The sequence below is a fragment of the Emticicia sp. TH156 genome, from assembly GCF_002855535.1.
In the GTDB taxonomy this organism is placed as follows: Bacteria; Bacteroidota; Bacteroidia; order Cytophagales; family Spirosomataceae; genus Emticicia; species Emticicia fluvialis.
The window spans coordinates 288357-519042 of the sequence record NZ_PKRS01000003.1; the positions used below are offsets into that span (position 1 = coordinate 288357).

A 230686-nucleotide genomic window follows, 5' to 3' on the forward strand; every position below is an offset into this window, starting at 1 on the left:
TGTCTGGATAGGCAATGCAATCCAGTTTAAAACCAGGCGCCTGGGCGATTTCCAGTTGTTGGCAGACAACCAGGCACCTTCCATCAGGCCTTCGCAGATAGACTCCACCTATCTCAGCTTTGTTATATCAGATAACCTTTCAGGCATAAAATCATTCAATTGCTATGTAAATGGCCAGTGGGTGCTGATGGACTATGAATACAAAAATGGCCGGATATGGTCGATAAGGCTAAATGAAACCCAGACATTCAGTGGCAATTTAAGACTGGAAGTAACAGATAACGTGGGCAATGTAGCTTCGTATGAAACCAACATTGAAGAATACGTAAAACAGAAAAAACAACAATTACAAAAATCGAGAAAGAGACATGCACCTGCAAAAAGGAAGTCCGGCTCCGGAGCTAAGCGCAAAAAATCAAAACGGCGTTGAAGTAAGCCTGAGCCAATATATTGGTAAAAGAGTGGTTTTATATTTTTACCCGAAAGACAATACACCCACCTGCACCGCTGAGGCATGTAATTTAAGAGATAATTACCAGGCTTTACTGGCGCAGGGTTATGTGGTGTTGGGTATTAGCGCAGACAAACAGAAAACGCATCAGAATTTTATAAAAAAATATGACCTGCCATTTGACCTGCTCACCGATACAGACAATGAAATAGCTAAAGCATTTGGCGTATGGGGCGAAAAGCAACTGTATGGCAGAAAGTACATGGGGGTATTTCGTACTACTTTTATCATTGATTCCAACGGCATTATTGAAGAAATTATAGAAAAGGTAGAATCAAAAAACCACGCACAGCAGATACTTAAATAAATCAAAGAAATGATGAAACGTATTGTTTTGCTATTGGCTGCCATAATTATGGCCGTTATACTCATGCTCCAAAATTACCCTTTCTGGCAAAGTCTGGTTGCTGTTATTCCGTTTTTTACGGTTCTCTGGGTAATAAGTCTGGTTTTAAAAAACACTGCTATTGTAGATATTTTCTGGGGATTCAGTTTTATGGCTATGGCGTGGTTCTATCGGGCATACATGGGCCTTCACGACCACCGTTCAATGGTGTTCTGCATTATGGTTACTGTGTGGGGTGTAAGGCTTACGCTTTATCTGGCTTCCAGAAACATAGGAAAAGATGAAGACTACCGGTACAAAGAATGGAGGAAAGAAAAAGGCAGTAAATGGCCGCTGGTATCGTTCTTTCAGGTTTTTATGCTGCAGGGCTTTTTGCTCTGGGTTATGTCTACGCTGTTTGCACCGGCCATGTCATCTAATTTTACATCTTTAAAGCTGACCGATTATCTGGGGCTTGCCGTGTGGTCGGTTGGTTTCTTGTTTGAGTCTATCGGCGACTGGCAACTGGCCACCTTCAAAAAAAAGCCCGAAAACAAAGGCAAAGTTCTACAAACCGGCCTTTGGGGGCTTACCAGACACCCTAATTATTTTGGAGACGCCCTGCAATGGTGGGGCTATTATCTGTTTACCTGCACCACCGGGCAGTTTCTGTATGTTTTCAGCCCTTTATTGATGACCTTCCTGCTCGTGAGGGTTTCTGGTGTGGCATTGCTTGAGAAACGGCTGGCCGTAACCAAGCCCGAATATGCCAGATATATGAAACGGGTGTCATCATTCATACCTGGCGTTTTTTAGTATCAGCTATAAATACCTAAGTATTGCGCCTTGCATCTATTTAAAAACCAAGATGTATTATGTACTTTTGTAAAAATTAATACAAAAGCATTTTTTTTTAAATTTCTCAGCTATATTTGTATTAATTGTTTTTTTGACACTTAATAAATCTTTTAAATGCAGAACCAAGAATTACGAGCAATTGCGGTACAAGTACGCCGGGATATTGTTAGAATGGTGCATGCCTGCCAGTCCGGCCATCCGGGCGGTTCGCTAGGCTGCGCTGATTTATTTGTTGCGCTATATTTCCAGCAAATGAAAATCAATAACAGAAAAGGTAAAGGCGGCTATCTTTCATTTAATATGGACGGTACCGGAGAAGACCTCTTCTTTCTTTCTAACGGGCACATTTCGCCGGTGTTTTATTCCACCCTGGCCCGCAGAGGGTATTTCGACGTAAAAGAACTGGCAACTTTCCGTAAAATTGATTCAAGGCTGCAAGGGCACCCTACCACACACGAGCACCTTCCGGGTATACGTGTGGCCTCTGGTTCGTTAGGCCAGGGCTTGTCTGTAGCCATTGGCGCTGCACTGGCCAAACGCCTGAACGGCGACAAAAATCTGGTTTATTGCCTGATGGGTGACGGCGAGCAACAGGAAGGCCAGGTTTGGGAAGCAGCACAGGCCGCCCCACACCACAAGCTGGACAACCTGATTGCCGTGATAGACTTGAACGGCCAGCAGATAGACGGCCCTACTGAAAAAGTAATGAGCAACCGCGACCTGAAAGCCAAATACAAGGCTTTTGGCTGGAACGTAATAGATATTAAAGACGGTAATGATATGGATCAGGTAGTGGCGGGGCTTCGTAAAGCTAAACGCCTGACAGGCAAAGGACAACCAATCATGATTTTGCTCAAAACAGAAATGGGTGCCGGAGTAGATTACATGATGGGTAGCCACAAATGGCATGGTGTAGCACCAAATGATGAACAACTGAAAGTAGCGCTAGACCAGCTGGTAAACACCGGCACCATTGGGGATTATTGATAAATCATATTGCTTTGAAAATAAAGTCTCTGAATATTAAGAACTTCAAATCGATTGTTGATATAACCATCAACGAGCCGAATCCTTTTACCGTTTTCGTTGGCCCCAATGGAAGCGGTAAATCTAATATTTTTGAGGCTTTGGAGTTTATGAGGACATTTTCATTATTTGGAGCAACTTATGGAAACAAAAATAATCAAACAATATCATCTCAGGTAATTGATAGTTATGGTGGGAAATCTAATGTTTTTAATTTTAACAATAATGTCGAACCGATTTCGATTGAAATTATTGAAGAATTTAGAGATATCAGACTTTTGATTGATTATGATTTAATAATTAAGGAGATAAAGTCTGTTGATATAAACAACAATGTTTTCAACTCGTTTTCAAGACTATTTATTGGTCAACAGATTGACAAAGTTAAAAATAATGGAAATTTAAGGTTAAATAATTCTTGGAATTCATCGGAAAGTAATCTTGAAAAAGTTCTTAAAAGATTACTGGAAATTGAAAATATAAAGGAAGAAATAACAGAATGGCTTGAGTTATTTATCCCTGAATTCAAAAATATCGAAGTTCGCAAAAGTGAATTCAGCAGCAGTGAAGATTTATTGATTTACCAAAAGTATTATGAAAAACCTTTTGGCAAAGATTTAATATCTAATGGGACATTTTATATCCTATGCTTGCTGACTGCTGTATTGCAATCTGATGAACCCCAATTCCTTTGTATCGAAGAACCGGAAAATGGCTTAAATCCTAAAGTAGTAAAAGAGTTTGTGAATTTTTTCAGGGATGCCTGCGAACAGAAAGGCCATTATATATGGATTAATACTCATTCCCAAACTTTAGTTTCTCAATTAAAAGAAGAGGAAATGATAATTGTCGATAAGGTAAATGGTGAAACTAAGATAAAACAATTCAAAGCAGGAGCTTTTTATGGGATGCCTGCTGATGAAGCACTTTTGACCAATGCCTTGGGAGGTGGGATACCTTGGTAAAAGTGGGTTTTATTTGTGAAGGTGATGTAGAAAAAGCTTTGATTGAGTCGCCTAATTTTCAAAATCTTTTGCAAAGATTTGAAATTGAATGTGTCAAGCCAATTATTAATGCTGAGGGGAATGGCAATTTATTGCCGCATAATATTCAAAGACATAGAGACAACTTAAAAGACAACAATGCGGAAATTGTACTAATTATAACTGATTTGGACAATTCTACAAGTATCACCTCAGTTAAAAATCGAATATCACCTTTAGTAGACGAAATTTTAATAGTTTCAGTTAAGCAAGTAGAGGCTTGGTTCTTAGCAGATTCCATAACAATGAGTATTATTTGCGAACCAGAGTATTTTTTCGAATTCCCTGAGAACGAAGTAAATCCTTTTGAAACAATTAGAAGAGAATTGTTAAGAATAACCGGTAGGGGATATGGAAGATATGCAAAACTTAAATTTGCAGATAATTTCATTCGAAATGGTTTCTCAATAGAAAACGCTGCTAACCATCCCAATTGCCCGAGTGCAAAGTATTTTATTAATAAGTTACAATCATTAAGTAGAACTCATAGTTAAAGAATAACATCGTTATGACAAAATACACTTTTACCGAGAAAAAAGACACACGTTCGGGCTTTGGTGCCGGGATGACCGAGTTAGGCCGAACCAACCCAAATGTAGTAACGCTTTGTGCCGACCTGGTTGGCTCTCTGAAAATAGATACTTTCATTAAAGAAAACCCTGAGCGTTTCATTCAGTGTGGTATTGCCGAAGCCAACATGATAGGCGTAGCCGCAGGGCTTACTATTGGCGGCAAAATACCTTTTGCTACAACTTTTGCCAACTTTGGCTCAAGCAGGGTATATGACCAGATTCGCCAGTCGGTTGCTTATTCAGATAAAAACGTAAAAATTGCGGTGTCGCACGCGGGTCTTACCTTGGGTGAAGACGGCGCCACGCACCAGATTCTGGAAGACCTGGCCATGATGCGTTCATTGCCAAACATGACCGTACTAAACCCTTGCGATTTTAACCAGACCAAAGCTGCTACCATAGCTGCCGCTAACTGGAAGGGTCCGGTTTATTTGAGATTCGGCCGTCCGGTTGTGCCTGTTTTCACAGCACCCGACCAGGTTTTTGAAATTGGTAAAGCATGGATGGTAAGTGAGGGGAAAGATGTAACCATAGTTGCTACCGGCCACCTGGTTTGGGAAGCCATTCAGGCAGCAGAGCAACTGGAAGCACAGGGTATCAGCGCCGAAATCCTCAACATACATACCATTAAACCTTTAGACGAAAAAGCTATCTTAAAGAGTGTGCGCAAAACCAGATGTGTGGTTACCTGCGAAGAACACCAGGCTAACGGCGGTTTAGGTGATGCCGTTGCTCAAACACTGGTTAGAAACTTCCTGGCTCCGCAAGAATACGTGGCCGTTAATAACTCGTTCGGTGAATCAGGCACGCCAGCTCAGTTGATGGAAAAATATGGTCTTTCTGCTAAAAACATTATAGAGAAAGCATTAAAAGTAATTCAGCGAAAACAATAAAACCACCAGGTTGTTTGTTAGAATAGGAAGTTAAACCCACCGCAACCCGTATAACATGGGTAGTGGTGGGTTTGCTGAAAATAACAAATAAACCAATAATCCGTAAAAATGCAGATTTCCGATCAAGAGTTAGTCGGTTTAATACAAGATCCGGAGCAGCGTAATCATGCGTTTGAAATGCTGATAAAAAAATATCAGCAAAAAATTTACTGGCATATCCGTAAAATGGTGATTGACCACGACGACGCCGACGATGTGCTTCAGGAAACCTTCATTAAAATCTGGCAGGGCTTGCTGAATTTCAGAGGCGACGCCCAACTCTACACCTGGATATACAGGATAGCCACCAACGAATCATTAAACTTCTTACAGAAAAAACGCAGACAGAATCATGTGCCGCTTGAAAACGAAGACAGCACTGACCTGCTGAACACGCTTGAAAGCGCGGTGTCGCAAGATTATATCTCGGGCGATGAAATTCAATTAAAACTTCAAAAAGCCCTGCTTCAATTGCCCGACAAGCAAAGGCTGGTGTTTAATATGAAATATTACGACGACCTGAAGTATGAAGATATTGCCGAAATAACAGGCACATCTGTAGGGGCTTTGAAGGCGTCATATCACCTGGCAGTAAAAAAAATTGAAGAATTTTTAAATAAAGAATCCTGATTATTTAAACCTTTTAAAAATTGACTTGTCAAAAACACAATTCTAAAATCTTAAAAGGTTATAAATAACAATTGAACTCACCGACTTATGAAAATGTGATGAAAAATTCTATCAAAATAGCAGACATACCCAAAACCAATGTTTTTAAAGTACCAGAAGGATACTTTAACGCTTTGCCTGGGGTTATTTGGCATAGGGTGAGCATTGAAGAAGAAGAAGAGCCGGCTGTAAGTTTTGCTAAAGGGCATCAGATGACCGTACCCGCCAACTATTTTGATACGCTTTCGTCAAGAATCATGGGTCGCATTACCCATCTCGAAACACAGGCTATTCAATTGGAAAACCTGCCGAAAGTAAACATATTTAAAGTACCTGATGGCTATTTTGAAAATGCAGCCGGAACAATACCCGCCGATGCGCGACTGCAAAGCATTGAGAAGAAGAATATTTTTGAAGTACCAGCCAATTACTTTGATGCGCTTCCGGCACGCATTATGCGCCAGACAGCTAAAGAAACTAAAACCATACAGGTAAACTGGTGGCAAAAAAGCCGTACGGTCTGGACAGCCGCCGCCAGCCTGGTGCTAATGGTTGGCTTGGGGTTTGCGGTGCCTCAGTTTTCAGAGTCAGAATCTGAAGCGGCTTTTAACAAACTAAGCAAAGAAGACATTAACAATTATCTGGCTTCGCAAGACCTGAGCTATCTGGAATACGAAGTGGCGTCATCTACCGAAAAGGCTTTGCCTAAAGAAATTGAAACCGGAATTATTGATAATCTCGGAGTTAACAAAGCTGACATCCGCGAGCATCTTGAAAGTCAGGACATCGAAGATATCTGATAGTTATTTGCCCTCTGCCATTCCTAATGAACAAACAAACTTTATGAAACATATCCTTATAATTATTCTGGCATTACCTATGCTTTCTTTTTCGCAAAACCGTCATGGCGTGGTCGGCGACAGGTTTGAGAAAATCCAAAGTGCCAAAATAGGATTAATTACAGAAAAACTCAATCTTACTACAGAGCAGGCTCCTCAGTTCTGGTCGGTCTATAACGAATACCAGAGCAAGAAGTTTGAGCTACGCCGAAGCATTAAAAAAACGCTTGATGAGGCCAATTCACTGACCGCCTCCGACGATAAAATTACCGCTTCTCAAAGACAGGCAATTGCCTATAAAAAGAAAGAAATAGAGCTGGAAGAAGAATACATGGGTAAATTATTAAAAACCATTACTCCCAAGCAATATGCTGAGCTGAAACGTACCGAGCAGAATTTCAATAAAAAATTATTGGAAAAACTTCACGAATAAGCAATGAAAAACAAAAAAAGGTCGGTGAGCGCATACTCACCGACCTTTTTTATTACAATTAACTTCCATACGCACAAATTTTCTATATTTTTGTGTAGTATTTATCGCCCGTAAGTATGTCGCAACAAATCAATAAAAGTAACCGTCTTAATAACCTGAGTTATGCCATCCGTGGCCCTGTGTTTGATAAAGCACAGCAACTGGAAGCCATGGGGCAAAAAATCATTAATCTGAACATCGGTAACCCGGCGCCTTTCGGCTTTGATGTACCCGACGAAATTGTGCACGATATGATTATGAATATCCGCAATGCACAGGGGTATTCGCATCATCTGGGTATATTTCCGGCACGTAAGGCCATTATGCACTACACCCAGCAGATTGGCATACATGGTGTAACCATTGACGATATCTTTATTGGCAACGGCGTTAGTGAGCTGATTGTAATGACCATGCAGGCATTGCTAAACGAGGGAGACGAAATCCTTATCCCATCGCCTGATTATCCGTTGTGGACCACCTCGGTGGCGCTGTCAGGTGGCAAGCCGGTGCATTATGTTTGTGACGAAGAGTCTGACTGGAACCCGGATCTGGAAGATATGAGGCGTAAAATAACCCGCAAAACCAAAGGTATTGTTATTATAAACCCGAACAACCCTACTGGTGCCGTATATAGCCGCGAAGTGCTGGAAGGCATTGTAAAACTGGCTGCTGAGCATAACCTGATTATCTTCTCAGACGAGATTTATGATAAAATACTCTACGACGGCAACAGGCATATACCAATTGCTACCCTGACCGACGACGTATTTATTATGACCTACGGAGGCTTGTCTAAAAACTATCGTGCGGCGGGTTTCCGTGGTGGCTGGGTAATACTGAGCGGTGCTGTACAAAAGGCAAAATCTTTTGTAGAGGGCTTTAATCTGCTGGCCAGTATGCGTTTGTGCGCCAATGTGCCTACACAATATGCCATACAAACTGCACTGGGTGGTTACCAGAGTATCAACGACCTCGTTGCGCCTGAAGGCCGCCTGTGTAAACAACGCGATTTGATTCATTACCGCATTACTGATATTCCGGGCATAACTTGTGTAAAGCCCAAAGGGGCTTTGTATCTGTTCCCGAAAATTGACCTGAAGAAATTTACGCTGAAAGACGACGAACAGTTTGTTTTCGACCTGCTGTCAGAACAAAAAGTGCTGGTGGTGTCTGGTACCGGATTCAATTATAGCAAAGGCGACCACTTCCGGATTGTGTTTCTGCCCTCTGCAGAAGAACTGGAAACAGCCTCAAACCGAATCAGACTTTTTCTGGAAGGCCACCGCGTAAAACTGGAAGAACTGGAACTGGCGTGAAAGCCTATTGAGTGATTTAGTGAATGAGTGATTGCCGCTGCGGTGATGGTAATCGCGAATAATGAATTAGCGAGTGGTGAATGATTATGAACTTTATCCTAAGCTTGCACCATTTGAATTGATTCAATATTTGTGCCGAAGGGCAAAAGAAATTCTGATGCACGTAATTGGTCGTTATGCTTCACTATTCACTAATTCGCAATTCACCATTTGTAATTAATTAATCACTCATTCACTAAATCACTCAATAAACTTACTATGCAAGCTCAAGCAACTTCAAACATATTGATGATTCGCCCTGTCAACTTTGCTTTTAATCTGCAAACTGCCGAAAGTAATGCTTTTCAGGATACCGACGCACAGGCGTTAGATTTGGCTTTAACACAAGAAAACGCACTGAAAGAATTTGATGCAATGGTAAGCCGTTTGCGTGCCATTGGCGTGAATGTGATTGTATATGAAGATACTCCCACGCCTTATACCCCCGATAGTATTTTCCCTAATAACTGGGTGTCGTTTCACCATAGCGGTAAGGTGTGCCTGTACCCCATGCAGGCCGAAAACCGTCGTCTGGAACGACGAACTGATATTATTGATGATTTGAGTGCCAAATACCATGTTGAGACAATTATAGACCTGACCAACTTTGAGCAGGAGGGTAAGTTTCTGGAAGGTACCGGCAGCCTGGTACTAGACCGCATGCACCGCATTGCTTATGCCTGTATTTCACCGCGTACCAACGAAGAGGTTTTGGCAGCCTGGGAAAAACAAATGAATGGCTACAAGATTGTGAAGTTTGGTGCTGTAGATGCGAACGATAAAGAGATTTACCACACCAATGTAATGATGTGCATCGGCGATAGCTTTGCCGTGATTTGCCTGCAAGCCATTAAAGACCTTGACGAACGGCTGATGGTAAAAGAAAGTCTGGAAAGCACAGGCAAAAATGTAATTGAGATTACCCTTGAGCAGATGAATGCCTTTGCTGGCAATATGTTGTTTGTGCTAAATCAGAAAGAGCATCGTTTTCTGGTAATGTCTACCAAAGCCTGCGAGTCCCTTACACAAGCGCAAAAATACCAATTAAGTGAATACGCCGATATACTGGACTTTGACTTAAATATCATTGAAACCTGCGGTGGAGGCTCGGCCCGTTGCATGATGGCAGAAGTACATTTGCCGGAGAGGTGAAAGTAATCTTTACTTACTTTTGCTGTATTGGTATTTCAGATACACCCCTTGCGCCAAAGCCACCACAAAGATAATGCTTGCGAATATCCATCTAATAGGCTTTAACTGCTCATAAAATATAGCATATAATGCAGTAAAAATGACTACTGCAATGGCATAGAGAATCAATCTATTAGCCTTGCCTCTTTTATATTCTTTAAACGCCTGCGTAACAATCAGCACTGCATCTGTATCAGCATGCTCCATTTTTAATTCGGCTTTTACTTCGTTATAAGTAGCGCCACGCTTAAACTTTTTAATCTGGGCTTTAATTTCCTGTTCGAACATATAGCAATCAGATAAATTCAGCACTATTTGCTTTCACTAAAATACTAGATTTCTGAAATTGATGATGCAAGAAGGCTAAAAATTTATTTTCCGGTTCCACAAACATTCATTCTTCAATACCCTCCCATTCCCTCTAATCCCTTCAGAATAGCAACGCCTGATGATGTTCCTAATCTAGCCGCTCCGGCTTCTATAAAGGCCACGGCTTGTGCATAAGTTTGTATACCGCCTGATGCCTTTATTTTTACATTTTCAGGCAGTAGTTGTCTCATGATTTTCACCTGCTCCAAATCTGCGCCTTTGGGGGCAAACCCTGTGGAGGTCTTTACGAAATCAGCCCCGGCTTCTTCACAAATCTCACAAGCAATACTCAAATCAAAATTGTCCAGATAAGCTGTTTCTATAATCACTTTCAACACAGCGTTGCGACTATGGGCCAGCTCTGCCAATGCCTTAATCTCTTCTTTTACCGTGATATAGGCCATCGACTTAAAGGCATTGATGTTCATGACCATATCCAGTTCGTCGGCTCCGTCAGCCAGCGCTTTTTCTGCTTCAGCCAACTTGGTGGCTGTTGCGTTATAACCCAGTGGGAAACCAATTACCGTGCAAACTTTAGCCTCACTGTAAACCAAAATATCTTTTACAAAAGACACATAATGCGGAGGCACGCAGGCAGCATAAAACCGGTGCTGATAAATTTCTTCACACAACTTCCTGAAATCCATTTCGGTAGCTGTAGGTTTCAATAAGGTATTGTCTATGTACTGGGCAAGGTTTAGCATGGTGGTAGACGTAGCCCGGACTGGTAGTCCGGGATTTTAAAATAACGCAACTTATTTTGGGCAAATGTACAGAAAAAGCCAAAGCCCCATTGGCTCTGGCAAAAATTCTATTAGAAAAACAGCTTCTCAGCCAGCCTGAAAGTATTGCAGTGTGCTTCTACTATATCTGCAATGCGTGGTGAATATCCTCCTCCCATAGAAACCACAATCGGGATTTTGTGTTTCCATGCCTGCTCAAAAACAAAGGCATCACGGCGGGCGCATCCTTCCATTGATACCCTTAGCTTACCGAGCTTGTCAGAAGCCAGTATATCTACACCGGAAATGTAAAAGATAAATTGTGGTTTTACTTCATCTATCAATCGGGGTAGGGTATCGAAAAGAAGATTCAGGTAATGGGTGTCTTCGCAGTAGGTGGGCAATTCAATATCAAGGTCTGAACGCTCTTTTTTAAGCGGATAATTCTCTTTACCGTGCATAGAGAAAGTGAATACCCGTGGTTCATTCTCAAAAATAACAGCCGTTCCGTTGCCCTGATGCACATCGAGGTCTACCACCAGAATCTGCTTCGCCAGTTGCCGGGCAAGTAGATAATTTGAAGCCACAGCCACATCGTTCAGCAGGCAAAAACCCTCTCCCCTGTCGGCGTACGCATGGTGCGTACCTCCGGCAATGTTCATTGAAACTCCATATTCAAACGCATACTGACAGCAATCAATGGTTCCCTGAGTAATTATCAGTTCACGCTGAACGAGCCTTTCAGTAACCGGAAAACCAATGCGGCGTTCCATGCGCGCATCAATCCTGAGGTTAAGCAGGTCATCAAAATACTGTCTGTTATGGACGCCCAGCACCCATTCAGGGTCAACAGAAGCAGGAGAAAAGAAATTTTCAGACGTGCAGGTTCCTTCATACAGCAACTGCTCGTGTATCAGCTCATATTTCATCATCGGAAAACGATGGCCTTCCGGTAGCGGGTGTGTATAAATAGAATCGTAGGCGATTTTAAGCACAGCTATTATCTGAACAAACGGGAGTCAACTGAATATCTGCCGGGGCCAGTCAATAAAATTACCAGAAACCCAACCAGAAACAAAATACCATGTTCTTTATCGCCGATGGGGTCTGGGCCGTGAACCACAAACGCAATAACTGCCATACAAACTACCAGAATAACTGCGGCCGGTCGCGTAAGCAAGCCGAAAATAATAAGTATAGAACAGAAAAACTCGGCGAATATAGTAAGCACCTGCGACACAACCGGAGAAACATGCAGAGGATCAGGGAAGTCGTGGTCGCCATTAATGAAACTCTGTAATTTACCATAACCATGCGTAAGCAGAAAACCGGCAAATACAACTCTTAATAATAGGATAGCAAAACTAACCTGGCGGTTCAGGTCTAAAGGGGTAACAAAATTTCTAAGCATATTCAACTATTTAATTTCTTCATAATCTACATACTGGCCACCTTCGTAGCCACCCTTTTTAGCGGCTGGCGGCGTTTGCTTTACTTTTACGTCCCCTTCTTTTCCGCGTTGTTTCTCCATAATATCATTGTAGCGTTTTTGCTCCTTGGCAATTTGTTTGCCCACCAGTAGTTCAAAAAGAAAGTTTCTGAATACTGGTACAAAAACTATCAGAAGAATAAAAATCAGAATGTATTTAAACATGACCTTGGTTTCCGGACAGGAAATTTTAATAATTAAACTGAATACAATACAAATGTAATTTGTTTTTACAGATGTGGTACAATCACCCACCAAAATTAATTCCGATTTAAGACCCCGGCAAACTACTAGCCACACCGACATGTACTGCTGCCATTTAATAACGTAAAACAAGCAACATTTGTTACCTGTTATTTTTCAATTTGCCTATTGCCCGCAGGCAGTATGCTTATTAAAGTTTAAATGCAACAAGACAGGTCTTCAATTAACTGATAATCAGCGAAATGCAACTCTCCATACTTTCCCTGTAAGGTCGGTAATAAACAATTCATTTCCTACTTTTTCTGCGTCTGTCAGCTTAAAAAAACCGCTTACCAGCCGGGTGGTCTTTACCTGGTAATTATTGTCTGCGGTGTTAAAAATTAATTGTAACCAACACAAATCGCCGCCTCTGTCCTGTTCTGGGCTATATCCACCAATTGCCTCCTCGGGTGAATACGCCAATACAAAACCGGCACCCTTAAAAGGCGCTTTAAAAGAGCTATCAACATCAAAAACCAAACCCACCGGAGACCGATGACCCGTAAAAGTAGTGATTGATGCACACTGGTACATTTTTCCGCTGGTCGGGTCCCGTAGCCAGTTAGCATCCGGGCCCAGATTTTTTACAGGCTCTGTAAAAAAAACATTACCGGGTCTTTGCGGATACGCCGCGTCATTATAAAAAATATTTCTTTTTAGCGCATCTGCGGGTATCAGCTTATCTTTTTCAGGCCTGAAACCAGCAAACTGCATTGGGGTATCATTTCCACCCATCCTCCACGGAAACCCATAATGATGATGGTGCCGAAGCCAGTTCAGTTCTTCGGGGTCATCTCTATCGCCAGAGTTCTCTACCCCAAACAAATGCCCGTTACCAGCAAAGGCCATGTCGAATTCATTTCTTACGCCGCTGGCAAAAACATACCCACTGGCATATAAGGCCTCGTCATTATTGGGTAGATATACATTAACAGCATTGACCGGGATTCTGAAAATCTTGGCAGTAAGAGGCACCTCCCTCAGTCCGGTATATATGCCTGCGTCTTTTATTTCTCCGTGGTCGGTTCTTGAGCCGCTGGCAATATACAATGAGTCTTTAGCTGGTGACAAACACACCCCGGCAAAGGCGTGGTCATACAAAGTACCGGAAGACGGGTAAGCCTCTGTTACCAGCATGGTAATCCAATCTTTTGAGCCATCCGGCCTGATGGTACATTTTTCTACCAGGCCATAACCCACCGAGCTTTCTGAATCGTTATTATTGCCTACCAGAATTAATGTATTTTCAAAAAACACCATTCCCTGAAGGTAATTAATCTTGTGTTCGTCTGTATTAATAAAGACCGTTTCGTCGCCTGCTGTACCATTAATAATCGGAATCCTGAACACGTTGCCGTCTGTGTTGCAGGTATATAAAACGGCATTGAGGCTATCGTACACAATACGAACAGGTAAATGACTGAGCGATTTAAACAAACGCACGCTGATGTTTTCAGCAAATGCCTTTGCTACTAAAGGCTTGCTGTGTATACTGTCTTTTACCTCTGCCGGCTGTATCTGCGCCCTGGTTGGGCCTTGCACAGTAATCAGCACTATCAAAAAAAATTGTCTTAACATTTTTATCAGTTCAAAGTCGGCATTAATAGATTTTAATATAACGCTAACTACAACTGGTGTGTTTCGACTTAATTTATTATTAATCACGTGCCATTCCAATCCATTTCTATTAAGAAGTTTAACTTTTTTGCAAATAATAGATAAAAACTAAACTCAATTTGTGAATTAACATCTGAAAAAACTTTTTTTTGCATTAGTTTTATGGTGAATCTCAAAAAGTAATAAATTTTTAAAATGTCTACACTGGAGCGACAGGTAACAAAGCGTCTGACAAAATTTTACATACTTGCTCTGACAGCCGTAGCCGTTCTTTCAATTACAGGGCAAATGCTGATTCAGCATTCATTAAAAGAAACCCTTGACGACGCCCACGTAGTAAACATTGCAGGACGCCAGCGAATGCTCAGCCAGCGTTTATCTAAAATGGCCATTCTGCTTACCAATACCGACCGTTTTTCGGACGAAGCCCATTACTACGAAAAAGACTTTGCTGAAACCCTGAAGCTCTGGACCAAATGCCACGAAGGCTTTATGAAAGGCAGCGTGCAGTTTTCGCAGGAAGTAGCCGTAAAAAACTCAGCACATACCGTGGCCATGTTGCAGGAACTTGACCCGGTTTTTAGGTTGATAAAAAACAGAATGGAACTGATTGGAAATGAAAAAACGGTTAATAAGCGCAAAATACTGGATGAGGTACTTCTGAACGAACGACTGTACCTGAACCAGATGGATAAAATTGTGTTTCAATATGACCAGGAGGCAGAAGCAAGAGTAAAACGGGTGCAAAATATTGAATTACTGCTTTTTGTTGTAACAATCAGCATACTGGTTTTAGAAGGCCTGCTTATTTTCAGACCCCTTACACATTACATAAAACAGGTTATAAAGAAACTTCTTGATTCAGAAGAAGCCCTGCAACAAAAAAACCTTGAGCTGAGTCTGGCCAATCAGAAACTACTGGAAGCACAAGAGAATATTGTAAAGATAACGGCCGAAAAATATGAACTGATACGAAAAGAAGACAACGTGCGCTCTGGCGCGCTGCTGGAAGGACAGGAAGAAGAACGCCGGAGGCTATCGAGAGAGCTGCACGACGGCATCGGGCAAATGTTAACCGGCCTGAAACTGAATAGCGAAAGGCTGAAAGATGTATTACCCATAAACGAAAAACAGAAGCGTTTACTTGAAGAGCATAATAAATTGATAGACGAAACCATTGGCGCAACCCGCGAGGTGTCGTTCAATCTTATGCCGCCCATACTGACTGATTTCGGATTGGGTGCTGCTATCAGGCTACTGGCTGAAAATACCACAAGGAATACCGGAATAAAACTGACCTTTGAAAGTAATCTTGACACGCTTAGGCTCAGCAGTAATTTAGAAGTAAATCTGTACAGAATAGTACAGGAGGCGCTCAATAATCTGATGAGGCATGCCAGAGCCACCGAAGTATTCATATCGCTCAACAAAACCAAGACCGAAATTGAGCTGTTAATTACGGATAACGGAATTGGATTTGACCCAAAAAGTATAAAAAATGAATCTGCCATTAACAATGGGCTGTCTAATATGCAAACACGCGCACATTTGTCGGGCGGACAGCTAAAAATCCATTCAATACCAACCAAAGGAACCCAAATAATAGTAAAAATACCCAAACAATATGCTAAACAAAATTAAACTGTTGGTTGTTGATGACCACGCGATTGTACGCAGGGGCATTATCAATTTGCTGGAAGAAGAAGAAAACATTGAAATTGCAGGAGAAGCCTCTGACGGCACCGAAGCCCTGGAGGGAATAAAAGAACTAAAGCCAGATGTAGTACTTCTTGATTTGTCGATGCCCAAAATGACAGGCCTGGAAGTGACCCGGATTATATCGCAGAAATACCCCACAGTAAAGCCACTTGTTTTTTCTATGCATAATAATCAGGAGTACATGGTATCCGCAGTTGAAAACGGCGCAATGGGTTATTTGCTGAAAGACACCAGCAAGGAAGAAATCTTAAAAGCCATTAGTACAGTAGCAGGTGGGCAAAAGTACTTCCCCCCTACTGTATCGGCCATGATTATCGACGGACTGATGAACGAGCGAAGAAACAGTGCATCAGCCATAAGGAAAGAGGCATCAGCCATAGTAGATTCGTTGTCGAAACAGGAAAAAGTAATTCTTAGCTATATAGTAGAAGGGTTGAGCAGCCAGGAAATATCAGAAAAACTGAACCTGAGCGTAAGAACGGTCTCTAACCACCGGGCAAATATTTTGCGTAAAACCCACGTTAGAAACACCGCAGAGCTGGTTCGGCTGGCTGTAGAATAGCAGCAACGCCGCCGAAGCCCTTATTTGACGTAGAAAACACAAAAAGGCGGCAAAACTTATCAACACCCTAAAACATTGACCATAAGAAGTTTCAGTCTATAAAAAACCTATTGTTCAGTAATAATTTAAAATATTTTTCAGATTTTATTTGACACATATACCTGAAACGCCTAATTTTGCACCACGATTTCAGAAAAAGGAATTGCGGCAAAGATTCCCGAATAGCTCAGTCGGTTAGAGCATCTGACTGTTAATCAGAGGGTCGCTGGTTCGAGCCCAGCTTCGGGAGCACTGATAATCAAGCACTTACGAGTTAATTCTTGTAGGTGCTTTTTTTATTTGCACAAAATTTGGAAAGATATTCTTATTAAACCGGGGTAATCATGGCTTTATTTTATTTCTTATCTCGTTGCAATTTTGTTCAATTGTTTGGCAGATTTCGTTAATTGTTACAGACGTTTTATTTTCAGAGAAGGGTTCTCCAAACAAGTTGGCCAGTTTATTGATAGTCAGAAAAGCTGAACTGATAATAACCATAATCGGAATAGCCAGCAACTCAAATCCACTGTTTTCTCCACCCAGGTCAATGTCACCTATAAATACCGGAATCAGTACCACATAAAAACTGACAATAATCCTTGTAAAAGCACTGTATATCATTAAGAATGGCGTATTCCTGATTCTCTCAGCTTTCCCCTGAATCTTATAAAACCGGTTAATGTGCTGCATTAAATCACCTTTTTCTACGTTTGCTTTTTCAGAGAAACCGGCTTCAATACTTACTGCCAGTGCAACCAGTATTTCATTTGAAATTTTATTTCCTGTGTCAACCTTCAACTCATCCAGTATTTGTTTCGATTCAGCGCTAAAGACTGACTTGAAGTTATGATGCATTTCATTCTTTAACTGCCGGATATATAAAACCGCCATGTCAATCAATTTCGCTGCCTGAAGCGTATGTCCATGCCCGGCGTTTTCGCGCAGATTCTCAGGATTCCCAAAATAAACGTATATTTTTGTAACAAAACCTCGGGTGTTGTTGGTCAACTCACCAAAAATCTTCCTCGCTTCCCACCACCTGTCATAGGCAGAATTCATTCTGAATCCCAGGAAAAACGCCACGGCCAATCAGAATACAGAACCGATTTGCCCCGAAACTTTGTAAATATGGTCTCTAAAATACTCTTCAATAACAAGCACCAAAATTGCATACGCCGTTGTAAGCACAATAAATGGCGAAGCGATTTTCAACAATTGAAGTAGGCCTTCCTTTTCAGTTTTTATCATTTTACCTGCCCGGCTTGTTTACTTTTCTGTTATTTATCGCCAGCAGGTGGAAGGTAACCTTTTCTTATTTCAGAATGACGTATTTCTCCGCCTGTTGTTCCGGTTTGTCTGCCAAAGTATAATACTATAAATGCCAGCACCAAAGCGCCGTTTGACACCATTGAAGCAAAGCTTTTACCCTTAAAGCTAGCCCATAGACCCAAAGCCGAAACACCACCCAAAACATAGGCAAGCAGGGCAAAGGATTCTGCTATTTCCTCATGATTTTTAATGTCATTTTCTGTCACCCCGCTAATTTTCTCTGCCACTTCTTCTGCGCCTTCCCCGGTTGCCATTGCCGCCATGGCAGCAAATGCGCCCAGAACAAAAATCATCAGACCTGTACGTTTAACAGCCTCAGATTTAGAAATAATGCCCGTTATCAATACTGTTACACCAACAATAGGGAAAACTATTGGTAAATGATTGAATACTAAATGCCAGTGTGCTCCGTTCATTATACAAATGTTTAAGTGTTACACGTTAACGCCAAAAAGATATCCAACAAAAGCAGAGAGTACCATAGCAATGGTACCCCACACCGTAATGCGCAAAATAGCTTTGGCAATACCAGACCCGCCTGTTTTTGCGGCGGTTGCCCCAAGCAAAACCAGAAAAACAATAGTAAATCCGTATAGCCAGTATTCCATGCCTTTTACAGGCGCAAATAGTATAACCAGCAATGGTAATAAGCCACCAACACAAAAAGAAGCGCCAGAAGCCAGTGCAGCCTGTATAGGGTTAGCCTGACTGATTTCGTTAATGCCTAACTCGTCTCTCATGTGTGTACCTAAAGCATCTTTTTCGGTTAGTTCAATGGCAACCTGCATGGCTGTTTCTTTTTTCAGGCCTCGTCTTTCATAAATCTGAGCCAGAATTTTCAATTCCTCTTCTGGCATTTCGGCCAGTTCCTGCTTCTCTCTTTCTATATCGGCTTTTTCTGTATCTGTCTGAGAACTAACCGATACATACTCGCCTGCTGCCATAGACAATGCACCGGCAACTAACCCGGCAACAGTAGCCAATACGATGGGTTCTCTGGTTATACTTGCGGCTGAAACGCCAATAGCAAGGCTCGAAATAGATATAATACCATCATTAGCACCCAAAACCGCAGCTCTTAACCAGTTGCTACGGTGTATGTAATGGCTGTCTAAGTAATTGTCAATGGTAACCATGATTGTCTTAAATTAAAGCGCCAGAGCAATAAACACCCTAATGAATAAAGAACAAAGCTAGTTTATTCTTTATTTGAAAAAACACAAGAGCAAAAAAATCAACGAAAGATACCACAAACCTGATTTAAGGGTACTGAAAAACGTCAGATCCTATTAATAGTAAAACTATAGAAGAAGCGTTTATAACTTTATACGGATATTTGGTTTGAAAGATACTGGCTGTAGCTTTCAATTATTTTTAGCAGATTGCCCTTGGTGAGCGGTTTATTCACATACAGTCTGACGTCTTTGTTTTGTTCTGCCCGCCGCTTGTCGGCAGGGTCTATTGACGACGTAAGCATAACAATAAAAACACCCTTTCTCAACTTTTCATCAATTGTACAGTAATTTTCCAGAAAGGCCCACCCATCCATAACAGGCATATTGATATCAAGCAAAACCAACCCGGGCAACATTCTGTTTTCAATGCCTTCAAATGCGCCTTTGCCCGTCAGGTAGTCGAGTGCCTCCTGGCCAGACATTACCACCTCAACCGGGTATGGCAGTTCACAGTTTTTTATTAACTTTTGATGCATAAAGTTGATAATCTTGTCATCATCAACCAACAAAACACATCGTTTTTGTTCATTTTTTTCTAAATTGTTCATCATGGCTATAACTTAATAAAGTTTTCAACTTACTATTTCAAACTGAAATAATCACGCTGTTTTATCTTCCGTTTACTTTAAAAAGTCAAAAAAAATTAAGCAGTTTATCTATATCTTTCTTTGGTTGTGTCACTTAATTTCAATTGTCAGCAACAGTTGTTTTCATATCAGTCAGGTCTCTTGTTACCTTAGTAAACCCAATTACTTCATGTTTATCATCATGTATAGCTGTAATAACCACGCTTCCCCAAAACCGTGACCCATCTTTGCGTACGCGCCAGCCTTCATCTTTCACAAACCCTTTATCTATGGCCTGGTTTAATAAAAACTGTGGACGATCCGCCTGCCGGTCTTCGGGGGTGTAAAACGTTGAGAAATGCCTTCCGATAATATCAATGGCTTTATAGCCCTTTATTTTTGCAGCCCCGGTGTTCCAGTTTTCTATCTTTCCATCTCTGTCGAGCAAAATTATGGCATAGTCTTCAATCTCTTCTACCATTTTATTAAACCTTACCATTCTCAGGTCTTTTTCAGGAATGGTTTCATTTACAATTGCCGAAATTTTTTTATCCAGAATGCTCGTTGCTTCCTGAATCATTTCTATCCATTCCTTATCAACTGTCTGGTAACCCTCTTTAATCAGATTCACCAAACCCATAATGGTAGTAAGTGGATGTCTTACCTCGTGCGACTGAATCTGGGCAATTTTAAGCATTGATTTATTCCTTTGCTCAATTTCAGCAATCTTATAATTTAGAATCTTATTGCTCAATTCAAGCTCCATCAGGTTCGTTATCTGTTTGGCCAGTAAAGCCAAAGTCTTTTGCTGGGTTGCATTTAAAGAGTTGGGCTTCAGGTCGTACAAACAGAGAGAACCCACCACCAGATTATTACTTAATATAAGCGGTGCGCCTGCGTAGAATCTCACAAATGGTTCAGAATAAACCAAAGGATTATTATTTAAACGGCTATCATTGGTGGTGTCTTGTACAATCTGCATCTGGCTTGAATCAACAACCAAATTACAGAATGCAGTTTCACGGGGCATTACTTCAGCGTTATAACCAGACCTAACCTTTAGCCAGTTAGACTTCTCATCCAATAAGGATATCATAGAAACGGGAACCTCACATAATTCAGCAACCAAATCAACTATTTCCTGATAATCTTTTCGTTTGTCAAACTCAATTTCTAGCAATTGATGTACGGCTTCAACCCTTCTTTTTTCCAGAAAACTTTTATCAATCATTGTCAAATAAATTGAAATCAGAAACTCAAAATACTTTCAATACATCTGAGCGGATTTTAGACTTTAACAATAAGTTAATTATATGAAGTCACATGATATTTTAAGGATCAAAGCAAAAATTGCACCATATAATAAATATTATGCTATTTTTTTAGAATATCAGCTTAGCTTATTAATTCACTAAATACCCCGATTAAGAACATGATTAATTGCAATTATATAAAATTTTAGAAATACTTACAAACGAATAGCTAAATCAAATTTGGCATTAGAAATTTTATCTTTAGTAGCTCAATGCCCGTGTTAATCTTTAAATTCTCCATAAACCTGCTGCTTTTTTAAAGTAAAAACCTCATTTTAAATATTTAACATACCATTAAATGCACTCTGTTAAACCTCATGGCATTTGAACAGGCAAAGTACACTATCCTTGATTTTTTATAACGCCAGCCCGTTTTAGCAGCATATCTTAAAATGAATTGAGTTAAAATAATCTATCTTTCAAATGCAACATAGTTGCATTTGAAAGATAGATTATTTACATTTGCAACAATATTGCAAAAACAGATTTACGATGAAGAAATTACCCGTTACTGTTTTATCTGGCTTTTTAGGAGCAGGTAAAACTACCCTGCTTAACCATATATTGCACAATAAAGAGGGGCTTAAGGTAGCCGTTATTGTGAACGACATGAGCGAAGTAAACATTGATGCACAACTGGTTGAAAAAGAAAATACGTTGTCGCGAACTGAAGAAAGACTGGTGGAGATGTCGAACGGATGTATTTGTTGCACCCTGCGTGAAGATTTAATGATAGAAGTTGAAAAACTGGCCAAAGAAAAACGTTTTGATTACCTGCTCATAGAATCGACGGGTATTTCAGAGCCGGTTCCGGTAGCGCAGACCTTCAGTTTTGTTGATGAACAGAACGGCATTAATTTGTCTGACTGGGCGTATATTGATTGCATGGTAACAGTAGTTGATGCCTTCAATTTTGGTAAAGATTTCGGGTCGGCCGATACAGTAACCACCAGGAATCTGCATGAAAATGAACCTGACCACCGAACTATTGTAAACCTGCTGACAGACCAGATAGAATTTGCGGATGTAATTATTCTGAACAAGACAGACCTCATTACGCCTTATCAGTTGGGCGAGCTGAAAGCAGTTATACATTCGCTCAATCCGGGGGCGAAAATCATTCAATCGGCTTTCAGCAAAGTCAATCCAGGCGAAATCATCAATACAGGATTGTTTGATTATGACAAAGCGGAGGCATCTGCCGGATGGATTCAGGAGCTTGAAAACCGGAAAAATGGTAAGGAGCACGTACCTGAAACAGAAGAGTACGGTATCAGCAGTTTTGTTTTCAGAGATAAGCGCCCATTCCACCCTGAACGATTCTGGAACTACCTCTCAGACAACTGGCACGCGGGTATTATCCGTTCGAAGGGTTTATTCTGGATTGCATCACGCCCCGACGAAGCTCTTAACTGGAGCCAGGCCGGTGGCTCGCTCCGTGCCGAAAGTGCGGGGGGTTGGTGGGCAAGTATGCCCTTTAAACAGCGGATACGCTACGCATCTTTTGTAAATAACCAGTCTGTAATTGAAAGCCGCTGGGATAAGCGTTTCGGCGACAGACAAAACGAACTGGTTTTTATTGGTCAGGATTTGAACAGAGGCCTGATTGAGGCCGAGCTGGAATTTTGCCTTTGCACTGAAGAAGAAATACAGCAGATGGAAAAGGGTGGCATATTCAAAGACCCATTTCCGTTATTTAACTAATACTGAATTAATTGATGCAACAACCCGGGCCTATGGTTCGGGTTGTTTTTTTTGCCTTTACTGCTTGGTAGTTGCCAATGTAGGCCGTTTATTGTTCATTCAATTGGCAAAATAAAAAAATTTGCTGGTGGCCACTCAATTTCTATTCATTTTGTGTAATATTGCCTATACATTTTGTGTAGCAACAAAGTAAAGGCATAAACAGGTCTTTTTTAAAAAAAACATGAAACCCATTCAGTTTGAATTGTTTGAACCCGCAGATACAAAAGAAAAGCGCAGCAAACTGGGCCATGCGCACATTGCTTATCAGCAGGCATCGTCAATACTTACCGACGGCAAAGGCGCTTTAAAGAGCTTTGATTACACCCTTAACCCTTACTCGGGTTGCTCATTTGCCTGTAGTTACTGCTATGCCGCATTCTTTACGCGGTCGGAAGAAGAACAAAATAATTGGGGATATTGGGTAAGAGTAAAAGAAAATGCGTTGCAGCTACTAATGAAACACAGAAAAGCACCCATGATAAACAAATCAATTTACATGAGCAGCGCCACAGACCCCTATCAACCGCTTGAAAGAGAACTGGAGCTTACCCGAAGCCTGGTGCAGGAGCTTGTAAAGTATCATCAAGTGCGGTTGGTGGTGCAAACCCGCAGCCCCCTGGTAACGCGCGATATAGACCTTTTTAAGCAGTTTGAGGCAATTCAGGTAAATATGAGCATCACAACCGACAGCGAAGAGGTTCGTAAAACCTTTGAGCCGGTGTGTTCGTCAATCAATGCTCGTTTAAAAGCTATCAGAGAGGTGCAAGAGGCAGGCATCAATACCTGCATTTCGTTATCGCCTCTGCTTCCCGTTGAAAACGCAACAACATTTGCGCAAAGGTTACTTGAAACCGGCGCAAAGAAATACTATATCCAGGGATTTCATTTCAGCAAAACCAAATTTGTATCAGGCACAAGAGAAGAAGCGCTTAAACTGATACAGAAAACTGACTGGAGCGACCGCAAATTCAATGAGACACTAGAAACGTTAAGAGCGTACCTGCCCAATCTTAAGCAACTAACATAAACAGGAGCCACCCTACTTTTTTCACAAAAGCAAACGGTGGAGGTTAATTTTTTATTCGATACACAATCAGGCAAAATTATTGCATTACAAAAAAATAAAGTAAAAGCTTAAGATATTATTTTTTTAATCGACCAAAGGCCTGCTTTTATTCAGTTTTACCGCTTTACTTTTCAGTTTTTAATAATCCGTATTATTTCTACTTTTGCAATTAGCCACTTTTATAAACTATTGAGGCCTCTTTAACCTATTCCGAGCCAACTATTATGCAAAGTCTTGTTTCGTTTTGGAAGCATCATCCGGTTGCCGACCAGAAGGCCGAAACGCTGGCGCAAAGCACGCTTGAGTTTCAACAAAAATTTAATTGTGATTTTATAAAAATCACCCCGGCTGGTAGCTGGCAGGCCGTATGCCACGGTGTAGAAGACATCTGGAATGGCGACTACCTGGGCAGGCGCATTATTACCAAAACCATAATTAACAACCCTCAGGACTGGCTCCGGCTTCCTGATTTCACCCAAACAAAACCCCAGTTGCTACAAGAAATAGCAGGTGCCTGCCGCCTGGTTTACAAAAAAACCACCATTGGCACACCAATTGTTTCTACGGTTTTCTGTCCGGTTTCACAGGCCGTACAAATGGCCGGGCTGCCAGTCCTTCTGCAGCATGTAGCAACAAACCCGGATGTGGTACAGGCAGGTCTGGAAAGAATTACCCAAAACACGCTCTATGTAATTAATGAGCTGATTGCTGCGGGTTCTAAAGGAATTTATTTTGTTACCCAGCACATGCGCAATGGCGCTTTGCCGCCAGAAATCTATAAACTATTCGGTGAGCTTTATGATACCCAATGCCTCAATGCCTGTAAAGACCTTCAGTTCAGTTTTTTTCATATTCATGGCGAAGATGTCTACTTTTCACTGAGCAATACACCCGCCAATTGTTACATTCATTACGAATACAGTACCCAGACCCGCATTGATGAAACATGGAAGCAACCATTAGCAAACCGCTTACTATGTGGGCTACCTGCATCAGAAATGGCACTATGCCAGACAGAAAGCGAAATGCTGCAACTCATTAATGAAAAAAGTACTGGCGATATAGTTACCTGCGGCTGCGTATTGCCGCTTGATTTCGCCGATGATAGCATCCGGCAATGGATGGCCGTTGCCAAAACAATAAAAAGTTTATGAGCTTAGATTTCCAGGGCCCGGTTGATGTACAGTTCAGGAAATTTGAACAAACCTGGCTAGACTTACCTGTTTTCAGAATCTTTGAAGAAGTTGTGAGAAGGAATCCTGAAAAAATAGCGCTTCAATCAGATGCTGCGCAGTTTAGCTATCAGGAAACCTACACGTTGGTTTGCACACTTGCAGGGGTTATCAACGCCCAAAGCACCCAAAAAGAGCCCATTGGCATAGCCTTGCCTAATGATGTATTTTTTCCGGTGGCCATGCTGGCCGCCCTGGCAGCGGGTTGTGGGTATGTACCACTGGATATAGACCTGCCTGAAGCCCGCAACCGTCTGATTATAGAACAATCAGGGGTACAATCTGTCATTACCTTAGCTGAACTGGCAGACTCTTATCGGGCATTCCATCCAATCTGTATTGATGCGCTTACAGCAAAAACCGAAGAAACGTTTGTATGCACGGCCCATGCAGAAGACCTTGCATATATTATTTACACTTCCGGTTCTACGGGTGTGCCCAAAGGGGTGTATCAGAACCAGCGGAATATGCTGCATGATGTAATGCAATATACCAACTCTGTGCATCTGAACGAAAACGACCGCCTGACGCTGCTATATTCGCCAAGTGTAAACGGAGCGATCAGAGACATTTACGGTGCTTTACTGAACGGTGCCACCCTGATTATCAAAAATCTAAAAAAAGGTGGCTTGTATGATTTGAGCCGGTTTATCCAAGAGGAAGGCATTACTGTTTACCACTCCATCCCCAATATTTTCAGAACCTTTCTGAAACTGAATCCGGTAAAGGATGATCTTTTCTCGGTTCGGCTGATTTATCTGGCAGGAGACCGTATTTATCATGCCGATGTAGCATTGTACAAGTCATTTTTTGCTGATGACTGCCTGCTTTACGTAGGCATTGGCGCTACCGAAATTGCTACCATTTACAGGCAGTGGTTTATTAATCATCAGACGGTTATCGGTCAGGAACTTATACCACTTGGGTATCCTGTTGAGGACAGAAAAATGCTTTTGGTTAGTGAAGACAATACGCCCGTGCCGGATGGAGAACCCGGAGAAATAACCGTTAGCAGCCCTTACATATCGTTGGGATACTGGAAAAATGCTGAACAAACCAGAATATCATTCAGTACAGACCCCTCCCATCCGGAAATAAGAACTTACAGAACCGGAGACCTGGGAAGAATTAATCAGGACGGATTGCTTGAATTTATTGGTCGCAAGGATAACCAGGTTAAAATAAACGGATACCGAGTTGAATTGAGCGAAATTGAAGGGGCATTAATGAAACACCCCTCCATTGACCGTTGCGGTGTGATAGTACACACCCAAAGCCACCATAACGCGCTGTTTGCTTTTTTTATCAGCAAAACAGTGCTGGCCGAACCGACACTGAAAGACTGGTTGGCAGAGCAATTACCCGCATATATGATTCCTCAAAGGTGTATTCAGGTTAATGATCTACCCACATTGCATAATTTTAAAAACGACAGCAAAGGTCTAAAAGCATTGGCTGAAAAATATGCAACACAAGCTAGTGAAACGGATGCCTCCGGCACCAATAAAGATTTTCTGTACCAAACGCTTAAACAAACCTGGTGTAAATTTCTGGACAAAAAATCGTTCGATAACGATGTTTCGTGGAAGAATGCAGGTGGTGATTCGGTAAATGCCGTTAACTTTCTGGTGCAGTTAGAGTCTGATTTAAATACTAACCTACCCACCGACTGGATTCATGGAGCTATGACACCCGGCGAGATTTATGGTATTTTAAAGGCGATGGATATTCAGATAAAAGACAAATCTGTTTATCGTATTTATGTTTTTCCGGCGGTTATCGGAATAACGGAAAGCACGAGGGTATTCCTGAATAATTTGTCTGAACACGTAAGCATCAATATCATAAGTTATCCTGATTTTTCATTGTTATCTGCCAGAGACAGAAACTGGGACTACGCCATTAAGAAAATATTTGAGCAGATGCCTGACTACAACCAACCTAACGTGGGATATCTGGGTATTTGTACGGGGGGCTTGATAATGAATAAAATCATTTCCACCCGTCCACTGCAAAACCATCTTTACCTGGGAGTCGTGGAAGGCTTACCAAAAATGAATACGGTTTTCCCGAAAGACAGTTTCTTTAGAAGAACAAAAGATTTTCTGGAAAGGGGCGATTTTATGCAGTATGGTTTAAGAATGGTGTATGTTCGCTCAGCACTGGCAAGAAAACTGATTTATGGGCTTGAAGCGCGCCTGAATATCAAAATCTTTATTCCATCGCTTTTATGGTATCATTATTACCAACTGGAGGCAAGCCCGATAGATGCGCCTTTATGGTATTATGGCTGCAATGGCTCTTACTACGACCCAAGTGGCTCGCCCTGGAAACCCTATTTTAGTGAAATACATACCATTAGCCTGACTGGTGGCCATTTAGATATGCTGGATGAACATAATGCCCCCGTCGTTATCAAACATCTGGTAGAAACCGTTTTTAAAACCAACCTGAAAATTGAGTAAGCGCATTGAAGACCCCATTCTACCTTCCTGGCTACAAGGTTTCGTAACGTTCTTTTATAACATTCAGATGCCAGCGCTGGTGCCCGACCATAATAAACCCAATGGCCAGCACAGAGTATGTACCTCTGAATGATAACCCTGATCGGAGCAGCATCTCGTCGGTAAATGATTTGAAAAGCATAATAGAAGTTTCTCTCACCAACTTAAACTCGGTTAGCAGGTCATCAAGGCTACGCTCATTGGCGACCGTATTTCTTGCATATTCTTCTTCGTCAAAAGACGGCATCCGGGCGGTCTCCCCCCGTGCAAAGCATAAGGCGCGGCAGGCAAAAATTCTTTCGGTATCTATCATGTGTTGCAGAATATCTCTGATAGTCCATTTGCCCGGCGCATATACCTTGTCGCCAATGCTTTTCCATAAGTCTATGGGAAGATTATCGAGTTCATCCCGGCTGGTCTCCAGGGCTTCGTTCAATTCCACATCATCAGCCAGATGAATGTATCTGTCAAAAAACTCGGGCATTGGGTAAATTTCAGCTTTTGTCATTTTTTGTATGTGATTGATTCCTTTAAAATACTATGATAGCTTTTGGGTATAATCAGAAAAACAATTTTTGTAGCAGCCATAAAACCTTTATTTCAGCAGCAAAATTATGCCAAAGAATTGAAATGAAACAGACAAGTAGCTGACATTTTGAGCCATAAAGAAAAATGCCATTTTAGAAACCCATAGTTTACTAACATTAACCTACTTTATAGACTGATGAATAAGCTCATAAAAACCCTGACGATAACTATCCGAAATCGGAATAAGGGTGTTTTGTATCCTGATTCGGTCTTTTTCTATTGAATCTATTTTGTCAATAGCAACCATATAAGACTTATGCACGCGACAGACAATGGTAGGCGGTATGTCCTGTTCAAAATCAGTAAAAGTCTGTAAGGTCATAATCTTTCTGATTTTGGTATGAATCTGCCTGTAATCGCCTTTACCTTCTATAAACAATAGCTCATCGAACATAATTTTTTCAAGTCTGTATTCAGTTTTAACAAAGATAAACTTTATGGGTTGAGGCAGCTCCTGCTTTGTAAAATATTCCTGCACACGTTCAACGGCCTGCACAAAGCGCTCAAAAGAAAAAGGTTTCAACAGGTAGTCAGACACTTTCAGATCGAAGCCCTTAATGGCGTATTCATGGTAGGCAGTGGTCAAAATTATGCGGCTTTTTAGATTAGCGGTTTCCAGTAGACGTATCCCCGAAAAATCGCCCAGATTAATATCCAGAAACAAGAGGTCAACCGATTGCGATTTCAGAAAAACCAGTGCATCAAGGGCATTGTCAAACATACCCGACAAATGCAAAAATGGCAGTTTCTGAACATAATTTTGCAACCGCTCTGCGGCCAGAGGCTCGTCTTCAACTATTATACAGCTAATCTTCATGTATACTCAATTCCAATTTTACAGAATAAATATCGGTGGTTTTATTAATTGCCAGGGTATGCCTGCCGGGATACAGCAATTCCAGCCTTTTACTGATTAACTCATTACCCAAGCCCCCGTACTCCTGCTTCAGCCCGGAAGCTGAGTACCTGTTTTCGCAATCAAAAATCAGTTGCTTTTCATTTACCTCAATTCTGATTCTGATTACATTTTCATTTTTCTTATTGTCGGCATGTTTAAATGCATTTTCAATAAAAGGCAGCAGAATCATCGGCGATATTTCAACCTGGTCTGCCCTACCCACAAAGCTGAAACTAACATAATTCGGATTAGCAGTTCTTATCCTCTGCAAGTCTATATACTGCCCAATGTTAATCAGCTCTCTGCTCAGCAAAATCCTTTCGGTCTTGGTTTCGTAAAGCATAAAGCGCATAATGCCCGACAGCTTATTGAGGTATAATGAGGCCTGCCCGGCATTTTTGGTTATGAGTACGTCTATATTATTAAGGGTATTGAACAAAAAATGCGGACTTATCTGAGACTTTATCAGGGCAAGCTCCATCTCAAAGTGCTTGCGTGTCAGTTCTTCTTTCCATTTCAGTTCGGCATACCACCTGATAAACCCTCTGGTCAGCAGCCCCATTCCGCCGTTGAGTATCGCAATTATTGTAATCACGGTTAGTATCGTAACTATTGCCACGTAGTTTTCGCTAAAAACCCCGGGTCCTATTTTATAAGTGTGCAAAACAGACATAACCCCAGCACTAAAAAAGCTGATACCAATGGCCGCCAGAATACCCGTTACAAAGAGAAGCAGGATATTCCGGCGTATCAGAAATTTATTAAACAACAGGTAATAAAAGACATAAAAACCCAAAATAGCAGGCAATATGGTAAAAGATGCCATAAAAACTTTAAAAGAGAAATTGGTAAAAAGTGTTATGGTTTTCATTTTTGCGCCCACCTGCAAGCACAAAACAATGATAAACAACAGGAAAAGATACAGTATCCAATAGCCTGCGTGTAAAGCCAATACCACCATTTTTTTCATTGGCTCAGCCTTTTTCTTTTTTTGAAATATACAGTAAATATCCCAACAAAGTAAACCCAATAAAATATCCTGTTGCCCAGTAATGAAAATTTACCTGTGGAGGCCTGGGGCTGCCCTGGTTACCGCCCGAAAACAGGTAATATTGCGTGTAAGTATATGGTATGGTATAACCGTATTTCCATTGCAGACCAATTAAGGCTGTCAGCAATAGACCTATACCCACACTAAAAGGCACCAGAAAATTTTTAAACTGCAAACTTACAAGATACTGAATGGCCACAATAGGCAGGCAGTCAAGAAAATAAAATGAGGTGTGCTTAAGCATGGTAAGCCATGGGAAGTCATGCTTGAAAAAATCGGTATTGCCACGAACTAAAGAAGGAATAAGCGCCGACAGATAAATACCAATATTGAAGAGCACAAAAAACTGCAAGAGCATTACAATTATAACTGCAAACTTGCTGAAGAAAACGGTTGTGTAGCTCTGCGGAGTGGTGTGTAGTTGTTTCCAGGTATTGTTTCTGAACTCCAGCTGGGTTATCAAGCTTGTAGAAAGAATAACACCCATGGGCAGCAAAAATATGGCCATAAACTGCCAGCTGCGTATTTGCAGCACATCCCAGAAAACCGGCGTTTTGGCCTCTGCCAGAAAATCTGCAGGATAAAACAACCCTCTGCACGTAAAAATGAGCGGAATAAAGAATGCCCCCACAAATACCAGCCAAAACGCCAGCGTACCTTTCTTTTTGAGCCATTCGCTCTGAAAACTATGTATAAATATTTGCATTATCAGTTACTGGTTAGGTTCATAAAAATACTTTCAAGGTCATTGGCATAGGTCTGTATACCATAAACCTCTATGCTGTGTTCAACCAATGCCCGGTTGATTTGCGCAATACCCGGTTTTGCCAGGTTATCTACCTCAAGGCGGTCTTTTACAATACGGGCGGCCATGTTGCGCTCTTGTAGCAATTGCAAAGCGCCCGTGTTATTGTCGGTATCAAAATAAATGACGGATGCCTGTTGCTGGCGTTTCATGAGGTCGGCCAGTGAGCTTTCAAACAGCATTTTGCCTTTATGAATAATACCTACATCTGTTACCAGTTTTTCAATTTCTGCCAGCAAGTGGCTTGAAATAATAATGGTAATACCTTCATTCTGGTTCAGTGTGCGCAAAAGCTCACGCATTTCAACAATACCGCTGGGGTCCAGGCCATTGGTGGGTTCGTCGAGAATCAATAAAGACGGGCTGTGCAACAAGGCAACGGCAATGCCCAGCCGTTGTTTCATACCCAACGAGAACTGACCGGCTTTCTTACTGCCGGTATGCCCCAGCCCTACCAGTTGCAGCACTTCGGGAATACGGCTTTCAGGCGACTGATACACCCGCTGCCATACCTTCAGGTTTTCAGTAGCACTAAGATGCCCGTACAAAGACGGACTCTCAATGAGCGAACCCAGCCTGGCCAGTATATCCAGCCGGTTGGCTTCAAAGGGTTTTCCGAAAATTTCAATTTCTCCCTTCTGTTTTTTCAACAGCCCGAGAATGAGCCTGAGGGTTGTGGTCTTTCCGGCTCCGTTTGGCCCCAGAAAACCATAGATACTACCCTCTTTTACGCTCAGGCTGATATCGTTCAGCACATATTCGCGATTGGCAAACTGATGCGACACATTAGATACTTGAATAGTGGTCATAATAGCTTCTTTTGTTTACTCAAAATTAAGATTACAGATTTCAGGATGAAACAATTTTAGGTCAACAGGCAATAATCATCTGTTAAAAGGCGTAATCATAAGGTATAATTCAATGTATAGGTTTAATCCTGAAAATTGCGTTAACTTTGATGAATTACCTGATACCTTCTGAACGCAATTTCAGGCTTCACTTTCTGCATAACTCACTTTCACAATTATTTATGAAAAAGCAAAAAATTCTTTTACTAATCAGCCTGTTTTTACTGGCAGGTTTCAGTTACTCATTTGATGCCCGGGCGCAGAAAAAACTCAGTTACGGTGTCAAAGCAGGGCTTAACCTTTCAACATCTACTTTTACACCTTATGCTTATAGTGAGAATAATCCAAAGGCCGGGTTTCAGGCAGGTATAACCGGCGAATACCAACTTCAAGGAGGCATTTATGTTCAGTCTGAGTTGATGTTTACCACCAAAGGTGTGGTTTACAAAGGGGAAGAGATATGGATTGGGTCTGCAAACCCGCCCACAACCCAATATAAAAACACAATTGACCAGCTCTACGTACAAGTGCCGATAAAGCTGGCTTATAAATTAAGCCTGAAACCTGGCATGCGCTTGTTTGTTAATGGCGGCTACTATGCTGCTTACGGAGCTGGCGGAAACGATAAACTGAAAAGCCAATATATAGGAATTGACAAACCCGAGGAGACGCAAACCCGTAAAACTTTTGAGTATTCAGTCATCAATAGATTTGATCATGGCATAAGCACCGGATTCGGTATCGAATACTGGGATTGGACTGTTGGAGTAAATTACGAATCAGGATTAAGAAACCTGCAATATAAGTATATGGCAGGCCCGGATATACATAGCTATAAGAACCGTAATGTATCTTTTACGATTGGGTATCAATTATAGGAAATGTTAAATTTTATTAATTTCTTAAATACCTTACAACCATTTTGCAATTTGAAGCATCATTAATATAAAGGTTCTCTAACTCCTTTACAAAATTTATCATACAAAATATGAAAAAAACGCTCTTTGGTTTTGGCATACTTTCGCTGCTTTACTTAAGTTCATGTAAGACCTCGGCCGATGAGGTACCGGCTTTGAACCGCGTTAAGGCAGAATCAATTCTCGATTTTGACTGCGTCCGCAACTCAGCCGATGTGCCGTTAACCATTGCAGATGCGAAAAAAGGAATTTATGGCGAATGGCAACTGAAAGGCACCATTCAATTTACTCCGCTGCCAGAAGACCTACCGGATATTCGACTGAAGATATCAGAAAAAAGCACCGGCAAACAACTGGTTGAGATATTTGAAAATGGCAAACTGGCCAAAACCATGACCTTCGACTTTACACAAGGGCAAGTAGATAAGCTATATTGGGTAAACCTTAAACCAGATTTTGAAACCTTTGCCGATGGTAGCTATAACTACATAAGAGGAACTATCAGACTTTGCCCAACAGAACTGATGATTGATAACGGCATGGCCTTTGACGCGCCTGCGTATCTTTACAGAAAAATAAAATAAGTAAAAAAATATTGTACTAATCTATTATAAATCGGGGGATGTTTCTGTTACAGAAACTCCCTTTCAGTATTTATTCGTAACCATTTCTTACCACCATTTCTCCCCCTTTTTCAAAGGTCAGTTCCAACATATTACCTGGCAGTGTTTTAACCGCCACACCCTTGCGGGTCTGAAAATAATGGGTTTTAAAAGGTAACTTTAATAGGGCTTTACCACCTTTTTCGGCTACTATTTTAATGGCATCTACCTGCCCGGATTCCTTACTTGCACTCACCAGAAATGCCCCTTCAGCCCTTAGCTGTTCAAAACTTACTTGCTGCCAGGCATTGGGTATGGCCGGAAAAACCTCAATAAAACCTGCGTAGCTATGTAGCAGCATTTCCTGCACACCGGCTGCAAATGCAAAGTTACCTTCTAAGGTAAACGGCCTGTAAGTAAAAGTAGACTTACCTGACTTGGTCTGGTCGCCGTTAAGATGAAAAGAATTGACAGAACAAAAAGCGGTAGCAAAGTCTTTTAAAGCTCTGGCGGCTCCTTCTCCGTCTTTGGCTCTGGTTTTAAGATTACCCAGCCATGCGTAAGAATAACCACACCACAAACCGGGGCCTGTTTTTTCAAGTAGTTGTATGGTGTTTTTGATAATTGCCTGCTCTTTTGCTCCATTTTCCCAGCGGATTTCGCTCAACGGATGAATGGCCATCAAATGAGAAAAATGCCTGTGCGACTGATTATAGGGCAAATTTCGGGCAAATTTCAATTCATTGTTTTCGCTCAGATAATAATTAGAAAACTCAGCGTGAATCTGTTCATAATGCCTGGCCTCGGCCGTTAGTTTCAATTCTTTGGCCAGCTCTGCTGCTTTGGCAAAAACATATTTCATCAGGGCGAGGTCATAATTGGTATTTTCGCTGAACCAGGACCCTCTGGTATTTTCATTAATCTCCGGGCTGGTGCTTAGTGGTAATTGCCTTTTACCGGCTGCATCTTTATAGGTGATTTGTTCCAGATGCCGCGCTACTTCTTTAAACCACGGATACGCCCGCTTTTCAAGAAAAGCCCTGTCCATGCTGTACCGCCATTGCAGATAGTAATGCTGTGCCAGCCATGAAGAAACCGTAGGCGATAAAGAATACTGAATCCAGCCGCCCATTTCTTCACCGGTTAGGGTGGTTACACCCGGCACATTGAGGCCATCTGTACCAAAAAACCATTGCGTGTACTTTTTATATTGCGCTCTGTTCTGGTCAAGGTGATTCAGATACCCCATTGCTTCATCGAGGTGGTTGCCGCTATAGGCAGGCCAGTAACTTAGCTGGGTGTTGAGGTCATGATGAAAATCACCCTTCCAGGGTGGTAAACGGCCATTGTCGGCTGTCCATACCGCTTGTAAAGAAACAGGCGGCGTGTTGGCACGCGCCACGCTCCCGAGCTTGTATTGTTCAAGGTACCATTGTTTTTCAAGAACTGAGTCAGGCAGGCTGATAGACGACCTGCCCCAGAAGTTCTTCCACCAGGCCTGATGGCTGGCAATCGATGCCTTATAGGGTTGCGCAACAGACAACAGCCTTACTGCTTTTACCTTGGGCTTTTGCGGATAATGCGCCGAAATGGCCCACTGGCCTTCAACCACACTTGCTGAAACCTGCTGCCATTGTACACATACCTGATAACTGAACCCGCCCCAACCTTCTTGCTCATATACAAATGACTGGCGGTGTGCCAATACTTTTCCCTGTTTATAGCCCAGCCGCGCCAGGTCATCACCTGCCACTGAGCCACCGGCATTTTTATCTATTTCGCCTTCATATTCAGGCGCCAGAAGCTGCATACTGAAACCTTTCAGGTTCTCAAATCTGAAATACCCTATGGGTTTAGATGCATGTACAAAAGAGGTAAGCCTTGTGCCGCTTTCCCATTCAATTTCTGCTTCGGCTTTTTCAATGTTCAGGACAGCGCGCTTTACATCTCCCCAGCCGGTCATGTCAAATTCAAGGGCTGCACCAGGCAGTTTGCTTGGGGCGGGTTCGCTCTCGTAGGGTTCATCACCAATTTTTTGTATGGCCTTCAGGTTATCTTTCAACACCTGTTCTTTTACCCAGGCGTAATTAAAACCGGGTGTATGCAGGTCCTTCATGGGTCGTAAATCCCACAATTCGGCATGGTCGAGCGACAACCGTAACCTATTCCCTTTCTGCCAGATTAATTCTCCTATCAAGCCATTGCCTAGCGGCAGCCCCTCATCCCAACGCTTCGGTAATTGATTAAACTGCAAGCCAATGGCGTTTTCAGAAATCTGCGCCAGGGTGCTGATTGAAATACATAACAGGGCAATAAACAGAGATAACCGCATTGGATTTAAGTTTAATTGAAGAACAACCAATTGAATAAATACAACTACTAATTAAACTGATCAACAAACTTGCATTTAACCACCTCTACATAAGCTGGTAAGATTTGCAAAAAAACCTTCGTTTTGTTAACTGATGACCTCTACGGCGAACCGTTTCAGGCAGCGAGTTGCAGATAATTTCTTTTCTAAAATCATTTAGAATATCAGGGCAGCGCAAAAGCCACATACTTATCGCCCGATTTACTTTTCAGTTTGCCGCCGCCACAAGCTATTACTACGTATTGTTTGCCATTAACTGCATAAACACTGGGCGAGGCGTATCCGGCAGCAGGTAGTTTGGTTTGCCACAGTACTTTGCCTGTGTGGCGGTCAAATGCCCTTAACTGCTCATCTTTTGATGCTGCAATGAACAGCAATCCTCCGGCAGTTACTGCTGCACCGCCGTAGTTATCAGTACCGGTAGGTGGTATGCCTTTAGCAGTTAGTTCGGGGTATTCGCCCAAAGGCACCTGCCACTGGCGTTTGCCCGTGTTCATGTTTATGGCGGTCAGTGTTCCCCACGGAGGTGTACTTACCGGATATCCGTTAGTATCATACCAGCGGTTATACCCTGTATGGGTATAGGCCACGGTTGACAGCCCCGATTTTGCGGAACTTTGAGAACTGGAATTTTTACCGCTCAGATAATCAATTATGGCTTTTTTGTCGTTCTCTTTTATCTGGGTAAAGGCCGGCATCATTCCCCTGCCCTTGGCCAGAATCTGCAAAATACCCTCATTCGTGTACCTGGTGGTTACCCCCAGTAAACCCGGTATAGTTCCGTCATGATTCCCTTCGCGGTCGGTGCCGTGGCAGGCAGCGCAATAGGTCTGGTACAATTGTTTTCCTGACACTGCGGCCTTACCACTTGCAGAATGAGGGGAGTCTATCAATGAGCTGAATACCGGATTTTCTTTGGCCGGCACGTAAAGAATACTGTTTTCGTCTACCGATGCCCCACCCCATTGCGCCCCACCGTCACTGCCCGGAAAAAAGAGTGTTCTCTCTCTGCCCAAAGGAATAAAGGGGCTGCCGGTTTTAGACTTTTTCAAGGTTTCAATAATTTCTTCTTTGTTTGATGCAAAGCTGTTCACATCATCAACAGTAAACCGCTGCCTGGTAAAAGGCTCGGGTAACAAAGGTATGGGTTGTGTTTTGGAGGCCAACTCGCCCGGGATATCAGAGGCCGGAAAAGGCTTCTCTTCAATCGGAAAGACAGGCTTACCTGTTACGCGGTCAAATACAAACGTAAAACCCTGCTTACTAACTACCGACACCACATCTGTCTTTTTTCCATTCAGGGTAATAGTAAACAAATTGGGCGGAGCCGGAATATCTCTGTCCCAGATATCATGATGCACCGTCTGAAAATGCCATAGCCGCTTTCCGGTACTGGCGTTCAGGGCTATCAGGCAATTGGCAAACAGGTTATCCCCTTTTCGGTTTCCGCCGTAAAAATCAAAAGCTGCCGAACCCGTGGGTATATATACTATCCCGCGTTTCTCGTCAACAGCCATGCCCATCCAGCTATTGGCGCCTCCTACGTTTTTGTAATTCTCTTTTTCCCAGGTATGATATCCGTATTCACCCGGACGGGGTATGGTTCTGAATGTCCAGATTAATCGCCCTGATACCACATCATAAGCTCTTACATCGCCAAGCAAAGCTGTGGCACTTTCAGAGACCCTTGTACCCACTATCAGCACATTTTTATAAATTGAGGGCGGTGTGTTGGCCACCACGTAATCATCAGCGCCGGGTCGTTCAATCCCATCTTTCAGATTGATTTTCCCGCCGCTGCCAAAAGTTGGTAAAGGCTTGCCGTCGGCGGCATTCAAAGCATACATCAAAGCGCCATAGGCAAAGAAAATACGGGCTTCTTTGCCGTCTGACCAATAAGTTACCCCACGGCTGGTCATGTTAAAGGTATCATCATTCAGGCGTGTCTTCCAGATTTCTCTTCCGGTAGCGGCATCAACTGCAAAAGCCTGCGACCCCGCCGAAACCCCATACAATATCCCGTTAATAACAATCGGGTTACACTGCATCTGGGTGGTATTCTTCAGGGTGTCTGCCCCGCCCGAGGCATACGCCCAGGTTACTTTTAGTTTTTTTACGTTTTCGGTGTTAATCTGGGTAAGAGAAGAAAAATGATTTTTGTCGGGCCCGCCGTTGTACTCTGTCCAGTCGGTATCAGGCACGGCATCAGGAGTTGCCTGAAGCATCAGAGCTACTATGCCCGGCAGAACCATAAGCAGGCGGAATGGCACTAAAAGCCCTTTGTAAAGGTGAGGATTTCGTTTCATTGTTTACAGGGTATAACCATCGGGCATCTTGCTTTACACTTTCGCCATAATAGTAGCAAAAGATTGGCAATAGCACAATTTTTCTTGAATTGAATAGAGTTCTCAAAAATAATAAAATTTGAATCAGTTATTACGGCAGATTTAATTTATACTTAACATTCAAAAGAAAGATTCCGAGCAACAAACCAACCCCAACCGCCTGTATTTATGTACTTTACATGAAAGACCGGTTATTTTACAGGCAAACCTCGCAACAAAAAATTAAAATTCCCCTGTTTTACAATGGTATCTTTTTTAAGGTATAAAGTATTGTAACTGTATGTAGATTCTACAAGCACACGCCATAAAAAAACTATAAGCCATTGGAGAAACTTACATTAAACCACAGAAAATTAAACCAATGGAAATTAAAATCTAAAGACTATGAATATAGGGGTTGACTTGGGAGGAACAAAAATTAAAGCCGGTGTCGAAATGAATGGCGCGGTTATTAAGCAGGAAACAATTTTGCTGCAAGACAAAGATTCTCTTTCTTCCACACTACAACAATTAATTGACCTGATTAAGCCGCTGATGGCTTATTCCGTAAACAGTATCGGCATCGGAGTGCCCTCTGTAGTAGACACAGAAAAAGGAATCGTTTATGACGTAACCAATATTCCGTCATGGAAAAAGGTAGACTTAAAAGATATTCTTCAGGATGAATTTAACGTTCCGGTGTTTGTTAACAACGACGTAAACTGCTTTACGCTCGGCGAAAGCCGCTTCGGGTTGGCGCAGGGTTTTAGCTCAGTAGTTGGCGTTACAACAGGTACGGGTCTGGGTTCGGGTATTATTATCAATAACCAGTTGTATGTGGGTAATAACTGCGGTGCCGGAGAAATAGGCTTGCTGCCGTATCTGGACCAGAATCTGGAATATTACACCAGTAACAATTTCTTTGAGGCCATTCATGGCATAACTGCCCTTGAGGCCAACCATGCGGCCATGGCAGGCAATAAAATAGCCATAGACCTCTGGCACCAGTTCGGTAAGCATCTGGGTACGGCCATTAAAACCATTATGTATGCCTACGACCCCCAGGCTATTGTGCTGGGTGGCTCGCTGTCAAAGGCTTATCCATTCTTTGAAATGGGTATGTACAATGCTTTGGTCGACTTCTCTTTTCCGGAATCACTCAAACGCCTGAAAATATTTGTTTCACAAGATGAAAACATCTCATTACTTGGCGCAGCAGCTTTGATTCCGAACAACTACGACAACGTTTTGCTGAAAGACAGATAGCAGAAAGCGGGCATTGGTTAGCTTATCTGCTCTTAGGTAAAAGCATTTGATTTTTGTTTTCAAAGGCAAATGCTTACCTTTAAAAAACACAATTTGACAAACACAAGGCACCCGTATGAAAAGTAAAACATTTATTGTAGTTCTGATTCTATTTATATTCTTTGTTATCTCTTTTCTGAGTAATATTCTTGGAGCTATCATACCAGACATCGCCACGAGTTTCAGCCTCAGCCTCGGCTGGTCGGGTTTCTTGCCGTTTGCTTTTTTTGTTTCTTATGCCGTAGCCTCTATTCCGTCAGGAATCCTCGTTGAAAAATATCGCGAAAAACGCATTCTGCTGCTGGCTTTTTTTCTGGCCTTTGCGGGTGCTCTTTTGTTTGCCATAACCCCCACGTTTTCAGTAGCGCTTGTTTCTTTGTTTATCATTGGCCTGGGCATGGCTATGCTACAAGTGGTAATTAACCCGCTTCTGAGAGTTTCGGGCGGCGAAGAGAACTTTGCTTTCAACTCCGTTATGGGCCAGTTGTTTTTTGGTGGTGCGTCGTTCCTGAGCCCAATGCTTTACAGCTATTATGTGCAGAATGTGCACACCAACCCAAATCCTAACTTGATTGTATCAACGCTTAATGGCCTTGTAAGCCCCGATTTAAAGTGGGTATCTGTTTACTGGACATTCTCAATCATTGCACTTCTGATGGTTTTGATTGTCTGGTTTGTTAAATTTCCGGAAGTAGAACTGAAAGACGACGAGAGAATAGACACCGGTAAGGCATTTAATGAACTGCTGAATAATAAATTTGTATGGCTGTTTTTTCTGGGCATATTCAGTTATGTAGGCACCGAGCAGGGAATTGCCAACTGGACATCCAAGTTCTTGCAGATTTACCATAAAGTAGACCCCACAACCCTTGGGGCGTCAGTTATTTCTTACTTCTGGGGTCTGCTTACCATCGGTTGCTTTCTGGGATTGGTACTTCTGAAATTTATAGACAGCCGCAAGGTTCTTATATTTTTTACGCTTGGGGCCATTATCTCATTACTTGCAGGTTTATTCGGCCCGCTTGAAGTTGCCCTGTATGCCTTCCCGGCAGCCGGGTTCTTTGCCTCGGTTATGTGGTCAATTGTGGTATCTCTTGCGCTTAATTCGGTGCCGTATCATCATGGCACGTTATCGGGCATTTTATGTACAGGTATTGCCGGTGGAGCCGTTGTACCGATGATTATCGGTGGCCTGGGTGAAATATTCGGGCTGCGCTTCGGAATGCTGTTTTTATTGATAACCCTGGGTTATATATTAAGCATTGGTTTCTGGGCCAAACCGCTGGTTACTAATGCCACAATTAAAAGCTGGAAAGATTTACTTAAACAGTAAGGGCAGTGAATTTTGAAATTATGATTGGTGAATATATTTTTACTATGCCAGAGACGCATTTCTTGCGTCTCTTTAGTTTTTAGTAGTGATTGTGCTGATTACCGGAACAGATACGTTAGATTTGTGGATTAGGGAAATTTATTACTATGTATAAAATCATACTTTTAATTGACTTTGCTGAAGAGTATAGCAAGGCTCTATTGAAAGGCATTGCCAAATACTCTAAAGACCACGGCCCCTGGATTTTCTGTCGGATGCCGCTATTTCAGCGTGAAACCATCGGGATGGAAGGGATTCTGGAATGGGCCCTTGAATGGGGTGCCGATGGTATTATCGGGCAGCTCTACAATGACCCCGCCGTTGAAAAATTCATTGAGGCGGGTATTCCGGTTATTGCACAGGACTTCAAGGAACGCTTCCCCGATATACCCAATATAACCGGGGCACACAAGGAAGCCGGAGAAATGGGTGCCGAGTACTTTTTGCGGAAGGGTTTCAAGAACTTTGCTTTTTATGGATTTAAAGACATTGTGTGGTCACGCGAGCGTGCTGAAGGCTATGAAGAGCGCATCAGCAGAGCAGGTTACAAGGTTCATTATTTTGAACACGCCATGGCTCGCTCTACCGAAATCTGGTACTACAAGCCCAGCTCGCTGAGCCAGTGGCTTAAATCTTTACCCAAACCCATTGCCCTGATGGCCTGCGACGATAACCAGGGGCAGCACATTACTGAAGCATGCAGGCACTCGCAAATACGTATTCCGGAAGAAGTGGCTGTGTTAGGAGTAGATAACGATGAAATGATTTGTGAGTTTTCTGACCCCCCGCTATCAAGCATTGGCCAGGATGCCGAAAAAGGAGGTTACGACGCCGCCCGGCTGCTGGAACACATGATAAAAAACGGCACGTCTAACTACTACGATATTGTTGTGAAACCTACACAGGTAGTTACTCGCCAGTCGACAGATATTTACGCTACCAATGATGACTACATAGCGGCATCACTCAAATTTATTCACCAGAACATAGATAAAAACCTGCAGGTAGACGATGTAGTAAAACAGGTGCCGTTATCAAGGCGTGCATTAGAGAAACGCTTTCAGTACATAACCGGATTACCCATCTACAAGTATATTTTCAATTTGAGAATTGAGAAGCTAACCCAGAAACTACGTGAAACAGACATGACTGTGTTTGAAATTGCGCTGGATATGGGCCTTACAGACAGCAAAAATATTGCCCGGCAGTTCAGGCAAGTGAAAGGTTGCACACCCATTGAGTACCGTAACCGGTATCTGGCCGGTAAGTAGAAGTAGCTAGTTTTACCTTATTAGATATCAATCTATTCCTGTTTTTTAAAATAGCTCATTAGCATCTGAACAAAAACAATATCCCGCAGGGATTGTATATTAAAAATTCGTTTTCTTAATATACAATCCCTGCGGGATTCTCGTCATTATAAGCCTGCCCCTTAAGGCTATCTTGCGTTTATTGTTTCAGCAACCAGATGTCCGAAATCTTCGAGTGTTTACGCCAGTTGAGGTGCGACTCTTCAGGAACATCAAAAGAAACGTTAATAATTCCGTCCTGGCTCAGATTCAACGGCACAATCCACTCTTTAAATGTCTCATTTTCACGGTTATAAAGTACAGGGTCCAGCCTTTTTCCGTCTACCCTCAGAAGGGCTTCGCCTGAGCCTGCAATTCTGATGATGTAACGCGCATCCGGCGATAGGTTATCATAAGTCAGTTCTGGTGCTTTCTGGAAGGTTTGCGAAGAAAGACGTGTGCGGCTGAAGCCGTTATCCCACCAGGCAACATCGGTGGCGTCGTCAATAATTGTTTTAACACGGGGGCCCTTGCTGATGCTCGACACATCGTCATAGAAACTACCTGCACCCGGGTTCTCCCATTTACCGATAACGTCAAGCCTGGCCAATACCTTGGCGTTGCTGTCGGCAAGCTGTGGTTTCAGTTTTTTAAACTTGTCTTCCACCCACCAGCGGTTGTTAAGCGGGTAGTCTACAAAATCAAGCAAACACCCACGCTCATAGCCTTTGGCTTTGTGCTTGGGTACGCTGGTCTGCAAGCCGATAGAAGCATACAAAGTTTCGCACAATTGCTCAATTTTTTTGCGCAAATCAGTATTCTGCGGAGCATTGTCAGCCTTTGCAAGCACCTCCAGGGCGGCGGTCATGGCTTTATCTGCTCCGGTTTTAGGTGCATCGGCCAGCAAAGTGTTGGCCTGTTTTTCAAGCCCTTGTTCGTAAATTAATCTGCGGCGCGTGTAGGTGTCATAGTAGGCACGTAGCAATAACATCTGCCAGCGCCAGTTTTCAGAAAGTTGAGGTGTGGCCGAAGCCTCCATGCTTTTCCAGAATGAAAATGTGGCTTCTACGCCACCATTCTGCGCCAGTGGGCCTTTCCAGTTATTTTCAAGGGCGGCAATGCCATCGGCCATGTTATCTGCCAGGTTATTACCAAAGAAAAAGTTACTGTAATCAACCAGAATATCTCTTACATCTGCCTGTGCGTCCCAGGCTTTCATGCTCCACACCATTTTGTTGATGTCGTCATGGCAACCGTCAGAATAAGACACGAAGCCATCTGTAAAAGGTGCATAAGTAGACTGAATAGCTGCAAATTCATAAGGCCGGGGGTTGCAGGCTTCTCTGCCCAGGGTAAGGGCATAGGCCTGGTCCCATTGTCTTACCGGAAACTCACTTCTTACGTTATGGGTAAGGTCGGGGTATTCGCGGTGTTGGTAATTTTTGGGCAGGCGGTAGCGGGTTTCAGCCATAGACGGGCTGCCCGGGCCAGATACCACGCCCTGCAACCAGTTTGGTTTCTTGTCTTTCAGATACTGATAAAAATAATCTACCTGCTCTACACTAAAGCCCTGCAACGAAAGCCATATTTTAGCTTTGGGATGGTATTTTACCAGGCGTTCGTGCAGTTCTTTCAGAAAAGGCAAAACCTCTCTCGGGTGGTTATCGCCGGGGTCGCCACCCGGTACAAAAATATGGTCAAGCCTTGGGCATTCTTTATAGAATGTCTCGTGCATTTTCAGTTCGGCTGTGCGTTTCTGGGTATCCTGCAAATCAAAAGTTACGGGTGTCCATACCCAGTAATCCTGGTCATAGGCTTTGCAAATCTCACTTATTTTTACGCGCATTTCGGCGGCAGATATCTTGAAGTGCGGGCTTGGGTTTTCGTCTTCATGAAACGGAATGCCCTCAACGGCATTAGAACCAAAAATGGCCAGTTCTCTGATATACTGCTCAAACTGTGCCACTGTCCAGGCATCGTAAGAGTTGGCAGTGTGTCTGTACCCCAGCTGATGCCCTCTGATTGGGTAGGACGGCGAAGACGCCACATTAATTTTTTGCTGCAACTGAATGCTTTTAGGGGCAAATATGCCCTTGCGCAACACCCAGCCAGACCCAAACAAAACACCTCGGGCGTCGGCACCTATTACCCATAAGATACCTCCTTTGTCGGTCAGTTCAGATACAACCCTGAAACCTTCAGGCTTAAACTCCGGCCCGTTTTTATCTGCACCAACCGGAATGGCCCTGCCTTGCCAGGTTTTATCGCCCGACAACACCAATGCAATGGCATATTCGTTGTTTTTAGGTAACGCGGTTATCGGCTTTAAAGCAATGGATGTGCGCTTCTGAATTTCTTCGGTAAGCATTCGCAGGGTGGTTTCGCGCACCGGCGACGGGATAGAACCCGAAGCCGCAATACCTGCATTCTTAATTGTTATAGTTTGGGCTGTGGCTGCCAAACAAAGCAGCCACAAAAAAGTAAAAAGGCGAATAGATGGACGATTCATAAGTTTTAAAGGGTGATAGATTTAGACAGGTTGTAACCTTGTATTTTTATAACCGGGTTACCGCCCTTCAGGTCTTTTTTATTGTATTTCACAGTAATAGTTTTGCTCTCTTTTGGTGGAACAGACACGTAATTGTCTGACCAGAAAACGGGTGTAACCGCCTCTTTACCATCGGTCAGTTCTGCTTCTGTAAAGAAAGCCAGCTTATCTGTGGTATTAGTCAATTTAAGCGTTACTTCCAATTCTCCGTCTTTCAGTTCTTTTACAGTCTTCTCGGCTGTTAGCTGAACTTTCGGCAAAGTATTTAATGGATTAAAGTCAGCATATTGTTTCTGAGGCGTATAGAACCAAAAGTACTTCGACCAGTCTAACTGGTCTTTCTGTGAGGCAAGCCAGTAGAAATTATCTGCAATTACCTCACCCTTACTGTTTTTCAATTTCAGGTCAAGGAAAAACACCTCGTTCTTTCCGGTCAGTTCTGGTACATTCAACCATTTTCTGGTCGAGTTTTCGCCCATTGCTACCTTTTCAGTCTTAGCAAATACCTGTTTTGAATCTTTATTGAACAATCTGATTTCGGCTGATACGCCATCTAAAGCTGTGCGGGTATCATTACTCAGATGCACCGTATGATTATGGTAATCGTAAATGATGTTAACCGGCTGAGAGGCCTTTTTGGTACCGTAATAAGCGCCGGTTGGCATCAGGTAGTAGTCGTACAATTGCCAGTAAAACTCTGGCCAGGGCGAGTTAAGCATCCACTGCACCACACCCGTTGCCACAGGGCGGTTAATTACAAAGGCTTCAAACATAGGCCTTATGGCTTCATAATTCATTACCTGCGCTTTCAGAGCCAGTTCGTCCAGATTAGCAGGTGCGCCATATCGTTTGTTCATGGCGTTTAGGTAAACACCAATTGTATTAAAATCTTTACGACCAGAGTGGTAGTTCCACATCTTGTTATCCGGTGGCCATAAATCAGCCGTTGGTATCATCTTTTTAATACTGCTTACAGGCGGCACCTGTGGCCCCGGGCCTGTTTCGCTATTAAACCCGAATGCCCCACCCAGCTTTTTATCTTCAAACCAGTAAACCGGTGGCACGTATTCGTAAGGGCCATTCATTTTCATACCCGATTTGCCGGTAATGGTACTGGTAAACTCGCCCGACGAAATCAAGAACGGACGTGTAGGGTCATATTGTTTCAGGGTTTCATGGTAACGTTTTTCAAGCGAAGGCTTTGGCATGGCGTCGCTGCCGCCTGCCCATGTAAAAATACTTGGGTGATTACGCAGCCACTTCACCTGGTCGCGCAGGTAGTCTGACAACAACGTTTCTTCATCAGGCGTAAGTTTTACCGAATACAAATCTACTCCTTCGTTAATCGGCAGGTTTTCATCGCCGGGTTTTATTTTCAATTCCAGCCCCAGGTAATCAGGCCATTCCCACTGGCAGCTCCAGCCCACCATCAACAAAATACCGTTTTCGTCACACAAATCATATATGTGGTGATTATTACCCCATACGCCCTCAAATCTGAGCGAGTTCAGGTTCATTTCTTTTACGTATCGTATCTGCGCTGCATCTTTTTCGGGCATGTAACGCAAAAACAAATCGTCAACCCATCCGGCACTTTTAATCAATACTTCACGGCCGTTCACTTTATAGCCCCGCACGTTTTTATCGTTCAGGTAGGTTTCTATCTTTCTGATACCAAATCTGGTCGATTGCTTGTCAGATAATTTGCCCTGCTCTTTCACTTCCATATTCAGTGTGTACAAATCAGGGTTACCCAGCCCGTTAGGCCACCAGAGTTTAGGATTTTTAATGAGCAGTTCTTTGGTATCAGCCGGGCTGAACCTCACTTCTTTGCGCTCGTTCGGGGCCAGCTTTACACTTTTGCTGAAACTGATGTTCTCTATAGTACCGGTTACTTCTACCGTTTTAGCTTCGCTGGTATGGTTAGTTAACTCAGTGCTTACCGTAAGGCTGGCCTTGCTTAAATCTTTAGGATCAAGGTCTGGTGCCACGAATGTGGCGTTCATAGATACCTTGCCTGAGCGTCTCAGCCTTATATCGCGGTAAATACCCATGTAATGGTCGGGTGGTGTAGGCGCCCAGTCAACAAAACCCATGTAGAAATTTCTTACTTTAGGCGGAAACACCTCTACCAGAAGGGTATTCTCGCCATCTTTGGCTGCTTTGGTGATGTCAATTTCAAACTGACGAAAAGCGCCGAAAAGGGTATCCTGCGATGCTATCTTCACCCCATTCAGCCAGAAATTGGCACGATAGTTTACACCATCTACCTGCAAGGCCAGTTGTTCTTCTTCGGTGTCCAGGTCGTCAATAGTAAATGTATTTCTAAACCACCAGGGGTTTTCGAAAGGTGCACGGGGTATGTTTTCCAGGTTTTTGCCCATAAAAGGGTCTTTATAAACGCCGGCTTCTACCAATGCGCCTAAAACCGTGGTGGGCACGGTGGCTTTCACCCACTTATCGGGGTTTATTAATTGCTCCGACACACTTTTGGCATCGGCAGCAGTCTCTTTGGTTGAAGCAATAGACCAGTTGTCGGTCAGGGTTCTTTCTTCCACTTTTACTTTAGGGCTGCAACCGGCCAACCAGACGCTGCCCAGCATACCCAAAAGCAAACTCCATCTTTTATTCATATTGTTTGTGCTTGATTTACTTTCTGATTTATACTTGTAAAATTAGGTTTCGGACTATTGCCATGCAAAATATATGGTCTTTAATAGTCTTTTCAATGGCTTGTATCGTATAGTAAAAGAATTCTGTACAACCTTCAATATTAACCTAAACAAATGAAAGACAAACAATTATATTTCAGCATGCTGGTTGTGGCCCTATCGCTCGGAACAGCCTGGGCTATCCGTGGGCAGTTCGGGCATGAGCATGGCGCCGCCTGGGCCGGAGGCATCGGATGCCTGAGCCTGATAATGGTAGCCAAAAGAGGCGACTGGTACAGCAAAGTATTTAGTGCTACGCTGGCAGGTGCCCTGGGTTGGGGTATTGGTGGTATTATGAGCTACGGCATAGTAGTAGGCTATGGCAGAGCTTCTGATTTTATAAACACCTATTACGGCCTTATGATGCTTTTTGTTATAGGTGGCCTTTATGGGTACATCGGTGGCGGGCTGTTTGGGCTTTCGTTATCGAGTACCGCCAAAAACCCGGTTAAATGGGTAAACCTGACTATTGAAATGGTGGTGGGCGGAATATTGTTTTACTACTTTATGATTTATGAGTTTGAGTGGTTTATGACCCCACCGCGCTCTGAAATGTGGGCAGTGTGCTTTGGTATGGCTGTTGCGCTTACCTGGTTTATGATTCGCCACCAGCAGACCTCGGCTATCAGAGTGGCGGTTTTTTCTGGTTTAGGCGGTGGGTTTGGGTTTGCGCTCGGTAATTTCTTTCAGGTTTTAGGCGGGGTTTCTGGCATTAAATTCAATTTCTGGAATGTGATGGAATACACTCTGGGTTTCTTTGGCGGGCTAGGCATGGCATACGGAACACTTACTTCTAAATGGGAAACATCAGAACCACAACAAAAGAAAGCCAATCAGTTTTTTCCGATACTGATGCTCTCACTCATTATTCCGTTTACTGTCTGGCAACAGAATTTTGACACCAAACGCATATATGCAACCCTGATTGAGATTGGTATAATAGATGGCAGCCCGCTATTGGCCGCTACCGAATGGAGCGGGCTTGTATTGGTGTTGATTCTGGCAGCATTCAGCTTTTATCAGTACTATAACCACAGGCCGGCTTCGGTTACCTATACTTACAAAGAAATTCAAACCTTTTTTGTGGTTTACCTGGGCATTTATATTGTATTCAGCTATATAATTACAGGTGCGTTTTTTAGCACTTATCGCATTGAGCAATATTTATACACGATTAACCTGATAGCCATTATGCTGCTGATTGGCAAAACGAAGCCGACATTCAGTAACAGAAACATTGACGGCAACAAATGGGCTGTTAACATGGTATGGGTGGCCTTATTTATTGCCGTGCTGGCATTTATTGCCAAAAGCTCGCATGATGAACTGAAAGGAGCCCATAAAAGATTTGGAGAAGAAGTAGTTGAAGAAACTGCCAAATAAAAATGAAAAATTACCTTCAGTATATTCGTTCAGGGTCTATAATAACGGGCATTTTGTTCGCGCTGTTTTTGTATTTCAACAAAGACCAACCCCTGAACGAATTGCTGATGGCTAGCGTGTGTTTTGTGCTGCTGCACCTGCTGCTGTTTACTTTGGGAAACGAGGGCGTAGCTGCACAACTTACCACCGATTTGAAGGCTGGCACCGAAAAAACCGTGCTGTTTCCGGTATGCCTGATTGCCCTGCTATACATTTACATCATTTATCATGGCGGTTCGCCGCTTGAGGGTTCAGCAGCGCTGTTTCCTTTTTTTGCGTTGTTTCCTGTTCTTGGGTTTCTGGCATTTAAAAAGACTTATATCGCCTGGTCCGATTTTGTATTTCTGCTTCTGCTGCTTATACCGTCGGTTTCTATATCCTTTAAAAGCAATACCAGCCTGCCAGTGCATGGCAATGGTTTCAGCTCTGTTTATAAGCTGGTTATTATGTTGCTGGCGTTTTATGCATTTGGCATTATAAGGGGCATAAAAGACATTGGCTTCTATCCTGTTTTTCAATGGCGCGCACTAGGCATAGCCCTGGCATGCTGGCTGGGTTTTCTGGGTTTGGTATGGCTCATTGCCTATGCTTCGGGTTTCCTGAATTTATCAGTTGCAGAGGCGTTCGCAGAAGAAGGTTTTGCTCAGGGGCTCAGAAACATGATACGCGTTTTTTTAGGCACGGCTTTGTTTGAAGAATTGTTTTTCAGAGGATTGATACAGAATATGCTGGCAAAGAAAATAGGGCAGTATAAAAACTGGAGACCATTCTGGCAATGGAGTCTGGTGCTTTTTGCCGCGCTGGCATTTTTAACGGGGTATCTGATGGACAAAAGCCTGTTCTGGCTACCCCTATTGATTACCGGCTTACTGTTTGCAGCGGCTTATCTGATTGAGAAATCGGGTAAAACATCACAAGGCACTTATACTGCGCTGGCTATAACCAGCATTTTTTTCGGGCTGGTGCATTTTCATGCCGGTTCAATTATTTTTGTAGGGCTGGCAAGTATTGCGGGCTGGTTTTATGGATATACTTATCTGAAAACCCGAAATGTTTTTTATGCAGCGCTGGTGCATACACTGGTTAACTCTTCAGAGTTTTTATTTGCCCTTGACGGCCTGCGATAGATTCTTAAATTCTACTTATTATCAGGTACAGTTCTGAGCTTACTCATAACGTTTTCAGATGCCTTCATGCATATTTGAAAAAAGAAGTTATGAAAGCTTTTCAGAGTACTATAGCCTCGATACTATTATTGCTTAACGGCCTTGGCGCCATCTATGGCGGGTGGAAATTAATTACCCGCCCGGACGGGAGCAGTATGCGGATGTCGGTAAGCCTTTTAGAGCAAAGCCCCTTTCAGGACTTTCTGCTACCAGGTTTAGGTCTGCTTGTTTTAAACGGCTTGCCCAGTTTAATTGCCTTTGTGGGTATGTTAGCCAACCCCCGTAAATTCGCATGGGTGGTCTGGGCTCAGGGAGTTATTCTTTGCACCTGGATTACCATTCAGGTAATTATGATTGAAATGCTTCACCCTTTGCATCTGGTATGCCTGGCAGCCGGTCTGGTACTAATTTTAATTGGAAGAAACCAGAGCCGGCCGAAATTTGATTAATTGTTTTCTATCAGGGTTTTGTAAACCTTACGGACGTAGTCAGTCTGAATCAGGTCTACTTTCATAGCTGTGGCTTTTTTGTAGTTGGCAGGGGTATCTAACAAACCCAGCACATCAGAGAAGACTTTTACACCATGCTTGTGTATTTCTGCTACCAAGGTTTCGTTCAGGGTTGTCCAGCGAACATCAAAGGCATAGGGTTTCAGTTTTGCAACTTTATCTGCAATCTCCTCCGGTTTATCAAGAGAGGGCATCAGTTTAGCTTTCGGATACACCGTCTTTAGTGCCAGCAGGAAATCGTCTGACCCATAAAATACCGCATCTTTTAATAAATTATAGTCTTTTAGTTCTTTTACCAAAGGCTCAGGTGTTACGTCTTTGCAATCAACGTACAAATGGGTTTTGTGCTTATGTGCCTTGTTCCACTGCGCCACTAAAGCAGCGGTTTCGGTAAGTGTTGGTATACGCTCATCATTAAACGCTTCTTTCCAGCCTTTACCTGCCGAAAGTTGCTTTAATTCGTCGAGTGTATAATTCTTCATGGGTCCGGTACCATTGGTGGTGCGGTTCAGTGTTCCGTCATGCAGAATAGCCAGTTGGCCGTCTTTGGTGGTTCTTACATCAATTTCAATGTAATCTACTCCCATTTCCATTACGGCTTTAAAACTCGCCAGTGTGTTTTCTGGAGCCAGTGCAGAGTTACCCCTGTGTGCCGAAAGGTGCAACTGGTATTTTTCTTTCAGAATTTTTGATGAGTCAGACTGCGCATTGCCTGTCTTGTGAGTTAATGAAAAATCTTTGGCGCTAACTGACAGGCTAAGCGACAAAGACAGAATTAATAACGATGATTTCATGAAGAAATTTCTGTGTCTTTTTCAGAATCAATGATTTGAAGCGTGTGGGAGTCTTTCAGAAGTTGATTAAAAAACCGCTCAAGAATAGCAGAATACTCGGGCGACATCTCGTGTTCACCAATACCCGCCAGTAGTTCTTCCAACTCCGGTTGTGTGAGTTTACTGTTTAGTAATCTATCCATTAAGTATTCCGGACGTGAACGCTCCATACCTACATCTGACGGTTGAAAATAATTTTGCGATTATTTAAGGTACTCCATTTTTAATTACCTGCGATCCCTCCGGCATGTATTGACCGGTGAAATGCGGGGTGTCTAAAAAGCCAAGTGCGGCCAAATAATCTTTGCAGAAGAATATTTGCCTGAAAATACTTTTTAGACAGCCCCTTTATAAATTGTACCCTTTTAATCTTCGTGCTTATTATAACACTTTGCTGCCATCTACCAGAAACACTCTGGTACTAACCGTATAAGTGCCCCCGTTGGGGTCTTTGTACCTTAAGTCTACATAATAAGCAGCATAACCTTTTTTGGCATAAGGAAGGGTTGCTTTAATAACCGGTTCTTTGGCCAGTTTCAGGTTGTGGCTTTGCCACAAATTATTACGAAAATCTAGGTCTGACGACGTTGTGTACCATACCGTTGCGCCAACCAGGTCTGTTTGCAAAGCATTTATTGAAAGTTCTACGCCCTCTTTACCGTTGGTGGTGGTCCAGGTGCTTGCCGGATACTCCTTGTTCATTAATGTAAGACCAAAAAAGGCAGTAAGTGATTCAAAAGCCTGTTTGCCACCGGCCAGGTCATGCCCTGCATTAGGCGTATAATGAATCATGTTCTTACCCGGAATCTGGTCATAATAATGTTTGATAGCGTCTACCGTCCAGTATTCATCGTTCGTACCAATAAAAATAATTTTTGGTATAGTCAGTTTCTTACGATACGAGTAAGGGTCTATCATGGTTGTAAGCGCTCTGCCTTCTTTTGAATCTGTACTTTGCGGAATACCCAGCTTGGTATAATCTTCAATCTGGATACTGTATTCGCCATAAGATTTAAACTGGTAGTCGAGTGTGGCAGGCATATTCAGCATATCAATTACCATTGGACCAATACCTACTACGCGTTTGTCATCAATAGCGCTAGACAACCAGGTGGTCCATCCGCGTTTCGAAGCCCCCGAAATCACAAAACGATTTACTGCAAAGTTATTGTTTTTCCTGGCAAATTCCTGAACGGCGTCCATTGCCTTAACAGCCGACTTCACCATCGGAAACAACAATGGCCAGGTGTAATCGTTGTCTTTTTTGAAATTATGCAGGGTATAAGATATCAGCGCGTCTTCGGTCAGGTCGCCATACAAAGGTTGGTTAGGCACCTGCTTTATCAAAGCCACAATGGCTTTGGTTTTTTCGGCAGTTGCTGATAACGACGACCACAATCTGTCGTCTTTCGACCAGTTGGGTTGCTCGTCTTTATTTGAGCCACCTGTAATAAACAACAGGGCACCATCATATTGTTTTACTTTTGGCACAAAAATAGTCAACTGGTGTCGCCAGGTAATTTTTCTCCAGGTCTGTGACGTCAACACCAGATTATACATAGTAACGTTGTCTTTGGTAAGTGAGTCTTTTACTTCCCACTTATAAGTTTTGTCGCCATTATTCACATAGCTTTTCAAGGCAGTTTCGGGGGTAACAGAACCCTGAGCATAAACGCCTGCAGTAGTTACAACAGCAAGAGTAAAAAGAGTAACAAATTTCAGAAAGGTGCTTTTCATATTTTAGGTTTTTAGAGCTTGTTTAAATTCCTTTTATATTTATTGAGGTTTTGGACTTTCTTTTACTAATTTAATGGCCTGCTCCATATAAATTTCGGCGGTCATTTCGCCCAGGCTGGTGCGGCTTACGTATTCATATCTTTTAAAGCTGTTGAAATCAACCTTGGTAAGCATATAACCGAAGGCATCATTGGTAAGCCCGAACAAAAACGGAAGCCGGGTATTCATATTGCGTTTTACATAATAACCAATATTAGGCAGGGCCTCGCCGGGTATAGTCAGTATCTGCGCAGGGCCAATATTGAGCAGGTTCAGCTGGGTACTTACTATGTTTTCTTTTTCAAATGTAAACTTCAATGGAGAGTTTTTCAGAATAAACCGCATCATCTGAGAATCGACAGGAAACTCAATTTTCCTGGCCGCGCAGTAAATATCAGGGTTAGGCAATACAGCCGCCTTATCAACTATACGAAGTGCTTCATCTGCCAGCAACTCTCCTATTCTTATGCATTCGTCCCAGGTATTAGCTTCCTTCTGGCCCTCGCCTTCCTTGCCATATTCCAGGCGGGTATCTGCAGTTACCATTCCCCCCTGTGTGCCATTCATAAACAACGCAATGCCCCCGGCTTTGGCCTCAATACGGTCATAAAGAGGGCCACAAAGGTCAGGGCTCAGGATACCCCTACCTGAGCCTATCACTTCGGGGTGAACTGCATAATTCACCAAGGTCGCTATGGCTTTGCCTTGCCGGCTGCCGGTAGTGGCAATGGCCTGTATTACGCCACATCGTGGGTCATATAAAGCCGGTGCATAATAATTATATGCAATTTTGCCTTTGGCTTCGTCAACTGCTATTTTCAATGCGGCGGGTTCCAGCTTGCTGATGGCTTCATTTACGGCATCTGCTATCTGCTGCACGCACCAGTCAAGGTATTTCAGATCAGCATAAGATTTTCCGGATGCATCCGGAAAAGCATAGGCATCAGGCGCACTATGGGTGTGAGTTGCGCCAATGAGAATGTTTTCGGCAGGTATGCCCTTAATTAAAGCGCGTGATTTATTACCCAGAATAGAGCTCCAGCCCAGGTTGTCAACGTTTACAATGGCAATGCGGGTTGTTCCTTTTTCAAACACAATGGCACGCGCATATAAATCACCTTTTTTCTGGGTACTGGGTTTTGGTGTACCAATACCACCCGACACCGGCAACAAAGGGTTGGGGGTAATTACCCGCAGCGCAGCGCCCACTTTCAGGGTCTGCCCAACGGCTGCAGATAAACTTAAAAAACAAATTATAAAAAGGGTTGAACAGATGGCATTTTTTTTCATGTTAATCATAGGCATTAAGTTCTTTCGGGCGGTGAGTATCAGGCTGATTTACAATATTTTCCGGGTCTGATAACAAACCATTCAATATACTTCCCTCCTATTTAAAAAGGCTATTAACCGGCATATATTTTTTGACAAAACGCTTACTTTTCTGAAATAAAAAAAGGATAAGCCAATGGCCTATCCCCTGTTTTTAACATCACTTCTTGGGTTAGTTCTTCTCTGGTGTTTTCGGAATTTTATTAACCAGTACATTGGGTTTGCCGGGTTGTTTTTTCAATTCAAAAGAATCGTAAAGCTCTCCGGTTGCGGTAAAGGCTTTATACAAAAGCGAGTTACCCTCAACTGTTAATATCTGAAACAACTGTGTATTGCTGGCTTTGCGGTTCATCCAGGGGTCGTTAGATATATCATACATCTTTGGCCCTGAAACCGAAACCACATACACCGTTCCTGATGCCTGATTTTTATTACCCTGCCCGTTTACCGAATTACTTATTACGCCGCGTCCGTAGGCGTGGTCGTGGCCCTGCAATACAATATCAACTTTATGTTTGTCAATAATGGGTTTGAAACGCTTGCGCAGCTCAATGTTATCGCGGTTAGGCTTGGTCGAATAGAACGGATAGTGCAAAGTAATGGCGGTCCATTTACGCGGATTATTAGTAAGTACCGAATCAAGCCATTTGGCTTGTGCATTAGCAAAGTGCTCAGACTCATCAATTTCTTCAGCGTTCAGCGAAATCACCTTCAGGTCTGAATAATTCACTTCATAGCAGGTTTCTTCCAGGCCTTTCGGGCCATTAACAGGCAGGTTAAACTGGGGTCTCCATTGCGGCGACAGCTTCCCTTTGCCATATTCGTGGTTACCGGGTGTCATTACACTAGGCACGGTAGCATGAATATAAGAACCTGCATAGAACCATTCGCCCCACTCTACATCGTGGTCGTGGCGGTTAATCAGGTCTCCGGCATGCAACATAAAAGATACCTCCGGCATGGTTTTGTAGGCTTCTCTGATAACACGAGACCATTGCGACTTCACGTCATTCTGGGCATCGCCAAAATAAAGAAACGAGAGCGGCCTGCCGGGTTTATTACCAGGCATACGCATCTGAAACCATTCTGACCAGTGCTTGTCATACCCTACACGGTACACATACAAGGCACCCGGTTGAAGGTTTTCTATAACGCCCGAGTGGTAATAAGCATTTATTTCGGGTTCGTTCGGATATTTAACTTTCAGATTTTCTGAGATTGCATTAATGGTGCGGATGTTTTTCTGAAACTGTGTACCATCTGTAGCCTGAGCGAACTGTATTTCGCCCTTGCTAATGGTAGAATCTGTGCGCCAGTTTACTGCTACTGAGGTTTCAGGTGTGGCTGTCAGATTCAGGATAATTCTGTCTGGCGTGGCAGAAGGAAAAAGGACTTTTACGTCCATATTCAACGACCTCGCGTGGTCGTGTGGATGTTTGTGTGTCTGTGAAAAAGCCGTATGGAAAGTATTACTACAAATAAAAAAACAAAGAGCCTTTACCACATTTTTTCTGATACTATGCATATCTGAGAGGTTTGTGTTAAATAATTAAAAATTAGAGGCGGTTATAAAAAACCACCCCTAATCCACTTCTTTTCAAAACAATCTATAATTACCAGGGTTTACCTGTTCCCTGAACAACCCATGGTTTTGACCACGCACTGTTTTTGCCGTCTGCCTGCGAGAAATTGGTTATCTCAAGCTTATCAAGCGCAGCATTGGCATTGGCTTTATTGATATTCAATTCGTCCTGCATGTAGTAGAATCTCAATGGTAATGCCTGACGTTTTGCCGCCGGGCCGGCTTTCAGAGCCGGAAAGCCGGTTCTTCTGAAATCAAACCAGGCTTCAGTTGCGGCTGTCCAGCTTGCAATCCATTTTTGCTCCAAAACTTGTTTCAATGTACCGTCGTAGGCAACACCTGCATTGGTAAGGTAAGTAGTAGCCGCACCGCTTACGCCCCAGGTAGATAAAGATGCTTTCACACCTGCTTCGTAACGTGATTTTGCATCACCTGCCGACCAGCCTTTCAATGCGGCCTCAGCCAGAATAAAGTTTACTTCGGCTGCTGAAATCAAACGCGCTTTCAACAATGAGCCAGTAGCTGCTTTATAAATATCATTCAGGAACGAAACATGTGGGTTGAACGATGTCTGGCCCGGGGTAGGGTTCAGGTTATAAGCAGATGGCAACGCTGAGAAACTTGTAGGAATACCTACATACTCTGGGTCAGTGTCAATAAGTGTGCTACCTACTTTATCAGGAGACAAATATCTTTTACCACCTTCAATTTTATCAGTTCCGGCTGGCAAGCTGGCATCAACTACTAACGGAATCTCTACTTTATTAGCCCATACAGCCAGACGCGGGTCTTTCTTTGCCTGCAATGACTCTACTAATGTAGCAGCCATTTTAATACGGCGGTAGTTACTTCCGCTTACATCATAAACCGTGTTGGCAGGCCAGGAAGTAGCATCACTGGTACCAGGGAAGCCCATAGTGGCGTCGTCAGAGTTTGACGTAATAATCGGATACTGGCTGGCATTACCTGCAATTTTCTCGATACCTGCTTTAGCTACATCTGGTTTTTTAGATGAGATACGCATATAATAACGTAGGGCAAGCGAGTTGGCAAACTTTCTCCATTTGGTTGGGTCTCCACCGTAATACACGTCAACGTTATCAACTATGCTTGAGTACTCAGCTTTGGTTTTTGATAACAAGGTGTTGGCTTTTTCCAAATCGGCCAGAATACCTGTGTAAATAGCCTCCTGGCTATCAAACGAAGGAAGGATATCCTCTGTTTTACCTAACTCACCTTTTAGGGCAGAAGTATAAGGTGCATCACCCCACAAGTCGGTAATTAAACCAAACATGAACGACTTCATTACCAGTGCCACACCCTGATGATACTCCAGGTTAAGCGCTACGGCTCTGTCATACACCAACTGGTTGTTACGTAGTACGTCGTAGTAGGCACTCCAGCTTTGGTTGCCACCCCAGTCATAATCATTATGACCAGACGACCAGGCATCTTTTTGCGTGTGTTGAACCACACCGGCGATATCCTGATACCCAAGGTTAACATAAATTTTTGCGGCTTCTGTAAGCACCGTTGGCAATACCAGGTTAGGGTTTACCAAATCAGGCTGCACCCCATTGGGGTTTTTGTTTACTTCTGTCAAATCTTCGCACGAAAAGAAGCCCGTAAAAAGAAAGACTAATGCTATTATTTTTTTGTAACTGGTTTTCATTGATTTCAGAGTTTAAGTTTTTTAGAAAGTCAACCCTAACTTAAAGCCTACAGGCATAACCCAAGGCATTACGTTATATCTTTCTATACCTTGTTTGAATTGAGTACCTGCCTGTGCACTGGCTTGTGGCTGATACGCCATCTCTGGGTCTATACCGATTTTCGCGGCTGTCCAAAGCATGATGTTACGGCTGTAAACTGATACGTTGGCACTTTGCAGACCCAATCTTTTTACAAAGCCAGATGGAAGCTCATAACCCAAAGAAACTTCTCTTAGTTTGATAAACGATGCATCAAACATGGCAGCTCTTGTGAAATCCCAAGGGTAGTTGTCGCCGTAAGGGATAATTTTTGTACCAGGGCCACCCAGGTTTTCTGTGTAACCTACTATTTTGCCAGATTCGTCATACTGTGCAATTACACCAGGGTTGAACACACCGTAAGGATAGGTATTGCCACCGTAAGTGTAAGGAAAACCGCCATACTCTGCAGTAGGGCCACCCACAATGTTGAATTTGTTACCTACTACACGCACAAGGTCGTTGTTAACCAGGTAGTCACGAAGCGCCTGGCCAGATAAACCGTTAGGGTTAATCAGGTTGTCAAGGAAACGTTGCGATTTAAGGTCAGACTCACCGTAGCGATACGTTTGTGATATAAAGTCACCACCTTGTCTCCAGTCGAACGTCATGTTCAGGCTAAAGTTTTTGTAGCTCAATGAAGTTTGAAGACCAAGGATGAAATCAGGGTTGAAGTTACCGATTTTGTTACGGCTGTTGCTGGCGCTTTTTGCCTGCCATGAACCATCAGAATCAAGAATCGGATATCCGTAATAGGGAGACGATTTGTCTGTTACTGTAACAAGCTCTGAGTCATAAATATCACCTACAGTTTCGCCTACGTATGTCCAGGCTCCACCTTTAGCGTCTGTCCACAAAGTATAGAAATCAATACCTGGCGACAATTCTTTAATAATTGTTCTGTTTCTGTAGAAGTTAGCCGTCAGATCCAATCTCCAGCCGTTTCTCTCCAATGGTGTACCACCCACGGTAATTTCGGTACCTCTACTAACCAACAAACCTGCGTTGATGTTTTTTGAAGTATAACCTGACGAAGGAGGCAATTTGGTTGGAATAATCTGGTTTCTGTTCTCAACCATGTAGTAAGTACCCGAAACGCGCAATTTGTTTTTGAACATGGTCAGGTCAACACCCAGGTCATAAGAAGTAGCAATCTCTGGTTTCAGGTCTGGCAACAAGATTGTACCTGACTTAGACAAACGAGTGATACCGCTCCATGCTTCGTTACTACCTAAAGTATTAAGCAAGGCATAAGGGTTGGTATCATTACCTACCTGAGCTACACCGGCTCTCAGTTTCAACATATTCAGGTTTGGTGAAGAATTGGCAAACAATTCGTTAGCCAATAAGCTCACCGAAGCAGCAGGGTAGAAATAAGAACGGTTTGCTGAAGGCAAGGTACTTGACCAGTCATTTCTACCTGTCAGGTCAACAAACACAAGGTCTTTGAAACCAACAGTTGCAGTAGCATAAAGGCTATAAACAAGCTTTTTAGAATAATAGCTGCTATACTGTAAGTTTGTAGGCGCAATATTCTGAAGCGTAAACAAGCCCGGAATAATAAGACCGGTACCATTACGGCTTTGGTTGGCTACGTCTGAATATTTGGTGTTACGGATGTTACCACCTGCAGAGAACGTCAGCGAAAGGTCGTTAACATTTTTGTTATAAGTTGCCAGGAAGTCGGCATTGCTTTCAAAACGTCTCAGGTTAATAAGACCATAAGCACCACGTGGCTCAGCAGTGTAGCTGCTTGCGATTTTAGTTTCGCGGTTTTCACCGTAGCTGTCAAGTGAGTATCTACCCATCAGGCTTAACTCAGGAGTTATCTGGTAGTCTGCCTTCATGTTACCAAACAGACGGTTTCTTTCAAAGGCGTTTTTCACTTCATGAGCAAGGAACCAAGGGTTATTGAAGTTTTTGGCAGACTGCGATTTTTGTTGCAGACCTTCCTGGCCAGGCACCCAGTAGTCTTTCAGCTCGTTGATATCAATATGAGGAGATAACGCATACGCCCATTGCAATGGGTTGGCGCCTCTTTCACCGGCAGGGCGGTTGTTAGAGTTGTTACGGCTCAAATCAATGTTAGTGCTTAATCTCAATTTATTGCTTAGCTTCATTGAAGTAGCAACCGCCAATGAATTTTTGAAAAGGTCTGAACCAGGAATGATACCACGGTTGGTCATATTTGAATACGCCACACGGTAGTTAATAAAATCATTACTGTTAGAGATTGAAATACCATTGGTAGTTGTAATACCTGTCTGAACGAAATCTCTTACGTTGTTCGGGTGAGAAACCAGCTCAGTGGGTATTGATTTACCATTGGCATCTTTAGGGCTGTTCCATTGAATAGCCTTATAACCTTTGTCAAGCTCCGGGCCAACACCACCAGCTGAACCTTCGTCAATCTGAAGGATACCACCCGGATACGGGTTTTTGTCCGGTGTGAAAGGAAGGATACCCGTAGCAAATTTATGGTGGAAATCAAGGAAACGGTACGGTTGGTCAAAAACGGTATTGGTTGTAAGGTTAACTGTCAGTTTCTTAGCTTTTGAACCATTCTTGGTTGTAATAAGCACCACACCATTACCCGCTCTTGAACCATACAGCGCAGCTGCGCTTGGCCCTTTCAGGATAGACACGCTCTCTACGTTGTCTGGGTTCAGGTCAGAAATTGCGTTACCGTAGTCAACACGGTTGTCGCCACCAATCTGGCTTACGTTGTTAAGGGTGTTAATGATAGGTACACCGTCAATTACAAATAGCGGCTGGTTGTCGTTGCTCAAAGATTTGGCGCCTCTGATAACCATACTCACAGACGAACCCGTACCACCAGTGGCATTAATTGCCACACCGGCCACTTTACCTGCCATGGCGTTCAAAACGTTTTCGTTTGAGATACGGCCCAGGTCTTTGCCATCTACCTTACCAATTGAGTAACCAAGCGATTTTTCTTCGCGTTTGATACCAAGGGCGGTAACTACCACCTCTTTCAGGCTTTCAGAGCTAAGTTCAAGCGCTACATCTACTGTACTTCTGTTGCCAACAGGCACATCAATTGCCTGATAACCCACAAACGAGAAAACCAGAACTGCATTGCTACCGCTTACTTCAATAGAGTAAGTACCATTGGCATTAGAGCTTGTTCCGCGCTGGGTTCCTTTTAATGCAATGTTAACACCGGGCATGGCAGTACCGTCTTCTTTGGCGGTTACCTTACCTGTTACGACCCGGGTTTGTGCCCAAACCGCCGGAGCACATACCCCCAACAGGAATCCATAAAGAACCAAACCCCTAAGCATGCTTCGGAGAGTAAAGTTTAACTTCATAATATGTGTTTTTTAAGTGAAGATTGAATTGTAACTCAAGTTTTAATTAGTTTTTACTGAATTACTCATCAAGTGGTGAAATGTACTATTCTGTTTAAATTATTAAATTTTTAATTATGAAGAAGGTGGATATTCTAAAGAGCCAATGTCATATCAATGCTACCGCGCAGAAACTGTTTGGCTTTCACAAGCTGATTTTTAACTGTATTTTTTGATATACGCATCATTTCAGCAATCTCCTGATAAGATTTACCGTCTTCTACGTTCAGCTTCAGAATCATCTTTCGTTTAGCGGGAAGGCTGTTCATTGCATTGCGGAGCAAAACTATTTTGGCCTCTTCGGCGTCAGTATCGCTCCCGTGGTCATCGGCCATCATTTGCATATACTGATGCTGAAGTAACTGGTTGCGCTCCATTTTTTTTAGGTAGTCAAAAGCCATGTTTCGCAGGCAGGTGAAAATGTAAGAGTTGAAGTTCAGCTCCGGATTAATCTGCTCACGGCGGTTCCAAATCTTGATAAAAACTTCGTGTAACATATTTTCTGCCTCTTCCTCATCTTTTATAATGGCCATAGAAAACCGGATGCCCGGCTCTTTATAGTGATTATATAATTTAGTAAAAGCCTTGCTGTCTCCGGCCGCGACTTTCATAATTATGTGATCGAGTGCTTCCATAATGTTAGCTAAAGTTAGGATAGATTGTAATTTCAGGTAAAAAAAGAAACATTAATAAATGCAAATTATTCATCCAATAATACCAATCAGAAAAAGCCGTATTTTTGCTGCTCCGTGCTAACGCAAAATTTTAAAATACAAGCAAAAAAATTGTTGATTAATTCTTATTCTGACTCCTGAACTGGCAGTTCAAAAGCTGCTGAGACATTCTGAAATTGTATGGCTGAATAATTATGAAATAAATGTACAAGGATTTCGTAACATTATATTCGCATATTACGTAAAATAATCCTCAAAAAGCGCAAGGCCCCTTTTTATTAACTTTAAGCTAAAATTGGGGTATATTTTATTTACATTTTTATAAAATTGCGTCGTCGCACATCCTCAATTTGCGTTTTTTTTCAGAGCCTCAACATTTCTGCTATCTTTATTACAGCTAAACATTAACCCCGATGAGTAAACTACTTTTTGCCTTTATTTTATTAAGCCTGCCCATTGCAGCACAGAAACCCCGTGCCCGCCAATTAGGCATACCTTTTAATGGTAACCCGGGTGCCTTTAATACCATTACCGACGTGCCGGGTGTAGAAGTAGGCTACAAAACACTTATAACCGGAAAAGGCGAACTGCAAACAGGGAAAGGGCCTGTTCGTACCGGGGTAACCGTAATACTACCCAAAGGTAAAACAGATGCGGGTTATCCTGCCGCATGGTTTTCTTTAAATGGCGATGGCGAACTTACCGGCCTGCCCTCCATTGACGACTTCGGCCTGGGTTATGGCCCTATAGGCATTACCAACACCAACAGTGTGGGTATTGTAAAAGACGCCATAGGCGAATGGTGCTTTAAAAGATTTTCGAAAGGAGATTTTGTTGACTATTCTTTCGGGCTACCCGTTGTGGGTGAAACGTATGATGGTATACTGAACGACATCAACGGCCTGCACGTAAAAAAAGAACACGTCTGGGAGGCGCTCGACAACGCTAAAACAGGCAGCTTGGCCGAAGGCAACGTGGGTGGTGGCACCGGCATGGCGCTTTACAGTTTTAAAGGGGGCAGCGGAACGGCATCAAGGGTTTTTACAATTGCATCCAGGCAATACACCTTGGGAGTTTTTGTACAGGCCAACTTTGGTAGAAGAGACGAACTGACCGTTGCAGGTGTACCTGTAGGTAAAGAAATACAGGATTTTATGCCCATACTCAACCGCGACAAAAGAAAGGATGGTTCTATTATTGCCATTGTGGCCACTGATGCGCCTTTGCTGGCCGGCCAGCTTAAATTACTGGCCAAACGGGTAACACACGGCATAGCCCGCACAGGCACTTATTCGCACCACGGGTCAGGAGAAATCTTCCTGGCATTTTCAACGGCTTCGCCTATATATAATAAGGATAACACGGAAGAGCAATGGAAGGTGATACCAAAAGGACATCTGGACCCACTTTTTAAAGCTACCGTTGAGGCCACAGAAGAGGCCATCATCAATGCCCTGGTAGCAGCCGAAGACATGGAGGGTATCAACGGAAACAAATACTTCGCCATTCCGCATGACAGACTGAAGGCTACTATGAAAAAATATAATCGGTTAACAGACTAATACAAATCGCACTCGGTGAAACTCCGTGCAGAAATCAGTGTTTCTCAGTGGTAAGGTTCTAATCAAGTTTTTTACCACTGAGTTGCTCAGCGTTAAAACTCGGAGTTTCATTGTTAATAATATAGTTTACCCGGCAGGAAAAACACGCTGCAGCCAAACAGTCAGCTTCGTATAAACATCAAAAAGGCTTTTCCGCATTTCATGCGTTTCATTCGGATATAGTTCCAACTGCGAACGCAATCGTAAATCCTGGTATTTTTTGTGCAAAGCTTTTGCCTGTTGCACCGGCACCAGTTCATCGCTTTCGCCATGAAAAATAATTACAGGCACAGCGTTATCTTTATTTATTTGAAGAATCGGACTTGCCTCAACGGCCACAGGTGCATCAGGGTCGGGATTACCTAAAAACTGAGTTATTATATCTCCACTGTTCTTGCCCTTCCTGAAATCCACATCCGTCAGGTCAGTCGGGCCAACAATATCAATAACGGTTTTTATCTGCCTGCCCTTGTCGTGCTTATAGGTATATAATAATGATAAATGCGCCCCTGCGCTTACACCCAGCAAAGCAAACTCACGGCTATTAAAGCCATATTGGCCAGCTTTAGCGGTAAGAAAAGCAAATGCGTTTGTTAAATCTTCCATTTGCGCCGGGAAAAGGTTACTCCCCTCTTTTAACAATCTGTAATTTAAAGCCACTATTCCATAGCCTTTGGCGGTAAGCGTGCCAACAAGCGTCTTCGGGAAATCGTTTTTACTGCCCCACTTCCAGGAGCCTCCATGCACATAAACAATCAGTTTTGTGGTTGTTGAATTATTTTTGGGCAGATACAGATCCAAAAGGTTTGCGGTTCCTTCTGCCGGGCCGTAACGCAGGTTCACATACTCCTTATAGGAGGAATCCTGCGCTGAATGGCTTTTGCTTCCGGCATGCACCGAAGCCACACTTACCAAACACAAAAAAGCTAATAACAGATGTATGGTTTTCATTGCTTTACGATTCTGATTATTAATACGCTATAAGGTATGTTTTGTACCAACGCAAAAAAGCCCTCATTGTTGTTTTTTTTCTTGGGGCAATAGTCTTGATACACAGTATTGAAGTACTTACACTGTACATCATAACCAATCTGAGCCCTGCTGAAAGTATGAACAAGTGTCTATATAAATATTCAACCCCAAACCGCCAATTCCGATTTAACCTTTTTGCATTAGGCCTGATTTTGATTTGGTTTACCCAATCATGTGCACGTAAAGAAGAACCCGCCGACTTGGTAGACCCCTTCATTGGCACCGATTATTTCGGACATACTTTCCCTGGTGCAGTTGTGCCTTACGGAATGATACAGCTTAGCCCCGACCACGATACCCAGGGCTGGACCTACAGCAGCGGATACAGTTATTCTGACAGCTCTATTGTTGGTTTCAGCCATACGCATTTCAGCGGTGTGGGCATGAACTCCGGCGGAGATATCCTGCTGATGCCCACCGTTAAAGACAAAATTCAAACCAGCCCCGGCACCAAAGAAAACCCCGATGCAGGCTACAGGTCAAGATATAATAAGGATGACGAAAAAGCCGTGCCGGGCTATTATAGCGTGGTGCTGAAAGACGAGAACATCAAAGCAGAACTAACAACCACCAAGCATGTAGGCATGCACCGGTATACTTTCCCGAAAGCCAGGCGCTCCAATATATTACTTGACCTGGGCCATGAGATAGGCAACGATGATAAAAGTGGTTTTTCTGCCCTAAAAATAGTAAGCGACAGCACCATTGAGGGTTATAAAGATGCCAACGGTACAATGGTCTATTTTGTGGCACAGTTCAGCCGGCCTTTTGATTATTATGGCACCTGGGATGCTGACTACAACACGCCGGAGTCGTCAGAGGGTTTCTGGCCATACAAAAATGAAGAAAAAGGCCGCAATGTTGGGGTTTTTGTCAGCTATGCAACCAAAGAAGCTGAGCAGATACTGGTAAAGGTGGGTATTTCATTTGTGAGCCTTGAGGGCGCGCGCAATAACCTGCAAACCGAATTGCCTCACTGGGATTTCAACCAGGTGAAAGAAAATGCGTACCAGGCCTGGAACAACGAACTGAAAAAGGTATTGGTAACAACTACTGACGCCGCCCAAAAAAAGGTATTTTATACAGCAGTTTACCGTAGCTTGCTGGCGCAATATACCGGGCAGGATGCCGACGGACAATACATGGGAATGGACAAAAAGGTGCATACTGCCAAAGGCTACGACTTCTACCCAAATTTCTCGTGCTGGGACACTTATCGCAGCCAGCATCCTTTACTTACCATTATTGCGCCTGACCACGTAAACGACCTCGTGAAATCAATAGCAGCCAAAACAACTGAATATGGCTGGTTACCGGCGCAGCATTTCAGAAACGTTTTCGGGCAAGGCATGGTAGGTGACCACCTGGTACCGGTTATTGTTGATGCTTATAAAAAAGGATACCGAGACTGGGATATTGAAGGACTTTACAACGCTATGCGTAAAAAGGCGCTTGAGGCACCACCTGCTCCATTGCCAGCCTCTAATGGCCGCTCAGGTCTGGCACAATACATGAGTTTGGGCTATGCCCCATGCGACGTCGTAACAGAATCAGTACCGAATACGCTTGAACTGGCCTACAACGACTGGTGTATTGCCCAACTGGCTGATGCCCTGGGTAAAAAAGAAGAGGCAGCCTTGTTTTACAAACGTGCCCTGAACTACCGCAATGTATATGATACCACCACGCAATTCATGCGCCCGCGTCTGAAAAACGGCAGCTGGCTGCCAGAAAAAGGCACTAATGAACAAGAAATAGTAACCGTAGGAGAACACAGTTATTATAAATATTTTGACCCACTACTGGTAGGCCGCCGCCCTAACCGCCATTATACCGAATCTAATGCCTGGCAATATCTTTGGTCGGTACAACATGATGTAAAAGGGCTGATTAACCTGATGGGCGGCAATGAAGCCTTTAATAAACGACTGGATACCTTTTTTGAAATGGATGCATCCATCAGCGAACCAAAATATGTGGGTGTGGTGGGTACCATCGGCCAGTATGTGCATGGCAATCAGCCGTCGCACCATGTGGCTTACTTATATAATTACGCCGCTGCACCCTGGAAAACACAGGCCAGAACGCGTGAAATCATGCAGAAGTTTTATCGCACCGGCCCGGGTGGTTTAAGTGGTAATGAAGACATGGGCTCGTTGTCGTCCTGGTATGTGCTCAGCAGCATGGGTATTTATCCGGTTACCCCGGGCAGCAGCCAGTATGCCATTGGTAGCCCCTTGTTTGATGCCGTTGAAATCAATTTAAAAAACAATAAGAAGTTTACCATAAAGGCCAATAATAATAGCACTCACAATAAATACATACAATCGGCCACACTAAATGGCAAATTTTTCAATCGTTGCTTTATTGACCAGTCTGAAATTACGGCAGGCGGAGAACTGGTTTTTGAAATGGGCGCAACACCTAACAAAAGCTGGGGAGTTGGGAAAGACGCCGTGCCATATTCGTTGACGAAATAGTAAATGGCGGATTAATGAATGATGAATTAGTGAATAAAAATTGAAAGTATTTACATTACTTTTAAAGTAGACAAGCACATGACAACCAGAGGATTGTTCAGCACATACAAAAAACTATGTTTTTTCTCTTTTTTGGGATTAACCATCACCTTTTTTATGTATGCCTGCAAATCTACTGAACAGCAGGACTCTGCCGCTACTTATAAAGACGCTCCTTTCTGGCAAGAATACCACGAGGCGTATCCCATTAGTGAAAATGACGAAGAAAATAACGTAAGAAGCATAGTTATCGACAAAGCAAATAATGTTTGGGTAGCCACAGCCTCTGGCATTTTCATGAAAAAAGCCAATGAATCCAACTGGGCATCCATTCAAAACGCAACTGACAAAGGCCCTGCTTTTGCGGTGAAAGTAGATGACGAAGGCACAGTATGGATAGGTACATGGAATGGCATTTATAGCTACAAAAACAATGAACTCGAAAAACTGACAGGCGCAATAGCACCCATTTCTGCTATTTGTACAGCCAAAGAAGGCGTTTATGCCTTAGGGCCTCACGGCATCTGGCTATTTGATGGAAAAACATTTAACAAACCACAATCGGATAAAGAAGGCTATCAGCTTCCGCGTTCTGTAAGAGACGTTATTTCAGACAATAAAGGCGGATTATGGATTGCCAGCGATGTGGGCTTATACCATACTAACAGCCACGAAACCAGGGTCTTCCGCAATAAAGAAGATGTCATCAGTGGCTACATCAAAGGTATAGCCATTGATAGCAATCAGCACCTGTGGGCAGGAGGTTTAGGCGGAGTGAGTATTATTCAGGCTGATAAAAAAATCAGAGAAATAACTCCGAAACAAGGCTTACCTACTGTATTTATTACCTGTGTAGAAACAGCGCCTAATGGCACTTTGTGGGTGGGTACCGAACAAGGCCTGGTTCGTTATCAGCCACATACATCAACGCCTGATAGTTCATATTCAATGCTTTTCAGTCGCAGATGGTTGCTGGATGACCACGTGAATGACATTGCCTTTGATGCCCAAGGCAACGCCTGGGTAGCTACTGCTAAAGGAGTAAGCGCCATTAAACACCGACAAATGACATTGGCGCAGAAAAACGATTACTTTATGGATGTGCTTATGAAACGCCACATCCGTGCCCCCTGGATAGCCGGACAGGCGCATCTGCGCATACCCGGAGACACCACAACATGGCAACCGGAAGATGATGACAATGATGGCGAATACACAGGCAATTATTTAGCTATGGAGTCTTTCAGGTATGCCGCTACCAAAAGTCCGGAAGCAAAAGAAAATGCCCGCAAGGCCTTTGGTTTCCTGAAACTGCTACAGGAAGTAACAGATACCGAAGGTTTTTTTGCACGTACCGTTGTTCCGGCCAGCTGGAGTTCGGTACATGACGGCAACCGTACTTTTACACCCCGCCAACTGGCAGACGAACTGGTAAAAGAACCTCGCTTTAAACCGGTTGAAATGCGCTGGCGCAAATCAAAAGATGGAAAATGGCTCTGGAAAGGCGATACCAGCAGCGACGAAATGTGCGGGCACATGTTTGGCTATTTTTTCTACTATGAATTAGTGGCCGACGAGGCCGAAAAAGCCATCGTCCGGCAGCATGTATCACGCATCGTAGACTATCTTATCAAGCATAATTTTAACTTTATTGACACAGACGGCAAACCAACCCGCTGGTCGGTATGGTCGCCGGACCAACTGAACCGTGACCCAGAATGGGCACCCGACAGAAACCAGAATTCGATGGAGATGCTGGCTTTTCTTAAATTTGCGCATCATATCACCAACAATGAAAAGTATCAGCAACAATACCTGAGGCTGATTAATGAAGAGCATTACCTCGACAATATGGCGCAGGTACCCAACCAGAACAGAGCATGGTTTATCTATTTTGACGCCATCCTTCAGGCATATCTTTACCCCATTCTTTTAAAATACGAAACCGACCCAGAACGGCTGGCTTTTTATGAAAAACACATAGACCATTGGTTTGAGACCCGTAAGGCAGACCATAATCCGCTTATTAACTTTATTTACTGTTATTCAAGAGGCAAAAAAAAAGAGGTAATCAATTCGGTTGATTTCCTGAAAGATACTCCGCTTGATTTGGTAGACTGGCACATTGACCACACCAAACGGGAAGACATACAACTGGTAAGAAACATAGTGCTTGATGAACTGCAGGTTTCTGAACTACCCCCTGCCAGTATCAGAAAAACCGTCCGGTGGGACAAAAACCCTTTTGATGCCCGTGGTGGAGACCCACAAGTAGAAAGAGAACCCGTTTTCTGGCTACTACCCTACTGGATGGGCCGGTACACAAACATGATTCAATAAATAAATTACCATAGAAATGATAAAGCTCAAATCAACCCTCCTCACAGGCCTGTTCTTAGCCTCTGCCGTTTTTGCACAGGCTCAGGAAACATACGCCGAAAAACTGGGTTTCCCGAAAGGCAAAAAAGTTGTGATTTTCCATGTGGACGACTGCGGTATGTCTTACTCGTCTAACCAGGGCGCTATTAAATCAATTGAACAGGGCGTGGCAACTTCATGCAGCATTATGATGCCCTGCCCCTGGGCGCCCAGCTTCATTAAAAACTATATTCAGAAGAAAAACCCAAACCTGGATGCAGGCTTGCACCTCACCCTTACCTCTGAATGGAAAGACTACCGCTGGGCTCCGGTTGCAGGTTTCGAACACGCACCCGGCCTTGTAGACGAAGAAGCCTGCATGTGGCATTCAGTTGAGCAGGTGGTAAAAAATGCTTCGGCCGATGAGGTAGAAAAAGAAATCAGAGCGCAGCTGGCGCGTGCCCACAAAATAGGCTTAAAGCCAACACACCTGGACTCGCACATGGGTACACTCTTTGCGCATCAGCCGTTTCTGGAAAGATACATTAAAGTAGGTATTGAAAACGGCATTCCGGTTATGTTCCCGGGTGGCAATAACAAACTACTCATTGAATGCCTCAATGCGCCGGTCATTAAAAACCTGAAAGCCAAAGGGCAATGGAAAGAAGGCATGCAGTTACCCGTACCAGCGCTTGTAAAACAAACCAAAGCCGTAGGTGAAATGATATGGAAAGCAGGTTTACCTGTACTTGACGACCTGCACACCATTAGTGGCGACTGGAAACCAGAAGGCAGCAACATAACTGCCGAAGCATGGGGCAAATATAAAGCACAGAAATTTATAGAAACCCTGAAAAATATGCAGCCCGGCGTAGCCATGCTGATTGTGCACAGCAGCGATATAACAGACGCGTTTCAGTACATCAGCGGTTCAGGCGGCTCACGATATGCCGATATGCTTTCAATGATGAACCCAGAACTAAAAGCCTACATTGAAAAAGAAGGCATTATTCTGACTACCTTCCGCGAATTGGCTGAGAGACGTAAGAAGGTAAAATAACACAGCAAACACGTAGAGCCGCATTGCATGCGGCTTCAGGGGCAGATGCGAACAATAAAATCATTATTCAGCCATTTGAATTGCAAATCACATTAGTTGATACCCCAATTCTACCATAAGACGCATTGCAATGCGTCTCTACCAATAAAAAAACTGATAACGCCTTAATGAAAAAAACACTAACATTACTTTTATTATTATCTATCAGCAGCTGGCAGGCTATCGCACAGCATCCGGCCATATTGCATACGGGTATTATATTTCCTGTACAACCACAGCACGTGCATGGCAGCAGCATTGTAAGCCTGCCTAACGGCGACTTTCTGGCTGTATGGTTTCAGGGAAGTGGAGAACGCACAGCCGACGACGTAAAAATTATGGGAGCCAGACTACGCAAAGGCGAAAAAACCTGGAGCGAACCATTTCTGATGGCCGATACCCCCAACCTACCTGACTGCAACCCGGTTGTTTTTCTTAACCAGGAAAACAAACTTTTTCTGGTATGGATAGCCGTGCAGGCCAATCAGTGGGAACAATCCATACTGAGAGTCAGAACCTCTACCGATTACAACAAGCCCGGCGCCCCTGTCTGGAACTGGCAGGATAACATTCTGCTGAAACCCGGCGACGACTTTGCCAAAGAAGTGGCCAGCCGTTTCAAAAATATGCCTGAAACCCACGCAGGCTGGGCCGGTTATGCCCCCAAATATGACGACATGATCATAAAAGCCGCTACTGATGCCACCAAACGCAGCATAGGCTGGATGACCCGCATTAAACCATTATTACTGCCCGGCGGACGCATTGTACTGCCTTTGTATTCAGACGGTTACAATATGTCAATGATGGCAATCTCTGACGACAACGGCACAACCTGGCACCCGGGCTTACCACTGGTTGGCCGTGGCCCTATACAACCTGCCGTTGTTCAAAAGAAAAACGGGAATCTGGTTGCCTACATGCGCGACAGCGGCGACGGCCCCACACGTGTGCACATCAGCGAGTCGACCGATAAAGGCGAAAGCTGGTCGGCCTCTGTTAAAACAGATATACCCAACACAGCCAGCGTAGAACTACTGGTTTTGAACGACGGCCGCTGGGCATTTTTAGGAAACGATATCTATGATGGCCGGTACAAGCTAAGCCTGTATCTGTCAGACGATGAAGGCAAAACCTGGAAATGGAAAATAAAAATGGAAGACCACGACCCAAAGAATGGCGGTGGATACTCTTACCCTTCTATGATACAAACCAAAGACGGGCTTCTGCACCTAACCTATTCGTATCATCCGGAAAGTAAACAAAAATCAATTAAATATGCCGTGGTAGACCCACAGAAAATCAAGTAAATTTCCTTTTCACACAAAATACTAATCAATTACCTTACATTCTTATGAGATTATCATCTTACGTTTTCATTGGTTTGGCTTTAGCGGGGTTTGCATCCTTTGCACAAAAGCCCACAGCCAAAACACAGCCGGTGTACGCCGACAAGCCTTTTATTCAAGACTATGCCATTAAGTTTTATGCAAAATCTGCCAATACAAAACTGATGGATGTAGCCGCCGACAGAAACGGAGCTATTAAAATTTTTTCGTCTGAAGGCCTCCTTATCCCGCACGACGGTCAATTCCTGTACCCTGGCTCATTAGAAACAGATAAAACTTACCGCACTATCGGCCACAAAAACCTGAAAGGTTTGGGCAGTTATGAGAATCAGTTTGTGCTGCTGGACGACAAATCTGTACTAAGCAATGCCTGGGCAGGTAAATTGTTCAACAAACATGAGCTAAGCGGAGCCAGATTGTTTGTAGGTGGCAAAGACTTTACATTTCTGGTTTCAGACGGCAAGTCGCTGCAACTTGTAAAAGATTCTAAAAGTATCTGGAAAGGCACACTGGCCGGAGACGACGTAGTTGCACTACGCTATCAGGCAGGTACCGATACCTACTGGATTCTGGGTAAAAAATCTTTATCAACCCTATCGGGCACCATGCTAACCAAAGTATTTGATGGCGCAGGCTTTACGGCTTTCGATACCGACGGCAAAAAAGTAATCATTGGTACTACCGACGGCATTATTACCTTAGATGCTGCCACCAAAAAACAAACAGGCGTTAAAAATCAGAAACTGCCGGTTACCGAAATTACAGCAGTGAAGGCTATCGGCGACAAATTCTGGTTTGGTACAGTTAATGGCGCGTTTGCTTCTCGTGCCGATGGCAAATTTGATTACTACAACGGCGAACGCTGGTTGCCGGGCAACGAAGTTACCAACATTGCAGAAGGACCCGAAAAATCGGCTCTGATTCTTACTACTGCTGGTTTAGGCCAGATTTGTTTTAAGAAAATGACCCTGCACGATAAAGCCGTTTATTTCGACAAACAAGTGCGCAGCCGCCATATCCGCAATGGTTTCAATGCCTCTCTCAGCAATATGCAAAAAGGCAACCTAAGTACCGGTTATCTGTCTGACTCAGACAACGACGGCTTGTGGACATCTATGTATCTGGGCGGCGAAGTTTTCAGATATGCGGTAACCAAAGACCCTGAAGCACTGCAAAACTGCGTGGAGTCGTTAGATGCCATGGAGCGTTTATTTACTGTTAACGGCATTCCGGGTTTCCCGTCACGTTCTTTTGAAAGAAGAGGGTATATCGAACAATTATCAGACCCTGAGCGCTGGCAGCATTCGGCTGACCCTGAGTGGGACTGGAAAGCAACTACCAGTAGTGACGAGGCCATCGGCCATATATTTGCTTATGGTGCAATGGCAGAGCTGATTCAGGAGCCGACTCTTAAAAAACGTGCCATTACCCTGATAGATACCATGATGAGCCATATCATCAAAAATAATATGTATATGATTGACTACAACGGTAAACCAACACAATGGGGTCGCTGGAATCCTGAATATGTGAATGCTTTCCCGATAAATGTGGGCGACAGAAAACTGAACTCTTCGAACATCGTAGCTATGTTGCAAACGGCGTATCACTTCACTAAAAAGGAGAAATATAAACAAAAAGCTTTTGAGCTGATGAATAAATACGGGTATTACGAAAACCTGATGCGCCCCATGAGCATCATCGGTAAAGCGCCCGCAGATGCCGATGAGCACAGCAAGCACATGTCAGACGGCTGGAACCACTCAGACGATGAAATGTATTTTGTTGGCTACTGGGGTTTATACCGCTATGCATTAAATGACACCCTGAAAGCCGCCTATAAAAAAGCAATTCTTGACCACTGGCAGGCAGAACGCCCTGAAAAAGAAGGCGCATGGAATATTTTTACGGCGCTAACCGGCGTTAAAGAATTTGACCTGAACGAAGCAGCCTGGTATTTAAGAGAGTATCCGCTTGATATGATAGATTGGGTAATTATGAACAGCCACCGTAAGGATATTGAGAAAGTAGCGCCTAATTTCCGCAATCAGACCATTAAAGAAGTACTACCACCAGACGAAAGCCCGATTCAACGCCACAATGGTAATACTTTCAACCTTGACCGCCGTGGTGGCAACGGTACCTCAGAGCATAGTGCCGGAGACATCTGGTTACTGCCTTACTGGCTGGGCAGATACCTCGGCGTTATAAGCGCACCGGCTACGACGAAGTAATTCGGACCAAAAATTAACAGCAAACCCAATGAAATATTTACTTTTGACCTTTATTGTATCATTATTATCAGCTTGCACAACTATGGAGTATCTGGAAGAGAAACAAATTACGAATGACCTGACGTATCATCACGATTTAGACAACAACGATAATTTCTCGCCGGATAACGAATGGCTGGTGTACGATACCCGAACCGATGAAGGCGGCATTGCGGCTTCCGGCCGCATTGAAAAAGTAAATATTTCAACGGGTGAAAAAAAGATTGTTTACCAATTGCCCAGTAATCAGCCATGGGGCCCGGGTGCAGGGGCGGTTAGCTACTCGCCTGTAGAAAACGCCGTGGTTTTTATTCATGGCCTGATGAGCGTAACTGAAGCCAATCCGTATCAGCAATGGCGGCGCACCGGAGTAATCATCAATACAGACCAACCCGGCGGAAAACCCATTTTTATGGACGCGCGCGACATTAGAGCCCCTTACACCAAAGGAGCCCTGCGTGGCGGTACCCATCGCCACGAATGGAGCGGCGACGGCCAGTGGATTGGCTACACATACAACGATGCCGTCATGAAAGCGCTGGAAGATTCAACCAGCCAAAAACACAACCTGCGAACCATTGGTGTTTCTAAACGAATAGGTGCAGTAAAGGTTGAAAAAGATAGTAAAGGTGATAATGTATCTGGCGAATGGTTCAGTGCACTGGTTGTTAAAGTAACACCGGAACCCAAACCCGGTACTGATGAAATAAGCCATGCGGCAGGTGATAGCTGGGTAGGTACACACGGCTATAAAAAACCAGACGGCAGCCCACAAATGGCACGTGCTTTTATTGGCTCGGTGATTGACAAAAACGGCAAAAAAGTAGACGAAGTTTTTATTGTGGACATACCGGACGATATTACGAAAGAAGGAAACTCAGGCCCGCTGGCAGGTACAGAAACAGCCATGCCTGCACCGCCTGAAGGCACCGTGCAGAGAAGACTGACATTTACCGCCAATACTGCGCAACCCGGTTGCGTAGGTATTGTACGCAGCGCACCAGATGGCCAGTCGCTGGCTTTTCTTGCTAAAGACACCAAGGGTATTCTACAAATATTTACCATTGACCCCTACGGCAAAAACCTGACACAGGTTACGCATCATGACAGCCCCGTTGAGGGATATGTGCGTTGGCATCCGTCTGGCAAGAGTCTTTTTTACGTCTGGAAAGGCAGCATTGTTAAATGTAACACCGGCAGCGAATCATTTGAAAAACGATACCAGCTGCTTACCAAACCATCGGCACCCTCGCCAACCAATCTGGTTATTTCGCACGACGGAAAAACCATTGCCTTTAACAGATTAATCGGTAACGCTAAACAGATATTTACCGGAAAGCTCTGAAAGGCAGCTTTCTTGGTCTTTTAAACATTAGTTTGAGATTCACCTTACCATTTTCGTCAATAGCTTTCAGGTAGATGTTTGAGCCTACGTTGGGGTCATATTCTCGAAACTGGTAGGTGCTGTCTCGCTTCCGAAGATTACTGAACGGTATCTGAATATTGAGGTCGGTCTTATTACCCAGGCTATAAACACCGTCCATAAAGAAAGTAATTACATTGCTTTCTATCTGCATTTTTTTCACTTCCACTTCCTGTCCGTTTATGGTAAACTCATGCACAATAGGTGCAAACTGCACATGTTCAAGCTGACGATTTCTGAAAATTAAGCGTTTCATTTTCAGAAAAGGGTCAAAATCAATAATTTCGGCATCACGTAAATCAACAGACAACACACCTCGTACCGAATTAGGCACCAGCGACGCGTCGTTTTTCAGCAATGCACTGAATTTAAACCTGCTGGTCAGTTTACCCTGAAGGTTTCTGTCTGTTATGGTGTACTGCCCAAAATTATTGAAAGAAGAAAACACCGACTTCACGTCTGTATTATCTACACTTGCGTTTACATTCAATTGCATGGGCCTGCCATTGGCACGTAAATTATTGATATCGCCTGATATCTGAAACGTTCCGCCAAAAGCATTCATAGAAAAGCTGGTCAGGTTTATTTTATTAGAACTGAGCGTTACTTTCCCTTTCAGATTTTGGGCCGAGAGGCGGTTGTATTTAAAGCGGCCGGCCTGCAGCGTGGCATCAACTTCTATGTTATCTATGGCATTATCAAGAAAACCAGACAATGTAAATTTACTATCGCCGCTGCGTTTGGGTCTGTTGTTATCCAGGTTTAAGAGTACCTTCAGCCAGTTAAGCTCCCAGTCGGGTATATTTATATTTACGCGTGCTTTTAGCGGGTAGTTATCCAGATAAAGATAAGGAACCAGCCCCACGATATCGCCATTAATAAACAGTTTGTTGCGGCCGTCAAACACTTGTATGCTGGGTATCCGAACTTCTTCGCCGGTAAAGGCCACATCTCCCCTTATCTGCTGTATACTGATTTTCTTGGGAAGATACGTAATTGCCAGATTCTGTAATGATACATTACCAAACAGCAACCCGTTAATTTTACGTTTTTTTGCATCAAATAGCGTCTTTATACTCCCTTTATAATTCATTTTCATAATGGCAAGCCCATCCTTTACTTTGTAGCGGTCTGGGTCCAGCAGGCCATTCAGCGCATCAGGGTCAGCCTTCAATGTACACCCAATTTCGGCAAGGGCCTGATCCAGATTCGTAATTACCAGTTTTGCTTCCAGAGGTACGGTTTCAAACATACCTCTGATATTGTTGCCCGTAATGCGGGTATTATCATCATTTGCTGGTAGTTTATCGTCGTAATGGTTGGTAAAAATACCCTGCGTGCTTAAGTCTCTGAGCAAACCTACACGCAGTTGATACTGAAACGAGCGCGCATCAAAATTAATATCAACTTTAGGTATCCGTTCGCCCAGTTTGCCTTTCAGGTGAACATCGGCAGTTACGATGGGATCAATTTTTATTTTTTCAAGAACATTCGACAAATGCCTTGTCAGCAATTTTCTGGCATTGGTAAGCCGGAGTTTATTGGTTGAAAAATCAAGCTGAATCGTACGGGCGCTCTCGCTGAAATCAAACATGCCCGATAGCTGAATCTTGTCTCTGGTTGCCGTTTCAATCTCCGAAGGATTAATAACCAGTTGTTTCTCCTGCTGCCTGTAAGCAACATCCAGTTTCAGTTCCACTTCCTGGTCTGTCAGGAAACCGCCCCTCTCTTTGTTAAAAACCAACCCTTTGAAGTAAGTATTCCCACGTGATTTCACATTCCAGATTCCCTTATCAAAATCAATTTTGTTTACAAAATCATGGAAATCAACATTAAAAGATTTATCCTGAAGCGAATCAATGTACTGCACGTGGAAATCGCGGAACACGATTTCATCCAATTGCTCCAGCATCTGGTTATCTTCTTTCTTATTCTGATTGGGTTTGTTTCCGGATTGATTTGCAAAAACAGCAAGATTGGTTGTACCGTCTTTTCGTCTGAAAATATTGAGGCTGCCGTTGGTAAACTTAAGGGCATGTATTTCGGCCTTCCCTTGTAAAAGCGCTGTGGTTTTTAAAGTTATGCTAATAGTACCGGCATCAATCAGAGGTGTTTTATGCTTGTTGAAATCTCTGTCGCTCAGTTTTACACCCATTAAAGAGAAAGTGAACCCAACGCCATTATTGAACGGAGTAAATTTAAAACTCCTTATCTCAAGGGTGCCGTCTATTTTCTCATTGGCAGCAGACTTAAGGCGGTCAAAAATTTTGTCCTGATTTAAATAGGCCACCAGGCCTACTCCGGCCAGAAGCAATACAAGCACACCAATAAAGATAAACGCTGCCCGAAAAAATTTAGAGGACATAATAGGTAATTTTTGTACGTACGACATTCAATTTCAGGCAGGTAGTAGCAAAATGTTATCAGGCACAATTTAATCAGTAAACTTTAGTTAACCGCTATCAGATTCCAATTTTAATGAAATACTAATAAAACCGCACCTTTGTAAACCTTAATACTACTACCGCGCCATTGTTTATCATACGACAACCGTGCCAGGGGTGTCCCCCACTGCCCGGATTACAATTATTCGCCGGGTTTCAGGTCAAAAGCCTCGGCCAGCAATTCAAAAGAGCGGCGTCTGCTACTTGTATTGTTGGCCATTGTAGAAACAATTACCTCGTCTACCCCAAAGTCGCTGGCAAGTGCCAGAAGTTTTTCTTTTACCTCATCTTTCGTACCAGAAATAACCCTGCCACGGTTACGATGGATACGCTCCTGCTCTGCCAATGTAAACTGGTACTTTCTGATATAGTTTTCGTCGCCAAAGTTATCAAACCTACCCTGCTCAAATTGTACCAGCACATAATCAATAAACTTGCGCATATCTTGTGCCTGCTCTTCGGTTTCGCCACAAAGCACCGAAATAGAAAGCAAGGCTTGTGGCTTTGCCATCTGCGACGACGCCTCAAAGTTCTTTTTGTACACCTCAACTATATCTGGCTGAGCAAAACCGTTGATGAATCGGGCTACGGCCAGCCCCATACCAAACCGGGCTGCTATTTTACTGCTGCCCCCGCTTGAGCTAAGCACCCATTGGGCTGGTATGGTTGGCGCCTGCGGAACAGCCAGCAGAGGGCCATATTTGGTGGCGGCGGTATCAGTAAAAAACCTTTGCAGGTATTCCAGCTGTTTTAAATAGCTCTCTTCACTGAAATCATTAGCCGGATTCAGCAAGGCAGCCGTTATTCTGTCGCCACCGGGTGCACGTCCAATGCCCAGGTCAATTCGCCCCGGGAAAAGGGTTTCAAGCATTCTGAAATTCTCGGCTACCTTTAGTGCGCTGTGGTTGGGCAGCATTACACCCCCCGACCCTATTCTGATATGTTGTGTTACATCGGCCAGTTTTACCATCAGGAGCTCTGGCGTAGAGCCGGCAATAAAAGTTGAATTGTGGTGTTCAGATACCCAAAAGCGGTTATAACCCAGCTTTTCGGCGAGTTTTACTGTGGCTATGGTTTCTTCAATAGCTTCAACAGCGGTTTTGCCAGTGGGTACTATCGACTGATCAAGTATTCCTAATTTTAGCATTATTGTATTCTGTTTTCTAATAGACTTAACACAATAAACCCGCCTTTCGTTACCAATTGAAGGTATATAGTTGCTATACCGGATGATAGTAACAAAAAAATCTCCGACAGATTTTTGCCGGAGATTCTGCGTATGAAACAATTACTAAAGAAAAAAAAATTCTAAGCTAAAGCCACTGCATTTAGGTAGGCGGGGGTTATCCCTAGTTCTTTCTGCAGGTTATCAATGGTAACCAGCAGGTCGTCCATACCCGCTTTCAGGGTGTCTGTCAGCACACCAACATCGCGGCGGGTATAGGTTGATATCGGAAAGCCTCTTTTTACCAGGCTGTATTTGGCAATTGTAGGATAAGCCGAATGCACTATATCCATAGAGTCATTAAAAAACTGTTGTACTTTTTCAACCTCTGCCACGCGGTTTTCGTCGTTAAAATGTTTGCAGAACCAAACTATCAATTCGGGGAAAATATTACCCTGTATGCACGACAGTCCGGCCGCACCAGCCTGCAAAGAAGACCTGGCATTAACCATGTAGGCATCATACAAACCAAAATTATAGCCCTGACCCGCATCAATTCTGCGTTTTACCTCTACGGCATCAAGGCAGGTATCTTTATGATAAATCAAACGCCCGGTTGGCAGCAATCTGGCCAGTATTTCGGCGCTTATCAGGCGTTTGTAGGGTACGGGGCATTCATAAAAGCCCAACGGAATACCAGGGGTAAGACTCATCAGCTCTTCCATTCGCTCCACAAATACTTCGTCCGACTCGTCTGCCTCTGCAATCAGGCTTGTAATAACAATAACAGCCTGCACGCCTGTGGCATAAATTTTCTTAACAAATTCGGCCTGTTCGGCAATAGTACCGCCCAGCGTGCCTGTAGCTACAACCGGAATAACACCCGCAGCCTGTTTTACAACCTGGCTTGTAACAGCCAGCCGCTCTTCTTCCGTCAACTCATACATCTCGCTCGACAAGCAGTTGGCAAACAAACCGGCCGAACCTGCATTGATGTAGTATTCTGTCAGGACTTTCAGCCCATCATAGTCCACAGCTCCTGAATCTGTAAACGGCGTTAGCATTACAGGTATAAAACCCTGTGGCAAAGTATTGGTGGAAGACAACATAATGTTATAAATTATTCAAAATTGAGAGGTTAATCATTTGCTTTTTTTAGCCTGCTTAAAAGCAGGCCAGTCAGGAAGATACTCAGCGTACCCACAATCATAATCATATTCTGATGAAACGGACTACGCAAGGCAGCGTACTGGTCTGGTATCTGCTTAGAGAAGGTCATCCAGCATATTACCAGAATACCAACAATGGTTGCGATTACTGCTTCTGCATTTTTAGCTTTGCGGGCTATCATACCCAGCAGGAAAAGACCCAGCATACCTCCGGCAAAAATACCAGATAGCATCCACCAGATGTCAAGCACGCTTTTGACGCCTATCATGGCCACACCCGTAAACATGCCTAAAAGGCCAAAAACCGTCGTGGCAATGTATAACAGCCTGAGCGACTGCTTAGAGGTTAAGTCTGACTTGATGTAACGTTGGTAAATATCCACTGAAAAAACGGTGGCTGAGGCATTCATACCCGAACTGATGGTACTCATAGCTGCCGACATAATGGCCGCCACAATAAGACCTACCAGACCAGCCGGTATTTTGTTGACCATAAAATGAGGCATTACCTTGTCGCCGAAATCGGCTGGTGACAATGAGGCCGCTAACTGTTTGATGGCCTCGGCACTGCCACCCGGCAGGCGTTCGGCTGCTACTTGCATACGCACCTGATTAAGCATATCGGGGTTGGCCTGATAATACGCATACAAACAAGAGCCAATTACAAAAAATATAAGCGAAACAGGCAAATACAAATACACACACAACCAGATAGAACGCGTAGCCTCTTTAATAGATGACGTTGTATGATAACGTTGCACATAGTTTTGGTCCATCCCGAAGTTGTTAAGGTTCATGAAAAAACCATATAACAATACAACCCAGAAAGTAGACTGCGTAAAATCAGGCGCAAAACTACCCAGGCTGAACTTACCATCTGCCTGACCAATTTCAATTATCTTACTTACACCACCCGGCATACCTTTTATTACCAGCGCCAGAATAATAAGCGCTCCGATGGTCTTTATTACGCCCTGCACCACTTCTGTCCAGATAACGGCCTCCATACCACCCATTACGGTATAAATAATGATACAGATACCCACCACTATCATGACGCTTTCCATTGAATAACCGGTGAGTGCCTGCAAGCTAAGCGCAATACCAAAGAAAATAGAACCCATGCGAGCCAGCTGCGTAAGCAGGAAACAGACAACGGCGTAGGTTCTGGCCCAGGCTCCGAACCGATTTTCAAGATGGGTGTAGGCTGATACCTCTCCGGTGTTTCTGTAAAAAGGCACAAAGAAACGAGCTGCCACCCAGGCAGCTACGGGCATAGAAAGACTAAAAACGAACGAGTTCCAGTTACTGCCAAATGCCTTGCCCGGCACACCAAGAAAAGTATTACTGCTCAGGAATGTGGCATAGATAGAAAGACCAATGGCCCAGCCCGGTATTTTGCCCGAGGCCGTGGTAAACTGGTCGGCGTCTTTGTTTTTTCGTGAGAAATAAATACCTATCACTACCATTCCGACCAGATAGCCAAAAATGATAAGCAGGTCAATTACAGGAAGCTTGGAAATATTCATGAGTTAGGGTTGAAAGATGCAATAGGCCAATTGGTACACTTTACAGTATTATGATAAAAACATACATTGATTTTTAAGCCAATAGCTGTTTTTTATAATCTGACAAATATTTTATTTAACTTTACAAAGATAGAAGATAAAAATACAGGTTTTTTATATACTCTTTCCCAATCATTGTACAATATTAGCATTTAGTTTTTTAGTCGATGAAACCGCATTTTCATAAAGTACCCACCAACACAGGGCATTCGTTCAGTATCAGACACGACATAAAACCTAACTTCGGCTCTATATGGCATTATCATCCCGAACTTGAACTTCATTATGTAATAAAGGGTGAAGGGGTTCGGTTTATTGGCGACAACGTAAGTAATTTTTCATCAGGCGAGGTATTGCTACTGGGCGAAAATCTGCCCCATACCTGGCGCTGCAATAAAGAGTATTTTCAGGGTAATGCAGATTTGCAGGTAGAGGCCATAGTAATGCAGTTTATGCCCGATTGCCTGGGGGGCGACTTCCTGAACTTAAATGAAGCCTATGCCATCAGGAAACTGTACGAAAAAGCCAAGCAAGGCCTGCTTATTAAAGGTAATACAGCACAGCGCCTGAAAACCCTGATGGAAGGTGCCGTTACGGCCGGCCCTTTGCAAAGGCTGGTGATTCTGTTATCTGTTCTTGAATTGCTGACGGAGTCTGACGAGTTGGAAATGATAACCGCCGCCAATGCCTTTTACCAGTCGAACGAAATGGAAACCGTCAGGCTAAATAATGTATGCAGTTATACACTGGCCAATTATGCCAAAGACATCAGCCTGGAAGACATAGCCGCCATAGCCAACCTGAGCACCACCTCGTTTTGCAGATACTTTAAATTAATGACCCACAAAACTTATAACGATTTTCTGACGGAAGTAAGAGTAAGCCATGCTTGCAGGGCATTAATAGAAAATAAACTGAGCATTGAGATAATATGCTTTGATAGCGGCTTTAATAACCTTTCTAATTTCTACAGGCATTTCAGAAAAGTGAAAGGCACTACCCCACTGGAATATAAAAAGCAGTATCTGAAGAGTGAAGTAGCCGGATGAGACCCTTATTTGCCTCTGCAAACCGAAATGCCGTGTGCATCATGTTCGGTTAAGTGATTTGAAGATATATTAACACCTTTGAAAATGAGCCAAACGGCTAGTGCAATATAAGAGAATCTATAAACAGCCTTAGGTTGAAAACTGACGTATTTACGGATACCATTGCCCAGAAAAGCAAAGCCGAGCATCATGGGTAGAGTACCCAACCCGAATAATGCCATAAACAGCACACTCTCCCAGGCCTCACTCATCAGAAAAGCCCCACTCAGTGCGGCATAAACCAGCCCGCAAGGTAACAGGCCATTGAGAACCCCGAAAATAAACTGCGAAAACAAAGAATGCTTTTTGTAGAAACCAGACAGCGAAGACTTTATAAAGTTATTGAAACGGCTCACATAAGGTAATACGTCTATTGATTTAGTCCAGCGGGAAGGCAGAATAAACGCCAGCAATATCAGGCATCCTACTGCCACAAATAGTGTTTTTTGCGAGGCCAGCAATGCCACCTTTTCTCCGGCAAAGCCAACCAGCAGCCCAAGCAGGCTGTAGGTTAAAATGCGTCCGGTATTGTAAATGAGCCTGCCCAGAATATACCTTCCGTGTCTGGATTTATCGCCGGGCAAAAGCATAGAAATAGGGCCACACATACCCATGCAGTGCAAACTTCCGGCAAACCCTATCATCAATGCTGAATACAACATCTTACAAAACTATTTTCTCTTCTTTCAGATAAGTCTTTCCGGCTTTTTGCCATTCGAGTTTTACAACCCAAAGTCCTTTAGCCAGCTGATTCACCGGAATACTTTGTACCGTATTTTCATTGATACTCAGTGCAAGCGAATAATCTTTTTTGGCATCAGACGGACGATAGAACTGTACCGTACCTGTTGCCCCTTTCAATTCTTCAGGAAAACTGATATTTACCTGTTGATTTTCGCCAGTGTAGCTTATCACTACAGGGGCCGCCAGCTGTGCCACATTCCGTTGCTTGATAATCTCATCCTGATACGCAATTTCTTTTTTGTAGTAGTCGTTGCTCACCAGCGAAATATCTTTCTGCTGCACACAAAGCACCACCATTGTAATCATAAAGACTACAAACAACCCGTAGAATATTCCAATTTTATGTCCAAAATTCATGGTATGATTATTTTATGAACTAAGTATTAAAGCAATTGAGCGATTATAGCTCCTATCTCTTAAAATTTGAACTGTCGATTTAACTGACTCAAAGTTCTTTTGATTCCCTTCATGATTATTTACCAATAACATTGACAACCCTCTTCCGGATACCTTAAATCGCTCATTCGCCCAATTACTCAATTATCTTTGAATCCCAAAAAATTAGTCTTGATGCTTTCCAGTTTTTTGTCTCCTTCCCAAACTTCTATTTCAAGACTGGTTTTTATTTTCTTAATATCGGCTTTATTCATATCCAGAAAGAAAACCACATCAGCCTTGCCTTCTTTTTTTATTCTGATACTTTTTTTGCCGTCTATCAATCTGATGTTCCCTGCGTTGTCGCCCACTTTTAAGGTTACCACCAGGTCTTCATTACTTTTATTCACAATCTGGGCATTATAGAGGTTACTGATTTTGTTATTGGCTTGCTCCTGATACATCTGCCCCGGCACACGCATAATGGTTGTTTCAATAACCGAGCGGCTCATCAGCAGAAACACCTCTACCCCAACCAGCAACAATAAAACTACCGAATAAGCATAAGCCCGTGGCGACATCTTATATGGAATGCGTTTTTCAACACTTTCTGCCGACCCGTATTTTATCAAACCTGTGGGTTTGTTTATCTTGGTCATTACGTCATCGCAAACGTCAATACAGGCGGTGCAGTTAATACATTCCAGTTGAGACCCGTTTCTGATATCAATTCCCGTAGGGCATACCTGAACACATAATTTGCAATCTATGCAGTCTCCTTTTGGTGCGGCTACCTGGTTGGCTGGCTCGTGCTTGTTCAGTTTGCCACGGGGTTCGCCGCGCACCCAGTCATAAATAATATTAATGGTATTGCGCCCCATTAATACCCCCTGCAAACGGCCGTAAGGGCAAATAGCCACACAAACCTGCTCTCTTAATTTGGCAAAAACATAATAAAACACCGCTGTAAAAGCTACCAGACCGATAAATCCGGGTAAATGATTTGCCGGCGACTGCGAAATAATACCAACCGTTGCATCAATACCTATCAGGTACGCCATAGTGGTATGGGCTATCAGAATAGATATAAGCAGATATATTAACCTTTTGGCTCCCTTTTTCAGAATCTTTTCGGTTGTCCAGGGCGCTTTGCTCAGCGCCAGCTGCTGTTTGCGGTCTCCTTCAATCCAGTATTCAATTTTACGGAAAACCATTTCCATAAAAACTGTCTGAGGGCAGGCCCAGCCACACCAGAACCGGCCGTAAACTACCGTAAATAAGGTAATAAATATAAAGAACGTAATCAGACCCACGCTAAAAATAACAGAGTCTTGTGGCAGAAACAACTGGCCGAACAACACAAATTTCCGCTCAAACACATTAATCATCAAAAGGGGCTGTCCGTTGATTTTCACAAATGGGCCCGCAAAAAAAAGCGTCAGAAAAACAATGGTTGTCAGTATCCGGTAATTATGATACTTACCACTCGGTTTTTTCGGAAACACCCAAATTCTCTTCCCTTCACTGTCTACGGTGGCAATGCTGTCACGGTAGGCCTCATCTATAAAATCTAAATTGCTCACGGTTCCGGTTATTTATTTCTTTCTGATGGCGGCCGGAATTTTACTACCTGCCACCATCAGGAATGTTTGTTACTTAGTTGCGGTTGAATCAGCCCCGGCTGAGGCTTTTTCTCCCTGAGGTGCCTTTGCATTAGGCGGATTAGTACCTTGTATAGACAAAATGTAGTTACTTACCTCTTGTATCTCTGCCGGTTTCATGGTTGCCTGCCAGGCAATCATACCCTTTTCAGGTACACCGTATTTAACGGTTTTAAAAACATCATTAATAGTACCACCATGCAGCCAGTATTCGTCAGTAAGGTTTGGCCCAACCCCGCCTTCACCTGCCTGCCCGTGGCAAGCTGCGCATTTTGAGGTAAAAATCTGTTTACCCTGGCTAAGGGTTTTGTCGTCTTTCATCAGTTTAACCGATTTCTCGTCAATGGTATTAGCCATCTTAGACTGATACAACTCAACCTCTTTCTTAGCCTCATCCATCGAAATCTGGTATTCCTCTTCCTGTAAGGGTGTGATGTTCCAGATATGATATAAACCTATGTAAACTACAGAAAACGCAATAGTGATATAGAAAAGCTTAACCCACCACGGTGGCAGGTGGTTGTCGAGCTCCTGTATGCCGTCATAGTTATGGCCTAGCATGATAGACTCTTCTTTTTCTAACGGAATGTCCGTTCCGGCCTCTCTTTGCCACCATTTCTGAAAACTGAAAGTTTCAATAGTACGGCCTTCTTTTTCGGCGATAATCCTGCTGATAACCCGATACATATTTAAAACCACAACCAGCAGAACGATAGCTGTAAGAATCAGTATAATAAGCACCAGGAGTTGAATGAGTTCATCGCCTGATTTAATGAATGTTCCCATAAATGAGTATATTTTAATTTTCTTTAAACCTGGATATTTGGCTCGGAGCCGGTTAATCTAATGGCAGCTTCTCTATGTAGCTTTGTTTCTTTTTATCAAGTTTTATGACATACCAGCCCAGACCCAGAAAAAAGAAAAAGAAAACAAGCAGAGAAAAAACCGGGTAGATGCTCACGCCGTCTATTTGTTCGAAATAATGTTTAAACATGGTCGTAAATAATTATTGTTTAATATCAGTACCTAGTCTCTGCAGATAAGCAATCAGGGCTACTATTTCCTTATCGCCGCTTGTTTTAATTTTGGCATCAGCCAGACGCTTCGCAATTTCTGCAGCTTGTTTTTCTGCATCAGCAACCGCGATGTTTTCATAACCTTCCGGATATGGCACACCCAGGGTACGCATGGCTTTAATTTTTGCCGGAATCATCTCCTTATCGTAATCGTTTTCAAGCAACCACGGGTAAGGCGGCATAATTGAACCGGGCGACATAGTGGTAGGGTCCATCATGTGGTTATAGTGCCAGCTGTCTGGATATTTTTTACCAACACGGTGCAAGTCCGGACCGGTACGTTTAGAACCCCACAAGAACGGGTGGTCATACACAAACTCACCAGCTTTAGAGTACTCGCCGTAGCGTTCGGTTTCTGAACGGAACGGACGAACCATCTGCGAGTGACAGCCCACACAACCTTCTTTGATGTAGATATCGCGGCCTTCCAGCTCAAGTGGGGTGTAAGGTTTCACTGCAGCAATAGTAGGTACGTTAGAGTCTATCAGCGCAGTAGGCACAAACTCTACCACCCCGCCAATAGCCACGGCTATAATTGCCAAAGCCGTAAAAACTACCGGCTTACGCTCTAAAACTGAGTGCCAGCCACCACCTACAACTTTTACGTGTTTTTCAAGCGCTGGTGCCTCGCCGTATTCTACCGCAACAAAAGTACCTTGTTTGGCTGTCTGAATCAGGTTATATATCATTACCAGCGTACCAATCAGATACATGGTACCACCCACGGCTCTGATCATATACAGAGGCACAATCTGTGTAACGGTTTCAAGGAAGTTAGGGTAAGCAAGGAACCCATCTTGTGTAAACTCTTTCCACATTAAACTTTGTGTGAAACCCGCCCAGTACATAGGCAACGCATAAAATATTATACCTAATGTACCTAACCAGAAGTGCGTGTTGGTTAATCCTTTAGAGTAAAGCTGGGTTTTATACATACGTGGTATCAGATAATAAAGGATACCGAATATCATGAAACCGTTCCAGCCAAGGGCACCAACGTGCACGTGGGCGATGGTCCAGTCTGTAAAGTGCGAAATAGCATTCACGTTTTTCAAAGACAACATCGGGCCTTCAAAAGTAGCCATACCATAGGCAGTTACAGCTACAACAAAGAATTTAAGAACCGGGTCTTCACGAACTTTGTCCCAGGCGCCGCGCAAGGTAAGCAAACCATTAAGCATACCACCCCATGATGGTGCAATAAGCATAATTGAGAACACCGTACCAAGGCTTTGTGCCCAGTCTGGCAATGAAGAGTACAGCAAGTGGTGAGGCCCCGCCCAGATATAAATAAATATGAGCGACCAGAAGTGGATAATTGATAACTTATATGAATATACGGGTCTGTTGGCTGCCTTAGGCAGGAAGTAGTACATTAAACCCAGATAAGGCGTGGTGAGGAAGAACGCAACCGCGTTGTGGCCATACCACCATTGTACCAGGGCATCTTGCACACCGGCGTATAGAGAATAACTTTTGGTTAATGAAATTGGTAACTCAAAAGAGTTTACAATGTGCAGCAAAGCAACTGTAACTACAGTGGCTATGTAAAACCAAACGGCTACATACATGTGGCGCTCGCGGCGGCGTATAATAGTGCCAAACATATTAATGGCAAATACTACCCATATTAAAGCAATGGCAATGTCTATTGGCCATTCAAGCTCGGCGTATTCTTTACTGGTTGTTATACCAAGAGGAAGCGTAATAGCCGCTGCCAGAATAATAAGCTGCCAGCCCCAGAAGTGTATCCACGATAGCGCCTTGCTGAACATGGCGGTTTTTAGCAGCCTGGGCATTGAGTAGTAAATACCTGCAAACATGGCATTGCCTACAAAGGCAAAAATAATGGCATTGGTGTGTAAAGGTCTTAACCGCCCAAAGGTAACGTGGGGGGTTTCAAAATTGGCTCCAGGCCAAAAGAGTTGTACAGCCAGGGTTAAGCCGGCTAACATGCCAACCAAACCAAAAATGACCGTTACAACAAGAAAGGCTTTGACGATTTTATTATCATATTCAAATCGTTCTAATGTCCCAACTGACTCGGGCTGCGTAATATGCTGCATAGTAAAATTAAGTTTAGAAACTTTGATGGCGTAAAATTACTTTCGGCACTATGCTGAAAACATGACATAGGCTTTAAGAAAACATGACATTAATCATAATTCAGGCGGGGTAGTATTTCCCTGCTTAATCAATGCCTTCGGTATCTGAATTGGCAATAAAAGCCCTGAATCTGGCTTTCACGCTACGGTAGTCCTGCTCAAAATAATCCATTCTTTCTTTGAAATAGTTCTGGTCCAGCCTTTGCTCCTTATCAAGAATTTTATCTTCCTGTACGCCTACAGCCAACCCCTTTTCAATGTCGGCCAGTTCGGTCGATAACTGTTTAATAAGCCTTTGAAAATGATGAAACTGGTTTATGAACCACTCCTGCCTGTTATTGAGCTCTTTGTTGTCAAGGGTGTCAATTTCCTGTACTACGGTCAGAAAAAAATCTGTTTCCTTTTGCATCATTTCCAGTTCGTTACGCCATATCCTGTTCTGAAAATGACTATGGCTTAGTTCTGAATACTTTTTCATTGTCTGGTGTGTTTAAATATTTGAATGATTCAGGTAGATTTTCAGACCTGAAAATGGTCTGTTTTACTTTATAGAATATATTTTTTTATGGGTTTCTTTGCTGGCAGGCTTTTAGCAAAGACCCCTTTGCCTTTAGCAGACAAAGGGGTCTTTTCTTGCTGATATCAAGGCTAATCGGGGCTTTTTCAAACCAGAATGGCCGGCCTGATTGTGCTGACCCTGCCATACTTTAAAAAGTAACTACTTCATGTTCTGGCACTGTAATGTTCGCTTCGTCATAAATACTAAACAAAGGTATGGATGGATTATAGGCAAACCGGCGGGTAACTGAACGGTTAAACAGTACATCAAAAAATGTATGCCGGCGTGTAACCATTACCAGCATATCTGCCTCATGGTTATTCAGATACTCAATTATTCCTTCCTCTGCCGTATCACCTATTATCTGATAATCCACCAGATTCACGCCTTTAAAATAATCATGGTATTCGTATCTGGTAAGGCTGTTTATATCTGTCGGAAGCTGGTTTTCTTTCAAAACATTCAATAAGGTAAGTGTAGCATTATTGTTAATCAGCAACGCTTTCAGTTCATCCAGCTCATGAAAAGACTGCACAGGTTTGTAGTCAACCGCAAGCACTACATTTCTTACTGGTCTTAATTCAGATTTAACTGGTACAACAATAGAATTGGTCATTACATTTCTTACCACATCGGTAGCAGTACTGCCAAATAGTATGTCATTACCCTTACCTGTGGCGCCTACCACTACAAAATCATACTGATTTTTCTGGTTAAGCACCTGAATGGCACTACCGGGCGATGTTGGCATCAAATCTGTTTTAAATGTATGTATCTTGCGGGTATCCCATTGTTTTACTTCTTCCAGATGCTCCAGGATTTCTTCTTTGGCACGGGAGAATAACTCTTCTATCATAGAATACGCAATTTCAGGAGACCCTCCTGTCGGAAAAGTATCATAAGCATGCATCAACGTAAACTCGCAGGGGGTATCGCCAAACAATTGAATGGCGTATCGTATGGCCTTTTCTGAAGCTTTCGAGAAATCGGTCGGAAGAAGTACTTTTTTCATGATGGTTGAAATTTATTTTAACGAAACAAAGCTATATCAGCCATCATCATTTTTTTATGAGCGTATATAGGCACAAACATGATTGATGTCAGAAAAAAAAAGACAGGCAAAACCTGTCTTTTTTCAGCATTTGAACCTAAATACTTTACCCTAGCAAATTAAAAAACTGCCTTATACCTTAACAAAACTGACAGTTTTTTAATTTTTTATAAATTGTTGCGTAATGCCCGGGGCTTCTGTTATTTTTTCGCATCCGCGGTTATTGAGGCGGTTCGCAAAGCAAGGCACTAATACTTTTTCAATTTCTTCTATTCTGAATTTCAGTAGCACACCTCTGGTGTTGTTCATCATGTCGTTGTTCAGATACACCACAAGCATATTTTTATCAAGGCCTATTTGTCTGGTATAGGCTTTCCAGTCGCTCACCAGATTCTGCTTTAGTTTTTTTACCCGGTTTTCAATCAGGCTATAAAATATCTTCTGCGATTTTTCATCCTGATTAATGATATCGCTTTCCTGCAAAAAACGCTTGCCTCTCAGGTCATATATCTCCCAGTCCTGATTTTCAAGACAATAGCTTCTTTCAGTTTTGCAGTTACCCTCATGCAGATAAAAACCCAGAAAATCGTTTTTCAGGTAACTCACCCGGGTTGATTTATAGAAATAATGATACAGTTCAAAATCATAGCATTCTTTGTCTCCTTCACAATTTCCAAAGGCTGTCATACCAGACAACCAATCGTTCAGAAAATCCTGAGTCCGAATGTCAAGCATTCCGTCCAACACCGCATGAGACGTCTTCCAGGTGCAGTCAATGTCATCTTCCCGTTGCACGTACTTTACGTTTTTCACGGTTATCTGTGCTTTATTGTTTATGAATTTCTCTGTTTCCGGAATCCCGGCAAAATCAACCTGCGCCTCACAATTACGGGCAACAAAGAATAAAATCACCAACAATATAACACCGGCCAAAGCCCCGGACTCAAGGACAAACACAATAGATTTACGAACGTACGCAATCAGGTTTCTATGTACTTTTGTTTTCATAGACAGGTTAAATTGATAAGCAAAACTAGGTAAGCGCTGCCAACCAAAATCTATTGTGTCTCATGAAACTTTATGATTTTCGGCAGGTTTTTCTTCATCAAATAAAATCCTTACCGAGGGCGTATAGGTGTCGTCAAACTGGCCATCGTTAGTAGCCCAGATAAACGAGAACAAGAAGCCACCCGCTACCAGCAGGGCCGCCACAACCAGAAATATAATAACAGCCATTTTAAATCAGTTTTTTGATGCGTGCAAAGAGGTAGGTCATGCCTACGGCAAACAATACTACAGAAAGCGAGCTTAAGGGCATAAATATAGCTGCCATTACTGGTGATAATTGCCCCGAAACCGCCCAGCCAATACCTATAAAATTATAGACCAGCGACAACACAAAGCTGGCTTTTACAATATTAAGCGCCGTTTTACTAAAACGGAGAAAGTCGGTCAGCCTGTCAAACTTTGTGGCATCCAGAATAGCATCACAAGCCGGCGAAAACGCCTGCACGTCTTCGCTCAGGGCAATGCCCACATTACTTTGGCGCAAGGCTCCGGCATCGTTCAGGCCATCGCCAATCATTAGCACGTGGCGGCCACTCTCCTGCTCTATTCTTATAAAATCAAGTTTATCCTGTGGTTTCTGATTAAACAGCAAACGGTTTTTATCAAAATAAGGGTTCAGGTTTTCTTTCTCTTCATCGTTATCGCCAGATAATAAAGCAAGCTTAAAGCCAGATTTTAACCGGGTCAACACTTCGCGCCAGTTTTTTCTATAATTGGCTTTGATTGTAAAATACCCCCGGTACTCCTTATTAATTTCTACATTTACCTGCCCGGTGCGCAGGGTATGGGTATGCAAACCTAAAAACTCTGCATTACCCAGCCTTATAAAATTACCGGCTACTGCCCCTTCAATACCCATGCCTTTTATTTCATTAAAATAACTGATTTCGCCGCTTCCGGCACCCAGGTGGCGGCTTATCATTTTGCTCAGCGGGTGCACCGACTGTGCCGTAAGCTGGCTAACCCACCCTTTTTCTTCTTCGGTAAGTTGGCCGTCTTCAAAGTGCAACTGGCCGTTTTTGTTTTCGGTAAGGGTTCCGGTTTTGTCAAACACCACCTCATTAATCTCTGTAAGCAGTTGAATTACATTCTGATTTTTAACAAAAAACTTATTGCGCCCAAAAATACCCATGGTGGTGTTCATGGTAAATGGCATTGATAGTGTCAGGGCACATGGGCAGGCCACCATCAGCACAGCGGTTAAGCTTTTCCAAACAATATCGGGCTGTACATTGTACCAGTAAATGCCTGTTACAAGCGCAATCATTAAAGTGGTATAGGTAAAATATTTACTAAAGGCATTGGCCAGATCAGTAGCAGGCGTCTTTTTTTCTTTTTTAAAGGCCTCGTTGTTCCATAACTCGGTCAGGTAGCTTTGCGACACCTTCTTTTGCACCGCCAGTGTTACCTTTTCGCCAATCAGCCGGCCACCAGCATATATCAATTCGCCTTTCTCTTTTTTTATCGGTTCCGATTCCCCCGTTACAAAACTGTAATCAACGTAGGCTCGCTCCGACAGCAACAGCGTATCGGCCGGAATCAGCTCCTGATGGTGTATCTCCAGTACATCGCCTTTCTGAACCTCAGTTACGTTTTTATAACCTCCGTTTACTTTTACTGCCAGCGGGAAATAAGATTTGTAGTTTCGTTCAAAAGAAAGGTAGTTATAAGTTACCTGTTGAACCCATTTGCCGGTAAGCAGAAAAAAAACCAGCCCGGCGAGGCTATCCCAATACCCGGCTGAATGGTTAACGAAGGTCTCGAAACTACTGCGTACAAACAAGGCTGTAATACCCAGCGCAATAGGAATATCTACACTTAACACATGGGTTTTGTTTCGGATATTCTCTTTGATAGACACAATGGCACCTTTCAGGTAATCTGAAGCCCCAAAGAAAAACACCGGCAACGATAACAGAAAGTTGAGATACAGAAAAAACCTCTGATAAGTGGCATCCACCAGATTATTTAAATCAAGCCGGAAATACTCCGGAAAACTCAACAGCATGATATTACCCATGCAAAAGCCCACCACCCCTATCTGCATAATCAGGCGGCGTTGCACACGGTTTTGCCCGGGCTGATGCTCCGCACTTTGCAGGTTTATCAGTGGCTCATACCCCAGTGTTGCCAGTAGCTCCACTATGGTTTTCAGGCTTACTTTGGCTGGGTCATAGCTCAGCGACAGCTCCTTTTTCAGAAAATTGAGCCGGGCTGTAAATACTCCGTCCTGAATTTTGTTGAAGTTTTCTAACAACCATACGCAAGAACTACAATGAATGGCCGGAACAAAAAGCGTAACCTTATGAATGGTCTCGCTGCTGAAATCAAGCAATTGCGCCTGAATTTTGTCGTCTGCCAGATAATCAAACCTGCCCTTAAAGTTAGCCGCTTTCAGACTAACCCCGGCATGCTGGTTAAGGTCATAATAAGAACAAAGATTATTGTCTTGCAGTATCTCATAAACTGTTTTACAGCCATGACAACAAAAGTGTTTATCTTCCAACACAATCGGGCTGTCGGCACAATCTTCACCACAATGGTAGCACGTTGTTTTTGTTTCGTTCAGTGTCATAGCTGTATCGTTTATCAGACTACATATAGTTCAGGTCGTTGTTCAGTTTCAGCTTCACAATTTTAAGTTTGTTCAGTAGCAGAATAATTGGGTACGTAGGGTCAAACTCATGCCATTTTACGCCGAAGTTCGCCCTACCGCCCAATTTATGATGGTTGTTGTGGTAAGATTCGCCCATCATCAGAAAATCAAAGGGCAACAGATTTCTTGCGGTGTCGTTCACCTTAAAGTTGGTGTAGCCATATTTATGTGCAAACCAGTTAATAATAACCCCGTGCACAGGGCCCATCAGATAATGAATCGGCAACAACAGATACTCCCAGGCACTGGTTGCAAAATACATATAGAACAAGGTGTACAATACCCCCCAGCCTATTCTCGACACCCAGGCGTCACCCAGGCGCTCCATAAACATCCAGTTAGGTACACCTTTCTTAAATTTGGGCTCAATGTTGGCTTTGTCGTTCAGAATATCGTTATAGTAATTTTTGGTTTTCCACATCATGTGAAACAGGTTATCTGAGTAGCTCGGCGAATGCGGGTCTTGCTCGGTGTCGGCATAAGCATGGTGCAGGCGGTGCATAATACCGTAAGCTTTAGGGCTGAGAAACGACGACCCCTGTGTTACATACGTAACCACGTAGAAAAACTTCTCCCAACCCTTCGTCATCGTAAACATCTGGTGGGCAGCATAGCGGTGTAAAAAGAAAGTTTGTGAAAACAATGATAAGTACCAGTGGGCCAGGAAAAAAATTAAGATTGCCATTAAGAATTGTGGTTATTTTAAAGCCCAAAATTAGGTATCGTTCCAAACCACAATTATGACCAAACGCCAATAAAAAAACTGATAGATATCATTTTTTTTAGAAGCCGATTCAAAATCTGAATCCAGAAATTTTGCTAAACGGTAGAAAACATTATTTTTGTAGTACCAATGTTCATTTAAACTTATTACTGGTTTTTAAACCATTCAACACATGAAAAACCTCAAACTTTTTTCTGGCTGCTTCACCAGCTTTGTGCGCAGCCTTTGCCTGCCCGCATTTTTACATCACAAACATTTTATGTTGGCTTAGCCAAAGTAATAATTGACAGAGCGGCCTGTTGGCGCTTTTAAACTTATTCATTTTAAGGCTTTATTAGTCTTCCGGCTATTGTACGCCTATTTGGCAGAGTTTGTTAGGCCAACTTACTGTACCATTCCATAAACTAACAATGTTCAAAACTAACTTTTATGAAAACTCACTTCAGGCTTCTTTCATTATTTATGGCTTTTTGCGCAACTGTTTACGCCAAACAGGACTCAACCATTATTATCGTCGACAAAAAGAAAGCACATACGCCCATTTTTGTGCAATACAACGGTAATTTTAGTGGCTATAAGGTTTTAGAACTCAATGAAAACAAAACCGAAACTCTGGTTATTAAAGAACCTTACCCAATTAGATTGATATCAAACGACACCGACAAAAAGTACCGGTTCGGGCGTCAGCTATCTTTTGTAATATACCCCGGCGAAAAACTCTATCTATCTAAAAACAAAGACAATGTAACTTACATCAGAAGCCTTTCTGACAGCACCAGAAACAACGAACTTGATTTTTTCAAAGAGTTCGAAAAAATATGTGGCCAGTTTGAAGGATTCGCCGTTATGCAAATACCTGTCAAAATTTCAGGAATAGCCAGATACAAACAGCTTGAAGCCAATTACAACAAAAGAATAGCTTTTTTAAATGAATACAAAAGCCGAAAACCAATACGAGACACCTATTACCAATACCTGAAAGCCCTTTTTCTGAACGATTACCTCGTTACCCTTGCTGCACCATACTTTTCACCATACGAACAAAAGCGATTACCGCAAAACAAGGAAATAACAGCCGCGTTCGAGAATAATTTCATTAGCAGCGACCAGTTCTTCTATGAATCCAGCTATCGGGCCGCTGTACTGAGTTACGTATTGCTTAAGTCTGGCCAAGACCTTGAAAAAACCGGAACTGATTATAAGAAAATGGCAGAAATAGCCCTGAACAGCTTGTCTGGTGCTACGCTTGAGGCTGTTCTGCTAGACATCATTAATCTTAATAAACAGAACACCGATAAATCTATTAATCTTCATATTGCAGAAAAACTGGCATCAATTTCCCAAAATCCATTCATTCGTTCTTTTGCAACTGATAACCTCCTGCCTTTTTATAAAACCACTCAACAAATAGGAAACAACCTGCCCTTGCTAAACGGCAAGTATGAAGCGGGCGAATTGAACGACATTTTCAAAAAATCGGATAAGCGCTTTTACTATGTAGATTTCTGGGCCAGCTGGTGTGGGCCATGCCGGGCAGAAATGCCGGCCTCACATAAACTGAAAGCAGAATATGAGGAGAAAGGCATTGGTTTTGTCTATATCTCAACCGATGAAGACCCCAACGCCTGGAGCAACGCTATGCAACAATTGGGCATTGCACCCGGCGAATCTTATCTATTGCCAAGCGGCAATGCTTCGGCAATTGCCAAAAAATTCAATATCAACTCTATTCCCCGATATCTTCTTGTTGATGCCCATGCACAGATAATATCTGACAATGCCCCGAGACCATCTGACCCGGAAGTGAAGCGGATGTTTGATAAGCTCCTGAACAATTAATTTTTTGCCTGAAATCTATTCACTCATAATTATAAAGCAATCATGAAAAACTTCATTTATCTTTTTGCTATTCTTTTTTACAGCCAGGCTTTGGCCCAAACTACTGCCGACAATACACTTAGCAAAGCCAAAGCACTTATGAATGATTACCGTTTCGGAGAGGCCATTCAGATGCTGGCTGGCTGTAATACCCAACCATGCCTGCTTGAAAAAGGCTTTTGCTATGCAAAAACCGGCGATTACAAACAAAGCGATACCTTCTACGGAAAAGTGCTGGTTGCCGATTCCAGCAATCGTACAGCCTTATTTCAGATGGCCAATAATGCCGAAAGCACTGGCAATTACAAGAAAGCAAAAACCTATTACAGTAAGCTGTTAAAGGTAGATTCAACCAATGCTACTTACCTCAAACTACTGGGTGTTGTTTATACTAAACTGGGGAACGATTCGCTGGCCATGTTTTTACTTCGCAAAGCTATTTCATTGAACGACCTAGATTGCGCAAACGAACTGGGCAAAGTATATATGCGTAGAAACATGACCAAAAATTGTCTTAACCTGGTAGAAAGACACCTGAAGTATGATTCTGCCTACCTGCCTTTGCATCAGCTGAAAGTTAAGGCGCTATATAAAGAGATGAAGTTTCAGGAGGTGATTCTGGCTGTACGAGCCCTGATGGATCTGGGAGACTCAAGCCTTGCTTATCAACGTATGCTGGGCTTTGCCTATTACCGAACCGACAGAACCAGACAATGCATAGAAGTATTAGAAAAATACACGAAAAAAGGCGAACCGGAAGAAGGGATAGACTATTTTCTGGGGCTGGCCTATATGAAAGAAAACAATATGGCCAAAGCAAAAATACATTTCGAAAAAGCCATTGCCATGGGTGTATCAGAAAACATAGCCGATTATTATTATACCCTGGGCTATATAAACGAGAAAGAGAAAAACTATAGTGAAGCCATTGACGCCTATAATAACGCTTATCTGTTCGATGACCGCCCCTACCTGCTCTTTTTAATGGCCCGAACTTACGACTGGAAAAACGACAAAAACCACGCTGTTGAGTTCTATAATAAATACCTGCTGTCGTCAGACACCGTAAAGCAGTACAGGTCTGATGCCACCAAAAGGCTGGAGTATCTGAAAACCAGATAGAAAAAGCACCTAAAACTTATTGATTCTGTTAATCGTATTTAAAACTTTGCAGCAATGGAAGCTTAAAAAGAAAAAAACCCGAAAAAGCACAGTTTTCGGGTAAATTCTTTATTACATTATTAAGAAAAGTAAAATAGCGGCAGATAAATCATTAATGCAGTACATAAACAATTGCACAGATAACATACCATTACTGGCAGTTCTATTGGCAGGTAATAAGTATTTACCTACACAATAGAACTGTAGATATTGCGTCCAATATCATTCTGGCGTTCAAGTGTCCATTTGTTAGTAAATGCGGTATGTATCCAGGAGTTTCCCACTTTCCTGAAAACACTAATCTGTAACCCTAGTTTTTCCCAGAAATACTCTTCAATCTGCTCAATTGTCATATTCGGTGATATAATAAACACCGAAGGATTCTTCAGGCTTGAGATATCGTTCAGAGTATGGAAGGCGTCAGTGCTCATTTCATTTCCTCTATGATACACCTCTATCTTCAGAAAAGGGTAAATCTCGTTAAATGCCCTTGCTAACTGATTAACTGACATTTCCTTATCAACAACAATCTTCATGTATAGTATTTTTCAGCGTTAAATTTACTGTATTGCCAAAACCGGAACCTCGGCATCAAAAACCAGTCGACGGGTATTACCTGCAAAGAAAATCTTCTCCAGAAACCCATGATGCTTCGGAAACGTAATCAAAAGTTGAGCATTTCTGCTTTTAACAAAACTGTTAATGGTCTCAACCTGATTTTTACCAGTCACTGTCTGAAACGTATGCGGCACATTCTTCAGTAACTCACGCAAGCCTAATTCTGCTTTTTTAATATCTTCTGTTGGTAATGCCGGTGTAATGGGGGCTACATATATCACATCAACCACGGTGTCCAGGTCTCTTAAAAAATAAATAGCTTTTCCTAATACGGCGGCATCTATGGGTTTGCTCAGGTCAACCCCCATCACCGCATTTTCAAAATGCTTAATTGTGTAGTTGGGCGGTAAAACCAGCATCGGTATTTTCAATGAATCAATCATTTCGGTGGCCGCACTACCAAAAAAACCAGCGCCAAGCGGAGAGTCCCCCACGCTACTCATCACAATCAGGTCAACTTCAAATTCTTTAGTTGCGGTTATTATGGTATCAATTAGAGAACCGTGCCTGTAACAAACCTCTATTTCTAGTGGCTGATTAACCCTGCCCGTCACTCTTTTTTTTAAATCGCTCAGTTTTTTGGCACTAATTCTTTTCACTTCATCAATCGGCAGCCCGTAATTATCATCATAGGTATTCAAAAACCGGTATGCATGAAACAATACCAGGCGCGCCTGCTGCTTTATTGCTATATTTGCAGCCAGATGTGCAGCCTTATTGCCTGCCCTTGAAAAATCGGTAGCCAGTAGTATAGTTTTCATAATGCGGAATCTGGATAGTTTCATTGCAACAAAATTCTATATTTTTCGGGCCATTGAATATGAGTTTCATCATAAGTAGCTATGATAAACTCAAAAAAAAAACATTTGGGCGGTTTCAGAAAACTGATATTTGTCATATTTTTAGCTTACAAAACTTCTCTTCTTTGCTGATGAAAAACAACCCAGGTACGAGGTCAACAGTTGCGGAAATGGATATATTACACCAGTCGGAGGCTATTTTCTTGTTTGCCACTGAAGGAATTTTAATAGCGGATAAGCAAGGAAAAATTGTAAGAGTAAACCCAAGCGGAGCGGCAATGTTTGGGTACGAGCCTGAAGAACTGGAGAAACTGTCTATTGAAGATCTGATTCCCGGCAGATTCCGCCATACCCATACCGAACACCGCAGAGCATTTAACGAGCATCCACATGCGCGTTCGATGGGCAGCGGCATGGATTTGTACGCCCGCCGTAAAGATGGCAGTGAGTTTCCGGTTGAAATCAGCCTCAGCCCTTATCACAACAGCAAAGGCGCGTATGTGATAGCCTTTGTTATTGACATTACCATTCGTAAAAAAGCCGAAAACAGATTGGTTTCTTATAAAAACGAACTGGAAGTGGAGGTGGAAGAACGCACGCTTGTATTAAAAGAAGCCATTCAGAAACTGGAAAAAACCAAAGATGAACTTGATAAAGCACTAAAGCGCGAGCAGGAACTGAACCTGATGAAATCCAGGTTTATTACCCTTGCTTCGCATGAATTCCGCACACCATTGGCTACAGTTTTGTCGTCTTTATCACTGGTTGAAAAATACGCCGACCTTGACGAGAACGAAAAACGCGACAAGCATATTAGTCGCATCAAATCCTCGGTACGAATGCTGACCGAAATTCTGAATGATTTTCTATCGCTCAACAAACTGGAAGAAGGCAAAGTAATTGTATCGCCTGAAACATTTGACATCAGCGAGCTGATTGACGAAATTTGCCAGCAGATGCAGGGCATTGCAAAAAAAGGTCAAAAGATATTGTACGACTGCATTTCAGGAGACGATTCGCACCAGGTAAGAATCGACCCCAAAATCATCAAAAACATTTTAATAAACCTTGTTTCTAACGCCATCAAGTTTTCGCCTGAAGGCGCACAAGTGTTGGTAAGTGTACGCCTGGACGAAAACAGCGTAACGCTTCGGGTACGAGATGAAGGCATTGGTATACCAGAGGCTGAGAAGAAACACCTGTTTGAGCGGTTTTACAGAATGAGCAACGCCGGAGAAATACAGGGTACTGGTTTAGGCCTCAGCATCGTGAATCAGTACGTAAATCTGTTAAAAGGAAAAATTGATTACTCAAGCCAGGAGAACAAAGGCACTGAATTTGTTATTACCCTACCAAGACAATTATAAGCAAAAAGCTATGAAAAAAATATTATTAATTGAAGACAACGCAGAAATAAGAGAAAACACATCTGAAATACTTGAACTGGACGGATATGAAGTTCTGACCGCCGAGAATGGAAAAGTTGGGGTTGACATTGCCATCAAAGAACAACCAGACCTGATTATTTGTGATATCATGATGCCTGTGCTTGATGGCTACGGTGTTTTGCACTTACTATCAAAGCAGGAAAAAACGGCCTCAATACCATTTATTTTTCTTACTGCCAAAGCAGAACGCTCTGATTTACGAAAAGGAATGGATATGGGCGCCGATGACTACATCACTAAACCTTTTGATGATGTGGAACTGCTTAGTGCTATTGAAAGCCGCCTCAGAAAAAAAGAATTGTCTAAAAAGCAATACGCGCAGGATATAACCGGCCTTGACCAGCTCATTGCTGACGCCAACGGAGAACAGGAGTTAAAGAAACTGACAGAAAACCGTGAAATAAGATACTTTAAGAAAAAAACTGAAATTTACAGAGAAGGAGACTTCCCCCTTTATTTGTATTATGTACTGAAAGGCAAGCTGAAAGCCTTTAAAACTAATGATGATGGCAAAGAGTTTATTGTAAACCTCTACCATCCCGGCGACTTCGTAGGTTACGTTGACCTGATTCAGGAAACCAATTTTACCGATACCATTGAAACCCTGGAAGACTCAGAAATTTGCCTGATACCAAAAAAAGACTTTAACAACCTTTTATTACAAAACCCGCAGGTGGCACAGAAGTTTATTCAGCTGCTCTCAAAAAATATCAAAGACAACGAAAGCAGCCTGTTAAAACTGGCCTATAATTCGGTGCGCAAACGGGTTTCTGAGGCATTGCTCAAGTTTTTTCCAGACAACCAGGCATCTATGAAAATCAGCCGTGAAGACCTGGCCAGCGCCGCAGGAACCTCTCTGGAAACGGCCATTCGCACCTTGTCTGACTTTAAAGACGAGAAACTGGTAGAAATTGAATCAGGCAAAATAACGATTGTAAATCCCGAAAAACTAAAAAAACTCAGAAACTAGCAAATATGACCGCCATCATATTTCTTTTTTTGTAAGGCATCTACCTTTGTTTACAAAAAAAGATGAGATGATACAGTCAGCACTTATTGAAAAATACAACACTTCTGCACCGCGATATACCAGTTATCCGACAGTTCCTTATTGGGACAACAGCAATTTTACCGAAGCCCAATGGAAAGAAAGTTTCATAAAAAGCTATAAAAATCAGAAGAAACTAAGTCTATATATTCATCTTCCATTTTGCGAAAGCCTATGCACTTTTTGTGCCTGCCATAAGCGCATTACACTCAATCATCAGTTTGAGGTGCCGTATATTGAGGCTGTTCTGAAAGAATGGAACCTCTACCGCAATCTGCTGAGAGAAGCACCTCTCATTGAAGAAATTCACCTGGGCGGTGGTACACCCAGCTTTTTCTCTGCCGAAAACCTGAAAGACCTCATTGAAGGCATCTTATCGGGTTCTAAAGTAAGCCCAACGGCAGAATTCAGTTTTGAAGGCCACCCCAACAATACCAGCGAAACCCACCTGCAAACCTTGTATGATTTAGGTTTCCGGAGGGTTAGTTTCGGTGTGCAAGACTACGACCACACCGTACAGGTAGCTATTAACCGCCTGCAACCATTCGAAAACGTAAAGAAAGTAACCGAACTGGCACGCAAGATAGGCTATACCTCTATCAGCCATGACCTCGTTTTTGGCCTTCCTTTTCAAAATGTAGAGCAGTTTGAAAAAACCATCAGAAAAACCCTGGAGCTCGCCCCAGACCGCCTTTCTTTATACTCATACGCCCATGTACCCTGGTTAAAAGGTAACGGACAGAGAGGTTTTGATGAAAACAACCTGCCAAGTGCTACAACTAAACGCCAGCTATATGAACTGGGCCGTGCCATCTTTGAAGAAAACGGCTACCACGAAATAGGCATGGATCACTTTGCCCTGCCTAGCGACACACTTTTTAAAGCCGGAGAAGAAGGTTTGCTTAACCGCAACTTTATGGGTTATACTACCACACAGTCTAAATGCATGTTGGGCCTGGGCGTATCAGCCATCAGTGATAGCTGGACAGCCCTTTCGCAAAACACCAAAAGTCTTGATGAGTACATACATCTGACAAAAAACAACATTTTTCCATTGCTCAGAGGCCACATTCAGACAGAGGAGGATATGCTCTGGAGAAACTACATACAAAACCTGATGTGCCGTTTTGAAACTGAGTTTTCGTTCGATGATTTAGATCAACACCAGATAGAACAATTGCTGGCATTGAAAAACGATGGCATTATACTATTAGAAGATAATAAAGTTAAAGTAACTGCAGAAGGCAAAACGTTTATCAGAAACGTATGTACCGTTTTTGATAAGTACATCAGCAGTGCGGGCCAGCCACTAAACAAAACATTCTCAAAGGCCATCTGATAATTTAATTAACAGACATTTATTTATTGAATCAGGAATCTGAAACATAACCAAAATATTAAAGCCGGTCTTCTCAGAAGCCCGGCTTTAATATTATATTCCCATTTAATATAATCTTAGTACTTATAAACACGTTTTGTAACCTGTTTATCGGCAGTACGGATACTGATTGTATAAGTACCCTCTACAAAGTTACTCAAATCAAGGATATGCTCTTTCTGACGGGCATCAATCTTGGTTTTAATAACTTCTCTGTTCATTTTATCAATTACTGTTATCACAACAGCGTTATTCTGCATAGCTTCAGGAATAACCAGTTTAACCGCATCATTAGTTGGGTTAGGATAAACCACCCAGTTGTCAGCAGTGCTTGTTGACACCGCCGCCACGGCTACTACAGCTACAGAAGCTGCTGGTGTTGTTACAGAAGCAACATCTGAATAGTCTGAATTGCCTTTATTGTTAACGGCTTTCACACGGTACCAGAATTTCTTATTGGCGGTTACTGTTGAATCAGTATAGGAAGTCGTATTACGGCCCAGTATAACTAAACCAGTAAACGCAGTACCATCTACCGAACGCTCCACAACAAAAGTCTCCTCTTTGTTTGAGTCATCACCCCATTTCAAAGCTACTTTAGTAGCTGAGCTGGCAGTTGCTTTCAAAGCGTAAGGTTTGTTTGGTGCCATGGTATAAACCGTTTCTACAGAAGAAACACTTGAATAACTTGACTCACCATATTGGTTAGTAGACTTTACTCTGAAATAATAAGTTACACCTTCTTCAATCGGGATACTCAGTACATCAGTTTTATTGGCAAGTACCTTCATAATGGTAAGGTCAATAGTAAAGGTGTTATTTTGAGCTCTTTCAAGAACGAAGAATTCTTCATCATTTGAATTATCAACCCATTTAATTTTTATGTTATTGTAACCAAGATTATCAACACTCTTCTCTGACACTAAACCTGATGGCGCCGTTGGAGGTCCTAGGGTTAATAAAGACACAATATTTGAATAAGGTGATGGACCCTGATCATTTGATGCCATTACTTTATACCAGTAAGTTACCTTAGGCAAAGTAGTGTTATCTGTATATGAAGTATCTGACGGCGCAAGAGTAGCTAATTGCGTATAGCCTTCACCAGCACCTGTTGCCGAACGATACACCAGAATTTGTTTTGGTATTTCATAAGGACCAAACGTTGGGTTTTTCCAGGTTAAATCTACTCTGTTAGGCGTAATGCTTTTACCTTTCAGACCTAGCGGTGCAGGAGGCCCAACTCTTGCCGGTGTAGTTACCTTCAATGGAATTGAAGCCTCACCTAATCCACCTCTGTTTCTTGCTCTTACGCGGTAATAATAAGTGGTACCTTCCCATGCATCAAGATCATTATAGAAAGGCGCGTAAGCAGGCACACCTGTGGCAATGATAGACCAATCTGTATTATTTACTGAACGCTCAACCTGGAAATCCCAAACGATCGGATCGCGGTTTGTCCATTCAAGACGCACCTCATTCAAAGTCTGATAAGGCGAAATCAAAAGAATTGGAGCTTGAGGAGGATATGGCAATGTAAAGAAAACCGGCCCGAAAGTTGCAGTCGGTGAAAACCCTGTTCTATTCCAGGACGCTACCTGATACTGGACTTTGGAATTTTGCATTAAGGTATTATCAACATAAGTAACATTATATTCTTTACCTGTACTGTCTGGGGTATTAATAAAGGCTACGTCAGTCCAAGGGCCATCATTCATGCTGCGTTTAATGATAAACTTGTTTTCGTTATCAGAAACATCCTTGAAAACAATGGTTGCAGTGGTTTGTGTCCAACCGTCAGCAACACCTACTATGCTCGGCGCTACTGGTAATTCCTGCATGGTGGTTACTGCAAAAAGCGGCGACCAGCAAGAATACCTGTGAAGGCTGTCGTTCGGTACACCGGTACGGATAGAATCTGTTGCGCAGGTAGCAAAGCGTGTATGCGCATACAAGGTATCTTTGGCTGCACGTACTGAAAACCAGTATTTCTTGTTGGGGATAAGACCATTAAAATGGTAGGCACCATAAGTTGTAAAAGCCTCAGTTGTGAAGTAGTTAAAGTTCACGCCGTCTGTTGAGAAAGCAATCTGATACTTAACAGATTCAGTGTTGTTTGTTTTCCAACCAACATCTAGTTGAGACCCCGAACCAGGTACATATGTCTTAACCAAGTTAGTTGAAGTATTCAAAGGATTTACTGAATCGGCAACTGCAGGAACACTTCCTGATAATTCTCTACCTTTTGCCTCAACGTTCCAAAAAGCAAACATCAACAATAATAGAGATAGAAAGTAATTTTTTCTCATAGCCAAACTATTTTAGTTTTAGTATAAATGGGAGGATTTTCTTTGACGTAAATATATAATAATTTATTGATTTAAGTCTAATTGTTACCGGCGAAAATTATTTTACGGTTGGGAATTGTTTCAAGCCTATGAAACAAACCATACCGTTATCACCTGATTGTCTGCCTATATTACAGCAGTTACCCTCAGATGAAAAAATTATTAAATTTTACCTGACAGCAATAACTGATATTTCAACGTTTACATCTTTAGGTAAACGAGCAACCTGCACCGTTTCTCTGGCCGGAGGATCTGCCTTAAAGTAGCTGCCGTAGACTTCATTGATAACGGCGAAATCGTCCATGTTTTTCAGAAAAATACTTGATTTTACTATATTCGTGTAGTCCATTCCGGCTTCTGCCAAAATATGCCCGATGTTCTCCATAATCTTTGCAGCTTCTGCACGCACATCTCCTGCTGCTGCCAGCTCAAGGGCTATCTGCCCCGACATATACAAGGTGTCTCCTGCCAGCACTGCCTGGCTGTATGGCCCTATGGCAGCGGGGGCTTTCTCAGTAAAAATAATCTGTTTCATATAGTCAATTTTAATTTCAGACCAGATAAATACCGTCTTCTTCTATTCTAATTAATCGTTGTTTATACAGGCTTCCTATTGCTTTTTTAAAAGTTTTCTTGCTCATCTCCAGCTGGTACATCACATAGTTGGCATCGCTCTTGTCTGTCAGGTCCAGAAATCCTTCGCTGGCCTTCAGCTTTTCCAGAATCCGCTCTGCATTGGGTTCTACGTTGGCATACCCTTGTTTTTGGAGGCTTACATCAATACGGCTATCCTCTCTTAACTGTTTTACGTAGCCTTTCACCTTACTACCCAGTTTTATACGCTGAAAAACCTCATTTTCATAAATAAGGCCTTTGTATTTCTGGTTAATAATCACATTCAGGCCCAGGTTGGTTTCTTCAAAAACCAGCAGGTCTACTTCCTGCCCTTCTTCCAGTTCAATGTTTTCTTTTTCAAAAAAACGGTTTACCTTACAAGAACCCACGAGTCTTTCGGTGTCTTCATCCAGGTAAACATAAACGGCGCTCCAGTCGCCTACCTGCAGCTTTCTATTCTGCTCTTTAAAGGGTACAAACAGGTCTTTTTCTAGACCCCAGTCCATAAATGCCCCAATGCCTGTAACAGCCATTACCTGTAAATAGGCAAATTCGTTGAGTTTTACTTTGGGCTCAAGTGTAGTGGCAATAATACGATCTTCAGAATCCTTATAAATAAATACCTCAATGTCATTACCCACAATTACATCATCCGGAATATACTTTTTCGGAAGCAAAACATCGTTGCCGTCTTTATCTCCCAGATACATTCCTACACTTGTACCTCTCAGAATCCTTAATGTATTTTTAACACCTAAATTGAGCATGTATATGTTGCTTAGTTAAATGCGCGCGCCACAATCAGTTCTTTAATGGCGCGGGCATCATCTTTTGTAAAGTTCTCTACAATAATTTCCTGCTCTCTGCCACGGGCTTTAATTCTGATAGTTGCAAAAAACACGCCCGAGTCAATCTCAACACCGGCTATGTCGTTATAAAAAACAAAACTCTAGCTACTGCTAAGAACCTTCTTTTCTTTAAAAGTAACTCCCTTTTCACTGAAAACAACTTCGTCAGGCAGCAAAGGGTTTCTAAAACTACTGGCCTTAAAGCGTTCATTCATAGTATTGGTTCGTTTAAATAGTTGCCAGACATCCGGTTTAAAACGGCACGTACACTACTTTTTTGGTTTCAAAAAACTCTTCCTCAAAATAATCAGACAAGTTAAAGAGCTTATATTTACCACCAAACTCTGCCAGCTCTTCATCCAGGTCTCCCCCTTTCAGGTACAGAATCCCGTTTCTTAATTCATTAAACTGGTTTCGGGTTACTTTGTTCTGCACCCAGCCGTAAAAGGGCTTAAGCCTTGTTACAGCTCTGCTTACAATAAAATCAAAATCGCTGGCCACATTTTCAGCTCTTTCGTGCTGGGCAGTCAGATTTTTCAGGCCCAGTGCCGCGGCTACCTCAGTAACCACTTTTATTTTTTTGCCGATTGAATCTACCAGATGAAACTGGCAGTCGGGGAATAAAATAGCCAAAGGAATACCCGGAAAGCCTCCTCCTGTACCAACATCCAGAATTTCGGTACCGGGCTTAAACTGAATCACTTTGGCAATGCCCAGTGAATGCAGAATGTGTTTTTCGTACAGGTTTTCAATGTCTTGTCTCGATATTACATTTATCTGGCTGTTCCAGAAAGTGTATAGTTCCTGTAATTGTTCAAACTGAGCCCTTTGAGAGTCAGTGATTTTCGGAAAATATCTGGTTATTAAAGTTATGTCTGAGGGCATGGCAAAAGGCAATTAGAAAAGGTTTTCTTATCTCCACTTAATTTTTTTAGGGTTTGAGAAAACAGTAACAACACCGAAGATTAAATAATATACCGCATATAGCAAGTCATAATAAGGTATTTTAAAAGATCGGATTGTATAACTAAGCTTTTTATTTATTCTGGCCAGTACAATCCATCTAACCAATAACCAGTAAAAAAACACTCCGGCTATCAGGCGCATCCAGTCAGAAAAAAGGTAAAAGTCCTGATAATTATATTTTTCAAGCCATTCTGCAGGTATTCTCGACCACTCAGGCGCTACAAACCAATCAGGCTTAAGCAATATTACAGGTACAAGCATAAACCAGCAAAGCATGTGGCTCATGGCTATGAGGCCAAGTAATAGTTTATCTCTGAACTTATAGCGTTTGCCAACTGATAAGTGCCTGCGCTTTTGTTGAATCCATGTACTCCAGGTCTTTTTAGGCTCCGAAACCATCTGGGCTTCTTCGCTTACACAAACGGCAACATTCCGTTTGTTCGACACCTCATTTACAAATAAATCGTCATCGCCACTCAATAAGCCATGATGGCTCGCAAACCCATTACTTGCCCAGAACAAATCTTTTCTGTACATCAGGTTTCTGCCAACACCCATGTAGGGTATTCCGGCAAGCGCAAAAGAAAGGTATTGAAGGGCGGTCTGAAAAGTTTCGTAACGAATAAGCGAATTAAGCCCAGAGCTGTCGTAACTGTACGGTGAGAAACCAAGCACAATTTTTTTATCACCTGTCATTTGCGCCACCATCAGGTCAATCCAGCGGTTGCTGGTCGGGCGACAGTCTGCATCTGTCAGCAAAATTATTTCTTTCGAAGCCTTCTTGATACCCATCGTAACAGCAAACTTCTTAGCTGTAAAGTGTGCTGGCAAAGACTCAATTCTTACAAAATTAACTTTTGAATACACCCCTTCATTGAAAAGCAGGTAGTCGTAAGTACCGTCATGAGAGCGGTCATCGGCCACAATCACCTCAAAGTCCGGATACTCCTGTGCTTCCAGCAATGGCAGTAATTCTTTCAGATTCTCCAGTTCGTTCCAGGCTGCTACAACAATTGACACACCGGGTTTGCCGATTTCATTAGTTTCGGGTTCTGTATCAACATGTGAAGCCAGACGTGTAAACACCCCAAGAATGAAAACGAGTTGGACAACAACAGCCGAGAAAAAGAGAATCGGTAGTAAATACTGCCAAAACACCATGAATCAAGAGTTTAGGTTTTAAAGTATGCAAAGATACAAATTCTTTAATTGAACAGTTTCTTAGCTAAAAATAAATAAATCAAATATGATTTCACTCTTAAGCTCTTAATAAACAGGGTAAATAGCAGTTTTTAGTCGAACAAAGGCCAGTTGGCGCCTAAAAAGAAAGTGCGTCTCATACCAGGATACACCGACCCCACAAAATATCCCTGTGCCGGAAAACCCTGATTGGCATGAGCAAACTTAAGAAAAACGCGAACCTTACTTATTTTAAGATTGGCGAACAAGTCTACTACCGGATACCCCCAGGCTTTTCGTCCTGTGGCGGCATCCTGCAGGTAAAACTGACGGTTAAGCGGCATGTAGTTGTCTGCCAGATATGCCGAACGATAATAAATATCCGCACCCAGATTGATATGCAGTTTTTTGGCATAAACAAAGTCGTGTGTAATGGTGGTATTGTTAGCAATAACGGGCATACGCACAATATCTTTTTTATCGGTAGCAGCCAGATAAATCTGGTTGGCAATGGTTAACCGTTTCCAGCGGTACTCTAGTCCAAGGCCTGCTCTGGCTATATACACAGGTGCTGAAAGTTGCTGCACCTGCGCGTTTTTGTCATAATACAGGTAGTTATCTACCAAAGATAAATAGGCAGCCGGCGACACCGTCAACCTTTTAGACCCGACGGCTGTGGAAGCATAAAAGTTGGAGGAATTCTGATTTAAAAGCCGGGTTGAACCCGTGCTTAAGGCAGTGCTGCTGGCCCTGTACCAGTTTCCTTCAGTATTAATGAGGTATTCGTCCAGAATGGTAGCGGGTATTGAAAGAATACTTACGCCGGCCTTCAGACGAGGGCCGATATATTCTGACTTGATACGTACATTCAGGTTGCTTTGCACATTACCAAACTCAATTTCAGCATAGGCACGTTTCAGGCTGTCAGGAAAAAAGTAATTCGCCCATGCACCGGTAATTATCTCATGGTTGTATTTATGCCTGAATGTGGCATATCCATTCAGATTATCGTTAAAATCAGACCGTAGATTGTATAGCCGGTGCCTCAAATGCAGCCTGTATGAAAACCCACGATAAATTCCCTTGATGCCGACCTTGTTTTCTATCAGCCTGTATCGTAATGCTAAAGCCAGGGTGTCTTTAATAGCACTGAGGGCATCTGCATTGGCTGGCAGTAATTGTCGGTAATAGGTACGTCTATTAATGGTATCAGCTTTGAAACTGTAATCATGATAATAATCGGTTCGATGCTGGTAATCAATGGTATGATACACCTGAAACCCATTTGAAAGCTGGTATTGCTGATAAACATGAAACTCGTTGCGCCAGTCGCGGGCTACGCCGCTGGTTATTCTGGGCAGGTAACTCCGGTAATTACCCAGGTCTCCAACCTCTACATAGCCTATACTGTCTACAAGTGGCTTTATGCCTCCCTGCTCAACTGGTGCATGGTTAAAATGGTTGTAAGAGCCCATAACGGTGTACCTGCCATCTTTTGACTCATAATTAACGCTTACCAGGGCAGCCCAGCTATCTACCAGCCGGTCTTCCCGGGTGGTAGGGGCTCCGTATTGTTTAGAGGTAGTAAGGCGTTTAACATCAAAAGTAGCATTTAGCCTGGGCTTTATATTCTGCGAATGCGTAAAATCAAGGTAAAGCATCCCCCCTCCCGACTGCGTGTAGTGCATGTTAGTATAGGGCGACTTGGTATTGTAATATTTGGCCTTGCGGGCATCAAAGGCATAAAAGCCGTAGGTATTAAAACCCAGTTGCTTGCCAATTTCTTCTGCCGGCTGAAAATACAAGGGTTTAATGGCGGAGCCAATCAGCCCCAGGTCCTGATACAGCCAGCCGCTACGCAGATTTTTGTCGAAAGACAAATGGAAACCCTCTACAGTTGAATCAGGATTATAGTATGTCTTACGGTTGTTAAGGATATCTTCTTCCAGTACAAATCGGGTGGTTTTCAGGCCGTATATCTGCCTGGTTGAATCATCCAGGATTTGAGCATGGCAAAGGCCGTAGAAAAAAGTCAATAAAACAGTGGAGTATATCTTTTTTAAGCTCATGTGCCGCCAATTACTATAAAATCGCTGCAATTTACGGCAAATCTTCGGATTTTAGACAAGCCCGCTCTTAATAGTTCTTAAAATTGATGATTGTTTGATCTGCCAAACTTTCAGCAGGTAAAAAACGTTATTATCAATAGAGTATCTTAACCCATTCAGATTGCCATGCCCGGTTTCCGTTTTTCAGAATTTAAGCCCGAAATGAAGGGCAATACCAAATTTGAGCAACTGCTCAATATTTTTCAGCAATTGCTGCTTATAACCGCCGGAGACGTTAGCCAGGCACTTAGCTATATGAGCGACCTGGACCGCCAGTATCAACTGACTGACGACACCTACGGTATGGCTGATTTTATTGAAGACCTGAAACAAAAAGGTTACATAACAGAAGAGAATCAGGAAGGGCAGCAATACCGCATGACAGCTAAAAGCGAGCAGGGAATAAGGAAGCAGTCTTTAGAAGAGATTTTCGGTAAACTGAAAAGAACAAAGTCGAGCGGCAGCCATCATACACCCTTTACCGGCACAGGCGACGAGATGAGCAGCGATGTAAGAGCATTTCAGTTTGGTGATTCGCTTGAGCAAATCAGCATGACAGAATCTCTTAAAAACGCACAGATAAACAGCGGCATTGATGATTTTATGTTGCTGGAAAGCGACCTGGAAGTGGTAGACAGGGAGTCGAAAATACAGACCTCAACCGTTTTGATGATAGATATTTCTCACTCTATGATTCTTTATGGCGAAGACCGCATTACCCCTGCCAAAAAAGTAGCGCTGGCATTGGCAGAGTTAATCAGAACCAAGTATCCGAAAGATACCCTTGATATTTTAGTATTTGGTAACGATGCCTGGCAGATACAGCTGAAAGATATTCCGTACCTGGAAGTAGGCCCGTATCATACCAACACAGTTGCAGGCCTTGAACTGGCCATGGATTTGCTGCGCCGCAGAAAAACCAAAAACAAGCAGGTGTTTATGATTACCGACGGCAAACCTACCTGCCTGAAAGAGGGAATTAAATACTACAAAAACAGTTTTGGCCTTGACCGCAAAATTGTAAACAAAACCCTTACTTTGGCGGCACAGGCTCGTCGGATGGATATTCCGGTTACTACTTTTATGATCGCCTCAGACCCCTACCTTAAACAGTTTGTGCAACAGTTTACCGAGGTAAATAATGGCCGGGCTTATTTCAGTAACCTGAACGGGCTGGGTGGTTTTGTACTGGAGGATTTCCAGAGAAACCGCCGCAAAAAACTAAAATAGAGGATTTTTGCCTTTTCTTATCTATTTTAGGCCTTTGTTTAAAAATTGAATTGATAGAATGAGAACAAAAGAACGCTATAAAGCGCTGGTTTCTTACTTTACAGAACATTACCCGACTGCCGAAACCGAACTGCATTACAGCAATCCTTATGAATTACTGGTAGCCGTTATACTATCTGCCCAATGTACCGACAAACGCATTAATATGATAACCCCCAGGTTGTTTGAGCGATACCCCACACCTGAGAGCCTTGCCGCTTCAACAGCAGATGAAGTGTTTGAGTACATCAGAACCGTAAGCTACCCTAACAACAAAAGTAAGCATCTGGTAGGCATGGCGCGTATATTGGTAAACGAATTTAACTCTGAAGTACCCAATACCATTGAAGCCCTGCAAAAAATGCCGGGTGTGGGGCGCAAAACAGCCAATGTAATTGTGTCTGTTATTTATAACCAACCTGCAATAGCGGTTGACACACACGTGTTCAGGGTGTCGCACCGGTTAGGGCTGGTACCTAAAACCTCCAAAACGCCTTTGATGGTTGAAAAAGAACTGGTAAAGTATCTACCGGAAGAAAAAATTGCCGTTGCCCACCACTGGCTTATTTTGCATGGCCGGTATATTTGCATTGCAAGAACACCCAAATGCGGTGAGTGCGACCTGAAGAGTTTTTGCAGGGCATACGAAACCGGAGATTTCAAGACCCCATCGCTTTAAGAAAGAAATACCTGATATTAGCCAATGGAAATTAAAAAACTGATGCAGACCTTTGCCCATCATGGCAAAGTTGAATGGATTAGCTATCGCCCCGGCCCTACTTCCAGAAAACCACTGGTAGTTGCAGACAGCATTGAAGTAACCGAAAAAAAAGGTATTGTGGGTGACCGATACAGGGGGACGTCGCGCAAGAGACAGGTAACACTGATACAGGCCGAACACCTAGACGCCGTAGCCGGATTGTTACAAAAAGAGCGCATTGACCCGGCACTGCTGCGCAGAAACATTGTGGTATCGGGCATTAATCTGCTGGCCTTTAACGATGCCGCTTTTCAGATTGGCGAAGCAATTCTGCAAATGACAGGCTATTGCCATCCCTGCAGCCAAATGGAAGAAGCCCTGGGAACCGGCGGGTACAATGCCATGAGAGGCCACGGCGGTATTACCTGTATGGTAGTAAAAGGCGGAAGAATAAAAACAGGCGACGAAGTAAAACCATTGCCTGGTTTCACCCCCCTGCTTTTTTAGCTTTATAACCCTCTTTCAACAAAAAGGCCAGAATTTTATCACGGTGGTCTCCCTGAATCAGAATTTCTCCGTCTTTGGCCGTACCACCACTGCCACAAAGATTCTGTAGCTTCTTTTTTAATGCTTGCAGGTCATCATCTTTGGCTATCACGCCATCTATCCGGCTTACTACTTTATTACCGCCTTTTCTGTCAAGCCAGATTTTCAGATTCTGCTTTTGTGGTACCAGCGTTTCCGGCTCTTCATCTTCGCCAAAGTTAAAGGTAAAGTCAGGGTCTGTCGAATACACCACCCCTTCTCTTTGTTTCTTGTTTTTCATGTCATTACCAACAGACTTTTCTGCTTAATAGAAATCGTTAATTCGTCTGTGCCCAGGTGGCGGGGTTCTCCGTCAAAATGAATCAGCAATCGGTCTTTACCTTTTAACCTGAACAAGGTGCTACGGTAGCTTTCAGTATAGGCCGACTCATGTATGGTTTGATTGAACAAGCTATTTACCATGCCCGGCACCCCCCACAAAGGCATAGGGCTAATGAGGGTGCAGTCAATAAAACCGTCGTCTATTTGTGCAATGGGCGCTATATATGCGTTATTGCCAAATTGCCTGGCATTACCGAAAGTGATACTGAACACCTCATATTCATTTCCTCCAAAAAGGCAGGCCACTGGTTTATAAGACCAGAACTCGCTAAACCCCGCTTTTACATAATTCATCAACCCCCTGCCTTTCATTCCGGCAAATACATAAGCACATTGGGCATCAAAGCCCAGCCCGGCCGTGCAAAAAAATGGTATTTCGTTGGCGTAGCAGGTGTCAATGGGTCTTAAAGAGGCATAATTCAATTGCTGAATAGCATTTACGGCATTCATTGAAATGCCCAACTCCCGGGCTAGCCCATTACCAGAACCCATAGGCAAAATACCCAGGGCTGATGAGCTGCCAACCAATGCCTTTGCGGTTTCGTTCACGGTGCCGTCTCCTCCCATAGCCACTATAAAGGGTACCTGCTTCACAGCAGCTTCGGCAGCTATATCAGAAGCATGACCAGCCGCACGGGTTTCAATAATACGATGCTTATATCTTTGTTTATCTAAAAGGCTTTCAATCAGATTCACCACCTTCTGATGGTTCTTCACCCTACCCGAAAACGGGTTAACCACAAACCAGATTTCCTGCCTGTTCACAATTATTAAAATAAATTTATATTTTAGTGCAAATATAGTAACAAGGGCAGCAAAATGTCTGCCAAGTATCTAACATTATAAAAACTACTCGACCAAAGGTATGAAAACAATTATTGCAGCTCTGCTTTGCCTTCTACTGTCGTTACAGGTATCGGCACAAAATCAAAAAAATCGGCAGGAGGTTTTAAAGGTGCTGAGCCGCCAGAATGAAAACTGGAACAAAGGCGACATCAGGGCTTTTATGGAAGATTACTGGAAGTCTGACTCGCTGATGTTTATCGGAAAAAACGGGGTAATCTATGGCTGGAAAGCAACGCTGGAGCGCTATAACAAAACATACCCCGACCTGGCTACCATGGGTAAACTGAAGTTTGATATTCAGAAAACTGAGTTTTACTCACCCACAACCTGCTGGGTATTGGGCAAATTTCATCTGACACGCCCTGAGAAAGGAGATGCAGAAGGTTATTTTACGCTGATAATGAAAAAAATCAAAGGGAAATGGCTTATTGTATCAGACCACACCAGTTAATCAGCCGGCTTTCAGAAATTTAGAAACCGTATCCAGAAAAATTTCTTTTCTGCGGCGCGAAAGGCTCACCTGGTGGTCTTCCTGAAGTTTCACCAGCAGCCCTTCGTGTATCTGGTAACCCGTTACAAAGTTTAAATTAACCATGTACGATTTGTGCGTGCGGAAAAAATCATAGCAACTGAAACGCTTTTCCAGTTCTTTCAGCGTTTTTGACACCAGCAGTTTTTCGCCATCCTGCAAAAACACTTCAGTATAGTTTACATCTGCTTTCAGGTAAAGAACCTGTGCCGGATTTACCTTCTTTTTTCCTGCCAGTTTTATTGAGGCATTTTTGTGTAGATTGGTTTCCATAGTTATTGAGATTTTTAGCTTTTTATCTTAAAGACTCCTAATTTCTCTCAATAGTTGTAACAAAACCAATAAAATTATTAAAATAATCAAGTTACCACCGCTTAATTATTTTTGGTGGTATCTTTAGGTGGGAACGTAATCACATCCTGCTGAATGGCGTTGGTTGTATCGGGGTTGATATCTAAAGAATCAGACTCCAGAATACCGCCAATATCACCTCCGCAATTCTGATATTTCTTGTTGATTGTTACTCTTGGTTTTGGAAATGGCCCCGGCACATACCCTAGTTTTCTGTCGGTATAAACGCTTTGCATAAACTTACCGAAAATAGGAAGCGCAGAACGAGAGCCCTCACCCATACGCGAACGGAAATGAATACTTCGGTCGTCACCTCCTACCCACACGCCGCAAACCAGGTCTTTGGTAAAGCCCATATACCAGGCGTCTGAATAATTAGAGGTTGTTCCGGTTTTTCCGCCTGCCTGCCCGCCGTTGGCAAACAAGGCACTGCTATATTCCCACAAGCCCTGCGATGTTCCCCCCGGCTCTTCTATACCCCCCCGTAGCATGTATTGCATCAGAAATCCCGACTCGGGGCTTATTACCTCTCGTTTCTTTATTTCGGTTTCAAAGATAACCTTGCCCTTTGCATCTTCTATTTTAGCTACCAGGGTAGGCTCAACGTATTCGCCACCGTTGGCAAAAACACCATAGGCAGCTACCAGTTCATATAATGACACGTCTGACGACCCAAGCCCGATAGAGGCCACAGGGTCTAGCGGGGTGGTGATACCCAGCTTACGGGCGTAAGAAACCACCGTTGATGGTTTCACCTCGTCGGTAAGTTTGGCGGCTATTGAGTTAATTGACTTGGCCATGGCTCGTCGCAGAGTCATACTGGCATAGGTAAACACGCCGTCGGCATTTCTGGGGGCCCAGGTTTTGGGTTCGCCCTTTTCAATCCATTCTTTTTTAAACGGTTCATCAATGCGTCTGTCGCAAGGCGACAGATTCAGCGGCCCATCAATGGCCGATACATACACAAAAGGCTTGAAGGTTGACCCCGGCTGGCGTCGCCCCTGCCGAACGTGGTCATATTTAAAATAATTATAATCTATGCCCCCAACCCAGGCTTTAATATAACCATTGTAAGGGTCCATGGCCATCATGCCAGTCTGTAAAAACCGTTTATAGTGCACAATTGAGTCAATAGGGCTCATGAGCATATCTTCTTCTGACGCACCCTCTTTACCCCATACAAAAACCTTGGTCATTTTTTTCTTTTCATACATATAGTAATGTATCGAGTCGGCATTATTACCGAATTTCTGAACCAGACGTTTGTAAATTGGTGTTCGTTTGGCTACGGTATCTATATAACCGGGTATCTCCTGCCCGTTCTCATATATCCAGGGGTTCTTACCTTTCCACTCAGTATCAAAAATCTTTTGTAAACGACGCATGTGGCTAGAGACCGCATTTTCGGCGTAGTCTTGCATGCGCGAGTCAATAGTGGTATATATCTTCAGGCCGTCTTTGTACAAATCAAGGTCTATTTCATTATTTTTGGCCCAGTTTTCAATATATCTGGCAAGCGCGGTTTTAAAATAATTCCCACGGCTGTCGGCATCAATTTCTGTATCTACCACCAGCTTAATATCTGTTTTGCTAAGTTCGTCGGCTTCTTTCTTGCTTAATGCTCCGTTATTGGCCATTAACTGCAAAACCGTATTGCGGCGTTTTAAAGCATTTTTAGGATTTCTGATCGGGTTATACAAAGTAGTACCTTTTTGCAGCCCCACCAGCACGGCTGCTTCTTCGGCTGTAAGCTTATCCGGCTCTTTACTGAAATACGTACGGGCGGCAGTTCTGATACCATAAGCATTATTTCCGTAGTCAACAGTATTCAGATACATCGTCAGAATTTCTCCTTTCGTAAATCGTCTTTCAAGCCTTATGGCCGTAAACCACTCTTTGGTTTTGTAAACAATGGTGCGCAAAACAGGCACATAATATAGCAAACCGCGCATTTCGCTGCGGCGCGTATTATACAGGTTTTTGGCCAATTGCTGTGATACCGTACTACCACCCCCACGCTCGCCACCACTAAAGATACCAACAGCTACACCGCCCATCGACCGTAAGTCGATACCTGAGTGTTCAAAAAAACGTTTGTCTTCGGTGGCAATAAGGGCTTTAAACAACCAATGCGACATCTGTGCGCTATCAACTGTCTGCCGGTTTTCGGTGTAGAATTTACCAAGTTCAATGCCATCGCTTGAATAAATAGTAGAAGACTGCGCAATTTTGGGGTTAGTCAGCTGCTCTATACTGGGCATACCGCCACACAACCACAAAAAATTGGTTTCAATACAAAACCAGTAAAACAGCGCAAACAGCACAACTCGGGCCGTAATTTTATAAATACGCTTGATAACCCAAAAGTACTGACCCTCCTGGTCAAATTTTGACTGAAACGCGTTTTTCAGGTCATCAATTACTTTATAAAAAGTAGCTACAACCCATTCAATTCGTTTTTCACCAAATATTTTGCTCAATAAACGATAAACCTGATCTAACAACCATCCCCAGGAATCGCTGATTTTTGCTGCTGCGTCTGTCAAAAATTGCCTGTCAAGGCGTTTTCTATTTTTTTCTTCCATATTTAAATATTTCGCCGAAAACCCAACAAATAACTAAATTCTGATGCAAATAATCAAACAAACCGAAAAGGTTTTTTAGATACTTAACCATTTAGTAAAAAAGCATGGTTATTTACGCATGAAAGCCGAATCAATTACAACAAAGCCAGGCTCACGCTTGTTTAGGATGGGTATATCCACATAAAACATATCAATTATTATGAGTCTGATACCTGCCGACAAACCGCTTGAAAAAGAATTGCTGCCGCTGTTTACACAATCTATCTCATTTCAGATGCCTGCTACCTGGAAAGACTTTCTGGTAAAGGTTATTCCGTGGCTGCTTGTGCTTATGATACCCATCTATATTCTCAGTATAGGCCTTAATACCATTGGCAGTCTTTTCAGCGCTTTCTCTGCTCATTTACTGGCCTCAATAGCCATGCTGTTTGTTTGCCTTGGCCTTATTTGCAATCTGTTATCGCTTAGCGGTATGTTTAAACGCCAGCGTCAGGGCTGGGTTTACAACTATTATGCTTTTCTGTTTTCTCTGGCCGCAGACTTATTCTATCTGCAATTTATTGAGGCCATTCTCAGTTTTTTGTTTTTCGGGTATCTGCTTTTTCAGATACGCAGTTACTATAAGTAAGTGCAGCGGGGGTTTCAATTATGACTTACGTCTGAATCCATTAAGAATTCTTAATGGATTCTTTATTTTTTGTGCCTTTCATGAATGAATAAGTCCATTTATATATATTTCTTTATTACTTTTGAATTGACCATTATTTTTGAGCCACTAAACCAAATAAACTAACCGTGAATAACATTTTAGAAGTACACAATGTTGTGAAACGCTATGCCCAGCACACGGCTCTCAACGATGTAAGCATTAATGTTCCGAAAGGCGTAATCTTTGGCTTGCTAGGGCCCAACGGAGCCGGAAAAACCTCACTGATACGTATTATTAATCAGATTACCGCTCCCGACGAAGGGTATGTGTTGTTTGACGGACAGAAACTCCATCCTGAACACATCAAGCAAATCGGGTACCTGCCGGAAGAACGCGGGCTTTACAAAAAAATGAAAGTCGGCGAGCAACTGCTGTATCTGGCGCAGCTAAAGGGTTTGTCTGAAAAGCACGCCATGGAAAAGCTGAAAGAGTGGTTCATTAAATTTGACATCAAGACCTGGTGGACAAAAAATGTAGAAGACCTCTCAAAAGGTATGCAACAGAAAATTCAGTTTGTGGCTACTGTGCTGCACGAACCGCAGTTAATTATTCTCGACGAACCCTTCTCCGGTTTTGACCCCATCAATGCCAATCTGATAAAAGACGAGATTCTTGAACTTAAAAAGAAAGGCACTACCATTATATTTTCAACTCACCGCATGGAATCGGTTGAAGAACTCTGCGACAACGTAGCGCTTATCAATAAATCGCACAAGGTTTTAGACGGCCCCAAGAAAGAAATCAAAGAACAGTTTAAAACCCATACGTATAATGTTGAGTATCTGGGCGACCTTACCAATCTGTTTGAAGACTTTGAAGTTTTAGAGACACATACCATTGAAGACAACTACAAGAAGTCTACGTTAAAACTAAAACCTGAAGTGCCTGTTAACAGGCTGGTAAGGCAACTGATAGACAACGTAGAACTGCGCACCTTTGGCGAGAACATACCAAGCATGAACGATATCTTCATTGCTGCCGTGAACGAGATTCCGCAATAAACCATCTGGCCGATTTTGTTTTAAATCAAAAAGCACAAACAACTATGAAGAATATTTTCCTGGTTCTGAAAAGAGAATACCTGACGAGAGTCCGCAAGAAGTCATTCATTGTTATGACCATCCTTGGCCCGCTGTTGATAGCCGCATTCTACGGCATTATCGGCTGGACGGCCATGTCGTCAATCAGCCTAAAAAAAATTGAGGTAATTGACCAGAGCAATCTGTTCAAAGAAAAATTTAAGAATTCAGAAGAACTGAATTATACCTTTTCGGCAGAGGCGCTGGAAAACGCAAAAAAAAGCTTTTCCAAAAGTGGCTATGATGCCCTTGTTTTTATCCCCAACGACATCATGACTAACCCCAAGGGCGTAAAGATTTTTTCAGAAAAGAGTCTTTCAATTGAGCTGCAAAGGGGTATTGAAAAGAATATTGAGCGTGAAATTGAAACCATTAAACTAACCGAAGCCGGTATTACGCAAAAAGTGCTGGAAGATGCCAAAATGAGCGTAAGCAGCGAGACCATCAGCCTGAGTGCCGAGGGAGAAAAAAGCAACAGCTCGGTGGCTGCAACGGTAATTGGCTATGTTTGTGCCTTTTTGATATACATTACCGTTTTTATTTTTGGTGTGCAGGTAATGCGTAGCGTAATGGAAGAAAAAACCAGCCGTATTGTTGAGGTGATTATCTCTTCTATTAAACCATTTGAACTGATGATGGGTAAAATTATAGGTGTGGCGCTGGTGGGTCTTACTCAGTTTGCACTTTGGATTCTCCTCACGTTTGCCATCACAACCGCTGTAACATCATTGTTCGGCAAGAAGTTTTCAGCATCGCCCGAACAACGTCTGGAGCAGGTTAAAAAGATGCCACAGGCACAAGAAATAGAAAAACAGGTTGTAAAAGAAACAAACGGTGGCAGCCCTTATGTAAAAATAATGAAGGCCATTCAAACGCTTCCGTGGGTTACCATTCTGGTTTGTTTTATTTTCTACTTTCTGGGTGGATACCTCATGTACAGTGCCTTGTTTGGCGCTATCGGCTCGGCAGTAGATAGCGAGACGGACGTCCAGCAGTTTATGTTCCCTATTACCATGCCTATTATATTCTCTATTGCCATAGCCCAGTTTGTAATACGTGAACCGGATGGAGCCCTGGCATTCTGGACCTCCATGATTCCTTTCACCTCACCAATTATTATGATGGTTCGTATACCATTCGGCGTGCCAACCTGGCAGATCATCCTGTCAATGGTTATTCTGAGCGCGGGCTTTATTGGCACCACCTGGCTGGCTGGCCGTATTTACCGTGTAGGTATTCTGATGTTTGGCAAAAAACCAACATTTAAAGAAATTGGTAAATGGATTTTTTATAAAGGGTAAGATGGATTCAATACCTATATTACTTGAATTGAATATCCAATTAGGGATGCTATAGCAGTAGAAAAAGGAAGATTAATGAGTTTTTTATATCCCGTAGGGATACCATATAAGTAGAAAAACGAGCATTAACGAGTTGTTTAATATCCCGTAGGGATGGTATATTAATATACCGTCCCTGCGGGACTTTTTTTGTTACCACTATTGATATTTCTACTGATATATTATCCCTACGGAATATTTTTTGTATTCTTAAACCAGTTACAACCCCAATAAAAAATTAGGGTTTAAACATATTGCTGCATACTTCGCTTTGTCCTCTTCGGCACATACACCGGGGAAATCCCCTCGATTACCTAACATGTCGGTCATTACCTGAAAATGCAAATGTGGTGGCCAATCGCCGTTATCTGGGTAATTACCTATTTCGCCAATCTTTTCATCAGCGCTTATGGGCTTACCTTCATAAAGATTTTCTAACGAGCTTAACGAAAGATGCCCATAGAGTGTAAACAATGGCTTACCCTCATATTCATGTTCCAGAATAATCGTCGGCCCGTAGTCGCCAAACCCGGCATTATTTTTAAAGCTGTGCACCCGGCCACTTAATGGCGCATAAACCGGGGTACCTGCTTTAGCCCAAAGGTCTACCCCCAGATGTATATTTCTTGGCACCTCACCAGCCTTCATAAAATGACTGCTGCGCCGGTAAATAACCCTGTTTTCCAGATACCCGCCAATTCCCATTTGTGCCCCGGCAGCATAAATACGGTTGAAAACATACTCAGAAAAACCGGCTGTATTTACGAGGTCAAGGGTGGCTAAGTCGGTATTGGCGGCTGTGAAATCGAGCCTGACGAACGAGTCAATACGTAATACTTTAGACATGGGTGTTTCAATCAGAATAGAATTGCAATGATAACGTTTAAAAACTAAAAATGCTTTATTAAACACGTTTTAGTCAATAAAAAGCGCATTTTAAATAAAAATATCTAAAAAATAGCGTCCTTTGCAGTTGTTTACAATTACCCCATGAACAATCCTTATATATCACTTCTGCGCACCGCGTGGAAGTACGCCCGTCAGGAAAAGAAAAAGTACGTTTTCATCTACAGCCTTTTTGTAATGGCCAACGTAATGAATGCGCTTAACCCACTGCTTTACGGTTGGTTTATTGACAGTATTCAGAAAGACAGCACCAAAATATGGAGCAACGTTTTGCTGTATGCCGGGTTGTTTTTGTTTTTAAAACTGTTGGAGTGGAGTTTTCATGGCCCCGCCCGTATTATGGAGCGAGACCTGGCCTTTAATCTGAGCCGTAATTTTCTGGAAGAACTCTACCACCAGACCCTGCATTTACCTATCCGCTGGCACCAGGACAACCACAGTGGCTCTACCATTAACCGAATCAGAAAAGCATACGATGCCCTGAAACACTTCTTTCAGGATGGATTCATGTTTCTGCATGCCATATTCAAGTTTGTGTTTTCTTTTGGCGCCATGCTTTACTTTTCTCCGCTTTTTGGGGGTATCGGGGTTCTGTTGGGTATTCTCACTATCTGGGTGATTTTTAAATTTGACAAGCCATTCATTGAAACGCTTGACGAAACCAATGAGAAAGAACACGTAGTATCGTCGACACTTTTTGATAGTCTATCTAATATTATTACCGTTATTACCCTGCGCCTTGAAAAACGAATGGAAAACAGCCTGATGAAAAAGGTTATTGAAGTACTGCCGCCATTCAGGCGCAATGTACGTATCAATGAGTGGAAATGGTTTGTAGCTGACACACTCGTAACGCTCATTTACTGCGTTATTGCAGTGGGGTACGTTTACCAGCATTATACACCCGGCCAGCCTTTTTATATTGGCGGTTTGGTAACACTATTAGGCTATGTTATTCAGTTTACCAGCGTTTTTCATGATGTAGCCTGGCAATATACCAACATTGTGCAGTATAACACCGATGTCCAGACCGCCAGAACCATAGGTGAGGCCTATACAACACACCATAGGCCGGATGACGAAAACTCATTACCAGCCGACTGGAAAAAAATAACAATTGAAGGCCTCAATTTCTCTCATAATGAAGTTTACGAAGCCAACAAAGTTGCTCACAGCCTGCATAATCTGAATATCAGCATTGAGCGATGCAAAAAGATAGCTTTTATAGGTGAAAGCGGCAGCGGTAAAAGTACCTTGCTGAAATTGCTGAGAGGATTGTATGACTCAGAACCCGATGTAAAGGTTTCTGTTGACGGGCTAAAAACTGATTCGCTGGCTATAATTTCTGATACCATTACGCTATTTCCGCAAGAGCCGGAGATTTTTGAGAATACCATTGCCTATAACATTACGCTGGGCCTGCCGTTTGAAACCCAAGAAATAATGAAGGTAAGTGAAACAGCCCACTTTAAGGAAGTAATACAGCAACTGCCACGGGGGTTGGAATCGAGCATACAGGAAAAAGGTGTGAACCTGTCTGGCGGACAAAAACAGCGGCTCGCTCTGGCTCGGGGTGTGCTGGCGGCGCGTCTGAGCGAAATAGTGCTGCTAGACGAGCCAACCAGCAGTGTTGACCCCAAAACAGAAGTGCAGATTTATAACAAACTATTTAAGGAATTCAAGGACAAGGCCGTTTTGTCGTCATTACACCGCCTTCACCTGCTTACCAGGTTTGACTATGTATATATTTTACAGAATGGCCGCATTGCAGACGAAGGAACTTTTACCCACCTGAAAGAACACAGCACAATTTTTCAGGAACTTTGGAAACACCAGGAACACCTACAAACCAGAGAAGATAATCAATAAGCCATTACTTTTTTAGTTCGGCATTAGCTATAGTGCGTATAATTACGGCACCATCTTTGGCGCGCTTACCGTAACTGTTTATGGCCAGCTGGTCTTTTAAAACACTTATTTCGCTTATATCATCGGGGTTTATACTGGCCAGTTCGTCTTTATTTATTACTTTGCCATCCAGAACAAACAAAACATCTTTGTCTGATTCCAGCCCGCTTAACTTCAGTTGGCCTGAATTGACTCTGGCTGGTAAACTAAACACCATTTTCATATCCGGCTTTGCCTCGGTTACAAAACTGATTGGCATGGTAAAAACCACATTAACCGGTTTACCATTTACCTTGCCGGGTTTCCAGCGGGGCATTTGCGATATCACCCTGATTGCCTCTTCTTCACAACCATAGCCAATGCCCTTAAGCACTTTAAAGTTGCTGATGGTGCCATCAGTATGTACCACAAATTTAATAAACACTTTACCGGAAACGTTCTTGCGCTGGGCTTCAATAGGATAGCGGAGATTACCAGATACAAACTCATACATAGCTTTTAAACCACCGGGATATTCAGGATGCTCATCTACAACATCAAAAATCGGGTCATCGGTTAAAGCTGGGGTTGTTTTGGGCTTACTTACTTCTACCTCTGCCAGGGCAATATTGTTTATAGCTCTTTCTTTCAATACAACATCAATTACATTTTTAGCTGCTACTGGCACAACCAATGTTTCAAAACCTGCCATGCTAAACTGTAGTGTATCGTTTTCAGCCACGTTGATTCTGTATTTCCCCTCTGCATCGGTAATGGTTCCGTGGTTGGCGTTAACAACCAAAACACTTACTCCGGGTAACCCCATGCCGCCAGACTTTGAAATTACCTTGCCGCTTACTTCTAAATTTTTAGTTTCTGTAATACCAATTTGAGGCGTTGCCAATGGGTTTAAACTTACGCTGCTATTTTTAAGACCCGAGAAATTTACCTCTACAATTTCAAGCATTTCATTTTTGGCAATAGTAGCCGAAGACAGCACAAGCATAAGAATAAACAAAGGCACAGACATACCGTATTTCAACAACATAATCTTGCGAGAGCGTGGCTTACTAAGCATCTGTATCCGGCGCTTTAGGGTTGAGTGCGTAAAAAAACGATTGGTGAGGTAATCGGGCTGCAAGCCGAACTCCTGCGTAAAAAGAAGCAGGGCGTAGTCGGCCTTTGAAGATTCGCTTTGTGAAGCAACCTCATCAGCAATAAACTCGTGTATGTGCTTAATATCTCTTTTATATAAGTACACCACCGGGTTGAACCAGTTCAGAATGGCGATAATCTCAAAAAGCATTACATCGGCCGAATGAAGCTGCTGCATGTGTACGTGCTCATGAGCCAGAATAGTATCTCGTTTTTTCAGGGTTTCGTCAACAAAGCTGTAGCCAAAAAACGAAAACGCCGTAAATTTCTCAAAATCCTTGTTACGAAGCACAACTATCAGCTGCATGAGTGTTACCAATAGCCGCACCGTAAAAAGACTGATACCGGCAATATAGAGTACCTTTAGTACATCGCCCCATGTAAAATTTATTCCGTCTGCCGGATGAATACCAATCACTGAGGGGTTGTACAAATTATAAAAAACCAAATTGATTTCTCGGGTTATAAACCAAGACTGCACATATTCGGAGTACCAAAGCGGAATACCGAATGATAACAGCGCTGATAAAACCAGATAGAACCGGTTCAGGTTATGGAATGTTTCGCCAAAAAGAATAAGGCGATAAAAACCGTAAAAGAGAATAAAGTACAGATTAACCTGAACCAGATAAAATAAAAAATCCATTATTTTGATGTTTTTTCTCCTAATGCAAACATAATTGGCAAAACAAGAGAAGAACGGACAGCCATATTACCGTTGCGGCCGGGTGTCCACCGGGGCATGGCTTTCACCACGCGGGTAACCTCTTCGTCGCAACCATAACCCAGACTTTTAACAATCTCGGTTTCGCTGATTCTTCCGTCTTCCTCCACAACTAATTGAATAAACACTTTCCCCTGAATATTCTTATCGCGAGCGGCTTTAGGATATTTAAGATGGGTGCTCACAAACGCAAACAGACTTTTCATTCCACCGGGGTATTCGGCCACTTGTTCTACCTGCGCAAGGGGTTCATTCTTTTGGGTTTGGGCAGAAAGACCTGTGGCAGAAAATACGCAAAGGGTTAAAATAAAAAATAGCTTTTTCATAGAATTTGTATAGTTGAACATTTGTTAATATTTGAATACTGTTATTACATTTCACAAGGTGCCTATCATTCAGCCGTTAATGCCTCACTTTTCCGGGTTGCGTTTTCGTTGGTCTGGGTTACCACAATTGTGTTATGCTTACCTATGGTTAACCTCATAAAAACTCTCGACTCTACCACCTGTTTTCTTTTTACGGCCGGAATCCAGTAAGGCATGCCTTTCAATATGCTGCCAACTCTGCCGTTGTAATCTGCCCTGATGCCCTTATCAACCACTACATTGGTTATCTCGCCATCGGTGCCTACGGTAAAGGATGCATAAATATCACCCTCCTTAGACGGTCCTTCCGGATATTTAAACTCAGCAGCAATGTATTTTTCAAAGGCTTTGTTGCCACCCTTGAACTCAGCCGGGGTCAGGTCAGAATCTTTTACTCTTCTTACATCTTGTGCCACCACAAAATAACCCATGCACACAATCAGCGGAATCAAAAAAATATACTTACCAGCTAACCAAATGGGGCTACGCTCCTTCATCATCATCTGAATCCGCTCTTTCAGCAGCGAATCCCTGAAAAAATCATTGCCCAGGTTACTGGCATTCACTCTGAAATTATACTCGAAAAGAAACTGGGCATAAGGTACTTTTTCTTCACCTTCCACTATGCTGTCGGCCAGAAACTCATGCAGTTTACGAAGCGAATTTTTATAAAGTAACAGAATAGGATTAAACCAGCAGAAAATCTGGACGATTTCGATAAGGAAGATGTCCCAGCTATGGCCCTGGCTAATATGTACCTCTTCGTGGTCTGTAATAATGCCGCGGTTATAAAAAACGTCGTCGCGGTTAAGAATCAGAAAGTTAAAAAACGAATATGAAGAATAAGATTTATTGGTACGCAAAAGCCAGTAATTCTGTCCGCTGCGGGTTTCGGGCTTGCCTATGGGCTCGCTTTCGCGCAGCAACATATAAACACTTACCAGCGCCACAATAAACCTGATACAAAAATAGGCTGCCCCAACCAGATAAAATACCGTAAACAGGTCCATCCAGTTAAATGTAAAGGTTCGGGCTGTCTGAAAAACCGGCTGATATACCACCGCCTTTAACGATTCGGTCGGTATTTCGTTGAGCGTATGCGGTAAAGGGGCATCAAAATTATAGGTATGTCTGACCTTCAGAATGGGCATCATGAAAGACGCCAGCACCGATAATAACAGATAAAATCTATTAGCCTGAAAAAAGGTGTTTCTACGAAGAAAAACCCAATAAAAAGCAAAAAAAGCTGCCAATACCAGATTGACTTTCAGAAGGTAGATAAGTACGCTCATATAATGCCACGTTAAAAGTTTTACATAAACACTTTTTTTTACCGTTTTTTTATATTAATTCAGGTTGAGGGGTTTAAGGTTTTTTCATTTTCTCAATCAGTTTCAGTATCTCGTCTGCTTCTTTTACATCAATCTTTTTTTCTCTTACAAAAAACGAGAACATTTCTTCTACCGAGTTTTCAAAATATCCTTCCATCAGTTTTCCGGTGGCAAAAGATTTATACTCTTCTTTGCTTACCAATGAGTAATACTCGTGGGTTTTACCATAGGCCTTGTGGCCAATAAAACCCTTCTGCTCCAGAATACGCACAATGGTTGAAACCGTGTTGTATGCCGGGCGAGGCTCAGGAAATTCTTCCAGAATATCTTTTACAAAGGCGGGTTCGCGATTCCATAATATCTGCATTACTTCCTCTTCCGCACGGGTCAATTCTCTGAGTTCCATCGTATTTTCTTATTGATTATGTTTTTTTCGGCTTTCTCTGAAACAAATGTATAACTAATAACTTAGTTTCAAAACTATTTCGATAGTTTTTTTCAAACAAACAAAAAAAATCCTGTGCCTGCCTAGGCAAACACAGGGTAACATAACTTAAAGGCTCAGGAAAATCAGTTGCCCGGCCGTGGTCTTGCACCATTACCTTGTACTTTTGGTCCATCGTGCGGGGGTTCTTTCATCTCGTTGTGGCAAGATATACAACCCATTACCACCGGCTGGCGGAAGGTCTTCAGGCTGGCCAGTATCTCACGATTCAGGCGGTTGGTCATGTCAAACATTTCGCGGGTCTGATTAAAATGGCGTGGTTTTTCAGAGGCAAAGTTGTTCAGGTCATGGCAAAACTTGCAGGTAACACCTAAAGCATGGCCCCAGCTGTTCATGATACTTAATACCTGCTCGGCCGATTTCCCTTTCAGCACCTTGATATTTTTAAAAACCGAGTCTGCCGCAACATTTTCTTTGCCACGGATAGAATCTTTGTAGGCTTTCAGGTACTTCTCGCGGTCGGCCATCAATGTATCTTTCCACACAATGGCTTCGCTGTCTTTTTTTGAGGTGGTACCAATAGTAACAAAAGACGAAATGCCGATAATGATAAACAAGACAGGAACAAGCAACTTCATAGGCTTATAAGAGTTTAGAGTCGTAAAGATTAAAAAACGGCGGAATTTAAATAAAAACGGGCACTTATCAGGTGCCCGCCAGATTAAAATTTCTTTTTAAGGTAAGCTAAAGACATGCCATAGGCTTCTTTGGCAAGGGCCTCGTCATACTTGGGGTTACTTGGGTTGGCAAATCCGTGCACGCCGCTAAAGATTTTGTAAGTAAGGGTTTTACCGGCGGTTTTCATGTTGGCAGCAAACTCTTCAATTACTTCTTTAGAGATACGGGTTTCGGTAGCAAACAAACCCAGCACATCGCTGTTCAGGGTTTTCAGTTTTTCTACGTCTCTTACAGGCATGCCGTAATACATTACCGAGCCCACCGTTTGCTTACCGCCCAAAAGAGCCGACTGCAAAGACAAACTGCCTCCAAAACACCAGCCAACGTTGGCAATTTTTGCATTTTTGCCGGCAAACGCTATCCCGCCTTTCATGATGGCTTCCAGACGTGCCTCGTTGGTTTCAGACATAAACTTGCCCGCCTCTTGTGGGTTGGCAGTAACTTTGCCATCGTACATATCCAATGCCAATACGTTTACGTCTTCGCCCAGGTCTTTGTAGTAGGTGTCTGACTGGCGCTTGATGTAGTCGTTCAGACCCCACCACTCCTGATACACCAGCAACCATTTGTTGCTTTTGCCTTTAGCTTTAATTAAATAGCCACGGGCTTCTTTGCCATCAGGTGTCTGAAAGGTAATGTCAGTACCGGTTGCCTGATAATTAATAGCCAGTGGTGCCGGATGCAAAGCCTGAAAGGCGGGGTCGAGCGCAAATTGTTTCATGCCATTTTCCGGGGCGGTATGGCAAATGGTAATTTCTGAAGCAGGTGTGGTTTTTTCGGCATTTCCGAAAAAGAACAAACCCCACACACCCAATAGAAACGCGTGCAATACAATGAAAGATTTAATCATGGTCAGAATAAAGTTTAGATTGATTTGATAACAGAACAGTTATTGAGCTTTTTTGTTAATTATTTTTTGTCGTCGCCGGCAAATACAATTGCCAATATACATAATCAGCGATTTAAAACTAAAATGTGTAGATTAATTATGTGTTATTACATACATATTGGCTAAAAAAATAGCCCCGCCATTGGCAGGGCCTTTCTTATTCTTTTATTCTAAGCAAAATTAAACCTTAAACATCTGCCGATACCTCGTTATCATCCACTCGTTTTGGTGTTCAAACCCACACTTTAAAGTACCAGCACACAAAAATAAAAAATTACTTAATGCGAAACAAGCAAAAGTAGCGAAATTTCGCTATAATATATTTCACCTACTACCAGGCCTGTTTCGCAAATCCGCCAGGCACATAAACAACCGCCTCACATCATTAAAACTGTCTAAAGAAAGAACCCTCTTACCCCTTAAGCAGAAGATTTTTGAACCGGTATAGATAAAATTTTCTAAATTGTGCGTTACTTACCATAAATTTGCGGATTAATTAAACTTGATTCATCAACTGACAACACATCTAAACTCTAAACTTAATGAACGATAAAACTTTATTCGGGCACCCCCGCGGGTTGTTTGTATTATTCTTTACCGAAATGTGGGAGCGTTTTTCTTATTACGGGATGCGCGCCATTCTTCTACTTTTTTTATTAGACAAAACCAGCGGCGGCCTGGGCCTGAACGAAGGCGAAGGCGGCGCCACTTATGGCTTATACACTTTTTCGGTTTATTTACTTTCATTACCCGGCGGGTGGCTGGCAGATAACGTGCTGGGCCAGCGCAAAGCAATATGGTATGGTGGTATAACCATTATGCTGGGGCATATTGTATTGGCGTTCCCGTCTTCACAAGCCGTGTTTTTTTTAGGTCTGGCGCTGGTTGCCATTGGCACCGGGCTATTAAAACCCAATATCAGTTCAATTGTTAGTGAACTTTACCCAGAAGGTGGCGCCGTGCGAGATGCCGCCTTTTCAATTTTCTATATGGGCATTAACCTGGGATCTTTTCTGGGCATTACCATTGTTGGGTATCTGGGCCAAAAAGTTGGCTGGCATTATGGTTTCGGAGCAGCAGCAGTAGCCATGTTTCTGGGCTTGATTAACTACCGCGTTTTTGCTACCAGATACCTGCAAGACAAAGGGTTGTATCCGAAAGTTGCTAAAACCACTACCAAAACCGGAGCCCCGGTTAAACTACAACCCCTGAGCTGGATTCTACTGGCCGCTCTGGTAATATTTATTATAGCCATGCAGCTAAACGGCACCTTTGCCTGGGACAGCAAAAAGGGTGTTGCCACCTCAATGGGTGTAATATGCGTGGCTGTTGTACTGGTTTACTTTGCTAATCTGCTGTTTGCATCAGGCCTCTCAAAAATTGAAATGAAAAGAGTGGTTATTCTATTTATTCTTTTCTGGGGAGCAGTGTTATTCTGGGCAGGTTTTGAGCAACAGGGCTCATCATTACAGATTTTTGCCGACCGTTACTCCGAACTACCATTCGGTATGCCATCCAGCTGGTTCCAGAACTTTAACGCTTTCTTTATACTGCTTTTTGCACCAATGGTAGGCGGTATCTGGGTTTTTCTTGAAAAACGTAAAGCCAACCCGCCGTTGCTTGTTAAATTTGCCATTGCGCTATTTCTGGTGGCCGTAGGTTACTATGTAATGGTTATAGGCGCCAAAGTTGCCGTTCAGGGTCTGAAGGCCTCTGCCTTTGTGCTTACTTTTACCTATGTGTTTCATACCATTGGCGAGCTTTGCCTCAGCCCCGTTGGCTTAAGTGCATACACCAAGCTGGCTCCAAAACAGTATTTAAGCCAGCTGATGGGCATCTGGTTTGTAGCCACTGCCTTAGGAAATTTATTTGCAGGCTTGTTTGCCGGTGGCTTTGACGAAGAAAACGTACAGCAAATGCCGCAGATGTTCATGAGCATCGTGTGGTTCTGTTTGATTGTTGGCGGTATCATTCTGGTATTACAAAAGCCATTGAAAAACTGGACAGGCGGCATAAAATAAAAAGTCTTTGCATTTTCCAATAAATCCCTTTTTTTTGCATTGATTCTATAAGAACGACAATCGTTTCCGGAGTAGAATCCTGAATGCAAACCTATACAAATGGCAAAATTTAGTACAAGTTCACGTGCAGATATTTTCACGCATATTGGTATCATCATTGCAATTTGTCTGATACTTTTCTTTAGCTTTTTCTTTCTGTATCTGCCCTGGAGCACCAACCACGGACAGTCTATTACCGTACCTGAACTGAAAGGAATGAGCCTGGAAGAAATGGAGAAGTCGCTTGATGACCGTGACCTGGAATACGAAGTAAGCGACTGTACTTTTGTGGCAGGAGCCAAACCGCTGACTATACTGACGCAGTTTCCGAAGGCGGGTTCAAGCGTAAAAGAAGGCCGTAAAATATACCTTACCATTGTGTCAGAAACGGCGCCAATGGTTAAAATACCAGATATCATCAACAGGTCTTTATCAAGTGCTAAAAACCAGTTGCTGAGCAATGGGCTGATAGCTGGAAACCCGGAATACATACCCGCACTGGAAGGCAATTCGGTACTGAAAATAAAAGTAAACGGCAGAGAAGTGAAACCTGGCGATGCCGTACCTAAAGGCTCTAAGGTAGTACTGGTGGTAGGCGATGGCCTGGGCGACCAGATGGTTGAAGTACCCAATCTGATAGGTATGCTGGCAGACGAAGCTGAAATATTGGTTTCGGGCCAGAATCTGAACATTACCATTCATTATGTTGGCCCGGTTGATGGCACGCCAGATGGCACCATTGTGAAACAGCGGCCGGCCTCTGAAGGAAATAAAATCCGTATAGGTGATGTAATAGACGTAGAAGTAGCCGGAATGGATCCTAATTCATTAATCCCTAATTAACAGTACCATTCTTGCCCGTAAATAAAAAAGCAGATCTGTATGCGTTACAGGTCTGTTTTTTTATTTGTTAAAGGCTAAACTATCTGATTTATAACTACAATAAGCCTGTTTTTTTCAAATTTCTTACCAGAAAGAATTTAATTGTAGCAATTGTGGTTTTGCATTTAGCAACAATCCTTATTTTTGTAAAATCCGAAATAAAGAAATACCAATGGACAAGAATTATGACATTACCGCCGGGCAACTGAAAGAGCTGCTTGAAGGTGGCCAAGCCATCAACCTGATTGATGTTCGTGAAGATTATGAATACGAAGACGATAACCTGGGCGGCCAACTGATTCCGCTGGGTGAAATACCCGATAGAATTGCAGAACTGGAAGCTCTGAAAGGCCAGCCGATTTATCTGCAATGCCGCAGCGGCGCCCGTAGTGGCAAGGCCAAAGCTTTTCTGATTGCACAAGGCTTTGAAGACGTTCATAATGTTATTGGTGGTATTATGGCCTATCGCCAGCTAGAAAACTAAGCTTATGCTATCTGATTTCGGCATAATTCTGCTGGCATTTATATTTGCGGCACTGGCAGTAATGCTGGTTTTTGGCATTTCAAGGTTGCTTCGACCCAAAAGACCAACGGTTGAGAAACTAAAGACCTACGAGTCGGGCGAAGACCCTATTGGCAATGCCAATATCCGCTTCAATGTCAGATACTACGTAGTGGCTTTGATTTTCATTTTGTTCGATGTAGAATTGGTTTTCCTGTTTCCCTGGGCTACGGTTTTTGGTAATAAAGAACTGATTGAACAGACAAACGGACAGTGGGGATGGTTTACTTTAGCAGAAATGGTTATTTTCATTGCAGTGCTTGCTTTGGGGCTTGCTTATGTTTGGGCAAAAGGCCATCTTGAGTGGGTACGCCCTGAGATGAAAGAGCCCAGAATAGACAGCAAGGTACCAATGAGCATGTACGAAAACGTGAATAAAAAGTACGAAGAAAAATGAATTTCGAATCGCTTGAAAAAGACGTGCATATTAAAACCGGCGAGAGTGAAGTAATACTTACGTCGATTGATGAACTGGCCAACTGGGCAAGGGCCAATTCAATATGGCCTATGGGTTTTGGCCTGGCCTGTTGTGCCATTGAAATGATGGCCACCTATGCTTCAAGCTATGATCTGGAGCGATTCGGGGTTTTTCCCCGTAACTCTCCCCGTCAGTCAGACCTCATGATTATTTCAGGAACGGTAACCTTCAAAATGGCCGACCGCATCAGCCGTTTGTATGAACAAATGCCTGACCCTAAATACGTAATATCAATGGGCAGCTGCTCTAACTGCGGCGGCCCGTATTGGGAACATGGGTATCATGTAGTGAAAGGCGTTGACAGAGTTATACCGGTAGATGTGTATGTACCCGGCTGCCCACCCAGGCCAGAAGCCCTGATTGGTGGAATACTGAAACTGCAGGAGAAAATAAAGGGGCAGTCGCTGGCAGAACTGAAAAACTAAAAACAAAACACAATAGAGACCAGACGTGATGCGTGATTTTCATGCATCCCGTTTTTTTTTGTTTTAGGGCGAGCTGAAAACTTTAAGTAAAGAAAAAGTGTATATTGCACACGTATTATAAAGACCTTTGAATCAACCGATTTTTGATGAAAACTATTATTTACTTCATTACATCTATTTCTTTTTTAGTACTGACCTCATGTACCAGAAGTGGCACTAAAGCATTAGAGCAGGGCAATTATTATGAGGCTGTGTTTCAGGCAACAGAAAAATTATCAAAAGATACAGATAACAAAAAAGCTTCTGCTGTTTTGCCGGAAGCCTACAAGCACGCGCAACAAGAATTTTTAAGAGATATAGAACGCACCAAAGCTGCCAACCAGCAGTTCAGGTGGGAAGTGGTGCTCAATTACTACATCAGGCTTAATGACATGCAACGCGCCATAGACCGCTGCACCGCATGCCGCAGACTGGTGAATCCGCAAAGTTATTTCAGCGAAGAACAAAGTGCCCGTGAAAACGCAGCAGCAGAACGCTATGCCCTTGCAACAGATTTATTAAACAGCCGCCCAATGAGCCGCGAAGCAGCCAGAGCTGCCTACAATCATCTGGAACGCATTACCACTTATGCGCCCAACTATAAAGATTCAGGGCAACGCATGGACGACGCCCTGAATGCCGCCTCTTACCATATAGTGCTGGAGCAACCGAAAATCAACTCTCGACTATTTCAGTACAGCAATGAGTATTTTCAGGACAAAATTGAGGAATTTGTAAGAACCAACAGACGTATGAACCGCTTTGTGCAGTTTTACTCGCCTGATGAAGCCACCAAAATGCAACTCAAACCAGACCAGGTAGTTAGGCTTGAAATTGTAGATTTTGTAGTTGGCGAAACCAACCTGACCAACGACCGTGCCACCGTTACCAGCAAAGACAGCGTAAAAACCGGTGAAGCTACCATTAACGGCAAGAAAGTACCCGTCTATGGCAAAGTAACGGCACAACTTACGCGCTCTCGTAAGGTGGTGCGCTCAAGAGGTTTACTGGCTTTAGAAATTTACGATTTTCAGACCAATAAAGTATTGCTACGAGAGGAGATTCCGGGAGAATACAACTGGGTAAATGAATGGGCAACCTATAATGGCGACGAGCGCGCCCTTACACCCGCCGAAAGGGCGTTGGCTGAACGCCGCGAGTTGATGCCGCCGCCAGCCCAACAATTGTTTATTGAGTTTACCAAACCCATTTATGACCAGGTAACCGGTAGAATCAGAAGATTTTATGATCGATATTAATACGCAGCAGGTGTATAACTGCGGTGTATTCCCTTAAAATTTCAGTATTCATCTTAACGCTCAAAAACTATGTTTACCCGTCGAGACGCAATCAAATCTTTAGCTGTAGGTGGAGCGGCCACCTTGTTTTCGCCGCATACTTTGCTGGCCGGTACGGCTCCTAAAAAAGACAAACTGGGCATTGCCCTGGTGGGGTTGGGCTATTATAGCACCGACCTGCTGGCACCGGCTTTACAGATAACCGAAAAATGTTATCTGGCCGGAATCGTAACCGGAACCCCTGCCAAGGCAGAACAGTGGAAAAAGAAATATAACATACCTGATAAAAACATTTATAATTATCAGAACTTCGATTCAATAGCCAATAACCCGGATATTGACGTGGTTTATGTGGTGCTGCCTCCTAGTATGCACCGCGAATACGTAGTACGCGCCGCCAAAGCAGGTAAACACGTGTTTTGCGAAAAACCCATGGCAACCAGCGTTGCCGACTGCAAAGCAATGATAAAAGCCTGCCAGGACAATAAAGTGAGCCTGGCTATAGGCTACCGCTGCCAGCATGACCCCAACACCCAGGAGTTTATGCGCATTGGCCGTGAAAAAATATATGGTAAGCCACGCATGATAGCCTGCGGCGCAGGCTATGTAGACGGCCGTACTACCCATTGGAAACAGCAGAAAGCCCTGGGTGGGGGCTGTATGCCAGATATGGGCGTTTATGCCTTGCAAGGTGCCAGACTGGCAACCGGCGAAGAACCCATCAGTGTTTCGGCGCAGGCTATTGTGCATAGGCCTGAAATCTACAAAGAGGTTGAAGAAACCATGCTGTTTCAATTGCAGTTTCCGAGTGGAGCCGTTGCAGCCTGCCATACCAGCTTTGGTATTCAGATGAATTACCTGCAGGTAAATTATGACAAGGGCTGGTTGAAAATGGAGCCTTTCTCTGCCTATAATGGTAATAAAGGCAGCCATTCGGGCGGAGTAATAGATTACCCCATCAAAAGCCAGCAGGCCAAACAGTTAGACGAAGATTGCCTTGCCTTAATGAATGGCACAAAACTGATTGCCCCCGGCGAAGAAGGGTTGAGAGATATAATTGTAGTGGAAGCGATTTATAAAGCAGCGCAATCTGGCGGAACTGTCAAGATTACAGCCTGACAAATAAATGTTTTATTTTTTAAAGCCACCTCTGCCGGGGTGGCTTTTTTGTTGGTCAAAAAAATTCAATTCTACATTTTTGCAACATAGTTACATATTTAGCTTAATCTAAATATATATTTAGCAACATTTTGAAATTTAATTTTATAGTTCTAATTTTGAATTGTGGAATTTTAGAATTTTTGATTAGAACAATATGAGGATTTTTTATATACTTATTTTTTATTCATTTTTTTGCTGGATTACGCCTGTTATGGCAGGCGAAATAAGAGGTACAGTGGTATCAAAAGACAAGCCTGTGAGTTTTGCCAGCATAACCATAGCCCGTACAACTGTAGGCGCCCAGGCCAATGAAGATGGCAAATTTGTAATATTGAATGCGCCATTGGGCAAACAAACGCTGCTGGTATCAAGTGTTGGATATAAAACAAAGACACTAACCATTAATGTACCTGCCGATAAAGCCTTGAATCTGCAAATTGAAATTGAAGAAGAAAACGCACAACTGAATGAAATAGTAGTAACCGGAACCATGAAAGAAACCGGCATAAATGAGTCTCCGGCACCGATACAGATACTGAATCCAACGTTTTTCAGAAAAAACCCTACACCTAGTCTTTTTGAATCACTTTCGATGGTCAATGGGGTTCGTCCGCAACTGAATTGTAATGTTTGCAACACTGGCGACATCCATATCAACGGCATGGAGGGCCCCTATACAATGGTGTTGATAGATGGCATGCCCATTGTTTCGGCCTTGTCAACAGTTTATGGGCTCAGTGGCATCCCTAATTCCATTGTTGAGCGCATTGAGGTAATGAAAGGCCCCGCCTCTACCCTTTATGGTTCTGAGGCAGTCGGCGGGTTGATTAATGTTATAACCAAAAATCCGACAAAGGCACCTAAACTGAGTTTCGACTGGAACACGACCAGTTACCTGGAAAACAATTTCGATGCCGGCATCAAGGCAAAAGTCGGCAATGCCACAACGTTGTTTTCCGGCAACTATTTTGTATTTGGCAACAGAGTAGATATCAATCAGGATAATTTTACCGATGTTACGCTCCAGAACAGAGTATCGTTATTCAACAAGTGGTCATTTCAAAGACCACAGAACAGGGCTTTTAATCTGGCTGCCCGCTATGTGTATGAAGACCGTTTTGGCGGAGAAATGCAGTGGCAGAGAATAAACAGAGGCGGTAGTGAAGTTTACGGCGAGTCTATCTTTACCAAACGCTGGGAGCTGCTGGGTAATTATCAACTGCCGTTCGACAAAGAAAAAGTTACACTTAATTTCTCCATCAATCAGCACGACCAAAACTCGGTATATGGAACAACCGCCTATGTTGCTGTGCAAAAAATAGCTTTCGGGCAATTGCTTTGGGACAAAAAACTGCACAAAAACCATGACGCACTGTTCGGAGCAACGCTCCGAAATACGTTTTATGATGACAACACCGTAATTACCCAGACACCCGGCATTGGTAATGCGCCAGATAAAATATGGCTGCCGGGTATATTTGTACAAGACGAAATTACGGCCGGCACCAAAAACAAATTGCTAGTTGGCCTGCGCTACGACTATAACTCAAAACACGGCGGTATTTTCTCACCCCGTTTCAACTGGAAGTACACGCCCGACAAAGACAATGTTTTCAGATTAAGCCTTGGCAATGGCTACCGCGTGGTAAATCTCTTTTCAGAAGACCACGCCGCTCTGACAGGCTCGCGTAAAGTAGTGATAAAAAATGAACTGAAACCCGAACGTTCTTACAATGCTAACCTCGACTACCATAAATTCTTTGCCTTAAGTAATGGTTATGGCAACATTCAGTTCAATACATTCTATACCTACTTTGCCAATAAAATCATTGCCGATTACGACCAGAACCCGGAGTTGGTAGTGTACGACAACCTGAAAGGCTATGGTATTTCTAAAGGAATAGCAGTGAATGGCGAATTTGCCTTTGCATCAGGCATAAAAGCATTTATTGGCGCAACGCTGATGGATGTGTACCGGATTGAAAAAGACGGCACTAAAATCAATCAGATTCAGACACCCAACTTTACCGGCAATTATTCATTAAGCTATGCCTTTGAAAAAGCACAGCTAACAGTTGATTTAACTGGTAATCTTTACAGCCCTATGCGTCTGCCGGTGGTTCGGGAATACGGAGACACCCGCCCGGAATACTCCCCCTGGTTCGGGCTGCATAACATACAGCTGACTAAACGCCTGAAAAACGGTTTACAACTATACGGGGGCTTAAAAAACTTTACCAATTTTATACCTCAGCACCCGATTTTCAGAGCTGATGCTCCTTTCAGCGAACAGTTTGACCCCAGCTATAACTATGCCCCCATGCAGCGTATCAGAGGCTTTATAGGTGCCAGGCTCAACGTCTTCTAAACCCACCGAAACAGAAATATTATTTTAATGGCGCTTACTGTTTTTCTGAATAAAAGATGAGAACTTTGCCCAAAATTCACTCATTCAGTATCTATGAAAAAATCATTGGTTATGGCAGGCATCGTCTTGTCGCATCTTGGTGTAAATGCACAAAGTATTTCAGCTTACAAGCCAGACCAAACCAAACCCAAAGCAATAGCCGGCATGAAACTCATCTGGCATGATGAGTTCAACAGCAATGGCAAGCCAGACCCCAATTACTGGCAATACGAAAAAGGGTTTGTGAGGAATCAGGAAACACAATGGTACCAGCCAGACAACGCCACAATAAAAAATGGGGTGCTGCTAATTGAAGGCCGCAAAGAGGCTGTTAAAAACCCGAATTATGAGCCAGGCAGCACTGATTGGCGAAAAAACAGAGCCTACTCTGAATATACCTCTGCCAGCATCCAGACCCGTGGCTTGAAACAATGGCAATTTGGAAGAGTTGAAGTGAGAGCACGTATAGACTCCTCTTTGGGTTCATGGCCTGCCATCTGGACCCTGGGCATCAGCAAACCGTGGCCATCAAACGGTGAAGTTGACCTGATGGAGTTTTATAGGGTAAAAGGAATACCAACCATACTGGCCAATGTAGCCTGGGGAACAGACAAACCTTATGTGGCCAAATGGGATGAAGAGAAAATACCGCTGGCGAAATTTACGGCCAGAGATAAAGACTGGGTGAAGAAATTTCATGTCTGGCGCATGGATTGGGACAAAGACGCCATCCGTTTGTACCTGGATGATGAGCTGCTCAACACCACTCTGCTTGCCGAAACAATCAATGCCGACGGCAGCAACGGCTTTTTGCAAGAACATTACCTGTTGCTCAACCTGGCACTGGGCGGCAATGGCGGCAAACCCCAAAAAGACCTGATAACCTACGAAGTAGACTACGTAAGGATATACCAAAAGGGCGACTAACTCGCCCTTTTGCTTTTATACTCTGTAGCTCCGGTGAGCGTCCAGCTTTAAGAAGATAAATAAAAGAATGGTAAACGACCAAAGCGACGACCCCCCATAGCTTAAGAAAGGCAACGGAATACCAATAACAGGCATCAGGCCGATGGTCATACCGATATTAACCAGCAAGTGAAAAAACAGAATTGAGGCCACGCAGTAGCCGTAAATCCTGGCAAATTTGCTTCGTTGCTTTTCAGCCAGATTAATAATACGGTTAAGCAATGCTGCAAAAATCAATATTACAATTAAACTACCCAGAAAGCCCCACTCCTCGCCTACGGTACAGAAAATAAAGTCAGTTGACTGCTCAGGTACAAAATCAAACTTGGTTTGAGTACCCTGCAAATACCCTTTGCCAAATAAACCGCCAGAACTGATGGCAATTCTTGATTGTGTTACGTTCCAGCCATCACCCAAAGGGTCCGAGTCCGGGTTCACCAATATCTGAATACGCTTTTGCTGATGTGGTTTCAACACTTTGGTTATAAAGAAATCGGTACTGAATACAAATATTGAGCCTATGGCAAACACGGCCACAAGCCTGAAGATATTCTGGGTGGTGCGTTCGTAGCGTTTCAGGAAAAAATACCAGAACAACCCGCAAAGCACCGCAATACCCAGTATGATGTATAACTTAGAGAAAAACAGTGTAAGCACAAATAAAATTGCCAGCGATATGCCCAATGCCGGATAGATACCCGGTAGGCCTTCGCGATAAAACACAGCTATAAAAGCAGCAAACGTAAGCGCCGAGCCGGTTTCTTTTTGTAAAATAATAATTATAGGCGGCAGCAGCACTATTACAGCAGCCACCAGGGCATCTTTAAAACGGGTGATGTTCACGTTCTGGGTACTCAGAAACCGGGATAAAGCCAAGGCCGTAATAACTTTGGAAATTTCGGCGGGCTGAAGCGAAAAGGTGCCTATCTTAATCCACGATTTAGAACCCTTAATTTCAGTTGCCAGAAATATGGTGGCAATGAGAACAAGAATAATAAACCCATAAAATATGTAGGCGAATGAGTCATAGAACTTATAATCTATAAACAATACGATAAGAATCAGAAAAAATGATGTACCAATAAATATCAGCTGCCTGCCAGCATTGTGCGATAACGAAATAATTTCAATGGGGTTTTCAGGGTTATATACCGCTGCGTAGATGTTCAGCCAGCCAAAAAAAACCAGGGCTATATAAAGCCAGATGGTTGTCCAGTCAATTCCTTCTCTGATGTCAATGTCACGTGCCATGTTTTCTAATTATGCTTAGCTGATTATTTATTAGGTGCTGTAAAATTTCTTAGTAATTATTTTAATTCCTGGGCTGCGCCGCCAATGCCAACGCATGGTTACTTGTTTTTGCCTGTGCAACGGTCTGATTCCTGGCAGCCATGGCCTCAACTGTTTTTATTGACAGGTTAACCATCCTTTCTTTTAGTTCCTGACGTTCCACTTTCCTTTTCAGGTATTTCTCTATCAACAACGTGGCAATCGGCGCAGCAACAGAGCCTCCGGCTCCGGCATTCTGTACCATTACCGCAATCGCAATTTTAGGATTCTCTCTTGGTGCAAACGCTATAAAAACCGAATTATCCTTCCCTTTTTTATTCTGAGAAGTACCTGTTTTGCCACAAATGGCAATGCCCGGCACAATTCCTGCTCCACCAGATACCGTTCCGCGCTCTACGGCATCCTGCATACCCCCAATAATGGCTTCAAAGTGCTTCGGGTCAATATCTGTTTTATGCACCTCTTTCAGTGCCGTATTCACCCCTTTAGCCTGCTGCCCTACTCCATTTACAAGGTGCGGGGTTATCCAATAGCCCCGGTTAGCAATTGTGGCCGCTAAGTTAGCCATTTTCAGCATATTTACAGATACTTCTCCTTCGCCTATGCTTAAAGAGTAAATATTTGAGAATTTCCACTGGTGCGCACCATAGCGTTTGTCATAGTATTTTATACCCGGCAGCAAACCGCTTGATTCGGTTGGCAGGTCTATGCCCAGTTTGCTTCCGTAACCGAACCTGGCCACCATTTCTTGCCATTTACTAAGCATTACCGGCGCTTCTCTGAAAGGGTTGGTCTCGGTGCCCATTGCCATGGTCTTGCGGAATACATGATAAAAGTAAGGATTACATGAAAACCGGACAGCATTGTGCAGGTCGTTGGGTGAACCGGCATGCGGATGGCATTTTACCGGCGCGCCACCTAGCGGAAAGGCGGTTGACGGACTGATGGCTCCCATTTGCAGGGCTACCAGTGCCTGCACAAGTTTAAACGTAGACCCGGGCCTGAAAAAACCGGTTGCCACACGGTCGTTCAGTGGTTTGTCCGGATTCCTGTACAATTCTTTAAAATTTCTGGCAAACTGTTTTCCAGACAGTAAGTTGGGATCGTAGTATGGGTAAGAGCCCATAGCCAGAATCTCGCCTGTTGATGGCTCAATGGCAACAGCGCAGCCGGTTTTACCATTAAAAAGGCTATCTGCCAGTTGCTGTACCTCTATATCAATAGACGTGTATAAATTTTTACCAATTACAGCCAGTGTATCAAACTTGCCACCTGCATAAGAGCCTTTAAATTCTCCTTTTACGTTCATCATTGTAAATTTCACACCTCGCCTTCCTCTCAATTCCATTTCGTATTGCTTTTCAAGGCCGGTTATGCCTACATAGTCTCCGCGCCTGTAATACTCCACTTCCTGATTCTCATAAGCCTTTTTGCTTATTTCGCCAATATACCCTAAGGCATTGGCCATGGTATGCGCCGGATAGGTCCGGAAAAAAGATAGCTCAAACGAAAACCCCGGAAAATTAAGCATGGCATCAGACACCCTCGCGTAATCTTCTTTAGACAATTGCCTTAGAAACAACGACGCCCTGCTGCGCGAATATGACCGGGCTGCTGCCATGGTGCTGTCTATGTAGTTTTTTGTAATACCCAGCAAGGCACAAAACATAGTGGTATCGAGTTTTTTTACTTTGCCCGGCACCACATACATATCGTAAACGTCTTCATTTGCCACCAGCAAATTACCGTTACGGTCATAAATCTGTCCGCGAACCGGCACCTGCCATTCTTTCCTGATGGCATTAGTTGACCCTACCGAGTGGTAGGTTTCGTCTATCACCTGCAGATATAGTAACCTTGACAGATAAACAGCACAAATAGCAAAGAAAACGCCTAGGATTACCTGCTTGCGGTCCTGAAACATAAAAAAAACTTACAAAAAAAGGAATTGGGAAAAAGTGAAAGGATAACCACACGGGGGCGTAGTTTTCGTGAAACAAAGTTCATGAAAAAACAACATAAAAACATATTTTGAGGCCAGAAAAAGTAAATTTTCTTTCAGAAATTTATTAAATACCAACCGATTGGAATATTTCATGGATTTATGCGATTTTTGCATTGATTACTTAACGGGTATTAAATTTATGACATATTCCATTCATGATCTGGACCACACTGCAGACACCATTATTGCCAAGGCAGACGGACGGACTATCTGGATATTTGAAGGCGAAATGGGCGCCGGTAAAACCACACTCATTAAGGCTATAGCCGGCAGAATGGGCATTTCAGGGGCTGTACAAAGCCCTACTTTCTCAATTGTAAACGAATACCTCACTGCCGCAGGTAACACCGTTTACCACTTTGATTTCTACCGACTTAAGCGGGAATCGGAAGCGCTTGATTTTGGGGTGGAAGAATATTTCGATTCAGGCAATATATGCCTGCTTGAATGGGCCGAAAAAGTAGAATCTCTTCTGCCAGAAAATTGTTATACAATACGGTTATCGGTTATTGATGAAAAAAGCCGAAATTTGTGGTTGAATTAATACAGCGTAGCAAACTAAATCATAACTAACCTATGACAGGCCAATCTGTTTCTGAACTAGCAAGGCAATCGGTGCTTTACACGCAGGAGTCGCCCGAGATGATAAAAAAGGGAGATAAAAGCCTATTTATTGGCCTGCCAAGGGAGACATCGTTACAGGAAAGCCGAATTGCCCTTACACCTGATGCCGTAAGTCTGCTTGTAAGAAATGGCCATGAGGTAATTCTGGAAAGTGGCGCCGGCGATGCCGCCAAATTTACCGACAACGAGTACAGCGAAGCCGGAGCCAGAATTGTGTACTCGCAGGCTGAAGTTTTTGAAGCCAATATTATACTCAAAATAGAGCCGCTTACCGAAAAAGAAACCGAGTATCTGAAAACAGACCAGACGGTGATATCGGCATTGAATGTACCCAATCTTGACAGGAAATATTTTGAAAGACTGAATGAGAAAAAAATAACCGGTATTGCCTTTGAACTGATTCAGGACAAAGTTGGCGGCTTGCCCATTATTAGAGCCATGAGTGAAATTGCCGGAAACACCGTAATGCTGGTTGCGGCAGAATTGTTAAGCAGCGTACACAACGGAAGAGGGATTATTCTGGGTGGCATTACCGGCGTGCCGCCTACCAAGGTGGTTATACTCGGGGCAGGCACCGTTGGCGAATATGCCGCACGTGCCGCTTATGCACTTGGGGCAGAAATAAAGGTTTTCGACCAGCACATTTACAGGCTGCAAAGAATAAAATATACCATTGGGCAACAGATTTACACCTCTATTATTGATTCTGAAACATTGGGTGCCGAATTGTCGGGCGCAGACGTGGTAATTGGCGCCATGCGTGCCGAAGACGGCATAGCTCCGGTAGTTGTAACAGAAGAAATGGTTTCGGCCATGAAAAAAAACTCTATTATTATTGATGTATCTATTGACCAGGGCGGTTGTTTTGAAACCTCTGAAATGACCACTCACAAACAGCCTACATTCCAGAAATACGGTGTAACACATTATTGTGTACCCAACATTGCGTCTCGTGTGGCACATACGGCCAGCATTGCGCTGAGCAATGTTTTTACACCCTTTTTACTTAAAACAGGCAAAGTAGGCGGCATTGAAGAAATGATTTTTGCCAAACAATGGTTTACCAAAGGGGTATATAGCTACAAAGGCAGCCTTACCAACCTTCCGCTGGCGCAAAGGTTTAACCTGCGGTATAAAGACCTTGGCCTGCTAATTGCAGCCAGAATGTAAAAGATTGTCGGTAAAGGCAATTTTATTTATCAGTGCAATCGTTCAATCAATCAGTAAAAAAAAGACATGATTAACCATTCAAACGAAAATACAATACTTGACGACGCTAATTCGCCCGAATTAGACAAAAAAATAATGGGTAAGATTTCAGAAGATTTTATCATTGTGGCCGATCACCTGAAAGAAGCATCTTACCAGATTCGTAAACGTGGGTTTTCTGAACACCCCGTTTTTGTAGTAACCCGCACACCTGTTGAGGTAGGTCAGCTACTTTTCGGCCGGGGAGACTTCAAAACCCAGTTTGATTACAAAGCCTCATTTCTCGATGAGTTTGTGCAACGCCGGCTAATAGGTGAAGAATCGGTAGAGTTATTTAAAGAAAACTATAAAAACCCTGAAGAATACTGTTGCCTTTTTGTGATTGAAAACGAATTTGCCGGTTTTGTTTTTGTGCCATTTCCGGAAGACTGATTGTATTTCGAATCAGAACACGATATTGTCTATCAGCCTTACTCCATCCAGAAAAGCCGCCACGCAAACGGCAGTTTTTCCCGGTTCGCCAGCTTGTCTTATCGGTTCAAGTGAATCAAAATCAGCAATTTCAAAATACTCAGGTTCAATGGCCGGTATAGTTTTAAAAAACGTAGCTATGGTGTGCTGAGTTTCTGCAGAAGATGCGCCCCCCTTTAGTTTTTCTTTAGCTAACTGCAAGGCCTTGTAAATATTATGAGCAGATTGACGGCCTTCGGCCGACAGCCGTCTGTTTCTGGATGACATAGCCAGACCGTCTGCTTCACGGAGTGTTGCACAGGGAACAATTTCGAGGTCGAAACTCAAATCTGCCACCATTCTTCTGATAACCGCTACTTGTTGCAGGTCTTTCAGCCCGAAATAGGCCTTATCTGGCTTCACGATATTAAAAAGTTTGGAAACCACTATTCCTACGCCATTAAAATGACCGGGACGGAATTTGCCTTCCATTACTGTCTCCAGAATACCAAAGTCAAACTTCATCTGAGGTAAAACCGGATACATTTCATCGGCTGATGGAGCAAACACAACATCACATCCCGCTGCCTCAAGCATCTCATTATCTGCCTCAAGTGTACGCGGATATTTCTTAAGGTCGTCGGCATTATTAAATTGTGTGGGGTTCACAAAAATACTACAGACTGTCAGGTTGTTTTCTTGTTTCGAAGCCTCAATTAAAGAGATATGTCCTGCATGGAGCGCCCCCATGGTTGGCACAAAGCCAATGGTTTTACCAGCTATTTGCTGATTTTTAAGGAAAGACTGTATGGCTGATATAGAAGAAAAAACAATCATTTGCTGTATCAATTTGGTGGTTGCTAATACCCGCCAGATATTAACGCCACAAATTTAACAAATAAAGCTTATTTCTTAACCAGTTTTCTGAGGAGGTCGGTAGTGATAGGCTTAGATATATAACCAATAATGATTGGATATTGCTTGGCTTTTTCTTTATCGAAAGGATTAGTAGATGAAGACAAAATAACTACTTTGGTGTCCGGGAACCTGGGGTATAGCTCTGCAACAAATTCATCAAGATATTCCCAACCGCTCATAACAGGCATATTTACATCAAGAAAGACCAGGCTCGGGTAGTCTAAGGTGTCTTCTTCGGGCTTATCAAGCAGCGTTTTATAGTAGTCAAGCGCTTCTTTACCACTTAAGGCAGTAATTACCTCTTTCGTAAAAGCTGTTTTCTCAGTTACCATTTTAATGAGCATCAATGTGGTCATGTCATCATCAATGCAAAGTAGCTTGTTTATCATACCTAACTTTAAATTTTAAAATAAACCTTGTACCGCAATCAATTTTGCTTTCAACATCAATAGCGCCTCCCAATGCTTCAAGCTGCGATTTAATCAGGTACAAACCCATGCCTTTACTATCGGGTCTGTCATGAAACCGCTGGTACAAACCAAACATTTTTTCACGATGTCGCTTCAGGTCAATACCAATTCCATTGTCTTCGAAAGTCAAAATAACAAAATCTCCTTCATATTTTGTTTTAATGTTTATTTTTACTTTTCGGGAGTATGATCGATATCTGATTGCATTGGTGGTCAGATTCATCAAAATGCTTTCAAGGTAAGTATCGTTGAACACCACAGAGGGTGCCATGCTGAAGTCAGTAGTAATTTCTGCTTCTGATTCTTCCACCTGATAATTCAGTTGTGTTAATACCTTTTTCATAATCTTATCGAACCGCACATGGCCAATCTCAATTGAACCGCTGTCTCTGATAACCAGAATATCAATAAGGTCGCTGATGGTATCATTCAGCAAATGCGTTGAAACCCTGAAACCCTGAATAATCTGTAACAATTCAGGGTTATCGATAGACATTTCGTCAACAATATTAAGAAATCCGATAAGATTTGACAAAGGTGCCTTAAAATTATGAGAAGTTATATATGAAAAGTGTTTTAAATCTTCATTGCTTTGGTTCAATTCCTTTATTAACTGCTCTTTTTCAAGCTCCCGCTGTTTTCTATCGGTTATATCTCGCTGTATTGAAATCCAGTGGGTAAACCGTCCGCCGCTGTCAGCCACCGGTGCCACAGATACATTCATCCAGAAGTCTTCACCGTTTTTTCTTTGGTTTTTCAGCTCCACTTCGCAGTGTTCACATTTTATAAATGCCTCTTCCAGTCTGCTCAACTCTACTGCGCTTGGGCTCTGCCTCAAAAAAGACAGTAAGGGTTGGCCAATCAGTTCGCCAGGTGTGTGGCCTGTCATCAAAGCGCAGGCATCGTTTACATATATAATAATTGGGTTGGCGCTATCGTTGCCTGTTGTATTGGCAATGAGAACTGCATCTTTTGTGTTGGTAATAACAGACTCCAATTGCCTCAACCGGTTTTCTTCTTCTTTCTGGCGGGTTATGTCCTGCATGGCGCCAATGATTCTTACAGGGTTCTGCTCTTCATCTGACATAATGAACCCGCGGTCATAAACATATTTATATGAGCCGTCAGCACAGCGAAAACGGTACTCTAACTTTATGTTTGATTGCTTTTTTTCAAATACACTATTAAGGAAATCGTTTACTTTTTTCTTGTCTTCCGGGTGTACGGTTTGTTCCCACCACAGGCGGGCATCATTTACCTGAAGATATTCTGGAGGGTATCCAAAAACCTTGTTAATGCCTTTGTTATAAGTGAGACGGTTTCTGGTAAGGTCCATATCCCAGATGGTATCGCTGGTGGCTTTCATCACAATATCATATCTTTCTTTAGACCTCCGCAGCTTTTCTCCGGCTTCCCGGTTGTCCAGCAAAATACCTACAAGGTTGGCTGCTCTTTCTATGAATTTAACTTCGTGGTCTTTCGGAGACTTAGGGTTGGTATAATACGTGGCAAAACTGCCCGACACCACCCCATTGCTTTTTTTACATGGCACAGACCAGCACGCTTTAAAGTTAAATGCAGCAGCGAGCTCCCGGAAATCTTCCCAAAGCACATCTGTTTCAATATCTGTAACAATTACTTTTTCGCCGCGCCACATGGCAGTACCGCATGAGCCTGTACGTGGCCCGATGGCCAGCCCGTCTATCGCCTTTGAGAATTCTTCTGGAACAGACCTCCCCGCAACTTTGTTGATTCTGTTTTCGTCGTCCAGCAATACTACTGAGCAAATGGCACCTGTAATAAGTCGCTCAATCTCAACTGTCAGTTTTTCAAGAATGCGCTCAAATGGCACGTCTCCGGTGGCATTAATCTCAAAAATTTCCCGCTCTATCTCCAGCATGGTTTCATGGTACTTTCTGCTGGTTATATCTTGTTTGGCACCGTATATACGGATAGGTTGGCCTTGCTCATAAATGACAAATGCCCGCTCTAATACATAGACGTAGTCGCCATCGGCACGTTGAAAACGATACTCAACAGCAAACTGCTCATTTTTTCCGGTTAAAGCCACCTCAATTTCCTTCTTCACTCGACAGGCATCATCAGGATGTATGTGGTCTTCCCAGAAATTGGCTTCCAGGTAATCATTTACTACCGGATACCCGAATAACTTCAGGTAGCCGTCGCCCGAAACAAAAGTACGTTTCACCCGTAAATCATAATCCCAGATGGCATCGCTTGTTGCCTGAGCCACGGCCGCATAACGCTCGTTAGACTCGCGAAGCATTCGCTCATATTCCAGTCTTTTTCCCACGTCTCTCGAATTGGAAACAATTCCTCGCACGGTGTGGTCTTTCAGCAGATTAGTAATGGTGGTTTCCATCCAGACCCAGCTACCATTGGTATGCATAACCCGGTAAGGCGCAATTGTAATGCTGCCTTGCAGCCTAAGCCCCTTAGCTGCGGCTGAAACCCTGGGGGCATCATCAGGATGTATAAAACTGAAGGCATTCTGGTGTATTAAAGTATCTGGCGAATAGCCCAGTATAGATTCATGATTAGGGCTTACGTACTGAAAAGAAAAATCGGTATCAATAATGGTCATCAGGTCGGCACCCTCCTGCACCAATGCCCTGAAACGTTGTTCGCTGATACGCAATGCGTTTTCGGCTTTCATCTTTTCAGTTATGTCTGTCGATAACACCAATCTTGCTTTTCTGCCCGAGAAATCAATCATGTTACCTGCAATTTCAACATGAATAACCTCTCCGTTCTTTTTCAGGTGTCGGGTAATCCGCTTAAGCCGCTTGCCCTCATTCTTAAAGTCGTTTATGAGCGCAATTACTTCTGGTATGTTTACTTTAGGGCGGATGTCAAGAATATTCATATTCAGAAACTCTTCTTTAGAATACCCGTAATTATCAATAGCCGCCTGGTTTACATCCAGAAACTGAAACGAATTAATTTCATATACCCACATAGGTACCGGGTTCAGATGAAACAACTCTTTATAACGTTTTTCTGATTCCCTGAGAGAGATGAGGTTTTTTTTGCGTTCAAGGCTGTAAAGAATGCTTTTGTAAAGAAGAGATGCGCTCAGTTCGGGCCTGAATAGAAAATCGGCGGCACCCAAAGAAAGGCTTCTGATACTGAAGTTTTTATCGACTGAATCGCTGATAATGATAACGGGCAGGTCCATAGACGAACTCAGGGCTTCTTGTAGCCTTTCGTCAGCATTATAGCAACTGGCATCTATAACAAACAGAATAATATCAACGGGTTTACTTGCCAGCAGCTGAACTTTCATTTCAGCCAGGCTTCTGACATAATAGACCTGATTATTAAGTAAGCCGTCAGAAAGATATTTTTCTACACGGAAAACGTCATCCGGGTTATCCTCAACAACCAGAATGTTAAACTGTTTGGTAAAAACGGACATTAGTAATCATTTTGGGCTGAGATAGGGCAACATACTACCTTTCAAATTCCGGTTAGAATTCGGTTAAGCATGCAGTCTTTACCTGTAGTTTAAATATTCTTAACTCAATTTTAGCAATTGATAATCTTTAACAGTTTTTAGTTTTATCGCTTAAGAATAAGCAAGCAGAAACGGAAGAAGTTGAAAAACTCTCCGGTTGAACCCTTATTCACTCAAAGCCGGCAATCAGGCTAAACTAAAACACCAGGCAGCTTACCAGTGCCTGGTGTTTTAGCATACAAAAGTAATGAAATAAAATCTTATTTTAATACAAAATTATTTAGTAACTGCAAATCATCAGTACCGATAAAGTCAACACCAAGTTTTTTTAATGTCTCAAATGTCAGCAATGTATTAGCAGTACCCCATAACCTTACCCTTTTTCCTCTCGCATGGTTAAACTTCACAAACTCACTTATTTTCTGGTAGGTTTCTTCGGGCATCTCCTGCTTACCGGGCCAGTACTTGCCAAAATCTGTAAAGCTGGCGCTCACCATGTCAACACGTTTGTAGGCTTTATCAGAATAAACCGTTGTTTTCCGGCCGTCAAAGTAAAAAAGTTTGTCGTAGTACTCAAATTCTTCCGGCCTGGGCATGTCGCCACTTATGGTAATCTGTACGTGTTTCAGTTCTTTTCTATGTGGTTTCAGCAGTTTTTCCAGTTCTGCCATTATCAACCTGCCATCTTTTTTCAGGTCCAGTAGCAGATAAAGCTTTTTCTTATCCGGGTAGGCATAGCCTTTGTTGGCTTTTATCCGCGCCAGCAGGGGCTCCAGATACAAAGCTTTGAAAGTGCGGCCTTCTGCAATATTCTTCCAGTCATGGGCCACATACAGGTCTCCGTCTTTCAGATACAAATCGGCCTCAATAGAATCAAAGCCCAGGTCATAGGCATCAAAAAACGGTCTTGCATGTTCGTAATCGTTATGCGAGTGCATGAGCTGTCCAAATGCCTGATGAGCCAAAAGCAGCATACTAATGATGGCGAGTCTGATATTTTTTTTCATAAGTTACTAACCAGTTATATAATTTATTTGCGTCTTCTTTTTTAAACAGTTGGGTACCATCGTTCATAGTAGCCGCCGACCCACAGGCTACACCCCAGAGCAGCATTTCTATCACACTTTTTCCCTCAGACAAAGCCCATACCATACCCCCAACCATGCTGTCGCCGGCACCTACGGTACTTCTTTTCTGAACAGACGGCGCAGGCACGTGCCTGCAGGTATCAGCAGTAACCAGAATAGCACCCTGCGGCCCCAGCGACACCACCACAATTTCACATTTCCCTTTGGCTATAATTTCTGTGGCTGCGTCATCTACCTCATTAATTTCAAGTTTATCAGTTTTTACAAGCCTGGCAAGCTCGCTCAGGTTCGGCTTTAACAAATAAACGCCTTCTTCAATGGCTTTTTCTAAAGGTATGCCAGAAGTATCTGCTACCAGCCTTGAGTTGGTTTTTTTAGCAATAGCTGCTACTTTTTCGTAGAAATCGTTATCAACCCCTGCCGGAAGGCTGCCGCTGGCCACCAGATAATCGGGTTTCAGAGCCTCAATGGCTTTTAACAATGCCGCCGTTTCGGCTTCTGTAACCATTGGAGCAGGCATGCCAAATCTATATTGGGCATTGGTGTTGGTATCTACTGCAATAAAATTTTCACGGGTTTCGCTGGCGGTTTTTACAATATGGCAATCAATACCTTCATGCTTTACCAATTCCTGTAGCATATTGCCCGAGGCCCCTCCAGAAGTAAAAACAGCCAGGCTATTGCCTCCCAGCCGGTTAATGGCCTTTGACACATTAATACCTCCGCCGCCTGCATCATATTGGGGCGCTTCACATCTTATTTTTTGCTCGGCCACCAGGCCGGCAAATTTGGTGCTTTTGTCAACAGCAGGGCTGGCTGTAAGGGTAACAATTTTGTGTTGGTTCATATTCATCTGCTTTACGGATTTAATCATTTCTTATTGTTTGGGGTGCGAATCCTCCCGGGGGTGATAACTCCTGAGGGTTTCCTGCAAAAACGCTCTGTCGAGGTGTGTATATATCTCTGTGGTCGTAATTGACTCATGCCCCAGCATTTCCTGCACGGCGCGCAGGTCTGCCCCGCCCTCAATGAGATGCGTAGCAAAAGAATGCCTGAAAGTATGCGGCGAAATACTTTTATGAATACCGGCACGCTCGGCCAGTTCTTTTATTATCAGAAAAATCATTACCCGTGTTAAAGGCCGTCCCCGCCGATTCAGAAAAACCACATCCTGCGCATCAGGCTTAATATCCAGATGATTCCTTACCGTTTGCAGATAAATATTGGTAAACTTAACGGCGTCTCGCCCAATGGGTACCAGTCTCATTTTATTGCCTTTACCAATTACACGCACAAAACCAATATCAAAGTAACAGTTGGTCAGTTTCAAATCAACCAGTTCAGACACCCGCATACCGCAACTATATAGCACTTCCAGAATGGCCCTGTTTCGGGTGCCTTCATTGGTAGACATATCAATTATGCCCAACATTTGTTCAATTTCAGGAAACGACAGCGTGTCTGGCAGTTTCCTGCCGGTTTTGGGGCCTTCAATCAACTGAGTGGGATCTGTTTTGATGAGGTTTTCAAGCGCCAGGTATTTGTAGAAAGATTTGATACCCGATAAAATGCGCGCCTGAGAAGTGGCCGTAAGCCCGAATTGATTGATGTAGGCCAGGAAATCAGAAATATCCTGATCGTTGATTTGCTCCGGACCCGGCTTATGGTCGGTCATAGCAGCAAACTGGCTTAGTTTTTCAACATCTCTTAAGTAGGCTTCAATGGAGTTTTCGGACATAGACCGCTCCAGCCGAAGGTAATTCTTAAAATGTTGAATATAGATGGGCCAATTCAAAACCGTAATTTTTATACAGTAAACACGAATGGTTTTCGTAACTTGCCATAAAAATACTCAATCATCTATTCAATTGTTTTTCTGATGAAGAAAATAATTATAATTAACGGACCCAACCTGAATCTGCTTGGTAAAAGAGAGCCTCATATTTACGGAAGCCAGACATTTGAGGATTATCTTGCTGAACTAAAGCTGTTATTTCCTGATATTGAACTTCATTATTATCAGTCTAACCACGAAGGGAGCATAATTGATAAAATTCATGAGGTTGGCTATGGCCAGGTAGCATTTGATGGCCTCATTATCAATGCTGGCGCTTACACACACACATCAGTTGCCATTGCCGACGCCCTATCGGCCATTAAAACCCCTGCAGTAGAGGTGCACATCTCTAACATACATGCCCGCGAGGCATTCAGGCATCATTCTTACCTGACCAGCCGATGCAAAGGCATGATTTGCGGCCTGGGCCTGAAAGGCTACGAAATGGCCATCCGGTATTTTATGGTGTAGCCTGCCAAAAACCACAGAAAGGGGCTTACAGGCCAATAAATCTGCCGGTTAAAAAAAGCCACTCAAAAGCCACCTTTCAGTTTTAAAATTAAGCATTTATTTATGTTCTATTAATACTGAATTTATGCTTAAAACAGGGTATTTATGCTTATGATACGTTTTTTAATGAATAGTCGTCAAATTAGACTAATTTGTCGTTTAATTAGTCTGACAATGACATTTATCATTTAACTTCGTGAATTATAGCGTTGAAATTCAGTTTGGTATATTAACATAATCCATAACCTTTTACATACGCTAGCCGTTTATTAAATACTTATACCTTTTATTTACTAACTCTCTCTAAAAAGAAAAATCTTAAAATGCGTTCTATGCGTACCATACTTACCATTGTTGCAATTATTGTAGTTTTAGTGCTAGGCAAAATTTTCTTATTCAGCAAACCTGATGATAAAATGGGCGGAGGCCCCGGAGGTGGCGGTGGCGCTGGCAAAGGGGGTGACAAAGGAGGAGCCAAAGGCCCCGGTGGTGGTGGCCCTGCAACTGCCGTAAATATTTTTGTTACGGGTTTTGCACAGCTTGACAACGCTGTTACGTCGCCGGGTACGGTGTTTCCGAACGAAGAAGTACAGCTAATGCCCGAGGCGTCTGGCAGAATCGTTTCTCTTACCATTAAAGAAGGTAGCCGCGTTGCCGCAGGGCAAACAATTGCCAAAATAAGAGATAACGACTTACAGGCACAGTTAAAGAAACTGAACTACCAGATTGAGCTGGCTAAACAAACCGATGCCCGCCAGAAAAAACTACTTGAAATTAATGCGATTAGCCGCGAGGAGTATGAAATTACTTCAAACACGCTGAATACCCTTGCTGCCGATAAAGAATTTATAGAAACCAGCCTGGACAAAACCGTGCTGAAAGCGCCGTTTGCAGGTAAAATAAGTTTCAAAAATGTCAGTCTTGGTGCTTATGTAACGCCAAGTATCAGCCTTGCCACACTGGTGCAGACCAATCCGGTAAAAATTGATTTTGCAGTTCCTGAAAAATACTCAACCCAGTTAAAACTGGGTTCTGCGGTTAAGTTTGAAGTAGAAGGGCAAAGCCAGATTTACTCTGCCACCATTAATGCCATTGATCCTAAAATTGACCCGAACCTGCGCACGCTGAAAGTTAGAGCCATTGCTCAGAACCCGAACGACAGACTTATACCTGGTATGTTTGTAAAAGTAACTGTAGACCTTGATATATCGCAGGCAATTATGGTACCTACAGAAGCTATTATTCCTGTTCTGAAAGGTAAAAAGGTATACGTAATGCAAGATGGCAAAGTAACCGAAAAAATGGTTGAAACAGGCTTGCGTACCGACAAAAGTATTCAGATTACGAGCGGACTGGTACCCGGAGACTCGCTTATTGTGAGTGGTATAATGGCATTGAAAAAAGATGCTCCTGTAAAAGTAAAACAGGTTGTAAAATAAGGTTTTAGCGTTGAATTGAAATTCGTAAAAATATGTCTATATCAACCATATCCATTAAACGCCCGGTTTTAGCCATAGTGATGAACCTCATCATCATCTTATTTGGTGTTATTGGTTATACTTATCTGGGTGTACGTGAGTATCCGTCTATTGACCCGCCGGTGGTGTCGGTCAGAACTGCCTACGCCGGCGCCAATGCAGATATCATTGAGTCTCAGATTACCGAACCCCTTGAAAAAGCGCTGAACAGCGTTGAGGGTATCAAATCTATCAGCTCTTCTTCAAACGTTGGCTCAAGCCAGATTACTGTTGAGTTTGAGCTTGGCGTAGACATGGAACGTGCCGCCAACGACGTACGCGACAAGGTGTCGGGTGCTGTACGCCAGTTACCACAAGATATTGATGCCCCTCCGGTTGTATCTAAAGCCGATGCCAACTCAGACCCTATCATGAGTATGCTGCTTCAGAGTGAAGCCCGTACCCACCTGGAGGTTAGTGACATGGCCGAAAACGTGGTAGCTCAACGTCTGCAAACCATTCAGGGTGTTAGCTCTGTAATGATATGGGGGCAGAAAAAATATGCCATGCGCCTTTGGATGGACCCAACCCGGATGGCGTCGCAGGGTGTAACCACCCAGGATGTAAAGCAGGCGCTTGACCGTGAAAACGTAGAGCTGCCTAGCGGTAAACTGGCCGGTGACAACACAGAACTAACCGTAAAAACAGTTGGCCGTTTTAAAAACGAAACTGACTTTGAAAACCTGATTGTAAAAACAATCGGCGATAAAATCATCCGCTTTAAAGATATTGGCACCATTCAGCTTGGGCCTGAGAACGAAGAAACCATTCTTCGCCTGAACGGAATCCCGATGATTGGTCTGGCTATTGTGCCTCAGCCGGGTTCTAACTACCTCGAGATTTCAAAAGAAATCAAGAAAAGAGTAGAAGAAATTAAGCGCGACCTGCCCAAAGATTATAAAATGGACGTGCTGTTGGACAATACCGTTTTCATAGAAAACTCGGTGGAAGAGGTTGGCGAAACCCTGATTATTGCCATTGTGCTGGTTGTGATTATCATTTTTCTTTTCTTCCGCGACTGGATTATTGCCGTAAGACCATTGATAGACATACCTGTTTCATTAATAGGTACATTCTTTGTGATGTATTTGCTGGGTTACTCGGTTAATGTGTTAACACTACTGGCAATCGTATTGGCAACTGGTCTTGTGGTTGATGACGGTATTGTTGTTACCGAAAACATCTATAAGAAGATTGAAGAAGGCATGAAACCCATTGAGGCCGCCATTAAGGGGTCTAATGAAATCATATTTGCCGTTATCTCTACTTCCATTACGCTGGCGTCGGTATTCTTGCCGGTTATTTTCATGCAGGGTTTTGTAGGTAAGCTGTTCCGTGAATTTGGTATCGTGCTTGCCTCGGCGGTTCTGATATCCGCCTTTGTGTCGTTGACACTTACCCCAATGCTTAATGCTTATCTGGTAAGAAAAAACCACAAACGCTCATGGTTTTATGAAAAAACAGAGCCGTTTTTTGAGAACATGATTAACAGTTATCGCGAACGACTGAAAGGCTTTATGAAAATGCGTTGGCTGGCTGTGCCTATTCTGTTCGCAACAATGGGGATTATCTGGTTCTTCGGCAAAGACATTCAGCAGGAGTTGGCGCCACTTGACGACCGCAACTGGTTCCGTATTTCTGCCACAGCCCCCGAAGGCTCTTCTTTTGAATACATGGACAACTACATGTTGAAGATGGGTAAAATGTTGCAGGATTCTATCCCGGAAGCCAAAGGTATCATGACCATCACAGCACCCGGCTTTTCGGGTTCAGGTTCACCTAATACAGGCATGGTACGGGTGGCATTGAAAGACAAAAAAGACAGAAAACGCTCGCAGCAGGAAATAGTAGATTTTGTAACAAAGAAGCTGAAAGGCATGCCTGATGCCCGGTCTTTTGCTATTCAGCAACAAACCATTTCGGTTGATGCCCGCGGAGGTTTGCCGGTGCAATATGTAATTCAGGCGCCAGATTTTGCAAAACTGCGCGAATACATGCCTAAGTTTATGGAAGAGGTATCTAAAGACCCTACGTTTGTGGTCTCTGACATGAACCTGAAATTTAATAAACCAGAGCTGGAAGTAACCATTGACCGCGAGAAAGCCAAAAGTATGGGTATTTCGGTATCTGATGTGGCGCAAAATATGCAATTGTCTTTTGCAGGGCAGCGTTTCGGATACTTTACCATGAACGGCCGCCAGTATCAGGTTATTGGTCAGTTTGACCGCGCCAACCGGGACGAACCTCTTGACTTGAAGAGTACTTTCGTTAAGAATAATCAGGGTGAAATGATTCAGCTGGATAACATCATTAAAACTGAAGAGCAAAGCAGCCCGCCGCAATTATACCACTTTAACCGGTATATGAGTGCCACGGTTTCTGCAGGTCTTGCGCCAGGTAAAACCATTGGCGACGGTATTAAAGCGATGGATGCCATTAGAGACCGCCTGAATGATGAGTCAATCAGAACGGCGCTTTCAGGTTCATCCCGTGACTTCGCCGAAAGCTCATCCAACACATTATATACCTTCATTCTTGCGCTTGTTTTGGTTTATCTGATTCTTGCGGCCCAGTTTGAAAGTTTCGTTGACCCTTTCATTATTATGCTTACCGTACCACTTGCCGTGGCCGGTGCAATGTTCTCTTTATGGTATTTTAACCAGACATTGAATATTTTCAGCCAGATTGGTATGATTATGCTCATAGGTCTTGTAACCAAAAACGGTATCCTGATTGTAGAATTTGCCAATCAGCTACGCGAAAAGGGCATGGGCATAAAAGAAGCAGTTATTGAAGCAGCGGCCATGCGTTTCCGCCCTATTCTGATGACCACCTTCGCCACCGTGCTGGGCGCAGCGCCAATTGCATTTGCATTGGGCGCAGCCGGTAGAAGCCGGATGTCGATGGGTATTGTTATTATGGGTGGTCTGTTGTTCTCGCTGGTTCTTACTTTATATGTAATTCCGGCCATCTATTCATTCTTGTCGCGTTCTAAAAACTACGAACGCATGAAACAGATTGAAAAAATTGCTTACGAGTCTGAACATGAAGTAGCCTGATATTAGCCGGGGGTAAGCCCCCCGGCTAAACATTTTCAACTTTAAAGATTCAATTGCCTATTGTATTAATGAATGGCTTAGGCCAGCATTAAATTTCAGAAGCATCATTACCATAGTTTCATTAGCCAATACTTAACCTGAACCAATGAAACTCAGATAAAATATAACAACGTGAAAAATTTTATTATTCTTCTATTATTCGTTGCCCAATCATCAATTGCACAGGAAGTACTCACATTGGAAAACGCCGTAAGCCTGGCGCTGGAAAAAAACTTTGATGTTAAAATTGCAGCTTTACAACAAAAAGCAGCAGAAACACAGGTTTTTAAAGGCAATGCAGGTATGCTACCCAGAGTAGACCTAAACACCAATGCAGGTACTGCCTTTAACGAAGTTAAACAGAAACTGGCCAACGGTAGTGAAACCAACCGTTTTGGTACCAACCTTACGCCTTCTGCCAACGTGGCCTTTACATGGACACTTTATGACGGCAAACGCATGTATGCCATATATGACCGGCTGAAGAATCAGAACCAGCTAAGCCAGATTCAGACACGCATTGCCATGGAAAACACAATGGCTGGTGTAATGGCTGCTTATTATGAAATAATGCGCCAGAAACAAACGGTGCGTTTTCTTGAAACCATTATTAAGTATTATGAAGAGCGCCTGAGCATTACACAACAACGCTGGGAGTTCGGTAAGGGTTCTAAACTGGATTATCTGCAGTCTAAAACAGATTTAGGCACACAGACCAGCTTGTTAATACAGGCTAAAACCGACATGAGAAATGCGAAGGTTGCTCTGAACAACCTGCTGGCCAGAGACCCAAACCTGAACTTTGATGTGCAGGAGGTTTTAGAGCTCACTTTTGACCCGTCGCAGGAAGAACTCAGAAGCAGAGCCCGTACTGCCAATAAAAACTTGCAGGCTTTGAGAAAATCAACAGATATTACCATCATTCAGCAAAGAGAGGCAGAATCTTTCAGATTACCTCGCGTAACGCTTAACTCATCTCTGGGATACTCACTGAGCAAAACCAATGCAGGTTTGTTTTTGTATAACCAGAACTACGGTTTAAATACCGGTATAGGCTTAACCTGGAATATCTTCAACGGTCAGATTGTCCGCCGGCAGATACAGACAGCCAAGATTAATACAGAAATTGCCAAAACCCAGGAACAGGACTGGATAGTGCAAATGGAGAACGATTTAATGAGAGCCTATAATCAATACCAGACTGACAAGGAGATTCTGAAACTGGAAGAAGAGTATAATCAGGTGGCTGATGAAAACATGAAGATATCGTTAGAGAAATTTAAATTGGGGGGCTCGACCATTCTTGAAATAAACGAAGCTCAACGCAGCCTGAATACCTCTTTAAACCGCCTTACCAATGCCCGGTTTAATATCAAGATTTCTGAACTGCAACTGTTGCGCCTAAGTGGTGAACTGGTAAAGTAAACCGGAAACCGAACGTAATACCCTGACACTAAAAAACCTGCAATCTTACGATTTGCAGGTTTTTTGGTTTATAACGACTGATTGTTTCTAATTCAGATACCTGGTCTCCTGAGGCCTGAAGAACGGAATATCATTCCGTTCAACGTTAAACCGCCTTAGTTTTACCCGGCATCGGAATTGGATACCAACCATCTTTGTCTGGCAAAACTTTGGGTAGCGTATCCCAGGTATATTTATCAGGCATCAGGTTAATTTCAGAGTTAAGCGCTTCTTCCCATTTCACACGTTTACCTGAGTAACTGGCCATGCGACCCATAATGGCCGTCATTGTACTTTTTGCACCGTTTTCGGCGTCATTCAAAGGTTTATTGTTCACAATGGCATCAAATAAAACATCGTGTTCTACCTGGTACGGGTTTTTATCACCATCGCCTTTGTGTCTCCAGATACTGTTACCTTTCAGGTCATAAATTCTACCCTCAGTAGCACGGCCTTTGGTACCAATCAGGTGCTCCGAAACGTCAGAAACCGTACCTGGCTGGTGGCGGCAATAGCTGTTCAGTATCATGCCGTCGGCATATTTAAATTCTATTGCGTGGTGGTCATATATTTCACCGAATTTTTTATCGGTTCTAACCTGGCGTCCGCCCATACCTAATGCTTCGGTAGGGTACCCACCTTTAAACCAGTTGATAACGTCAATGTTATGGATGTGCTGCTCATTGATGTGGTCGCCGCAAAGCCATACAAAATAGTACCAGTTACGCATCTGGTATTCCATCTCTGTCTGGCCGGGTTGGCGTTCATTTACCCACACACCATCGTTATTCCAGTAGCAACGGGCAGAAACGATATCGCCTATGGCACCTTCAGTGATAACTTTATTGTAAGTCTCAAGATATGATTTCTGATAGTGACGTTGTAAACCAACCACTACTTTCAGGTTCTTCTTTTTCGACTCTTCGGCCGCTGCCAACACACGGCGGATACCAGGGGCATCAGTTGCCACAGGTTTTTCCATAAAAACATGCTTGCCCTGGCGCACCGCTTCTTCAAAATGAATTGGACGGAAACCCGGAGGGGTTGTCAACAATACTACGTCTGCCAATGCAATGGCTTGTTTGTAACCATCAAAACCTGTAAACTTACGGTCTTCAGGCACATCAATCTTACTTTTTACACCTTTTCCGGGTTCTTTTTCGGTTGTAAGGTTTTTATAGCATGAGTCTATTCTATCACGGAAGGCATCGGCCATTGCTACCAGTTTCACATTTTGCTTAACAGATAGCGCCTGCATGGCCGCACCTGTTCCACGTCCGCCACAACCAATCAAAGCAATTTTGATGGTATCATCAACAGAAGAGTTGGCTGCTGACTCAAATGGAAGACTGGCAACAGACAATCCACCTGCTACTACAGCAGACGCCTTTACAAAATCCCGGCGAGAAAAGTTTGTGTTCATTTGTTTGAGAGGTTATACGAGTTGATATTTTCAGAAAACAAATTTATCTTATTTCCTGAAATTTTCATGTTTTTTTTTGGAAAATGTCAAGCCGCTGATTCTTAATTACTTGAAAATCAATTTAATTATCGATAATTTTGGTAATAACTTATAACTGCATAGACATAATAAATAAAGTATTTCAGCATAATGATACCTTTATTTACTAACGCTTTAACCAATTACCGGCAAAAATAAGGAACAAAACCTCCGGATTCCGGAATACAGGCGAGCGAAAACATGGCATGACCATCAATCAAAAACTAATTGCTGAATACCCGGCAGCCGGGCAATATACCTGAACATACTGATGATGATTCGTGAATTTCTGACAAGAAATAAACAAACGGTAATGTATGGCGTAAGCCTGGCCATACTACTGTTTTTGCTGAAATGGCTAGAACTGCGGTTCATACTTTTTAGTCACTCAATGGAAATTTACATTGGCTCCATTGCCCTTTTATTCACCGGCCTGGGCATTTGGCTGGCCTTAAAACTGATGTCTCCTAAAGTAGAGGTTAAGATTGTAGAGCAATTGATTGAAAAGCCGGTAACAAAACAAAACAACGATGAATTTGAGTTGAATGAAGCATTGCTACTTGACTTAGGCTTGAGTAAAAGAGAACTGGAAGTTTTGGAATTGATGGCCAGCGGACTAAGCAATCAGGAAATTGCCGGCAAACTGTTTGTTTCGCTCAATACGGTAAAAACGCATACATCAAATGTGTTTGAAAAACTGGATGTAAAAAGGCGCACCCAAGCCATAGAAAAAGCCAGGCGGCTGAGCCTTATTCCCTGATTATGCTCATACTTTGGTATGAAAAATCAGGTCATAAGTCAAAATCACCCAAAAGTATGAGCCTCAATTGATTTTTTGATGCAAGTTTTACAACCTAAATAAAACAAAATACTATGAAAAGAATTGTACTTGTAAGTGGACTCATTGCCGGGCTAATTGTGTCTACATTTATGGTTTGCTCAATAGCATATTGCTATGCCACCCAACAGTTTGAGGGCAGTATCTGGGTGGGGTATGCCTCTATGTTATTGGCTTTTTCGCTGGTTTTTGTGGGTATAAAAAACTACCGCGACAAACACAAAAACGGTGTTATTAGTTTTGGGCAGGCCTTTAAAGTGGGTTTGCTGATTAGCCTGGTTGCGTCTACGGTTTACGTGGTAGTCTGGACGATTGACTACTATGTATTTGTACCTGACTTTATGGAGGTTTATTCTACCCGTATGATAGAAAAGGCAAAGGCCAGCGGAGAAACAGCAGCTAAAATACAGGAAGAAATAGCCATGATTCAACAATCGGCAGGAATTTACAAATCGCCTCTGGGGGTTATTGGTTTTACTTATTTTGAAATACTACCTGTGGGCCTGTTGGTAACACTCATTAGTGCATTGATACTGAAAAGAAAAAAGGCTGTGGCGGGGTGATAATTTAGTGATTGAGCGGGCGGCGTTCCGCTGAATGAGTGATTGGCTGAATTGCGAATGAACAGATGGCGAATTAGCCTATACGAATAGCTATAAAATTAAATGGTGAATGCCGATAATTTTTATCAAGGCATTCACCATTTTTTTATGCTAATCAGGTGTGAAATCAATTGGTTGAGTTAAATTTATCACTAAATCAGCGGAACGCCGCCCGTTCATTCACTCATTCACTCATTCACTAAATCACTCATTCATCGGAACGCCCGCTCATTCACTAAATGCCCCATTCTACAAATCAAGGTATATCCTTAGGAGGGCGGGCAAAGTATGCTTCTATTTCTTCTTTAGATGGCTCTTTTACTGGTCTTACTACCCTGAAACCCAGAAAAGGTGCATCGGTCAACCACCAGTCAGACTTAGGAATCTGAGGGTCACGTTGTTTCAGTTCAGGAGTTGACGTTCTACGAGCAGCACTACGGAGTTTGTCTGCGTCATCGTCCCAGTGTCCGCCGCGAATCACGTGCGGGTAATGCTTCGTTGGTTTTACATAAGGGTTATTAACGGCCTCAGGTTTGCCGTAGAAGTCGGCCACATACAAGTCAGATGTCCATTCGGCCACGTTGCCATACATATCATACAAGCCCCAGGCATTTGGTTTTTTCTGACCAGATTTTTTATACGCGCCATCTGAGTTATCAAAAAACCAGCCATAGTCTTTCAGCTGTGAGGCGTCATCGCCAAAATAATAAGCAGTCTTGCTACCGGCACGGGCCGCGTACTCCCACTCTGCTTCTGTCGGCAGGCGATAAAAATGCCCGGTTTTAGCGTATAGCCATTTACAGAAAGCCCTGGCAGCAAACTGCGTAACATTACAAACCGGAAAACCACTTTCTTTTCCTTGACCGAACGACATCTCTACATAAGGTTGTGTCGGGCGGGCAACTACCCCTACTCTGCTTTGCACTTCGGGTGTGTTTTTAGTATCGGCCACCTCCAGTTCTTTGTTAAAGAAGGTTTCGTACATTTCCCAACTGGTTTCAAATTTAGCCATCCAGAAGGCATCAATTTTTACAGTATGTTGGGGGCCTTCGTCTGTTTTGCGGTCTTTTTCGGTAGCAGGGCTGCCCATTATAAATTCGCCTGCAGGAACGGGCACCATGTCGAGTCCATGAGAAAGCCCCGGAATATGCTCAGTGTAAGGTTTGAAATCATCACTGCGGAAACCGGAAAAAGCCAGTAAAGTTGCGCTGAGAATTATGGATATTTTTTTCACTTAGGTTGAATTTTTGATTTCACAAATATACTTACAGCATCTGTTCTATTGCAAAAATCACGATTTCAGAATACTTATTCTTTATAAAATACACGTTTTACGCGTTCACTCACACCTGTCAGAATCTCATAGGGTATAGTTCCTATTGAGGCCGCCAGCTCATGTATCGGCAGGTCTTTACCAAATATTATCACCTCGTCTCCCTCTTCACAACTGGCTTCTGTTACGTCTACCATGGTCATGTCCATACAAACATTACCAATTACGGGGCATCGTGTGCCATTAACCAGTACATAGCCTACACCCTTACTGAAACCGCGGTCGAACCCATCGGCATAGCCAATGGCTATAGTAGCAATGCGGGAATCTTTATCAAGTACACCTTTACGGCTATAGCCAATAGTTTCTCCTTTTTTGAGGTGTTTAATCTGCGATATAATGGTTTTAAGTGTTCCGACGGTCTGCAAAGATTTCTGCTCGGTTCCGGTAGCTTCTACACCGTAAAGACCTATACCCAGGCGTACCATATCAAAACGGGCCTCCGGAAAACGGATAATACCCGCCGAATTGCAGATGTGTCGTAATGGTGGTGTTTCACCCGCAGGCAGGGCCTGTATTATTTTATCAGACATCCGTTGAAAGCGGTCTATCTGAGACTTTGAAAAATCATTGTGTTCGGCTTCGTCGGCCCCCACCAGATGGCTGAATATTGATGCAATCTTAACAGAAGGATTCGATTTGAGCTGCTCAATCAGGGTATCGATATCCTGTTCCTCAAACCCAAGCCGATGCATTCCGGTGTCTAGTTTAATATGAATTCTGAATGTGGTATCAGGATATGAACGGGCAAAGTCAATAAACCGTCGGAAGATTGAAAAACTGTAAATCTCGGGCTCGAGATTATACTCTTTCAACTTACTGAAAGTTTCGGGCTGAGAATTAAGCACCATTACAGGCAGCTTAATGCCATTCTGCCGCAAAACCACTCCCTCGTCTGGATACGCCACCCCCAGGTAATCTACCCGGTGGTATTCAAGCAGGCTGGCTACTTCGGCGCTACCGCTGCCATAAGCATAGGCTTTTACCATTACCATTATTCTGGTGTTGCTTCCGGCTTTGCTTCGGTAAAAATTAAGATTATTGGTAAGGGCATCCAGATTAATTTCGAATACTGTACCATGCACTTTTTGTATGAGCCTGTCAACGATTTTCTCAAATGCAAACTTTCTGGCACCTTTTACAAGAATAAGGCTGTCTTGCAGTTGGTTAATCGGGTATTGTTTCAGAAACGCGTCGGTCGACGGGTAGAAAACCCCGTCAACAAAAAAATGCTGGTTTCTTGAAATGTCTTCTCCTATGCCCACCAGTTGGTCAATGCCTTTGCCTTTTACCAATTCGGCAATACTCTTATACAATTCGGTTTCTTTAAGGCCCGACTGCAGTAAGTCGCTGATTATTAACACCTTGTTTCTTTTGGTGTGGTGCTGGCTCATAAAATTGAGCGCCATGTTCAGGCCTGCGTAGTCGTTATTATAGGTATCGTCTATCAGGTAGCAGTCATTAATGCCCTGTTTCAGTTCCAGACGCATGGCTACGGGCTTCAGATTCATCAGGGCGTCGGCCATCACGCCTGAATCCTGCCCTTCCGGGGTCAGCAGCAGGCGCGCAAAAACACAATGGGTAGCATTTTCTATAGAGGCATCATCAGTAAACGGAATCCTGAATTCATATTCTTCGGCATTCCAGTTGATACTCAGTGTTGTATAATGTGAGGCCTTGCTGTACGAAACATTTATGGGGTTCTCCTGGTTGTTAGACCAGCCAATCAGCTGTATACCCGGATTAACCGCTTTCAGCAATAGTTTTATTTCTTCATCTATTTCTTCGTAGTCTTTACAATAGATAAGTGTTTGGCTCCTTTTAAACAAACGCAGCTTTTCGGTTACTTTTTGCTTGCGGCTTCTGAATCCCTCGTCGTGCGCAGAGCCAATATTGGTGAAAATGCCAATGGTTGGGCTAATGATGGGTTCAAGGTTTTCCATTTCTCCTGATTTAGAAATCCCTGCTTCAAAAATCCCCAGTGTGTGGCTTTCATTCATTTGCCAGACAGATAAACCAACGCCTATCTGCGAATTATAGCTTCGCGGACTTTTAATGATGGCGTAATCGCGGGCCAGCAGATTACTCAGCCACTCTTTTACAATGGTTTTGCCATTACTACCCGTTATGCCAATAACAGGTATGCCGAATTTCTTCCGGTGCGCTGCAGCTAGGTTTTGCAAAGCTTTTATGCCGTTTTCAACCATCCAGAATTTCCCGTCCGGAAAGCGGACAGGTAAATCAGCCGGCGCTGCTTTTTTTTCAACTACAAACTCCCGGACACCCTTCCGGTACAGTTCTTCAATAAAAGCGTGGCCGTCATGCCTTTCTCCTTTAATAGCAAAAAAAATACTTTGCTGTGGTTGAGAAACAAAACGGCTATCGGTAAGCAAAACAGTAGCCCCTGTCAATATCGGTTCAGAAAAGAAGTTCACGGGTATAAACAAAAAAAAGAATGCTGAAGAAAAACAGATACTCTATAAAGACGGCACCAGCTCAAGATTAACGGTACTGTTAGAGGAAATTAACTGATTATTGGTGGCTTGCAGTATCAGTTTGGTATTGGCAAGCTGTATTACTTTAAAATCGCCACCGAAACCCGTTATCTGAATCTCCATTATCGTATTATTGCTTTTAAGATACCAGGTACCTGCATTTTTTATTTGCTTTGATACTCTGTCCCGTCCGCGGGTTACGTTGTCTTCCCGGAACTCAAATTCAAGATCAAATATGGCCTGTGCCTGAGAGTTCAGCTCGTTGTTACCCAAGGTTTTTCCGTTTACGTCGGTGTAACGATCAAGTTTCCAGTAATTGGCCGACAGTATCTTTACCGAAGCAGTGGCAGGATTATTGCCGTCGCTTTTGCAGGCTGCTGCAAAAACTGACAGCATTAGTATAAAAAGTAGTTTTTTCATGTGAGTTTACCGTGAGGAAAATAAATTATGGCTGCAAAATTAGTATTTCAGCCTAGAGTAAACGTAGAACGGCGTGTTTTTATTCAAGGTTATACGGTAAAAAATCATTTACCTTGGCTCCGTACTTATGAAGCTCTCTTACGATGGTAGAACTGATAGGTGCCAGTTCTGGCGATGTAATGAGAAAAACAGTTTCCAAATCATCTATCAGATGGCGGTTTACCTGCGATATCGTGTTTTCGTATTCAAAATCGGTGGTATTTCTGAGGCCCCTCAAAAGAAAATTAGCCCCCAGGTTACGGGCTACATTGGCGGTCAGGTCATCATAAGTAATTATTCTTACTCCGTCGGTTCCTTTAAATGCCTCTCTGATTTTCTGTACCATCAGTTCTAAAGGGAAATAGCGATTTTTCTGGGTATTGGTGCCTATACCTATTATTACCTCATCAAACAGTTTAAGCCCTCTTAAAACAATATCAGCATGCCCTTTGGTGAAGGGGTCAAATGAACCGGGGAATAACGCTATTTTTTTCATGTATAACCAGGGTTAATTAGAATGGGTGAGAAAGCCAGCCAGAATTACTGTTTGCCTTTTTAAACAATAAAATTAAACCTCAAAAATTTAAGGAAAGGCAAAGTTGACTGAATATTTTAAAACTTTTAATATTTCAGCCGTAAATCTGCAAAACTAAAGGCTTTTCTCATGCCTATTACTTACCTGTTATATCTGTTTGCGCTTACATTTTCTCAACTCTCACAACAATAGACCTGCTAAAATCGGGCAGTATTGTTGCATTGTTTTTTATTTCGCCTTTGGTCCATTGTTGTTTCCAGGGGTCATAAAACTCTACTCTTAACACACCGGGTTCAAGTTTAAACTTCTGGGTTTTAACTACCCGCGGAGCCTTACCATTTACAAGCTCGGTCTGCCAGTTGTTTTCGCCATCTCTTATCCATATCAGGTCTTTGGTTGTACCCAGCAAACTGTAAATTTTAAGTTGGTTTTCGCCGTTGCTAAAGTAGGGTCTGGCATTTTCTTTTATGGGGTCAAATCCTTTAATAGCCTGGCTAAAACGGCCCAGATGATACCACAAGTTATTCTTGTCAACATAAAAATCCCAGTACCAGCTTTGCCCCGGAGCCGCCGAGCCAGAAAAGAATGGAGCAAAAAGTAAATCGTGAAACAAAATACCGTTTACGTCTTTATCAAACAATTTGGATGGCCCCGAATGGTTAGGCTCAACGGCGCTTGTTTCGGCCAGAACAATTGGCTTATCAAGATTAAACGACCTTAAATCGTTAATGGCATCTGCAGCCAATTCATCCATTGGCCCTCTGCATACTGCCAGTTCGGCCCCCATGTCAAGGTACCGATGCACCTGAGCAATTGAATTATCAGGAATGGCCGAAAATGTTTTATAAATAGACCTTGCCCAAGAGGTACTCATGCTACCCATGCTTTGCATAACCAGATGGTTAGGTGCCAGTTTTTTAACACCCGGAAAAATCTCTTTCATCCAGGCCTCCACAGCTGGCGTAGGCACTCTGGTGTGTTCCATTTCATTCCACAGTTCCCAACCAAATATAATGGGCTTGTTGGCATACCGGTTTAGCCAGAATGCTGCCCGGTTAAGATACACCGCTCTGCCTTCTTTGCTATTAATGTAGTCGGGCATATCTTTAAATTTACCACCGTTTTTAACAGCATAAAAGGGTTTGTCGAAAGCAAGCGAGTAAACAAAGGGTGCCGGATACCCGGTTAAATCTCTGAAATGCTCAAAACAAAGTTTTAATCTTATCTGGTATTTTTCAGCCAATGCTACAAGTTTATCAACCCGCTGGGCAATAACCGAATCGTAAACACCTATTTTTTTATTTTCAATTTCAAAGGCAGGCGCGCTAAGCCAGACTCTGGCAAAATTACCGCCATACTTTGCTGTTTCCTGAAAATAGTGTTCGTATCTCTGCAAGATAACTTCTTCTTTGTCTTCCTGCCTGATAAATGACGTATTGATACCTATAGGTATAAAGGTATCGCCATTGGTTAGCTGCAGGTATGCCTTGTTCTGAGGGCTAATACGTACATAACTTTCTGCTGCGGGTTTTACAACAGTGGTGTCTACGGGCGGTTTAGTTGTAACTACTTCCGGAGCACAACTCATCACAGACATAGAAAAGAATAATAAAACGGACGTAATCATGCGTTTGCGACTTCTGTTCTTCATTTAATAATAGGGCGTAAAGTACTATAAATAATAGTCAGATTGTAATTAAAAAACGATTTAAAAGGTCAAAGGCATGGCTACAAAATTTATTATTCCAACTCCAGCCTGCACACCCATACCGCTTTCGGTACTGAATGCCTGAAAAGGAAATTTCGAATAACAGATTGGTGGATTTTTTGCCGATAAAACAAATAAACAAAGGAGAAGCCTCTACAACTCAGGGTACCTGACTTACCCGGTTATACAAACTATCCAGATGTTAATCTGGTGTTTATCAATAATATGAGAGTACACCCAATTTAACTTAGCGATTGTTGTGAATTAATTCTAAAATCTTTTTCGAAGTGTTTTAATTAATTCGATTCGAAATTAACACACAGGCAGATAATATAAAAATAATGCAGTAAATATCAACAAAAATTTAATCTGTCAGGGATTAACAAAACTACAGCCCTGATTAGTATAGATAATAAGAGCAAAACAACGTGTAATACCTGTGCTCGGGCATTTCTTCAAAATACTGGCTGAATTTTATTCTGGACGGGTTGGCAGCAAATTCAATATTTTTGAAAGTCTTGTTCAGAAGCACAAACCCCTCTGAAAAAGTGGTTATCTCGCCATAAAATCTAACAGGTACGTCGGCATCCAGCGTAAGCTCGTTCATAATAAACATAACGTAATAAACCATGTCCTGGGCAGTACGGTATTGAAGCCTGTTGCAGAAATGCAGCCGGGCATCCTGAAAATAAACCACCGATACGTAGTTTTCTTCAAAATACAAATGCAACCCTGTGTTGGTTTTGTCTTTAATGCTCCCCTCTATCAGCGTACTCAGCAAAGGTTGTGGCGTTATTTTCCTGGCCGGATACATTTCTTTCAGCCAGTTAATCAGCTCTTTTTCTACACTGAAAACATTAACAATGCCCGAGTGGCCATGTTTAAATTCAAAAGCCTGCTCGAGTTCTGACAGATTTTTACCGGCAGCAAAATTAAGATATTTGGCCATGTCGTCTGGCTGATAAAGCTCATCCGGTATCAGTGTAAAGTGGTTACTGCTCACGGTAAGCCTGATGCTCTTCCAGTAATTGGCCGATAAAAACATGTGGTTCTTGTAAATCTGCTTTACGGTAGCCAAAAGCTGGCTGTGCTTAAATAACGAAAAAACGTGGTAGTCTTCCAGCCACATAACCACCTCATGAATTGTGTTATAAACTGCAAAACGGAAACGGTCATGCCCCGCCTCAATCAGCAAATGGCAGTCTGCTATCTGACTCACATCAAAGCGGTCGTCCTTAACCTCAAAGCTAGGCGAAATATTAGTTACAGTGGCCTCCAAATTATCTACCCTATTTTTATTATTCAAAACGGAATATCGCAATATTTTACCAGATAGGCAAAAACATCAGACATCCTGGTTATTTATCTTCCTATACAGCTCCTCCGAAACATATTCTCTGTTTTTAACAGGCACCCACTTTACCTCTTTTATTACTTGTAGGTGGTGGTCAGCTTCGGGGTCGTGCCCTGTTCTTAAAGCCCCAGACACAACCTTTACTTCAAAATACAACTCAACACCATGCAAAGGGTAGTGAATAAACTCCGACACAAACAAAAATCTTCCTACCCTTATTTCCAGTCCGGTTTCTTCCAAAAACTCCCGCGCCAAAGCATTTGGCAGCTGCTCGCCGTCCTCAACCCCTCCACCGGGTGGCAGCCAAACGTCATTGTCGTTCACAATGCCTTTATGGCACACCAGCAATATCTGCTCATTTTCTATACATATCCCACAAACCCTGACCCGAATCTGGTGCCCGTAAAATTTTAAGGCTGCTTCCTGCGTTTTAATTGGCATTAATAATTAGAAAGATTCTGCAAAGATATAGATTACTATCTTAGCGGACTTCAGAAAATATGAATGTTTTTTGAGGTATTTTCTAATAGATTCATAGCTACCTTTTTATGCACGGCATATATCTGCTTACTTTGCATAAAATAATGTGCTTCCGTAGATGAACCTTGCCCCAGATATTAAACCTTCAGAAAGGTTATTTAAAAAATTTCCTTTTACGCCAACACCCGGACAAGCCCGCTTGTTTGAGTTGATGGATGAGTTTATTCTGAGTGAGGATAAATACAGAGATGTATTTTTACTGAAAGGCTACGCCGGTACCGGTAAAACTACCTTTATTAACACACTTTTAAAAGTGTTGAAAGAGTTTGGATATAAATCGGTACTGATGGCACCTACCGGCCGTGCCGCTAAAGTAATGGCAGGCTATGCTAAAAAAAGCGCTTTTACGATACACAAGAAAATATACCGGATGGTAGAGAACACCTATACTGGTGCACTGGTATTTGAGCGGGTAAAAAACAATAATGAAGGCACCGTTTATATTGTAGATGAGGCCTCTATGATATCAGATGAGCGCGATTTTGGCACTAAAAGCCTGCTGCACGACCTGCTGGACTTTGTTTTTGAACAGGAAACCAACAAATTAATACTGATTGGTGATGAAGCCCAGCTGCCCCCCGTGAAAATGAACGTAAGCCCTGCCCTGAATGCCGACCACCTGAGGAACCACTACCACACAGAACTGACCGAACATTGCCTGACAGAAGTAATGCGGCAGGAGCAGCAGTCGGGCATATTGGCCAATGCGACTGCACTAAGAGATTTGCTTGATACTGAAAAACCGGCCATCAAATTAATGACCAGCCGGTTTAAAGATATATACAAAATGGGTAGCGACCGCCTGGAAGACGGCCTGCGTTATGCCTACGGGAAGTATGGGCGAGAAAACACGACTATTATTACGAGGTCTAACAAAACAGCGGTGCAGTATAACCGATACATCAGAAACGCCATTAACTATGCCGATAGTGAAATTGAAAGCGGTGATATGCTGATGGTTGTTCGCAATAATTATTCGGTTCTGAATGAAGATTCTAAAGCAGGTTTTATTGCCAACGGCGACTTTGTGGAAATAGTAAAGCTGCGTAAAGAGGAAGAAATACACGGTTTCAGGTTTATAAACGCGTCTCTAAGGTTGGTTGATTACCCCGATGAACCAGAGTTTGATGCCAAACTGATACTGAATACGCTCTATTCAAACGCCCCTACCTTAACGCAGGAAGAAAACAAGGCCTTGTATGAAAGCGTAATGAAAGACTATTTCTGGGCGAAGTCGAAAAAGGAGCGTCAGGAATTACTAAAAGCAGACCCTTACCTGAACGCCTTGCAGGTAAAATTTGCCTATGCCCTTACCTGTCATAAGTCGCAGGGTGGGCAATGGGATGCCGTTTTCATAGACCAGGGGTACCTGCCACCTGACACCGAGATTGACGATGACTATATCCGGTGGCTTTATACGGCAGTTACCCGCGGCGTAAAAGAGGTTTTTCTAATCAATTTCAATAAAGATTTTTTTGAGTAACCGTTCCAGGCTATGTCTAAGCATCATAAAAAACTCAACACTTATATAAATAAAAAAGCTTTTACTTCGCCCGGTACTTTGGTTTACGTGGGCAAGGAAGTAGCCGAAAGCACCACTATTAAACTGGTAGAGTTTAATCAGGAAGTTTATAACGAAAAAGACATTAAAGTTTTGAATGATTGCCACCCGGCAAAAAAAGAGAATCTGGTGGTTTGGCTGGATATTGACGGTATACATGAAGTGCCGGTAATTGAGGCCATTGGCAGGCACTATCATTTGCATCCGCTCTTACTGGAAGACATCCTGAACACCGGCCAAAAACCAAAAATGGAGCATTTTGGCGACAACCACCTTTTTACTGTACTTAAAATGTTTCAGTTTAACACAGAGCTAAACATGATTGAGTCAGAACACGTGGCTCTGGTACTGGGAGAAAATTACGTAATCAGTTTTCAGGAGATTCATAAAGCTGATGTGTTTGCACCTGTTTTCAGCCGCTTAAAAGCATCAATAGGCAAAACCCGCCGGGGAAAAGCCGACTACCTGTATTATTCATGCTGCGACCTGGTTGTTGATAATTACTTTGTGGTGCTTGAAAAACTGGGCGAAAAACTGGAAGAACTTGAAATAAAAATTATTGATAAACCCCAAACCGACGACCAGAAACAATTGTACCTGCTGAAACAGGAGCTGATGACCATCAGAAAGGCGGTTTTGCCCCTACGCGATATGTTTGGTACGCTCGTCAGAGAGGAGTCGCCGCTTATTCAGTCTGCTACCCATATTTATATCAGAGACCTGTACGACCACTTATTGCAGATACTGGATACTATTGAAACCTACCGCGAAATAGTTGAGAATATACAGAATATTTACCTGACCAGCCTGAGCAACAAAATGAATTCGGTTATGAAAACCCTTACGGTTTTCACGGCAATCTTTATGCCTTTGTCGTTTATAGCAGGTATTTACGGCATGAATTTCGACAACATGCCTGAGCTTCGGCACCCGTATGGTTATTTTTATACACTTGGGGGCATGGTTCTGATAACAGCTACGCTCTGGATTTATTTTAAGTGGAAAAAATATGTGTAATGCAATCCCAAAAGGTTAATCAATGGTAATTACCGTAATATTCCTGTTTTTTTTGAAAGGATTACTTTTACGCACGCCGACCTGCATAAGTTGGCAACAAAATGCTTTTATAGGTTAATACCGCCGTCCTTTCCAGACCAGCCTGGTAGGCAATAAATAACTTGCCAACTGCAAAAACCAGAAAACATACATATACGCCGTGTAGGCAGGAATGTAACGAAACAACCGTAACTGATGCAGACGCGTTAAAATACTGTAACCCACAATAAGATTGATAAGTAGGCTAAGACCAAAAACTAAAACAGGAATCTGCCAGTAGAAAAAACCGAGAATGACCAAAACCGGTAAAGCAACCCCCTGCAACAATGCCGGAAAAATAAGCGCCGTACCCGTAGAAAACCCTCCGGCCACCCATCTTTTACGCTGCTCAAAATAATTAGGGGGCGGCTTGGTAATGGTCATAACCGAGGCATCAAACCCTTGTTTGTAGGCATAGCCTTTGTCTATTATAGCTTTATAAAGTGCGTAGTCTTCTACTATTGAAAATTCAAATCCCTCATAACCACCAGTGGCCAGATATGCTTCTTTCAGCACCATCATGTTATTGCCCATAGCCGTTGAAGGTATCTTCATATCGGTCAGGGTTTTCATTATCTTCAATGCAAAAAACCATTCAAGAGCCTGGCAGGCTTCAAACCAGTTGGTGTTCTTCACTAAAGTAATGCCGGTAACTACACCTGCCCTATTTTCGCCGGGCGTATTACTCATTAGTGCCATCATTTGTTCAATCCAACGGGCCGGCACTTCTACATCAGCATCGGTAATGAACAGATATTCGCCTTTTGCAGACGCGGCCAATTGAGCCAGCACATTAGCCTTGCCCTTCAGGTGAGCCACCTGCTTGTCAATGGTCAATACATTGAATGCTTTTCTGTCAGCATCTGTTAAACCTTTCAGGTATTCATTTATTACATCCGCCGTGTTGTCTGTTGAGTTATCATTACCAATCAGAATTTGTGTAAATTCTTTTGGGTAACTCAGTTTCCTGAGCGATTCCAGCAGGTCGGTTATATTGTTTTCCTCATTGCGGGCAGCAATCAGGATACTCACCATCGGTAAACTCATGGGTTTAATCCTTAATACTGGTCGCTATTTTTTTAAAATCGGGCAATAGTTTATCAAACTCCGAACTCAACGACCAGCATAGTATCTGATAATAATATTTTTTCGTTTCAACGTAGGTAATCAGATAGGTAATCTTTACCTCTTCTTCATTTGCTTCCTTAAAATCTACCTCAAGCTCAGACTGAAAAAACCGGTTGCCTTTCCATTCAAATTCACGCGGATCCGTCTCCGCCCATTTGTTTTTTTCGCCTTTCAGATTGATGATGTTTTCATCGTGAAACTCGCGTAACGACCCGAATTTTATACCCTTCATTTCCAATTCTTCTTTCGAATCATCAATTACTACCATAAAAGCGTTTTTAACGGTATTAACATACTGCATAGATGCCACCTCGTTCAGCTTTACGGTTCTGGTCATGTAATTGGGTACTGACACATAATAAATATGCCCTGCTTTCTGCTCGGTAAATGTACTCTGGCTATACAATGCATTGGCCGCAATTACCAGCAGCCAGGCAAACAGCGCTCGTTTAATTTTCATGGTTTAAAAGGTTATACTGGGTTTAATTACGATGAATTAAGCCCTGCTTGTCACAACATTTTTTTTCAGATACATTCAAAACGAAATCCCTTCTCTGAAAAATACGCAAGGAATCTTGGTAAAGCAAAACTCATATTCTTGTTGGCTTTAATGCTATCATGAAAAAGCACTATAGAGCCTGCCTCTGTGTATTGCAACGATTTGGCCAGTACTTTTTCAGGTGTTATATCTGCGGCATAATCTGCTGTCAGCACATCCCACATTACAATGTCATATTCAGGCAGCAAAGCCTTTGCCTGGCTGCGCCTAATTCGCCCATGCGGAGGCCTGAATAGTTTCTTACCAGGCAGCATCATCCGGGCCTGACTGCTAATCAGGGTGTCACATTGCTTTACGTTGTCCAGATATACTTCATTGGCAGTATCCCAGCCTCTTAAATGGTTAAAAGTATGGTTGCCAACAGAATGCCCGCCTGCTATTACTTTATCAAAAACAAATGGGTGTTTTCTGATGTTATCGCCGATACAAAAAAAAGTTGCCCTGGCATTAAATGTGGCCAGGGTTTCCAGCACAAACTCGGTTACTTCCGGTATGGGGCCGTCATCAAATGTGAGGTATATTTTCTTTTCCTGTGTTTTTTTTCGCCAGATAAAGTCCGGATACATAGCTCTCATCAGGAAGTTCGTCTTATGAATAAACATAGCCACAGTTTCTTCAAATGTTATAAAATTGTTCTAATAACTAACTAATTTATCTAAATTGCAAAAGAAAATATCAGATTGCCAGTGCTACACAATTATCTTTTCCGGTTCTGAAATAAACTATTTGTATGAACAAGTTTTTGAGTATCTGCCTTTTTTTATGCCTTTTTTTTAATGCCGGGGCACAAAATAAACCTTTAAGCAACCGCATTGCCAACTACAATATTGATGTAACGCTGTTTGCCGAAAAGAAAATTCTGCTGGGTAAAGAAACACTGGTCTGGAAAAACACATCAACCGATAACATTACCGAATTACAGTTTCATTTGTACCTGAACGCCTTCCGCGATAAAAACTCGACCTTCATGAAGGAATCAGGCGGACAACTACGTGGCGACAAGTTAGATGCTACCAATAAAGCCAATCTGGGTTACATTGATGTGGTTTCAATGCAAGTGCGCAATGGAGAAACCCTGACACAGAAGCTAAAGTTTATTCAGCCTGATGACCTGAACGATAAAGACCGAACCGTAATCAGTGTGCCGCTCAGCAAACCTCTGAAACCAAATGAAACCATTACGCTGGATATTGATTTCAGAGCCAAATTGCCTAAAATTTTTGCCCGAACCGGCTTTGCTGATAACTACTTTCTGGTTGGGCAGTGGTTTCCTAAAATTGGTGTTTACGAACCGGCTGGTATGCGATACGCCACCAAAGGCCAGTGGAACTGCCACCAGTTTCATGCCCATACCGAATTCTACGCCGACTTTGGCAGCTATCTGGTAAACATGACCATACCTAAAGATTATAAACTGGCCGCAACGGGTATTTTTCAGAAAGAAACACTTAATAAAAACAACACAAAAACCATAAGCTATAAGGCAGACGACGTACACGATTTTGCCTGGACAGCCTCCCCGCGTTTTGAAATCAGCGAGCGGCAATGGAAACACGTAAAAATAAAAGCCGTAATGCAACCGGAACATTCGGGTTCAACTGAACGCTATTTTCAATCAGCCATTACAGCCTTAAACTATTTTGAGAAGCACGTTGGCCGATATCCGCATACGGTTCTGAGCCTGATTGACCCTCCGGCCAATGGTAGTGGTTCAGGCGGTATGGAATACCCGACCTTTATTACCTGCGGCACCTTGTGGGGTTTACCTCATGGTCTGAAATTTCCTGAAGTGGTAACCATACATGAGTTTGGGCATCAGTATTTTCAGGGTATGCTGGCCAGTAACGAATTTGAAGAGTCTTTTCTTGACGAAGGCTTTAACCAGTATTTTGAAGGCCGAATCATGGACGAAAACTATTCGCCCGGCGCGCAGATCAACCTTTTCGGTTTTACTATCAACGACATGGAGACGTCGCGTAGGAGTTATGTTAAAATGAAAAATCCGAAAATAACCGAGGTTTTCAGAAAAGCATGGGAGTATCCGCAAGGTACTTATACCATTATGACCTACACCAAAACTGCCGTCTGGATGAAAACCCTCGAAAACCTGATAGGCCGTAAAGTGATGGACGAAGTAATGCAGACCTACTTTGCCCGCTGGCGGTTCAGACATCCTTGCGTGAGGGATTTCATTACTATAGTGAATGAGATTGTACCTAAACGATTGGGAAACCTATTCGGGCCTGATATGAACTGGTACTTTGAGCAGGTTTTATACAAGGCTCCGGTGCTTGATTATGCCATCAGCTCATTAAATAACACCACAAACGGACAAACTACCGAAGGTACATTTACGGCAGAGCGTTTGGGTGATATGATATTGCCCACGGAAATTCTGGTGAAATTTATGGATGGAAGCCAGCAACTACTCAGCTGGAGCGGGAAAGAAAAAACAAAGGTTTATAAGTTTAAAAAGCCTGTTGCATCTGCTAAAGTAGACCCACTGAATAAGCTATTGCTAGATTTGAATTTTAACAACAACAGCAAAGCCACTGAGCCATCAACATTGGTGCTAAAAAAATACAGCATTAAAATTATGTTCTGGGTTCAGAATCTGATGCAATGGGCGGCTATGTTGTCTTAAATTTCAGGTGCATTAATGATTTGTACTTCTGTAATTATTACAACGTAAGTAGCGCTTTGTTAAATCAAATAGCCGTAAGTAATACACCCACTATACATTTCATTCACTAAATCACTAATTCGCTCATTCACTAATTCACTCATTCACTCAATCACTCATTCACTCAATAAAAAATGTCCAACATCAGCCTGATAATTGAAGAAAGGCCCACACACTTAGGTAGTTTTATGGTGGGGCGGTTGCTGCCTTTCAGAGGTAAGCGCATGGTGGGGCCATTTATTTTTCTTGACCACATGGGCCCGGTTTGCATGAGTGACAGAGAAAATGCAGATATTGGCCCGCACCCGCATATCGGTTTATCAACACTTACCTATCTGTTTGAAGGTAACATGATGCATCGCGACAGCCTTGGCACTGTTATGGAAATAAAACCGGGCGAAGTAAACTGGATGACCGCCGGTAAAGGCATAGTGCATTCGGAACGAACACCCGACTACCTGCGAGATACCGATAAAATGTTGCATGGCCTACAAATCTGGATTGCCCTGCCCAAAGAGCTGGAAACCATGGAACCCACTTTTTACCATGCCCCTGCCGATGAAATACCAACCTGGCAACAAGATGGTATTACTTACAAACTAGTAGCAGGAGCAGCATTGGGGTATCAGTCACCGGTGCCGGTTTACAGCAAGTTGTTTTTGATTGAACTTAAAAATACGGAAGAAAAGACCCTCACCATCGGCCGCAATTTATACGGCGAAGTAGCCATATATATTTTAGAAGGTGGCATTGAAACCGAAGGCAACAGCTATGAACCCAAGCGCATTCTGGTGGCCAAAGACAATAAACTTTGTGAATTTACTCTGAAACCCAACAGTACCATCTATATTTTTGGCGGAGAACCCTTTGAAGAAGAACGATTCATTTACTGGAATTTTGTAGCAACCAGCAAAGAAATTATTGAAAATGCCAAAACCAGATGGAAAGAGCAGTCTTTCCCGAAAATTGAAGGAGAAACCGGATATATACCCTTACCAGCCTGATTATGAACAACCTGAGAATATCAACTGCGCAATTTGAAAACAAAAGCGGTAACAAACCATATAATTTATCTGTCATTGACCAATTGGCCGGTAAAGCCGCACAGGCTGGCTCGCAGGTAATAGCGTTTCATGAATGTTCAGTAACCGGTTATACTTTTGCACGCTCACTTTCTAAAGAACAGATGCTGGCCATAGCCGAGGAAATTCCTGACGGAGAAAGCATTCAACAACTGACAGCCATTGCCCGCAAGCATGGCATTGTAGTGCTTGCCGGGCTGTTTGAAAAAGACAAGGAAGACAACCTCTTTAAAGCATACGTATGTGTAGATAAAAGCGGACTGGTGGCCAAATACCGCAAACTGCATCCTTTTATCAACCCACACCTTACTCCCGGCAACGAATATTGCCTATTTGAAATTCACGGTTGGAAATGCAGCATTCTGATTTGCTACGATAATAATATCATAGAAAACGTGCGTGCTACCACCCTACTAGGTGCTGATATTATTTTTATGCCCCATGTAACCATGTGCACGCCATCTACAAGGCCGGGCGCCGGTTTTGTAGACCCCCAACTCTGGCTGAACAGGGAAGCCGACCCAACCTCGTTGCGACTAGAGTTTGATGGCATGAAAGGCCGGGGCTGGCTAATGAAATGGTTGCCGGCCAGGGCTTATGATAACGCCATTTATGCTATTTTCTCGAACCCGATTGGAATGGATGCTGACCAGCTGAAAAACGGTTGCTCTATGATTGTTGACCCTTTTGGTGATATAATTGCTGAGTGCCGCACACTGGGCGATGATTTTGTAACAGCTACCCTAACGCCTGAAAAACTGACACAGGCAGGTGGCTACCGTTACAAAAAAGCCAGAAGGCCGGATTTGTACCGAGACATCATAGGGCAGGAGCATACACCTGAACAAAAAGTAATCTGGCTGAATACAGATAAATAATATGTCATCAAAACCCGGACAAATACTTGATAAGACCCTGGTCTTTGTAACGGCTCCATCTAATCTGGGTCTGAAACGGATGCCGTATGCAGATAAAGATGGCCCTGGTACAAGAAAAATGCCGGGGGTATTCAAGCAGTTTTTGTTTGCAGAAAGGCTGAATATAACAACGCATATACACATAGAACCGCCTGCCTACAACGGTAGGGTTGACGCTGAAACAGGCATCAGAAACCTGCCTGAAATACTTAGTTACAGTAAGCAATATGCGGCGGCTATTAAAAGTATGGTAGAAAAAGACCAGCTGCCAATTGTAATTGGTGGCGATTGCAGCATTTTAGTAGGCAGTATGCTGGCACTTAAACAATCAGGCAATTATAGTTTGGCCCATATTGATGGCCATACAGACTACGCGATAGCCAAAATAAGTTCGTCAACAGGTGGGGTGGCTGGTATGGATTTAGCCATTGTAACCGGCATAGGCGCAGATGCAATTACCAATATTGACAATCTGAAGCCGTATGTGGCCGAAGCTAACACAGCCCAATTTGCCAACCGATGCTATGACGAAACTTTCAACGGCAACTTCTATAATACCGATATTTTCAGTGCCGACTTACCCGAATTAAGAGCGAATGGAATTGAAGAAACAGCCAATGCATTTATAGCAAAACTACGAAAAAATAAAGTAGATGGCCTATGGCTGCATGTAGATGCCGATGTGCTGGATGAGGAATTTATGCCAGCCGTTGATTCTCCGCAGGAAGACGGCTTATCTTATAATGAATTAAAAACATTACTTAAAACCCTGTTAAGGTCGGGGATGGTATGCGGTTTTCAACTGACTATATACGACCCCGACCTTGACCCTGGCAAAGTCTATGGCAAAAAACTGGTTGATGAGCTGGTAGATTTGTTTCAGCAAGTCTGAAATCAGAGAGCCAGCATTTCCATAAATTCAATTTCTGATATCATTTTCACATTCAGTTTCTTAGCCTTTTCTAATTTTGAGGAGCCGGGTTTTTCGCCAACAATGAGATAATCGAGCTTGCCAGATACCCCGCTAACAATCTTACCCCCGTTGGCCTCAATTTTCTGCTCCAGCGCCTCACGCTCAAAGTTCTCAAATGTACCGGTATACAAAAATGTTTTCCCGGCTAAGGCTTCTCCTTCTATTTCTTTTACTTCATTGCCCGCGGTAAACTGTAAACCTGCAGCCCGTAGCCGCTCAATAAACTGGTTGTTATCTTCGTTCTGAAAATAATCAAGAATACTCAGCGCAATTTTGTCTCCAATTTCAGGTGCGGTTCTTAATTCATCATAAGAAGCGCTTTTAATTGCATCTATATTTTTGAAAAAACCAGCCAGTTTTTCGGCTACTGTTGCCCCCACGAATCGGATACCAATAGCAAACAGCACCTGTTTAAACGGCATTTGCTTCGATTTCTCAATGCCTTCCAGAATATTCTGCACCGTTTTTTCTTTGAAACCTATCTTCTTTATTTTACCGGTCTCTTTGTCTTCTATTACTTTTTCAAGGCCAAAGAGTTTTTCATAAGTAAGGTCATACAAATCGGCGGCATCATTGACCAGCCCTTTTTCATAAAGCAGTTCAATTTTCCCTTCACCCAGGCTATCAATATTCATAGCCTTGCGGTGAATAAAATGCTCTATCCTGCCGCGTATCTGCGGTGGGCATCCTTTTTCGTTGGGGCAATAGTGATTAGCTTCGCCTTCCTTTCTGTACAGTTCAGCGCCGCATTCAGGGCAATGAGTCGGGTATTCAATCTTTTGCGAAATAAAAAGATTTCGTCTCGTCAAATCAACGCCTGTTACTTTGGGTATAATCTCGCCGCCCTTTTCAACAAAAACCGTATCGCCTATTCTTAAATCGAGCCTTTCTATTTCATTGGCATTATGCAGCGATGCCCGCTTTACCGTTGTGCCAGAAAGATGGATACCCTTGTTGTTCAGCTTCTCGTTGTCTAGTTCAGCCACCGGAGTAATCGCCCCTGTGCGCCCAACCTGATAGGTAACGCCTCTCAGAATGGCAGGTTTAGATTCCGCCTTGTATTTATAAGCAATGGCCCAGCGGGGGCTTTTGGCAGTATAGCCCAGCTCTTCTCTTTGCGCAAACGAGTTAAGTTTAATTACGATACCATCTGTGGCAAGGGGTAGCTTATACCGCTCTTGTTCCCATTCATTAATGTAAGCCATCACCTCTGCCATGTTGTTACACTTGCGCCAGGTCTCAGATACCTTAAAGCCCAGTTTTTTCAGGGCAATCAGGCTTTCTTCATGGGTACTGAAAATCTCGTCGTCAGACAAAAACTGATAAACGTAGGCATCCAAACCACGGCGCGCCACTTCTTTAGAATCCTGCAGTTTAAAAGTGCCAGAAGCCGCATTTCTCGGGTTGGCATAACTCTCTTCGCCAGCTTCTTCTGCCTCACGGTTCATGCGTTCAAAAGATTCAAAAGGCAAAAAGCCTTCGCCACGTACCTCAAAAAAATCGGGCAGTATAATATCCTCTTTATTATTAACTTTTAATGGCAGGCTTTTTAATGTTTTTATATTGGTGGTTATATCATCTCCTTTTACACCGTCGCCTCTGGTTACACCCCTTACAAATAACCTGTTCTGGTAGGTCATTGATAAGGAAATACCATCAAATTTCTGCTCGCATATATACTCATAGCTTTCACCGTTCAGCCCTTTTCTTACACGTTCGTCAAAATCAAGCAGTTCCTGCTCGCTGTAAGTATTGGCCAGCGAAAGCATAGGATACCGGTGCACCACACTGGCAAAATTTTTGGTGATACCTCCACCTACCCTGTGCGTCGGTGAATCCGGCTGTTTCAGTTCAGGGTACTCCGCTTCAAGGCTTTCCAGTTCTTTAAGCATCAGGTCAAATTCCTGATCCGAAATCTCCGAAACGCTATCCTGATAATAGCGGTCATTATAGTAGTTCAGCTTCTCTGTCAGTTCAATAATTCTATCGGCCGGGTTCATTTCTGTCAAGTTCTTAGGTATAGACACTGTTTTTGTTCTTTTAATTCAAAATTAGAAGAAATATTCTAATTTCCGATTGAGGGTTTAGTTTGAAAAAAACAAGGAAATTAACGTATAACAAAAATGCCCGCTCAATGCAGGCATTTGTACGAAATCAAATTTCTATTGCTTTTAAACACTCATGATATCTTTCTCTTTGTCCACCAGCATCTGTTCTGCTTTCTGAATATAAGCATCAGTCAGTTTCTGCACTCTGTCTTCAGCTTTTTTCACTTCGTCTTCAGAGCCACCGTCTTTCTGAATCTTTTTTAACTCTTCGTTCGCTTCCTGACGAACCTTACGGATATTCACGCGGGCTACCTCAATTTCGCCTTTCACTCTTTTTACCAGATCACGACGGCGTTCTTCCGTCAATGGTGGAATATTCAAACGGATAACCTCGCCATCATTGGCAGGCGAGAGGCCCAGATTTGAATTGATAATGGCGCGTTCTAAATCGTTGATTAATTTTCTTTCAAAAGGCTTAATGGCAATGGTGCGGGCATCTGGTGTGCTCACTGACGACACCTGGTTTAATGGCGTGGGTACACCATAGTATTCAACCATGATGCCGTCAAGCATATTTACGCTGGCTCTGCCTGCTCTTATTTTCGAAAGTTCAATTTGAGTATGTTTCAAGGCACGCTCCATCGAGTCCTTCGACATATCAATTACGAGATCAATTTCTTCCATTGTCTTATATATATTTTCAGTCTCTGTTACTATTTAGTGGTTGAGTGATTGAATGAACACTTTTCCAGAATAATGATTTTGCAATCAGCCATTTCAGACTAATCACTCAGTCAGTCATTCACTCAATCACACAATTATTATTATTCGCTTACCAAGGTTCCAATATCTTCGCCGGTTACCACTTTCATCAGGTTTCCTTCCTGATTCATATCAAATACCACTATCGGCATTCTGTTTTCTTTACAAAGGGCAAATGCGGTAAGGTCCATTATTTTAAGGTTTTTGTTAATGGCCTCATCATAACTTATTTGCGCGTAGCGGGTGGCAGTCGGGTCTTTACGTGGGTCGGCGGTATAAACACCGTCTACACTGGTGCCTTTCAAAAGCAGGTCAACGCCTAATTCATTGGCTCTTAATGCCCCGCCAGAGTCGGTCGAAAAATAAGGATTACCGGTTCCGGCTCCGAGTATTACCACTCTTCCTTTTTCAAGATGTCGTATCGCTCTTCTGCGAATAAACGGCTCGGCCACCTGCTCCATTTTAATTGCCGACAGCAGCCGGGTAACTAAACCAACTTTTTCAAGGGCACTCTGAATAGCCATACCATTAATAACGGTGGCTATCATGCCCATGTAATCACCCTGTTCGCGCTCAATACCAGAGTTAGTACTTGCCCCACGGAAAATGTTTCCGCCACCGATAACGATAGCCACTTCACAGCCTGCATCTACCACCGATTTGATTTCAAGTGCGTATTGCGAAAGGATATCTGAATTAATAATCTGGCTTTTATCTCCGCCATTTAAGGCTTCGCCACTTAGCTTTAATAGGATTCTTTTGTATTTAAGTTGGTTCATAGTGTATGATTTGCGCGTAAAATTAAATATTTGTCTCAATCAATCAAAAAAATACCCTCTTTGTTGAAAGAGGGCAGTGTATAAATTTTATTCAAATTCCATTATTACCTGGTTCTTCTCTACGGTCTCACCCGTCTTTACCTTTATTGTCTTCACCTTACCGTCGCCGGCGGCTTTAATCGCATTTTCCATCTTCATAGCTACCAGAATCAACAAAACGTCACCTTTCTTAACCTCATCTCCTACCTTTACTTTCATTTCATAGATAAGCCCGGGCATGGGTGCTTTCAGGTTGTTCAACCGGGTTGATTTACTGTTGCTCATGCCCATTTTTTCCAGAAGCAAATCTGTTCTGTCTTTCAGATTTACCGTATGAACGGTGTCGCCGATTTTTAATTTAAAAATCTTCTCGGCATAGTTGGCTTCTACCACCTCAACATTATATGATTTATTGTCTTTCAGAATATGAAAGTCTTTTTCAGAAATTTTTAACAGGTTCCAATCAAAAGGCTCGTTATTCACAAATATATGCCCTTTGTCTTCAGATATCTCCAGGGTTTCGGTGTCGTTTACAATCGCTTTCAGCATAAAGCACAACTTATTTTTTGTTGATCAGATATACACCCACTAATATAATACTCATTCCTGAATAATGCAGCAAAGAAATTGGTTCTCCGTCTAAAAAGCCCATAATAGTTGCTACAATTGGTATGAGGTAGGTAACCGACGAAGCAAAAACCGGTGAAGCCGCCTGCAATATATAATTAAAAATAATAGTAGCAATGCCAGAATTAACCACACCCAGCAAAATAATTAATAACAAGGGTACTATATTGGCCTGATTGATTTTTTGGATGAAGTCGGTAGAAAAAAGAATAACACCGGCCAAAAGGGCAACACCAATGAGTGTCCAGCCGGTGAGCAATACCGGATTAATAGTGTTAAGATGTTTACCTGTAATGTTAACATTGAACCCATACATGAGCGATGCCGCAATAACCAGCAAGGCATAAGGATTATTGAAAGAGAGCCCGTCTTTACCTGCCGAGAGTATGAGCATAAGACTACCCCCAAAACCAAGCACCAGCCCTGCCAATTGTGAAACCCTGATTGCCTGCTGAAAAAACAAGGCACCCACCACCAGTACAAAAAGCGGAGTGGCAGAATTAAGCGCCCCAACCAGCGAGCTGTTAACCCTTGTACCGGCCAATGCAAACAAAAAAGCAGGAAAAAAATAGCCTAATAAACCGGTAAGTACAAAGTATTTTGTTTTTGCGGCAGGATAATCTTTCCGGTGCCTGATAAGCAAGGGCAGGAAAACTAAACCCGCCGACATGATTCTGAGGGCACCTATCTGCACAGGTGTGAAAGCGGGCAGACTTTTTTTCATGATTAAAAAAGAAGAACCCCACATGGTGGCCAACAGGCATAGCAGCAGCCATACAACTATGCTTTTACGACGGGTAGCAGAAACGGCAGTATTCAATTGTTATAAAGTAGGTTAGTTTAATCTACACCGGCGTACTCAACCTTTATGGCTTGTTTTTCAAGTACGTATCCATCATACAAAACCGGAATTTCGTTCAGGATATCCATAATTTCGTTAATATCCAACGATTGCACCATCCGCATACGATACTCTTTAAAATTGGGCAGGCCTTTAAAATAATTACTGTAATGCCGGCGCATTTCCAGAATACCCAGGCGGTCGCCTTTCCATTTTATAGAAAACGTAAGGTGCTTACGTGCGGCCTCTACCCTTTGGTCAATACTTGGGGCGGGTAGTTGCTGGCCGGTTTCAAAATAGTGCTTAATTTCATTAAATATCCAAGGGTAACCAATGGCTGCGCGGCCAATCATGATGCCGTCTACACCAAAGCGGTTTTTATACTCAAGAGCCTTTTCTGGTGAGTCAATGTCTCCGTTTCCAAAAATCGGTATTTTAATTCTCGGATTCTCCTTTATTCTGGCTATCAGCGTCCAGTCTGCATCTCCCTTGTACATCTGCGCACGCGTACGGCCATGCACTGTTAAGGCCTGTATGCCTACGTCCTGCAATCGCTCGGCCACTTCTTCCACATTTTTGGTTTCCTCATTCCAGCCCAGGCGTGTTTTTACAGTTACAGGCAGGTGTGTGGCTTTCACAACGGCGGCGGTCATCTCTGTCATTTTCGGAACATCCTGCAACAAAGCTGCCCCTGCACCACGGCAGGCCACGTTTTTAACAGGGCAACCGTAATTGATATCTATCAGATCCGGACTGGCATTTGTAGCAATTCTGGCACACTCGCCCATGGTTTCCACATCACTGCCAAACAACTGAATACCAATGGGGCGTTCATACTCAAATATATCCAGTTTCTGCACACTTTTTGCTGCATGCCGTATGAGGCCTTCAGACGAAATAAACTCAGTGTACATCAGATCTGCTCCGTTTTCTTTACAAACCAGCCTGAACGGCGGGTCGCTGACATCCTCCATAGGTGCCAGCAAAAGCGGAAACTCTCCTAATGATATGTTACCTATTTTTACCAAAATGAAAATTGAATTAGTGAATTCACAAATAAGTGAATATTTTTACTGCAAATTTACCGAATTCCGTGCAAATTCTTTTATACTAATTTTAAACAGTAATTATTGAAAATAATTCCCGAATGTACATCAAAACCAACGAAAACCCTGCTGCTTCTTCCGTTCTCATTATTCTTGGCCTTTTTCTGGTTAACTTTCTGGTGCTTGGTAGCCTGATACAACTGGTAACAGTAATTGCTGCAGGTGTCTCACTGGACGACATGATGAAAGGTGGTGAAGTCCTGAGAAAAATACCCAATGCCTGGTTAGGCATGATTATGGGCCAGGGATTAGGGTCTTTTGCAGGTTTTGTTGGCACAGCGTGGTTGTACTGGCGGGTTATTGAGAAAAAACAATGGAGCGACCTCAATTTTCAATCCTTACCGCCTATCAGAGTGTTCTTCATGGTTTTACTTATTGAGGTTAGCTTTATGGGTTTCAATGGCTGGCTGCAGGAACTAAACCAGAATTTCTTTTTCCCGGAGTCAATGAAAGGTCTTGAAACCTTACTCAAAAACATGGAAGACAAACTGGCCGAAACCACCAGGTTTTTTACTTCTTTTACCTCATTGTGGCAGTTTTTATTGGCTTTTGTGGTGATAGCCGTTATTGCAGGTGTAGGAGAAGAACTGGTGTTCAGAGGTTTGCTGATGCGTAAATTGTTTATGGGCACAAAAAATATTCATGTAGCTATCTGGCTATCGGGTTTTATATTTGCGGTTATACACTTTCAGTTTTATGGTATTTTACCGCGCATGATGCTGGGTGTGCTGTTTGGGTACCTTTATTACTGGACGGGCAACATCTGGGTGCCTATTGCAGCTCATATTTTTAACAATGGCTTGGCTATTATCATTATGTATCTTTACAACCTGAAAATTGTAAAAACAGACCTTGAAAACCTTGACCACATGCCTACTCCTATTGTTATTTTTTCACTTGTTGCAACCGCAGGCCTGTTATTTTTGTTTAAGAATTATCTTGACAAACAGTCGGTAGAATCATAACATTATGGAAAAACAGAATAAATTTAAGCTATGGTTTAAACGCCTGGGCTGGGCAGGTTTTTTTTTCTTTCTTATTAAAGGCTTATTATGGCTAATCATACCTTACCTGATTACCAAGGGAATTTTGAGCAAATAATTGAATCCGTTCATTTATATGTCAGCACCCGTAAACCCGCTTTAAGGACATTTTTTTAAATTAAAAGCCGGACCTTCTGATGACAGATTGCGTTTATGTGCCTTGGGGCTGTCCGGAATCAAATACCTGAACACCTGATGAATTATTATTTTGCTTATGGTCTTACTTTGGTAACTGATATTGTTTTTCCTGAACTTCATATAATTGCCCCAACTGAAAACCCGGATATACGTGTAGTTATCGGCGCAACCCCTTCAGCCTATACAGACATCAAAAAAGAGAGTGAATCAACCATTAGTTTTGATTCAGACAACTATTTTCTCAATATCATAAACGTGGGTAGCTATTATGTTAACGCTGGCAACCACGTGATTATTGAACCTGCCGCCAATGCTGACATGAAAGAAGTGCGGCTGTTTTTTTTGTCAAATGCAATGGCGGCCATTTTGTATCAACGCCAGATGATACCTATGCACGCTTCTGCCATTTATGATAACGACGGCATAGTGTTGTTTCTGGGCGACTCCGGGGCCGGAAAGTCAACCACGGTGGCTTCGCTTCAGGCAAAGGGCTACAGAATATTTTCTGACGATGTTTGCGTACCTGTGCCAACACCTGATGGCATAAGCGCCTATGCCGCCTACCCGATGATGAAACTCTGGAAAGACAGCTTTGACCTGGCAAATATTGGTGATTATGAGGAAGAACTCAGGATAAGACCAACCATGGATAAATACGGCAAATTGTTTAACGAATCTTTTGATACCAGGCCGATGAGAATCAAGCGGATCTTTGTTCTTGAAAAAGAAGACACCGGCTATTTGGAAACCAGACAGGTTATGGGTGTTCAGGCATTTAAATATCTTCAAAATTATGCCTACCGGCTTCAATACATTGAAGGCATGGGGGTATTAAAAGACTATTTTCAGATAATTAGTTTGCTTTCAAATCAGATACCTACAACCGTAATAACGCGCCCGAACGAAGTTGACACACTGGATGCCATTTTGGAATATATTGAAAACCTGCTCGAAGAAAAACATTAAAGCCCGACAATAAGCTAATTAACGTGTTGTGATAGATGCTTTAATTTATTATATTGCCTTATAATACCGCATTTGTAACTCATTTTAAGGCCTGAATACTTTTTTTTAAAATTAAAATTTTACCACTATGGCACCCAATTCAGCAAGCACCAGGAAAGTAAAAAAAAGCTGGCAAACGCCTTCTTTTGAAAAAATTGAGCTACAGACCAAGTCAGGTATCAAATCATTGGCAGGTCTGAAATTGCTAGACCCCGATGCCATCAATTACTAAAACCCGGCCGGTGGTTTACTTTTCTCTTATAACGGGGGGGCCTACCCCCCTGGCATAAACCTGTTCATACTTAGGTTGGTTTACCATAAGCCCATTTGTTAACTCTGTCTTAGGCCTGCAACTCCTTAGCCCTGCCATCTGTGGGCAGTCATTTTCTGGCTAATCCAACTATCCTTAAATTTTACCGTTAGTTTATATTTTCAGACGTATCAGCCTATTTCATTTTTTTAATATTAGAAAGAAATCTATTTTCGTTTGTCAGAATCCACCTGCGCACTCAATCACTCAAAAAAAGATTTATGATCAAGTTTTTCTTTCTAGTATTTGAGAGTTTCCGTTTTGCCTCTCAGGCATTGCGGGCCAATCTGTTTCGTACCATGCTCTCGTTAATGGGAGTAACCGTAGGTATTTTTTCAATTATCGGGGTGCTTACTATGGTAGATTCTCTGGAGGCCAACATTAAAAACAGCCTCAATTCAATTGGCACGAACGTAATATATGTGCAGAAATGGCCCTGGCTTTTTACAAACGGAGACTATCCCTGGTGGAAGTACTTTATGCGCCCTGAGCCCAAATACAACGAATTTAAGTACCTGAAAGAGAATCTGGAACATGCCCAGGCAGGCGCCATGATGGATTTTGCGGGTAATGTAACATGCCGCAGAGCAAGCAATAGTATTGATGCCCTTTGCCAGGGTATAACCTACGAATTTAACGAGATAACCGAGGTACCAATTAATAATGGCCGCTACTTTGCTCCACAAGAGATTGAATCTGGCAAAAATGTAGCTGTGCTGGGCGCTGAAATTGCTGAAACATTATTCCCCGACACAGACCCGATTGGTAAAACCTTTAAAATGAAAGGACAGAACTTAGTTGTGATTGGTGTGCAGGAGAAAAAAGGAAAACAGATTGCCGATTTTGGTGGTGAGCCAGACCAGAAAGTGCTGATACCTTTTCTGGCGCACAAAAGGATTTTCTCGTCCGGTGAATTGACAGGCGACATTGTTTTTAAAGGATATGACTCCGACGAAGGGCTTTATGAACTGGAAGGAGAAATAACCGGATTATTGCGTACCAAACGCGGCCTGAGACCATCGCAGGAAGACAGCTTTGCCCTGAACCGCCCGGAAGCAGCAGCAGCCATGCTAGGGCAACTCTTCGGAACAATACGTATAAGCGGTATAGCCATCGGTTTTTTTGCGCTTCTTATAGGCGGCTTCGGTATAGCCAATATCATGTTTGTAACCGTGAAGGAACGAACCAATATTATTGGCATACAAAAATCGCTTGGTGCCAAAAACTACTTTATACTTTTCCAGTTCCTGTTCGAATCCATCTTTCTTTGTGTAGTGGGCGGGTTGTTCGGTTTATTGCTGGTTTATCTTATCAGTTTCTTGCCATTAGGGTCGCTTGATATTGTTCTGAGTTACCGCAACATTGTTTTGGGGCTGGTGGTTTCCAGTTCTATTGGTATATTATTCGGTATTATACCTGCCTGGCAGGCAGCCCGACTAGACCCCGTTATTGCCATCAGAAGCAAATAAACGGTAAAATCTTAATGCCTTGTCAGACGAATGAGTAATTTTGTAAATTCAAAATTACTCATTTTTGTGATGGCCATCATTCTAAGTATTGAAACTTCTACCAAAGGCTGCTCAACAGCTATCCATCAGGACACCCGATTATTAGCGCTCAGCGAGTTGTTTCATGAGAAATCGTCTTCAGGTATGCTCACCACTCTGGTGCAGCAGGTAGTAAAAGTTTCTTCTCTGAGCTTTGACGATATTGATGCCATTGCCGTTGCCAAAGGCCCGGGTTCTTACACAGGCCTGCGCATAGGTGTTTCTACTGCCAAAGGCTTATGTTTTACACTAGACAAACCCCTTTTAGCCATTAACACACTACAGGCAATGGCCTTGCAGGTGCATCATGTGGCAAAATCAGTTGGCAATGATAACCCACCATTACTTTGCCCTATGCTTGACGCCCGGCGCATGGAAGTGTACTGCGCTTTGTACGAAGCAACGAGCCTGGAGCAGGTAACTGCTACCGAAGCAAAGATAATTGATGAGACATCTTTTGAAGAGATATTAAAAACGCGCAGAATTGTTTTCTTTGGCGATGGCGCTACCAAATGCCAAGCGGTGCTGGGTAAATTTCAGAATGCCATTTTTCTTAACGAAACCATTAACCCATCTGCAAAAGCCATTGGCGAGCTCGCTAATGATGCCTTTCTTAAACAAGAATTTGAAAACGTGGCCGACTTTGAACCGTACTACCTGAAAGAGTTTATGGCTACCACACCAAAAAAAGCCTTATAAACCAAAGGTGCCACAGCTATACTTTGGCATAACTGTGGCACCCAGAAATTACCTGCTATAACCTTTATTTTCCACCCTTTAGAATAGACTGGTATCTGGGCATATCCTTAAATAATTTCATAGCTTCCTGCACTTCTTTGTCTTTGTCAAACGAAACAAACTTCATGGCTTTCTGATAATAATAGCGGCTTAGAATCTCGGCCTCCAGCTGTTCTTTAATATCAGCTTTATACTTTATTAAATCTTGCTGTTTGGTCTGGTTGATTTTTTCTCTCAACAATTTAAGGCTTTCCTGCACTGCATCAAGGCTGTTTTCTTTTCTGGCAGATGCCTCCAGGTTATCCAGGCTCTTTTCCATTGAGGTGGCATAAGTAAAGTTTCTGCTTTTTAGCCAGTTTGTAAAATCCAGATATTCAGCGTCTTTCAAAGAAAACTTCTCTTGTGGTTTGGCAGCAACATGCTCAAAGTAGTATTTGGTTGCGTAGTCAAAAATCATATTCTTCATCAACAGATTAGTTGTTATTGACGCCATCTGAGGTACTTCGGTTTTAATATCAGGGTCAACGCCGCCACCGTCATAAACCGTGCGGCCGTTTTTTGTTTTAAACGCAGTTTTTAAAGAATCAGGCACCCTGCCCACACTTCCATCAGGGTTTCTGTGGCTGTAGTCAAGCGCCTGAATACAACGTCCGCTCGGAATATAATATTTGGCCGTTGTAATTTTCATTTTGGTGTTGTAGGTCAGGTCACGGGTGGTTTGCACCAGCCCCTTCCCAAACGAGCGTTGCCCCAGAATTACGGCGCGGTCGTAGTCCTGTAAAGTACCGCTTACTATCTCAGAAGCAGACGCGCTAGAACTATTAATAAGAACTACAACCGGAATTTCAGTATCCATTGGGTTTTCCATTGAATTAAACTTTTTGTTCCATTCAGCTACTTTTCCTCTGGTTTCTACAATGAGCTGGTCTTTAGGAAGAAAAATGTTACAGATTTCAACAGACATATTCAGCAAACCTCCGGGATTACCCCGCAGGTCGAAGATTAATTTTTTCATACCCTGGGCTTTCAGGTCGGTAAAAGCCGCCTTTACTTCTTTTGCTGCTGTGGCAGTAAAATCAGTTAGTTGTATATAACCCACCTCATCGCTAACCATACCCGAGTGCGGCACGTTCAGGGTTTTTACTATATCCCGCCCGACTGTCAGGTCAACAGGAGCATTTTGCCCATAGCGTTTAATTTGTATTTTTACAGTTGTGCCGGTTTGCCCTTTCATCAGGCGGCCCATATCTACATCTTTGCGCGTAACCACATCAACCCCGTCTATTTTCAAAATCTCATCACCTATTTTCATACCGGCTTTATCAGCTGGCGAGCCTTCGTAAATCATTACCACCAGGTGCTTGTTGTTCTGATGCGACACCGTTGCGCCAATACCGTTATACTTACCGGTGGCCAGGGTCATGTAGTCTTCAATGTCATCTTCCGGATAAAAGTTGGTGTAAGGGTCAAGCTGTTTCAGCATTGACTCTATACTCACTCTCATGGCCTTATTCGGGTTGATTTCGTCTACATAGTAGGCATTCAGCTCTTTAAACATGGTGGCGAATATGTCCAGATTCTTGGCTATCTCAAAATACCGGTCGTCCATCTTAAAAGCCACAAAAGGTATGGCCAACAAAAGGATAATCACAACCGATAACTTACGTAAACGTTTCATTGCTTAATAATTTTTAAATTTTTTATTTATCTCCTTCCATTCACAATATTACCGATATGCTAACGAAAAAATCAGAAAAAAGGTATTCGCCAACCCGTAAATCGCTGAATCAGGGTGTGGGTTTACCATAGGTTTTTGCCGTAAAACTAAGTTTCTTTCGCGGGGCAGTCTGTCTTTTTACAACATACAGGTTGTCGAAATCGGTTTCTTCCAGGTCTTTTTTTAAGGTATCCTGCTCAAACAGCCCATTGGCAATATGCCTTACCGTATTGCTGTGCCCAACTATAAGCACGTTTCTGCCTTCAATCTTTTTCAAATCTTCAATAAAAGGTTTCTGTTTGCGGGGGTCATACTTTTGTATGCTCAGTTGCATGGCATCTGCCAACGGTTTAGCAGTTAAAGATGTACGCTGATAACTGGTAGCATAAACCGCCGAAATCTTTCTATCTGCCAGAAGTTTTTTTAACGTTTCGGCTCTTTCCTGCCCGGCTGCACTCAGTACAGGGTCTGCAGTATCATCGGCTTTTTCGCCATGCCGTACAATGTAGTAAGTTGACTGAACAGAACGTTGGCAGGCCGATAAAAACAGCACAATAAAAAGCAGATAAAAATAGTTTTTCATAATGTGTATCAACAGGTCAATGGGCTGAAAAACACCCGGTTTCAATTAAAAAAACAGGCTCTGATTAATTGTATTCTGCTAATAATCATTAGCTTATAAATTTCGATTTGTAGATAAAAAAGTGTAACTTTACAACTAATTTATGTTAATTATTAGTGAATATCAAGCATCTATTTTAAGATATAACTAATTTATTGATAGTCAATTGTTTACTAAAACTAATTATGACAGAAAATCAAGAAAACACAGAGCCACAAAACTCAAAAGCAAATTATGGCGCGGAGAACATCCAGGTACTGGAGGGGTTAGAAGCAGTAAGGAAACGTCCGGCCATGTACATCGGTGATATTGGTATAAAAGGACTTCATCATTTGATATGGGAGGTAGTTGATAACTCGATAGATGAAGCGCTTGCCGGCCATTGCGATACAATAAAGGTAACAATAAACGAAGATAACTCAGTAACCGTAAAAGATAACGGCCGGGGGATACCTACCGGTATGCACCCCAAAGAGAAGAAGTCGGCACTTGAGGTGGTTATGACCGTACTACATGCCGGAGGTAAATTTGACAAAGATACCTACAAAGTTTCTGGTGGTTTACATGGTGTGGGGGTATCCTGCGTAAATGCTCTTTCTACGCACCTGAAAGTTGAAGTACACCGCGAAGGCAAAATATTTGAGCAGGAATACTCAATTGGCAAGCCTTTGTATCCGGTGCGTGAGGTAGGTGAGGCAAGCGACAGAGGAACGACCGTTACTTTCAAGCCTGACGCAAGCATTTTTACTATTACCGAATATAAGTATGAAACAGTAGCGAACAGGCTGCGCGAATTGTGTTTCCTGAATAAAGGAATCACAATTATTTTGACTGACCTGCGCGAAAAAGACGAAAGCGGCAATTTTAAAACAGACACTTTTTATTCTGAGGGTGGTCTGGCAGAATTTGTAGCTTATATCGACTCAGGCCGTGAGCGTCTGATTCCCGAACCTATATTTATGGAAGGGAGTAAAGACGGTATCCCGGTTGATGTTGCCATGCTTTACAACACCAGTTACAGCGAAAACGTATCTTCTTTTGTAAACAATATTAACACTCATGAAGGGGGTACACACGTTTCGGGCTTCCGTATGGCGCTCACCCGTACGCTGAAAGGCTATGCCGAGAAATCGGGCATATTGGCAAAAGAAAAAATCGAAATTAGTGGTGATGACTTCCGTGAAGGCTTAACCGCCATTATTTCAGTAAAAGTTCAAGAACCACAGTTTGAGGGGCAAACCAAAACCAAGCTGGGTAACAGTGAGGTAACATCAGCCGTTAGCTCTTGTGTTGCCGAAATGCTTGAAAACTATCTGGAAGAGCACCCCAAAGAGGCTCGCATGATAGTAGACAAGGTATTACTTGCTGCCAAAGCACGTATTGCCGCCCGTAAAGCGCGCGAAATGGTACAGCGCAAAAACGTATTGGTTGGAACCGGTTTACCGGGTAAACTGGCCGATTGTTCGGAGTCTGACCCATCGATTTGCGAAGTATATCTGGTTGAGGGTGATAGTGCCGGTGGTAGTGCCAAACAAGGCCGCAACAGGGCGTTTCAGGCCATTCTGCCTTTGAGAGGTAAAATTCTTAACGTCGAAAAAGCGCAGGAATATCGAATTTACGAAAACGAAGAAATTAAAAACATTTTTACGGCACTAGGTGTGCAGATTGGTAAAGATGGCGACGAACGGGCTTTAAATACAGATAGGTTGCGTTACCACAAAATCATTATCATGACGGATGCCGATATTGATGGTAGCCACATTCGTACCCTGATTCTTACGTTCTTCTACCGTTATATGCGCGAGCTGATAGAAAGCGGATATATTTATATTGCACAACCGCCGTTGTATCTGGTTAAGAAAGGGAAAGAAGAGGTTTATTGCTGGACAGAAGAGCAACGCGAACGTGAAGTAAAACGTCTGGCTGGTGCAGGCCGTGAAGACAGCGTGGGTATTCAGCGCTACAAAGGTCTGGGAGAGATGAACCCCGAGCAGCTATGGGAAACAACCATGCGCCCTGACAAACGTACTTTGAAACAGGTATCTATTGAATCGGCAGCAGAGGCAGACCATCTCTTCTCTATGCTGATGGGCGATGAAGTAGCCCCTCGCCGTGATTTCATTGAACGCAACGCCAAGTATGCAAGAGTTGATATTTGATGCATTGCCTGGTTTTTTACTTAGGCCTTTCCATTAGAAATTCAATTATTTAAGATTTTTGACAAACGAGACGCTTAATAAATTGAGTGTCTCGTTGTTTTTCAAGTTAAAGCATCTTTAGAAAATTAACTTTTCTAATTTTTTCTTTTCTTAGCCTTTTTCACTTTAGGTACTTCCATACCAAATCACCACCTTATTATGGTTTGATCTTTTAACTTTATATCTTTAATTTAAGTAGCCATTTGGGTGTGTTTTTGGGCCTTCTGCCTTCGTATAGTATAAAAAATTTAGCTGTTTGAATGCAAAAACACCCAAAACTTCTTCGTTGACTCCGGCTTATTCATAAGAATATACATTCGGTGAAATTTTGGAGTATCCAAGTCGATTAAGGTAAACTGAGCACGCATTTTATGGTTTTCGCAGACTTAAAATACGAAAAACTCCAAAATATGCCAAATTTGTACATATTCTTGGTTTATTCGTTTCATAAATACCTGACAATTAACCATTTACACACTTCATGTGAAGCCTGTTTAACTTTCGGGGTCCACGTCACAATTGTAGTACAATCAATACTGGCGACAATTAGATATCTATAATTTTGAACTTCTGTAAAGAGGGAAAAAACCTGTATTAACACAATCACTGCTCAATTGATTATAAACTTCTTGATTGACTATAAATTTCCAAATAGAAAACCGATTGAAGTTCTTAGAAAATCCTGATTTAAACTTAAACAAGGAATCGTCATCTCTACCTGATACTCCACCTCCCAAATGCAGGCTCTCCGCTGAGGTACTGTTACCATAAAGCCGAGCCTCATCCAATATTAATTTCATTGGCGTTTCTTTAATGAACTCTTCCTTTGTTCCGGCAAGATGATACTGCATAATTTTACCAGTAATGGTGAAAATTGCCCCTGCAATACTTACATCGTTAAATTTTGCCATAATAAGAATAGAATCAAAGGCCTGATTATTCAAAAAATTATGAAAGTACTCTTTTGGGAAATAATAATTTGATGCGGCTCCTACTCTGTTCATTGTTTCATAATAAATAGTAATAAAATCATCTATATCACTTTTATCTTTTGTTATCTGAACTCGGATATCCTTTTTTCTAATTTGAGCTAATTCATATTTTAGGCTTTTTCTATAAGCACTCCATTGTTGTTCAGCTGGAATATTTAAATCAATTGAAACCGTTCTATTAAGGTCATCAATATTACCTAGAGAAGTTAAAATTTGTTTTTGACTAATTAGTGGGTGAAGACGTGAAAAAACGGAAACCACCTTATGAGATATACAAAATTCCTTAAATGTTAGATTAAAGAAAGAAATAAGCTTTTGTTTGTTATAGTTTGGCTCAAAGCTAAAAACTGGCCCCGCATAACCATATACGGACGAGATATCAAAATAATCTGTACCAGGAATCTCTCTATATTTTATTGGGAGAGCAATAAAGTTCTCTTCATCAGAAAAATGCAGCAAAAGTGATTCGTAGGCCGAATCAATTTGATGAAAGTAAGAAGTGTGATGAAAATCATAAAATCCTGATTTTTTTACAATTTCATCCCACTTTGTTGAACTACTTTCAACAATACAAAATTTAGGCATCTGTATAAATAATAGTATTGAATAGTTGCTTGCGTAATATGAATAACCAAATTAGAAATAGACCAATTGATTATGATAAATTTTGAAACTTTTTAGCTTCTGAAATACTCTTTAAACTTATAAGTAAACTTTTAAAAGTAGCCTTATTTGTGTAGAGGATTATTACCCAAATTTCACTAAACAAATTCTAAAATTCAAAAAACTTCCAAATTAAAAAATCTGCTCAAAGAATGTTAACTCGGAACGGTTGATAGTTTTTTTAACAAGGATTTAATATTAGCTATCATTCTGTAACTGGTATCATATAGATTAAAGCAGTCATCTGCTATCGTTTTTTTACTCCAACACAAAACTCTATCAAAACCATTTACACTGATTAAAGAGAGATTATCTATGTTATGAACAAGCAAAACATTAGAATCTATGATTGTTGCAATTTTCAAATCATCCACAAAAACACCTTTAAACCCGTTCTTATCCCGGCCAATAATATTTTCATGCGTATTTGTCTTTTGAGGATAGTAGATATAAATGTAGGTTGTATCAACAGTACTAAAACCTAAATTTTTATACCAGTTTATAGCCGCTTCATTTGAATGAAATGCATTTAACGAAAATTCCTGATAATTTTCTCGCTCTTGCAAAAGCAATTTTAAAAATTTACTACCACTTTTATTACGTCTGAACTCTTTTTTAATGACTATATTGTTAAGATGTAGTTCTTGCTCGTTTAATGCTAATATCTGGGCAATTCCCACAATTTCGGCTTCAACTTTTAACCAATAATAATTAATATTATCTAATTGATATGAAGATTCTAAAAAAGCACTGTAATTTGAGTCGAAATAAATGTTATTATTCTCCCAAATTGTCTCAGAATACATCTCTCTTAGATAAGAAATTATCAAATCATTTTGGTAGTTCTCCTTATCAATTAATTGTATATTCTCTCTCATTATTTATAATAATAACAAATCACATAATTTCAAAGCTAAATCCAAAAAGCATCTTCTATATTTTAATCCGCCTTTTTTGTATTTTAAAGTTACAGATACGAATAAATGCCCTGATAACTTTAAGCCCTTAAACTACTTTCCAAACCAAATTTACAAAACATGACGCCTTCAACAAACCCTTATTTAATTATTGCTCATTTATAAACATATTATGTAAAAATGAGTATTTAGTTTAATAATTTTAGAATTAAAAGATTCACTGACAATCTGTTATGCGTTTTTCCACCTCCCCTACACCATCAGTAATTGCCATCCGGTAAGAAACGAGTTTCTTACCGAACTCGGCTTCATAGGCCTGCTCCATATCGGAGAGAAATGTATCAACAGCCTCTTTTTTAATCAGGTTAATGGTACAACCTCCAAAGCCTCCGCCCATCATTCTTGAACCCACAACAGCTTGGTTTTCCAGGGTTTTTTCTACCAGAAAATCCAGCTCCGGACAGCTTACTTCATACAACTCACTTAGCCCCCTGTGGGTCTCATACATTTTCTGTCCGAAAGATATAAAATCGTTATTCAGTAAATCTTTGCAGGCCTGCTCAACCCTGTTTATTTCTTCAATTACATATCGGCATCTGTTATAGACAATCTCGGGCAGTTTATCGGCCTGGCTTCTGAGCATAGCAATACTTGCATCTCGCAAACTATTTACCTGAGGGAAAGCCTGCTGTAAAATACTGATACCCGCTTCGCATTCTGCCCTGCGTTTATTATATTCGGTATCACCCAGGTTATGCTTTACGCCCGTATTACATAAAACTATGGCGTACTCAGCGGTTTCAAACGGGAAATACTCGTAGCTTAAATCTCGGCAGTCCAGTTTAATAACTGCTTTATCTTTACCATGAATAGACGCAAACATATCCATAATGCCGCAATTAACCCCGGCAAAATTATGCTCGGCCTGTTGTGCTGCCAAAGCCAGGTCAATTCTGGCAAGCCCAAGGTTATACAATTGGTTCAATGCATAGCCAATGCCACTTTCAATAGCCGCTGAAGAAGACAAACCACCCCCAAACGGCACATCGCCCCCAAATACAACATTTACGCCGAAGGGTATCACAGCTCCTTTTTTACCTATTTCGGCCATCATCCCAATCAGGAAATTCGCCCATCCCTTCTCAGATTTATCCAATGCATCTAACGAACACTCGTAGGTATCATCTAAATCGTAAGAAAAAAGTCTCACCTGGCGGTCTTCTCTTTTAGAAACTGCGTAGTAAATGGCCTTATCTATGGCCGCCGGTAGCACAAAGCCATCGTTATAGTCGGTGTGTTCACCTATCAGATTTATGCGCCCCGGGGCGCGTACAAGTATGTCTGGAGATTGGTTATATAAGTCTGAAAACTTTTGTCTGATATTTTCTGAATACATTTACTGATTGGTTTCTGTCTCTATTGGTGTTTCTTCTGATACAATTCCTGTGGGTGCGTTCTGCTGTGCAAACAAATTTGCTTCTTCAGACCCATTCTCTTCAATTTCAAAAAACATTTTATGAATATTGATCGGTTGGTCATCTGGTGTGAGCGAACATTTTACTTTTGAATACGAACCATCTTCCTGCAATTCGTAAGCATTTACGTTGTCACGCAGGTTATAATATAATATTTCAATGGCATGTTTTTTAACTTCATCGTCTACGAGCTCAAACATAGACTCTATCCGCTTATCAAAACTACGAACCATGATATCGGCGCTACTTCCATATACCCTAGGCTCGCCGTTGTTATGGAAATAAAATATACGGGCGTGCTCAAGGTATAAACCTACCACTGAACGCACCGTAATGTTTTCGCTGAGATGCTGACGCCCCGGGCGCAAGCAACATATACCTCTGATGATAAGCTTGATTCTAACACCCGCCTGCGACGCTTTGTATAGTTCATCAATAATATGCCGGTCTTCAAGCGAATTAAGTTTGATACAAATACCGCTTGGCAAGCCCTGCTGTGCATTTGATGCTTCGTTTCTGATTAGCTCAATCAGGCGGCGGCGCATATCTCTTGGCGAGGTAATCAGATAACGGTAATCACCGGGCTGTGAATGCCCCGTAATAACATTAAAAAACTCAGAAATATCTTTGGTGTAAGCCGGATTAGTAGTTAACAGGCCAATATCAGTATATAACCTGGCCGTATCCTCATTGTAGTTGCCACTGGCCAAATGCGCATACTGTACAACACGGTTGCCTTCTTTGCGCACAATCAACATCAGCTTGGTATGTGTTTTATACCAGCCAATACCATAGATAACGAAACACCCGGCTCTTTGCAGGCGTTCGGCCTCTCTGATGTTGTTTTCTTCATCAAAGCGGGCTTTTATTTCAAACAGCGCCGACACGTGCTTGCCATTCTCGGCGGCCTTTAACAAAGCCTGCGTAACGCGCGACTTTTTGGCCAGGCGATATATTGTCAGCTTTATGGCCAACACATCGGGGTCTTCTGCAGCTCTTTCCAACAATTGCAATACCGGCTCAAAATTATTGTAAGGGTGGTGTAACAGTAAATCCTTTTCACGTACCACCTCAAAAATATCGTTATTCTTTTCTTTCAGTCTTTTTGGAGATACAGGCGGATGGATAGGCTCCAGTTCTTCCTGGAACTCCGGATGGCGGATAATCTGCCAAAGACAGGTGTAGTCAATCAGGCACTCGTCAACAAAAATATTATACTTGTCAATTTCCCAGCGTTTCTGCAAGATATTTACCAGCCATTCGTTGGCATTGGCTTCTATCTCCATATACACCACACGGCCCAACCTACGGCTTTTGATTTTCTGTTTTATTTCGTCTACAAAGTCTGACTCAATGTCATCAGACTCCTCCAGTGTAAAGTCTCCATTACGGACAATTCTGAAAAGGCTTACCGACTGAATCTCGACGTTTCGGTACAGTTTCTTTATTTCATGGCGAACAATCTCTTCAATTGGCAAAAAAAGCAACTCCTCGTTTCTCTCAATGGTGTAGAAACGGGGCAGATTGCCGGGAATCTGTACAAACGATATCTTTTTGGTTTCGCTGTCTTCTGAAAACAGTGTAGAGCGGCTTGAATCAGTTACCACGCCAAAAATAAGCGTTTTGGCAATCAGCACCGGAAACGCATGGGTGTGGTCAAAGAGCATCGGTGTAAGCATCGGATAGATGGTGTAATCAAAGTAATCCACCACCTCTGTCAGCTCATTGCTGGTAAGGTCGCTAATTTTTACTACCTGAAACTTGTGGCTCCTGAACAAGGGTTTCAGTTCCTCATCAAAGATTCTGTCCTGCTCCTGACAAAACTGTCTTACTGCAGATAACAAGGCCTTACGAAAAGGGATTTCTCTTAACCCCGAATAATCTATACGTTCTTTATGATAATCAAGGTAATTATACAAACTACCCAATCTGATGGTAAAGAACTCATCAAGATTTGAAGAAGTAATGGCCAGAAACTTCAGCCGCTCAAAAAGGTTCAGGTTGCTATCGCGGGTCTGGTCAAGCACACGTTCGTTGAATTTAAGCCAGCTCAGGTCACGGCTTATATAGTTAGACTGCTCAATGCTGTCTGCATACCGACTGATTTTTGATTCAGGAATAGCACTGCTTTTGTCGTCGCTTTTATTTGAAGCTGACCCCACTAATCCATTTAAAAATGAAAAAAGGCTACCCCTTGAGCCTCGTTCATTTGCATTACCTTTATTCATATCGTCCATTGCTTCAATAACAGAATGTGTCTTGCGAAGTACGTCAATTATAGCAAAAAATTCAAGTATTTAACAATAATTTAATAGTTTTATACTATTTTTTTACCCGCATCTGCACATTTTATTTGAGCGTTCAGGTATTCAGTTTCTTCCAGAGCATATCCTTTATTCCGCTTGCCCGGCGTCTTGAGATAGGCAGCATTGTGCCGTCGGCCAGGCGCACTTCCTTGGTGTCTCTTTTCCAGTTAAGCGCTTCCAGATAATTCAGGTTCAGTATATAAGATTTATTAATTCTTACAAAGTAAGTGTGTTCTTTAAGCACCTCATCAAAAAATTTCAGATGAAAGGCAGACGTAAACTTGTTGTTTCGTGTATGAAAGGTGGTATAGTTAATGCTGGCTTCCAGATAAATAATTTCTTCGGGTGATATACTTATCCGTATACCATTGATCATAATGTAGAGGTTCTGGGCAACATGTTGGGTTTTAGGCAGAGCGGGTTTATAGTGTTTCATAATTGTTGGTTTTATATGCCAAATTTCAGCAGATGTACAAAAACAAAAAATCCCCAATTCTGGGGATTTTTTGCTACATGGCTACAAAACAACTAAACTAAAAAAATTAAAACCCCGAAAAACAAGCTACTTAATTATCATTATTCCCTTTATATAAAATATAAGGAAAAAGCTCTTAATAAAATTCTGTACTATTAAAACTGCATACAATATGGTATCGTTTTTATAGGGAACAGAAAGGGCATAAATATAATCAAAAATAATAATGCTTGAGTATATCAGAAAAACACCTAATACAAGCCAGCTTTCTGTAAGGCTGAAAAGCCTTTTGTTGATATACCTTTTGGCAAGCATAAAAAGACCCAGCCCCGACAAAAAAGTAAGGTAAAGACTGTTTATGAGTGTGCCATAGCTATTATAGTTAGTAAAACCCTGCCCCAGAAAAGAATTATAAACAGAAAACCCCACAAAGGCCAGACATAAAATGTAAACAGTTACGTTTATCCATTTCAGCTTTATAACGCCTCTCAGATAAAAACTCAAAACCACAAACTCAAGGGCTATAAACCAATAATCCAGAAAAAGGTTGTTGCTCAGGGTAATGGCTGTTATAGCATAAACTATTTCGAAAAAGGCAGTAGACAGGGCATAGAGCAAAAAGAACATCTTATGCCCTGTCCAATAACCACCTTTCTTTAGCATCATCCAGCATATTAACAGCCAAATCACATCCTGTGACCATCCGGAAAACCGATATAATCCTAGTGTAAAATCCATGCTTTAATCAGGGAGTCCTTACTGATGGTGGTGGAACTTTCTGGTTGCCGCCGCCGCCGCCGCCCATTTCATTATCAAAAGGCTGCCCCGGAATAGTAAGAAAACCTACAACGTTATCAACCGTTAAAAACTCAGAATTACCATCTTTTTTAAACTGGAATGGCAAAATCTCAACTGTATATTCTTCTTCATTAACTCTTGGCTTAGCTCTTTCTTGCAGCGAGCGCCCCTCTTTTGAGCTTAATTTGCCAATCATAAAACTTACGTGATCAATATTCGGGTGGTTCTTCCTAAGATAGCTTATTAAGATCTCCATCTGGTCAAGGCTAAGGTATAGACCCTCCTGTCTTGTTTTTTCTGTACCATTTGGCCCTTCATCCAAATCAACGTAGGTGTGTCTTTTCACTCTTTTTAATGCGGCGGAATCTCTTTTTGCAGGATCTCCATTTTGTTCGGATAGGTCTTCTTTAGTGGTTAAATCTCCCATTTTAATTGATGTTTTAGGAATTGAATAAAATATTGCTTCTCAAAATTTGTAAGGTTTTTCAGGCTGTTTTCAAAATTACCCGATTGCCAGGGTAAACGCACTACCAATTCATTTCATTACTGATTCTCTCAAGTATCGGAGCCATTGATTCAAACCTGTCGGCTCTTTCAATATGGTTGATGATCCAGTTATCGTTAAAACCAAATTGGTTGTGTGGATTCCTTACTTTTGCGGTCGTTATAATGGTGGTAATCTTGTTATTCTGTCCAAGAAAATAAATATAGGTGTCGGCATCCATCCCCAAAAGGGTTTCAATTTTCACACCCGAGTCCGCAAAAGTTCCTCTGGTACCTACATTCAGAACCCTGTATCCTTTAGAAACCCTGGTTGCTGCCGCCAAAGATTTATTAAAGTTTATTTCATCATAGAACGAATCGCCGTGTGTATCAGGCAAGGCCTCTACATGTTTTAGGAAAGCACGTATCAACTCATCAGAGGTCTCTTTAAAAAAGACATTAGACAAATAAATTATATCGTCATTATTTAGGTTTGGCCTATTGTTCGTCAGTAATGTTATAGTGTATTTTCGTCTTGGTCCTGAATCCGAATCATCAATTTTACCTTGCCCGTAATATCTTTCATAGGTTATATAAAAACCATTTCCCTGATTAATTGGCCAAGGGTCGCTGATGTGAATCCAGGATATGTTACACTTATCTGGCAATACCGCTGTTTTCTCTACTTTGTCCATCACCACCAGATGAGACTGCGTATTGCTGTTCAGCTTATAATCATAAATAACTGGTTTTGAGTCTTCAAGCAATTGCTTTATCTGATGCAAACCCAACGAACCCTCTGTAAAACTTGTGTAACCAGAAAGATTTTCTGCCGTAAAATCGGCCATATCGTCATCAGGTATGGTGGTTGCCCGATACGGATATTCATTCAGCCCGATAGCATTGTTTCTAAGTTTTATAAATTCTTCCTGGCTTTTGGGCTCATCATCAAGGGCTAAAGATACCATAGCCATAGATGCCGCCCAGCAAGAATTCATATCAGTTTGTGGTATAAGTTTCACTTGTTTTCAAGCAATAATCATTAGTCAATTATAAACCGGTGGAATCAGGCAGCCTTTAAACCAGCCGCATTGAGAGTGCCTTTACAACTGCCTCAGGCGCCGAATTGACGTGCAATTTCTCGTAAATGTTTTTTATATGGGTATGTATGGTGTTAAAACTAACATTACAGGCATCGGCTATCATTTTATAACTCATGCCTTTCACCATCAACTGCAAAACTTCTTTCTCCCGCGGTGTCAGCGAAACGTAGGTTTGCTCTTTCATCACAAACTGATTCTGAAACATGGCCAGCACCTTGGCAGCAATGCTGGGGGTTAAATGAGACCCACCGTTGTAAACGTCAAAAATAGCTTTTACATAATTTTCTGGCTTGGGAGTCTTTAAAATATATCCGTTGGCGCCTGCGCAAATAGCAGCAAACACTTTGTCGTCATTTTCAAATACCGTCTGAATCAACACTTTTACGTCACTATTCACTTTTTTGATGGCTATCATCGCTTCTATGCCCGAAACCTGCGGCATTTGAATATCCATCAGCACCACATCAGGCTGGTGCCGGCTCACTAATTTTACAGCATCAGTTGCTTCGGGGTAGGCACCTGCCAACCTTAGTCCGTCTGTACCAGAAAGGTACAGCGAAAGACTTTCTCTGAGGTTTTTATTGTCTTCAAAAAGTAGTACACTAATCATTATTAAAACACTTTAACCTCATTATTCTATAAATCAATTGATTTTATGGCTATAAATATTTCTGTAAAATTACGGGGTATTTTGTTTCGCGTAAATCCCCAATTATGGGGATACCCCATCACTAAATTGTTATTTCAATCAGAACTTCTGTACCTGTTTGTGTACTTGAATGCACAGACACATTCAAGTCATACTCCTGGCTGCGGTGTTTAAAGTTTTTGAGTCCGTTACCTTCAAAAATCTCATTTACATCAAAGCCTTTGCCGTTGTCGCTTACTTGTATTTTTACCATCCCCTGGCCTCTGGTTACCTGGCACGACGCATGCGTGGCCTGCGAGTGCTTTGAAATATTATTAATAGCCTCTTTATAAATCAGGTAAATGTTACGCCTTTGTTCCATCGGGAATATATCCTTTTTGCCGTCAATCAGCAACTCAAAGTTAAACGTTATACCGCGGGCTGTCAGCATCTCAACACCGAAAGAACGCATTCTTTCAAATAGTTTTTCTGTAGAATCATTTTCAGGATTAATGGCCCATACGGTATCGCGCATTAACAAAACTGTCTCTTCTGAATTATCAGTAATCTTATCAAGAATAGGCAGCAAGTCCGGATTCTGCCTGATAACCTTTTTGCGAAGCAACTCAATAAATATGGCTATTGAGTTAAGGTTAGAGCCGACCTCATCATGGAGGTCGGAGGCTATCTGGTTACGAATATGCTGTAGCTTGAGTTTCTGGCGGAGGTCATAGATAAAAAACAAATAGAAGCCCGCCCCGAAAATCAATAAAATGTATATAAAAATAGATGGCCAGAACCACCATTTTTGCCAGAAAGCCTGTTTTTTATTAATACTTACCTCCGCCGACGCCACCACCCTTTGTTTGTTATCTACCGCCTTTATCTGTAAGTGATAACTACCGCCAGGCAGATTCTGATAATGAACCGACGGGTAGTTGCTCCAGAACCAACTTTCAGACATGGGCCTGATACGGTAGAAATACCTGATTGAATTGCCATTTACCGGATTTAACTCAATGACCAGGTTCTCGTCAGGCGCAGAAATAGCAATACCAGAACCCGGTTTATATGGATACACCTGCCCGTTTATCAGCACTTGTCTGATAGAAATCTGAGCATAAGAAGATATACTAAGCAGAAGTATAAAAAATGCTGAATATGTATATTTTTTAAACAAAACCGGATTAATAGGTTACCGAAATACTTAAAAAAAGACAATTAATCCAAATCATCTACTGAATTTCTTTAATAATTACAGAAACAAAAACGGCCATCGGGGAAAATCCTCAATGGCCGCTCTGGTATATAGGTAACAAGCGTTATACGCCCAACAAAATTCTGGTTGGGTCTTCTAACAATTGTTTTACTCTTACTAAGAAACTTACAGAATCCTTACCATCAATTGTGCGGTGGTCATAACTTAATGCCACATACATTATTGGACGAACCACGATTTCGCCATTCACAACTACTGGTCTTTCAACAATATTGTGCATACCCAGAATAGCCGATTGCGGCGCGTTAATGATAGGCGTAGACAACATAGAGCCAAAAATACCACCGTTCGTGATAGTGAAGGTACCACCTGTCATTTCTTCAATAGTCAGCTTGTTATCTCTTGCTTTTACAGCCAGACGAACAACCTCTGATTCAACACCTGCAAAACTAAGTTGTTCGGCATTTCTGATTACCGGCACTACCAGGCCGCGTGGTGCTGAAACCGCAATGGCGATATCGGCGTAGTCGTTATACACAATTTCATCGCCGTCTATGTAGGCATTCACTACCGGGAACTCTTTCAAGGCAATGGCACATGCTTTGGTAAAGAACGACATAAAGCCAAGACCAACGCCGTGAATCTCTTTAAATTTATCTTTGTACTTGGCTCTCAGGTCCATAATAGGTTTCATATCCACCTCATTGAAAGTCGTAAGCATGGCTGTTTCCTGTTTTACGGCCACCAGACGTTTCGCAATGGTTTTACGCAGGCTTGTCATTTTTTCTCTGCGCGATATTCTCCCTTCAACACCAGACGCCACCGGAACTGGTGCAGCAGGCGCTTTAGCAGCCGGTGCGGCAGGAGCAGCACTTGGTTGCGATGCGGGCGTGGCTTTCAAGGCATCATCTTTAGTAATTCGACCACCTATGCCTGTACCTTGTACATTGGCAGGGTCAATACCCTTTTCGGCCAATACTTTTGCAGCAACCGGCGACGGATGCCCGGCTGCATAGCTATTACCCGATTCAGCAGGTGCTTGTGTAGCTGTTGCCGCAGGTTTTTCAGAAGCCGGTGCTGCCGTAGCTGCACTCGCTGCGCCAACGGCTATTCTGGCTACTACGCCACCAATAGGCACTACATCGCCAGCCTGAGCAACAATTGTCAATACACCACTTTCAGGAGATGGCAATTCAAAAGTAGCTTTGTCTGACTCCAGTTCGCAAATCACTTCATCCATTTTCACACTGTCGCCGTCTTTTTTGCTCCAGGAAGCAATGGTAACTTCTGAAATTGATTCACCTACTGCCGGTACTACCACATCAATGGTTTTTGATGCCGCAGCGGGTGCAGGTTCAGCAGCCGGTGCAGTAGCTTTCGCTTCTTCTTTTGGTGCTTCTGCCGGGGCAGGAGCCGCCGCAGCCGCAGGGGCGCTGTCTTTAGTATTAGTATTAGAATCTTCAATTTTGCAAATCAAAGCACCAATTGGCAACGTTGTACCTTCGGCTGCTATAATTCTTAAAATACCGTCGGCTTCTGCGGGGAGTTCAAAAGTGGCTTTGTCAGACTCCAGCTCACAGATTACCTCGTCCATTTTTACAAAGTCACCATCTTTTTTTGTCCAAGAAGCGATAGTTACCTCGCTTACTGATTCGCCCACCGAAGGGACTTTCATTTCTATTGCCATAACTTGTTTATTGCTAAGTTATTGATATCGATATATTTATTTTTCTTACGGTTACTTACTTGTTAAACGCTTTCTCAACAATTTCTGCCTGCTCTTTGGCGTGTATTTTGGTATATCCTGTGGCAGGTGATGCGCTCGACTTACGGGCAATTACATTACCTACCCCAATTTGAGGAAACTCCCGCAACACAAAAGACCAGTAACCCATGTTTTCAGGTTCTTCCTGTACCCATATTACCTCCGGCTTTTTGTATCTGGCCAGATGTGCTTCTATCTGTTTGGCAGGGAACGGGTGCAGTTGCTCAACACGAATAATGGCTACGTCGGTACGTTGTTCTTTTTGTTGTTTATCTAATAAATCATAATAAACTTTACCGCTGCACAATAACACACGTTTTACCTTTTTTGGGTCGGCGAAATCGTCACCGATAGTCTCCTGAAAGCGTGTACCCTCACCAAAGTCTTCTATTTTAGAAATAGCCATTGGATGGCGTAACATAGACTTGGGCGACATGTGGATACATGGCTTACGGAATGGCAATGCTACCTGACGGCGCAACATGTGGAAGATATTGGCAGGCGTTGTACAGGCACATACATACATGTTGTACTCGGCAGCCAATTGCAGATAACGCTCAGGGCGGGCATTTGAGTGCTCAGGCCCCTGGCCTTCATAACCATGCGGCAGCAACAATACAAGGCCGTTCATGCTGTTCCATTTTGATTCTGAAGCGGCAATGAACTGGTCAATCATAATCTGTGCACCATTCGAGAAATCACCAAACTGTGCTTCCCAGATAACGAGCGCGTTCGGGTTAGCCATTGAGTAGCCATACTCAAAGCCCATTACACCGTATTCCGCCAGAAGTGAATTGTATATTTCAAATTTACCCTGATTTTCGTCAATATGAGCCAGATTGGTATATAGCTGGTTGGTATCGGCATCATGCAACACAGCGTGGCGGTGCGTAAACGTACCACGTTGTACATCCTGGCCGGTAATACGCACTATTCGGCCTTCGTCAAGGATGGCGCCATAAGCCATTAACTCACCAACCGACCAGTTAAAGGGCTTCTCCTGTGCAAAAATGGCACGTCTTTCTTCCAAAACTTTTTCAATCTGCTTCAAAGGTTTGAAACCATTTGGCACGTTTGATAAAGCCTTTCCTATTTTCTCAATAGTCGCCGTTGAAATACCCGTAACCGGCGATTGCTCAAAGTCTTCAGGCACTGAACGACGTAGTTTTTCCCAGTCTTCTTCCAGTTTTGGTTTCTGATACGGCAGTTGCTTTTGTTTTACTTTGGCAAGCAGATCCTGCAATTCGCCTTCAAATTGTTTTTTCAGTTCTTCCGAGAACTTCGCATCTGCCTCCCCGCGCTCCATCAACTCCTGCAGATAAATCTCTCTGGTGTTCGGGTGGGTATCAATCACCTTATACATGGTTGGCTGGGTCATACGCGGTTCATCAGATTCGTTATGGCCGTATTTACGGTAACAAATCATGTTCACGAACACATCGCGGTTAAATTCCTGACGGAATTCGGTAGCCAGTTTCATGGTATAAACCACTGCCTCGGGGTCATCTCCGTTTACATGGAAGATTGGTGCATCGATAATTTTGGCGATGTCGGTACAATAGATAGACGAACGGGCGTCTTCAAAGTCGGTCGTAAAACCAACCTGATTATTGATTACAAAATGAAGCGTACCCCCGGTATAATAACCCGGCAGGTTAGACATCTGCGTTACTTCATATACAATGCCCTGACCGGCAATAGCCGCATCACCATGAATGATGATAGGCAGAATTTTATCATAAATATCGTCACGGTCGTTTGGTTTCACGGCCGCTTTCTCGTAATGTGCATCGGCTCTGGCACGTGCATAACCTGTTACAACCGGGTTAACTGCCTCCAGGTGAGAAGGGTTAGCCATCAATTTAAGGCTCACTCTTTTGCCTTCCGGGGTTTCTACCTGGCTTGAATACCCCATGTGATATTTCACGTCTCCGTCTGTATAGGCATCCAGCTGGATGTTCTCTTCAAACTCATTGAAAACCTGCTCGTAAGGCTTTTGCAGAATATTGGTCAATATATTCAAACGGCCACGGTGTGCCATACCAATTACCACTTCTTCCACTCCCAGTTCGGCTCCACGGTTAATGGCAATATCTAATGCAGGAATGGTAGATTCACCACCTTCAAGCGAGAAACGTTTTTTACCCAGGAATTTGGTGTGAAGGAAATTTTCAAAATTTACGGCCTCGTTCAGTTTCTCAAAAATCCGTAGTTTCTGCTCACGGGTTGGCGTAAAGTTCAGGTATTCCTGTTCAATTTTCTTACGCAACCAGTTTTTAGCCTGGCGGTCGCGGATATATAAATATTCAAAACCAATTTTGCCCAGATATACTTTTTTAAGTGCATCAACAATTTTGCGCAAAGAAGCGGCTTCACCAAAAAGCTCTACTCCGGCCTCAAAAACTGTGTCCAAATCAGCATCAGACAAATTAAAATCGGCCAGGTCAAGCATTGGCTTGCGGTCTTTCCGCGGCCCGATAGGATTTATTTTAGATAGCAGGTGCCCGCGAGAACGGTACCCTCTGATGAGGTGCACCACTTCCATTTCCTTGCGTGTGTGTTCTGCACTGGCAGGTGTTATACCGGCAGGTTTGGCAGCCACTCCGTTAGTGCCGTTCGATTGTCCGTTTCCACTATAAGCCTGATGAAACTCAAAACCTTTGAAGAAGTTCTGCCAGCTTTCGTCAACAGAAGTAGGATCTTGTTTGTATTGTTGGTAAATAGCGTCCAATGCGGCTACGTCAGCATTGGCGATGTACGAGAATTGGTCCATTGAGAATTTTAAAATTATTAAATGCTCGTTTCGGAGAACGATAATATTTAGTCGTAAAACCGCATAAAACCTGTTCTGGTGAGGGGAAAATCTTAAACTAACCGTGTCTTCAAACCCCCACTTGCCAAAACGCTACAAAGTTACAGTAAGGTATTCAATAAAATAACAATTTTTTTACTAAAATCATTGTCTTTCGGATGAAAGAAAACAGAATAGTTACATTTGATATGAAAACAATTTTCAGTTCCTGACTTTCAGTGTTTCAACGGCTCAGCAAAGCCCATGAAATAAACAAAAATCCCTCCGGAAAGAGGGATTTCATGTTAATAGTATTTCATGCGACTGGAGCTGCCGTATTCGCCCAAAAACTCATAACGGATATATAGCTGAAAAATACCTCTCTGCTGGAAAATCTCCTGCGATGCCGAACCTGAATACGCCAGCGGTCTAAAATCATAAGACCCTCCAAGCCGGAAACTCTCACCCAGTTGAAATTCTGCCATTGGTATTATTTTATTTACCTTTCTACCCATGTGTGTTTCTGCTCTGTATAATAGGCCCAGACCTATCTGCTCGTTCATCCATACCTTCGCTGTCAGAAAAACACCTGGCTTTTCACCTTTGCTGGTTTCCAGCGTACCGCTAATGTTAAGCATTACATTTTCTGGTTCTCCTACCGACGCCCCAATCATGGTATAAACCGGTTGTTTGCTGTTATACAGGCCATCGCTTATCAGTAAAACAGGTTTAGAAAGGCCTACAAAAAACTGTTGGGTAGAAAGCATACCTCCTAAACCCAGATACGGGAACATTTGTTTGACACCTGTGCCGGATAATATAACGGGCTGATAGATGAATCCGGCATTGGCGCCTACAGAAACCGTAAGCCCGTTTCTGAACTGCTCGCGATAGGCATAAGACAACTTGGCGCCGGCGTTATCAAAACCACTTACATTACTGTTATACGCCTGCAAACCAAGGCCCCCTTTGCCTTTTTGTATAACGCCATCCATAGAAAAAAGCTGGTAAACCTGTTGAGGGCGCAGCGTACCATTAAACTGGTTACCAAACATACCATTGAGGCTGAAAGTCTCCCGGGCTCCCGTCATGGCAGGGTTTAAAGCAAGAAAATTAAACTGAAACTGCTCTTCAAGTATAGATTGCGCCCTAACCATAGTAGCCATGGGTAAGAGCATTAAAAAGAGGTATTTTCTCATGAATTGCCTTTTGGTCAATTAATTGTCAAAACAACAAAAATAAACGCAATTTAGAAATAGAAATTAGAAGAAGATGAAATTTCGTGCAGATAAGGCGCCGAAGCCTGCGCGCCCATGCGCGTTACTGAAAGCGATGCGGCCTTGCAGGCCAGCTCAACGGCAGACCGCCAGTCTTTTTTATAAGCCAGTGCAACAGCCAGTGTGCCATTAAAAACATCGCCTGCGGCGGTGGTGTCTATGGCTTCAACCATTGGCGCGTCCATAAAAAACGATAGGTATTCGTTTCTGAAATACGCCCCCCTCTCGCCCAAAGTAATAATTACATTTCGTACGCCCTTATCAAGCAATACCTGTGCGGCTTCTTCAATAGCGGCATCATCAGTTACCTCAATGCCAGTCAGTATGCCTGCCTCTGTTTCATTGGGAGTTATCAGATATAGTAACGGATAAAGCTCTTGCGGCAGTTGCTGTGCCGGAGCAGGGTTAAGAATTACCTTACTTTCGGTTTTAACCCCTAGTTGAGCAGCAAAAAATACAGTTGTTAGTGGTGTCTCCAGTTGCATCAGTACCACTTCGGCTCCTTCAATTTCTGATTCTGCCTTCAGAATATCTTCTGCCGACAACGTATCATTAGAGCCGGGCGCCACCACAATATTATTTTCTCCGGCTTCATTCACAATAATTAAAGCTGTACCCGAGGCTTTTTCGGCATCAGTAATGATATAGTCTGTATTGATTTTTTCATTCCTGAAACCCTCAATGGCCTGCTTGCCGAAAATGTCGTCTCCTACTTTGGCAATAAACACCACGTCTCCTCCCATGCGGGCAGCTGCCACAGCCTGGTTCGCTCCTTTCCCACCGGCAAACATAAAAAATGTGCCTCCCAATATCGTTTCCCCGGGTTTGGGGAAACGGCTCGTTTTCACCACCATATCGGTGTTCGAACTGCCTATCACTACTATTTTTGACATATCTAAAAATTTTGTGGATTTTACCTTGCTGCTATTATCAAGCCCAACCCCGTTAAGTAAAGCAGCAGCATTACATTCAGTATAGTTGATGTACCCCGGGGTGCATTTCTGAACTCTTTCCAGATAAAAATACCCCAGATGGCTGCCACAACCGTAGCCCCCTGCCCTAATCCGTATGAAATGGCTGTTCCCGCTTTATCAGACGCTATAATGCTAAAGGCCATACCCATACACCAGATTACCCCACCCAACACACCCGTCAGGTGATTTTTCATGCTCCCTCCAAAATAATCGGCGTAGCTAACGGTTGTTCCCACAAAAGGCTTCCACATCAGCAATGAATTAAACAAAATATTGCTTAAGAGGATGCCTACCGAAAAAAAGAACACAGCAGTGTATGGGCTTAGCTTTCCGGCTTCTGGTACTTCAAAGTTCTGAAACATGGCCTGCGCCACATATTTGTAGAAATAGCCCATCAGCACTCCTGCCACTACCGAGAGAATCAATCCTTTGGAAGAAACACCCTTTGCCTGCCCAACTGCCCGCCTGTAAGCATAGGCATTAATCAATATGGCAGCAGCTATAAGCCCTACACCAAGAAAAATAAGTAATGAATTACCGACCGGGTTATCCAGGTAGTTCACAATCACGCCAATCACCAGCGCCAGACCAATACCAACCGGAAAAGCCACTGCCATACCTGCAATAGATATAGCCGCCCCCAAAAGAATATTAGCTGCGTTGAATACCACCCCGCCCAGCATGGCCGAGCTTACATTGTTGGCATCAGCCTGTTGAACATCAGCAATAAAGCTTCGCCCCTCGCTGCCGTTGCTGCCCAGTGTAAATGCCAGAAAAGTAGCCAGCAGTACGATACCAGTTACGTAGTCCCAATAAAACAATTCAAAACGCCAGGTAGCTGCCGCCAGTTTTTGGGTATTGGCCCATGAACCCCAGCACAACATGGTAATAATACAGAAGAGAACGGCAAGCGGATATGTTTCTATGATAAACATTTGGCCGGATGATTAGAGGTGAAATGATTGACTATCTCTTTTTAGGCTGGTGCATCATGTAATCTTCAATGATAGTTGCTACTTCTGCAGGGGGCATTTTCTCGGTCAGATACATCAGTTTCTCACCGGGTATCAGCACATTTGTGCCATCCTCCTTAATCTCCAGATTCAAATTTCTGTAAGAGAAATAGAGTTCAATATCTTTAATGGCTACCAGAACGGCGGTCTGGTCCCAGCTGTTACGCCCTATTGTGTTTTTATCTTTAGTTAATGCCACCTGATAGGCATCTTTTACGGGGCTGTTCTGGATATCCTCATTGTTTATCAGTCGAATACCTGTTCTTATTTTGTCGCCAATCTCAAAACCACTGAGCAGCATTGGTGTATTCCATTCTGAAAATACCTTTTGCGATGCGCTGGCATCAATATGCACATTAAATTCACGGAAACGCTGGTTTTTATCCAGCCCGGCAGCCATTGAAACCAACCACTTTACTTTTTTCTTAATCAGATCTTTTCCTGAGAGTTTAGAAAATTCATCGGGTTGAGAGTCAAGCAAATCGGCCAGATTGGTAAAAAAGCCAACCGTTATAATAGTTACAGACTGGTCTGGTTGTTTTGCCAGAATCTTACGGTATAGTTTCACGGCCTCTGTGGCTTCGGCATTTGACTTTAGTTTATGCGGATATTTATCAACTATAAACTCTGCCCATTTTTGCGAGCAGTTCATATTGGGTTTTTCTCTTTTGGTGATGCCGATTGGTATATCAGGGCGACCGAAATAGGTATTCAGTACGCTGATGGCAGGTGCGGTGGTTTCAAAGGCATTGCATGAAATAGTGGCCAGAATCTTCGCTTCCCCTGCATCAGCCAGGGCATGCAGCAGGGCCATCGCGCCTACGTCGTCATAATCAGGTGCAATATCGGTATCAAAAATAACTGAAACTGGCTTACTTTTCTGAGTAGAAAGACACAGGCTTAGCATGCAAAGTACGATGGCAAGAAACTTTGGCATTGATATAATGAGGTTAAAGGCTGAACTTGTTCTCAAAAATATAAAATAAAAGTAGAAACTGAAACAGAAACGGCTGATAATAAATGCTCACAGGGTCATTTAAAAATTGAATCTAATCAAGTAAACAATGGGTTTATTTTATATTTCTATCTAACTTGCCTGCCGAAAACCTCATTCCCAAACTATGAAATACCTTCTTTTACCAGCTTTAATTTTTGCGGTTTCATTTACTTATGCACAACGGGTTGACGTATGGCTCACCAATGCCGATAAATCTGCCCTGTTTCAGAAACAGGCTCAGGCCTTACAGTTTATGGATGATAAAACTGACGGCCCCACCATTTTTGTAGATGATACAAAGAAATTCCAGACCATGGATGGCTTTGGCTTTACGCTTACAGGGGGTAGTGCCACATTGATTAATAAACTGGGCGAAACCGAAAAGGCCTCTTTACTGAAAGAGCTATTTGCTACCAATGGTAACAATATAGGCATCAGTTACCTGCGTATCAGCATCGGCGCATCTGATTTAAGCGACCATGTGTTTACTTATAACGACCTGCCTGCCGGAGAAACCGATGTAAATATCGATAAATTCAGTCTGGCTGAAGAGCAAAAAGACCTTATTCCTGTTTTGAAGCAAATACTGAAAATTAATCCGACAATTAAGATACTGGGTTCACCCTGGACTCCCCCGGTTTGGATGAAAACCAACGGCAACTCAAAAGGAGGCAGTCTGAAACCCGAATACTACCAGGCTTATGCCAGATACCTTACCCGTTACATACAGGCCATGCAAAAAGAAGGCATCAGAATTGATGCTATAACCATTCAAAACGAACCTTTGCACCCCGGCAACAATCCAAGTGTATTGATGCTGCCAGATGAACAGGCCACTTTTATCAAAAAAAATCTGGGTCCGACGTTTAAAACCAGTGGTATTAAAACCAAAATTATACTGTATGACCATAATGCCGACCGCCCGGATTACCCCATCAGTATTCTGAACGACCCCGAAGCACGTAAATATATTGATGGCTCGGCGTTCCACCTGTACGGCGGCGCAATTGAAGCCCTGAAAGATGTTCATGAAGCACATCCTGACAAAAGCCTGTACTTTACCGAACAATGGATTGGTGCCCCGGGCAATTTTGCGGGAGACCTGAAATGGCATATAAAAAACCTGATTATTGGCGCACCCAGAAACTGGTGCAGGAATGTACTGGAATGGAATCTGGCTGCCGACCCGAAACAAAACCCGCACACAGATGGCGGATGCACCGAGTGCCTGGGTGCCTTAACAATTGGCAAGTCTATCATCAGAAACCCGGCTTATTATATTGTGGCACATGCCTCTAAATTTGTGCGCCCGGGTTCAGTGCGGGTAGCTTCAAACATTACTTTGTCTCTGGCCAATGTGGCCTTTAAAACCTCAGGAGGCAAAACTGTACTGATTGTACTGAATGAATCTGACAAGCCGCAATTCTTCACAATTTCTTTTAAAGGCAAAACGCTAAGCCAGACCCTTAATGGTGGGTCTGTGGCGACTTATGTCTGGTGAAGAGTAATAAAACCTCTTCACCAGAGTCTGTCCAAAAAGGGGCAGCTTCTATTTTTAGTTTACTGTCACGTCCTGAAATAGCGATACACTTAAAAAAGTATCGAAAATGGAAAGTCAAAACAATTATGTGAAGCGTACCCAGAAAGATTATACGCTAAGCTTTAAGATTCAAGTTGTTAAAGAGATTGAATCTGGTCTACTTAATGCTACAGAGTCCAGTAAGAAATATGTGATTCAAGGAGAAAGTAAAGTTAGGAAATGGTTGCAGAAATATGGTAAATTGATGGGGCTACCTAAGCTGGGAGAATCAAACTTTATTGAATAGGCCAAAATCACCCAAACAAAAAATACTTGAACTGGAAGCCAAAGTCCGATTACTTGAAAAGCAGAAAGCACAGTTATAGCAACGAAGCTACATAGCTGACCAAAAGGCTGTTATCTTCGACATGATGATTGATATTGCTGAAAAGGAATATAGCACTGATATCAGAAAAAACTTATCACCCGAACAATCAACAGCTTCAGCGAGAAACAATAAGAAAGTATAAGTTTTAGTTGTGGGGTGTTCGGGAAAAATAGACAAGATTATTATAGAAGTATAAGGCGAACACAAAAGCGAAAAAGTATTGCCTAACAAGTTGTTGAGCTTATAAATATGGAAAGCCAGAAATTGCCACGCCTTGGAACAAGAAAGTTATATGTGTTACTATCTGAGCAGCTTGAAAAGTTAAAAGTTGGCAGGGACAAGTTTTTTGATATTCTAAGAGCTAATCATTTGCTAATTAAACCCAAACGTAGTTATCACATAACAACCTGGTCTCATCATCGTTTCAGGAAACACTCCAATCTGATAAAAGAAATGGCTATTATAGAGCCTGAGCAGGTATGGGTATCTGATATTACTTATATTGGTAAAAGAGAAAAACCATGTTATTTAAGCCTGATAACATATGCTTATTCGAAGAAAATAGTGGGGTATGAACTAGCTAATTTTTTAAGTGCAGAGGGCTGTTTGAATGCGTTAAAAATGGCACAGAAGAACAGAATTCATAAAAACAAATGTCTTATACATCACTCCGACAGAGGTGTTCAGTACTGTTATGACGAGTATCAACATCTTCTTTCTAAGTACAAAATCAGATGCAGTATGACTCAGGATTCTGACCCTTATGAGAATGCTGTTGCAGAAAGAATAAATGGTATCCTAAGACAGGAATTTATGATAGATAATTATCATCTGTAGTTGGCATTAATGAAAAAACTTGTATCAGAGTCTATAAAAATCTATAATGAACATAGACCTCATTTATCTAATCATATGCTTATACCTAATAAAATGCACCTACAGAATAAAATAAAAATGAAAACTCCTAAAACAAAAAGCAGTAGCAATCCCTTGATTACTACTGCTAAAAAAGTGTACCTTTAGTATTAATAATCCTGTATCACTTTTTCAGGACTAGTCATGAATCAATATAAAATATTCTTAAGATGCCTTCAGGTAGTAGTAATGATAGTAAAGTTGTATCCAAGTCAGTATCCTTTTGCAAAGTAACCCATTTTTTACCTACTGCCCAACTTTTCAGATTGACCCAGAGTAAGTAAACTAATTAACCGTCTGCCCAGTTTTTTATTCCAACGACCTTTGAAGTAGTTCCTGGGTCTTTTTTTGTTACCAACTGAAAACTGTACAGCGCAGTTAATACCGCCTGTTCTGGCCCAAAGATGCCCAATTCGCACCTACGATGGTACTATATTTATACTTTTGAAAGTTAGCGTCCACCTGGCTTTTATTCTGAAGTTTTTAGTAGCAGTTCTAAGTTTTTTTTTGCGTTGATTACCGTTTTGTGCATGATTAATCTTTCGCTCTCTCGTCGGTATCAAGATATCCATTGAATTGCCTGCATTCTGAGCGTAATAATCCAGCATATTGATGATTATTATTCTTATTTGATAACGGCTATTTTTTGTCTTGCTTTGATTAGGATTCAGACCACTGCATAATTGGCTGCCCTAAATGAACCAATATCCCCTTTTTTTCTTCCAATCGTCGAAAAACAACATTTATTTATTAATATTTTTAACATTTTTGTCTTGTTATTTATGAATAGAAAATCTTTTAAAAAGATGCTGACGGACTTTTTCCACAATCATTTTTCTGCTTGATGTTATTTGTAAATATTTTGTATTTAATCAGGAATTTTTATTTAATTAAATTATATTGTCTCTGACTTTATTTTTGAACCTTAGCTAAAATGTACAAGCGCAAAAATTTTCGTTTCCTTCTGTTAGGTTTAACAGGCATCATGCTGGGCGCTACCAGCTGCTCTAAATTAGAGTTTACTCCAACCGACACAACTCCTGCTGCTGCAAAGTTGTTTCCTTCTGGAAGTGTTATTCCGTCTGATTTTAAATGGTCATCGGTTAGAACTCTTGATGTTCGTGTCGTTATTAACGACAAATACAATGGTCAGTACTTCTACAAAGTTGAATTATTTGATAATGACCCAAAACTTGGAACTGCTGCCAATTTATTAGGGGCCGGGCAAGCAAAAAAAGGCCAGGACTTTGTTGATAAAGTTACTGTTCCTGTTGGCTTGCAATATGTGTACCTTAGAGAGACCTCTCCTGTGGGTATAGCTTCAGTTTCAATGGTATCAATTAAAGATGTTAATTCTGTAACAGTTTCAAAGTCAGGCGATACTGGTAGTTTTAGAGCCAGCGCTCTTCGTGGCGAATCTGCCAACTCAATGGCTGGTGTTGCTGCTGCTTACAGTATTGCAGATAACGCGCCTGTGGTTGTGCCTAATACAGCTATTGCCATAAGTGGGAAATCGAATATTACCGTTGAGTCAAATAAAGCCTATGTTGTAAAGGCTTCTGAGAATTTTATCGGTGAAATTAACGCAAATAATGGTACAAGCGGTGTGAAAATATATATTCAGGGTACCTGGAAGAACCGTAACTTTACATTAAACCTGGGTGGCAATAATGCAATTATTGTAACTTCTGGTGGTACACTTGACTTAGTGAATGTTATTCAGAACACCGGTGGCGCTTTTGCTAACTACGGAACAGCGATTTTTGAAACCCTGAATACCTCAAATGAGACGCTTTACACCAATTATGGTACATTGAATGCCAAAAGCGCTACATTTGCTAACGGTAGTTTTACTAACTACGGAACAGCCTCTATTGATAACCTGACCAGCACGACGGGTTCTACCAAGATACGTAATGAAGGAACATTACAGGTAAAAGATGCTTCGCTTACCAATGCAACTTTAGAAAATGTATGCCATACAACAATTGACAACCTGACTACTACTAATGCAACCATTAATGTAGCAGAAAAGTCTTTGCTTGGTATCAAGAAATTGGTTGCCGGCGGTACTAAAATCAACCTTGCCTCATCTGCAATTCTTGATGTTTGGGTATCGGCTAACTTCACAAGTAACAAAAATTACATGATTGGAACCGGAACTGAAAGTGCAGTAGCAAGAATGAAAAAGGTAGACGTAAATAATCAGTGGGAAGCCATAACGTATTCAGGTAACCTTGAGATTGCATGTTCTGATCATACCCCTAACGGCCAATGGAGTACCTACTATATCGTTTCAAGACCAGCAGCTTTGGTGGCTTATGAAAAATCAACTGTTAAAATTGCCTCAACTAACTGTAATGCAGGTGGCAATAATGATAGCGGCTCAGGAACTACGCCTACCGACCAAACCATCACAGAAGTTAATCTGGGAACCTACTCCTATTCTTTTGAAGATAACTGGCCTGAAACAGGAGACTACGATTTGAATGACTTTGTGGTAGACATGAATGTCTCGAAGTTCCAGAATTCGTCAAACAAAACGGTTAAAGTAGCATTGAAAGCTAAATTACGTTCAGTAGGTGCCACCAAACGTATGTCAGGTGCCATTCAGTTAGACGGCATAGCTTCTGGTAATGTGAAATCAGTTACCTATTCACGTCAGGATTTAGTAGGTAATAATTTAAAACTTGCATCGAACGGAGTTGAATCTGGTCAGACGAATGCAGTAGTAACAATAGTTGATGACGCTCACAAAGCCTTTGGCGTAGCAGACACCCGATTGATATCTACCCAAAACGGTAATTATAGCCCATTAGATTTAACTGTTACAATAGAGTTTAACACACCGGTAGAAAACTTCACCTACAATGCGCTTAACGTCTTTGTGGTTCTAACAAGCGAAACCAGCGCCAGTGGCAGAAGTGAAGTACACCTGGTAGGTTTTAAGGCAACCGATAAAATAAGTAAGTCTATCTATGAGGGTGCAAAAGGCAAATTATTATCGTTGACAGACCCATATAAATCTATTAACAACGAACCATGGGGATTAGCCTTACCGGTATCGTTTGTGAGCCCTCCGGAGTCAAAAAACATCAAAGATGTGTATCCTAAGTTTCAGGAATGGGCACTTAGCGGAGGATTAAAAAACACAGACTGGTATTTGTCTCGCTAGGAGTTTAAGCAGATGTTATATAAGAAAAGCTCTTCTCTATCTGATAGGGAAGAGCTTTTTATTTAAATCATGGCCCGTCCTGAAATAGCGTTACAATAAAAGTATCAAAAATGGAAGTTCAAAACAGTTATGTCAAACGTACCCAAAAAGACTATCCATTATCTTTTAAGTTACAGATAGTTCAGGAAATTGAGCGGGGTAAAATTACAGCTACTGAGGCTACCAAACAATATGGCATACAATGTAGAAAGAGGGTTATAAATTGGCTTTGAAAATATGATAACTTTGATTGGGAGAATCAAACGCCAACAAATATGCCAAAGACACCTGAACAACATATTGTGGAGCTTGAAGCCAAAGTGAAACTTTTGGAAAAGCACAAAGTTCAGCTTGAGAATCAGAATCATATTTCTGATTCTAAGGCCATTATTTTCGATATGATGATAGACCTTGCCGAAAAGGAATATAATATTGATATCCGAAAAAACTTACCCCCCGGACAATCCAGTCCTTTAGTGAAAAAGGCAGGAAAGCATAAGCTTTAGCTGTGGTTTGTTCGGGATAAACAGGCAGGTTTATTAGCGGAGCATTAAGCGCACCAAGCTCAGGAGAACCTTGGCAGAACAGGTTGTGTCACTTGTGAGGGAGCAGCGTATAATCCAGCCCAGGCTTGGTACACGAAAACTGTATTACATACTTAATAATAAGCTTAGCGCGTTAAAAGTAGACAGGGATAAGTTCTTCAATATCCTAAGAGCGAATCATTTATTGATAAAGCCAAAAAGGAGTTATCATGCTACTACATGGTCACACCATCGCTTTAGGAAGCATCCTAACCTGATAAAAGAACTTGATATTACTAAACCGGAGAAGGTGTGGGTATCTGACATTACATACATCGGCAAACGTGATAAGCCTTGTTATTTAAACTTAATAACAGATGCCTATTCTAAAAAGATAATAGGATATGATGTGTCTGACTCCCTAAGTACACAAGGCTGTATTAATGCTTTATAAATGGCTCATAGGACCAGGATGTTTAAGGCTGATGAATTGATAAACCACTCAGACAGGGGGATACAATATTGTTCGGATGAATATCAATACTTATTAAAGAAGTACAGCCTAAAGTGTAGCATGACCCAAAACTCAGATCCTTATGAAAATGCAGTGGCAGAAAGGATAAACGGAATATTAAAACAGGAATTTATGGTTTATACTTACCATCTTGAATTATCATTAATGAAAAAGCTGGTAGCGGAAATTATAAACCAGTACAATCAAATCAGGCCACACTGGTCTAATTATATGCTAACTCCTAATCTGATGCACCTGCAAAACAGTATCAAAATGAAAACTTATAAACCAAAAAACAGAAGCAACCCGAAGGCTACTTCTGTCTAAAAAAGTGTATTTTTACTATTATTAATCCTGTATCGTTATTTTAGGACTAGTCAAACCTTTTTAGACAGCCGCTTTAAATCCAGCAAGCCTCATCATCTCCTCAGTAAGATTCACCAGACTATCCATTCCATCCAACCAATAAATAGCTAATCCTTTTTTTTCCATGCTTCTGAAGAAGGTCATCTGTCGCTTGGCAAACTGGTGTATGGCTACTTCCAGTTTTTTTACCATTTCATCATATTCCGTATAACCTAGCAGATATTCCGTAATATACTTATATTCAAGCCCGTAAAATACCAGTTTCTCCGGGTTTATACCCGCATTCAGTAAGCCATGCACTTCTTCTATCATTCCTGTGGCAAGCCTGCTATATAATCGCCGTGTGATTCTTTCCCGGCGTATCTCGGTCGGTATCTGTATCCCGAAAATAATTGCATCAGATATACTTTCATTATCTTTCTTTACGGCATTATTGCTACTGTTGAATTTTGCCACCTCAAAAGCCCTGATTAGTCTTTTTTTAGTAGAAACTTCGGCATCAGGGTAAAACGCTTGGTAATCTTGCTTAAAAAGGCACAATAGATCTTCATGGCTTTGGGCTTCCAGTTCTTTTCTCCATTCTTCATTAACAGGTACCTGCGTGTGCTGATAGTTTTTTAAAACTGCCTCTATATACATACCTGTTCCACCGCAAAGAATGGGCACTTTGCCCCTTGCAGTAATCTCCTGATATGCCTGTACGCAATCTTTTTGGAATCTTGCTACGTGGTAATCGTTACCGGCCTCAACTATATCTAGCAGATGATACGGAATTACCTTTCCGGAGCTATGCGTATAATCTTCATAGTCTTTGCCAGTACCTATGTTCATTCCTTTGTACACTTGTCGGCTATCGGCACTGATAATTTCACCATCAATCTTTACAGCCAGCTCAACTGCAAGCCGGGTTTTGCCAGATGCCGTTGGTCCCAATAGCACTATCAGTCTTGGTTTATCACTCATTTACCGGTTGTTTTAATTTTAGTAAATATTTCCAGCTTCCGGCGTTCCAGACTTTCCGGTTATTGTTTCCAACCGTGGGGTTCCATCGTCTGTTCAGGTTTTGATCCAACTCAAAGGCTTTGGGCGGTAATAATTGCAACCTTTCAAAGCCCAGTTTTTCATAACTGGCACCGACTGACCAATCAGCATCTGCGTATGTCATAATATCATCAGGCTTTTGTTCTTTTATAAATGTCTGCAGAAGTTTATCAAAACCACCTACTACCGTAAACCCATTCAGATTGGCAAAGCGTATCAGCTCAAAACTACGGTAAGAGACGCCCTCTCTCACAAAAGTTCTGGCTGTGCTGAACGAGGCAACCGCAACCAGGATTTCTTCAGCTGTATCATAATTTTTTAGGAGTATGCGGCTAAACATATTCTTCTCGGTATTAATTACCCTAAAGTAACGTTTGGGTAAAAACAGGCCATATTTAAACTTGGCTGAGGTAGAAATCTGCAGGTGGTGCTCGTTCAGGAAACCGTCAAGTGTTGCTTTATCAATGCGCCTGCTCAGGCACAACCGTGCCGGAATAGTAGCCGATTGGCTCAGAATAGACAACAACCTTGATTGTATGACAACTTTGCGGGTAAGCCAGAGGTCTTCCCAAAGATGCACAATTTTAATGCCCGATTCACCAAATTGCACGGTCAGGTTTTTAAAGAAATCCCCATCCTTTGCCTGCCGTTCTAAATCAATACAATGAATAACGGTTTGTTTATCTGAAAGGTACAAAAACGTAAACGGCGAAAAAGGGAATGCATCAGGATTAATCAGCAACTTTGCAGAACTGTTTTGTTGAATAAAGACGGCTATTTCGGTACTGAATGATTCCAAAATTATTTAATTTTTAAGTGCTGCTTCAATTTTTAATACCTGTTATACGTTTAAAGAACAAAATAGCTAAAAAACTTCCGGAAATAATAAATCTGTTTTCTAATGAAGACCCTGCGTTTTTTTGCCTCGATGCTGGCAATTGCATCCATATCCTTTATGGCTTTCGGGCAATCAACACGTACCTATCTATTACAGGAGGCTGATGATTACTTTAAATCAGGTCGTTATTGGGATGCCTTTTTTCTGTACCGCGAGTGCGCCAAATTACCTGAATTTCAGTCGGAAAGCAAAGTAACAGACCAGATTAGCTATTCGTCGCGGGCGCTTTTTCTTACCAGGAAATTTCAGGACTTTGCAGCCATACGGAGGTATGAACCTGCCAAAAGTAATCTGATTGAACTGATTAACCTAAACCCCAATGACCCGAACCGCGGGCAGTTGCCCAGAATTACACTGGCACAAGGCGCTGAGTTGCACCGCCTGGCGTGGCGGCAGCCGACACCACAGGCCACGGCAGATATGCTGAAAAGAGCTATTGCCTATTATCACCAGGCCATTAGAGAGGGATTAATTGATGCGTCAATTGCCACTTCTATCAAACAAGCCGAAGCTTCAATTAAAGATACTGGTGTAAAAGATGCTGAAGCGGCAATTAATGCAGACCCTTTACTTAAAACAAATACAACCCCTGCACAGAATACGGCTCCGGTTGCCAGCCCAAGAAAAGCCGGAACCGCCCCTCCGGAAGTAATTATTCTGCCAGGCACACAAAATACGTCTCAACCCAAAAAGAACTGAAAGTATAGTTAATAGCAAAAACAGGCAGGCAAATAATAGATACGGCCTGCCTTTTTTAGTTTTGCAGGCATTAAATATGCGTTTGGTTTTTATCTGCTCATTGTCTTTGGTTAATTTTTGATGGCCATCAGCAAGTAATTGGTATATTTGTGCTTTTAATTTCTTACAAAAAAATCAGTATTATGCCATTAGAAATCGGAGATACCTACAAACACGAATTTCGTTTTTCGCAGGATGACGTCATTAAATTTGCAGAAGTAACCGGCGATAAAAACCCCTTGCACCTGGACGCCGACTATGCAGCCAAAACACGCTTCAAACGCCCCATTATTCATGGCCATTTAAGCAGTAGTGTTTTTACAAGGGTATTGGGTATGGAGTTCCCGGGCGAAGGTTCAGTGTATATGAAACAGGAAACGGAGTATTTGTTTCCGATGTTTGTAGATACCGACTACGAGGTAATTTTTACGGTAATGACAGTTGACAAAGAAAAGCATATTGCCGAAATAGCCGGAGAGGTATTTATTAAAGGAACATCTCGCCGAACCATCAGAGGGCTGGCTACGCTAATGCATACCGAAAAAATATAAAAAGGTAAGCTCATGACTGAGCTCACCTTCTTCTTTAATCTTTTTCACAATAAATGTGGTTTTCATTGGGCATTTTTTATTGATTGTACTTCGGCCCTTGTGGCTTTCGCCCAGGCAGCCAATTGCGCCATACCGGCTCTTACTCTTGTGCCGGCAGCTTTATTGCCTTTGTCGTAAAATTTGTCAAAATCCCCTTGCAGAGAAGCAACTAGGTCACTAAGTTCTTTGTACTTATTCATGGTAATTGTAACAGATTTGGTTAAAAAATAGAATTACTTACTCAAACTATGAATTATTAGCACTTGCAAGTTAGAGATATTGATAAATATTACAAATTTTTCTAAAGAAAATACTATAAAAAACAGCATATTTTTGTACCACAAAGTAAAAAAGTCAGGTTATAGCCTGACTTTTTTACTTTCTATATTAAAATACGCTTATAAAAACCTTTTTTATTGCCCTTTCTGCCTGTTTATCAGGCTACTGTAAGTGATGCATATTCACCGGCTTTAAGCTTGGCCTGCACTTTTTCAAAGCACTCCATGGTATATTCAACATCCTCAAGTGTATGAGATGAAGTAGGAATAATACGAAGCATAATTACCCCTTTAGGAACCACCGGATAAATGATAACAGAACAGAAAATGCCCATGTTTTCTCTCAGGTCACGTATCAGATTGGTAACGGTAGGTAAATCATAATTACCATGCAGGAAAACCGGGGTAACTGGCGACGAGGTATCACCAATATCAAAACCACGTTTACGGAAACCATCCTGAAGTGCATTAACAATTGTCCAGAGGTTTTCTTTGTATTCAGGGTGTTTTTTTATAAGCTCAAGCCGTTTCATACCCCCCAGAACATAAGGCATAGGTAATGCCTTGGCATAAGTTTGCGAGCGCATATTGTATTTCAGAAACATAACCACATCCGGGTCGGCAGCAATAAACGCTCCTATAGCCGCCATTGACTTGGCAAACGTACAGAAGTGCAGGTCTACTTCATCCTGAACGCCAAAATGCTCGGGTACTCCTGCTCCGGTGGCACCCATTGTTCCGAAACCATGCGCGTCGTCAACCAATAAACGGAAGCTGTATTTTTTCTTCAGTTCAACAATTTTATCAAGACTGCCCACTTTACCAGACATCCCGAAAACCCCTTCAGTTATCACCAGAACGCCACCGCCTCTTTCATCAGCCAATTTGGTAGCCCTTATCAGGTTTTTTTCAAGGCTCTCCATATCATTGTGCACATATTTGTAATATTCGCCACCTTTGGCTTTGTGCAGGCGTATACCGTCTATCAGGCAGGCGTGGCTTTCGGCATCATACACAATCACGTCCCGGCGGTCTACAATACACTCAATAACCGACATAACCCCCTGATAACCATAGTTAAGCAAAAATGAGTCTTTTTTACCTACAAAGGCCGCCAGCTCTTTCTCAAACGCCTCGTGCAGTTCGGTGTTTCCGGTCATCATACGCGCTCCCATCGGGTACGCCAGACCATATTTTTCTGCTGCCTCAGTATCGGCTTTACGTACTTCCGGATGATTGGCCAAACCCAGATAATTGTTTAGCGACCAGTTCAGAACGCGTTTGCCGTTAAACTCCATATAGGGTCCCAGTTCGCCGGTTAGCCTTGGAAATGAATAATAGTGGTGAGAATTAAGCAGTTTTGCCTGTGTGCCGATATGACCTAAATCGCTAATTGTTTTGTCAAAAATATCTTTTGCCATTATGTTAAGTATGTATGAAGGAACGTAACATTGCGTTGCCTGATTGAATTAACAATAAAATGATGAAGAAGTCTCCATTTTTTAACAAAAGTATCATTTTTTAGAATTGATAACAAACCCATTACAGAGGCTCCGGTTTTTTTTATGGAAATATCCAAGATTTTTGCTCTAAATTTCAAAAACAAACAGAATTTTACTGTTAATTAGTAGCAAAAAACAGGCTGCCCAGCAACAAATGCTGGCAAAGCTGCCATTAAATTGACTATGCCAGACATCAGAAAAATTCTTGTAGCCAACAGAGGTGAAATAGCGCTACGTGTTATGCGTACCGCACGGGAAATGGGTATCAGAACGGTTGCCGTTTTTTCAGAAGCAGACAGAAACGCCCCTCATGTTAAATATGCCGACGAGGCCGTATGTATCGGCCCTCCGCCCTCTAAAGAATCATACCTGCTCGGTGAAAAAATCATTGCAGTGGCTCATGAGACAGGTGCCGATGCCATTCATCCGGGTTACGGTTTCTTATCAGAAAACGCCGGGTTTTCAAAAGCAGTAAAAGAGGCGGGCTTAATTTTTATCGGCCCATCGGCAGAGTCTATTGAAATCATGGGCGATAAGCTCTCCTCCAAACATGCCGTTGCCAGCTATAACATTCCCATGGTGCCAGGCACCCCTGATGCCATTACAGACCGCGATGCCGCCAAAGCCAAAGCCGCCGAAATTGGGTATCCGGTTCTGATAAAGGCCAGCGCAGGTGGCGGTGGCAAGGGCATGCGTGTAGTAGAAAGCGAAATAGATTTTGATGAACAAATGGACCGCGCCGTTGGAGAAGCCATATCGGCTTTTGGTAATGGCTCATGCTTTATTGAAAAATACATAACCAAGCCCAAGCATATTGAAATACAGGTATTGGGAGACCAGCACGGTAACGTAGTTTATTTGTTTGAGCGTGAATGCTCCATTCAGCGCCGCCATCAGAAAGTGATAGAAGAGGCGCCATCGGCAGTGCTTACCCCGGCCATCAGAGAAGCAATGGGTATATGCGCGGTTAACGTAGCTAAAGCCTGTAATTATTATGGAGCAGGTACGGTTGAATTTATTGTAGATGAAAATCTGAATTTTTATTTTCTGGAAATGAATACCCGTCTGCAGGTGGAGCATCCGGTTACAGAATTGATTACAGGTGTTGACCTTGTGAAAGAAATGATTCATGTGGCGGAAGGCAAACCGCTGAGTTTCCGTCAGGAAGACTTACAGATAAAAGGTCATTCGATAGAGGTGCGGGTCTGCGCTGAAGACCCTGCAAATAATTTTCTACCTAATGTGGGCACTCTACAGACTTACGTTCGTCCGCAAGGGAATGGTGTCCGGGTTGATGACGGCATAGAAGAAGGCATGGAAATTCCTATCTATTATGAC

At 42.6% G+C, this 230686-nt stretch carries 200 protein-coding genes and 1 tRNA gene (2 of these 201 only partly in view); 88 read left to right on the forward strand and 113 right to left on the reverse strand.

All coding sequences use genetic code 11. The annotated features are described in order from the left end of the window. The 12 genes from C0V77_RS07600 to ctlX all read left to right on the forward strand — a co-directional run. Positions 1-430, forward strand: partial view of a M23 family metallopeptidase gene (locus C0V77_RS07600; protein WP_101725744.1) — the 3' end only. Its footprint begins 1628 nt before the window's first position; only the last 430 of its 2058 coding nucleotides appear in the window; its start codon lies off the left edge, out of view; it ends in the stop codon at positions 428-430. Further along, positions 369-818 (forward strand): thioredoxin-dependent thiol peroxidase, encoded by a 450-nt coding sequence (gene bcp / locus C0V77_RS07605; protein ID WP_101725745.1) that lies wholly within the window; start codon positions 369-371, stop codon positions 816-818. The genes C0V77_RS07600 and bcp overlap by 62 nt, the downstream gene beginning before the upstream one ends. Positions 819-827: 9 nt before the next feature. Further along, positions 828-1652: a DUF1295 domain-containing protein gene (locus tag C0V77_RS07610; protein ID WP_229236228.1), complete on the forward strand. Its 825-nt coding sequence runs from the start codon at positions 828-830 to the stop codon at positions 1650-1652. Between the two features lie 156 nt (positions 1653-1808). After that, complete coding sequence (locus C0V77_RS07615) at positions 1809-2681, forward strand: transketolase (RefSeq protein WP_101725747.1); 873 nt, start codon at positions 1809-1811, stop codon at positions 2679-2681. A 14-nt stretch (positions 2682-2695) separates the two neighbouring features. Then, positions 2696-3685 carry an AAA family ATPase gene (locus C0V77_RS07620; RefSeq protein WP_101725944.1) on the forward strand — a complete coding sequence of 330 codons (990 nt, stop codon included), beginning with the start codon at positions 2696-2698 and terminating at the stop codon, positions 3683-3685. A gap of 2 nt (positions 3686-3687) precedes the next feature. Further along, complete coding sequence (locus tag C0V77_RS07625) at positions 3688-4257, forward strand: hypothetical protein (RefSeq protein WP_143706031.1); 570 nt, start codon at positions 3688-3690, stop codon at positions 4255-4257. 14 nt (positions 4258-4271) lie between these two features. Beyond that, positions 4272-5228, forward strand: coding sequence for a transketolase family protein (locus C0V77_RS07630; protein ID WP_101725749.1), 957 nt, complete (start codon positions 4272-4274; stop codon positions 5226-5228). Positions 5229-5336: 108 nt separating this feature from the next. Next, the gene (locus C0V77_RS07635) at positions 5337-5897 is read left to right on the forward strand and encodes a sigma-70 family RNA polymerase sigma factor (RefSeq protein WP_390890892.1); all 561 of its coding nucleotides are present in this window, start codon (positions 5337-5339) and stop codon (positions 5895-5897) included. 98 nt (positions 5898-5995) lie between these two features. Further along, entirely contained in the window at positions 5996-6736 is a 741-nt protein-coding gene (locus C0V77_RS07640) for a hypothetical protein (RefSeq protein WP_101725750.1), read from the forward strand. A gap of 43 nt (positions 6737-6779) precedes the next feature. Further along, complete coding sequence (locus C0V77_RS07645; RefSeq protein ID WP_229236229.1) at positions 6780-7208, forward strand: hypothetical protein; 429 nt, start codon at positions 6780-6782, stop codon at positions 7206-7208. A 116-nt stretch (positions 7209-7324) separates the two neighbouring features. Continuing rightward, positions 7325-8566 (forward strand): pyridoxal phosphate-dependent aminotransferase, encoded by a 1242-nt coding sequence (locus C0V77_RS07650; RefSeq protein ID WP_101725751.1) that lies wholly within the window; start codon positions 7325-7327, stop codon positions 8564-8566. A 258-nt stretch (positions 8567-8824) separates the two neighbouring features. Beyond that, complete coding sequence (gene ctlX / locus C0V77_RS07655; protein ID WP_101725752.1) at positions 8825-9757, forward strand: citrulline utilization hydrolase CtlX; 933 nt, start codon at positions 8825-8827, stop codon at positions 9755-9757. A 9-nt stretch (positions 9758-9766) separates the two neighbouring features. On the opposite strand, the gene C0V77_RS07660 is transcribed toward ctlX, so the two are convergent. The 6 genes from C0V77_RS07660 to C0V77_RS07685 form a co-directional block, all read right to left on the reverse strand. Further along, positions 9767-10084, reverse strand: a complete 318-nt coding sequence (locus C0V77_RS07660; RefSeq protein ID WP_101725753.1) for a hypothetical protein — start codon at positions 10082-10084, stop codon at positions 9767-9769. Between the two features lie 113 nt (positions 10085-10197). Beyond that, positions 10198-10869, reverse strand: coding sequence for a deoxyribose-phosphate aldolase (deoC, locus tag C0V77_RS07665; RefSeq protein ID WP_101725754.1), 672 nt, complete (start codon positions 10867-10869; stop codon positions 10198-10200). 110 nt (positions 10870-10979) lie between these two features. Further along, entirely contained in the window at positions 10980-11882 is a 903-nt protein-coding gene (locus C0V77_RS07670; protein WP_101725755.1) for a histone deacetylase, read from the reverse strand. Positions 11883-11887: 5 nt separating this feature from the next. Continuing rightward, positions 11888-12298, reverse strand: a complete 411-nt coding sequence (locus C0V77_RS07675; protein ID WP_101725756.1) for a DoxX family protein — start codon at positions 12296-12298, stop codon at positions 11888-11890. Between the two features lie 6 nt (positions 12299-12304). Then, positions 12305-12541: a DUF4834 domain-containing protein gene (locus C0V77_RS07680; protein ID WP_101725947.1), complete on the reverse strand. Its 237-nt coding sequence runs from the start codon at positions 12539-12541 to the stop codon at positions 12305-12307. A 273-nt stretch (positions 12542-12814) separates the two neighbouring features. Further along, the gene (locus tag C0V77_RS07685; protein WP_101725757.1) at positions 12815-14197 is read right to left on the reverse strand and encodes a hypothetical protein; all 1383 of its coding nucleotides are present in this window, start codon (positions 14195-14197) and stop codon (positions 12815-12817) included. Between the two features lie 234 nt (positions 14198-14431). Between C0V77_RS07685 and C0V77_RS07690 the strand changes: the two genes are divergently transcribed. The 3 genes from C0V77_RS07690 to C0V77_RS07700 all read left to right on the forward strand — a co-directional run bounded on the left by C0V77_RS07690 (position 14432) and on the right by C0V77_RS07700 (position 16806). Further along, positions 14432-15877 carry an ATP-binding protein gene (locus tag C0V77_RS07690; RefSeq protein ID WP_101725758.1) on the forward strand — a complete coding sequence of 482 codons (1446 nt, stop codon included), beginning with the start codon at positions 14432-14434 and terminating at the stop codon, positions 15875-15877. Then, a complete protein-coding gene (locus C0V77_RS07695) occupies positions 15861-16517 on the forward strand; it encodes a response regulator transcription factor (RefSeq protein WP_101725759.1) in 657 nt (218 codons plus the stop codon). Before C0V77_RS07690 ends, C0V77_RS07695 begins: the two co-directional genes overlap by 17 nt. Positions 16518-16732: 215 nt before the next feature. Next, a tRNA-Asn gene (locus C0V77_RS07700) sits at positions 16733-16806 on the forward strand. A gap of 92 nt (positions 16807-16898) precedes the next feature. Here C0V77_RS07700 and C0V77_RS07705 read toward each other — a convergent pair. From C0V77_RS07705 to C0V77_RS07725, 5 genes are all read right to left on the reverse strand, one after another. Continuing rightward, positions 16899-17639, reverse strand: coding sequence for a bestrophin family protein (locus C0V77_RS07705; RefSeq protein ID WP_255408959.1), 741 nt, complete (start codon positions 17637-17639; stop codon positions 16899-16901). 194 nt (positions 17640-17833) lie between these two features. Continuing rightward, positions 17834-18301, reverse strand: coding sequence for a hypothetical protein (locus C0V77_RS07710; RefSeq protein WP_101725760.1), 468 nt, complete (start codon positions 18299-18301; stop codon positions 17834-17836). A gap of 18 nt (positions 18302-18319) precedes the next feature. Continuing rightward, positions 18320-19021, reverse strand: a complete 702-nt coding sequence (locus C0V77_RS07715; RefSeq protein ID WP_101725761.1) for a VIT family protein — start codon at positions 19019-19021, stop codon at positions 18320-18322. A gap of 188 nt (positions 19022-19209) precedes the next feature. Beyond that, positions 19210-19671 carry a response regulator gene (locus C0V77_RS07720; protein WP_101725762.1) on the reverse strand — a complete coding sequence of 154 codons (462 nt, stop codon included), beginning with the start codon at positions 19669-19671 and terminating at the stop codon, positions 19210-19212. 136 nt (positions 19672-19807) lie between these two features. Next, positions 19808-20917 carry a PAS domain S-box protein gene (locus C0V77_RS07725; RefSeq protein ID WP_101725763.1) on the reverse strand — a complete coding sequence of 370 codons (1110 nt, stop codon included), beginning with the start codon at positions 20915-20917 and terminating at the stop codon, positions 19808-19810. A gap of 574 nt (positions 20918-21491) precedes the next feature. Between C0V77_RS07725 and C0V77_RS07730 the strand changes: the two genes are divergently transcribed. From C0V77_RS07730 to C0V77_RS07745, 4 genes are all read left to right on the forward strand, one after another. Next, complete coding sequence (locus tag C0V77_RS07730; protein WP_101725764.1) at positions 21492-22703, forward strand: GTP-binding protein; 1212 nt, start codon at positions 21492-21494, stop codon at positions 22701-22703. 223 nt (positions 22704-22926) lie between these two features. Then, on the forward strand, positions 22927-23772 hold the full coding sequence (locus C0V77_RS07735) for a radical SAM protein (protein WP_101725765.1): 846 nt from the start codon (positions 22927-22929) through the stop codon (positions 23770-23772). Between the two features lie 263 nt (positions 23773-24035). After that, positions 24036-24965: a uroporphyrinogen decarboxylase family protein gene (locus C0V77_RS07740; RefSeq protein WP_101725766.1), complete on the forward strand. Its 930-nt coding sequence runs from the start codon at positions 24036-24038 to the stop codon at positions 24963-24965. Continuing rightward, positions 24962-27508 carry a non-ribosomal peptide synthetase gene (locus C0V77_RS07745; RefSeq protein ID WP_158237907.1) on the forward strand — a complete coding sequence of 849 codons (2547 nt, stop codon included), beginning with the start codon at positions 24962-24964 and terminating at the stop codon, positions 27506-27508. The genes C0V77_RS07740 and C0V77_RS07745 overlap by 4 nt, the downstream gene beginning before the upstream one ends. A gap of 31 nt (positions 27509-27539) precedes the next feature. Here the strand turns inward: C0V77_RS07745 and C0V77_RS07750 are convergent, their stop codons facing one another. The 5 genes from C0V77_RS07750 to C0V77_RS07770 form a co-directional block, all read right to left on the reverse strand. Then, positions 27540-28055, reverse strand: a complete 516-nt coding sequence (locus C0V77_RS07750) for a DinB family protein (RefSeq protein ID WP_101725768.1) — start codon at positions 28053-28055, stop codon at positions 27540-27542. 201 nt (positions 28056-28256) lie between these two features. Continuing rightward, entirely contained in the window at positions 28257-28952 is a 696-nt protein-coding gene (locus tag C0V77_RS07755) for a LytTR family DNA-binding domain-containing protein (protein WP_101725769.1), read from the reverse strand. Then, positions 28942-30003 carry a sensor histidine kinase gene (locus C0V77_RS07760; protein ID WP_101725770.1) on the reverse strand — a complete coding sequence of 354 codons (1062 nt, stop codon included), beginning with the start codon at positions 30001-30003 and terminating at the stop codon, positions 28942-28944. Before C0V77_RS07760 ends, C0V77_RS07755 begins: the two co-directional genes overlap by 11 nt. Positions 30004-30007: 4 nt before the next feature. Next, the gene (locus C0V77_RS07765) at positions 30008-30790 is read right to left on the reverse strand and encodes an ABC transporter permease (RefSeq protein WP_101725771.1); all 783 of its coding nucleotides are present in this window, start codon (positions 30788-30790) and stop codon (positions 30008-30010) included. A 2-nt stretch (positions 30791-30792) separates the two neighbouring features. After that, complete coding sequence (locus tag C0V77_RS07770) at positions 30793-31698, reverse strand: ABC transporter ATP-binding protein (RefSeq protein WP_101725772.1); 906 nt, start codon at positions 31696-31698, stop codon at positions 30793-30795. A gap of 221 nt (positions 31699-31919) precedes the next feature. Between C0V77_RS07770 and C0V77_RS07775 the strand changes: the two genes are divergently transcribed. Beyond that, positions 31920-32615 (forward strand): porin family protein, encoded by a 696-nt coding sequence (locus tag C0V77_RS07775; RefSeq protein ID WP_158237908.1) that lies wholly within the window; start codon positions 31920-31922, stop codon positions 32613-32615. 110 nt (positions 32616-32725) lie between these two features. Continuing rightward, positions 32726-33238 (forward strand): hypothetical protein, encoded by a 513-nt coding sequence (locus C0V77_RS07780; protein WP_101725774.1) that lies wholly within the window; start codon positions 32726-32728, stop codon positions 33236-33238. A gap of 70 nt (positions 33239-33308) precedes the next feature. On the opposite strand, the gene C0V77_RS07785 is transcribed toward C0V77_RS07780, so the two are convergent. Together C0V77_RS07785 and C0V77_RS07790 are read right to left on the reverse strand one after the other, a co-directional pair. Then, on the reverse strand, positions 33309-35588 hold the full coding sequence (locus C0V77_RS07785; RefSeq protein ID WP_101725775.1) for a glycosyl hydrolase family 95 catalytic domain-containing protein: 2280 nt from the start codon (positions 35586-35588) through the stop codon (positions 33309-33311). 203 nt (positions 35589-35791) lie between these two features. Continuing rightward, entirely contained in the window at positions 35792-37879 is a 2088-nt protein-coding gene (locus C0V77_RS07790; RefSeq protein WP_101725776.1) for a PQQ-binding-like beta-propeller repeat protein, read from the reverse strand. Positions 37880-38356: 477 nt separating this feature from the next. On the opposite strand from C0V77_RS07790, the gene C0V77_RS07795 reads away from it, so the two are divergent. The 3 genes from C0V77_RS07795 to C0V77_RS07805 all read left to right on the forward strand — a co-directional run bounded on the left by C0V77_RS07795 (position 38357) and on the right by C0V77_RS07805 (position 41899). Beyond that, the gene (locus tag C0V77_RS07795) at positions 38357-39217 is read left to right on the forward strand and encodes an ROK family protein (RefSeq protein WP_101725777.1); all 861 of its coding nucleotides are present in this window, start codon (positions 38357-38359) and stop codon (positions 39215-39217) included. Between the two features lie 115 nt (positions 39218-39332). Further along, positions 39333-40589: an MFS transporter gene (locus C0V77_RS07800; RefSeq protein WP_101725778.1), complete on the forward strand. Its 1257-nt coding sequence runs from the start codon at positions 39333-39335 to the stop codon at positions 40587-40589. A 146-nt stretch (positions 40590-40735) separates the two neighbouring features. Further along, on the forward strand, positions 40736-41899 hold the full coding sequence (locus C0V77_RS07805) for a DNA-binding transcriptional regulator (protein WP_101725779.1): 1164 nt from the start codon (positions 40736-40738) through the stop codon (positions 41897-41899). A 178-nt stretch (positions 41900-42077) separates the two neighbouring features. Here the strand turns inward: C0V77_RS07805 and C0V77_RS07810 are convergent, their stop codons facing one another. Both C0V77_RS07810 and C0V77_RS07815 read right to left on the reverse strand, forming a co-directional pair. Next, the gene (locus C0V77_RS07810) at positions 42078-44426 is read right to left on the reverse strand and encodes a hypothetical protein (RefSeq protein ID WP_101725780.1); all 2349 of its coding nucleotides are present in this window, start codon (positions 44424-44426) and stop codon (positions 42078-42080) included. Between the two features lie 5 nt (positions 44427-44431). Further along, on the reverse strand, positions 44432-47098 hold the full coding sequence (locus C0V77_RS07815; RefSeq protein ID WP_101725781.1) for a glycosyl hydrolase 2 galactose-binding domain-containing protein: 2667 nt from the start codon (positions 47096-47098) through the stop codon (positions 44432-44434). 153 nt (positions 47099-47251) lie between these two features. Between C0V77_RS07815 and C0V77_RS07820 the strand changes: the two genes are divergently transcribed. The 3 genes from C0V77_RS07820 (at position 47252) to C0V77_RS07830 (ending at position 50213) form a co-directional block, all read left to right on the forward strand. After that, on the forward strand, positions 47252-48559 hold the full coding sequence (locus tag C0V77_RS07820; protein WP_101725782.1) for a photosystem II biosynthesis protein: 1308 nt from the start codon (positions 47252-47254) through the stop codon (positions 48557-48559). Positions 48560-48561: 2 nt separating this feature from the next. Further along, a complete protein-coding gene (locus C0V77_RS07825; RefSeq protein WP_101725783.1) occupies positions 48562-49725 on the forward strand; it encodes a CPBP family intramembrane glutamic endopeptidase in 1164 nt (387 codons plus the stop codon). Positions 49726-49814: 89 nt separating this feature from the next. Then, entirely contained in the window at positions 49815-50213 is a 399-nt protein-coding gene (locus C0V77_RS07830; RefSeq protein WP_101725784.1) for a hypothetical protein, read from the forward strand. Here the strand turns inward: C0V77_RS07830 and C0V77_RS07835 are convergent. From C0V77_RS07835 to C0V77_RS07870, 8 genes are all read right to left on the reverse strand, one after another. Beyond that, complete coding sequence (locus tag C0V77_RS07835) at positions 50210-51067, reverse strand: glycerophosphodiester phosphodiesterase family protein (protein ID WP_101725785.1); 858 nt, start codon at positions 51065-51067, stop codon at positions 50210-50212. The genes C0V77_RS07830 and C0V77_RS07835 overlap by 4 nt on opposite strands. Further along, a complete protein-coding gene (locus tag C0V77_RS07840) occupies positions 51064-51276 on the reverse strand; it encodes a hypothetical protein (protein ID WP_101725786.1) in 213 nt (70 codons plus the stop codon). Before C0V77_RS07840 ends, C0V77_RS07835 begins: the two co-directional genes overlap by 4 nt. 211 nt (positions 51277-51487) lie before the next feature. Next, positions 51488-52843 carry a PhoPQ-activated pathogenicity-related family protein gene (locus C0V77_RS07845; protein WP_101725787.1) on the reverse strand — a complete coding sequence of 452 codons (1356 nt, stop codon included), beginning with the start codon at positions 52841-52843 and terminating at the stop codon, positions 51488-51490. A 39-nt stretch (positions 52844-52882) separates the two neighbouring features. After that, positions 52883-54172, reverse strand: a complete 1290-nt coding sequence (locus C0V77_RS07850; RefSeq protein ID WP_229236230.1) for a hypothetical protein — start codon at positions 54170-54172, stop codon at positions 52883-52885. Between the two features lie 211 nt (positions 54173-54383). Continuing rightward, on the reverse strand, positions 54384-55736 hold the full coding sequence (locus tag C0V77_RS07855) for a metallophosphoesterase family protein (protein WP_101725788.1): 1353 nt from the start codon (positions 55734-55736) through the stop codon (positions 54384-54386). 88 nt (positions 55737-55824) lie between these two features. Next, the gene (locus C0V77_RS07860) at positions 55825-57465 is read right to left on the reverse strand and encodes a SusD/RagB family nutrient-binding outer membrane lipoprotein (RefSeq protein WP_101725789.1); all 1641 of its coding nucleotides are present in this window, start codon (positions 57463-57465) and stop codon (positions 55825-55827) included. 21 nt (positions 57466-57486) lie between these two features. Next, on the reverse strand, positions 57487-60876 hold the full coding sequence (locus tag C0V77_RS07865) for a SusC/RagA family TonB-linked outer membrane protein (RefSeq protein WP_101725790.1): 3390 nt from the start codon (positions 60874-60876) through the stop codon (positions 57487-57489). Positions 60877-61010: 134 nt separating this feature from the next. Beyond that, complete coding sequence (locus tag C0V77_RS07870) at positions 61011-61550, reverse strand: RNA polymerase sigma factor (protein ID WP_101725791.1); 540 nt, start codon at positions 61548-61550, stop codon at positions 61011-61013. 452 nt (positions 61551-62002) lie between these two features. Between C0V77_RS07870 and C0V77_RS07875 the strand changes: the two genes are divergently transcribed. Beyond that, entirely contained in the window at positions 62003-63151 is a 1149-nt protein-coding gene (locus C0V77_RS07875) for a P1 family peptidase (protein ID WP_101725792.1), read from the forward strand. A 126-nt stretch (positions 63152-63277) separates the two neighbouring features. Here C0V77_RS07875 and C0V77_RS07880 read toward each other — a convergent pair whose 3' ends face one another. Beyond that, the gene (locus C0V77_RS07880; protein WP_101725793.1) at positions 63278-64141 is read right to left on the reverse strand and encodes an alpha/beta hydrolase; all 864 of its coding nucleotides are present in this window, start codon (positions 64139-64141) and stop codon (positions 63278-63280) included. A 158-nt stretch (positions 64142-64299) separates the two neighbouring features. On the opposite strand from C0V77_RS07880, the gene C0V77_RS07885 reads away from it, so the two are divergent. The 6 genes from C0V77_RS07885 to C0V77_RS07910 all read left to right on the forward strand — a co-directional run bounded on the left by C0V77_RS07885 (position 64300) and on the right by C0V77_RS07910 (position 75165). Continuing rightward, the gene (locus C0V77_RS07885) at positions 64300-66702 is read left to right on the forward strand and encodes a GH92 family glycosyl hydrolase (RefSeq protein WP_101725949.1); all 2403 of its coding nucleotides are present in this window, start codon (positions 64300-64302) and stop codon (positions 66700-66702) included. A 78-nt stretch (positions 66703-66780) separates the two neighbouring features. Next, positions 66781-69081, forward strand: a complete 2301-nt coding sequence (locus C0V77_RS07890; RefSeq protein WP_143706032.1) for a two-component regulator propeller domain-containing protein — start codon at positions 66781-66783, stop codon at positions 69079-69081. A 16-nt stretch (positions 69082-69097) separates the two neighbouring features. Then, positions 69098-70159 carry a polysaccharide deacetylase family protein gene (locus C0V77_RS07895; RefSeq protein ID WP_101725794.1) on the forward strand — a complete coding sequence of 354 codons (1062 nt, stop codon included), beginning with the start codon at positions 69098-69100 and terminating at the stop codon, positions 70157-70159. A 167-nt stretch (positions 70160-70326) separates the two neighbouring features. Then, a complete protein-coding gene (locus C0V77_RS07900; protein WP_101725795.1) occupies positions 70327-71508 on the forward strand; it encodes an exo-alpha-sialidase in 1182 nt (393 codons plus the stop codon). A 44-nt stretch (positions 71509-71552) separates the two neighbouring features. After that, positions 71553-73781, forward strand: coding sequence for a hypothetical protein (locus C0V77_RS07905; protein ID WP_101725796.1), 2229 nt, complete (start codon positions 71553-71555; stop codon positions 73779-73781). Between the two features lie 28 nt (positions 73782-73809). Then, on the forward strand, positions 73810-75165 hold the full coding sequence (locus C0V77_RS07910) for a DUF3748 domain-containing protein (protein WP_101725797.1): 1356 nt from the start codon (positions 73810-73812) through the stop codon (positions 75163-75165). Here the strand turns inward: C0V77_RS07910 and C0V77_RS07915 are convergent. The 4 genes from C0V77_RS07915 to C0V77_RS07930 form a co-directional block, all read right to left on the reverse strand. Continuing rightward, positions 75149-77608, reverse strand: a complete 2460-nt coding sequence (locus C0V77_RS07915; RefSeq protein WP_158237909.1) for an AsmA family protein — start codon at positions 77606-77608, stop codon at positions 75149-75151. The genes C0V77_RS07910 and C0V77_RS07915 overlap by 17 nt on opposite strands. Positions 77609-77829: 221 nt before the next feature. Continuing rightward, on the reverse strand, positions 77830-78834 hold the full coding sequence (locus tag C0V77_RS07920) for an LLM class flavin-dependent oxidoreductase (RefSeq protein ID WP_101725799.1): 1005 nt from the start codon (positions 78832-78834) through the stop codon (positions 77830-77832). A 161-nt stretch (positions 78835-78995) separates the two neighbouring features. After that, on the reverse strand, positions 78996-79961 hold the full coding sequence (locus tag C0V77_RS07925; protein WP_101725800.1) for a dihydrodipicolinate synthase family protein: 966 nt from the start codon (positions 79959-79961) through the stop codon (positions 78996-78998). 29 nt (positions 79962-79990) lie between these two features. Further along, positions 79991-81544, reverse strand: a complete 1554-nt coding sequence (locus C0V77_RS07930; protein ID WP_101725951.1) for a sodium:solute symporter — start codon at positions 81542-81544, stop codon at positions 79991-79993. A 212-nt stretch (positions 81545-81756) separates the two neighbouring features. Between C0V77_RS07930 and C0V77_RS07935 the strand changes: the two genes are divergently transcribed. Next, a complete protein-coding gene (locus C0V77_RS07935; RefSeq protein WP_101725801.1) occupies positions 81757-82638 on the forward strand; it encodes an AraC family transcriptional regulator in 882 nt (293 codons plus the stop codon). A gap of 5 nt (positions 82639-82643) precedes the next feature. Here C0V77_RS07935 and C0V77_RS07940 read toward each other — a convergent pair whose 3' ends face one another. From C0V77_RS07940 to C0V77_RS07995, 12 genes are all read right to left on the reverse strand, one after another. Beyond that, a complete protein-coding gene (locus C0V77_RS07940; RefSeq protein ID WP_101725802.1) occupies positions 82644-83339 on the reverse strand; it encodes a sulfite exporter TauE/SafE family protein in 696 nt (231 codons plus the stop codon). Between the two features lies 1 nt (position 83340). Continuing rightward, entirely contained in the window at positions 83341-83778 is a 438-nt protein-coding gene (locus tag C0V77_RS07945; RefSeq protein ID WP_101725803.1) for a FixH family protein, read from the reverse strand. A gap of 179 nt (positions 83779-83957) precedes the next feature. Continuing rightward, entirely contained in the window at positions 83958-85379 is a 1422-nt protein-coding gene (ccoG, locus tag C0V77_RS07950) for a cytochrome c oxidase accessory protein CcoG (RefSeq protein ID WP_101725804.1), read from the reverse strand. Between the two features lie 69 nt (positions 85380-85448). Next, the gene (locus C0V77_RS07955) at positions 85449-86243 is read right to left on the reverse strand and encodes a cbb3-type cytochrome c oxidase N-terminal domain-containing protein (RefSeq protein ID WP_101725805.1); all 795 of its coding nucleotides are present in this window, start codon (positions 86241-86243) and stop codon (positions 85449-85451) included. A 52-nt stretch (positions 86244-86295) separates the two neighbouring features. Continuing rightward, a complete protein-coding gene (locus tag C0V77_RS07960; RefSeq protein WP_101725806.1) occupies positions 86296-86451 on the reverse strand; it encodes a CcoQ/FixQ family Cbb3-type cytochrome c oxidase assembly chaperone in 156 nt (51 codons plus the stop codon). A gap of 12 nt (positions 86452-86463) precedes the next feature. Next, positions 86464-88599 carry a cytochrome-c oxidase, cbb3-type subunit I gene (gene ccoN, locus C0V77_RS07965; protein ID WP_101725807.1) on the reverse strand — a complete coding sequence of 712 codons (2136 nt, stop codon included), beginning with the start codon at positions 88597-88599 and terminating at the stop codon, positions 86464-86466. A 124-nt stretch (positions 88600-88723) separates the two neighbouring features. Further along, complete coding sequence (locus C0V77_RS07970) at positions 88724-89116, reverse strand: hypothetical protein (RefSeq protein WP_101725808.1); 393 nt, start codon at positions 89114-89116, stop codon at positions 88724-88726. A gap of 229 nt (positions 89117-89345) precedes the next feature. Further along, positions 89346-90209, reverse strand: a complete 864-nt coding sequence (locus C0V77_RS07975) for a universal stress protein (protein WP_101725809.1) — start codon at positions 90207-90209, stop codon at positions 89346-89348. A 198-nt stretch (positions 90210-90407) separates the two neighbouring features. After that, on the reverse strand, positions 90408-91256 hold the full coding sequence (locus C0V77_RS07980) for a hypothetical protein (protein WP_101725810.1): 849 nt from the start codon (positions 91254-91256) through the stop codon (positions 90408-90410). Between the two features lie 60 nt (positions 91257-91316). Next, complete coding sequence (gene ccoS, locus C0V77_RS07985; protein WP_101725811.1) at positions 91317-91484, reverse strand: cbb3-type cytochrome oxidase assembly protein CcoS; 168 nt, start codon at positions 91482-91484, stop codon at positions 91317-91319. Position 91485: 1 nt separating this feature from the next. Continuing rightward, on the reverse strand, positions 91486-93891 hold the full coding sequence (locus C0V77_RS07990) for a heavy metal translocating P-type ATPase metal-binding domain-containing protein (RefSeq protein WP_101725812.1): 2406 nt from the start codon (positions 93889-93891) through the stop codon (positions 91486-91488). 19 nt (positions 93892-93910) lie between these two features. Next, the gene (locus C0V77_RS07995) at positions 93911-94657 is read right to left on the reverse strand and encodes an acyl-CoA desaturase (protein WP_101725813.1); all 747 of its coding nucleotides are present in this window, start codon (positions 94655-94657) and stop codon (positions 93911-93913) included. 468 nt (positions 94658-95125) lie between these two features. Here C0V77_RS07995 and C0V77_RS08000 point away from each other — a divergent pair, with 468 nt between their 5' ends. Then, positions 95126-96535 (forward strand): TlpA disulfide reductase family protein, encoded by a 1410-nt coding sequence (locus C0V77_RS08000; protein WP_101725814.1) that lies wholly within the window; start codon positions 95126-95128, stop codon positions 96533-96535. A gap of 42 nt (positions 96536-96577) precedes the next feature. Continuing rightward, positions 96578-97696, forward strand: a complete 1119-nt coding sequence (locus C0V77_RS08005) for a tetratricopeptide repeat protein (protein WP_101725815.1) — start codon at positions 96578-96580, stop codon at positions 97694-97696. 227 nt (positions 97697-97923) lie between these two features. Here C0V77_RS08005 and C0V77_RS08010 read toward each other — a convergent pair whose 3' ends face one another. Both C0V77_RS08010 and C0V77_RS08015 read right to left on the reverse strand, forming a co-directional pair. Then, a complete protein-coding gene (locus tag C0V77_RS08010) occupies positions 97924-98271 on the reverse strand; it encodes a hypothetical protein (protein WP_101725816.1) in 348 nt (115 codons plus the stop codon). 24 nt (positions 98272-98295) lie between these two features. Next, positions 98296-99114 carry a universal stress protein gene (locus C0V77_RS08015; RefSeq protein ID WP_158237910.1) on the reverse strand — a complete coding sequence of 273 codons (819 nt, stop codon included), beginning with the start codon at positions 99112-99114 and terminating at the stop codon, positions 98296-98298. A gap of 209 nt (positions 99115-99323) precedes the next feature. On the opposite strand from C0V77_RS08015, the gene C0V77_RS08020 reads away from it, so the two are divergent. The 3 genes from C0V77_RS08020 (at position 99324) to hemN (ending at position 102988) form a co-directional block, all read left to right on the forward strand. Further along, the gene (locus C0V77_RS08020) at positions 99324-100520 is read left to right on the forward strand and encodes a PAS domain-containing sensor histidine kinase (RefSeq protein WP_229236231.1); all 1197 of its coding nucleotides are present in this window, start codon (positions 99324-99326) and stop codon (positions 100518-100520) included. A gap of 10 nt (positions 100521-100530) precedes the next feature. Beyond that, the gene (locus C0V77_RS08025) at positions 100531-101571 is read left to right on the forward strand and encodes a response regulator (RefSeq protein WP_101725819.1); all 1041 of its coding nucleotides are present in this window, start codon (positions 100531-100533) and stop codon (positions 101569-101571) included. 67 nt (positions 101572-101638) lie between these two features. Beyond that, positions 101639-102988, forward strand: a complete 1350-nt coding sequence (gene hemN, locus C0V77_RS08030; protein WP_101725820.1) for an oxygen-independent coproporphyrinogen III oxidase — start codon at positions 101639-101641, stop codon at positions 102986-102988. Positions 102989-103104: 116 nt separating this feature from the next. On the opposite strand, the gene C0V77_RS08035 is transcribed toward hemN, so the two are convergent. From C0V77_RS08035 to C0V77_RS08065, 7 genes are all read right to left on the reverse strand, one after another. After that, entirely contained in the window at positions 103105-105336 is a 2232-nt protein-coding gene (locus tag C0V77_RS08035; RefSeq protein WP_101725821.1) for a T9SS type A sorting domain-containing protein, read from the reverse strand. 208 nt (positions 105337-105544) lie between these two features. Further along, complete coding sequence (locus C0V77_RS08040; protein WP_101725822.1) at positions 105545-105910, reverse strand: Rid family detoxifying hydrolase; 366 nt, start codon at positions 105908-105910, stop codon at positions 105545-105547. A gap of 16 nt (positions 105911-105926) precedes the next feature. Beyond that, positions 105927-106757 carry a S1 RNA-binding domain-containing protein gene (locus C0V77_RS08045; RefSeq protein WP_101725823.1) on the reverse strand — a complete coding sequence of 277 codons (831 nt, stop codon included), beginning with the start codon at positions 106755-106757 and terminating at the stop codon, positions 105927-105929. Positions 106758-106768: 11 nt separating this feature from the next. Next, entirely contained in the window at positions 106769-106891 is a 123-nt protein-coding gene (locus C0V77_RS23525) for a hypothetical protein (protein WP_310587020.1), read from the reverse strand. A 199-nt stretch (positions 106892-107090) separates the two neighbouring features. After that, on the reverse strand, positions 107091-107723 hold the full coding sequence (rsmG, locus tag C0V77_RS08055; RefSeq protein WP_101725824.1) for a 16S rRNA (guanine(527)-N(7))-methyltransferase RsmG: 633 nt from the start codon (positions 107721-107723) through the stop codon (positions 107091-107093). A 27-nt stretch (positions 107724-107750) separates the two neighbouring features. Next, positions 107751-108965 (reverse strand): glycosyltransferase, encoded by a 1215-nt coding sequence (locus tag C0V77_RS08060; protein WP_101725825.1) that lies wholly within the window; start codon positions 108963-108965, stop codon positions 107751-107753. Between the two features lie 131 nt (positions 108966-109096). Beyond that, entirely contained in the window at positions 109097-111052 is a 1956-nt protein-coding gene (locus C0V77_RS08065) for a putative porin (RefSeq protein WP_101725826.1), read from the reverse strand. Between the two features lie 165 nt (positions 111053-111217). On the opposite strand from C0V77_RS08065, the gene C0V77_RS08070 reads away from it, so the two are divergent. From C0V77_RS08070 to C0V77_RS08080, 3 genes are read left to right on the forward strand one after another with little or no spacing between them, the layout of a single operon-like run. Beyond that, a complete protein-coding gene (locus C0V77_RS08070) occupies positions 111218-112321 on the forward strand; it encodes a VWA domain-containing protein (protein WP_101725827.1) in 1104 nt (367 codons plus the stop codon). Between the two features lie 58 nt (positions 112322-112379). Further along, on the forward strand, positions 112380-113039 hold the full coding sequence (gene nth, locus C0V77_RS08075; protein WP_101725828.1) for an endonuclease III: 660 nt from the start codon (positions 112380-112382) through the stop codon (positions 113037-113039). Between the two features lie 24 nt (positions 113040-113063). Then, the gene (locus C0V77_RS08080; RefSeq protein WP_101725829.1) at positions 113064-113567 is read left to right on the forward strand and encodes an MOSC domain-containing protein; all 504 of its coding nucleotides are present in this window, start codon (positions 113064-113066) and stop codon (positions 113565-113567) included. Here C0V77_RS08080 and C0V77_RS08085 read toward each other — a convergent pair. Then, positions 113548-113886, reverse strand: a complete 339-nt coding sequence (locus C0V77_RS08085; protein WP_101725830.1) for a translation initiation factor — start codon at positions 113884-113886, stop codon at positions 113548-113550. The genes C0V77_RS08080 and C0V77_RS08085 overlap by 20 nt on opposite strands. Then, on the reverse strand, positions 113883-114752 hold the full coding sequence (locus tag C0V77_RS08090) for a diacylglycerol kinase family protein (RefSeq protein ID WP_158237911.1): 870 nt from the start codon (positions 114750-114752) through the stop codon (positions 113883-113885). The genes C0V77_RS08085 and C0V77_RS08090 overlap by 4 nt, the downstream gene beginning before the upstream one ends. Positions 114753-114852: 100 nt before the next feature. Between C0V77_RS08090 and C0V77_RS08095 the strand changes: the two genes are divergently transcribed. Then, a complete protein-coding gene (locus tag C0V77_RS08095) occupies positions 114853-115284 on the forward strand; it encodes a DUF4440 domain-containing protein (RefSeq protein ID WP_101725832.1) in 432 nt (143 codons plus the stop codon). Here C0V77_RS08095 and C0V77_RS08100 read toward each other — a convergent pair whose 3' ends face one another. Next, positions 115285-115635, reverse strand: coding sequence for a LytTR family DNA-binding domain-containing protein (locus C0V77_RS08100; protein WP_101725833.1), 351 nt, complete (start codon positions 115633-115635; stop codon positions 115285-115287). It abuts the gene before it with no gap. Between the two features lie 101 nt (positions 115636-115736). After that, a complete protein-coding gene (locus C0V77_RS08105; RefSeq protein ID WP_101725834.1) occupies positions 115737-118298 on the reverse strand; it encodes a transglycosylase domain-containing protein in 2562 nt (853 codons plus the stop codon). Between the two features lie 199 nt (positions 118299-118497). Here C0V77_RS08105 and C0V77_RS08110 point away from each other — a divergent pair, with 199 nt between their 5' ends. The 3 genes from C0V77_RS08110 (at position 118498) to C0V77_RS08120 (ending at position 121387) form a co-directional block, all read left to right on the forward strand. After that, positions 118498-118926, forward strand: coding sequence for a hypothetical protein (locus C0V77_RS08110; protein WP_101725835.1), 429 nt, complete (start codon positions 118498-118500; stop codon positions 118924-118926). A gap of 167 nt (positions 118927-119093) precedes the next feature. Continuing rightward, positions 119094-120008 carry an ABC transporter ATP-binding protein gene (locus C0V77_RS08115; RefSeq protein ID WP_101725836.1) on the forward strand — a complete coding sequence of 305 codons (915 nt, stop codon included), beginning with the start codon at positions 119094-119096 and terminating at the stop codon, positions 120006-120008. A 44-nt stretch (positions 120009-120052) separates the two neighbouring features. Continuing rightward, a complete protein-coding gene (locus C0V77_RS08120; RefSeq protein ID WP_101725837.1) occupies positions 120053-121387 on the forward strand; it encodes an ABC transporter permease in 1335 nt (444 codons plus the stop codon). 258 nt (positions 121388-121645) lie between these two features. On the opposite strand, the gene C0V77_RS08125 is transcribed toward C0V77_RS08120, so the two are convergent. Further along, complete coding sequence (locus tag C0V77_RS08125) at positions 121646-122272, reverse strand: peptidoglycan DD-metalloendopeptidase family protein (protein ID WP_101725952.1); 627 nt, start codon at positions 122270-122272, stop codon at positions 121646-121648. A 144-nt stretch (positions 122273-122416) separates the two neighbouring features. Here C0V77_RS08125 and C0V77_RS08130 point away from each other — a divergent pair, with 144 nt between their 5' ends. After that, positions 122417-124201, forward strand: coding sequence for an ABC transporter ATP-binding protein (locus tag C0V77_RS08130; RefSeq protein WP_101725838.1), 1785 nt, complete (start codon positions 122417-122419; stop codon positions 124199-124201). A gap of 4 nt (positions 124202-124205) precedes the next feature. On the opposite strand, the gene C0V77_RS08135 is transcribed toward C0V77_RS08130, so the two are convergent. The 6 genes from C0V77_RS08135 to C0V77_RS08160 form a co-directional block, all read right to left on the reverse strand. Further along, positions 124206-126020 carry a TonB family protein gene (locus C0V77_RS08135; protein WP_101725839.1) on the reverse strand — a complete coding sequence of 605 codons (1815 nt, stop codon included), beginning with the start codon at positions 126018-126020 and terminating at the stop codon, positions 124206-124208. Further along, the gene (locus C0V77_RS08140) at positions 126020-126424 is read right to left on the reverse strand and encodes an energy transducer TonB (protein ID WP_158237912.1); all 405 of its coding nucleotides are present in this window, start codon (positions 126422-126424) and stop codon (positions 126020-126022) included. Before C0V77_RS08140 ends, C0V77_RS08135 begins: the two co-directional genes overlap by 1 nt. A 65-nt stretch (positions 126425-126489) precedes the next feature. After that, the gene (locus C0V77_RS08145; protein ID WP_101725841.1) at positions 126490-127755 is read right to left on the reverse strand and encodes a hypothetical protein; all 1266 of its coding nucleotides are present in this window, start codon (positions 127753-127755) and stop codon (positions 126490-126492) included. A 73-nt stretch (positions 127756-127828) separates the two neighbouring features. Next, positions 127829-128200: a BlaI/MecI/CopY family transcriptional regulator gene (locus C0V77_RS08150; RefSeq protein ID WP_101725842.1), complete on the reverse strand. Its 372-nt coding sequence runs from the start codon at positions 128198-128200 to the stop codon at positions 127829-127831. 164 nt (positions 128201-128364) lie between these two features. After that, positions 128365-128877 (reverse strand): photosynthetic reaction center cytochrome c subunit family protein, encoded by a 513-nt coding sequence (locus tag C0V77_RS08155; protein WP_101725843.1) that lies wholly within the window; start codon positions 128875-128877, stop codon positions 128365-128367. 83 nt (positions 128878-128960) lie between these two features. Next, on the reverse strand, positions 128961-129827 hold the full coding sequence (locus C0V77_RS08160) for a dienelactone hydrolase family protein (protein WP_101725844.1): 867 nt from the start codon (positions 129825-129827) through the stop codon (positions 128961-128963). Between the two features lie 581 nt (positions 129828-130408). On the opposite strand from C0V77_RS08160, the gene C0V77_RS08165 reads away from it, so the two are divergent. From C0V77_RS08165 to C0V77_RS08205, 9 genes are all read left to right on the forward strand, one after another. Then, positions 130409-131887 carry a peptide MFS transporter gene (locus C0V77_RS08165; protein WP_101725845.1) on the forward strand — a complete coding sequence of 493 codons (1479 nt, stop codon included), beginning with the start codon at positions 130409-130411 and terminating at the stop codon, positions 131885-131887. A gap of 99 nt (positions 131888-131986) precedes the next feature. Continuing rightward, positions 131987-132769, forward strand: coding sequence for a PASTA domain-containing protein (locus tag C0V77_RS08170; RefSeq protein ID WP_101725846.1), 783 nt, complete (start codon positions 131987-131989; stop codon positions 132767-132769). 211 nt (positions 132770-132980) lie between these two features. After that, positions 132981-133292, forward strand: a complete 312-nt coding sequence (locus tag C0V77_RS08175; RefSeq protein WP_101725847.1) for a rhodanese-like domain-containing protein — start codon at positions 132981-132983, stop codon at positions 133290-133292. Between the two features lie 4 nt (positions 133293-133296). Further along, positions 133297-133767 carry an NADH-quinone oxidoreductase subunit A gene (locus tag C0V77_RS08180; RefSeq protein WP_101725848.1) on the forward strand — a complete coding sequence of 157 codons (471 nt, stop codon included), beginning with the start codon at positions 133297-133299 and terminating at the stop codon, positions 133765-133767. Then, a complete protein-coding gene (locus C0V77_RS08185) occupies positions 133764-134273 on the forward strand; it encodes an NADH-quinone oxidoreductase subunit B (RefSeq protein ID WP_101725849.1) in 510 nt (169 codons plus the stop codon). Before C0V77_RS08180 ends, C0V77_RS08185 begins: the two co-directional genes overlap by 4 nt. A gap of 146 nt (positions 134274-134419) precedes the next feature. After that, a complete protein-coding gene (locus C0V77_RS08190; RefSeq protein ID WP_101725850.1) occupies positions 134420-135571 on the forward strand; it encodes a hypothetical protein in 1152 nt (383 codons plus the stop codon). A 69-nt stretch (positions 135572-135640) separates the two neighbouring features. Next, positions 135641-136729 carry a Gfo/Idh/MocA family protein gene (locus C0V77_RS08195; protein ID WP_101725851.1) on the forward strand — a complete coding sequence of 363 codons (1089 nt, stop codon included), beginning with the start codon at positions 135641-135643 and terminating at the stop codon, positions 136727-136729. Between the two features lie 253 nt (positions 136730-136982). Then, positions 136983-139139, forward strand: a complete 2157-nt coding sequence (locus C0V77_RS08200; protein ID WP_229236232.1) for a TonB-dependent receptor — start codon at positions 136983-136985, stop codon at positions 139137-139139. Positions 139140-139232: 93 nt separating this feature from the next. Then, on the forward strand, positions 139233-140105 hold the full coding sequence (locus tag C0V77_RS08205; RefSeq protein ID WP_101725852.1) for a family 16 glycosylhydrolase: 873 nt from the start codon (positions 139233-139235) through the stop codon (positions 140103-140105). A gap of 15 nt (positions 140106-140120) precedes the next feature. Here the strand turns inward: C0V77_RS08205 and rodA are convergent, their stop codons facing one another. After that, positions 140121-141395 (reverse strand): rod shape-determining protein RodA, encoded by a 1275-nt coding sequence (rodA, locus tag C0V77_RS08210; protein WP_101725853.1) that lies wholly within the window; start codon positions 141393-141395, stop codon positions 140121-140123. A gap of 61 nt (positions 141396-141456) precedes the next feature. Continuing rightward, positions 141457-143358, reverse strand: a complete 1902-nt coding sequence (locus tag C0V77_RS08215) for a penicillin-binding transpeptidase domain-containing protein (protein ID WP_101725854.1) — start codon at positions 143356-143358, stop codon at positions 141457-141459. Between the two features lie 220 nt (positions 143359-143578). Here C0V77_RS08215 and tsaE point away from each other — a divergent pair, with 220 nt between their 5' ends. The 3 genes from tsaE (at position 143579) to C0V77_RS08230 (ending at position 145704) form a co-directional block, all read left to right on the forward strand. Beyond that, on the forward strand, positions 143579-143983 hold the full coding sequence (tsaE, locus tag C0V77_RS08220; protein ID WP_101725954.1) for a tRNA (adenosine(37)-N6)-threonylcarbamoyltransferase complex ATPase subunit type 1 TsaE: 405 nt from the start codon (positions 143579-143581) through the stop codon (positions 143981-143983). Positions 143984-144015: 32 nt separating this feature from the next. Continuing rightward, on the forward strand, positions 144016-145233 hold the full coding sequence (locus C0V77_RS08225) for an alanine dehydrogenase (protein WP_101725855.1): 1218 nt from the start codon (positions 144016-144018) through the stop codon (positions 145231-145233). A gap of 66 nt (positions 145234-145299) precedes the next feature. Next, positions 145300-145704, forward strand: a complete 405-nt coding sequence (locus tag C0V77_RS08230; RefSeq protein WP_101725856.1) for a hypothetical protein — start codon at positions 145300-145302, stop codon at positions 145702-145704. A gap of 12 nt (positions 145705-145716) precedes the next feature. Here the strand turns inward: C0V77_RS08230 and panC are convergent, their stop codons facing one another. The 6 genes from panC to xerD all read right to left on the reverse strand — a co-directional run bounded on the left by panC (position 145717) and on the right by xerD (position 153471). Then, positions 145717-146559 carry a pantoate--beta-alanine ligase gene (gene panC, locus C0V77_RS08235; protein WP_101725857.1) on the reverse strand — a complete coding sequence of 281 codons (843 nt, stop codon included), beginning with the start codon at positions 146557-146559 and terminating at the stop codon, positions 145717-145719. A 68-nt stretch (positions 146560-146627) separates the two neighbouring features. Continuing rightward, on the reverse strand, positions 146628-147029 hold the full coding sequence (locus C0V77_RS08240; protein ID WP_101725858.1) for a response regulator: 402 nt from the start codon (positions 147027-147029) through the stop codon (positions 146628-146630). After that, entirely contained in the window at positions 147004-150549 is a 3546-nt protein-coding gene (locus C0V77_RS08245) for a PAS domain S-box protein (protein WP_101725859.1), read from the reverse strand. The genes C0V77_RS08240 and C0V77_RS08245 overlap by 26 nt, the downstream gene beginning before the upstream one ends. 299 nt (positions 150550-150848) lie before the next feature. Further along, positions 150849-151595 (reverse strand): alkaline phosphatase, encoded by a 747-nt coding sequence (locus tag C0V77_RS08250; protein WP_101725860.1) that lies wholly within the window; start codon positions 151593-151595, stop codon positions 150849-150851. Beyond that, positions 151564-152550 (reverse strand): 1-phosphofructokinase family hexose kinase, encoded by a 987-nt coding sequence (locus C0V77_RS08255; RefSeq protein ID WP_229236233.1) that lies wholly within the window; start codon positions 152548-152550, stop codon positions 151564-151566. Before C0V77_RS08255 ends, C0V77_RS08250 begins: the two co-directional genes overlap by 32 nt. 3 nt (positions 152551-152553) lie before the next feature. Further along, positions 152554-153471, reverse strand: coding sequence for a site-specific tyrosine recombinase XerD (gene xerD, locus C0V77_RS08260; RefSeq protein ID WP_101725861.1), 918 nt, complete (start codon positions 153469-153471; stop codon positions 152554-152556). 84 nt (positions 153472-153555) lie between these two features. Here xerD and aroQ point away from each other — a divergent pair, with 84 nt between their 5' ends. The 4 genes from aroQ (at position 153556) to C0V77_RS08280 (ending at position 160063) form a co-directional block, all read left to right on the forward strand. Next, positions 153556-153984: a type II 3-dehydroquinate dehydratase gene (aroQ, locus tag C0V77_RS08265; RefSeq protein WP_101725862.1), complete on the forward strand. Its 429-nt coding sequence runs from the start codon at positions 153556-153558 to the stop codon at positions 153982-153984. A 371-nt stretch (positions 153985-154355) separates the two neighbouring features. Further along, complete coding sequence (locus tag C0V77_RS08270; RefSeq protein WP_101725956.1) at positions 154356-155462, forward strand: efflux RND transporter periplasmic adaptor subunit; 1107 nt, start codon at positions 154356-154358, stop codon at positions 155460-155462. 32 nt (positions 155463-155494) lie between these two features. Continuing rightward, positions 155495-158599, forward strand: a complete 3105-nt coding sequence (locus C0V77_RS08275; protein WP_101725863.1) for an efflux RND transporter permease subunit — start codon at positions 155495-155497, stop codon at positions 158597-158599. Between the two features lie 171 nt (positions 158600-158770). Continuing rightward, positions 158771-160063, forward strand: a complete 1293-nt coding sequence (locus C0V77_RS08280; protein ID WP_101725864.1) for a TolC family protein — start codon at positions 158771-158773, stop codon at positions 160061-160063. A 145-nt stretch (positions 160064-160208) separates the two neighbouring features. Here the strand turns inward: C0V77_RS08280 and C0V77_RS08285 are convergent, their stop codons facing one another. Then, positions 160209-161525 (reverse strand): Gfo/Idh/MocA family oxidoreductase, encoded by a 1317-nt coding sequence (locus tag C0V77_RS08285; protein WP_101725865.1) that lies wholly within the window; start codon positions 161523-161525, stop codon positions 160209-160211. A 291-nt stretch (positions 161526-161816) separates the two neighbouring features. Then, positions 161817-161978 carry a hypothetical protein gene (locus C0V77_RS23370; RefSeq protein WP_229236234.1) on the reverse strand — a complete coding sequence of 54 codons (162 nt, stop codon included), beginning with the start codon at positions 161976-161978 and terminating at the stop codon, positions 161817-161819. Between the two features lie 16 nt (positions 161979-161994). On the opposite strand from C0V77_RS23370, the gene C0V77_RS08290 reads away from it, so the two are divergent. Next, positions 161995-162363 carry a response regulator transcription factor gene (locus tag C0V77_RS08290; RefSeq protein ID WP_229236235.1) on the forward strand — a complete coding sequence of 123 codons (369 nt, stop codon included), beginning with the start codon at positions 161995-161997 and terminating at the stop codon, positions 162361-162363. A 113-nt stretch (positions 162364-162476) separates the two neighbouring features. After that, positions 162477-163004 carry a DUF4199 domain-containing protein gene (locus C0V77_RS08295; RefSeq protein WP_101725867.1) on the forward strand — a complete coding sequence of 176 codons (528 nt, stop codon included), beginning with the start codon at positions 162477-162479 and terminating at the stop codon, positions 163002-163004. A 295-nt stretch (positions 163005-163299) separates the two neighbouring features. On the opposite strand, the gene C0V77_RS08300 is transcribed toward C0V77_RS08295, so the two are convergent. From C0V77_RS08300 to C0V77_RS08330, 7 genes are all read right to left on the reverse strand, one after another. After that, a complete protein-coding gene (locus tag C0V77_RS08300; protein ID WP_229236236.1) occupies positions 163300-164277 on the reverse strand; it encodes an SUMF1/EgtB/PvdO family nonheme iron enzyme in 978 nt (325 codons plus the stop codon). Positions 164278-164351: 74 nt separating this feature from the next. Further along, positions 164352-166811, reverse strand: coding sequence for a bifunctional UDP-N-acetylmuramoyl-tripeptide:D-alanyl-D-alanine ligase/alanine racemase (locus C0V77_RS08305; RefSeq protein WP_101725868.1), 2460 nt, complete (start codon positions 166809-166811; stop codon positions 164352-164354). Positions 166812-166853: 42 nt separating this feature from the next. Next, a complete protein-coding gene (locus tag C0V77_RS08310) occupies positions 166854-167291 on the reverse strand; it encodes a hypothetical protein (protein ID WP_101725869.1) in 438 nt (145 codons plus the stop codon). 79 nt (positions 167292-167370) lie between these two features. Continuing rightward, positions 167371-167826 carry a pantetheine-phosphate adenylyltransferase gene (coaD, locus tag C0V77_RS08315; protein WP_101725870.1) on the reverse strand — a complete coding sequence of 152 codons (456 nt, stop codon included), beginning with the start codon at positions 167824-167826 and terminating at the stop codon, positions 167371-167373. A 202-nt stretch (positions 167827-168028) separates the two neighbouring features. Further along, positions 168029-169516 (reverse strand): cellulase family glycosylhydrolase, encoded by a 1488-nt coding sequence (locus tag C0V77_RS08320; protein ID WP_143706033.1) that lies wholly within the window; start codon positions 169514-169516, stop codon positions 168029-168031. A gap of 457 nt (positions 169517-169973) precedes the next feature. Continuing rightward, positions 169974-170852 carry a DUF3822 family protein gene (locus tag C0V77_RS08325; protein WP_158237913.1) on the reverse strand — a complete coding sequence of 293 codons (879 nt, stop codon included), beginning with the start codon at positions 170850-170852 and terminating at the stop codon, positions 169974-169976. 66 nt (positions 170853-170918) lie between these two features. Then, on the reverse strand, positions 170919-171368 hold the full coding sequence (locus C0V77_RS08330) for an NUDIX domain-containing protein (RefSeq protein WP_101725873.1): 450 nt from the start codon (positions 171366-171368) through the stop codon (positions 170919-170921). Positions 171369-171525: 157 nt separating this feature from the next. Here C0V77_RS08330 and C0V77_RS08335 point away from each other — a divergent pair, with 157 nt between their 5' ends. Together C0V77_RS08335 and corA are read left to right on the forward strand one after the other, a co-directional pair. Next, complete coding sequence (locus C0V77_RS08335) at positions 171526-172950, forward strand: ATP-dependent RecD-like DNA helicase (RefSeq protein ID WP_101725874.1); 1425 nt, start codon at positions 171526-171528, stop codon at positions 172948-172950. A gap of 12 nt (positions 172951-172962) precedes the next feature. Beyond that, on the forward strand, positions 172963-174045 hold the full coding sequence (gene corA / locus C0V77_RS08340; RefSeq protein WP_101725875.1) for a magnesium/cobalt transporter CorA: 1083 nt from the start codon (positions 172963-172965) through the stop codon (positions 174043-174045). Between the two features lie 114 nt (positions 174046-174159). Here corA and C0V77_RS08345 read toward each other — a convergent pair whose 3' ends face one another. The 3 genes from C0V77_RS08345 to C0V77_RS08355 all read right to left on the reverse strand — a co-directional run bounded on the left by C0V77_RS08345 (position 174160) and on the right by C0V77_RS08355 (position 176412). Next, positions 174160-175170: a glycosyltransferase gene (locus C0V77_RS08345; protein WP_101725876.1), complete on the reverse strand. Its 1011-nt coding sequence runs from the start codon at positions 175168-175170 to the stop codon at positions 174160-174162. Positions 175171-175174: 4 nt separating this feature from the next. Beyond that, positions 175175-175711, reverse strand: a complete 537-nt coding sequence (locus C0V77_RS08350) for a hypothetical protein (RefSeq protein ID WP_101725877.1) — start codon at positions 175709-175711, stop codon at positions 175175-175177. A 65-nt stretch (positions 175712-175776) separates the two neighbouring features. Then, a complete protein-coding gene (locus C0V77_RS08355; RefSeq protein WP_101725878.1) occupies positions 175777-176412 on the reverse strand; it encodes a polysaccharide deacetylase family protein in 636 nt (211 codons plus the stop codon). A gap of 128 nt (positions 176413-176540) precedes the next feature. Between C0V77_RS08355 and C0V77_RS08360 the strand changes: the two genes are divergently transcribed. From C0V77_RS08360 to C0V77_RS08375, 4 genes are all read left to right on the forward strand, one after another. Next, the gene (locus tag C0V77_RS08360) at positions 176541-178454 is read left to right on the forward strand and encodes a M1 family metallopeptidase (RefSeq protein WP_101725879.1); all 1914 of its coding nucleotides are present in this window, start codon (positions 176541-176543) and stop codon (positions 178452-178454) included. Between the two features lie 173 nt (positions 178455-178627). After that, positions 178628-179497, forward strand: coding sequence for a pirin family protein (locus tag C0V77_RS08365; RefSeq protein WP_101725880.1), 870 nt, complete (start codon positions 178628-178630; stop codon positions 179495-179497). A 2-nt stretch (positions 179498-179499) separates the two neighbouring features. Continuing rightward, on the forward strand, positions 179500-180453 hold the full coding sequence (locus C0V77_RS08370; RefSeq protein ID WP_101725881.1) for a nitrilase family protein: 954 nt from the start codon (positions 179500-179502) through the stop codon (positions 180451-180453). Between the two features lies 1 nt (position 180454). Then, positions 180455-181384 (forward strand): arginase family protein, encoded by a 930-nt coding sequence (locus C0V77_RS08375; RefSeq protein WP_101725882.1) that lies wholly within the window; start codon positions 180455-180457, stop codon positions 181382-181384. A gap of 2 nt (positions 181385-181386) precedes the next feature. Here the strand turns inward: C0V77_RS08375 and ligA are convergent, their stop codons facing one another. From ligA to dusB, 6 genes are all read right to left on the reverse strand, one after another. Next, a complete protein-coding gene (gene ligA, locus C0V77_RS08380) occupies positions 181387-183465 on the reverse strand; it encodes an NAD-dependent DNA ligase LigA (protein WP_101725883.1) in 2079 nt (692 codons plus the stop codon). A gap of 171 nt (positions 183466-183636) precedes the next feature. Then, positions 183637-184197: a ribosome recycling factor gene (gene frr / locus C0V77_RS08385; RefSeq protein WP_101725884.1), complete on the reverse strand. Its 561-nt coding sequence runs from the start codon at positions 184195-184197 to the stop codon at positions 183637-183639. A gap of 140 nt (positions 184198-184337) precedes the next feature. After that, a complete protein-coding gene (gene pyrH / locus C0V77_RS08390; protein WP_101725885.1) occupies positions 184338-185054 on the reverse strand; it encodes a UMP kinase in 717 nt (238 codons plus the stop codon). Positions 185055-185141: 87 nt separating this feature from the next. Continuing rightward, entirely contained in the window at positions 185142-185642 is a 501-nt protein-coding gene (locus tag C0V77_RS08395) for an acetyl-CoA carboxylase biotin carboxyl carrier protein subunit (protein ID WP_101725886.1), read from the reverse strand. 10 nt (positions 185643-185652) lie between these two features. Further along, a complete protein-coding gene (locus C0V77_RS08400; protein WP_101725887.1) occupies positions 185653-186540 on the reverse strand; it encodes a DMT family transporter in 888 nt (295 codons plus the stop codon). Between the two features lie 20 nt (positions 186541-186560). Next, positions 186561-187589 (reverse strand): tRNA dihydrouridine synthase DusB, encoded by a 1029-nt coding sequence (gene dusB / locus C0V77_RS08405; protein ID WP_101725888.1) that lies wholly within the window; start codon positions 187587-187589, stop codon positions 186561-186563. 119 nt (positions 187590-187708) lie between these two features. On the opposite strand from dusB, the gene C0V77_RS08410 reads away from it, so the two are divergent. The 5 genes from C0V77_RS08410 to tsaB all read left to right on the forward strand — a co-directional run bounded on the left by C0V77_RS08410 (position 187709) and on the right by tsaB (position 192409). Beyond that, positions 187709-188632: a CPBP family intramembrane glutamic endopeptidase gene (locus C0V77_RS08410; protein WP_101725889.1), complete on the forward strand. Its 924-nt coding sequence runs from the start codon at positions 187709-187711 to the stop codon at positions 188630-188632. Between the two features lie 273 nt (positions 188633-188905). Then, positions 188906-189814 (forward strand): serine kinase, encoded by a 909-nt coding sequence (locus C0V77_RS08415; protein ID WP_143706034.1) that lies wholly within the window; start codon positions 188906-188908, stop codon positions 189812-189814. A gap of 127 nt (positions 189815-189941) precedes the next feature. Beyond that, entirely contained in the window at positions 189942-190085 is a 144-nt protein-coding gene (locus tag C0V77_RS23045; protein WP_158237914.1) for a hypothetical protein, read from the forward strand. Positions 190086-190384: 299 nt separating this feature from the next. Beyond that, positions 190385-191632: an ABC transporter permease gene (locus C0V77_RS08420; protein ID WP_101725891.1), complete on the forward strand. Its 1248-nt coding sequence runs from the start codon at positions 190385-190387 to the stop codon at positions 191630-191632. A 30-nt stretch (positions 191633-191662) separates the two neighbouring features. Beyond that, a complete protein-coding gene (tsaB, locus tag C0V77_RS08425; RefSeq protein ID WP_229236238.1) occupies positions 191663-192409 on the forward strand; it encodes a tRNA (adenosine(37)-N6)-threonylcarbamoyltransferase complex dimerization subunit type 1 TsaB in 747 nt (248 codons plus the stop codon). Between the two features lie 64 nt (positions 192410-192473). Here the strand turns inward: tsaB and C0V77_RS08430 are convergent, their stop codons facing one another. Both C0V77_RS08430 and C0V77_RS08435 read right to left on the reverse strand, forming a co-directional pair. Beyond that, on the reverse strand, positions 192474-194126 hold the full coding sequence (locus tag C0V77_RS08430) for a S41 family peptidase (protein ID WP_101725893.1): 1653 nt from the start codon (positions 194124-194126) through the stop codon (positions 192474-192476). Positions 194127-194235: 109 nt separating this feature from the next. Continuing rightward, positions 194236-194748, reverse strand: coding sequence for a phosphoglycerate mutase family protein (locus C0V77_RS08435; RefSeq protein ID WP_143706035.1), 513 nt, complete (start codon positions 194746-194748; stop codon positions 194236-194238). Between the two features lie 224 nt (positions 194749-194972). On the opposite strand from C0V77_RS08435, the gene gyrB reads away from it, so the two are divergent. Then, positions 194973-196946, forward strand: coding sequence for a DNA topoisomerase (ATP-hydrolyzing) subunit B (gyrB, locus tag C0V77_RS08440; protein WP_101725895.1), 1974 nt, complete (start codon positions 194973-194975; stop codon positions 196944-196946). Positions 196947-197539: 593 nt separating this feature from the next. Here gyrB and C0V77_RS08445 read toward each other — a convergent pair. The 16 genes from C0V77_RS08445 to C0V77_RS08520 all read right to left on the reverse strand — a co-directional run bounded on the left by C0V77_RS08445 (position 197540) and on the right by C0V77_RS08520 (position 216801). After that, on the reverse strand, positions 197540-198562 hold the full coding sequence (locus tag C0V77_RS08445) for a GNAT family N-acetyltransferase (protein WP_101725896.1): 1023 nt from the start codon (positions 198560-198562) through the stop codon (positions 197540-197542). 233 nt (positions 198563-198795) lie between these two features. Continuing rightward, positions 198796-199518 carry an N-acetyltransferase gene (locus tag C0V77_RS08450; protein ID WP_101725897.1) on the reverse strand — a complete coding sequence of 241 codons (723 nt, stop codon included), beginning with the start codon at positions 199516-199518 and terminating at the stop codon, positions 198796-198798. A 256-nt stretch (positions 199519-199774) separates the two neighbouring features. Continuing rightward, positions 199775-200953, reverse strand: coding sequence for a galactokinase (gene galK / locus C0V77_RS08455; protein WP_101725898.1), 1179 nt, complete (start codon positions 200951-200953; stop codon positions 199775-199777). Continuing rightward, positions 200954-203269, reverse strand: coding sequence for a polyphosphate kinase 1 (gene ppk1, locus C0V77_RS08460; RefSeq protein WP_101725899.1), 2316 nt, complete (start codon positions 203267-203269; stop codon positions 200954-200956). 124 nt (positions 203270-203393) lie between these two features. Further along, positions 203394-203774 carry a LytTR family DNA-binding domain-containing protein gene (locus C0V77_RS08465; RefSeq protein ID WP_101725900.1) on the reverse strand — a complete coding sequence of 127 codons (381 nt, stop codon included), beginning with the start codon at positions 203772-203774 and terminating at the stop codon, positions 203394-203396. Between the two features lie 126 nt (positions 203775-203900). After that, positions 203901-204551 carry a hypothetical protein gene (locus C0V77_RS08470; protein WP_143706036.1) on the reverse strand — a complete coding sequence of 217 codons (651 nt, stop codon included), beginning with the start codon at positions 204549-204551 and terminating at the stop codon, positions 203901-203903. Positions 204552-204558: 7 nt separating this feature from the next. After that, positions 204559-205038, reverse strand: coding sequence for a hypothetical protein (locus tag C0V77_RS08475; protein WP_101725902.1), 480 nt, complete (start codon positions 205036-205038; stop codon positions 204559-204561). A gap of 100 nt (positions 205039-205138) precedes the next feature. Then, positions 205139-206092: a papain-like cysteine protease family protein gene (locus tag C0V77_RS08480; RefSeq protein ID WP_101725903.1), complete on the reverse strand. Its 954-nt coding sequence runs from the start codon at positions 206090-206092 to the stop codon at positions 205139-205141. A gap of 79 nt (positions 206093-206171) precedes the next feature. Next, the gene (locus C0V77_RS08485; protein WP_101725904.1) at positions 206172-206807 is read right to left on the reverse strand and encodes a response regulator transcription factor; all 636 of its coding nucleotides are present in this window, start codon (positions 206805-206807) and stop codon (positions 206172-206174) included. A 121-nt stretch (positions 206808-206928) separates the two neighbouring features. Then, positions 206929-208005, reverse strand: a complete 1077-nt coding sequence (locus tag C0V77_RS08490) for a sensor histidine kinase (protein WP_101725905.1) — start codon at positions 208003-208005, stop codon at positions 206929-206931. A 142-nt stretch (positions 208006-208147) separates the two neighbouring features. Further along, positions 208148-209731 carry a 2-oxoglutarate dehydrogenase complex dihydrolipoyllysine-residue succinyltransferase gene (odhB, locus tag C0V77_RS08495; protein WP_101725906.1) on the reverse strand — a complete coding sequence of 528 codons (1584 nt, stop codon included), beginning with the start codon at positions 209729-209731 and terminating at the stop codon, positions 208148-208150. A gap of 55 nt (positions 209732-209786) precedes the next feature. Then, a complete protein-coding gene (locus C0V77_RS08500) occupies positions 209787-212582 on the reverse strand; it encodes a 2-oxoglutarate dehydrogenase E1 component (protein ID WP_101725907.1) in 2796 nt (931 codons plus the stop codon). A gap of 323 nt (positions 212583-212905) precedes the next feature. After that, entirely contained in the window at positions 212906-213799 is an 894-nt protein-coding gene (locus tag C0V77_RS08505) for a PorP/SprF family type IX secretion system membrane protein (RefSeq protein WP_101725908.1), read from the reverse strand. A 50-nt stretch (positions 213800-213849) separates the two neighbouring features. Continuing rightward, a complete protein-coding gene (gene rbsK, locus C0V77_RS08510) occupies positions 213850-214770 on the reverse strand; it encodes a ribokinase (RefSeq protein WP_101725909.1) in 921 nt (306 codons plus the stop codon). 20 nt (positions 214771-214790) lie between these two features. After that, positions 214791-215786, reverse strand: a complete 996-nt coding sequence (locus C0V77_RS08515) for a GRP family sugar transporter (RefSeq protein WP_101725910.1) — start codon at positions 215784-215786, stop codon at positions 214791-214793. 31 nt (positions 215787-215817) lie between these two features. Beyond that, positions 215818-216801 (reverse strand): nucleoside hydrolase, encoded by a 984-nt coding sequence (locus C0V77_RS08520; protein ID WP_101725911.1) that lies wholly within the window; start codon positions 216799-216801, stop codon positions 215818-215820. A gap of 184 nt (positions 216802-216985) precedes the next feature. Here C0V77_RS08520 and C0V77_RS08525 point away from each other — a divergent pair, with 184 nt between their 5' ends. From C0V77_RS08525 to C0V77_RS23300, 7 genes are all read left to right on the forward strand, one after another. After that, entirely contained in the window at positions 216986-218362 is a 1377-nt protein-coding gene (locus tag C0V77_RS08525) for a glycoside hydrolase family 30 beta sandwich domain-containing protein (RefSeq protein ID WP_101725912.1), read from the forward strand. A gap of 106 nt (positions 218363-218468) precedes the next feature. Further along, a complete protein-coding gene (locus tag C0V77_RS23285; RefSeq protein ID WP_216824412.1) occupies positions 218469-218687 on the forward strand; it encodes a hypothetical protein in 219 nt (72 codons plus the stop codon). A 330-nt stretch (positions 218688-219017) separates the two neighbouring features. Continuing rightward, positions 219018-219605, forward strand: a complete 588-nt coding sequence (locus C0V77_RS23290) for an IS3 family transposase (RefSeq protein ID WP_216824413.1) — start codon at positions 219018-219020, stop codon at positions 219603-219605. 1012 nt (positions 219606-220617) lie between these two features. Further along, positions 220618-222858 (forward strand): LruC domain-containing protein, encoded by a 2241-nt coding sequence (locus C0V77_RS08535; protein ID WP_101725913.1) that lies wholly within the window; start codon positions 220618-220620, stop codon positions 222856-222858. 314 nt (positions 222859-223172) lie between these two features. Next, positions 223173-223403 (forward strand): hypothetical protein, encoded by a 231-nt coding sequence (locus tag C0V77_RS23295; protein WP_216824414.1) that lies wholly within the window; start codon positions 223173-223175, stop codon positions 223401-223403. A gap of 94 nt (positions 223404-223497) precedes the next feature. After that, a complete protein-coding gene (locus tag C0V77_RS23575; protein WP_409012786.1) occupies positions 223498-223875 on the forward strand; it encodes a DDE-type integrase/transposase/recombinase in 378 nt (125 codons plus the stop codon). Positions 223876-223995: 120 nt separating this feature from the next. Then, positions 223996-224262: an integrase core domain-containing protein gene (locus tag C0V77_RS23300; RefSeq protein ID WP_216824415.1), complete on the forward strand. Its 267-nt coding sequence runs from the start codon at positions 223996-223998 to the stop codon at positions 224260-224262. Between the two features lie 60 nt (positions 224263-224322). Here C0V77_RS23300 and miaA read toward each other — a convergent pair whose 3' ends face one another. Together miaA and C0V77_RS08550 are read right to left on the reverse strand one after the other, a co-directional pair. Further along, entirely contained in the window at positions 224323-225264 is a 942-nt protein-coding gene (gene miaA / locus C0V77_RS08545; RefSeq protein ID WP_101725914.1) for a tRNA (adenosine(37)-N6)-dimethylallyltransferase MiaA, read from the reverse strand. Next, entirely contained in the window at positions 225257-226141 is an 885-nt protein-coding gene (locus C0V77_RS08550; RefSeq protein WP_101725915.1) for a hypothetical protein, read from the reverse strand. The genes miaA and C0V77_RS08550 overlap by 8 nt, the downstream gene beginning before the upstream one ends. A gap of 102 nt (positions 226142-226243) precedes the next feature. On the opposite strand from C0V77_RS08550, the gene C0V77_RS08555 reads away from it, so the two are divergent. Then, a complete protein-coding gene (locus C0V77_RS08555) occupies positions 226244-226939 on the forward strand; it encodes a hypothetical protein (RefSeq protein WP_101725916.1) in 696 nt (231 codons plus the stop codon). A 182-nt stretch (positions 226940-227121) separates the two neighbouring features. Beyond that, positions 227122-227529, forward strand: coding sequence for a MaoC family dehydratase (locus tag C0V77_RS08560; protein ID WP_101725958.1), 408 nt, complete (start codon positions 227122-227124; stop codon positions 227527-227529). A 62-nt stretch (positions 227530-227591) separates the two neighbouring features. On the opposite strand, the gene C0V77_RS08565 is transcribed toward C0V77_RS08560, so the two are convergent. Beyond that, the gene (locus C0V77_RS08565; protein ID WP_101725917.1) at positions 227592-227768 is read right to left on the reverse strand and encodes a histone H1; all 177 of its coding nucleotides are present in this window, start codon (positions 227766-227768) and stop codon (positions 227592-227594) included. Positions 227769-228004: 236 nt separating this feature from the next. Then, positions 228005-229267 carry a pyridoxal phosphate-dependent aminotransferase family protein gene (locus C0V77_RS08570; RefSeq protein ID WP_101725918.1) on the reverse strand — a complete coding sequence of 421 codons (1263 nt, stop codon included), beginning with the start codon at positions 229265-229267 and terminating at the stop codon, positions 228005-228007. Between the two features lie 264 nt (positions 229268-229531). Here C0V77_RS08570 and C0V77_RS08575 point away from each other — a divergent pair, with 264 nt between their 5' ends. Beyond that, positions 229532-230686, forward strand: the 5' portion of a protein-coding gene (locus tag C0V77_RS08575) for an acetyl/propionyl/methylcrotonyl-CoA carboxylase subunit alpha (RefSeq protein WP_101725919.1). The gene runs 354 nt beyond the window's last position; only the first 1155 of its 1509 coding nucleotides appear in the window; it begins with the start codon at positions 229532-229534; its stop codon lies beyond the right edge, outside the window.

Coding starts and splice junctions, on each gene's coding strand:
- C0V77_RS08240 (WP_101725858.1), bottom strand. CDS start 147,029: ATGATAAACAAGCTACTTTGCATTGATGATGACATGACCACATTGATG.
- C0V77_RS07975 (WP_101725809.1), bottom strand. CDS start 90,209: ATGAAAAAAGTACTTCTTCCGACCGATTTCTCGAAAGCTTCAGAAAAG.
- C0V77_RS07710 (WP_101725760.1), bottom strand. CDS start 18,301: ATGAACGGAGCACACTGGCATTTAGTATTCAATCATTTACCAATAGTT.
- C0V77_RS07635 (WP_390890892.1), top strand. CDS start 5,337: ATGCAGATTTCCGATCAAGAGTTAGTCGGTTTAATACAAGATCCGGAG.
- C0V77_RS07820 (WP_101725782.1), top strand. CDS start 47,252: ATGAAAGACAAACAATTATATTTCAGCATGCTGGTTGTGGCCCTATCG.
- C0V77_RS07990 (WP_101725812.1), bottom strand. CDS start 93,891: ATGACACTGAACGAAACAAAAACAACGTGCTACCATTGTGGTGAAGAT.
- pyrH (WP_101725885.1), bottom strand. CDS start 185,054: ATGAACCAACTTAAATACAAAAGAATCCTATTAAAGCTAAGTGGCGAA.
- C0V77_RS07835 (WP_101725785.1), bottom strand. CDS start 51,067: ATGAAATCATCGTTATTAATTCTGTCTTTGTCGCTTAGCCTGTCAGTT.
- aroQ (WP_101725862.1), top strand. CDS start 153,556: ATGAAGAAAATAATTATAATTAACGGACCCAACCTGAATCTGCTTGGT.
- C0V77_RS07840 (WP_101725786.1), bottom strand. CDS start 51,276: ATGGAGCGTTCACGTCCGGAATACTTAATGGATAGATTACTAAACAGT.
- C0V77_RS08275 (WP_101725863.1), top strand. CDS start 155,495: ATGTCTATATCAACCATATCCATTAAACGCCCGGTTTTAGCCATAGTG.
- C0V77_RS08505 (WP_101725908.1), bottom strand. CDS start 213,799: ATGAGAAAATACCTCTTTTTAATGCTCTTACCCATGGCTACTATGGTT.
- C0V77_RS08250 (WP_101725860.1), bottom strand. CDS start 151,595: ATGAAAAAAAATATCAGACTCGCCATCATTAGTATGCTGCTTTTGGCT.
- C0V77_RS07915 (WP_158237909.1), bottom strand. CDS start 77,608: ATGTCCTCTAAATTTTTTCGGGCAGCGTTTATCTTTATTGGTGTGCTT.
- C0V77_RS07675 (WP_101725756.1), bottom strand. CDS start 12,298: ATGCTTAGAAATTTTGTTACCCCTTTAGACCTGAACCGCCAGGTTAGT.
- C0V77_RS07725 (WP_101725763.1), bottom strand. CDS start 20,917: ATGATTGATAAAAGTTTTCTGGAAAAAAGAAGGGTTGAAGCCGTACAT.
- C0V77_RS07855 (WP_101725788.1), bottom strand. CDS start 55,736: ATGCATAGTATCAGAAAAAATGTGGTAAAGGCTCTTTGTTTTTTTATT.
- C0V77_RS08335 (WP_101725874.1), top strand. CDS start 171,526: ATGAACCTTGCCCCAGATATTAAACCTTCAGAAAGGTTATTTAAAAAA.
- C0V77_RS07845 (WP_101725787.1), bottom strand. CDS start 52,843: ATGAAAAGCACCTTTCTGAAATTTGTTACTCTTTTTACTCTTGCTGTT.
- C0V77_RS08165 (WP_101725845.1), top strand. CDS start 130,409: ATGAACGATAAAACTTTATTCGGGCACCCCCGCGGGTTGTTTGTATTA.
- C0V77_RS07650 (WP_101725751.1), top strand. CDS start 7,325: ATGTCGCAACAAATCAATAAAAGTAACCGTCTTAATAACCTGAGTTAT.
- frr (WP_101725884.1), bottom strand. CDS start 184,197: ATGGAAGAAATTGATCTCGTAATTGATATGTCGAAGGACTCGATGGAG.
- C0V77_RS07730 (WP_101725764.1), top strand. CDS start 21,492: ATGAAGAAATTACCCGTTACTGTTTTATCTGGCTTTTTAGGAGCAGGT.
- C0V77_RS07615 (WP_101725747.1), top strand. CDS start 1,809: ATGCAGAACCAAGAATTACGAGCAATTGCGGTACAAGTACGCCGGGAT.
- C0V77_RS23290 (WP_216824413.1), top strand. CDS start 219,018: ATGGAAAGCCAGAAATTGCCACGCCTTGGAACAAGAAAGTTATATGTG.
- galK (WP_101725898.1), bottom strand. CDS start 200,953: ATGTATTCAGAAAATATCAGACAAAAGTTTTCAGACTTATATAACCAA.
- C0V77_RS08420 (WP_101725891.1), top strand. CDS start 190,385: ATGATCAAGTTTTTCTTTCTAGTATTTGAGAGTTTCCGTTTTGCCTCT.
- C0V77_RS08105 (WP_101725834.1), bottom strand. CDS start 118,298: ATGGAAGAAAAAAATAGAAAACGCCTTGACAGGCAATTTTTGACAGAC.
- C0V77_RS07790 (WP_101725776.1), bottom strand. CDS start 37,879: ATGGTTCTGCCGGGCATAGTAGCTCTGATGCTTCAGGCAACTCCTGAT.
- C0V77_RS08110 (WP_101725835.1), top strand. CDS start 118,498: ATGAGTCTGATACCTGCCGACAAACCGCTTGAAAAAGAATTGCTGCCG.
- C0V77_RS07825 (WP_101725783.1), top strand. CDS start 48,562: ATGAAAAATTACCTTCAGTATATTCGTTCAGGGTCTATAATAACGGGC.
- C0V77_RS08045 (WP_101725823.1), bottom strand. CDS start 106,757: ATGCTCAATTTAGGTGTTAAAAATACATTAAGGATTCTGAGAGGTACA.
- coaD (WP_101725870.1), bottom strand. CDS start 167,826: ATGAAAAAAATAGCGTTATTCCCCGGTTCATTTGACCCCTTCACCAAA.
- C0V77_RS08085 (WP_101725830.1), bottom strand. CDS start 113,886: ATGAAAAACAAGAAACAAAGAGAAGGGGTGGTGTATTCGACAGACCCT.
- bcp (WP_101725745.1), top strand. CDS start 369: ATGCACCTGCAAAAAGGAAGTCCGGCTCCGGAGCTAAGCGCAAAAAAT.
- C0V77_RS08010 (WP_101725816.1), bottom strand. CDS start 98,271: ATGAAGATTGTTGTTGATAAGGAAATGTCAGTTAATCAGTTAGCAAGG.
- C0V77_RS23370 (WP_229236234.1), bottom strand. CDS start 161,978: ATGAACCGCAGTTCTAGCCATTTCAGCAAAAACAGTAGTATGGCCAGG.
- miaA (WP_101725914.1), bottom strand. CDS start 225,264: ATGAGTGATAAACCAAGACTGATAGTGCTATTGGGACCAACGGCATCT.
- C0V77_RS08415 (WP_143706034.1), top strand. CDS start 188,906: ATGAATTATTATTTTGCTTATGGTCTTACTTTGGTAACTGATATTGTT.
- C0V77_RS08350 (WP_101725877.1), bottom strand. CDS start 175,711: ATGAAAATTAAACGAGCGCTGTTTGCCTGGCTGCTGGTAATTGCGGCC.
- rsmG (WP_101725824.1), bottom strand. CDS start 107,723: ATGCCCTCAGACATAACTTTAATAACCAGATATTTTCCGAAAATCACT.
- C0V77_RS23295 (WP_216824414.1), top strand. CDS start 223,173: ATGCCAAAGACACCTGAACAACATATTGTGGAGCTTGAAGCCAAAGTG.
- C0V77_RS07685 (WP_101725757.1), bottom strand. CDS start 14,197: ATGTTAAGACAATTTTTTTTGATAGTGCTGATTACTGTGCAAGGCCCA.
- C0V77_RS08430 (WP_101725893.1), bottom strand. CDS start 194,126: ATGAAACGTTTACGTAAGTTATCGGTTGTGATTATCCTTTTGTTGGCC.
- C0V77_RS07800 (WP_101725778.1), top strand. CDS start 39,333: ATGAAAAGTAAAACATTTATTGTAGTTCTGATTCTATTTATATTCTTT.
- C0V77_RS08520 (WP_101725911.1), bottom strand. CDS start 216,801: ATGCCAAAGTTTCTTGCCATCGTACTTTGCATGCTAAGCCTGTGTCTT.
- C0V77_RS07945 (WP_101725803.1), bottom strand. CDS start 83,778: ATGAATTTTGGACATAAAATTGGAATATTCTACGGGTTGTTTGTAGTC.
- C0V77_RS08135 (WP_101725839.1), bottom strand. CDS start 126,020: ATGGATTTTTTATTTTATCTGGTTCAGGTTAATCTGTACTTTATTCTC.
- C0V77_RS07970 (WP_101725808.1), bottom strand. CDS start 89,116: ATGAAAAAGTATTCAGAACTAAGCCATAGTCATTTTCAGAACAGGATA.
- C0V77_RS23045 (WP_158237914.1), top strand. CDS start 189,942: ATGGCACCCAATTCAGCAAGCACCAGGAAAGTAAAAAAAAGCTGGCAA.
- C0V77_RS07795 (WP_101725777.1), top strand. CDS start 38,357: ATGAATATAGGGGTTGACTTGGGAGGAACAAAAATTAAAGCCGGTGTC.
- C0V77_RS08150 (WP_101725842.1), bottom strand. CDS start 128,200: ATGGAACTCAGAGAATTGACCCGTGCGGAAGAGGAAGTAATGCAGATA.
- C0V77_RS08100 (WP_101725833.1), bottom strand. CDS start 115,635: ATGGAAACCAATCTACACAAAAATGCCTCAATAAAACTGGCAGGAAAA.
- C0V77_RS07660 (WP_101725753.1), bottom strand. CDS start 10,084: ATGTTCGAACAGGAAATTAAAGCCCAGATTAAAAAGTTTAAGCGTGGC.
- C0V77_RS08445 (WP_101725896.1), bottom strand. CDS start 198,562: ATGCCTAAATTTTGTATTGTTGAAAGTAGTTCAACAAAGTGGGATGAA.
- C0V77_RS08450 (WP_101725897.1), bottom strand. CDS start 199,518: ATGAGAGAGAATATACAATTAATTGATAAGGAGAACTACCAAAATGAT.
- C0V77_RS23300 (WP_216824415.1), top strand. CDS start 223,996: ATGACCCAAAACTCAGATCCTTATGAAAATGCAGTGGCAGAAAGGATA.
- C0V77_RS07850 (WP_229236230.1), bottom strand. CDS start 54,172: ATGAAAAAAAATGCCATCTGTTCAACCCTTTTTATAATTTGTTTTTTA.
- C0V77_RS07920 (WP_101725799.1), bottom strand. CDS start 78,834: ATGCTAAAATTAGGAATACTTGATCAGTCGATAGTACCCACTGGCAAA.
- C0V77_RS07935 (WP_101725801.1), top strand. CDS start 81,757: ATGAAACCGCATTTTCATAAAGTACCCACCAACACAGGGCATTCGTTC.
- C0V77_RS08125 (WP_101725952.1), bottom strand. CDS start 122,272: ATGTCTAAAGTATTACGTATTGACTCGTTCGTCAGGCTCGATTTCACA.
- C0V77_RS07955 (WP_101725805.1), bottom strand. CDS start 86,243: ATGGGAACATTCATTAAATCAGGCGATGAACTCATTCAACTCCTGGTG.
- C0V77_RS08225 (WP_101725855.1), top strand. CDS start 144,016: ATGACAGGCCAATCTGTTTCTGAACTAGCAAGGCAATCGGTGCTTTAC.
- C0V77_RS08290 (WP_229236235.1), top strand. CDS start 161,995: ATGGAAATTTACATTGGCTCCATTGCCCTTTTATTCACCGGCCTGGGC.
- C0V77_RS08375 (WP_101725882.1), top strand. CDS start 180,455: ATGTCATCAAAACCCGGACAAATACTTGATAAGACCCTGGTCTTTGTA.
- C0V77_RS08285 (WP_101725865.1), bottom strand. CDS start 161,525: ATGAACACAAACTTTTCTCGCCGGGATTTTGTAAAGGCGTCTGCTGTA.
- C0V77_RS08470 (WP_143706036.1), bottom strand. CDS start 204,551: ATGGATTTTACACTAGGATTATATCGGTTTTCCGGATGGTCACAGGAT.
- C0V77_RS07780 (WP_101725774.1), top strand. CDS start 32,726: ATGAAAAAAACGCTCTTTGGTTTTGGCATACTTTCGCTGCTTTACTTA.
- C0V77_RS07805 (WP_101725779.1), top strand. CDS start 40,736: ATGTATAAAATCATACTTTTAATTGACTTTGCTGAAGAGTATAGCAAG.
- odhB (WP_101725906.1), bottom strand. CDS start 209,731: ATGGCAATAGAAATGAAAGTCCCTTCGGTGGGCGAATCAGTAAGCGAG.
- C0V77_RS07745 (WP_158237907.1), top strand. CDS start 24,962: ATGAGCTTAGATTTCCAGGGCCCGGTTGATGTACAGTTCAGGAAATTT.
- C0V77_RS07735 (WP_101725765.1), top strand. CDS start 22,927: ATGAAACCCATTCAGTTTGAATTGTTTGAACCCGCAGATACAAAAGAA.
- C0V77_RS08185 (WP_101725849.1), top strand. CDS start 133,764: ATGAATTTCGAATCGCTTGAAAAAGACGTGCATATTAAAACCGGCGAG.
- C0V77_RS08255 (WP_229236233.1), bottom strand. CDS start 152,550: ATGATTAAATCCGTAAAGCAGATGAATATGAACCAACACAAAATTGTT.
- C0V77_RS07765 (WP_101725771.1), bottom strand. CDS start 30,790: ATGCAAATATTTATACATAGTTTTCAGAGCGAATGGCTCAAAAAGAAA.
- C0V77_RS08465 (WP_101725900.1), bottom strand. CDS start 203,774: ATGAAACACTATAAACCCGCTCTGCCTAAAACCCAACATGTTGCCCAG.
- C0V77_RS08020 (WP_229236231.1), top strand. CDS start 99,324: ATGGATATATTACACCAGTCGGAGGCTATTTTCTTGTTTGCCACTGAA.
- C0V77_RS08395 (WP_101725886.1), bottom strand. CDS start 185,642: ATGCTGAAAGCGATTGTAAACGACACCGAAACCCTGGAGATATCTGAA.
- C0V77_RS08060 (WP_101725825.1), bottom strand. CDS start 108,965: ATGGTGTTTTGGCAGTATTTACTACCGATTCTCTTTTTCTCGGCTGTT.
- C0V77_RS08480 (WP_101725903.1), bottom strand. CDS start 206,092: ATGAATTCTTGCTGGGCGGCATCTATGGCTATGGTATCTTTAGCCCTT.
- C0V77_RS08170 (WP_101725846.1), top strand. CDS start 131,987: ATGGCAAAATTTAGTACAAGTTCACGTGCAGATATTTTCACGCATATT.
- C0V77_RS07750 (WP_101725768.1), bottom strand. CDS start 28,055: ATGACAAAAGCTGAAATTTACCCAATGCCCGAGTTTTTTGACAGATAC.
- C0V77_RS08270 (WP_101725956.1), top strand. CDS start 154,356: ATGCGTACCATACTTACCATTGTTGCAATTATTGTAGTTTTAGTGCTA.
- C0V77_RS08095 (WP_101725832.1), top strand. CDS start 114,853: ATGAAAACAATTATTGCAGCTCTGCTTTGCCTTCTACTGTCGTTACAG.
- C0V77_RS08515 (WP_101725910.1), bottom strand. CDS start 215,786: ATGTTTATCATAGAAACATATCCGCTTGCCGTTCTCTTCTGTATTATT.
- ccoS (WP_101725811.1), bottom strand. CDS start 91,484: ATGGCTGTTATTATATTTCTGGTTGTGGCGGCCCTGCTGGTAGCGGGT.
- C0V77_RS08200 (WP_229236232.1), top strand. CDS start 136,983: ATGGCAGGCGAAATAAGAGGTACAGTGGTATCAAAAGACAAGCCTGTG.
- C0V77_RS08070 (WP_101725827.1), top strand. CDS start 111,218: ATGCCCGGTTTCCGTTTTTCAGAATTTAAGCCCGAAATGAAGGGCAAT.
- C0V77_RS07895 (WP_101725794.1), top strand. CDS start 69,098: ATGATAAAGCTCAAATCAACCCTCCTCACAGGCCTGTTCTTAGCCTCT.
- ppk1 (WP_101725899.1), bottom strand. CDS start 203,269: ATGGACGATATGAATAAAGGTAATGCAAATGAACGAGGCTCAAGGGGT.
- C0V77_RS08345 (WP_101725876.1), bottom strand. CDS start 175,170: ATGAGTTTACCGATGGTGAGTATCCTGATTGCTGCCCGCAATGAGGAA.
- C0V77_RS08525 (WP_101725912.1), top strand. CDS start 216,986: ATGAAATACCTTCTTTTACCAGCTTTAATTTTTGCGGTTTCATTTACT.
- C0V77_RS07865 (WP_101725790.1), bottom strand. CDS start 60,876: ATGAAGTTAAACTTTACTCTCCGAAGCATGCTTAGGGGTTTGGTTCTT.
- C0V77_RS07680 (WP_101725947.1), bottom strand. CDS start 12,541: ATGTTTAAATACATTCTGATTTTTATTCTTCTGATAGTTTTTGTACCA.
- C0V77_RS08295 (WP_101725867.1), top strand. CDS start 162,477: ATGAAAAGAATTGTACTTGTAAGTGGACTCATTGCCGGGCTAATTGTG.
- C0V77_RS07720 (WP_101725762.1), bottom strand. CDS start 19,671: ATGATGAACAATTTAGAAAAAAATGAACAAAAACGATGTGTTTTGTTG.
- nth (WP_101725828.1), top strand. CDS start 112,380: ATGAGAACAAAAGAACGCTATAAAGCGCTGGTTTCTTACTTTACAGAA.
- C0V77_RS08330 (WP_101725873.1), bottom strand. CDS start 171,368: ATGCCAATTAAAACGCAGGAAGCAGCCTTAAAATTTTACGGGCACCAG.
- C0V77_RS07740 (WP_101725766.1), top strand. CDS start 24,036: ATGCAAAGTCTTGTTTCGTTTTGGAAGCATCATCCGGTTGCCGACCAG.
- C0V77_RS08435 (WP_143706035.1), bottom strand. CDS start 194,748: ATGAAAAACTATTTTTATCTGCTTTTTATTGTGCTGTTTTTATCGGCC.
- C0V77_RS07810 (WP_101725780.1), bottom strand. CDS start 44,426: ATGAATCGTCCATCTATTCGCCTTTTTACTTTTTTGTGGCTGCTTTGT.
- C0V77_RS08355 (WP_101725878.1), bottom strand. CDS start 176,412: ATGTTTATTCATAAGACGAACTTCCTGATGAGAGCTATGTATCCGGAC.
- C0V77_RS07875 (WP_101725792.1), top strand. CDS start 62,003: ATGAGTAAACTACTTTTTGCCTTTATTTTATTAAGCCTGCCCATTGCA.
- C0V77_RS07900 (WP_101725795.1), top strand. CDS start 70,327: ATGAAAAAAACACTAACATTACTTTTATTATTATCTATCAGCAGCTGG.
- C0V77_RS08205 (WP_101725852.1), top strand. CDS start 139,233: ATGAAAAAATCATTGGTTATGGCAGGCATCGTCTTGTCGCATCTTGGT.
- C0V77_RS08145 (WP_101725841.1), bottom strand. CDS start 127,755: ATGAGCGTACTTATCTACCTTCTGAAAGTCAATCTGGTATTGGCAGCT.
- C0V77_RS07760 (WP_101725770.1), bottom strand. CDS start 30,003: ATGAAAAAAATGGTGGTATTGGCTTTACACGCAGGCTATTGGATACTG.
- C0V77_RS07785 (WP_101725775.1), bottom strand. CDS start 35,588: ATGCGGTTATCTCTGTTTATTGCCCTGTTATGTATTTCAATCAGCACC.
- C0V77_RS08040 (WP_101725822.1), bottom strand. CDS start 105,910: ATGAAACAGATTATTTTTACTGAGAAAGCCCCCGCTGCCATAGGGCCA.
- C0V77_RS07755 (WP_101725769.1), bottom strand. CDS start 28,952: ATGAAGATTAGCTGTATAATAGTTGAAGACGAGCCTCTGGCCGCAGAG.
- C0V77_RS07690 (WP_101725758.1), top strand. CDS start 14,432: ATGTCTACACTGGAGCGACAGGTAACAAAGCGTCTGACAAAATTTTAC.
- ccoN (WP_101725807.1), bottom strand. CDS start 88,599: ATGCAGCATATTACGCAGCCCGAGTCAGTTGGGACATTAGAACGATTT.
- C0V77_RS08310 (WP_101725869.1), bottom strand. CDS start 167,291: ATGAAAAAACTACTTTTTATACTAATGCTGTCAGTTTTTGCAGCAGCC.
- deoC (WP_101725754.1), bottom strand. CDS start 10,869: ATGCTAAACCTTGCCCAGTACATAGACAATACCTTATTGAAACCTACA.
- C0V77_RS08500 (WP_101725907.1), bottom strand. CDS start 212,582: ATGGACCAATTCTCGTACATCGCCAATGCTGACGTAGCCGCATTGGAC.
- C0V77_RS08215 (WP_101725854.1), bottom strand. CDS start 143,358: ATGTTTCAGGACCGCAAGCAGGTAATCCTAGGCGTTTTCTTTGCTATT.
- C0V77_RS08130 (WP_101725838.1), top strand. CDS start 122,417: ATGAACAATCCTTATATATCACTTCTGCGCACCGCGTGGAAGTACGCC.
- C0V77_RS08180 (WP_101725848.1), top strand. CDS start 133,297: ATGCTATCTGATTTCGGCATAATTCTGCTGGCATTTATATTTGCGGCA.
- C0V77_RS08005 (WP_101725815.1), top strand. CDS start 96,578: ATGAAAAACTTCATTTATCTTTTTGCTATTCTTTTTTACAGCCAGGCT.
- C0V77_RS07995 (WP_101725813.1), bottom strand. CDS start 94,657: ATGGCAATCTTAATTTTTTTCCTGGCCCACTGGTACTTATCATTGTTT.
- C0V77_RS07640 (WP_101725750.1), top strand. CDS start 5,996: ATGAAAAATTCTATCAAAATAGCAGACATACCCAAAACCAATGTTTTT.
- panC (WP_101725857.1), bottom strand. CDS start 146,559: ATGATTGTTTTTTCTTCTATATCAGCCATACAGTCTTTCCTTAAAAAT.
- C0V77_RS08245 (WP_101725859.1), bottom strand. CDS start 150,549: ATGTCCGTTTTTACCAAACAGTTTAACATTCTGGTTGTTGAGGATAAC.
- C0V77_RS08025 (WP_101725819.1), top strand. CDS start 100,531: ATGAAAAAAATATTATTAATTGAAGACAACGCAGAAATAAGAGAAAAC.
- C0V77_RS07960 (WP_101725806.1), bottom strand. CDS start 86,451: ATGTTTAAACATTATTTCGAACAAATAGACGGCGTGAGCATCTACCCG.
- gyrB (WP_101725895.1), top strand. CDS start 194,973: ATGACAGAAAATCAAGAAAACACAGAGCCACAAAACTCAAAAGCAAAT.
- C0V77_RS08140 (WP_158237912.1), bottom strand. CDS start 126,424: ATGAAAAAGCTATTTTTTATTTTAACCCTTTGCGTATTTTCTGCCACA.
- C0V77_RS23285 (WP_216824412.1), top strand. CDS start 218,469: ATGGAAAGTCAAAACAATTATGTGAAGCGTACCCAGAAAGATTATACG.
- C0V77_RS07645 (WP_229236229.1), top strand. CDS start 6,780: ATGAAACATATCCTTATAATTATTCTGGCATTACCTATGCTTTCTTTT.
- C0V77_RS07775 (WP_158237908.1), top strand. CDS start 31,920: ATGAAAAAGCAAAAAATTCTTTTACTAATCAGCCTGTTTTTACTGGCA.
- C0V77_RS08555 (WP_101725916.1), top strand. CDS start 226,244: ATGAAGACCCTGCGTTTTTTTGCCTCGATGCTGGCAATTGCATCCATA.
- C0V77_RS08485 (WP_101725904.1), bottom strand. CDS start 206,807: ATGATTAGTGTACTACTTTTTGAAGACAATAAAAACCTCAGAGAAAGT.
- corA (WP_101725875.1), top strand. CDS start 172,963: ATGTCTAAGCATCATAAAAAACTCAACACTTATATAAATAAAAAAGCT.
- C0V77_RS07610 (WP_229236228.1), top strand. CDS start 828: ATGATGAAACGTATTGTTTTGCTATTGGCTGCCATAATTATGGCCGTT.
- C0V77_RS07770 (WP_101725772.1), bottom strand. CDS start 31,698: ATGACCACTATTCAAGTATCTAATGTGTCGCATCAGTTTGCCAATCGC.
- C0V77_RS07630 (WP_101725749.1), top strand. CDS start 4,272: ATGACAAAATACACTTTTACCGAGAAAAAAGACACACGTTCGGGCTTT.
- rodA (WP_101725853.1), bottom strand. CDS start 141,395: ATGGCACGTGACATTGACATCAGAGAAGGAATTGACTGGACAACCATC.
- C0V77_RS07870 (WP_101725791.1), bottom strand. CDS start 61,550: ATGGAAGCACTCGATCACATAATTATGAAAGTCGCGGCCGGAGACAGC.
- C0V77_RS08565 (WP_101725917.1), bottom strand. CDS start 227,768: ATGAATAAGTACAAAGAACTTAGTGACCTAGTTGCTTCTCTGCAAGGG.
- C0V77_RS07860 (WP_101725789.1), bottom strand. CDS start 57,465: ATGAAAACCAGTTACAAAAAAATAATAGCATTAGTCTTTCTTTTTACG.
- ctlX (WP_101725752.1), top strand. CDS start 8,825: ATGCAAGCTCAAGCAACTTCAAACATATTGATGATTCGCCCTGTCAAC.
- C0V77_RS07905 (WP_101725796.1), top strand. CDS start 71,553: ATGAGATTATCATCTTACGTTTTCATTGGTTTGGCTTTAGCGGGGTTT.
- C0V77_RS08080 (WP_101725829.1), top strand. CDS start 113,064: ATGGAAATTAAAAAACTGATGCAGACCTTTGCCCATCATGGCAAAGTT.
- ligA (WP_101725883.1), bottom strand. CDS start 183,465: ATGAACCCGGCCGATAGAATTATTGAACTGACAGAGAAGCTGAACTAC.
- rbsK (WP_101725909.1), bottom strand. CDS start 214,770: ATGTCAAAAATAGTAGTGATAGGCAGTTCGAACACCGATATGGTGGTG.
- C0V77_RS08560 (WP_101725958.1), top strand. CDS start 227,122: ATGCCATTAGAAATCGGAGATACCTACAAACACGAATTTCGTTTTTCG.
- hemN (WP_101725820.1), top strand. CDS start 101,639: ATGATACAGTCAGCACTTATTGAAAAATACAACACTTCTGCACCGCGA.
- C0V77_RS08230 (WP_101725856.1), top strand. CDS start 145,300: ATGATTAACCATTCAAACGAAAATACAATACTTGACGACGCTAATTCG.
- C0V77_RS08155 (WP_101725843.1), bottom strand. CDS start 128,877: ATGAAGTTGCTTGTTCCTGTCTTGTTTATCATTATCGGCATTTCGTCT.
- C0V77_RS07880 (WP_101725793.1), bottom strand. CDS start 64,141: ATGAAAACCATACATCTGTTATTAGCTTTTTTGTGTTTGGTAAGTGTG.
- C0V77_RS08160 (WP_101725844.1), bottom strand. CDS start 129,827: ATGATTAAATCTTTCATTGTATTGCACGCGTTTCTATTGGGTGTGTGG.
- C0V77_RS08065 (WP_101725826.1), bottom strand. CDS start 111,052: ATGAGCTTAAAAAAGATATACTCCACTGTTTTATTGACTTTTTTCTAC.
- C0V77_RS07890 (WP_143706032.1), top strand. CDS start 66,781: ATGACAACCAGAGGATTGTTCAGCACATACAAAAAACTATGTTTTTTC.
- C0V77_RS07910 (WP_101725797.1), top strand. CDS start 73,810: ATGAAATATTTACTTTTGACCTTTATTGTATCATTATTATCAGCTTGC.
- C0V77_RS07815 (WP_101725781.1), bottom strand. CDS start 47,098: ATGAATAAAAGATGGAGTTTGCTTTTGGGTATGCTGGGCAGCGTCTGG.
- C0V77_RS08535 (WP_101725913.1), top strand. CDS start 220,618: ATGTACAAGCGCAAAAATTTTCGTTTCCTTCTGTTAGGTTTAACAGGC.
- C0V77_RS07925 (WP_101725800.1), bottom strand. CDS start 79,961: ATGTTGTCTTCCACCAATACTTTGCCACAGGGTTTTATACCTGTAATG.
- C0V77_RS07885 (WP_101725949.1), top strand. CDS start 64,300: ATGAACAAGTGTCTATATAAATATTCAACCCCAAACCGCCAATTCCGA.
- C0V77_RS08035 (WP_101725821.1), bottom strand. CDS start 105,336: ATGAGAAAAAATTACTTTCTATCTCTATTATTGTTGATGTTTGCTTTT.
- C0V77_RS08195 (WP_101725851.1), top strand. CDS start 135,641: ATGTTTACCCGTCGAGACGCAATCAAATCTTTAGCTGTAGGTGGAGCG.
- C0V77_RS08120 (WP_101725837.1), top strand. CDS start 120,053: ATGAAGAATATTTTCCTGGTTCTGAAAAGAGAATACCTGACGAGAGTC.
- C0V77_RS08365 (WP_101725880.1), top strand. CDS start 178,628: ATGTCCAACATCAGCCTGATAATTGAAGAAAGGCCCACACACTTAGGT.
- tsaE (WP_101725954.1), top strand. CDS start 143,579: ATGACATATTCCATTCATGATCTGGACCACACTGCAGACACCATTATT.
- C0V77_RS08360 (WP_101725879.1), top strand. CDS start 176,541: ATGAACAAGTTTTTGAGTATCTGCCTTTTTTTATGCCTTTTTTTTAAT.
- C0V77_RS07715 (WP_101725761.1), bottom strand. CDS start 19,021: ATGGTTACCATTGACAATTACTTAGACAGCCATTACATACACCGTAGC.
- C0V77_RS08015 (WP_158237910.1), bottom strand. CDS start 99,114: ATGAAAACTATACTACTGGCTACCGATTTTTCAAGGGCAGGCAATAAG.
- C0V77_RS08190 (WP_101725850.1), top strand. CDS start 134,420: ATGAAAACTATTATTTACTTCATTACATCTATTTCTTTTTTAGTACTG.
- C0V77_RS07940 (WP_101725802.1), bottom strand. CDS start 83,339: ATGTTGTATTCAGCATTGATGATAGGGTTTGCCGGAAGTTTGCACTGC.
- C0V77_RS08410 (WP_101725889.1), top strand. CDS start 187,709: ATGTACATCAAAACCAACGAAAACCCTGCTGCTTCTTCCGTTCTCATT.
- C0V77_RS08370 (WP_101725881.1), top strand. CDS start 179,500: ATGAACAACCTGAGAATATCAACTGCGCAATTTGAAAACAAAAGCGGT.
- C0V77_RS08475 (WP_101725902.1), bottom strand. CDS start 205,038: ATGGGAGATTTAACCACTAAAGAAGACCTATCCGAACAAAATGGAGAT.
- C0V77_RS07830 (WP_101725784.1), top strand. CDS start 49,815: ATGAAAGCTTTTCAGAGTACTATAGCCTCGATACTATTATTGCTTAAC.
- C0V77_RS08320 (WP_143706033.1), bottom strand. CDS start 169,516: ATGAAGAACAGAAGTCGCAAACGCATGATTACGTCCGTTTTATTATTC.
- C0V77_RS07695 (WP_101725759.1), top strand. CDS start 15,861: ATGCTAAACAAAATTAAACTGTTGGTTGTTGATGACCACGCGATTGTA.
- C0V77_RS08570 (WP_101725918.1), bottom strand. CDS start 229,267: ATGGCAAAAGATATTTTTGACAAAACAATTAGCGATTTAGGTCATATC.
- C0V77_RS07980 (WP_101725810.1), bottom strand. CDS start 91,256: ATGAAAACAAAAGTACATAGAAACCTGATTGCGTACGTTCGTAAATCT.
- C0V77_RS08175 (WP_101725847.1), top strand. CDS start 132,981: ATGGACAAGAATTATGACATTACCGCCGGGCAACTGAAAGAGCTGCTT.
- C0V77_RS08000 (WP_101725814.1), top strand. CDS start 95,126: ATGAAAACTCACTTCAGGCTTCTTTCATTATTTATGGCTTTTTGCGCA.
- tsaB (WP_229236238.1), top strand. CDS start 191,663: ATGAGTAATTTTGTAAATTCAAAATTACTCATTTTTGTGATGGCCATC.